This window comes from Pseudoalteromonas sp. Cn5-37 (assembly GCF_021532495.1).
Taxonomy (GTDB): domain Bacteria; phylum Pseudomonadota; class Gammaproteobacteria; order Enterobacterales; family Alteromonadaceae; genus Pseudoalteromonas; species Pseudoalteromonas simplex.
This window is the reverse complement of record NZ_JAKGBA010000003.1, coordinates 115,343-291,534: the sequence shown is the minus strand read 5'-3', so window position 1 is coordinate 291,534 and position 176,192 is coordinate 115,343. Positions and strand designations below refer to the sequence as shown.

Sequence of the window (176,192 nt, the reverse complement as noted above, 5' to 3'; positions counted from 1 at the left end):
TACAATCGCCAACTGGTTGAAGCGATGATCAAAGTGAAGGCGCTAAATAAGATCAACACCCTTGGTCTGCCTAAATATCAGTAAGTTAAGTGAGTTTATTAGAGAGCTGCATTTGATCAACAAGGCCTTTCAATAACTTAAATGCAATGCCTTTAATACAAGAAATGAAAGAGAAGGTAGTTTAGGAATAACATAAGTTTTACATTTAATTAGATTGAAAAATATTTACAAAAGTTGGACGTACTTATTGTAGACTTTTAAGATGAAATTATAAGCTGTCCTCGGCGTGTAAGCCATTTTAACGAATATTGGAAGTTTCTTATTACGTTTTCACCCCATATTTATCGCATCACGGCTAATGTGAGAACTATTTTGCGATCATCTTGGGGTGAAATTAACGTTATCAACGAATATTGGAAGTGTTTTAGGGCGTTTTCACCCCATATTTATCGCAACACGGCGAATATGAGAGTTATTTTGCGATCATCTTGGGGTGAAATTAACCTTCTCAACGAATATTGGGAGTGTCTTAGTGCGTTTTCACCCCATATTTATCGCAACACGGCGAATATGAGAATTATTTTGCGATCATCTTGGGGTGAAATTAACCTTCTCAACGAATATTGGGGGTGTCTTAGTGCGTTTTCACCCCATATTTATCGCAACACGGCGAATATGAGAGTTATTTTGCGATCATCTTGGGGTGAAATTAACGTTATCAACGAATATTGGAAGTGTCTAGGGCGTTTTCACCCCATATTTATCGCATCACGGCAAATTTGAGAGTTATTTTGCGATCATCTTGGGGTGAAATTAACCTTCTCAACGAATATTGGTGGTGTCTTAGTGCGTTTTCACCCCATATTTATCGCAACACGGCGAATATGTGAGTTATTTTGCGATCATCTTGGGGTGAAATTAACGTTATCAACGAATATTGGAAGTGTCTTAGGGCGTTTTCACCCCATATTTATCGAATCACGGCGAATATGAGAGTTATTTTGCGATCATCTTGGGGTGAAATTAACGTTATCAACGAATATTGGAAGTGTCTTAGGGCGTTTTCACCCCATATTTATCGAATCACGGCAAATTTGAGAGTTATTTTGCGATCATCTTGGGGTGAAATCTAGTGAAAATATTTAAAACTAATTAATTCCGGAGTGTTTGTAATAATGGGTTAGAAAGGAGTGGACTAGATAGAAAAGAATAATTTACTCACTTACTAATAGGATTTTTGCCTCAATAAGTGGAATGCCGGACGAAATAAATGTGTACTGAGTTGGTGTTCTTTTATTACTCAAACTAAAAATATCAATTTAATCAAGGTTGCTAGGATGGTGCTTTCATACAATGAAGAACGCGACTTATATGTTGCTTTGACACGCTTTAATTACTTTCCTAATCAAAAAGAATATATGGGCGAGCTTCCGCCATGTTTTTCTACACGCCAATTTACACCTGAAGTAAATGAAGCAATAGCTTCGCAGGATAAATCTAAGGAAAGAAAAGGTTTAGGTTTTGATGTAGTAGAGTTTCGTTCTACAAGATACAATAACGTTTCTCGAACTCTAGCGCTAATACACCCTAAGGCGTATTCAGATCTAACCAAAAATATCATTGATAACTGGAGTTCGTTAAGGCATATCTCTGAAAACGAAAGTAGCCGTATAACACCAGAGATTAGGCAGGATGGTAGGGCTTTTGTAATGAATTACGAAAGCCCAATTAGTAAAAAAAGAAGAGTTATTCAGTCAAGCTTTGCTAAAAAAGTAAGAGTTTCCACTGATATAGCTAATTGCTTTAATAGTATTTATAGTCATTCGATTCCTTGGGCGATAGTCGGTGTAGATGCGGCCAAGGCTAACCGGAGTAATAACCTCTGGTATAACAGAATGGATATGTTTACACGTGCATGTAAAAGAAACGAGACTCAAGGTATCCCGATTGGAGCGGGAACGTCTTCAATTATTGTCGAAACAATTCTATCAAGTATAGACTCAAAACTGAGGGAAAAGGGGTACGATTTTGAGCGGTATGTAGATGATTACAATTGCTATTGTAATACTGACACCCAATCAGAAGCGTTTATAATTGATCTTGAACACATGCTAGCGGAGTTTAAATTATCAATAAACTTAGGCAAAACTCGTACATTTACACTACCATCACCTAGTGACGATGAATGGGTTTTGGACCTATTAAGTTGTGTACCAGTAAAAAAAACTGTTGAGAAGGACGGAGACCAAAAAGAGGTCTTCTTGGCCCCAGAGTCTTTAACATTTATAAATCAAGCCTTAAAATTAAATGAAAAAACTCCAGATGGGAGCGTGTTGAAGTACGCAATTCAGCTATTAGCTTCTCACATTGATGTGAGTGGGGCTGAGACCGTTTTTCAAGAAGTATTAAACTTAAGCTGGCACTACCCAATTTTAATACCATTCCTAGATATACTTAGTACAACTCACCAAATTGATATTGAAAGTTACGAGCACCATTTAAACTCCATTATCATAGAAAGTGCGATTAAACGCAGAAGCGATGGTATGTGCTGGCCACTATTTATCATCTACTCAAAAGGTTTGACGCCTTCTGAAGAGGCTATTGAAAAAGTCATTTCTAGCAAAGATTGTTTAGCTCTAACATTAGTTGCTTCTTATCAAGGGTTCACTCCTGCCATCCAATCGTTAGTTGACTCTATAATTGCTAGTGATTTGTACTCTAAAGATAATTACTGGATTTTGTTATATCAACTGTTCATTAACAACCATATAGAGAACCCTTACGAAGATGATGATACATTCAATATTTTAAAGTCGTTTAGTGTTAATTTCCTACCTGAGGAAAATATAACAGAGGCCGAAAAAGACTCAGAAAAAATTGCTATTTCATTAATTTTTCCTGATTTTTAGATTAACTACTTAGCTAAATAAAGCTTTTAAAGATAGGTTTTCTTTGTGCATAACATAGGTAATCAATGTACACTATGGTCTGTTTTGTAGTTTGGCTTAGATCGATAACAAGTCATTGAGAACGGCTAAATCTCATTTTAATTGATTGGTCAAACTGCCCCTTGCTCTTATATTCAAGAAATAAGCAATATACACATGTTTTTTCAATATAACTTTGCCAAGACTTTTAGAAAACGTAATGATAGCAATCCCTTATGTGATTTGTTAAAACTACATACTGTAGAAAAGTGAGCGTGCTATTCAATTGTTAGGCTTCTTGGAGATTATCTGCAAAGATGGACGATTTTTTTAAAACAAAGGTTGGTTTTACTGTTGGTTTATTGGCAGCAGTATTTGCAATCAAACCACTTGTAGATGTATCTGGCAGTTTTGGGTTCGAGTTTTTTGAAATCAAACTTACAATTAAACACGCATACTTTTTTCTTACAGCTTGCTTAGGTTTAGCTGTATATTTTATTTCACTACAGTTTGCTTCATCTAAACACTTAAAGTTATTTGATACCATTAGTAATGTTTGTTACTCAATAGCTCTTGCAACTCCACCTATTTTTTTACTTTTTTGGGCATTGACCGTGATGGGTTCTCTTGTTGGTAGTTTGATAACACAGATACCCCCTAGCGTTTTATCTGCTACTGCCGCTTTTCTTTCAGGATTTTTCGGCAAGAATCTCATTAAGCTATTATCCCAGACCATCAAAAACAAATTTAATGAGGAAAAAATTACAAAAGAGAAAGATGAAGAATTGGAATTATTGGCTAGGGCGGAAAAAGCGTTCTCAGTTGGTATTTATGATATGGCTGTTAATGAGTCAGGACGGGTCGTAGAGGCATTTCTGAGAAGGTTTTTAAGCGATGTCAAAGCTCCAACCGGTCAAAATTTTTATGAACTTGTTCAAATCGCAGGAGAAATGGACATCCTGTCGCCACAGGATATTGATTTACTTAATGTGGTAAGAAAGGCAAGAAATAAAGCAATACATGAAGGAGGAACGACTATGGAAACGGCACAACATATAATGAAATTGTCACGTTTATTTGTTACAAAGATGCTGTTCGTGTTAAATCAACATAAATGAGCTTCAGAGCCATACATGCAACTTAAGGCTATCGAGCGTTGGAGCGCTGATTCACCTTATTCCTCATTATTGTCTTGTGTTATCGCCCTTTAGAGAGGGGGTAAATATCCACCTCTGACATATACGCAATTTTAGATATGATAAAGCACTGTTAATCGAGCTTCAATAAGCTATATGTTAGCTCATTATTTACGAAGCTTGTTAAATTATTAGCGATGCTAAGTGGGCACTTCTTGTCTTAGCAGAAATGTTGAAAAATGTTTAAATTTAACCGTAATTGGTAGGAAATAGTATAGTTTATCTACATTATTGTTTTTTAATGTTTAAAAATAAATTAGGGTCACTTGGGTTAAGGTATTGACAGTTAAGAATTTTGTTGCTGTACTGACCCTGATTTTGTGTGTTTTGTCTTGGATAACCGTTTTAATTCACAATATAATTAGATTGTAGAGTTAATTTTTAAAACCCAGCTTAGTTGCTGGGTTTTTTATTTACGCAATACTTCGTAATCACTACTTTTGTTTGGGTTGTGTTGATTACAAAATAATTCTCATTAACTCTTTTTGCTAGGTGTTTAAAATTACAAAACTTTTGACAGCGCTGGTTATAGGATATTTCTGATATTGCTTTAAATCGCCCCGCAGCCTTGTATTTATAGGGTTCTTGAACAACACTTTGTGTATGTTTAAGCAACTAACCTGTGAAATGAAACGAGACTTAACTTCACGAATAAAGCAACCGGAGGCCATCTACGTGGCGGCCGCATTTTTGCTGTTAGTTGTTTTTAATATTTTTTTAAGTGATGTGTTACACGACAAAGTGCACCGAACAGGCACTGAACTAGCCAAGCAGGTGTATGAGCTGAACCTTGATCCGGTTGTGTCGCAAGACATCATTGCCACATTAGTTAAAAGCCAAGGCTTTGCAATGAATGCTAGCGACGTTCCGCAAAACTTTGCGAATTTTATCGATCTTGAGCAGGAGGTTTTTAGCTATAAGACTGTTAATTTACGCTTATTTCATTGGCCTTCATGGTTAGTTGAAAGTCACTTATTTATATTTTTAAATTTAATATTGCTTGGCACTGGGTATTGGGGTTTCCGTTGGTGGAAAAAAATGTTCAAGCAATTAGAAACCTTAGAGCAGCCACAAATACAAAGCCAAGAGCAGCAAGTGGTTGAGGCACCGCCAAAGCAGTTAACATCTCCAAAACCATTAGCGCACCAAGATTTGAATATCTTATATGGTGTGCCAACTAATTATAATCATTTGTTTGCACTATTTTTTTGGAAAAGCCCGTTTCCTGCTAACCTTGATATCGATAACTACTTTAAATTAGTGATTGCTAAAGGCTTTGGTGAGCTTGTAAATCGCTCTGTTAAATTACTGCCTTCTGGCGGTATCGCTGTCACCTTAAATAATGTACCTGCCACTGAAATTGATAAATACACAAAGCGACTACATCAAGTTATATATCAAGCTTGTCTAAATTACCGTAGTGATTTGTCTCGCGCTGATATAAAAATTGGTGTGTGTAATTACCGCACAGGGGCTGATCAGGCAGTGGTTTATCAGCTTACTAAATCGGCATTAGCACTGGCGAAACAAAGCGCTTGGCAGCATATTCATCGCTTACCTTTTGGTCACACGCAGTCAAACATGCTGGCTGATAGCAAAGAACATCTTTTTGAGTATATAAAGAAAAAACACTTTATGTTGTTTTTTCAGCCGTTATTTGACTTGCAAACGGGCGATATTTTGCAGCATGAGGCATTGATCCGTATTCGACACAAAAGCTTAGGTTTGCTTGCTGCTAGGCACTTTATTCCACACATGAGTAGTAAAAAAGATGTTTTACTGTTAGATAAAACCGTAATTTTACAAGTAAAAAAGATGTTGTTGAATGAGTCTGGTAGCTTAAAGGTAAGTATTAACTTGCATGCGATGAACTGGTTCAATGATGAGTTTTGGGATTGGTTAAATCAGCAGACAGATGACTTTAAGTGTATCGACAGGTTGCAATTTGAACTCAGCGAAGATGATTATTTAAAACAGCATAAAAAGCTTAGTACACAGTTCGAGTGTTTAGAAAAACTCTCGGCAGGTATAGTTATTGATAATGTACGCAGCAGTGAGCACCTAGCGACCTACAAAGGCATTAATAACATTTGTAGTATTAAGCTAGCTTTAGAGCTAATTCATAATATAGACACAAGTACTCAGCAACAAAAAATTGTTAAGCAAATAATTACTAAAGGGGCAGAGCTAAACTTTCCTGTCTATGCAGTTGGAGTTGAAACACAGAACGAACTTGCGACCTTAAAAAACCTAGGTGTCATCGCTGCTCAAGGTTTTTACTTTGCCGAGCCATTACAAAAGCTGGCGGATATTACGCCCTATAGTTAGTCAATGAGGCCTCGGTACTTGAGGCCATTTAACCCTTGTAGCCCACCTGTATGGACTGCAATGATGTGCGAACCTTTAGCAAAGTAGCCTTGCTCTATAAGTTGCCATACAGCAAAGAGCATTTTACCGCTGTAAATTGGCTCAAGCGGAATAGTGTGTTGCTTGCTAAAAGTTTGGCAAAATTGCCACAAGTTATCGCTAAACTTTCCGTAGCCACCATCATGAAAGTCGCAAAGCAGCTGCCAGTTTTGTTGCTGATTTGCTTTATTACTTAGCTGCTTTATCTCATCAATTAAGTAGTTCGCTTGTTTCAGTACTGCGACACCTAACAGCTTTGTGTGCTGCGGTGCGCCTTCAATTAACCCCGCCAATGTACCGCCACTGCCAGTAGGGCAAACAATCACATCAGAACTTGGTAGGCTCTGTGCTAACTCTTTGCAACCTAAAAGCGCAGCTGCGTTGGTGCCGCCTTCTGGCAGTATGTAGGCATTAGGAAATTGTGCTTGCAATTGTGCTAGGTAAGTTTGGTCGTGCCTTAACCGGTAAGTAATTCGATTTACTGGGTGTAAGCTCATACCGCATTGCTTTGCGTAGTTGAGTGTTGGATTTGCTTCGTCTAGTTCAGGGCCGCGAATAATGCCGTGGGTTTTAAAACCAAATAGTTTACCCGCAGTTGCTGTGGCATGAATATGGTTGGAAAATGCACCACCAAAAGTGAGTAGTTCAGATTTCTTCTGTTGCTGCATGGCTTGCAAGTTAAATTTTAGCTTACGCCATTTGTTGCCACTAATTTGCGGGTGAATAAGATCATCACGCTTGATGCTGAGCTGAACTTTACGTGCCGCTAATAAGGGGTGATGAATTGTTTGTACTGGTGATTCAAAAGAACTATTCACGGTATCATTTTTTAGTAAATAAACACGCCCAATTGTAGCAAAGTCGTCTTAGAGATAGAAATTAGTCAATTAAACCAAAATGATTTTGTTATTTACTGGCATCAACTAAGGTAATAGAGGTAAACTGAGATAATAATTGAACAAAGCTTGTGTTTTGCCTTGCAAGTACATAGCATAAGAGTTTAATTATAAAAAATAATAATGACCAAATAATTGCCGCTTTTTGGGAATGGAATATATGCGAATTGCTCCTTTATCTCTGTTAATTTCAGTTAGTTTGCTAGCGACAAGTGCATTTGCACAAGATACAGCTACGGTAACTGGCATTGAATCAGAGATCAGTAAAAAACAAGCCGAATACGATAACTCGACCCTAATCCTCGAAAAACACCTAAAAGAAGAAAGTCAGTTACAAAAACAACTCGAATTATTGCGCGCCCGCTCAACTGAGCTAGATAAAGAAAAAAACCAAGCGCTAGATGCAATGAACGAGATGTACCGCCGACTTATTGATGACCCAACTCTTGATATCAGCAATGCGCAGTCGCGCTATCAAAAAGCTGTGGTTGATCACAAACAAAACAAAGATGATATTTCGATGCAATTGGCGGCAATTGCTTCACATAGAAAAGACATTGAGCAAATTCGTGTATCAAAGCACACCCAGTTAAACACCTTAGAAAGTTTAAAAGAGCAGTTAGCAACGGCACGTGTTGAGCGTTTACGTAACGAATTCACTCGTGAAGGCACATTAGAGGTTAATCATACGATTAACTGTAAGCGCACCGAAACACTTGCTGCCTGTGAGCAGCGTGGCCAACAAATGGGCTTACAAAAAGCCACTAAACGCTTTGTAGACCAGATTTTTGCTAACTTAACAGAAGAGCGTTTAGTTGAACCGAAACGTAACCTTGCCGGTGCACAGGTTAAGATTTTAAGTAGCCATGTCGTGAACAGTGCTTTTAGTGGTCAAGGTAACTACAACGTTAATTTAAGCGTGACCATGCGCGGTGATGTAAACAGCAGTCGTTTATGTAGCCTACTTAATTTAGACAATCGTTTTTGTGCAGATTATGGCACGCCTTTGGCCGGTAATTATCAAGCAAATTACGACGCAACGTATTCAGATAGTCAGTTAACATTCAGTAACTCTCAGGATAATAATCAAGTGGTCTCTGTATCACGTTTTAATGAGCAACCTGTAAGCGATTATTCTGTAAAAAAGCCAATTAAGGTTGAACCATTACCTGATCAAAATAAATCTAAAATGGTTGAATTAACACTGCGTTCAAATGTTTATGATGACGAAGTGTTTATTGATGGTGTGAGCTATGGTGCAACTAGGTTAACGACATCATTACCAAAAGGTTTTCATGATATTGAAATTCGCAAACGTGGCTACAAAAGCTATAAAGCGCGAATTGATCTGCGTAAAGCACAAACCATTAATGCAAACCTAGTTAAAGTGCCTGAGCCAGTTGTTGCTGAAGTGACAGCGGCACCAGAGCAACCTGTAACAGCACCTGTTGCAAGTATTGTTAATAAAACCAGTTCTGCCAGCATTGTAGTTATTCCCGCTGGTAAATTTAAGATGGGTGACATTAACGGCAATGGGTTAGCGAATGAGCGCCCAGTGGTAGAAAAAACCATTGCTAACTCATTTGCAATGCAAAGCAAAGAAGTAAGCGTTGGTGAGTATGAGCAATTCGTTGCGAATACCGGCTATAAAACAGAAGCAGAAAAAGATCGCGGCTGTGCATATTACTTAAATGGTGAACCAGTTTGGGAAGCTACTCTAAACTGGCGCAATCCGGGTTTTGATCAAGAAAGCGATTTCCCGGCGGTTTGTTTAACTTATAACGATGCCAAAGCGTATGCAGATTGGTTATCGGGTCAAACAGGCCAGTTATTTCGTTTACCAAACGAGGTTGAGTGGGAATACGCTGCACGTGCAGGTAAAGAAACTGAATACCCTTGGGGTAACGAAATTGGTAAAAATTTAGCGAACTGTGGCTGGTGTGGAAGCGAATGGTCAAACAGGAGCGCAGCACCAACAGGGTCGTTTTCTCCTAACGCATTCGGCCTATACGATACAGTAGGTAATGTGTGGGAATGGACAAACAAAAAGTCAGGGCAGTCTGATGTGGCTGTTCGAGGCGGTGCATGGAATTTTGCTCCAAGCCTAGCACGCGTTTCAACGCGCTTAATCTTAGCGCCAGATTTTCGTGCAAACTATATCGGTTTCCGTTTAGTACGCGAACGATAAGAATTTAAAAAGGAAGCAATGGATGCTTCCTTTTTTAGCAATTTAATTAAAGCAGTTGCGCTTTTTCATGATTAGCATGATAGAGTGAGAGCAGCTAGTATAAGAACGAATTTTCAAAGGTCATCCAGCCTCATGTTTAAAAAACTCCGTGGTATTTTTTCAAACGATCTATCGATCGACTTGGGTACAGCCAATACCCTAATTTACGTAAAAGAAGAAGGTATTGTATTAAACGAGCCTTCAGTTGTTGCTATTCGTCAAGAGCGTGCTGGTGGCCCTAAGAGCGTAGCATCTGTCGGTACCGAAGCTAAGCAAATGTTAGGTCGTACACCGGGTAACATTAAAGCAATTCGTCCAATGAAAGACGGTGTCATTGCTGACTTCTACGTGACTGAAAAAATGCTACAACACTTTATCAAGCAAGTGCATAACAACAACTTTATGCGCCCAAGCCCGCGTGTTCTTATCTGTGTGCCTTGTGGTGCAACACAAGTAGAAAAACGTGCGATTCGTGAGTCGGCTATGGGTGCCGGTGCTCGTGAAGTTTATCTAATCGAAGAGCCAATGGCTGCGGCTATCGGTGCTGGCCTACCAGTGTCTGAAGCAACCGGTTCAATGGTTGTTGATATCGGTGGTGGTACAACTGAAGTTGCCATTATTTCTTTAAATGGTGTGGTTTACTCTTCATCTGTACGCATCGGTGGTGACAAGTTTGATGAAGCTATCATTAACTATGTACGTCGTAACTTTGGTAGCTTAATTGGTGAAGCAACTGCCGAAAACATCAAACACCAAATCGGTTCGGCTTTCAAAACAGATGAGCCAATTGAAATTGAAGTACGTGGTCGCAACCTAGCGGAAGGTGTGCCGCGTTCATTCACCCTTAACTCACACGAAATCTTAGAAGCACTGCAAGAGCCATTAATGGGTATTGTAAGCGCGGTAATGGTTGCTCTTGAGCAATCTCCACCAGAGCTTGCATCTGATATCTCTGCTCACGGTATGGTATTAACCGGTGGTGGTGCATTATTAAAGGATCTAGACCGTTTATTAATGGAAGAAACTGGTATCCCAGTTGTGGTTGCTGATGATCCATTAACCTGTGTTGCACGTGGCGGCGGTAAGGCACTAGAAATGATTGATATGCACGGTGGTGACGTATTTAGCTACGACTAATGAAGTTACTTTTTGGTCGTACCATCTCTTTGCAACTGCGGCTTTTTGTCGCAGTGCTTTTGAGTGTCGTGCTGATCGTGGGCGATCGCTACACGCAAGGTGGTACAACAATCCGCACCAGCCTAAACACTCTAGTTAGCCCACTTATTTACCTTGCCAACTTGCCCTATGAGCTATTTAGTATTGGCGCGAAGAATCTGCATACCCGCGAACAGCTTTTAACCGAAAACGAAGCATTAAAAAAGAAGCAGTTACTACAAAGCGAACAACTACAACAACTGTCATTTCTATCTCGTGAAAACGATAAATTACGTGCTTTACTCGGTTCATCGGCTAAACAATCAAATCGTAAAATTATTGCACAAGTCCTCTCTGTTCACTCAAACCCGTATAGCCACCAAGTGGTTATTAACCGAGGTACAACCGATGGCCTAAGCGAAGGCCAAGCTGTGATTGACGAAATGGGGGTAGTGGGGCAAATCACTCAAGTGGGGTCAACTACCTCGCGCGTACTACTGATGACAGATACAACTCATGCCACACCTGTGCGTATTTTACGTAACGATGTGCGTACCGTGGTTGAGGGCATTGGTAAAATTAACGTGGTAAAGCTTTCGCATGTACCGCATAGCCTTGATGTTCGCATTGGCGATATTTTGGTTACGTCTGGTCTTGGTGGTACCTTCCCAGAGGGTTATCCGGTTGCCGTGGTGACCGAAATTAACCGCGATGAAGGGCGTCCTTTTGCGCAAGTTTATGCTGAGCCAATTGCGCAACTTGACCGTATTCGCTTATTGGTTGTGCTGTGGCGTAATCAGCAGGAGAGCATCAGCAATGAATAGTCGTCACTCTTTGCTGATTGCTATCAGTATCTTTTTTGCATTGGTAATGGCACTAATGCCGTTACCAATTTCGTTTGAGCCATACCGCCCAGATTGGGTGTTAATGGTATTAATGTATTGGTCGTTAGCGGTGCCGCACCGTCTAAATATTGGCACAGCCTGGGTCGTTGGTTTATTAATGGACCTTGCATCAGGTTCGCCACTCGGTGTGAACTCACTGACTTATTCGGTGTGTATATTTATCACTGCGAGTAACTTCCAAAAAATTAGAAACTTTTCTTTATGGCAGCAAAGCATTTTAATTGCTTTGTTTTTAACGCTTTACCACCTCATGCAATTTTGGCTTAACCACTTTTTAATGGGCGTTTATTTTAGCCCGCATTATATGTGGCCAGTGCTAACCGGCATGCTTTGTTGGTGGTGGATATTCTTAATTTTGCGTAAATATCGCCGTCATTTCAGGATTAGATAATGCAAACCGCAATTTATTTGGCGTCTGCATCACCGCGCCGAAAAGAGTTGCTCAGCCAACTTGGCGTTGAGTTTTCTCAATTTAGCGTTGATGCTGATGAAAGCCAATTCCCAAACGAAGCCCCGCGTGACTATGTAGAGCGCCTAGCCAAACTCAAAGCACAATCGGGCGTTGCTATGGGTTACACCGACCGCCCAGTACTTGGCAGCGATACCGTGGTTGTCATTGATGATACCGCACTTGGTAAGCCGCTAGACCAAGCTGATTTTACCGCCACCATGAAGCGCTTATCTGGCCGTACTCATCAAGTGATGACGGCTGTGGCAATTGCTGATAGTGAGCAAGTAAAAAGCTGCCTTGTTGTCACCGATGTTACATTTAAACCACTAAGCGATGCGGAAATTGATGCCTACTGGCATAGTGGTGAGCCGCAAGATAAAGCCGGTGGTTATGGCATTCAAGGCTTAGGTGGCCGCTTTGTGAGTCATCTTTCGGGTAGCTATTTTGCGGTTGTCGGCTTACCTTTATATGAGACAGAGCAGTTATTAAACGAATTTTTAAGAGGGTAACATGAGCACCGAATTACTGATCAACGTTACACCGAGCGAAAGTCGCGTTGCGCTTATCGAAAATGGCGTACTGCAAGAAATCCAATTAGAGCGAATTGGCAACCTTGGGATCGTGGGCAATATTTACCTAGGTAAAATCAGCCGCGTACTACCGGGTATGCAGGCTGCGTTTGTCGATATTGGCTTAGAGAAAGCCGCCTTTTTACATGCATCAGACATTGTAAACAGTGCCTCAATTGTAGAAGGCGTTGACGAACAGCCAATCAAAAAAGTACAAGATATTCGAGAGCTTGTGCGCCAAGGTCAACATATCATGGTGCAAGTGGTTAAAGACCCGCTAGGTACCAAGGGCGCGCGCTTAACAACCGATATCACGATTCCTTCTCGTTATTTAGTGTTTATGCCAGATGCAACACATGTAGGTGTAAGCCAGCGTATTGAAACCGAAGAAGAACGTTCGCGTTTAAAGAAAATTGTTGCTGAATATGGTGATGATGACGGCAGCTTTATTGTTCGTACCGCAGCAGAAGGTGCATCTGAAGCAGAGCTACGTCACGATGCGGAATTTTTAAAAAAGCTGTGGCAAAAAATCGTCACTAAGCGCAAAAAAACCAGTAAAGAAAGTATCTTGCATGAAGACTTAACACTGGCTTTTCGTACTCTACGTGACTACGTAGGTGAAGACATGGAGCGTATTCGTGTTGACTCAAAACTAACCTATCAAGAGCTTAAAGAATTTACTGAAGAATTTGTGCCGCTGTTATCGGGAGCATTAGAATACTACCCGGGTGAGCGACCTATTTTCGATTTATTCGATGTTGAAACCGAGATCCAAAAAGCACTACATCGTAAAGTTGAGCTTAAATCGGGAGGTTATTTAATTATCGACCAAACCGAAGCGATGACAACCGTTGATGTAAATACCGGTGCGTTTGTTGGCCATCGTAACCTCGAAGAGACCATTTTTAATACTAATATCGAAGCAACCTCAGCGATTGCTCGTCAGCTACGTTTACGTAATTTAGGCGGCATCATTATCATCGACTTTATCGATATGATTAGTGATGAGCACAAACGCCGAGTATTGCATTCACTTGAATCTGCGCTTGCAAAAGATCGTGCAAAAGCCAACATAAATGGCTTATCTGCACTAGGCTTAGTAGAGATGACCCGCAAACGCACCCGCGAAAGCTTGGAGCACATTCTTTGTGATGTGTGTCCAGCGTGTTCAGGGCGCGGCTCGCAAAAAACGGTCGAAACGGTTTGCTACGAAATCTTGCGTGAAATCGTGAGGGTAAACCGTGCCTATGCAGCTGATAAGTTCATGGTTTACGCATCGCCTTCGGTAAGTGAAGCATTGATCAATGATGAGTATCACAACCTTGCTGAGCTGGAACTATTTATTGGTAAGCAAGTCAGTATTCAAACAGAGAGTTTATACAACCAAGAACAGTTTGATGTGGTAATGATGTAATGAAGGCAAAAACGGTCTGCTTTTATTGTTTACGTAAGTTATGGCAAGTATTTGCTATTACTCTCGTACTGCTGGCCGTTATTGTCTCTGTGGTAAAGTACTCACTGCCATACGCGAATGACTATAAAGATGACATTGAAGCGTTTTTGTATGAACGTTTTGATGTAAATTTAGCGATTGGCTCAATCTCAGCCAGTTGGCAGGGGAAAGGACCTGCTTTAGTTATCGAAGATATTTCCTTTGAAGATAACCAAACCTCACCCATTGCACTCACCATTGATAAAGCGAGCCTTGAAGTTAACTTATGGGAATCTATAAAAACCCGTCAGCTTAAATCGAGCTACTTTGTGATCAATGGTTTTCATGCTGATGTCGATTTACCAACGATGCTTGATTTAGGCACTAATCAACAATCAGGTAACTTTGAGCAAAAAGAGCTTATTGAAGGTTTGTTTCTTGGTGAAACAGGGCACTTTGCAGTGCAAGATAGTAGCCTTAACTTTATCCTCAATGATGGTAAAGAGCGTAAGCTCATTCTTGAAAACATTGTCTGGCAAAATACCCCTGAGCAACATCAAGGCTCAGGTACATTAGCGCTACCAGGAATTTCTGTTGGTAGCTTTGACGCCCGTATGGCATTGAATGGGTCGACCCTCGAAACCATGGCAGGTGATATCTATGTGCAAGCGGCGAACGTTGATGTATCTAAATGGCTGGCACAATATATTAATACCGACAAGCAGCAGCTTAATTCAGACATCAACTTACAAACTTGGTTTAGCCTTGATAAAGGCCTGATCAGCGATGTAAAAGTGCAGTGGCTACCGAGTTTTATCAACTGGCAACAAAACCAAGAAGCGCATCAAATTAGTTTAAGCGAAGGTGGTTTTCATTTATTTCCAAAGCAAGGTGGCTGGCGCTTAAAAAGCACCGGACTTACCTTTGAAAGCGATTTAAAACAATGGCCAACCTTACAATTTGAAGCTCAGCTTAGCGATAAAAATCAAATTTGGTTAAAGCAATTTGATTTTGCATTGCTGGCCAAGTTATCGCAGTTAAGTAACTTTGAAGTACTTGCCCCGTTTTTAGCTCGTCAACCCAATGGTCAGTTAAGTGATGCCTACCTTGAGTTAGGTCAGCAGGATAACTGGCAACTTTGGTTTCAGGGCGAACAAATTAATTGGCTGTCGCTGCAAGGTGTTCCGGGTGGGCAAGCTATCCGCGTTAATGGCTTAATTAATCAATCAGCTGGGCGAATTCAGCTTTATGGCGAGAATAATCAACTATTAACAAACGGCAGCTTTAGCCAAGATATTGCCTATAACCAATTAAATGTAGAACTAGACCTTCATCATTACGATGATGGTTGGCGCATTAGTAGCGATAATATTTGGCTTGATAACGACGAAGTAACTGTGGCTGCTGAGATGATGCTCAGCCTGACTGATGAACCGCGGTTAGATTTATATGCTGAAGCCTATGCCCCTGATGCCAAAGTCGCTGGGCATTATTTTCCGTTACCTGTCATGAGCAAAAGCCTTGTTAGCTACCTCAATGGAGCCATTAAAGGTGGCGAAGTAAATAAAGCGCAAGTGTTGTTCTCAGGGCCATTTAAAGGGTTTCCGTTCAAAGAGCAGCAAGGTCAATTTGAAGTGTTAGCGAATGTTGAAAACGCGAACTATAAGTTTTCACCAAGCTGGCCAGAAGTTGAAGATGCCAACGTCATTCTACATTTCGAAAATGAGCGCATGGATATCTATAGCAAGTCGGGCAAGTTGGTTAATCTAGTCCTTGGCGATAGCGTGCATGTCAGTATTGCCGATTTAATGAATGCAGATGTCTTAAAAGTTGCTATTAATAAACGCGCCCATGGCGATAAGCTTAATCCCTTCTTTTCTGCGACTCCGTTAGCAAAACCGTTAGCTGATGTATTTCAGGTAGTTCAAGCTAAAGGGGAAGCGCAGGCTGAAATTGAATTACTAGTAGATCTAGAGTCTGGTCATGTTGATGCGATTGGTGAAGTTGAGTTAGCTAATATTCCGATTTACCTTGCACAGCCTGGGATCACACTTAATCACATGACCGGTATTGTTAAGTTTAACAACGATAAAATCGACTTAAAAAATGCCAAAGCAGATTGGATGGGTATGCCGCTCACTGCAAGTTATAACAGTGAAAGTGTGGCTGATAACTATCGCGCTGAAATTGCTATAAAGTTAGCGCTTGAAGCTGAGCCTTTAATTGAACAGGCCCATGGTTTACTGGCCGGTTACTTAAGCGGTCAAAGTGATGTTGATATTAATGTGTCGCTTAACTTTTTACCGAATGACTTTAATTACCGCGCCGATGTGAGTGGTAATTTAATCGGTGTGACTAGCCAACTACCTGCACCTTATAACAAAGGCGCAGAGCAGAAATGGCCATTAACTGCGGTCGTGCAGGGCGACCGTATTTCTAATTTGATCACCGCAAATGTTGATGAGCAGTTATTTTTTAATGCGATTTTAGATAATGGCGAAAAGAAATTTAGTAATGCCCACCTAATTCTAGGAGATCAAGATTTAGGTTTGAACCGTGAAGGTTTTGCGGTATCTATTGATTTACCAGAAACCGAAATAGTGCCTTGGTTTGGCTTAATTGATCAAATTATTGCGCTTACCAAAGTTAAGTCAGATGCGCCAAGTGTGATGCCTGCATTCAACAACGTAACGGGCAAATTTAATAAACTGGCACTACACAATATCGACTTTAATGATTTTGAATTTCGCTTAGCGCCAAAACAATCAGATTTAGAGTTAAAGCTAAATGCTAAAGAATTACGTGCCGATGCACTGATCCCAACCGGTGAAACACGCAGACCAATTCAAATTTTTACTGACTACCTGCGTATTAATTTTAACGAAGTTGCAGAGCAAACAGAGCAAAGCACTGAACCTGAAGATTTAAGCTGGTTAACCCGAGTCCCAGCCATCGAGTTTAACTGTGAAGATTGTAAAGTCGCTGAGTATCAGCTCGATAAAATTAAAAGCAGCTTAGTTGGGGAGAACGATAAACTCTTGTTTACTGAGCTGGTCGTGGACAAAGGCGATCACGTATTGCGCGGTAAAGGGCAATTTGCCGATGGGCAAACACGCTTTAGTGGTAACTTACAAAGTGACGATATTGGTGCGCTATTTGATGAGTTTGATATCACTACTACAGTAAAAGACTCTGACGCCAATATTAAGTTTGATCTTGCTTGGCAAGGCGCCCCTTATAGCTTTGATGTACCAAGTTTAGCCGGTGAGTTAGATTGGCGTTTAGGTGAAGGACACCTTGCTGAGATCAGTGATGGTGGTGCGCGAGTATTCTCATTACTGAGTTTAGACTCGTTAGTGCGTAAGCTGAAACTGGACTTTAGAGATGTATTCTCCAAAGGCTTTTTCTATAACAGCATGCAAGGCACGATGCAGCTAGAAAAGGGCATTGCTTACACTCAAGATACCAAACTTGATGGTGTGCCTGCTGATTTAATGATTAAAGGCCATACAAACTTAAATACCTTTGAAATTGATTACGACCTAGCGGTTGCGCCGCAGGTAACGTCGAGTATTCCAGTGATTGTGGCATGGATGGTTAATCCGGTAAGTGGTCTTGCTGCGCTGGCAATCGACAAAGTGATTCACTCAGCGCGGGTGATCTCAGAGATCAACTTTAAAGTAACAGGCAGTATGAACGACCCTGTTGTCGAAGAAGTTGATCGTAAGAGCCGTGAAGTGACGTTACCGCAAGCCGCGCAAAGCCAGCCGCAGTCGTCGACGCAACTAAAATTAAAAGATGCCGCATCTTCAGCGAGTTTAGATAATAATGAAGGCTAATCCTCACCCACAGGTTGTTGCAGTACAAATGTGCTCAAGTATGAATGCTGAGCAAAATCTCGTTTTTTTAGCAGAGACATTGAATCAGTTACCTCCAACTCGGCCATTGCTAGTGTGTTTACCGGAAAGCTTTTTGATCTTTAGTAAGCAAAGCCAAGCAAGCTATCAATTAGGTCACCAAAGTGAGGCATATAAAGCGAAACTTGCCGATTTATGCAAGCAACATGATATTTGGTTAGCCGCTGGCACCCTGCCTGTTTCGCAGCAAAATGGTAAGTATTTAGCCGCCTCGTTTTTATTTAACAACCAAGGCGATGTGGTTGCGCAGTACAATAAAATTCATTTATTTGATGTAGATGTAGCCGACACTACCCGCAGTTACCGAGAGTCTGATGCGACGCAAGCAGGCAATGATATTGTGGTGGTCGACTCGCCATTTGGTAAAATTGGCTTAGCAGTATGTTATGATCTACGTTTTAGTGGCTTATTTACCGCCATGCAGCGCCAAGGGGCTGAGCTTATTTTAGTGCCCAGTGCCTTTACCACAGTCACCGGTGCTGCTCATTGGCATATTTTATTAGCTGCACGTGCAATCGAAACACAATGTTATGTGGTTGCCGCAGCGCAGTGGGGCGAGCACGAAAATGGCCGTCACACTTATGGTCACAGCATTATTATTTCACCATGGGGAGAAACGCTCAGTGAGCTTGCCTCTGGTACCGGGTTTATCAGCCATGAGCTTGATTTAAACCGCTTGAATACAATTCGCCAAGACATGCCTGTGCAGTCTCAGCAACGATTTAGAGAGCATTTATTATGAACACGGTTGAACAGCATTTATTACATGACAGCCAACTTACAAGAGAAGAATTAGAAAAAACGCTCGCTTTTATTCATCAACATCAAGTTGACTATGCCGACCTGTATTTTCAATCGAGTCACCACGAATCTTGGGTGCTTGAAGACGGTTTAGTAAAAGAAGGCTCATACAACGTTGAGCGTGGTGTGGGTGTGCGTGCTGTTAGCGGTGAAAAAACCGGTTTTTCATACTCAGATGCGATTAACCTTGAAGCGTTAAACAAAGCAGCAACGGCAGCGCGCAGCATTGCCAATGCTGGCGAAAACAAAACGATTCAAGTATTCAGTGATGTAGCTGCTAAACAACAGTATGCGCCGCATCAACCAATTCAAAGCATGAGCAACGATGACAAAGTAAGCCTGCTACGCGAACTTGAAAACTATATTCGTCAATTAGCACCGGATGCTGAGCAAGTTATCAGCTCAATGTCGGCGGTTTATGAAGAAGTGTTAATTGCTGCAAGTGATGGCACCTTTGCCACCGATATTCGTCCGCTTATTCGCTTAAACTGCTCAGTGTTACTGGAGAAGAACGGCCGCCGTGAGCGCGGTGGTGCAGGGGGCGGTGCGCGTTTAGATTATGGCTATTTTAAAGAATTAGTCGATGGCAAACCGCGCTGGATGGAATACGCCGAAGAAGCTGTTCGCCAAGCAAAAGTAAACCTTGAAGCAATCGATGCACCTGCCGGTAGCATGGAAGTCGTGCTAGGCGCAGGTTGGCCGGGTGTGTTACTACACGAAGCGGTAGGCCATGGCCTAGAAGGTGACTTTAACCGTAAAGGCGCATCAGCGTTTAGCGGTAAAGTAGGTCAAAAGGTGGCATCTGAACTGTGTACAGTCGTGGATGATGGCACCATTGCTGATCGCCGTGGTTCATTGAACGTGGATGACGAAGGGACACCAGCTGCGTATAACGTGCTTATTGAAAACGGTATTTTAAAGGGCTACATGCAAGATAAGCTAAATGCCCGTTTGATGGGTGTTAACCCTACTGGTAACGCACGCCGTGAATCGTATGCTCATTTACCTATGCCGCGTATGACCAACACCTATATGTTAGGTGGCGAGCACAGCCAAGCTGATATCATCAGCTCAGTGAAAAAAGGTATCTTCGCGCCTAACTTTGGTGGCGGCCAAGTGGATATTACGTCAGGTAAGTTTGTATTTAGTGCCTCTGAAGCCTACTTAATTGAAAACGGTAAAATCACGCAACCTATCAAAGGCGCAACACTGATTGGCAATGGCCCAGAAGTGATGCAGCAAATTTCGATGGTAGGCAACGACTTAGCGCTTGATAAAGGCGTTGGCGTATGTGGCAAAGATGGCCAAAGCGTACCTGTTGGTGTGGGTCAACCAAGCCTTAAAATTGATAACCTAACTGTGGGTGGTACGGCTTAATTGTCCCTACTGATAGTTATAGTGAACGCGAGGGTAATCCCTCGCGTTTTTGTATTAGCTCAATAGCATCCATATACCTGCGGCAATCATAAATAAGTTTTCACTCAGAGAGATAAAGCCGAGCGGCACATTACTGTCGCCACCAACACAGGCGCATTTCAGCTCTCGTTTATCGATATACACAGCCTTAATAACCGATATCGCACCTATCCCACCAATAAATAGTGAAAATGGTGCTACAGCTAAGGCGGGTAATTTAGCCACCATACCTATCGCTACATACGCCTCTATAAATGGATAAACATAGGCGTAGGGCACGACACGCATGGCTAGTAAGTCATAGGTAATAAATGAGTTAGAAAAGCTGTATAAGTCTTGCAGCTTTTGTATCGCTAATACCGCCATGGATAATGCAACAAACAGCATCAGATTTTGCATTGAAAATAAAGCCTCACCACTGGCATAAGTGAAACCGCAGCTTAGTAGCATAGCTACTGCGAAAATGGCTAAAACAGGGGTATAACTGGTACCTTGTTGGCCAGCCTCGGGCAGATTAAAAAAGTCGCGTAAATCATCGTAACCACCAATGCGTTTATCATTGATAAAGGTTTGTGGTGTGGTTTTTACATCATGCTGCTGTTTGAATTCGTCAGTTTGCTCACGGCTGGTTAAGTGACGATCATCAACATCGTAACCATGACGCTCTAGTAAATCTTTTGATTTTAAACCGAATGGGCAAATATGCTCATCGGTCACCATGCGATATAAAATTGCAGACTTAGACACAGTGCCTCCTTGTAAAAATGTCTTGTTTACTGCGTAATAACTACTTAATTACACAGTAAACAAGAGCAAACTCTTGCTATAACTGGTTACTTTATTAACAGTTACAAGGTTTGTGCCAGCACTGGTTATTGCTTAGTTATAGTTAAAACAGCATCCATTACCGGATCGATACCTGCAAAGTAGTCTTTTGCAGAAAGTGTAATTGGCATATCGGGCGCTAACCAGATTCGATGATCTTCCGCTCGGCTTTGCTGGTGGAATTGGCTCGAAATAAGGCCTGTTTGTTTACTGTATGGCAGGTTAAACCAGCCAGCTTCACCTGCCACATTCGGGCGGGTGCCTGATGGCTCACCTACAAAAATCGCTGGCACTATATTGGCAATCTTTACAGCTACATCATGGCCTGCCGAAAACGTATTGCGGCCAATTAATATAAATAGCTTTCCTTGTGGTTTTAATACGTTAAAAAATGCGGCCGTTGCCACCAAAGGCGGGGTGAGCGAGCCATTACCACCACTGTTATGGCGAAGATCCAATACTAGATGCTCAATGTCATCGTGTTTGATTTGTGTTTGTAGCTGCATGGCAAATTCAGCAAGGGTGAGATCTTTGTTATTTCGCACATCATTGAATTGTACATACAGTAATTTATTCGTTTTGATTTGTTCGCTCCAAAACGGCGTATTGTTTTTTGCTAAGTATCTAAGCGTAGGGTGCTCAGCAAGTTTTGGTAACTTAGGAAAACCTGTAAATTGCATTGGTTTGAGCGCTGGTGTAACTGTGGTGATAGCGCCTTGTGGTGAGCTGAGCGTAAGTGTTACCTCGCTCCCTTTGCTAATGCCAAGCCCGTTTAGCACATCAAGCAAACTTAAATAATAGGGACCCAACCAAAGGGTTTGCATTTCATTATCGCGAGCATTAATACGTTTAGTTAACTCAAGAGCTTGCTGGGCTGGTGTATCGGCAAATGCCTCAACTTTATAGCCAACATATTGCTGGTAATCGCTACTTGCTTTGCTGATGTATAAACCGTCACTAAATTGATAAAACTGAAATGGTAGTTGCTGAAAGTTGCCTGTTTCACCCCATGCTGGGATCAATAGATTATGACCATTGCCAAGTAATGCAATTAGCTCCATAAACTGAAAAACAATTTGCTGATCGGTTAGAATAGGAATCGACTTATCAATCTCAGCTACTTTTTCTGCAAACTGTTGTGAGCTCATGTTTTGATACATTGCCACGTGTAAACGTTTGATCTCTGAAACTAAAAACGCTAAATCGGCGCGCCATTTTTGATCTCGATTGAGTTCAGTATCCAAATTATTACCTGCAAGTGATTTATAACTGGCTGATTGTGCAAAGCGTTCAAAGTAAGGGTTAATACCAGATTTAAATAAGCTGGTGCCAGCAAGTGTTGGGCGGTCATCCCATCTTGCTGCTAGTGCTTTTTTAAGCCAATACTCGGCTTGCTGTTGGTTTTTAAGCTCTGCGTATGCCTCTGCAATTTTCACCATTAAATCGTTCGGGTTACTGGCCCCATTAGGAATGCCTTTTAAGCTAGTCCCAATTGCAAGTGCGCGTTGCAAAGCATTGCTGGCATTTTGATAATCGGCCAATTGAAAGTAACTGAGGCCAAGTAAATACCAAGTATCGCCATCGTGTTGATATTCATTAATGAGCATTTTTGTGAGTTTATTCACCTGAGCCCAGTTTTGTTGTTTAGCAAATTCTATTGCTGCTGTTTTCGATTGAAAGTAAGCGATTGGGTCGCTTGCACCAACGCGACTTGGCTGCACTTTTAAAGCTTGATTCGTCACCTCTAAAGAGTGATTCGTTGCTAAAGCAAAACCCGAAAAGTTTATTAATAGGCACAAAGTTAGTAGTAAAAAATAGGACTTGTACATCAGGAGTCTCAAAGTTGTTTTTTGTTTAAATTAGCGTTTGAGTTGTAAAAAAGCGTCCTAAAACAGGATTTAGGACGTTTTTTGTCTGTTTTATGAGCTAATTCTTTTGCGTTTGCTTCTTAAATTGACTCGGTGTTAATCCCGTTTCTTTTTTAAACACGGCATTAAAAGTCGATTTAGAATTAAAGCCTGCTTGAAATGCCAGCTCTATCAGGCTGAGTTTTTGAGGTGAGTCTTGCTCTATTTCGCGTTTAACATCATTCACTCTATGCTGGTTGATGTACTCACAAAAGTTGTTCCCCGTAGAGCTGTTAATAGCCCAAGATATTTCTTTACTACCGAGCCCGGTTTGATTTGCTAAGTCGTTTAGTGAGAGCCTAGGTTGTCGATAAAGCGATTCGTTAATAACCAAGTTATCAATGGTTGAGAAAATTTGCTGCGCTAGTTGCTCGTCAGCCGAATCAGTTTGTTCAGCTTCGGGTTCTTCAGGCAATGTGACTGGTTCGAATTGAAAGCTATTTTTGATGGTGTGAAACAACAAAAAGCTAAACATTAGCAGTAACAGTATTTCGTTTAATAAATACCAGTGCATCTTTAAATCGAGCGGCGTGATTGGTTGCACATTCATGCGCAGCAAATCAAATACGACAATAATGGCAAAAATAAATAATGCTTTGATCAGCCACTTTAATTTAAGGCTCTCAGCATCTGAGCGCGCATGCATAAGTTGTTTGTGATAGCGCTTTAAAATGCCATAAGCGAAGTAGAAATAACCAAGTTGACTGAGCGAACCAAGTAAAATGATCGCTTGCGTGTAGTGGGTAAAGGCCAAGGAAATAGCCGCAGGAATTAAGTGTACCGCGTAGTGTGATGTTTTAAAGGGCTGTTTACCTGTAATCGACAAGGTAAAAAAGTAAATCATAGGCCCATACAGTAATGTAAATGCAGGGGTAATTAAGTAACTAGAAAACCCTAACCCTTCTAGCAGATTAAAGGCGCATACACAGCCTTGAAATGCAAACAGCAGTACCAAGGAACGACTTTGTTTTTGGCTATTAATTAATAATGCACCAAATAACATTTGAAACAGAAAGATACTCTGTACAAGGTGTACAGGGAATAAAGTGATTGATTGCAAAGTAGTTTACGTTTTTATTCTTTTAACTGAGTTTAACAACTCACCATCACTTTGTAATCATAGGCATTAAAAAGTTTAAATTGGTCAGTATTTTAATCGCCTTTTTCTCTTCTTTTTGGCTGTACTTTCGAATAAGTTGATTAATGGCAATTTATGCTTGAATAAGCTAGAATTATCAGTATTACAGGAGGGTTTATGACTACCAAAACTGCTAAGACTAGCAATCAGCAAAAAACTAAGTTTATGCCCGATATGGATAACTTTAAGGTCAGTTTAAGCTATGAAGGTCTAACGCTGAAAACTAATAGTGAAGGCAAAAGTATTGCTGAATTGAAGCGTAAATATGCGCGATAAATACGGGGTAGCTCAAGATAAATATTGCTACCCTGCCTCTGATGTATTAATTAATTTATTAGATATTCGAGAATCGGATATATTAGATCAAGCTGAAGCTGAGTTTACCGCTGAACGCTATAGAACTTATGACTCCCCCGAACAACCTCTATCTAAGTTTTCACTTGAGCATTTAAAACATCTTCATCACCACTTATTTCAAGACTTATATGTGTGGGCAGGTCAAATTAGGGATGTTGATATCTCCAAGGGTAATACCCGCTTTTGTACTTGGACGCGTATTGAGCCTGAAGCTAACAAATTATTTCGAACCATTCCGGCAATATCGAATTGTCAGAATAATGATGAACTAATTGAAAAAGTGGCAGACTTGTTTTGTGAGCTAAATTTACTTCACCCATTCCGCGAAGGTAACGGTAGAGTGTTACGTTTCTTTTTTGAAGAAATGTTATATAGCATCGGCTATAAGGTTTCGTGGCCTCCAATCTCTCAGAGAGAGTGGATTGATGCGAATATTGCAGGTGTGAATTTAAACCTAGATTTACTTAAACGTATTTTTAGTCAAGCAATTTCTGAGCTTTGATAGTGTACTGAAATCACTACCAAATTTACTCAATAAAAAACCTTGTGGCAGCACCACAAGGTTTTAAAATTGACTCGCAACGCGAGTTTATCTCATCGTTACAAACTCTTCTGAGCCCGTCGGGTGAATAGCCACAACAGCATCAAAGTCTGCTTTGGTTGCGCCCATCTTCATTGCAACGGCAAAGCCTTGGATCATTTCGTCAACGGTAAAGCCAATGCCGTGTAAGCCAACAACTTTTTCGTCTTCGCCTGCACACACTAGCATCATGTTACATGCTTGACGGTGCTGAGTAACCGCTGTGTACATTGCTGCAAAGCTTGATTTATATACTTTAACGTTATCGCTGCCGTATTGATCAATCGCTTGCTGCTCTGTTAAACCAATTGTGCCGATTGGTGGATGGCTGAATACCACAGTAGGTACTAGCTCGTAGTCCATTTTTAAATCATCAGGTAGTTCTTTATTGAATAAGCGCTCTGATAAAATACGACCTGCTTTAACGGCTACTGGCGTAAGTTCGATACCGTTTTCGATGATATCGCCAACTGCGTATACGTTTTCAGCTGTGGTGTTTTGGAATTCGTCTACTTTAACGTAACCAGCTTCAGTTACTTCAACACCTGCCGCAGCAAGATTGATCTTGTCAGTTGTAGGTGTACGGCCAATTGCCCAAATAACTTCATCAACGTTTTGGCTGTGACCATTTTCAAAGTGAATGGTTAAGCTGCCATCGCTTTCTTTAACTACTTCTTTAGGTGTGCACTCAGTGTGAAGAGTTGGGCCTTCTTTTGCCATAATATCGATAAGCGTATCAACAATGTATGGGTCAAAAGTACGTAGTGGTTTGTTTTTACGAACAAACAGGTGTGTTTCTGTACCAAGGCTATGAAGTACCCCTGCGATTTCAACGGCAATGTAGCCTGCACCAACCACAGCAACACGCTTAGGCTGTGCGTCTAGCTCAAAGAAGCCATTTGAATCAATACCAAGCTCAGCGCCTGGAATGTTAGGAATAGTAGGGCGACCACCAACAGCAACAAGGATATGGTCAGCAGTGTATAGCTCACCGTTTACTTCAACTGTTTTGTTATCAACAAACTTAGCAAAGCCATTGATTACAGTTACACCATTGCTAGATAAGTACTTGTTGTAACCTTGGTGAATACGGCCAATATACGCTTCGCGGCTTTCAACTAATTTAGCCCAGCTAAAACCTTTTAATTCAACATCAAAGCCGTAGTCAGGTGCATATGCGTTAATTGCTTCAGCAATTTGTGCGCCGTGCCACATTACTTTCTTTGGAACACAACCCACGTTTACACAGGTGCCACCCATGTGTTTTGCTTCAATAAGAGCGACTTTTGCGCCACGCATTGCTGCACGGTTTGCAGAGGCAATACCGCCACTACCACCACCAATTGCAATGTAATCAAAATGCTGAGCCATAGTTTGTCCTCAAAAATAGATAACTTTTTATTAATTAATCGATTTAGTAATAAGTTGATAATAGCATAATAAAGACCAAGGTTAAGCCCCTTGTATTTCATCAATTCGCCCCAACTTCAAAATCATCTACGCATAAAATTCGAGAACGAAAATGACAATTGCAGAAAATAACCCACTCATTGGTTTAGAAGGGCTACCGCCGTTTTCTAAAATTAAACCAGCACACGTAGTGCCAGCATTAAAAGCAGCGATTGCTGAGTGTCGTACCAAAATTGATGAGGTACTGGCAACTAAATCATACACATGGAATGATTTGGTACTTCCGCTTGAAGAAGCTGATGACAAGTTATCACGCTTATTTTCACCGGTATCACATATGAATTCTGTCGTTAATAACGACGAGCTACGTGAAGCCTATGAGCAATGTTTGCCGTTGTTATCTGAGTATTCAACGTTTGTTGGTCAGCATCAAGGTTTGTACGATGCTTACAACGCACTTCACAGCAGTGACGAATTTAAAACATTAACCATTGCCCAGCAAAAAACTATTACTAATGCACTGCGCGATTTTGAGCTATCTGGTATTGCCTTAAAGCCTGAGCAACAAAAGCGTTATGGCGAAATCAGTGCGCGTTTATCTGAGCTGGCCTCTAAGTTCGGTAACAATGTAATGGATGCCACGCTTGCTTGGCAAAAGCATATTACAGATGAAAGCGAACTGGCTGGTTTACCAGAGTCTGCGTTAGCACTAGGTGCTGATACAGCTAAAAGCAAAGAGCTAGAAGGCTGGGTATTCACGTTAGATTTTCCATCTTACCTACCCATTATGGCTTATGCTGATAACCGCGAGTTACGTGAAGAGTTTTACACTGCGTTTGTGACGCGTGCCTCTGATCAAGGCCCTAACGCTGGTGAATTTGATAACTCAGCTATTATGAGCGAAGAGCTTGCCCTGCGTCATGAACTTGCCGAGTTACTTGGTTTTAACAGCTACGCTGATATGTCATTGGCGACTAAAATGGCAGAAACGCCAGAGCAAGTTTTCTCATTCTTAGAAGATTTAGCTGCTAAGTCTAAGCCACAAGCTGAGCAAGAGCTTGCTGAGCTAACAGCTTACGCAAAAGATAAGCACGGTGTGACGGAACTGGCTGCATGGGACTACGCTTACTACGGCGAAAAGCTCAAGCAAGAGAAGTACGCGATTTCTGATGAAGTGCTGCGCCCATATTTTCCAGCCAATAAAGTTCTAAGTGGCTTATTCACTACAGTTAATCGTTTATTTGGTATTAGCGTTAAAGAAGTGACAGAGTTTGATACTTACCACCCTGATGTACGTTTCTTCGAAATTTACGATAACAGCAACACGTTACGTGGTCGCTTTTATCTAGATTTATATGCCCGCGATCGCAAGCGTGGCGGTGCTTGGATGGATGACTGCATGGGTCGAAAAGTACGTGCAAACGGCGAATTACAAACCCCAGTTGCGTATTTAGTGTGTAACTTTAATAAAGCAGTGGGTGATAAGCCTGCTTTGTTTACGCATAACGAAGTGACTACGTTATTCCATGAGTTTGGTCATGGTATTCACCATATGTTGACACAAGTTGATGCAGCGCCAGTTGCTGGTATTAACGGTGTTGCATGGGACGCGGTTGAGTTACCAAGTCAGTTCCTTGAAAACTGGTGTTACGAAGAAGAAGCGCTGAGCTTTATTTCGGGTCATTACGAAACAGATGAGCCATTACCAAAAGAGTTACTAGATAAACTCCTTGCGGCGAAGAACTTCCAATCAGGTATGCAAATGCTGCGTCAGCTTGAGTTCTCGTTGTTTGATTTTACTATTCACCATACTTACAAAGCGGGTGAGCCATGTCATATTCAAGCAACACTTGATGAGGTACGCAGTAAAACGGCTGTTGTTAAAGCGCCAGCGTTTAATCGTTTCCAGCATGGCTTTAGCCATATTTTTGCAGGCGGTTATAGCGCAGGTTATTACTCTTATAAATGGGCTGAAGTACTCTCGGCCGATGCGTTTTCTAAATTTGAAGAAGAAGGCATTTTTAACCCAGCAACGGGCGAAGCTTTCTTAAAGAACATTTTAGAAAAAGGGGGGAGCGAAGAGCCAATGGAGCTATTTAAAAAGTTCCGTGGACGCGAACCACAAGTTGATGCACTACTAAGACATAGTGGTATTGCAGCATAATACACATTACTTAAGCTAAAGCGCCGTAAGGCGCTTTTTTATTAATAATTCTTAGCAAATTTAATCTTGCGTACTATTCTTTTTAAAAACAGTTGCAGGAATTAAGTATGTCAAAACTTGTATTAGCCATTGATGATGATAAGTATGTCCATCATGTGATTGAAGAATCACTATCGGGCTTTTGCACGTTGATCCATGCTAAAAATGGTGAAGAAGGATTAAGACAGGCGATAAAGTACAGCCCAGACATTATTTTACTTGATGTTGAAATGCCTGCTAAATCAGGGTACGAGGTGTGTAACGAATTAAAAGCTAACCCGCAAACTAAAGATATTCCTGTGATGTTTTTATCGGGTAAAGCGGACTTACCAGACCGTGTAAAAGGCTATAACGCAGGTGCAGCTGATTACATTGTAAAACCATTCAATGCTGAAGAGCTGATGGCACGAATTCGTGTGTTATATCAGTACCGCCAGCATTCAAAAAAATTAACCAGTGATGTTGAGCGAGCGCAAATAACCGCCGAAATAGCGATGACAGATTCAGGTGATATGGGACGCATCATGCGCTACGTTGGGCAGACTTATCATGCGCATGATATCAAAGCGTTATCTGAGCATATGTTTGAGTTTTTTAACCCGATGGAGCTTGATGTCGTGCTGGCGTTTTGGTATCACGATGTTGGCGTGTTTTGCTGTGCCGAAGGTGGAGTATGTCCTTTAGAGCAGGAGTTACTAGAAAAACATCGTGATGCGAATCGCTTTGTTGATTTTAGCCACCGCACCATTATTAATTACCCTAAAGTGTCAATGTTAGTCAAAAACATGCCACTTGATGATGCCCAACTTTATGGTCGTTATAAAGATTTATTCCCGCACATCCTCGAAGTCACAAACGCAAAAGTTCAAGATATGGAAATTAATGAGCGAGCACTGACTCAGGCACAGCAAATTGGGAATGCCTTTAATGAACTATCTCAACAAATGTATCAAAACAGTGATTCACGCGAACGAGCGGTTGAAAAGCTAGCTGCGCAATTGGATGAGTTAAATAAGTCAGTCGCACAAAGCAATTTGTCGAGTAGTGATGAAGTAACTTTTCATCTACAGCAATTAGAGCAGACTAAGTTATTATTTTCTTCGCTCAATGATGATTTAGCGTTTATAAAATATCAGTTAAAACACATTATTGAAGCGCGTAGTGATCTTCTCGCCAGTTTGCAAAAAATGGCAGAGCCTAGTCACACTGAAGATGTCACTTCACAAACGGATATCGAGCTATTTTAAGCCATGCTATACTGACGCCGATTAATATAGCTCGGAGTTTTGTGTGGTAATTCATTGTCCTTTTAAAGAAATGCGCCCTTATTTAGATGCAATAGAGTTGCGTTTTGGTTTAGCTAAGTGGGCTGAGCAGAATGCGGGCTTTTCGCTTCATTATGACGACCAAGGTCTTAGCTTGAAAAAAAAGGACGAACCTAAGCTAGGTGCAATCCACGTTGATTTTGTAACGGGTGCTGCTGCTCACCGCCGTAAGTTTGGTGGAGGTAAAGGGCAAGCTATAGCAAAGGCTGTAGGGTTAAATAAAGGTGCCACACCAGTGGTTCTTGATGCCACCGCAGGCCTTGGTCGTGATGGCTTTGTACTGGCATCACTAGGCTGTAAAGTGATTTTACATGAGCGCCATCCAGTAGTTGCCGCGCTATTATTTGATGGCCTAGAACGTGCCTATAACGATGCAGAAATTGGCCCCTGGATGAAAGAAAACATGAGCTTAGTGTTTGGCTCTAGTCATACGTTACTGGCGCAGTGTAGTGATACTCCTGATGTTGTGTACTTAGATCCTATGTTTCCTCATCGTGAAAAATCAGCTCTCGTTAAAAAAGAAATGCGAGTATTCCAAGAGCTTGTGGGCTCAGATAGCGATGCCGATGATCTATTAGAGTTTGCTTATCCGCTTGCTAGTAAGCGAGTGGTTGTGAAGCGCCCTGATTACGCGCCATTTTTAAATGACAAAACCCCGAGTATGCAAATCAAAACCAAAAAGAACCGCTTTGATGTATATGTAAAAGCGGCAATGGTTTAAATCTAATGTTTTTGGATGTATCTGGTTTTTTCGTGTAGTTGTTTATGGTGGTATTTCATCATATTGTCATAAAAGGTTAATATTCTACGCGCGCAACGTTACTTGGGAATATCGTTTATGCGCGTGTCATCATTTACTCGGCTATTGGCCGTTTTACTTACTCTCGCTAGTATTTTATTAGCAGCCACTCTGTTTTGGGCAAGTCAAACCTTATTCGGTTTAGAGCAACAAGATAAAGCTTATAACAAGCTAAAAAACACCATCATTATTGATTTAAAAAGCTACCTTGATGATTATTTAGAACAAGGTGACAGCCAACACTTAAATAAAGCTTCTACGCTGATAAGTGATGTTAAAAAGCTGCATTTAACTAAGTTGCCTAGTGATCTTGCAAGTCAGCTTAATAGCCAGCTAACAGCGCTCGATAAAGACATCAATGGTAAGTACCGCGCTTTAGGTAAGCTGTCTGGTAACGAAATGGCGCTGCTTGATAACTCGTTAAGACAAATGGCAGGTTCAGCTTCATCATTAATTGGCTATGCAAGTAAAGCCGAGCCGCAAACAGCGCTTGCACTTGAGTATTACCAACTAGCTGCTGACTACTACAGCGAAGTCACTTCACTTGCTTTGTACACTTATAAGTTAGTGATCAACTTTGATCAAGACACTAAAAACAGCCTTAATCAAAGTGTTGAAAACCTAAATGCGCTTGGGGCTAAAATCGATAAACTCGAAAATTTAGGTGTAATGAGCGAAGTGGATGAAGATGCTTTATTTTTTGGCGAAGAAGCAGAAGATTTGGCCGGTGACATCAAAGCTGAGTTAAGTAGCTGGCCCAAACGCTTCCCACGTGATTTAGCATCCACTCTTGAGCAAGCAGAGCAGCGTCAAACCGGCATGCAAGCCTTGCGCGAGCAAATAGGCGCCTTGTCTACAACGGTGCTCGGTGCAGAGCAAAAGCTAAAAGATGAACAGAGCGACCTTAAGCAGCAAGTGTTTATCGTATTTTGTGTAGCCATTGGCATGCTGGTGGTTTTAGCAGCGGGTGTGTATTTCGTACAGCGTAACCAAGTGCTTAACCCGCTGCGTCAATTGCGTGATGGCTTTGCTTTCTTAATTGAGAGTAATGAGCTTAAAAACATTGAGAGTAAAAATCCGAAAACTGAAGTCGGTGAAATTGCCCATTACTTTAATCAATTGATTGAGCGCCAGCGTGGTGAGGCAGAAGAACGAGCACAAATGCTTAAGGTTATTAATGACTTTATGCTAGAGATGAGCGAGCACTTACATACGATTGCCCAGCAAACTGATGCTAGCCACTCTCAGGTTGAACAAAACCAAAGTTTACTTACTGATATTCAAGACATTGGTGAACAGGTCAATAACATCAATGGTCAAGTTGCTGATAACGCCAAACAAACCTTTGGTGCGATGGAGCAGAGCCTAGGCTTTGCAGATAGCATGTTAACCGCAAGCTCTCGTACTGAAGAACGCGTTGAGCAAGGCCTAGATAGCTTAAAAGAGCTATTAAAAGGCGTTGATGATGTGGGCCAAGTTATTGAGGTGATCAAAAATATTGCTGAGCAAACAAACTTATTAGCACTGAATGCAGCGATTGAATCGGCGCGTGCAGGTGAGCATGGCCGAGGCTTTGCGGTGGTCGCTGACGAAGTACGAAAACTTGCCAGACAAACGCAGGGTTCACTTGATGATATTAACAATCAGTTAAACCGCTTAAGTGAAAACTCCACCATGGTATCGGAGCAAATTAGCGCACTGGCTAATGATGCCGAGCTACAAACACAAAATGCCCAAGAACTTAAACGTAACTCCGAAGGCGTAGCTGGCAACGCGCAAGATGCAAATAAGGTCGCATTTGATGCTATGGAGCTGGCTAAACAGCAAAACGCCTTACTAGAAAACTTCAGTCAATCAATGCAAAGCATGAAAGGGCAGGTAAGCGAATCAAACTCTCTGGTTAGTGATATTCAGCATCGCCTACAAGAGCAAATGCATACCATTAAAGCCAGCTTAGGTTTATAACCCTCCAAAGGGCGAGCAATGGTTTACGTTGTTTGTCCTTAAAATCATGCTGTATTCAATTTTTTAGGTATATACTCTGTACTCTTATTTTCTTTCAAGGAATTACGATGATCGAACAAGGCCAAACTATACCTACAGCAACCCTTAGTGAATTAACTAGCGAAGGCATGCAAACCTTAACAACAGAGGCATTATTTGCAGATAAAAAAGTAGTGTTGTTTGCCGTGCCGGGTGCATTTACACCAACATGTTCTAATGCTCACTTACCTGAGTTTATTACCCTGGCCGATAAAATTACTGCTAAAGGCGTTGATGCAATCTACTGTGTATCGGTGAACGATGCATTTGTAATGAAAGCATGGGGTGAAGCTCATAACGCTGAGCATATTCGTATGTTAGCAGATGGTGATGCAAGTTTTACCAAAGCACTTGGTTTAGATAAAGACACAGCTGGTTTTGGTGGTATACGTTCTAAACGTTATGCAATGATCGTTGAAAACCAAACTGTAACAGGGCTGTTTGTTGAACAAGACAAAGAGTTTGTAGTAAGCCGCGCTGAAGCTGTGCTAGAAAAGCTTTAATAGCAATTCATAAATACAAAAAAGCCGGACGTAAGTCCGGCTGAAAGTCCCTGGGGGTGACTTAGGAGATCAACTATTAAGGTTGATATTGCGCATCCAGTGTAACACCCGAGAAAGTACGGTAAGCATTTAAGCTTAAGTGCCAAGTACCTGCTTGTGGATTACTGAACGTACAAGTTTCTGCGTTACCGTTTTTGTAAGGGCGACAGTCATAGCTTGATGATGTTGGTTGGCTACCAAACTTAACGAATAAGTCTGAATCGCCAGTACCGCCTGATGTCGTTACTGTAAAGCTTGCCATACCGGCAGGAACATCAATAGTGTAATGCTTCCATTGGCCTGCACTTGCAGAGATATCTGTTACTGTGCCACCACCTGCTTGTGGTGAACCTGAGCCTGAACCACCGCCAGAAGTTGTTAAATCACCTACTAGGCTAACACCTGAGTATGCAGAGTAACCATTCAGCATTACATGGTAAGTACCTGCTGTTGGGTTATCGATAGAACATACTTCGTTGTTACCGCCTTTATACGGGCGACAATCATAGGTTGATGTTGTTGGTGCGCTACCTGCACGAACGTAAAGGTCAGCATCGCCTGAACCGCCACTCATTGTGAAGGTTACGTTAGTCGCACCTGTTGGAACTTCCATTGTGTAGAAAGTTTGGCTGCTAGCAGAGCCACTTAAACCAGTTAGTGCTTGACCATCTTCTAATACGTTACCCGTTGGTGGTGGCGGTGTTGTACCTGAGGCTGCTGCAACCGCGGCTGCCGCATCAACAATACCTGTACCACAGCTAGTACATGTTGCTGGGAAAGAACGAGTTGTCGATTTTAAGATACTTTCGATTTCATCAGGTGTTGCTGATGGCTTAGCTTGTTTGATTAATGCTGCGACACCCGCAACATGTGGAGCTGCCATCGATGTACCTTGTGAGTAGTGGTATGAATCACTGCTAGGGCTTGAAGAGCCTGAGTTGTGAGTAGATAACACACCTTCAGAGTCATTTGCAAAGCTTTGTGCGCCACCCGGTGCTGCAACGTCAATGTTGCTACCGTAGTTTGAGTAGTATGCACGACCACCGTTACGACCAACAGATGCAACGTTTACAACACCATTACAGTTACCAGGGTTGTAGTTTGCAGAGTTATCGTTGTCGTTACCTGCAGCGATTACAATTACAGAACCGTTGTTACGCGCTTGATTGATTGCATTTTGCGTTGTTGAGCTACATGAACCGCTACCACCTAAACTCATGTTAATAACATCAGCAGGGTTAGCATTTGCTGGTACGCCAGAAACTGAACCACCCGATGCCCAGATGATGCCGTCAGCGATATCAGAAGTTAAACCACCACATTTACCAAGTACACGCACTGGCACTACTTTTGAATTGTAAGCAACACCGGCAACACCTTCACCGTTATTAGTGACTGCTGCAACAGTACCCGCAACGTGTGTACCGTGCCAGCTTGAGCTTTGTGCACTGTGTGTGTAACCACATTCGTTAGCGCTGATTGCATCACCCGGATCGCGTGCATCGCTATCACGACCACCGCCGTCGTTCGCTACAGACACGTTAGAGATCATGTCATAGCCTTGAAGAATGTTAGCATTTAAATCAATATGAGGGCGGTAACCAGTATCAAGTACCGCTACAACGACACCGCTACCCGTTGCTGTATCCCAAGCAGTAGGAAGGTTAAGACCGCCCGCTTGCTCGTAGTAGTGCCATTGGTCGTCATAACGAGGGTCGTTAGGCGTCGCAAACGGCTTTAACATTTGGTCGATTTCGATGTATTCAACGTTACCAGAAGCGACCATTTCTTGCATAAATTCTTGGGTTTCTTCAGCTGATAGTTTTTTATCAGCACGCATTACGTGGTGATTACTCATCGCCATTGCACGAACGTATTGTGCTTTTACTTTACCTTTTTTGCTGCTGAAGTTTTTAATAAAGCCTTTTGCTTTTTTGTTCATCATAGTCGGCGTTTGTTCTGCTGCCGACATGGTCATCATTTCATCACTATTGTTTTTATACTTGATGATAAATTGAGTACCAAAGCCTTCTTGGCCTTGTAATTTAGCTGCAGTTTCCTGCATAGATGGTGACATCAGTTGATCTGGAGTAGCCATAGCTGCTGTTGTTCCAAACAACGCAGTCAAGCTCAGTGCAATTGCGCATTTCTTCAAGTTGTTGTTAGTTGTCATAATGATCCCTAGATTGTTATGTAAATCTCCACGATGTTTTTCGTGAAGGGGGACAAAGGTAAAATATATGTTAATTTAGTTAAAATATCGTTTTATTATGGTTGTCTCTATTTTGGTTATAACTAAATGTATAGACGTCTAAATCAGTCTTTTTGTGGTGTTTTTTGCTTGTTTTCTCATAATAAAGTTATAATTTTATGGTTTTGAGTTTTTGCTTTATTTCGTTTTTTGGATTTATCTTTTTTGTAAAAACATCTCTGAGTTAACACTGCGACGACAATAACTTGTTATAATCAGCTAAATTTTTTTAGTGAGTATGATTAATGACCCAAGTAGATGTAATTGTGATTGGCGCCGGCGCCGCAGGTTTGATGTGCGCTGCACAAGCAGGCTACCGTGGTCGCAATGTTACTGTGCTTGATATGGGCAAGAAGCCGGGCCGTAAAATATTAATCAGCGGCGGCGGGCGTTGTAACTTCACCAATGAAAACGCAAGCCCAGACAACTACTTATGTGGCAATCCTCACTTTGTAAAATCGTGTTTAAGCCGTTATACCCAACATGACTTTATAGAGCTGGTGGACCGTCACGGCTTGGCGTATCACCATAAAACGCTGGGTCAGCTATTTTGTGATAACAGCGCACAAGATATCGTTGACATTCTTTTAACTGAGTGTGAGTGGGCAGGTGTTAACATAGCGCTGCGTAACGAAGTACTCAGCGTGACAAAAACCGATGCGGGTTATGAAGTTATTACCGAGCAAGATAGCTATCAATGCGAGTCGTTAGTTGTCGCATCGGGCGGATTAACCATGCCTAAGCTCGGTGCATCACCAATTGGTTATAAAATTGCTGAGCAATTTGGTTTAACAGTGCTACCAACCATGGCGGCATTAGTGCCATTTACGTTGCACCAGCATGATAAAGATCGCTTTGATGGGTTATCGGGGATCAGCATTCCTTGTCTGGTTACCAGTGAAGATGGCACCCAGTTTAAAGAAAACATCTTGTTTACTCACCGTGGCCTTTCGGGCCCAGCTATTTTACAAATCAGCTCTTTTTGGCGTGCAGGGCAAACTGTGTACATCAACTTGTTACCCGAGCTCGATTTAAAGCAGCAGCTTGAGCTTTGGCGTCAAAGCCAAGGGCAAAAGTCACTAAAAAATACCCTAGCGACCATTTTACCAAAACGTTTTGTTGAAATGCTGCACGACACGAAAGCGATCCCAGATTGCAATGTAAACCAACTAAGCCATGCGCAAATCGACGCATTACATGACTACATTCACAATTGGCAAATTAAACCAAACGGCACAGAGGGTTATAGAACAGCCGAAGTAACGCTTGGCGGTGTAGACACCGACGAATTAAGCTCAAAAACCTTCGAAGCGAAAAAGTCACCGGGCCTTTATTTCATCGGCGAAGTCACTGACGTCACCGGCTGGCTAGGCGGCTACAACTTCCAATACGCCTGGAGCTGCGGCTTTGCAGCAGGGCAGTATTGTTGATTTAAGTTTCTAGCTGCTAGTTGCTAGGTTAGCACTTGCTTGTAGGTCGTGCTTTAGCGCGTTTATTATGACGCCATAAATGGCGACCTACATCTAATGTTACTGTGGCTTCATGCTATTGAGTAATGAGCTGAACTCGAGTGCCTGTAAATCTCAAAGTGCTCTAATAACTCGATTTGAAATAAAAAAGCCGCTAACTTAGCGGCTTTGTTGGTTGCGAAAATATGATACCAATCGACTTAACACGATTGATATAGGGTTAACGTAGGTCGAAGCGATCTAGCGTCATCACTTTAGTCCACGCTGCTACGAAGTCATCAACGAACTTCTGTTTAGCATCGTCAGAGGCATACACTTCAGCAATTGAACGTAGCTCTGAGTTTGAACCGAAGATTAAATCTACTGGTGTTGCTGTCCACTTAAGTTTGCCTGATTGACGGTCACGGCCTTCGTAAACACCTTCTTCAGAAGACTTAGACCACTTCGTTGACATATCTAATAGGTTAACGAAGAAATCGTTGCTTAATGTGCCAGGTTTTTTCGTGAATACACCGTGTTTAGTTTGGTCAGTATTCGCGTTAAGGGCACGCATACCACCTAGTAGTGCAGTCATTTCTGGTACAGATAAGCTTAGTAAATCAGCACGTTCAACTAACATTTCAGCCGGTGATTTCCATGCTGAGCTGTAGTAGTTACGGAACGCATCAGCTGTTGGCTCAAGTACTTCGAATGACTCAACGTCTGTCATTTCTAATGATGCGTCCATACGGCCTGGCTTGAACGGTACTACGATAGAGAAACCTGCGTCGCTTGCTGCTTTTTCGATTGCAGCCGCACCACCAAGAACAATCATATCTGCAAGTGAAATTTCTTTACCGCCAGATGCTTTTTTGTTGAACTTAGTTTGGATTTTCTCAAGTTTGCTAAGTACTTTAGCCACTTCCTTCGGGTTGTTTACCGGCCAATCTTTTTGCGGAGCAAAACGAATACGTGCACCGTTTGCACCACCACGCATATCTGTGTCGCGGTAGCTTGCTGCTGATGCCCAAGCAACACGCACTAGTTCAGATACAGATAAACCTGAATCTAAGATGCTAGCTTTAAGTGACACGATATCTTTGCTATCTACTAGTTTGTGATCAACCGCAGGGATGAAGTCTTGCCAAATTAATACTTCTTCTGGCACTAGGTCACCTAGGTAACGAGCACGTGGGCCCATATCACGGTGGTTTAGTTTGAACCATGCTTTAGCAAATGCCAGTTCGAACTCTTTCGGGTCGTTTAAGAAACGCTCTGAAATCTTACGGAACTCAGGATCTGCTTTTAACGCGATATCAGTTGTGAACATGATAGGCGCATGACGCTTACCTTTAATGTGCGCATCTGGCACTAGGTTAGACGCTTGACCATTTTCAGGGATCCACTGAGTCGCACCTGCAGGGCTCTTAGTTTTAACCCACTCAAAGCTGAATAAGTTTTGTAGGTAGTTGATTGACCAGCGTGTTGGTGTCACTGTCCATGCACCTTCAAGACCTGATGTGATGGTATCTTCTGAGTGACCTTTACCACATTTGTTTTTCCAACCTAAGCCTTGCTCTTCGATACCTGCTGCTGCTGGCTCTTTGTCTAAACACGTTGCTTTTTTCGCACCGTGTGCTTTACCAAAGCTGTGACCACCGGCGATTAGCGCAACGATTTCTTCATCGTTCATTGCCATGCGGCCGAATGATAAACGAATGTCTTCTGCTGCTAGTAGTGGATCAGGGTTACCGTGAGGGCCTTCTGGGTTTACATAAATTAAGCCCATCTCAACTGCCGCTAATGGGCCTTTAAGTTTGCCTTTTTTGTCACGACGTTCGTCAGTTAACATTTTGCCTTCAGGGCCCCAGTATACGTAATCTGGTTCCCAATCGTCTTCACGACCACCGGCATAACCAAAGGTTTTGAAGCCCATTGATTCAAGCGCAACGTTACCTGTTAACGCCATCAAGTCAGCCCAAGAAATGCTGCGACCGTATTTTTGTTTTATAGGCCAAAGTAAACGACGTGCCTTATCAAGGTTTGCGTTATCAGGCCAGCTATTTAGCGGGTCGAAACGTTGTTGACCACCGCCTGCGCCACCACGACCATCAAACGTACGGTAAGTACCTGATGCGTGCCACGCCATACGGATGAAGAATGGACCATAGTGACCGTAGTCAGCAGGCCACCAATCTTGAGAATCAGTCAATACTTTCTCAATATCAGCTTTCACTGCGTTTAGGTCTAACTTTAAGAATTCTTTTTTGTAATCAAAGTAAGGACCCATAGGATCAGACTCTGCACCATGGGCACGAAGTTGGCTAAGATCTAATTGCTCTGGCCACCAGAATTGGTTTGATTTGATGTCGTTTGTAGCTTGTACGCCTGTTGCCACCAACAGTGATACCGCAACAGCTACTTTAGACAAAGCTGACGTTGATTTTTTAAACATTGTGTAGTCTCCAGTTAGAAGTTGGGTGAAATATAGATTTGTTCAGGTTAACTTTCCACTTACAAACTGGGGTTTAAATCGATTGATAAAATCGAAAAAACAGATGGTTTAATTGATTTTATAGAACAAAGCCAGCGAAAATGCTGGCTCTAGGGGAGGTGTGCAGTAAGCTTAAATTCAGCTTGTTGCTTATTCTTCAATAAAGGGTACGCCGTTTTTGATCCACTCAGCGGCTGGTTTGCCTTTTAAGTAGTGATCAAAATATTCCATCATGCGTACTGAGAAATCCACTTGGTTAGGGAATTTCTTCAGGTGATGTGGTTCACCTTCGTATTGTAAGAAGGTGGCATCTTTACCCGCACGACGAAGTGCTAGGTAGTATTGAACACCTTCGTGCCATGGCACAGCATCATCTTTGTCGCCAAACATAATCAGAATTGGGGTATTCACTTTATCAGCGAAGAACACCGGTGAGTTTTCGATGTATAGCTCTGGCGCTTCGAATAACGTTTTACCAATGCGGCTTTGCCCTGTTTCGTATTGGAACTGACGAGCAAGACCTGATTTTAAGCGAATACCGCTGTATGCACTGGTCATGTTAGATACTGGCGCACCCGATACAACCGCCTTAAACATATCTGTCTGCGTGATCATAAAGGCACTTTGGTAGCCTGCCCATGAGTGACCTTGTAAACCAATTTTATTTGGATCAGCAATGCCTAAATCAATCAACTTTTGAGTGGCGTTGATCATCGTTTGGGTTGACGATTTACCCGGATGACCAATTTCAAAACGGATATCAGGTAAGAAAATCGCATAACCATTTGAAGTAAACATCGGGAAGTTAGGACGATGATTTAATTCCATTTTCGGGAAGTCATACATGCGTTGGCTCATATAGCGGTAGAAGTACACAACCACTGGCACCTTATCGCCTTTTTTGTAGCCCGCAGGCTTAATTAATACGCCTTGTAAATCTTCACCATCAAACCCTTTATAGCTAATAAGCTCAGGTTTTTCGCCCCATGCAAAGTTGCTAATTTGTGGGTTGAGGTTGGTAACACGCTGTGGCTTTTTGAAGCTAAAATCAGCTTGGTAGTAATCAGGGAATTGCTGATATGTTTGTGCAGTAAAGAGATATTTATCGGCATTTTTCGCCTTTTTCACTACATCAAAGCGCTTTTTACCCGAAAGTACTTTGCTTACTTTATTGCTTGTTAAATCAAGTTTGGCAATTTCAGTTTGCTTATCTTGCAGGTTCTTTGCACTTAGCAATAATGTTTCGTCTTTGGCAAAGCCCACTTGGTCTTTATCTAGTTTAATAACACGATATTGGGTATTGCTTTCTTTACCTTGAGTTAGGCGCGTTGCTTTTTGTGTTGCGACATCAAAAGCCCAAATATCAAATTTACTGTAAACCAGCACTTGGCTGCTATCGTTTGACCAGCCAGCAAAACCATAACCCGGCTGAGGTGACGGGTAGTCATGTTTATCATCAGCAAAAATAGCGTTAATTGCTTTAGATAAGGTCGAAACCTTGTTGTTACCTAAATCTTTAAGCTGCACTTGGCTGTCTTGGAAAAATGCTGCAAATTGCCCATTTGGCGCAAGGCTTGGTCTAAACGGATAGTCGCTGACGATAGCGGTTTGTTTACCGGTTTTAACATCAACACTGAAATAATCTGCGTAAAAACCACCATACATAACACGTTCTAGGTAAGGTCGGTCTGAATAGCCTAATAGCGCTTCACGATGAGTATTAAGCGAAACCTCTGGCATGTTCGGTGTGCTCAACTGCACAACGTGCTGACCATTTACATGATATACCGCTTGGTAGTGACGAAGCTTATTTGCTTTGTTCCATTGCTGCTCTTCGCGAGGCTTAATTTCAGCGTCTTTGTTGTGCCAAACGTTAAGGCCCTTTTGGTCGCGAATGGTATCGAAATCATATAAAGAGGCTTCATCTTTGTATTCTTTTAGGGCAACTTTTGCAGCGAGTTTAGGGTGGTTTTCAAAGTATAAACGAGCACCATCTTCAGACCATTTTAGCGATGCTGTTTTGCCTATAGTCCAACTGCTATCTGCAGAATTAATAGTTGAAAGCGCCCCGTTTTGTAAAAGCTGTAAGCTGTGATCACGACGACGAGTATCATCATTCACATAATTGCCAATTAACAGCGCTGCGGTATTGCTGTTTGGCTGCCAAGCAATTTTGTTTGCCACAACACCTGGCTCATCGATCAACACACTAGTTTTAAAGTCATTATTAAGGTTAACTAATACAACTTGGTTGTCGGCACCATCACTGTAGCTTTGGCTTGCTAATAACTGCTCACCGGTACTGCTCATCGCATAGCTGAATACGTTGTTGAGAGTGTGCGTGGTTTTGTCTTGAAGGTTAACAAGCACTAAATCAAAGCTTTTATCTTTTTTGTCTGGCTTGATTTCGCTGCTGTTTTCGTCTTTTTCTTCGCTGTCTTTTTTATCTGCTTTTTTATCTGCTTTTTTATCGAGTCGGTAAGCAAGCCATGCACCATCATCCGATAATACATAGTCTTTTACATCGTTAAAGGTCTGTTGCTCACCACTTTTAGTATTCACTAAAACAAGGTTGTTCTTTAGCTCACCTTTTTTCTTGGTGGTTTCTTTTTCAAGTAAGCTTGGTACCTGAGTAAAAGCCACCCAGTTTGCTGCTTTATTAATAGTTGGGCGAGTACCGCGCTCAACGCTAGTTAGTAGGGTGTTGTTGTTTAATGTATAAACCTGACCTTGTGCATTACCGCGATAAGGGTCGGCACTAAAGCTAAGAATTTGGCCATCTTCAGAAAGTTGGGTGCCTTTTGCGTATTTAAAATCAAACACGTCTTTAAATTGCAGAGCTTCTTTCGCACTAATCTGTGCACTACCAAGGCTTGTCACCAAGGCTAAGCTCAAAAGTGATAATTGCGCTTTCATTCATCTTTCTCGTTGTTTTTAAATTGACGCACCCAGTGTAGCGTTTTTAATAAACAATTCGAGTAGAAACGATAAATCGCATATTTATCACGTTGGTTACGTAACTCTAATACATGAAGTTAAAAAGATACTTTAATAGTGAAGCCACCCTGCGTGTCAAAACTAAACTTACCACCTAAAGCAAGCACTCGCTCTTCAATAAATAAAAGGCCATAGCCACCAGATTCTGCGTTGTTACGCACTTGCTCACCATTATCTTTAATTAAGAGATCTATGGCTTGTTTATTTACACTCAACTGAACTAATAATTGTGAGGCGCTGCTGTGTTTAATGCAATTGGTAACAGCTTCTTGGCAGATTCTGTAAATAGCCGTTTGGTGTTCATCAGCCAAGGTACTGTTGATATCTAAGTTCGTTTGATACTCGATATCAGCTTTATTTAATAGGGATTTTAATTTGCCATTTTTTAGAGCGTGTTCAAGGCCTAACTCGTCAAGCTCTCTCGGTCTCAAATGATGCATAATTTGATACACAGAGTCATACATAGCTTTGGCATTTTCTCTAAGGGTAGCAATGATTGAATTATTGCTGTTTTGTTGTGAGAGTGATAATACTGCTAAATCTGTTTTTAGCGCTGTGAGATTTTGCCCTAATTCGTCATGTAATTCTTGAGACAGATATTTGCGTTCGTCTTCTTGGATTGTAACCATCCGTTTTGCAAGTTGTTTGTTTTTAGCAAGTAATTGAGAAAGTTGTTCATTGCTTTGTTGTAATTCAGCGTTTTTTAATTTGAGTTCATTTGTTGCAGTACCAATTAAAAGCCCAGTAATTGAGTTTGCTAAGATAAATAACTGACTTATATAAGTATTCGTTGCATCTTGTTGGATGCCTGCCTGTACAACAATTAGACTATTGCTGAGTAAAGCACTCAAAATAGCACCTGTTGTAGCAAACTTATAAGAAAACCAAAGAATAGGCAGTAAAGAGAACAAGCGTAGCAGAGAATATAGGTCAGGCCTATGTATATAGGCTGCAAGGTAAACTATGGTCAGGGCTAACAGCGCAATTACGAGTAAATAGTTGTTTAGCGTAATTTTATGTTTATAGCTTTCCTTAATACTTAGCAATATTGGCGCAACGAGTAGTGTCCCTGTTAAATCACCTAGGGTCATATTGAGTTGGTATTGTAATAACTGCTTACCAGCTAACCATGTAGTGAACTCAAAAGCACTAGCAAACAAAAACCACTTGATAGCGGCTGTTGAAGTAGCCAACAAAACGATTGAGATAACGCCGGTATTAGCATCGATCTTGGGTGGCCAGCGACTTTCTTTAAAGCAGTGTACTATTATCATGTAGGTAGCTTCTTGCCAAAAGCCATGTAATAAATCGAAGTGCCAAGCATCGTTATAAAACATGCCGATATAAGCAGCATAAAGCCTTGAGCTAAACCAAAGAATTGGCCAAAACCTAATTGGGAAGATAATAAAAAAAGCGAGCTTAACTCCCGCAGGCAAGAATATGGCGCTACTTTGCGCCACCGTTTCTAAATGATTACTTACCCAAGAAGAAAAGCATAAGGTAACAAAGTAAATAACAGCGACTAGAGCTTGTTTTGTAAACTCAGCAAAAGCTTGGTTTACAGATACATTCACGAAAGGAAAATTATGCCAGTTCATCAAGCGCAATGAGTCCATTATCTATTGCAATTTTGAGTAAATCGAACGAGTTAGATACTTTAAGTTTTTGGTAAATATTAGCCTTATGCACATGAGCAGTTTTAGGCATCATGTCTAACTGTTGCGCCACTTGTTTTGCGTTAAGCCCTTTTGCAAATAGAGGTAAAGCTTCCTTTTCTCTTGGTGTTAGTAAAGCGAGTTTATTAGAAGGGTCTTTATAGTTAAACTTCACATCTTCACTTATATACCTGCCGCCCTTAATTACAGAATTGACAGCGTCGATTAAGGCTTCTGATGCTGAACGTTTAGAGACGTAACCTTGCGCGCCCAAGCTAAGAGCGTTGCTTACATAAGGCTCGTAGTCATACATGGAGGCAACAATTGTTTTAATTTCAGGGTAGTAACTATTTAAGTAGCTTAAAAATGCTAGGCCAGTTTCTCCTTCATGCATTGAAATATCAACTATAAAAATATCAGGTTGTTCAATTTCAACGGCAAGTTTAGCTTCGCTAACCGTGCAGGTTTCAATAATTACCTGCCACTCCTGTTGTAGTTCTAGTAACTTTTTAAAGCTATCCCTTACTAGTTGGTGATCTTCAATAATACCAATACGCATGTTTCCCTCCATCAAATTTGATTATATCTTTAATTCAAATGGTTATGTCTAGGAATAATTCTTAGAATTTTGTGCGAACTACATCTTCTTTGTTGCTTATTCCATGAGTTTCAGAAACTTGTATGAATCGCTGTGTTATTGATCTTGGACAAGGTTGCGACATTGACTCTGTATGTTAGGGTGATACATTGAAATTGAACTGAAATTCTAGCTAAAGGAGTTGCCCATGTTAGGTGAGAAACACTCGTTATTGAATGAATTCCCTGAGTTTAATGAACTAATCCACAGCCTTGCGAAACACGATGCTCATTTCAAGAAAACCATGCAGCGTTATGATGATATGGATAAAGAAATTCGTGAGCTTGAATTGCAAAACTCGCCGATTGAAGATGCGGATATGCATGAAAAAAAGCATCAACGCGCCGTGCTTAAAGATGAACTTTATGACCTTTTAAAAGCCAATGCTTAATAATTGAATCGAAGCTAATGCTCCTGCTTACTGCATTCTTACGGTAGGAGCTTTTTCTCCCCTCTATTTTTACTCTCCAATTGTATTTAATCGCAATATGTCTTGAGTCAATCAAGGTTATGGTAGTCTTAGCGCGATTTTCTAAGGCAACAATGGAATAGTGCTTTGCACTGACTAGGATTAACATGATTAAAAAAATATTATTACAACTTCATTAGCACTCATGGGTGTTGTCGCTGTCGGTAGCGCGCACGCTGATGAAGGGCAGTGGCAACCGCATCAATTAAAACAATTACAAAGCGAGTTTGACCGCGTTGGTATTGAATTACCGGCATCACAAGTGGCAGATCTTAACCAATACCCACTCAATGCAGTGGTTGGTTTAGGCTATTGTTCAGCGTCATTTGTGTCACCAAAAGGCTTAGCGGTAACTAATCATCACTGTGCTTATGGCGCGATTCAAAATAACAGCACACCAGAAAACAACTTAATTGAAAAAGGTTTTTTAGCAGCTGATTTATCAAAAGAGCTACCTGCAGGCCCGCAAGAGCGTTTGTATGTAACTGAACAAGTGGATGATGTTACTGAGCGCGTACTGGGTAACTTACCTGCAGAACTACACGGCAAAGCGCGTTATGAAGCAATTCAAGCAAACCGCAAAGCCTTGATCAGCGAGTGTGAGTCAGATCCTAACTATCGTTGTACCGTGCGTGATTTCCACCATGGCTTAGAGTACTTCATGATCAAACAACTGATGATCAAAGATGTGCGCTTAGTGTATGCTCCGGCAGAAGCGCTGGGTAACTTTGGCGGTGACATCGATAACTTTGAATACCCACGTCACACGGCTGATTTTACTTTTGTACGTGGTTACGTTGGTAAAGATGGTAAGCCTGCAGATTACAGCGAAGATAACGTACCTTATGAGCCAAAGTCGTTCTTAAAAGTGAATGCAAGCGGCGTAAGCTTAGGTGATGGTGTGCTGGTGGCGGGTTATCCGGGTCGCACTAGCCGCTATAAACTTGCAGACGAAGTAAATTATTCAGCGAGTTGGTATTACCCAACATTGCTTAATACTTATAACATGACCCTAGACGTAATCGCCAAGCAGAGCGAAGGCGATGAGCAAGCACAAGTTAAATATGCTTCTCGTGTAAAAAGCACTAACAACCGTTTAAAGAAACTGGAAGGCTTACAAGATGGCTTTAAAGTAACGGATATTCCGGGTATTAAAGCTGCGCAAGAGCAAGAGTACCTCGCTTGGTTTGCACAAAGTGCTGAACGTAAAGCATACGCAGATTCATATCACGCATTAAAGTCATTATTAGTTGAAGCACATGCACAGCAACAAAGCCATTTTTACTTTGATTATGCAAAACGCGCAGACTTACTAAGCACGGCAATTCGTTTATATCGTTTAGCTAAAGAAAGTGAAAAACCAAATGCAGAGCGCGAAATGGGTTATCAAGAGCGCGATCTTCCTATGCTTAAAGCGCGTTTAGAGCGTTTACAAAAACAGTTTACGCCTGAAGTCGATAAAGCCTTATGGTTAAGCTACTTAGGTAACTATTTAGCGCAAGATAAAGCAGCGCAAGTTGCGGCATTAAACGACGGCTTAGGTATTACAGATACCACAACACAAGCTGAACTTGATGCGATTATTGCTTCTTTTTATGCTAATACAGAGCTTACAGATGTAGAAGCACGTGTTAACTGGATTGGTAAATCTGTCGCAGAGTTTGAAGCATCAAACGACCCATTCATAAAGCTTGCTGTTGCTCTATACGATACCAACATGGCACAAGAAGCTGACGAAAAAGAAATGGCGGGTCGTTTAGCTGAAATTCGCCCGCAGTATATGCAAGCCGTGATCGCTTTCAATAATGCTAAAGGTAAGCCAGTTTACCCAGATGCAAATGGCACATTACGCGTAAGCTACGCACAAGTTGATGGTTACCCAGCGGCAGATGCTGTGTATAAAACGCCATTTACATCACTACGTGGTTTAGTGGCTAAACACACAGGTGAAAAACCATTTGTTGTTACCGATAAAGTACTTGAAGCATACAAAAAGCAAGCATTTGGCGCGTATTACCGTGGTGACTTAGGTCTACCAGGCGTAAGTTGTAGCTTATTCAGCTTTGGTTGTGAATCACAAGCGGCTAAACCTCTTGAAGTTAACTCAGTACCAGTCAACTTTTTAAGTAGCGCTGATACCACAGGGGGTAACTCAGGTTCGCCAGTCATGAATGGTAAAGGTGAATTAGTGGGTCTTAATTTTGACTCGACTTATGAATCAATCACCAAAGATTGGTACTTTAACGCCAAAATCACCCGTGCTATTCACGTTGATATTCGATACATGCTTTGGTTAATGGAAGAAGTTGATAACGCAGGTTACCTACTTGATGAAATGACCTTAGTTAAATAGCCCTGCTATTTTGAAAATAACCGCAGCAATTGCTGCGGTTTTTTTATGTCTTTAATTTTTGCCAATCTAACGTTTTTAATTTGTTTATTTTCAATACTTTTGTAATGTACAAAGCAGATACTTTTACTTGGGAAAAATAATGAGCGCCAAACAAATAATAAAAGCCATTTCAGTGAGTGTTGTGGCAATAACGGCAAGCTTTAATGCCAGTGCAGCGAATACCGAAGCAATGTGGCCGGGCACGGCTTATAATCAGCAAATACCAACATTTAAACAAGTACTTGGATACGATGTAGGTGAGCGCATTACCAATTACAACGATATGCGCCGTTATTTAAGCGCACTTGAACAAGCTGCGCCTGATCGTATTAAAGTGTTTAAGTACGCAAACAGCTGGGAAGGTCGTGAACTGGTTTATGCGGTGGTTGGCACTGCGGAGCATATTCGCTCATTAGAAACTCTCGCCAATAACACCCAAGCCTTGGCTGATCCACGTATCACCTCTGAAAAAGAAGCTAAGTCGCTAATTAAAAATTTACCGACGTCTGTGTGGCTTCAGTATGCCGTGCACGGTAATGAAATTAGCTCAACCGATGCTGCTCTATTCACTGCATATCACTTACTAGCAGCCCCGAATGATGCCGTTAACAGCAAAATTTTAGATAACACCGTGATGTTTATCGATCCACTACAAAATCCTGATGGTCGTGAGCGCTTTGTTACTCGTTATTATGCGACCGTAGGTCTTGAGCACAGTGCAGATAGGTTAAGTGCAGAGCATAATGAGCCGTGGCCAAGAGGCCGAACAAATCATTATTTGTTTGATATGAACCGCGATTGGTTAGCACTTACTCAACCTGAAAGTAAAGGCCGAGTGGCTGCAATCAATAAATATAAACCGCAAGTAGTGGTTGATATTCATGAAATGGGCGGCGACCAATCTTACTACTTTGCACCGGCTGCTCAGCCATTTAATCCGCATATGACGAAAACTCAAATCGCCAACATGGATGCGATTGGGCAAAATCATGCGAAGTATTTTGATGAATTTGGCTTTGATTACTTTACCCGTGAAATTTTTGATGCCTTTTACCCAGGCTACGGTGATAGCTGGCCAGTATTTTATGGTGCATCAGCATCAACTTACGAAGTAGGCTCTGCGCGTGGCCATGTTTTTGAGAAAAATACCGGCGAACTACTCACCTATTTTAATACTGTAAAGCGTCAGTTTGTGGCCTCAATTTCGACTGCCGAAGGGGCTGCCAATCAACGTGAAAAACTACTAGGTGACTTTTATCAATATCAAGTTGATGCGATTGATTCGGGTAAAGATAGCAAAGAGCGTGTTTATATCTTACCTAAACAAAGTAACCGTGAAGGCGCTCATAGACTCGCAACCTTAATGGCTGAACATGGTGTTGAAGTTAAACAAGCAACTGAAGACTTCAAAGCCTGTGGCGTTAAGTACAAAGCAGGCAGCTATTTTATTGATACTGCACAGCCACGCGGGGTATTTGTACGTACCACCTTTACTGACCAAGTAGATATGGCAGAGGCTTTTGTAAAAGAGCAAGAAAGACGCCGCGCTCGTAACCTAGGTGATGAAATTTACGATGTCACAGGTTGGTCGCTGCCGATGATGTTTAATGTTGATAGCGATAGTTGTGGTCGCGCAGTTAGCGCAGATAGTAAAGCGGTTCAGGCCGACGACACATTGCTTGGTAAAGTGAATAATCCAGAAGCCTCAGTGGCTTATATTGTTGCTTGGGGTGATACGGCCGCAGCACGCTTTTTAACAGCAGCACTGCAAGCTGGCATTAAACTGAAAAGTGCTGACCAAGCATTTGTATTAGGTGATAAAACTAACTACCCAGCGGGTAGCTTAGTAATCGAAAAGCGCCTAAACGATAAAGACTTACTGACTAAAATTAGCCAAATTGCCGAGCAAACTGGTGCAATAGTTGATGGTGTTGATTCAAGTTGGGTGATTGAAGGCCCAAGCTTTGGTAGTAACAAAACAGTGCCTATGGTAGCACCAAAAGTGGCGATTGCATGGGATGCAGCCACTCGAGAGCTAAGCGCCGGTAACACTCGTTTTGTTATCGAAAGACAGCTTGGCTACCCGGTGACAGCTATTCGCACACCCATGCTTGCTTGGGCTGATTTAAGTGATTACCAAGTGCTTATTTTACCAGAAGGTAATTACGAGCAAGCACTCGGTAAATCGGGCGCGACTAATTTAAAAAGCTGGGTTGAAGCAGGTGGCGTGTTGATTGCCCTCGGTAATGCTAACCGTTTTACCACCAACGCTGATTACGGTTTGTTAGATGTTAAACGCGAGCAAGCTTACCGAGAAGATAAAGCCGACAGCAGCGATGATAAAAGCAGTAAAGTGGCAGGGCAGTTATTCGCTTCTCGTGATGATTTAAAAGCAGCGAGCATTGAGCCACATACATCGCCAGACTATGTAGCCGGTGTACTTGCTAATGTTGAAGTAGACCAAGAGCACTGGTTAACCGCTGGGGTTGATAAAGACCTTGTTGCGGTAGCTTACGGTAATGATATTTACACGCCTATAACACTGAACTCAGGTAAAAACCTAGCGTGGTTTACAGGTAAAGATGATGTGCTAGCAAGTGGTTATATGTGGCAGCAAAATAAAGCACAGCTTGCGTATAAGCCATTGCTTGTTCATCAACCGCAAGGCAAAGGCATGGTAATAGGCTTTACACAATCACCAACCTACCGCGCCTACCTTGAGGGCATGAATGTACTTTTAGCTAACACGATTTTCCGCGCTGCAGCACATGCTCAGTAAGCTAAAGGCCTAATTAAAAAGCCCGCTGACGTTGCGGGCTTTTTTGTGGGTAAAGTTTTATAGAGTAAAGCTCTAAAGGGAGTGAACAATGAAATAAAAAAGCCCGCAGGGCAAAGGGCGGGCTTTTAGTTTTTCAGGAGAGAAAGTGTTAAGACACAATTCCTAGAGGCTTACCTGTTTGCCAAGCGCCACGGGTAAAGTCTGGAATTGTTTTACTGTTACTTCTATCTGCAACCGATGCCATACTTTGCGGGAAGATTGATGACCATGCTGCGGCATCGTATACATCTTGATCGAGTGGCTCATTATTGCGTAAGCAGTAGATCATGCGCCAAAGCATAATGAAGTCCATACCGCCGTGGCCACCGTTACGTACTGCTTCTTCACCCATGCGTTTCCACAGTGGATGATCAAACTCAGCACGCCATTTTTCCATATCTTGATCCCAGCTATGGAAGTTTTGCATATGTGGCTTACGACCCTGTGAACCTGCTTTCTCCCAGGCAGCGAGCTCTGCTTCATATTGCTGTTGGTAAATTTTCGCGATAGCTGGTGGCACATCTTCAAGAGCAATACGATTAGGGAATCCTGCAAATGTGCCATTAGTACCTTGAATTAGGTTATGGCGGCTGTACGGGCGAGGGCTTGTGGTGTCGTGCTGAACCATAATGCTACGACCTTTCACTGTTTTAATAATGCTGGTATTCATGTCGCCAGCAGTAAATTTTAGTGAACGACGCTCGTGGCCTGCAGGGAATTCACGTTCTGCATAGGCGGCGCGGCCAAGCGCAGGTGAGCTGACTGAAATAACAAAGTCAAAGCGGTCACCACGGTTGATGTTCATATACTGAGAAACCGGGCCTAAACCATGGGTTGGGTATAAGTTACCGTTTACTTTGGTATGCCAATAAGTACGCCATGAGCCTGTGCTGCGGTCAATTTCTTTCATTTGCCAACGCAAGTCATGAATATAAGCTGCTTCACCATGCAATAACTCACCAAATACGCCTTTACGAACCATGTTTAAAACCATTAACTCGTCACGGCCGTAGTTAACGTTTTCCATCATCATGCAGTTCTTTTGCGTGCGCTCTGCGGTGTTTACTAATTGCCAACACTCTTCCATGGTGGTTGCTGCAGGTACTTCAACAAAGGCATGTTTACCACTTTCCATGGTCTCAACACTCATCGGTGTGTGCCATTTCCAAGGCGTTGAAATGATCACAATGTCGATGTCATCACGAGCGAGCATGTCTAAATAGGCTTTATCTGAACCCGTATAAGCAGTTGGTTTAGGTAAGCCTTTTTCAATAACATAATTAACAGACTTATCTAGCATTAGCTTATCTGTGTCGCAAATAGCTTTGATTTCAACACCTTCAATATGGCAAAGATGTTTCACATGGCCGCTACCACGTTGACCAACCCCGATAAAACCAACACGCACCACATCCATTGCAGGCACAGCTAAGCCCATTACGCTTTTACCTTGCGCTGCAAGAGGTGTGCTTTGATTATCACCTTGTTGGCTTTTCGCACAGCCAGTCACGACTGTCGCGGCGGTAATGGCTGCGGCAGATTTTAAAAAACTACGTCTATCTATTGTCATAACGATACCTAAATCACTGAGATTATTTTAATAGTGGGTTTCAGTTGTTTCTGTTATATCGCAACTAAAAGTTAATTACAATTAAATGCTTTCAAAATCTTTCAAATTGGTAGCTGTATTACCCTTAATGCCTTTTTATGGTTTTTTAGGTCAAATTTCAGCTTTGATTTGAACTTTCGTTTTCTTTCATTTTGTTGCGTGGTGTTTCGCTGTGTGCTACTGTAATTTCAAATCACGTATCTAACCTTTGATGTAAGCTGCTTGGAGAGAACCATGAATGCATTAAAAACGATTATTAATAACAATCGAGTAGGGCAAGCGCAGGGAATTTACTCTGTATGCTGCGCGCATCCACTCGTTATCGAAGCAGCGATGTTGCAAGCTCTTAATGATGACACTGAAATTTTAATTGAAGCTACGGCAAACCAAGTTAATCAGTTTGGTGGCTACACGGGTATGAAGCCTCATGACTTTGTTGAATTTGTTTATGCAATAGCCGAAAAAGTGGGTTTAGATACCCAGCGCATTATTTTAGGTGGTGATCACTTAGGTCCTGTGTGTTGGGTGAATGAGCCTGCAGAGGTTGCGATGGTAAAAGCTGTTGAACTTGTTAAAGCCTATGCGAGTGCGGGTTTTAAAAAAATTCATCTAGATGCCAGTATGCCATGCGCTGACGATGGAGAACGTTTAGCTGATGCAGAAATTGCCAAGCGTGCAGCATTGATGTGCCAAGCTGCCGAGTCGGTCTCAAAAGATAACGATATTCTTTATGTGGTTGGTACTGAAGTTCCCCCTCCGGGTGGGGCAACAGAAGAGCATGAAATTATTGAAGTATCCCATGTTGAAGGGGTACAGCAAACAATCGAATTACATCAGGCAGCATTTGCTAGCTTAAACATAAGTGACGTGTGGTCGCGTGTTATTGCTGTTGTTGTGCAGCCAGGGGTTGAGTTTGATAATCATCAAGTTTTTAATTACCAACGTAATGAAGCGCAAAAACTGAAAGAGTTTATCACTACTGTCGATAATCTTGTGTATGAAGCTCACTCTACTGATTACCAGCCAGATCATTGCTATCGCGAGTTAGTACAAGATCACTTTGCCATATTAAAAGTGGGGCCACAGCTTACCTATGCACTACGCGAAGGTTTATTTGCTTTAACTTATATTGAAGATCAGTTAGTTGAACCTGCTAAGCGTTCTAATTTACGTGATGTCTGTGAGCGCATCATGCTAGAAAAACCACATTATTGGAATAAGTTTTACCCATCGCAGGGTGCTGAAGCTAAGCTGTTTAGGGCTTATAGTTATAGCGATCGCATCCGTTATTACTGGCCTGAAGATGAGATAAAACAAACAGTAGAAACGCTGTTTGAGAACTTAGAAGGGCAAATTATTCCACAGACCTTACTTAGCCAATTTATGCCAATGCAATACAAAGCATTAACTAAGGGCCAAATTAACTCATCACCGCGTGAGTTAGTACTTAACAAAATAATGGAAGTGACGAATAGCTATTCGCTTGCTTGTAATCAATAAGTGGTGTTGAGAGAGAATTTAATATGACACAGTTTTTATCCTTAAACGAAACAGAACTTAAGCAACAGAACGCTTATTGGACCGCAAGAGAAATCACACAACAACCCAAATCATGGTGTAATACGGCAACAGTGATTGATAACAAGCGAGCTGAGATTAATGATTTTTTAGCGCCGATTTTAGCACTTAATAACTTAAAAGTTGTTTTAACAGGCGCTGGTACATCAGCTTATGTGGGCGAGGCTTTAACACCGCATTTAACTGCGAAAACCGATTTGGACGTATGTGCTGTCAGCACCACTGATATTGTCTCAAACCCATATGGTTTTTTACAAAAGGGCACGCCAACCTTACTTATTTCTTATGCGCGCTCTGGAAATAGCCCTGAAAGTGTCGCAGCGGTCGATATTGCAGAGCAAGTCGTTGAAAAATGTTATCACTTGGTTATTACCTGTAATGAAAACGGTGAGTTAGCTAAAAGCGCATCAGTTAAAAGCAATAGCTTAAGTGTGATAATGCCAAAAGAAACACTTGATGAGAGCTTTGCAATGACAAGTAGCTTTACCTCAATGCTGATTTCAACACTGTGTATTTTTACTCCAGATAGCGTTCAATTAGAAAAAGTTGTGGCGCATACTAATCAGCTACTCGATACGCAAATTGATGACATTAAGCGTTTTGCACAAAGTAACGTTGAGCGCTTAGTGTTTTTAGGAGCCGGGTCTTTACTTGGCTACGCCAAAGAAGCTGCATTAAAGTGTTTAGAGTTAACAAATGGTGAATTAATTAGTTATTTTGAAACGCCTTTGGGTTTTAGGCATGGCCCGAAAACCATTATTAATACCAAAACTGCCGTACTATTGATGTCATCAGGAAATCTATACAGCAGTTTATATGATACTGATTTATATAATGAATTAGTCAATGAACAGCAATGCCTGCGCATAGAAAAATTATCGGTAGGTACAAAGCAGCAACCGCTGGATGATGTGTGGCAAGGTCTGTATTATATTGTTTATTGTCAGATTTTTGCATTTTTTAAATCAATCTCACTCGGTTTAACACCTGACAATCCTTGCCCAACGGGCGAAGTTAACCGTGTTGTACAAGGGGTAACTATTTACCCGTTAACTTCTTGTTAGAAAGTGTTAGGTAGAGTATGGCTGTTTATGGACTCGATATTGGTGGAACAAAAATAGAAACCGCCATTTTTAATAATAATTTAGAGCAACAGCAGAGTTGGCGTATTACTACGCCAACTGATGATTATCAGCAATTTTTGCAGGCAATATATCAGCAGGTGCTAAAGGCCGATGAATTAACAAGTAGCCAAGGTGCGGTGGGCATCGGTATGCCAGGTATCATTAATGAGGCTGGCAAAGTGTTATCTGCCAATGTGCCTTGTGCCACAGGTAAGGTGATTGCCGACGACCTACAAGCATTATTAAAGCGCCCTGTTGCGATATTAAATGACACCCGATGTTTCGCTTTATCAGAAGCAAATGGCGGAGCCGGTGAAGGTTATAGCCGAGTATTTGGTGCCATTGTTGGTACGGGGGCTGCGGGTGGTATGTGTATTGATGGCACTTTGTTTAACCAAGGTTTAGGTATGTCGGGAGAATATGGTCATTTACCGCTTTCTGCGTATCTGCAACAAAAATATCAGCTGCCCGTTTTAAAATGTGGCTGTGGTTTAAATGGCTGTGTAGAAAGCTATATTGCAGGGCCCGGTGTACAAACTCTGTATCAACATATTACGCAATCCCCTAAATCAGCGATTGAATGGGCAAACGATATTAAGCTAGGTGATGAGCAAGCTTTAAAGGTGCTCGCTTGTTACTTAGATATTCTTGGCGAAACCTTTGCTGCCATTAGTAAAAGTTTGCACCCAGAAGTTATCGTACTTGGCGGGGGGTTGTCGCTCATTGATGCAATAGTAGAAAAGCTCCCTGATGCGATTCAAACTCATTTATTTTCAGGTTTTGCCGTGCCCGACGTGAAGCGTGCAAAATTTGGTGATTCTAGCGGCGTAAGAGGCGCTGCAATAATAGGAAGTGTTCATGCTAATTCCAACGCACCTTAATCGCTATTACTTAAAAGCCGCAAAAGTGGTGACTGCTGATGCGGTTTTATTCGATCATGCGGTCTTGGTCGAGCAAGGTAAAATTAATGCCATTACTACGCAAATGGCGCCCGAGATCGAGGTAATAGATTTAGGTGAGCATAGCTTATTTCCGGGCTTTATTGATTTACATATTCATGGCCGTGAAGGCTGCGATATTATGGACGGCACGCCAGAGTCGTTAGAGACTATTTCTCGGTCTTTAGCAAAACACGGCGTAACGGGATTTGTTGGCACAACGGTGACTGCAGACTGGGACGTCTCAATTCAAGCTTATAAAAATATGGCGAGTGCCTATAAAAAAGGCTTGGCTGGGGCGCAGTTGCTAGGGGCTTATAACGAAGGTTTATTCTTTGCAGAAGCACATAAAGGCGCACATAACGAGTCATTTTTTTTAGAGCTTACTAAACAGCGATTTGATGAAATTTATGCCGCATGTGAAGGTTGCTTAAGCTCATTTGCGTTGGCGCCAGAACTACTTAAATCCCCCGACATGATCCGCTATATCACCGATAAAGGTGTGCGTGTGATGCTGGGTCATACAGATGCTAATTTTGAGCAAACAACACAAGCTCTTGCTCATGGTGCCTGCGGTGGTGTGCATATTTTTAATGGTATGCGCGGTATTCATCATCGTGATCCCGGTTGTACTGGCGCACTGTTGATGGACAGCGATGCCATGGTTGAGCTTATTCCTGATGGTATTCATTTGCACCCGAGCATCATGAACATGGTTTACCGTTTAAAAGGGGCAGATAAAATTGCTCTGATCACAGACTGCGTAAGCGCCGGAGGCTTACAAGATGGTCGCTACCGCTTAGGTGAGCTTCCTATTGTGGTTGAGCAAGGTGTTGCACGAACTGAGAGCGGCTCTTTAGCGGGCAGTACATTAACCATGGAAGTTGGCGTTGAACGCTTTTATAACCTAACCGATGCAAGCCTAGTTGAAGCAACTAAAATGGCCAGTTTAGTACCCGCTGAGTTTTTAAATAAAGCGGAGCAAATAGGCAGTATTGCGGTAGGTAAGCAGGCTAATTTTGCCCTGCTCGATAAAGACTTTTCTGTTCAAGCAACGATCTGTGCGGGTAAGCAAATCTTTTAAAAGTTAAGTGAGAATGCAGGCAAAAGTATTTGATGCCATTGTTATTGGCAGTGGCATTACTGGCGGCTGGGCTGCTAAAGAACTAACCGAAAAAGGACTCAATGTACTGCTACTAGAACGTGGCAGACAGGTTGTGCACGGTACAGACTATATCACTGCGTTTAAAGAAGATTGGCAACTACCTTTTCGCGACAGGCCCAGCCTTCTAGAAAAGCAGAATCAAGCTAAACAAGCACGCACTGGCTATGCCACCAAACAATCAATAAAACACTGGTTTGTGAATGATTTGCAGCACCCTTATCTTGAATCACAGCGTTTTGATTGGATCAGAGGGTATCATCTTGGTGGGCGCTCATTAACTTGGGGGCGGCAATGCTTGCGCCTCAGTGATATAGATTTTGCAGCCAACAAACAAGATGGTCACGGTGTTGATTGGCCTGTGCGCTATCAAGATATTGCGCCTTGGTACGATAAAGTCGAAGCCTACATCGGGGTTATTGGCGAAGCGCTGAACTTACCTCAGCTACCAGATGGACCTTACTTACCTCCTTTTGCGCTTAATGCCGTAGAGCAGCAGCTTAAACAAAGTTTATTAACTCACTACACTAACCGTCACCTCACCATCGGGCGAGTTGCGCATTTAACTAAGGCCAAGCCTGAGCAAGGTCGTGCTCCATGCAGCAAGCGCAACCGCTGTATGCGAGGTTGTCCAACCGGTAGTTATTTTAGTAGTTTAGCCTCGTCCTTACCTGCAGCGATGCGTACTGGACGACTCACTATTCAGACTCACTCCATTGCTAAAGAGATTATTTACAATCCAGAAAGCGGGCAAGCCACAGGTGTGAAAGTAATTGATGCTGAATCTAAAAAAGAGTGTATCGCGAAAGCTAAGATTATTTTTTGCTGCGCATCAACGGTGGCTACAACAGCCTTGTTATTAAATTCAACCTCTGCACGCTTCCCTAATGGCTTAGGGAACGATAGTGGAGAGCTTGGCCATAACCTCATGGATCACCATTTTAGGGTTGGCGCAACGGGTGAACCAAAAGGTTTTGCTGATGACTTTAATGATGGCGACAGACCCGTTGGCTTTCATATCCCGCGCTTTCGAAACCTTGATGATAACGAGCAACATAGCTTTATTCGCGGCTATGGTTATCAAGGATACGCAACACGCAAAGATTGGCGACGGGGCTTTAAAGAACTTAGCTTTGGTAAGACTTTTCGAGAAGAGCTTGCCAAGCCTGGGCCTTGGCAAGTTGCATTGATAGGCTTTGGTGAATGCCTGCCTTATCATCGTAATAAAATGAGCTTAGATCCGGTATTAAAAGATCAATGGGGGCTACCTTTAGTTAATTTTGATTGCCAATTTGCTGAAAACGAGCAACGCATGCGCGAGGATATGAAAACGCAAGCCGTCGAGATGCTAAGCAAAGCAGGTTATCAAAATGTACAAGCATACGATAAAGGCTCAGCGCCGGGGCAGGCCATCCACGAAATGGGAACTGCGCGTATGGGGCATGATGCTTCAACCTCAGTGCTTAATCGTTACAACCAAATTCATAGTGTGCGTAACGTTTATGTCACTGACGGCTCGTTTATGTGCTCGTCGGGTTATCAGAACCCTTCGTTAACCTATATGGCATTTACTGCAAGAGCCGCGGATCACGCTGTACGGCATTATCAAAACGGGGTGTTTCATGGCTGATCTGCAAAGGCGAAATGCCATTAAATGTTTAGCTGCATTATTCGGTGCGGCTATTACGCCAGTGGCTGCGACTCAGTTATTTGATAAAACGGATGACAATCATTTTGAGGTGCTTAAAGCAGCGGCGCATCGGGATGTGGTCACGCAAATGCAGGCTGTTATTTTAGAGCTAGAGCCAAATGATCAGCTGTATTTTAATTTAGTCGCTTTCACAGATTTAATGCTGGCAAATACACTAACTCTGACTGAACGTACGGCATGTGTAAAAGGCGCTGAGCTGATTGCAGAAGGTGTTCTTTCATCGTCGCAATTAGCAAATAAACTCACAAGTTTATTTACTATCTCTTCGCAGCAGCAACAGCGCATAATAGCGCAGCAAGCCTTACCTTTTTCAGAAGTGAGCCTTGATAAGCGTGACGAGTATTTAATTTATAAGTGTATTTTTACTGTGCGTGAATTTTTGCTACTGGGCTATTTCACATCAGAAAAATTGCAGGCTAGTTAAAAATTAAAATAACTAAGCCTGCCCATGTCGTTACTTTCGCCAACTTGTTAGTTTGTGACCAATCAGTGCGTAATAAAGAATAAACGCATAGCAAGGGATCAACAGATAGTAAGCTTGTTGTGCATTGCCCGTATATTCTGCAAACACACCGTATACCAAAGGCAATAGAGCGCCACCAGAAATCCCCATAATCAGTAATGCCGCGCCGGTTTGGGTTTTATCACCAAGGTTTGCAAGGGCCATAGGCCAAATGGTCGGCCATACCAGCGCATTCGATAAGCCAAGTAATGCAACAAATAACACAGTATCTGGAAAACTGTTATCAGCAAGCCAAAAGAGCACTACGTTTGCAATCGCAGTTTGTTGCGGATCAATCAAAATGATGCCAAGTGAAAACACACAACCACTTAACGCGGAAAATATCAGCGCCTGTTGCTGACTAAAAAAACGAGGAATTAACACGATACCTAACACATAACCTAGCACCATAAAGCCCATGGTGTAAGAGGTGAGTTCAGCGAACTGCAATACCCCTTGTTCTTTGCCGTAAAGGCCAATGGTGTCGCCGGCAATAACTTCTGCGCCTATGTAAAAGAATAGAGCTATCACGCCTAAAACCAAGTGTGGGAATTGCAGTACTGATTTACTCTCGCTGTTGTTGCTAGTTTTTGGTTGCTCAATATCAGGTAATGGAGCCAGCATAATCAACGCCGCTAATATCGCTAATGCGATTGCCATTACAAAGTAAGGAGTAATTAAACGATTAGCCAGTTCTTGTAACTGCAATTGCTTTTGAATGCTGTTCAATTGGGCGAGAGCTTCAGGGCTAAAGCTGGCAATGTCGCTAAATACAATCGCAGAGAAGAGCAATGGAGCAACCACACCTGCGCTCTTATTGAGAATACCCATGATGCTAATGCGTACGGCTGCCGTGTCTTTAGAACCAATTAGCACGATGTAAGGATTCGCAGCGGTTTGTGATAAGGTGAGGCCGCTTCCTAAAGTAAATAAGGCAACCAAAAATAACCAATAAGCCTGAATTTGTGCGGCAGGAATAAACAACAACGCGCCAAATGCCATGGTGCCTAAACCAAATGACATACCATGCTTATAACTAAATAATTTCAATATCTTAGCGCTCGGCAGTGCCATGACGGTATAGGCGATATAAAACACCAATGTCACCATGTAAGCTTCAATATGGTTGAGATCACAGACCATTTGTAGAAATGGAATCAAAGATCCATTGAGCCAAGTTATAAAGCCAAATAAGAAAAACAAGCCACCTATGATCAACATAGGTAGTAATTGTGTACGGTTGGTGTGTTCTGTTTGCTCTAATAGTGAGCTTTGTGTTGTCATTTTTGTCACCAATAAGTTAACGGTAGATTAATGATAAAACATTTTTCGTAAGTTTTGAAAGTTTTATTTTATTTCGAAACTAAGCTTGGCTTTGAAACTGTAAATTGTGTAATATTGAACTACGAATTTGAAAGCAGCTATATAAACAACAGGCCAGCTATGCTAACCACAATAGAAAGAAGACAAAAAATCGTTCTGATGACCGAGGAAAATGGCAAAGTAAATGTTAAAGATCTTGCGAAAACTTTTGATATTTCTGAGGTTAGTATTCGCCATGATCTTAACGAACTGGGCAAGCGTGGTCTGGTTGTTCGTTCTCGCGGCGGCGCAATTGCTTGTGATAAATTGGTCAAAGAGTTATCAGTTAAAGATAAGCATAACGAAAATTATGCTGTGAAAGTTCTACTGGCAAAAGCTGTTGCAAATTTAGTTGATGATGGCGATTCACTAATTATTGATTCGGGCACCACAACCGAAGAAGTCGCGAAAGCATTGACCAACAAACAAGACTTAACCGTGATGACAAACGGCCTCAATATCGCACATGTACTGGCTGATATAGACGATGCCAATGTATTTATGCTGGGTGGGCAATTGCGCAAGAAATCAATGTCTTTTTACTCAAATGAAGTTGAACAAGCACTCAGTAAATATAATTTCAAAAAGGTTATTTTAGGAGTGGATGGCATAGATCCTGAAACGGGGATCACCACCCATTATGAGCCTGAAGCAATGTTAAACCGAACAATGTGCACACGTGCAGATCAAGTGATTGCTGTAACTGATTCAAGTAAATTTGGTAAACGGGCTTTGTATAATGTATTACCACTAAAATCAATCGATGTGCTAGTAACCGATAAAAACATGCCAGCTGAATTTGTTGAGTCATTGGTTGCTTTGGGGATCGACGTAATCACTGTTTAGAGCTAGTAGCATACTGACAAATTACCTAAACCTTAAGGAGGTTATTATGGCAGGAATAAGTGTTTGGCAATTAGCTATTATTGCCGCAATTGTGGTGCTTTTATTTGGCACAAAAAAACTGTCACGGATCGGTGGTGACTTAGGGACATCAATTAAAGGGTTTAAACGTGCAATGCAAGATAAACCCAAAGACGAAGCCTGATAATCTTTGTCTCAAATAATGTTATTACCTTGCTCTGGGTCGCGAGATTGATCTGCTTGCACACGGATATCATCGGCATCACTGCTAACATCATCAAGGCTGTGATCGTCGAGTGATTTTGCTGTTTTTGGATCAGCGCTTACGTTATTGTTTGGCTGTTCGGTATCGTTTTCGCTATTTAAAATAATTCGCTCGCGAGCATCATCCGGCATGCTTATTTGCTCCGCTAAATAAGTATTGACCAACTCTCGCATCAATTGTGAGGCCACTTTGATAGTACTGTGTTCGTTACTATTTACCCAAAAATAAATGGTTAGATTAAGAGTTGCTGAGCCTAATGAATTAATAAGTACTTGGCTTGGCGGATCATTAATAACAGCAGGGTTTTGATTAACCACTTTCATTGCTAATTGTTGGGCATAGCGAATGTCATTATCGTAGCCAATGCCAACATTAAAGTGGCCCCGCATTTTTGGGTTTGCGGTGAGGTTTTTAATAACGTTTTTATATACGGTCGCATTGGGAATTTGAATATGATTACCGTCAAAGTCAACCAAGGTGGTGGCGCGCGCCGTAACCTTTTTAACTACTCCTAAACGACCATCTACTTCAATAACATCATCAATACGAAAAGGGCGCTGCACGCTAAGTAGCATACTTGAGATAAAGTTTTCGGCGATATCGCGAAAAGCAAAACCTAAAATAAGCCCAATTAAGCCAGTGCCACTCATAATAGCCACAGCAAAACTGGTGAGCCCTGCAAGACGCAAAAATAAGTACACGCCAAACAAGATAATAATAATGCTAAAAAAGCGCCTCGTAACGACATGTAAAAGTTTGCTTTCGCTCACAAAGCCAAGCGGTTTTATTAATAAATACGATAAAGGGCGGGCCAACAAGTAACAGATAATGATGGCCGCAATACCAAGTGTCAGTGCAGGTAACATTTGCCATGCAGTATGTAAAAACTGCGTAATTTGAAAGTTTAAGTCTTGCCAAGATAAGCTTTCAGAAACTGTTTGAGATGCTATGGAAATTGATGCTGTTAAAACGTTAGCTAGTTGATTTTCAGTAAGTAAATAATAACTCATTGCACCGCTCCATGGATCTTTAAGTTGCTTCAATAAGTTTAGTTCAATGCAATTCAGGCGCCATAATTACTGGCAAGTTGTTTGCAACATTGTACTTTTCACAGTCATTCTTTGGGTCACTTATGGCGAATGGTAACCGCGGTTTTCAAGCTCGTTCACCGATGGAAATCCCAATTCGAGGTTGGTGGGATATCAGTAAACGGGTTTATCACAACCTATCACAAGACAATTTATCTTTTGTAGCAGCTGGCGTGGCATTTTATGCTCTTTTAGCTATTTTTCCTGCTCTGGCAGCTATTGTATCCGTATATGCCTATTTTGCTTCTCCCACAGATATCCATGATCAGTTAGATAAGGTGATTGCGATATTACCTGCAAGTAGTCGTGACATCATTTTGCTTCAAGTTAGCGATATCACTCAGCAGTCAAATAAGGTATTGAGTGCAAGTGCCATAGGTACCTTTCTATTAACTATTTGGAGTAGCAGTAAAGGCTGCCAGGCACTTATTACCGCCTGTAATATTACTTATCATCAGCGTAATAAGCGTCAGTTCCTTATGGCATTAGTGGTGCGTTTTTTATTTTCTCTGGGTGCTATTGTTGTTGCGCTGGTGGCATTATTGATCATTGGTATCTTACCGATTGTACTCAACTTAGTTGGCTTAACAGAGCTTATCGACTTAATGATTCAGCTCATTACTTGGCCATTGTTAGCCATTATTTTTAATCTCGCTTTAGCGTTTTTATATCGTTATGCGCCTCATCGAACTCCAGCTAAATGGCGCTGGATCACGCCGGGCTCAATGCTTGCTACGTTAATGTGGATCATCGCATCAATTGGTTTTTCATATTATGTATCTCAATTTGCTAGTTATAACGAAACCTATGGATCGCTAGGTGGTGTGGTGATCATGTTGATGTGGCTTTATATCAGCGCATATATCATCATTTTTGGTGCGGCTATCAATGCCAGTACAGAGCAACAAACTCTAGTTGATAGCACTATTGGGCCAGAAAAAGCTGTAGGGAAACGCGGCGCGATCGTGGCCGATAGATTGACAATTAAACAACGAGAAAATGAGCAATAAGACGCAGTCGAGTTACTCCTAGACTTAAGGTAACCCCTAGGCCCTAATTGACATTTTTAGAATTGACTTCTATTAAATATTTAATCCTAAAGTTCGATTTTGGTTTTTATGGCTCGTACTGTGATTTTACGTATCAGTAGGTCAGAAAGTTAAATCTGCGATCTCTAGCTGTAATCATATTTATAGGTCATGAAATGCAAAAAGAGCTCCAACTTAATATTAAGCGTTTATCTTTACTTAATTTGGTTGCTGTAATTCTAGCTGGGTTAACGGCTTTGTCAGTTTATTTAATGTATGGCAGTTTAAAAACCATAGAGGCTGAAACTAAGGTTAGGTATCAGTCTTATATTTTGGCTGAGCAAGTCAGACAAAGTTCAGATCAATTAAGTTTAATGGCAAGGGCTTATACGGTAACAGGCAATACTAAATTTTTAGACTTTTTTAACCAAATTCTAGCTATTCGCAATGGTGAAGCGCCACGTCCAGAAGATTATCACCGTGTTTATTGGGATATGTTAATGCCTCATAACGGTAAGGCTCCATTTCCTGACGGTGAAAAAAAATCACTCCAAGTTATGCTAAATTCCATTGGTATAACAGATGAGGAGATGCAACAAATCCGGCTTGCAGAAAAAGCATCAAATGATTTAACAAAAATTGAGTACGCTGCTTTTCAAGCTTTAGCAAATAAACCTGACGAGAATATGGAAAAGGAGCAAATTGACGCGATTCTGAGTTTGTATAGTGATGATTACTTTTTGGCAAAGTCAGAAATAATGAGTCACATTAATAACTTTTTGTTTATGTTAGATTATCGAACCGAACAAAACCTTGATATCGCGACGCGAGATCACTACTTGATGTCGCTTTTCTCTTTTTGCTGCTTTATTACCATTTTAATTGTGCTGTATTTTATCGGCCGTTTGCGCAAATCACTTAATCATTTATATGTGTCTTCACTTGAAGCTGAAGTGGCAGAAAAAACATCTTCTTTGACTGAGAAAAACGTGCAGCTTAAAGAATCTATGGATTTAATGGCAAAGACTCAAAAATACTTAATGGAAGCAGAAAAAACAGCAGCACTAGGTCGTCTAGTTGTTGGGGTAGCACATGAAGTCAACACGCCTGTAGGTATATGTATAACAGCTGTCAGTTACCTTGAAGATGAAAATAAAAAGATGGGAAAAGTGCTAGCTGATAAACGCGTTAGTAAAGGCTCACTTGAAAAATATGTACATACTTCAGAAGAAATTAGCTTATTACTTCATTCTAATTTAGATCGATTAGTTGAATTGATAACAAGCTTTAAACAAATTGCCGCTGATCAGCATTGTGATGAATTAAGGGTAATTAACTTGAATCCGCATCTGCATGATATTGTGATGTCGTTTAAGTCAGATTCTAAAAATAAAAATGTTGAGGTGATTTTTAACATACCCGATGATTTAAAAATTCAAAGTTACCCAGGAACATTTAATCACGTTATGACAAACTTGTTTTCAAATGTTTTTTTTCATGCGTTTGATGGGCAGATTGAAGGCGCAAAAATAGAAGTTTCAGCAAGTTTTAAACATAATAATGTTTTTATAAGTGTTAAAGACAATGGCTGCGGCATAAGCGAAGATATTCAAGATAAAATATTTGATCCTTTTTTTACTACTAAGCGTGTCCAAAAAAATACTGGTCTAGGGCTTTATGCTGTTATGAATTTAGTTACGCAAAAATTAAAGGGCTCGATTAGTTTCGAATCTGAAGAACAGACAGGCACCACTTTTTATTTAACTTTGCCAAATCTTCAAACTGAGCATGAAATAACGCAGAGCGATGATATAGAACCTCTTTAGTATTCGCTTTTATAGAACGTTAGATGCTTATTTTACTCATGGTTGTTAGTTAAAATAGCGCCTAAAATCACTTCATACAATTTACGGGAGTAAAGTTATGAAAGTGATTCAACAATTAAATAGCCATGCCACACAAGATGGTGATGGCGTAAACATCAGCCGTATTCCAGGTTTTGATGGCAAGTACTTAGACCCTTTCTTAATGATCGATGAGCTTAAATCCGATGACCATAGTGATTTTATGGGCGGCTTTCCTGCGCACCCTCACCGTGGTATCGAAACCTTTACTTATATTATTAAAGGTGGCTTTGAGCACCAAGATCAAATGGGTAACAAAAAAGCAATTCGTGCTGGCGATGTGCAGTGGATGAGTACCGGTTTTGGTGTGATCCACAGTGAAATGCCATTAGCAGATGCTAAAGAAGGTATGCATGGCTTTCAGATTTGGTTAAATATGCCAAGTGCCGAGAAGCTAAGAGCGCCGCGATATCAAGATACCACTGAAGCGCCAGCACCAACGACTCAAAATGAGCAAGGTGTTGAGCTAAAAGCATTAGCTGGAAGCTGGCAATTTGCAGGTGAAAAGCAGGACTCTAGCCTACAAGATCTCGCCGCTGATGGCATGCTTGCTGATGTGACTTTACCGGCTGGCACGCAGTTTTACCATACACCGCTTACACAAACTAAGGTGATGATCTATATCCATACCGGAGAAATTCATACTGAACAGGGCGGACCAGTTAAAGCAGGTAGCTTATTGATTTTAGAGCCTGGCAGTGACATTGAGTTTAACTCGCAAACGGGTGCAGGGGCGTTAATTCTAGCCGGTGAGCCGCTTAAGCAACCAATCGCTCATATGGGCCCGTTTGTAATGACAACCCAAGCTGAGTTACAACAAGCAGTACGTGACTATCAGCTAGGTAAATTTGGCACACTATAGGAGGTTATTGTGGGATTACTAGTAAATGGCCAATGGCAAGATAAGTGGTACGACACCGATAACAATCAAGGTGAGTTCAAACGTGAGGCAGCCCAGTTACGCAACTGGGTTACAGCAGATGGTAGTGCAGGGCAAAGCGGTGATGCGGGCTTTAAAGCTGAGAAAGATCGTTACCATCTATATGTCTCTTTAGCTTGCCCGTGGGCTCATCGCACTTTGATTTTTCGCCATTTAAAAGGCCTTGAAGATTATATCAGTGTGTCGGTTGTCAGTCCTGACATGCTAGAGCATGGCTGGACCTTTGATAAAGACAATCACAGCACCGGTGATGCACTTTTCGATAGCGAATTTATGCATCAAATTTATACGCGTAACAAAGCCGATTATTCAGGTCGTGTTACGGTTCCCGTGCTTTGGGATAAAAAAACGCAGCGTATTGTTAGCAACGAATCTGCTGAAATTATCAGAATGTTTAATAACGCGTTTAATTCCCTAACAGGTAATGAACGCGACTTTTATCCGCAATCGTTACATTCTGAAATTGATGAAGTTAATGAGTTTGTTTATCACAATATCAATAATGGGGTGTATCGTGCAGGTTTTGCAACATCGCAAGAAGCTTATACAGAAGCCTTTGATGATCTCTTTGCAGCTCTTGATAAAATTGAGCAACGATTATCAGCTAATCGTTATTTAGTGGGGGACACACTGACTGAGGCCGACTGGCGTTTATTTACCACCTTAATTCGCTTCGACAGTGTTTATGTGGGCCACTTTAAATGTAATTTGCGTACTATTGAGAGCTATCCGGCGATCAGCAACTATTTACGTGAGTTATATCAAATTGAAGGTGTAAGTAAGACCGTTGATTTTTATCATATAAAACGTCATTACTATTTTAGCCACACCATGATCAACCCAACTCAAGTTGTGCCAAAAGGGCCTGATATAGACTACGCTCGGTCTCATAACCGTGGTTAATAAACCTTGATAACTAACAGTTTAATGACTTGATTGAACTGTTAGTTATAACTATCCATGACCTTGCGGATAGTGTCGATGCCAAACATCACCTTTTGAATAAATGACTCAGAACTTTTCACTAAATTAAAATTAGGGTGCTGAGACCAAACTGCTTGCAGTTTGTCATCAAGCAATATGGCTTGCTGATCAGACTCGTTTCTAACTGGGTTATTAGAATGAATACTTTGCCCAGACTTCGCTGCTGTTTCAAAAAAGATCACTGCATCATATTGATTAAGCTCGGTATGTAGGTTGGTATTCAGACACTCAAAAAACTCATCTTGCTCACCGGGCCAGTAGGCAAGTCCATCTAAGCTACCACGATCACAAAGCATTAAACGATCTGGGTGCATGGTTCGTTGAATATGTTCAAGGTGTTTTTGTAAGCTGAAGATAGCTTGTTGGTGAGCTTTGATCAGGTGAGTTGCATCACCACGTTCTATACCACCGCTGAACAGCATGGTCGCAGATTCTGGTACAACAACAATTTGATTAGAAAATTCACGTCTTAATAGATCGATGGCTGTTGTTTTACCACCACCAGGGCCACCAGTTAGTACAATCCTTTTCTTCACCTTACATTCTCACAAATTGCTCGTTTGTGTTTAAGGTAATGAAAATAGGTGGCAAAGAGAAGTAAAAAGCAAACATTACATGATAATGATCACAACAAACGCAGTAACCAGCTGAAGCGGCTGACTTGTTTCAGTTTACTGTCCTTGGGGTCTGAGTTATTAAGTGCTTCATAGCCCATACCCGCAGTGAAGGCACTGGCAACACCCACTTTACTTACCGCAAAGCGTTTTAAACGGTATTTGAACGCTTGATGGTGTTGACGTTTAAGCTCATCTTGTAAATCCATTTGCTGGCTTAGCTTAGTTACTCTGTGTTGCGGTTTATTAATAAAATAATCAATTAACATCATTCATCCTTACTAATATTCAATAATTGACGAATACTTTTTAGCGTATGTTCAAAACCTATTTTACTGCTGACATAACCAATGTTCTTCCAAAGCCATGCAAGACAAATCAATTGTAATGCAATCAGTGAAATAGCGGCTAACCACAATGATTGGCTAAAGCTGAATATCGCGATACCGACAGTAGCAAGTAAACCAGCCCAAAGTAACACTAAACCACCGGCAAAACAGACAAGTAGTATAATAGTTAAGGCGAGTGAACGTGTTGATAAGCGCCACTCCGCAGCTGCAAGCTTTTTGCAAGTCCCAGTTTGTTTGCGATAGTCAATATATAGCTGTTTGCCGTAGTCAGATAGTTTAGCAAGGTGATCTTGCCACTGATCAGCGTTTAATTGCTGATCAGTGGCATCTTGCGTTTTCTCATCTGTAGATTGAGAAGTTTGCATAACAATTACTTACGACGAATAAGTGCAGTTACTAACATGCCTGCAGCAAATGCAATACCTGCTGTTGCAAGTGGGTTTTCTGATGCAAGTTTACGAGTTTTACCACTGTATTCATTAATTTTAGCGCGTGCTATTGCTTGCTTTTCCGAAAGCGTTTGAGCAGAGCTAGATGCACCCTGACGTACACTATGTTCAGCACTAGCAGCGCGTGTTGATAATGCATCTACTGCGTGGTGAGCTGCCTCTGTCGCTTTTTCTGTGAATGGCGCCTCTACTTGAGCCGCGTTCGAGTTTGCACTGTTACTTGTTGCCGTGCTTGAATTCGATTTTGAAGTTGCGGTAGTCATAATCATTCCTTAAAAATTGCCATTTAATTGGTGATTAATTCATCGCAACCTTCATACCAAAATATAAAATCAATAATTTTCAATTGTTTATTCTTTTTATTGCGTTCTTGGTTAGTGGTTTTTCGTAACTCTTGCAGGGTGATTAAGTAAAAATTACAGAATAAGATAATTTTGTAATTGTTCATTGGTTATTCATTAACCATTTTTCCCCATTAGATTGCCAATAAAATTGGAAAAAAAATTTTTTTCTATGTTTTCCACTTTTTCCCACGTAATTCAGAGGCTTTGCTTGAGGCCTTATTTTTTCTGGCTTTAGAAGGCACTGAAGATGATCTAGTTACTTGACAAAATAGCTTGTCAAGCCCTAAACTGGAGCACTGTGGTAAAAAGTGGTTTTTAGTGGATCAAATTGGATCAGAGATAGTCAGTTACAATAAATAACCTAATTTAAGGCATGTTATGTTTCGGGGTGCGAGCTCACTGAGTTTGGATGATAAAGGACGTTTTGCGGTACCAACTAAGTACCGAGATGCGATCTTGTCTGAAGATCAGGGAACGGTTATTTGCACTGTTGCTTTAAACGAGCCCTGCTTGTGGTTATACCCGTTAGCCGAGTGGCTTGAAATAGAAGAGCGACTATTAAAAATTTCAAATATGAATCCACGCGCTCGCCGCATGCAACGAATGTTGCTCGGCAATGCCACAGAATATCAATTAGATAAAAATGGCCGAATTTTGCTGGCACCTTCGTTACGAGCCCATGCAGAACTAGGAAAAAAAATCATGTTGGTTGGCTTGATGAACAAGTTCGAAATTTGGGATGAAGATCGTTGGCATGAACAAATGCGCCAAGATACTGAAATTGAACGCCTAGGCGATTTTGAGGCGAATCCTGAGTTCGATAACTTCTCACTCTAACGACACAAAGAAAAAGGCAAATAATAGCTAATGACAGCGCAATTTGAACATGTCTCTGTACTGATGGACGAAACCATAGATGCTTTGGATATTAAACCTGAAGGCATTTACATGGATGGCACATTTGGTCGCGGTGGGCACTCGGGGCAAATTCTTGCGCGTTTAAGTGAACAAGGTCGCTTACAGGCGATTGATCAGGATCCACAAGCTATTAAAGCCGCCGAAAAATTTGCCGATGATGCGCGTTTTTCAATTGCTCACACTCGTTTTTCAAACCTAAAAGCGGTTGCTGAAGATAACGATTTAACCGGTAAAGTTGACGGTATTTTGTTGGATATCGGTGTTTCTTCACCACAGCTTGATGATGCTGAACGCGGTTTTAGTTTTATGAAAGATGGCCCACTTGATATGCGTATGGATCCAACTAGTGGTCGCAGTGCTGCACAATGGCTAGCTGAAGCTGAACTAGAAGATATCACGCATGTGATTAAAACCTATGGCGAAGAAAAATTTGGTCGTCGAATTGCTCATAAGATCATTGAAACACGTGAGCACACTGCAATCACAAGTACTAAGCAGCTTGCTGATTTAGTCGATGAAGCTGTGCCAGTTAAAGATAAGCACAAACACCCAGCTACACGCACATTCCAAGCGATCCGTATTTATATCAATAGTGAGCTTGAAGAAATTCAAACTGCATTGCAAGCCGCTGTTGAGGTTTTAAAACCAGGGGGACGTTTAGTGGTTATTTCGTTCCACTCGTTAGAAGATCGCATTGTTAAGCAGTTTATTAAAAAACAGAGTAAGGGAGAGGCGATACCCAGAGGTCTGCCTTTGACGGACGCACAAATAAACAAAAACCTGACGTTAAAGGCAGTGGGTAAAGCCATTAAGCCGAGTAAGGCGGAGATTGAAGCAAACCCGCGTTCACGTAGTTCAGTGTTAAGGGTTGCGCAGAGGTTGTAATGAAAGCTAAAGCGACACATCGCCAACCTAATTTATTTACAGAAATTTTCAAAGGCCTAGGAGCTAATAAGCTGACCTTGGCCTTGTTGGTTGTGATCCTCGCATCTAGTTTGAGTGTGGTTCAGGTGACGCATCTAGCGCGTCAGCAATTGATTGAACAAGACAAATTATTGCAAGAGCGTGATGAGCTCGATCTTGAGTGGCGTTACTTGCTCGTAGAAGAAGAGTTTTATTCACAGCATGCGCGCATTGAAGAAGTCGCGACTATGCAATTAGAAATGAAACGGCCAACTAGCCAAGACGAACAGGTGGTAATACTGCGATGAGAAGCAGAGGGAAAAAGCCAACAAATACCTTAATCACATGGCGTTTTTTGCTGGTGTGCTCAGTGGTGTTTTTAGTCTTTATGACGCTGGTTGCGCGTGCCGCTTTTTTACAGGTTATTGAACCAGATAAAGCGCGTTCTGAAAGTGATAAACGAACTGTGCGTGTTGAAAAACAACATGTGCAACGTGGCATGATCTTCGATCGCAATGGCAAAGAGTTGGCGGTCAGCGTACCTGTGGTAAGTGTGTATGCGGATCCGAAAGCGCTGCATAAATCACTGATCAGTAAGGTACTGCGTCAAGCTAGAAAAAATGGTGAAGATCAACAAGCACTGGCTGAAAATACGGTTGAGTTAGATAAACGTATTGCCGCTTATTACAATAATGATATTCGCTGGCGTGAACTTGCGGATGTATTACGCATTGACCCAAGTAAAGTTAACTCTCGCCTTCGTGATAATCCAAAGCGTCGTTTTGTCTATTTAAAACGTCAGGTTACCCCTGCTGTTGCTAACTATATTGGTGATCTTCGTTTACCAGGTATCCACTTACTTGATGAGTCAAAACGTTATTACCCTGCCGGTGAAGTAACAGCCCATGTTATTGGATTTACTAACATTGATGGTCATGGTATTGAGGGAATCGAAAAGCTTTATGAAAAGGCGTTAACGGGTGTTGAAGGTCAGCGCACCATTCGTAAAGATGCCCAAGGCCGTGAAGTAGAAGTGCTTGATGAGCGTGAACGTGTTGAGCCTGAAAACATTCATTTAAGTATTGATCAGCGCATTCAAGCGATTGCTTATAAAGCAGTAAAATCAGCAGTTCTAACCTATAAAGCTACTTCGGGTTCAGCCATGGTTGTTGATGTAAAAACCGGCGAAGTATTAGCTATGGTGAATAGCCCATCGTTTAACCCTAATAACTTGAATGATGCTGCACCGCACAAGCGTCGTAACCGTGCTATCACCGATTTGTTTGAGCCAGGCTCTACTGTTAAGCCACTAGCCATTTTAGCTGGTTTAGACTACGGCGCAATTCAACCGGATTCAATTATTGATACTTATCCTGGCTGGATGCGTGTGGGTGGCAGCCTTGTGCAAGATACCCGTAACCATGGTGAGATGACCTTAAGAGAAATCTTAAAGTATTCAAGTAATATGGGTGTAACTAAGGTCAGTCAAGAAGTACCAAAAGACTATTTTGTAGGGCTTTACCAAAAGGTGGGGTTTGGCAGTGATAGTGGTACAGGCATGGTTGGTGAAAGCAGCGGTTTATTTTACCCAAATCGACGCTGGTCAGATCATGAAATTGCTGCATTATCATTTGGTTATAACTTAGCTGTAAGTACCGCTCAAATGGCGCGTTTTTATGCCATGTTAGGCTCTGGTGGCGTTATGCGCCCGCTAACAGTTCTTAAACAAGAGTCAGTGCCAGAGGGTGAACGTATTTTCCAACAAAAAGACGTTGAAGCGGTTGTTCACATGATGGAAAGCGTATTCGAAAAAGGTGGTACTGCACAAAAAGTTCATGTTGATGGCTATCGTGCTGCTGCGAAAACAGGTACCTCTAAGAAAGCCGCTGTGGGCGGGTATGGTGACGAATATGTTGGCTATTTTGCTGGTATTGCGCCAGCGAGTAACCCACGTTTAGCGGTAGTAGTAATGATTAATGAACCGGGTGGAGATGTTTATTACGGCGGTGCGACGGCAGGCCCTGCATTTGCAGAGATTGTCTCCAATGCCTTAAGAATTCTAAACGTTGCACCGGACAAAGATGCGGTTGCGTACGTAGAAGGCAAAGATAACGATGCGTGATTTAAAACCGATTCTTAATCAAATTGATGTTGAGGCCAATAGTTTATTGGTTAACCAACTACGTCTTGATAGTCGAGATGTAAAAGCTGGCGATGTGTTTGTCGCCATTAAAGGCCATCAGCTTGATGGCGGACAGTTTATTGACAAAGCCATTGAAAATGGTGCGGTGGCAGTTATTGCTGACCGTTTATGTGAGTTCGAAAGTGAGTTTGAACCACTTTACTTAGTTACCGATTTAGCGAAAAAGCTGCCAGCACTTGCAGCAGCTTTTTACCAGCAACCATCAAAGCAGCTTGATTTAGTGGGTGTGACAGGTACCAATGGCAAGTCAACAACCACAGCAATGATTGCGCACTTAGCACAGCACTGTCATAAACGCGCAGCAGTAATTGGTACGCTCGGTTATGGGCACCCTGATAACCTGACTGAGCTTGCAAACACCACGCCATCGAGCGTTGATTTACAGCGTATTTTATCTGAGCTTGTCGCAGAGCAGAATGATGTTGTGGCCATGGAAGTCTCATCTCATGGTTTAGTTCAGCATCGCGTTGATAATTGTCAGTTTAAAGCAGCAGTATTTACTAATCTTACACGCGATCACTTAGATTATCACGGCACCATGGATGCTTACGCTGATGCCAAGTTAATGTTAATGCGTGACCATATGCCAAAGCTTGTGGTGCTTAATCAAGATGATGCGCAAGTTGAAGCATGGTTAGAAAAATACGACTTCAATAATCTAATTTGTTACGGCCATAAAAACCTCACGCCTGAAAATGCGCGTTTTGTTTATTTTAGCGATGTAACTTATGATAACAGCGGTATTTCGGCGAAGTTCGATACCAGCTGGGGACTAGCCGAAGTTAATTGCACACTGTTTGGCGAGTTTAACTTATATAATTTAGCCGCTGCTATGGCCACTTTATTAGGTATGGGTTACCCACTTGATTTACTCGTTGAAGGGTGTAAGTCATTGCAGCCTGTTGCTGGTCGCATGCAGGCATTTAGTGCACCAGGTCAACCGACTTGTATTGTTGATTATGCCCACACTCCTGATGCATTAGCACTGGCATTACAAGCATTGCAAAAGCACGTTCCAGGTGGCGTTAGCTGTGTGTTTGGCTGTGGTGGTGACAGAGACAAAGGCAAACGCCCGATGATGGCAAAAGCAGCTGAAGGTAATGCAGACCGTATTATTGTCACCAGCGATAACCCAAGAAGTGAAGACCCTGACGCTATTATTGCTGATGTAGTTGCGGGGCTTAAGCAGCCTGAACGCGCACATTGTGAAGCAGACCGAGCGCAGGCTATTAGTTATGCCATTTCGCAAGCGAGTGCTGATGATGTCATTCTTATTGCGGGTAAAGGCCACGAAGACTATCAAATTATTGGCGACCAACGAATCGACTTCTGCGATCGTCAATATGTACAACAACAATTAAAAGAAAAATCGCAAGGGGCGCAGTTATGATCCCTATGGATTTTGATTGGCTAGCTAAAGTTCTAGCAACCGATTACCAAGGTGGTAATCAAACGGTAAAAAATATTAACACTGACACCCGTACTTTGCGTGACGGTGAAGTGTTTTTAGCGCTACAAGGGCCTAATTTTGATGGCCATAAATTTGTTGCGCAAGCAAAAGAAAAAGGCGCGATAGCTGCTATTGTAGCGCGCCCTGTTAATGTCGATATTGTGCAGTTTGTGGTTAGTGACACACGTATTGCGCTAGGTCACATCGGCGCAGCTGTGATGGCACAGGTTGCACCGAAAACAATTGCTATTACTGGTAGCGTGGGTAAAACGACCGTAAAAGAAATGTGTGCGGCGATTTTATCTGGTCATGGTGAAGTACTAGCAACAAAAGGCAACTTTAATAATGACATTGGCGTACCACTCACGTTATTACGCCTTGAACCACAACACCAATATGCGGTGATTGAGTTAGGTGCAAACCACATTGGTGAAATTGCTTACACCGTTGCAATGACGAAACCTGATGTTGCTGTGGTATGTAATGTTGCAGCTTCTCACTTAGAGGGCTTTGGCTCATTACAAGGTGTAGCAACGGCCAAAGGCGAAATCTATGATGGCTTAAAGCCTGATGGTGTTGCCGTAGTTAATTGCGACAGCGATTATGCCGATTTTTGGCTTGATAAATTAACTAATCGCAACGTAAAACGTTTTTCTACTAGCCAACAATTAGATTATTGGGCAGAAGATGTGGTGCTTGATGAACAAGCGCGCGCTTCTTTTGTGCTTTGCAATAAAGATAAAAAAGTACCTGTCACTCTGGCATTACCGGGCAAGCATAATATTGCTAATGCGTTAATAGCCACCGCCTTAACCACTGAGCTCGGTGTAAGTCTCGAAAGTGTCGCATCGGCGCTGGCAACCATGGGTGAAGTTAAAGGTCGTGTAAACGTCCTTAAAGTGTCAGACACATTGACGGTGATTGATGATACCTACAACGCGAATGTGCAATCGGTTAAAGCGGCAATTGATTTGTTAAGTGATATGCCGGGGCGTCGTATTTTTGCGTTAGGTGATATGGGGGAGCTTGGTGAAGAAGCGCGTTTTTATCATCAACAAGTCGGTGAATATGCACAGCAAAAAGGCATTGATGAGCTTTACAGCCTAGGTGTATTAAGTAAATCAGCCAGTGATGTATTTGAAAAGCCAAACCGCCACTTCTCAAGCCGTGAACAATTATTACAACAATTACAAAGTGAACTTGCTCAATCGACGCAAAAAACCACAGTTGTTGTAAAAGGTTCGCGCAGTTCTCGTATGGAGCTTGTGGTCACAGATTTAGTAAATAGCCAGCAAAATGGCAATAATGGAGTATCGTCATGTTAGTTTGGCTGGCAGAGTATTTAACACAATATTACAGTGGCTTTAATGTTTTTTCTTACCTAACGCTGCGCGCAATTTTAGGTATTTTAACAGCGCTACTTATCTCACTTTATTTTGGTCCTAAGCTAATTCGTGCATTGCAAAAAATGCAGATTGGTCAGGTGGTTCGTCACGATGGTCCAGAATCTCACCTATCTAAAAAAGGTACGCCAACTATGGGCGGCATTTTGATTTTAGGGGCGATTTTTACCAGCACATTACTGTGGGCAGACCTTTCAAATAAATATGTTTGGGCAACCTTATTTGTCGTGGGCTCGTTAGGTGTGGTTGGTTTTATTGATGACTACCGTAAAGTGATCCGCAAAGACCCTAAAGGGTTAATTGCTAAATGGAAATACTTTTGGCAATCAGTGATTGCGTTAGTGGTTGCCAGCGCACTTTATTTTACCTCGCAGCAAGGCAGCGAAACCTCGTTAGTTGTGCCGTTTTTTAAAGACGTGCTACCACAGCTAGGGTTGTTTTATATCGTGATGACTTACTTTGTAATTGTAGGTACGTCGAACGCGGTAAACCTAACAGATGGCCTTGATGGTTTAGCGATTGTGCCAACCATTTTAGTGGCGGCAGCACTCGCCATTATTGCTTATTTAACAGGTAACGTTAATTTCTCAAGCTACCTACATATTCCGCATTTACCGCTCGCCAGTGAGCTTGTGGTTGTGTGTACAGCAATTGTGGGAGCTGGCCTTGGTTTCTTATGGTTTAACACCTACCCAGCACAGGTATTTATGGGTGATGTAGGTTCATTAGCACTTGGTGGTGCACTGGGTATTATTGCGGTGCTGGTTCGTCAAGAACTGGTACTTATCATCATGGGTGGTGTGTTTGTAATGGAAGCATTGTCGGTGATTTTACAAGTAGGCTCATACAAATTACGTGGTCAACGTATTTTTAGAATGGCGCCTATTCACCACCATTATGAATTAAAGGGGTGGCCTGAGCCGCGCGTAATTGTGCGCTTTTGGATTATTTCAATCGTGCTAGTGCTTGCTGGCCTTGCGACATTAAAGATCAGGTAAATGACAGTTATTAACGAGATTAAAAACAAACAAATTTCAGTGCTCGGACTCGGTGTAACCGGTCTGGGCATTGTGCGTTTTTTATTATCTCAGAATATTAAGCCAATTGTTGTTGATAGCCGCACAGCGCCGCCGGGTGCTGATTGGCTAAATGAGCATGCCAGTGAGTTAACGACTCACTTTGGTGATTTAGAACAGGCAGACTTAGCCAGCAATGACATTATTATCATCAGCCCAGGTTTAAGCCTCGCGACACCCGCTGTAGCAAAAGCAATTGATGCTGGTGTTGAAGTGATTGGTGACGTGGAGCTTTTTGCCCGTTTAACCGATAAACCAATTGTCGCGGTGACAGGTTCAAATGGTAAGTCGACAGTGGTCACATTGGCGTTTGAAGTACTGAAAGCGGCCGGTTATAAAGTTGGCCTTGGTGGTAACATTGGTACTGCGGTACTTGATTTACTATCGCAAGACTATGATGTTTATGTACTTGAGCTGTCGAGTTTTCAACTTGATACCACGCATAGCTTAAAAGCGAAAAGTGCCTGTGTTTTGAATGTGAGTGAAGACCATCTCGATCGTTATTCAAGTTATCAAGCATACATAGACTCTAAACAAAGTATTTATAATGGCTCAGAGCTTGCTGTAGTTAATGCCATTGATGTGGCAACACACACTGCAAAGCAACCCCAAGTAAGCTTTGCGCTCGCCAATGCAGATTTTGCCTTGGTTGAACATCAAGGCGAACAATACTTTGCAGCACACGGTAAACCAGTATTACCAGCAAGCTGCTTAAATGTTGTTGGTTCACACAATCAACAAAACGCTTTAGCGGTGATGGCATTACTGAGCCCGTTTGATATTGCTAAAGGGCATTACCAGCAAGCGTTTAGTGCTTTTACTGGGCTTGCACACCGTTGCCAGTTTGTCGCTGAAATTAATGAAGTAAAATACTTTAATGATTCAAAAGCGACCAATGTAGGTGCAACTATCGCTGCGATTGAAAGCTTAGCTGATCAAGCAAAGCAATTGGTTGTGATTGCCGGTGGTGATGCAAAGGGGGCTGATTTAGATGCCTTAAAGCCATACTTAAACAACAAAGTGAAAGCGCTTATTTGTTTTGGTAAGGATGCTAAAGCTCTCGTAGCATTAACCGAAAAAGGCCACCTAACCACCAACATGCATGAAGCTGTGCAACTAGCAAAACAGTTAAGCAGCAGTGGCGATATCGTTTTATTAGCACCCGCATGTGCCAGCATTGATATGTACAACAATTACATGCAACGTGGTGATGATTTTGCGCAGTGCGTATTGGCGGAGGCAGTATGATTGCATTTGCTGACATCCGTGACGCATTAACACCAAAGCAATCGCCACAGCTTTATGATGTGCCGTTATTGTATTGCATGTTGATGTTGATTGGCGTTGGCTTTGTGATGGTAACCAGTGCCTCTATGCCAACAGCAGAGCGATTATTTGATAATCCGTATCACATTATTATTCGCCACGGCATGTTCTTAATTATGGGCTTTTTCTTATTTTGGATTGCCACAAACGTGCCTATGGATTGGTGGAAGCGCAGTAACGCCTATTTATTGTTGCTGGGTTTAGGTTTGCTGGTTTTAGTGCTGATTGTTGGCCGTGAAGTGAACGGTGCAAAGCGTTGGATACCTATTGGCCCTGTGGGCTTTCAGGTTGCTGAAGCCGCCAAGTTGTATTTCTTTAGCTATATTGCCGGTTACTTGGTACGTAAACGTGAAGAAGTACAAGAGAACTTAAAAGGTTTCTTCAAGCCATTAGCTGTATTTGGTGTGTATGCATTTTTGATTTTGATGCAACCAGACTTAGGGACCGTAGTTGTACTGTTTGTGACAACAGTTGGTTTGTTGTTTTTAGCGGGGGCTAAGTTATGGCAGTTTTTTGGCCTTATTTTAACGGGTATTGCTGCCGTGGTAGTGCTAATTATCGCTGAACCATACCGTATGGCCCGTGTCACTGGCTTTTTAGAGCCGTGGGAGGATCCATTCGGTAAAGGTTATCAGTTAGTGCAATCGCTAATGGCATACAGTCAAGGTGGTTGGTTTGGTCAAGGCTTAGGAAATAGCGTGCAAAAACTGCAATATCTTCCTGAAGCACATAATGACTTTATCTTTGCAGTGATTGGTGAAGAGCTTGGCTTTTTTGGCGTATTAAGTATTTTGATTGTGCTTGCTGTGTTTGTATTCAGAGCCCTGTTAATTGGTCAAAAAGCATTGAAATGCGGCAAAGAGTACGAAGGCTATTTTGCTTTTGCTATTGGTATCTGGTTTGCGTTTCAAACCATGGTAAATGTTGGCGCAAGTGCGGGTATTTTGCCAACCAAAGGTTTAACACTGCCGTTTGTTTCTTACGGTGGCTCTAGTTTATTAATTATGACCATAGCAACAGGTGTACTTTTGCGAATAGATTTTGAGACAAAAATGGCAACTAAGCAGGCAACCTCTCGAGGAGGTAAGCGATGAGTAAAAAATTACTTGTTGTTGCAGGCGGTACTGGTGGTCATATTTTCCCGGGTATTGCAGTTGCTGATTTTTTAAAGCAGCAAGGCTGGCAGGTTAGCTGGATTGGCACGCCTGACAGAATGGAAGCAACGGTAGTACCTAAGCACAACATTGAGATTGATTTTATCAATGTGAAAGGTGTGCGTGGCAATGGTATTAAACGTTTGGTCAAGGCACCATTTATGGTGATGAATGCCATTTTTCAAGCACGCAAAATTTTAAAAGCACAAAAGCCCGATGTTGTTTTAGCTATGGGTGGTTATGTGACTGGACCTACGGGCATAGCAGCAAAGAGCTTAGGTATTCCTTTGGTTATTCATGAGCAAAATGCTGTTGCAGGCATGAGTAATCGTTGGCTAGCAAAGTTTGCCAATAAAGTTTTAGCTGCTTTTCCATCGGCTTTTGCAAAAGAACAATGTGAAGTAGTCGGTAACCCAGTCAGAGCAAGTGTCGCTAATGTCACTGTAAAGCAAACAGCGACACCGATTAATGTGCTAGTAGTTGGCGGTTCACTCGGTGCGCAAGTTCTTAATGATACTTTACCAGCTGTATTCAGTGAACTTTCAGCGCTAACAACGCTTAATATATGGCACCAAACAGGTAAAAATAATGAACCGAATGTGACTGCCAGCTATCAACAGTTAGGGTTAACTGAAAATAGTAAAGTCGCTGAATTCATTGATGATATGGATAGCGCATATCAATGGGCTGATTTGGTAATTTGCCGTGCTGGTGCGTTAACGGTGAGTGAGATAGCTGCAGCCGGAAGAATGGCCTTATTTGTGCCTTTTCCACATGCTGTCGATGACCATCAAACTGCCAATGCAAAGTATTTAGTGACTGAGCAAGCTGCATTGATTATGCAGCAAAGTGAGTTTAACCAAGCGACGGTTGTTGAGTTATTAACGCCTTACTTAAATGCACCAGAAAAAATTTCAACAATGGCAAGTAAAGCAAAACAGCTTGCTATTTTAGATGCCACAGCCAATGTTGCAAAACGCTGTGAGCAACTAGCAGATAGAAGAGATTAGTAGTGAAAGAAAGCACGATGAAAGAAAACAACACTCGTCCTGCGATGCGTCGTATCGACACCATCCACTTTGTGGGTATTGGTGGTGCAGGCATGGGTGGTATTGCCGAAGTACTTGCTTTTGAAGGCTACCGCATCACAGGTTCAGACATTGCGCACAGTGCGATGACTGAGCGCTTAATACAAGTGGGTGCAGAAGTATTTATTGGTCATGATGAAAACAATGTAAAAGATGCCAGCGTTGTCGTGGTATCAAGTGCGATTAACGAGCAAAACCCTGAGATTAAAGCAGCAAAAGCGGCACGTATTCCAATTGTTCGCCGCGCCGAAATGTTGGCAGAATTAATGCGCTTTCGCCACGGTATTGCTGTAGCGGGCACTCATGGTAAAACAACAACAACCAGTTTAATAGCAAGTATTTATGCACAAGCAGGCCTTGATCCAACCTTTATTATTGGTGGCTTGTTAAACAGCGCTGGAAGTAATGCCAAGGTCGGTAAAAGCGACTTTTTAATTGCAGAAGCTGATGAGAGTGATGCGTCATTCTTACACTTACAGCCTATGGTGTCGGTGATCACGAATATTGAAGAAGATCACATGGATACATACGGCGGTAGCTTAGAAAAAATGAAAGACACGTATGTTGATTTCATTCATAACTTACCGTTTTATGGTTTAGCTGTCGTGTGTATTGATTCTGAGGTTGCAGCGGAGTTGATCCCTCGCTTTGGACGCCCTGTGATTACCTATGGTGAGTCGGCAGAAGCTGATTACCGCATGGTTGATTTTAGCCAAACAGCGAATACTTGTTCATTTAATGTTGTAAATAAGCAAGGTGAAAGCCTAGCCGTTACGCTTAATATGCCGGGTAAGCACAATGCGCTTAACGCGACAGCTGCGATTGCGGTGGCTAAAGATCAAAACATAGCTAACCATGCAATTTTAGAAGCGCTGACAAAATTTGAAGGCGTAGGCCGTCGTTTTCAGCATTATGGAAGCTTTGAGAATGAACGCGGTAATGTGATGTTAGTTGATGATTATGGTCATCACCCATCAGAAGTTGCAGCAACAATTGCGGCGGTTCGTGAAGGGTGGCCAGATAAACGTTTAGTGATGATTTATCAGCCGCACCGTTATAGTCGAACCCGTGATTTATACGAAGACTTTGTCAAAGTACTGGCTGATGTTGATCAGTTATTACTCCTTGATGTGTACTCAGCGGGTGAAGAGCCAATTGTGGGGGCCGACAGCAAGAGTTTATGTCGTAGTTTACGCCAGCGTGGTAAAGAACCATTACATATTGCCAACAGCTCCGAGCTTGCTGGTGTTCTTGCCAGTACACTGCAAGATAATGATTTAGTTTTAACACAAGGCGCTGGTAACATTGGCCAGTTAGTGAAAAAGTTAGCAGCAACCGAGTTGTCTATTGAACAACTAAAGCAGGTAAACGTATGAGCCAGTTAAGTGACAAATTTGGCAAAGTAGCGGTACTTTTTGGTGGCACATCTGCCGAACGAGAAGTCTCTCTTAAATCAGGCCAAGCTGTATTGAATGCTTTGCAAAGTGCTGGCGTTGATGCCATTGCTTTTGATCCGAAAGATCAGCCGCTATGGCAATTAAAAGAGCTAAACATTGAACGTGTGTTTATTGCTCTGCATGGTCGTGGTGGCGAAGATGGCACTATTCAAGGTGCACTTGAATTTATGGGTATCCCATATACTGGCAGTGACGTTTTAGGTTCTGCGCTTGCGATGGATAAAGTGCGTTGTAAGCACTTATTTAAAGCAATGGGGCTAAGCACAGCACCTTACACTGTTGTTGATAGCCGCCATGAGTTTGATAGCCAAGCGATTATTAATGAGTTTGGCAAAGTGATGGTAAAACCGTCACATGAAGGCTCAAGCATTGGTATGGCAGAAGCAAGCAGCGCTGAGCAACTCGATGCGGCGCTTAACGCTGCATTTAAGTTTGATAGCCAAGTGCTTGTTGAGCAATGGATCACTGGCCGTGAATTTACTGTTGCTGTACTTGGGCAAGATGTTCAGCCTGTCATTGAGATGACGACGCCAAATGGCTTTTATGACTATCAAGCTAAGTATCAATCGAATACAACTCAGTATCATTGCCCTGCAGATATATCTGCGCAAGAAACTGAATTGTTGCAAGATATGGCATTAAAAGCATTTGATTTAGTGGGTGCAAGTGGTTGGGGGCGTGTTGATGCGATGCGTGATCAGCAAGGTAACTTTTACTTATTAGAAGTAAATACGGTACCAGGCATGACAGAAAAGTCTTTAGTGCCCATGGCAGCGAAAGCGAATGGTGCAAGCTTTGAGCAATTAGTTGTTCGCATTTTGGAGCAAACCCTTTAATATGCATCCTTTTTTAGAAAAAGCGCAACAATTAAAACAACAACTAAATTGGTCGTTGATTTTTGGTGTGAGCTTTTTTCTAGTCGTGATTTTTGCATTAGTAAAAATCACGACAGGCGTCTCAGATTGGTTGGTAGAAAACAAAGACGCACAAATAAAGCATTTATCAGTACTTGGACAGCCCCAATATACTGATGAAAAAGCAATTATTGGTGCAATAAAAAAAGCCGACTTATCGAGTTTTTTTGAATTAGACGTAAAACATGTGCAACGCTTAGTACAAAGCTTGCCGTGGGTGGCAACGGCATCAGTCAGAAAGCAATGGCCAGATACCCTGCAAGTATATGTTGTTGAACATCAAGCTGTAGCTCATTGGAACAGTGATATGCTGTTAAACCAAGCAGGCGAAGTGTTCCAAGCAAGTAGTGATAAATTACCCACAAGCTTGCCACAATTATACGGCCCTGAAGGCAGTGAGATTGAGGCGTGGACAGCATTTAGTCAATTTCAAGAAATGCTCAAAGTGAATAACTTAGAGCTGACTAGTTTAGCGCTTTCTGAGCGCTTTTCGTGGCAGTTATGGCTTGATAACGGCATTCGCCTGAACTTAGGCCGCAAAGAAAAAGCAAAGCGTGTACAGCGTTTTATTGACGTGTATCCGCGCATGGAACAACGTGCAGATGCACAAATCGATGTTGTTGATTTACGGTATGATACCGGTCTTGCAGTGAGCTGGAAGCCAGTGCAAGAAGAACAATTAGAAAATAAGAGTAAGGCATGACCAAGTCAGCAGAAAGAAACCTAGTGATTGGATTAGACGTTGGCACATCGAAAGTTGTGGCCACCGTTGGTGAAATCACCGCAGATAACAAACTAAGCATTGTGGGTGTTGGCAGCCAAGTATCGCATGGTATGGATAAAGGCGGCGTTAACGACCTTAACCTTGTTTCTGAATCGATTCGTCGAGCTATAGATGAAGCTGAGCTAATGGCTGATTGCCGTATTAGCTCTGTTTATTTAGGGATTTCTGGAAAACATATCCAGTGCCAAAATGAAAGCGGTGTAGTGGCAATTAACAACACGGAAGTGACAGACGAAGATATTGAAAATGTCATCCACATTGCGCGTTCAGTGCCTATTTCGGCAGAACGAAAAATGCTCCATGCATTGCCACAAGAGTACAGCATCGATATGCAAGAAGGGATTAAAAACCCACTTGGCATGAGCGGTGTACGTATGGAAGCTCGCGCGCACATCATTACTTGCTCAAACGATATGGCAAAGAATATCGAGAAATGTGTTGAGCGTTGTGGCCTTGAAGTCGATCAGTTGATCTTCACGGCACTGGCATCATGTTACTCAGTACTTACAGATGACGAAAAAGAACTGGGTGTAGCCGTGTTAGATATTGGTGGCGGTACCATGGATATCACCATTTATATTAATGGTGCGCTTCGCCACTCAGCCGTTATTCCTGTAGCCGGTAACCAAGTGACTGGTGATATTGCAAAAATATTTAGAACGCCTATATCACATGCCGAGTCACTCAAAGTACAATATGCGTGTGCGAGTAGCCAAATGGCAAGCAACGAAGACACTATTGAAGTACCGAGTGTAGGTGGCCGACCAGCGCGTATTATGTCGCGCCATACCTTAGCTGAGGTTGTTGAGCCTCGTTTTAGAGAATTATTCGAGTTGGCGATGGAAGAAATCCGCCGCTCAGGTTTTGAAGACCAAATTGCTGCAGGTCTCGTCATTACTGGCGGAACAGCAAAAATGACGGGTGCAATGGAAGTGGCAGAAGACATTTTCCAAATGCCGGTCAGAATTGGCAAACCAATCGGGATTGTTGGTTTGACAGATTATGTAGATGATCCTTCGTACGCGACCGCGGTTGGTTTGTTACAATACGGCCGTACAATGCAATCGATGAATGCACAAAAGTCGAAAGCAGAAGGTGATAATAATTGGTGGAACCGTATTACTAAATGGTTCCAAGGTGAGTTTTAAGACTCAAGTCGGAGAGTAAACATGTTTGATATGATGGAACAGCACAGCGAAGAAGCTGTCATTAAAGTAATTGGCGTGGGCGGTGGCGGCGGTAACGCGGTTGAGCACATGGTAAAACAACAAATTGAAGGTGTACGTTTCATTGCTGCGAATACGGATGCACAAGCATTACGTAATTCATCTGCTGATGTAACAGTGCAGCTAGGTACACAAATCACCTCTGGTCTAGGTGCAGGTGCTAACCCGGAAGTGGGTCGTAACTCTGCTGAAGAAGACGCTGAGACTATCCGTGCCAGCCTTGAAGGTGCTGACATGGTATTTATCGCAGCTGGTATGGGCGGTGGTACGGGTACAGGTGCTGCGCCAGTGGTTGCTAAAATTGCTAAAGAGTTAGGCATTTTAACGGTTGCTGTAGTAACGCGCCCGTTTGACTTTGAAGGTAAAAAGCGTGCTGCAGCTGCTGAACAAGGCATTAATGAATTGTCAGAAACTGTAGACTCACTTATTACAATTCCGAACAATAAATTGCTTAAAGTTTTAGGCAAAGGCACTACACTATTAGATGCCTTCGCAAAAGCGAATGACGTGTTATTTGGTGCGGTACAAGGTATTGCAGAGCTAATTACACGTTCTGGTCTAATCAACGTGGATTTCGCCGACGTACGTACAGTTATGTCAGCGATGGGTACTGCGATGATGGGCACAGCATCTGCGTCTGGCCCTGACCGTGCGCAAGAAGCTGCAGAAGCGGCTATCTCAAGCCCACTACTTGAAGATGTCGATTTAACAGGTGCTAAAGGTATCTTAGTTAATATCACGGCAGGTATGGATATTGCGATTGAAGAATTTGAAATTGTTGGTAACCACGTTAAAGCACTTGCGTCAGAAAACGCAACAGTGGTTGTGGGTGCGGTAATTGACCCTGAAATGAGCGACGAGTTACGTGTAACGGTTGTTGCAACAGGTTTAGGCGGCGATCGTCGTCCACAGTTTGGTATTGTGGATAATGGCTTTAAAAAAGCATCAGGTTCTGATGTACAAAGCTCAATGAACCAAACAACTAGCAGCATGTATGTGCCAAGCTTTGCAAGTCAAGGCAGCGGTGATGATGTAAGCATGTCATCTGCGTCTGAAAAGCAAGAGCCCGTACAACAAAGTACAACGAGCAGCTCAGTATCTAGCAGCACTGAGAGCAGCAAAAAGTCTGATAAATCAGAGGGTGGCGATTACTTCGACATTCCAGCTTTCCTAAGAAAGCAAGCTGACTAAGACAGTTTTTGTTGGTAATTTTGTTCGATAAATAAACAAATTGGCAGTTGAATGTATTTATGATACAATTCGCCGTCTAACTGTAACTATAAGTGAGCGAACCTATGATTAAACAGCGTACGATTGCAGAAGTAGTCAAAGCCATAGGAATTGGACTTCATAAAGGTGAGAAGGTCACTATTACTCTCCGACCTGCGAGCGCAAATACTGGGATAGTATTTCGTCGCGTAGACCTTGATCCGGTTGTTGATTTTGAAACAACACCAGAAGCCGTTGGTGATACGCAACTGTGTACCTGTTTGACAAACAAAGATGGTGTTCGTTTATCAACGACTGAGCACCTTATTGCGGCGGTAGCGGCAATGGGTATTGATAATCTAATTGTTGAATTAGACAGCTCAGAAGTACCAATCATGGATGGTAGTGCATTACCATTCATCTATTTGTTACAAAAAGGCGGCATTAAAGAAGTAAATGCAGCTAAGCGCTTTATTCGTATTAAAGAAAAAGTACGTATTGAAGAAGGCGATAAATGGGCTGAGATCGAACCATACGATGGTTTCCACATCGATTTTGAAATTGCGTTTGATCACCCAGCAATCAATGAAAGCCGCCAACGTATCGGTTTAGATATCACGGCACAAAGCTTCACTGAAGAAATCAGCCGCGCACGTACTTTCGGCTTTATGAAAGATATCGAGTATATGCACGCTAACAACCTAGCATTAGGTGGTAGCATGGATAACGCAGTTGTATTGGATGAGTTTAAAGTACTAAATCCAAACGGCTTACGTTATAGCGATGAGTTTGTTAAACACAAGATCTTAGACTGTGTGGGCGATATGTTTATGACTGGCCACAACATTCTAGGTAAAATCACGGCTTATAAATCAGGCCATGATTTAAACAATAAACTACTTCGTAAAATTATGGCGACTGAGTCAGCATGGGAATGGGCAACTTTCGATACCCCAGTGACTATGCCAGCACCAGGCTTAGAAGTAGCGACAGCTTAATCGCAAGCATATTACAGTTATAAAAAATGACGCTTTAAGCGTCATTTTTTTTGCCAAACTATTATCAAGAATTATAAGCCTAGAATAGCTTCAAGCTCGACCAACTGATTGATTTGATAAGTTGGTTTAATATCTTCAGGTAGCTCAACTCCTGGGTGTTGTAACCAACACGTGTCGATACCCACATTGTGACCACCTAAAATATCACTGGCAGCTGTATCGCCTACCATTAAAATCTGCTCTTTTGGTGGATTGCCCATTAATTGAAATGTATGTTGAAAAATCTCTGGGGCAGGTTTTGCTTTACCGACTAACTCTGAAATAACCAGCCAATCGAACATATCCTGTAAACCGGTGTGCTCTAGGCGTTTTTGTTGTAACTTAGCAAACCCATTGGTAATAATGCCTAGCTTGGCGTGTGGTTTTAACTTTGTAAGCAAGTCAACTGCACCAGGTAATGGCACACAAATAGAGGCCATAGCATCCAAGAAGCCATCGTTAAGCTCTTTTGCTGGCACATCGAGTCTATTAGCCCATTCTGTAAAGCGAGTTATCTGTAGCTCGCTGGCGGTAATTTCATGCTTTTGATAAGCAACCCAAAGCGGCTTATTGGTTGCTTGGTAATGATGATAATCTGACTCAGTAAATTCTACGCCGTAATGTGCAAACATCACTTTTAAACCTTCAAATGCATTAAAGCTAAATAGCGTTTCATCGGCATCGAATAATACGTGGCTATACTTCATGGTTATCCTAATTACTGGTTGAATAGGGTAGGGTGTGAAAATGGCGCCATGGCCAATGTCAGTGCTTGTACATAAGTACTTTCGCGCGTGGCAAGATGATTGGTTAATAAGCCAATAGCACCACCTTGTTGTTTGATATTAACGGTATTGAATGCCTCATCCATGACATCACCTAGTTCTTTACCAGCTAGCAAGGCATCGTAAAAAGGTTGCGGTAACGGTAGGTTGCTACTGCGACCCACGCTAAATTGCTGCTTGTTTGCAATCACTACAAAGGCAAAGGTTGCAGCGCCATAACTAAATTGTTCTGCGCCACCTTCCATTGCTGTATAAAAATCGGCGTCAAAGTGATCTTGGCAATACTTAACGCGATTTTCAGCGCCGATACGGGTTTCATCTTCACCTAGTGGCTGATCAGGTACGCCAGAAGGTGCATCTTCACCTTTGCACTCAATGGTATGATGTGGGAAATAAAGACTAAAGACATGTTTAGCCGCGTTAATTTTAACGGGGTTCTTTGAACCAACAATAACACGTAATGTTTGTTTCAAGGCGACGACTCCATTGTTTTCACCAGAGTCAGCAGTGTACCCGAGTGAGTTAAATCGGCAAGTCAACCGGGGCTAAATTTTCAAGGGCGCGCTTTTTCAAAATAATATCTTTGATCAACGGCGTTAGCACAAGCTCCATTGCTAAGCCCATTTTGCCTCCAGGTACCACAAGCGTATTGATACGAGACATAAAGCTGCCTTCAATCATGCTCAAATAGTACGGAAAATCGACGTCATCTATGCCACGAAAACGAATCACAACAAAGCTTTCGTCTAAAGAAGGAATATCTTTTGCGCTGAATGGGTTTGAGGTATCAACCGTCGGCACTCGCTGGAAGTTGATATGAGTACGTGAAAACTGCGGGGTAATGTGGTTAATGTAGTCATCCATTGAACGCACAATAGAGCCCATTACCGCTTCTCGCGAATGGCCTCGTTCAGAGGTGTCGCGAATGAGTTTTTGGATCCACTCAAGGTTGATAATTGGCACCATGCCAATCAATAAATCGACATGCTTAGCAACATCATGATTCTCATCGACAGCACCACCATGAAGACCTTCATAGAATAAGATATCTGTATTTGATTCTAAATCTTGCCAAGGGGTAAAAGTTCCTGGAAGTTGGTTATAAGGCACCGCTTCGTCGAAAGTATGTAAGTAACGTCTGATTTTACCTTGGCCGGTTTCGCCATATTGGTAAAAAAGCTCTTCAAGGGCACCAAAATCATTAGCTTCTCGGCCAAAGTAGCTAATGTGCTTACCTTCTTGTTGTGCTTCACGGATTTTTTTATCCATTTCAGGGCGAGTATAACGATGAAAGCTATCGCCTTCGATGAAGGCTGCATCAATGCTTAAGCTTCTAAAAATGTGCTTAATTGCATTGGTGGTTGTGGTAGTTCCCGCCCCAGATGAACCGGTAATAGCGATGATAGGGTGTTTAGCTGACATAATTATTCTCGTTATTGTTGATACCAGTCGGCTTAAAAATTTAACCATTCTAGTGTGTTAAATGGTCAGTGGCATAACTCGATTGGTATTATCGTGCATAAAATCAATCAGTAGAAACCGATAAAAAACGAACACGTCCTAGTTATAAAGGTCGAGCATGGTAAGGTCAAGTGACTGGCGGATTAATTAACGCTATCATGGGCTGATAAAAATTAAAACGAGAGAACAACATGAAATTGATTTCGTCTTTACTTTTCGTCGCAGCAGGGACATTGTTTACCAGTCACGCACATGCAGCGATGCCTAAAAGCGAAATATTACTTGCCGACTTAGACACCCCATATGGTATGCAGGTGTCGCGAGTAACCGATGATAAAACTTATAATAATCAACCATTTTTAGTTGATACTGGGCTTTACTACACCCATGAAGTTGTTGGCGAAAATGGCCAGTCACAAACCGATATTGCGTTTTATGACTTTGCATCTAAGAGCAGTGTGAATATCACCAACACTCCTGTCAGTGAATACTCGCCAACGCTAATGCCAAATCAGCAAGCCTTGTCGGCAATCGTGGTCGAAGCAGATGGTAAGCAAAAGTTATGGCAGTATCCATTAGCAGAAGAGCCTGCCGCGAGCCGAATTTTTGAATGGATTGAGCCTGTTGGCTACCATGCGTGGGGCGCTGATGAAGACCTGATCATGTTTATCTTAGGTGAGCCGCATACATTGCAATACACTCGTGTTGCTGCGGCTAAACCGCGTGTCATTGCCGGTGATATTGGCCGAACTTTAATTTTTGATAAACACACAAACAGTTATTTATTTAGTTATAACAAAAACAACCAACATTGGGTTGCACGCTTTGCGCCGCAAACTGAGGAAGTGAGTGATTTATTTAGATTACCTGAGTCGGTGCAAGACTTTGCTTTAATTGATAAAGACACTGTGGCTTATGCGGTTAATAACCGAGTTCATAAGCGCAGTTTGACTGAGCCTGAAGTGGTATCACAGTGGCTTGATTTAAGACGCTTTTGTGAAGGCTCAATCTCGCGTTTAAATTACAAACAGAGCAAACTGGCATTTGTATGTAATAAGTGAAATGACCCGTTTTCCAACTCGCATTTATAAAAGTGCACAGCCCATTCATTATGGTATTGCATTTAAAGTCACCTCACCTGAAGCGGCTGAGCAATTTATAACTAAATTAACTGCTATTTTAGCGCAATAAAAAAGGGCCACATTGTGGCCCTTTTCGTATTTGCTTTAATTAGCGCTTAAGGAAGCTATTCACTGAGTTTAATTCACGGTTTTTCAGTGCAATACAATCATTGATGCTTTCTTCAAGCTTACTAAGAGAGCGTGCATAACCTGGTACTTCAGTGATTTTATCGTTGAAGAAGGTTTTGGTTTTCTCTAGGCTTTTCGCATCGCAGCTTGCCGTTGTGAAGAATGGTAAATTTGGTACAAAGAACGGTGGTAAGTTCTTAGTGATGGCATCGTAATTGTTGTAAATCCACTCAATAAACAGTGCTTCACGCTCTTTACCATAGCCTAAACCACCTAATAACGTACGCATATCAGAGGCTGTTACGTTATCTGTTAAGCTGTATTCTAGAACCGCTTTTTGTAACTCAGGTTTACCAAAGTAACCCATCGCTGCCAGCATCTTAGTACGCACTTGTGGATCTTTGGTGGTTTTAAAGGTTTGCTTGTACTTTTCAAGTAACTTTGCATCGCCATGGTAAGCCGCAAGGTTTAAGTAAGTTGAGGCTAAATATGGGTCAACATTTTCAGGGTTGTTTAAGTACAGTGCCGCTTGTGCTTTTGCTGTATCAATGACTTTTTGGTCATGGCCATCGAAGCCTAAACGAGCAACAACTTGCGCACGTAATTGCGATACCGCCGCGTCTTCACCTGCTTTTGCTGTTAAACCATATTGCTTAGCGGCAGGAGCAATGCTGTTTCGAATAAACTTAGGCCATAGGTCACGGTTACTGTCGTCTTCGAATACGCGTTTTTGAGAAGCAAGGTAACCCAATGCTGTGTTTGCTACTAATGGGTGAGCATCACTCACAAAGGCTTCTAACGTTTGCATTAAGTGAGCCGCAGAGATAACACCTGCATCAAGTAATGAATCAACCGCAGAAAGTAGCGCTAAGCGCTCACGTACCGTTAGCTTGTCAGCAGCGTTCTCTAACAGGGCATTAAACTGTGCATCATTTAATACCCAGCGGTAATAACCCATGGCACCTTGATCTGGGTAAATCCACTCAGGTTCAAAGTCGAGAGTTAGATGCTGTGTTTCTTTATTCAGCAGTAAACTTGCGGTTTTAACTTTGTCGCCCGCACCATACTTAATTGCAACCGGAACATTCCACAGTTGTGCTGGTGCATCAACGCCAGCATTTACAAAGCGGCTTTGGCTGATATTAATTTTCTTACCATCTTGCGTTACTTTGATAAGTGGGAAAGATGATTGTTCGATAAACGATTTAAGAACACTTGCCACATCTTTATTAGACGCTTCGCCTAGTGCTTGCCATAGATCAGCAGCTTCTGCATTTTTATACGAGAATTTTTTCAAGTAAGCACGAATACCTTGCTGGAATGCCTCTTCGCCAATCCAGTTTTCAACCATAGATAAAACCGCGCTACCTTTACTGTAGGCAAGGCCAAGGCCATCCATGATATCAGCTTCAGTTTTGATTGGTTTACGAATAGGTTTAGTACTTAAACGCGCATCCAGTGCCATCACATAGTTTTGTGGTAAGTCTAAGTGCGACTCAAATTCAGGGTTGATTTGTGCAGTGATTTTCGCTGCCATCCAACTTGCGAATGCTTCGTTTAACCATAAATCATTCCACCACTTCATAGTCACTAGGTTACCGTACCACTGGTGAGCTAACTCATGGGCAATGATTGATACATTGCGCTCTTTTTTGCTGCGCGTTGCTGTTGCTAGGTCTACTAGTAAAATGTCTTCACGGTAAGTCACTAGGCCTGCGTTTTCCATTGCGCCAAATGGAAACTCTGGCACTGCCACTGAGTCTAGCTTTTTGTATACGTAAGGAATGCCAAAATAATCTTCTAGGGCTTTTAACACACGCGGCATATTTTCTTTTGCGTAATCAGCAAGGTGAATTTTACCTTGTGGAGTCAATACGCGGCCAGGGATTGGCATGCCTTTAATTTCAAGCTCTTCAAACGGGCCAACAGCCATAGCGACTAAGTAAGAAGGAATCGGTGGTGTTTTGTCAAAAAAGTGCGTTGTCATATCGCCATCAACTTTGGTTTTTAAAACCGGTGTATTGGCATACACTTTTTGTGATGTTGGCGCTGTGATAGTTAGCTGAAATGGAATTTTATAACTTGGCTCGTCAAAAACGGGGAATGCACGACGCGCATCGCTCATTTCAAATTGCGTGAAAAGATAAGGCGTACCTTGATCTAAAGTTTTATATAAACCAACACTTTGGCGATTATAAGGTGCGGTAAAATCAACTTTTAAAGTGTATTTACCTGGCTGAATTTTTTCTTCACAAGCGAATTTAACTTTGCCTGTTTTTAGCATTTCAGCACTTAGGTCACAGTTTTCTGCACCTAAAATTTTCGCCATGCTAACTGCATAATCAATACCGTTTAATTCGATATAATTGGTTGCTTTTAGAACCTCTAAAGCAATTTCGGTATGACCAGAAAAATTGTCTTTGGCAGGATCAAGCGTAAGTTCTACTTGTTGTGAGCTAGGCTTGGCAAGCTTTTCGATAACATATTCATTGGCATGGGCAGAGCTAACAGCAAGTGCAACACTCACCGTTAATAGGCTTTTTAAGAACATAAGTATCCCTGATTTTTTGTTGTTAGAAAGGCACCTGCTATGAGGGGCGAATCACCATGCTATCAGGTTTTAATTTGAACAGTAATAAATAGTTAGTAACAAAGTTTGTCAGTTAATTATGGCGGTCAATGAAACGCTGCCAATGCAGTTGCGGGTTTATTTGTCGTATGTTTTGCAGCACGGTATTTAATAACTGCATATCAGCAAAGCGTTGCTCGTTGAAATCTTTAAAACCAAGCAAGTAGTTAAAGGCATCTTTGCAGTTGGCTTGCAGTGCATGAATTCGCACTTGTTGTTCAAAGTTGAGCCGTAAACTGCTTATCGCGGTTTTCATACCTTGCTGATCAACAGTAGGAATAGCGCACTTTTGTAAATAACCAGCGCGTTCACCTTCACCCGAAAACCAAATACGTACTTTTTCGCTGTAGCGACCAGATTTAGCGGGTAAATCAAACATCAGTCGTTGCTGATTTTGTTCATTTAAATAGCCTAAGTATTGGTCAAGTCCTGCATCGAGTAATGCATTGTGGATAGGTACATAGCGAGGTTTTATCTTGCCATGTGTATGAAAATCAAAGCAGCGAATTCCATCAAGGGTGACAATATTATCAAGGGTTAAATGGCCAATTTCATCGCTGTAGGCACCGGTGTAATAGGCAAACAAAGGCAGCCAAAAGTGCCAATGCTTAGCTTGTTCACGTGCTAAACGCTGATCACCATAAATGTAACCATTATACAGGGTATGTAATTCCATGGCCGAAAAGGGCCTACGACCAAGATGGGACTTCAACCTAATACCTTGATAATAAAGATGTGTTGAAGAGTATACCTGATAAGTATCAAGTTTCCAGCTTAACGACACTGCCATAAATACGGCCGTGTCGTTATAAGCTTAAGGATTGCTATTAATCGCAAAGAGCTTTAGCTAAACCAACCGGTTCGATTTCAACGCATACTTGATCATCGTTCCAGTTTAAACCAACAAGCGCATCATCTTCGTTAAGGTCTTCAACCCACTCATCAAGAAATTCGTCTAGGCCAATTTCAACAGGGGTATAGTCTTGCCACTCATCTTTACATTGTGCTTTTGCAGCGTCTTCAGTACCCCAAAGTAATAACACATCTGTGTCGCTAAATTGGTTTGATTCACAGACAACAAAACCACCATCTTCGGCACCGAGTGCCCACATAGATTCGTTCAAACGAACTTTTTCTACAAAGCTAACTAATTCTGATTCAATTTCGATATCGCTCATTTGCGTAACCCTTATCTTTATTTTCGTGGATCTGTTTGTTGTACTGCCGCTTTATCGGCGAATTTATGATAAAAATCAACTAAGTTATTTAGTTGGCTAAAATCAGTTAATTCGCGGAAGCGGATCCAATCTAGCAAGCAGTATAAACTGATGTTGAGGTATTCACAGCTTTTAAATACTGGCTCCGATAAATGAGTATTTAAATAGGCTAATGTTTCAACAATTCGTTCATTCTGTAAATTAAAAAATAGTTTATCGCTGCTGGTATCAAACCCTGAACGCTGACAAAGTAAAATTTCTACCAGTGAATCATTGCAGGCATTGATAATGGTTAAGTAGTTCTCTTGCTGCCAGCTAAGTAATGGCTGATCTGCTTTTTCGAGCAGATAGCGAATAATGGAGTTGGAATCACATAAGGTAAAATCATGGTCGATTAATACAGGAATTTTTCTGGCAGGGTTATGAGCAATCATGGTTTGTCTGTCTTGCTCAGAGAAAATATCCAAATTAATAAAATCAATAGCTAGGTTATTAAGTGCAGCCCAAATCCGAATACGGCGCACAAAAGGTGAGGTGGTCGAGCCTAAAAGTTTCATTTTGAGATCCTTCGCAAAAAAAAGCCGCTATGAAGCGGCTTTTTGAAATCGATTTGTAAATTAGTCAGTACGGCTTGTTACTTCTAGAAGATGATAACCAAACTGGGTCTGCACTGGGCCTTGTACTTGGTTTATTGGTGCAGAGAAAACGACTTTGTCGAACTCTGGAACCATCATGCCAGGGCCAAACTCACCTAATGCACCACCATCTTGACCTGATGGGCAATTAGAATGAGCACGAGCAAGCTCTGCAAAGTCAGCTCCTTGCTCAATTTGCTGCTTTAAATCCAAACAGTGAGCTTCACTGTCTACGAGAATGTGTCTTGCACTGGCTACTGCCATAACATCTCCCTAATGTGTGTTTTAGTATTAAATCACTAGTTTAGTTCAATATTTACCGAACGAAAAATTAAATTTATTTTGCAATCAGCTCAGCTTCAATTGCATCGCGTAAAGTTTGCGATTGTGGCTTAGTTTTACTATTAAAGCGCTGCACTGTCGTACGATCTGCAGACACTAAATATTTGTAAAAGTTCCAGTTAGGTGAGCTGGTTGCTTCATTTAGGTGTTTGAATATTGGGTTTGCATCGCTACCGCGAACGGCACTGGTAGCCAGCATATTAAAGGTTACGCCATAATTGATGAAACATACTTTTGCCGTGTCTTTTTCATCGTCTTCTTCTTGGAAAAAGTCATCTGATGGAAACCCTAATACGACCAAGCCTTGGTCTTTATATTCTTTATGAATGGCTTCTAAGCCTTCAAACTGGCCGGTAAAACCACAATTACTAGCGGTATTCACAATGAGCAGTGGTTTGTCTTTGAATTCACAAAAATTAATAGACTCTTTTGAACGCAACTTTCTCATTGTGACATTGGTAAAATCATCACATTGGCTGCTTGCTTTAGCTGTTGGTACCGCCTCTGTGGTTTGTGCTGCAAGGTTGGTTGTTATTAGGCCTGCTGCAAGTAACAAAGCATATTTATACATAGTTATTTCCCGCTAGTTATTTGTGATGAATATACGCTAATATGCAGCAAAGTGATCATTTAATTTCAGCTATTTATGACGATTCGCAAAGCAACACAAAACGATTTAACTGATATAGTCGCGATTTATAACGAGACCATCCCTGGGCGTATGGTTACCGCAGATACCGAAGAGGTGTCGGTGGCAGATAAACAAGCTTGGTTTGATAGCCATACAGAAAAAAGACCTATCTTTGTTTTTGAGCAACAAGGTAAAGTAATTGCTTGGTTAAGTTATAAGTCTTTTTATGGCCGCCCAGCTTACGATGGCACGGTTGAGATTAGTATTTACATCACCCAGCAGGCTCAAGGGCAAGGGCTAGGAAAGCAACTGCTTATATTTTCAGAACAGCATGCAAAAACACTTGATATCAAGGTGTTATTAGCTTTTATATTCAGCCACAACCTACCCAGTATAAAACTGTTTAATCGCTTTGAATACAAGGTTTGGGGAGAGCTTCCAGAAATTGCAATTATGGATGATAAAGCTTATGGCTTGACAATTTTGGGTAAGCACTTGCAACCTTAACCTTCTTAAAAAACTAGTAAAAAAATACGGTGTAAATTGTGCGGTAAAAGATTTTTAGACTACGCTAAAAAGGTCAGTTTTTATAGTGAGTCTTATTTACGGTGCGAAAAATATTAATAGTTGATAGTAATAGTGTACTTGCGATGCGTGTAAAAGTTCTACTCGAGCTTATCGGTTGCGAAGTTGAGCTATTACACTTTTCAATGATAGATGATACCGTTCTAAAACAGCAATATGATCTCGTTGCTGCTTCACATGGGGTGCCAACAAGTATCATTGAAGAACTAATGAATGACTTTTCTCAAGAGCATTTCTTATTACTCGCACCGAAAGCACAACGCAGTGACTTACTTGAACATTTTAGTGAAATTAACCGTCTCTTACCTAACGCCGTTGTTATATATCCTTTTTTCGCAAATAAAGAGATAAGCACGCTTCTAGAGGGAATATTAGAATTAGACAGCGACAATATTCTCAAACTTCCTACTGTATTGCTCGTTGATCATTGTCCCGACCGGTTACAAAAAATAGCGCAAAACTTAAAGGGCGCGCATATCAAAACCATCACCGCTGATAACATGAGCTTTGCAATGGAGTTAATTCATGAGCATGCAATTGATTTATTGATTAGTGATTTTACTTTTGAAGATGGAACAGGGCTTGAATTGTTTATAAAGCTGAAGTCGTTGCAGCCTGAAAGTCGTTGTTTATTGTATACCTCAAAGCCTGATCAAGTTTCCATGGTTGCTGCCATTCGTCAGGGTGTTGAAGATGTTTTGATCAAACCGATTGATGATAATGGTTTATTGCAATCAGTTCATAAACTATGGCAAACAGAGCTTCTCAAACGTCATAATTCAGAACTTGTTGAAAGACTTCAGAGTACCGTTGATGCGCTTATAGAAAAGGACAGTTTATTAAGAGTTATTTTTAAGCATACTCCCGACGCTATTATTTTATTTGAACGATGCGGAAAGGTAATCGAAACTAACGATGCCTGTGAACAATTATTTGATAAACAGCACCATGAATTTGAAAGCTGTTCGGTATTTGATTTTTTTGATGCGCCTTCAATAACACGTATTAAAGAAAAAATTACGACGCTAAGTAAAAACCGCCAATTTAGCTGTGATCTAAGAATGCTTAAAAAAGATGGCAATGATATTCCATTAGTGGGATCGTTTAATGAAATAGATCATCACGGCGAGATTGCGTTAGCGGGGATCTTTAAAAACGTTACACACTTAAAAGAAAAGGAAGATTTGCTACTTGAAGCAAAAGATTTGCTTGAAGAAGAGGTAAAAGCGCGAACAGCTCAACTAGAGCACGCAAAAGATGTGGCTGAAGCTGCAAACTTAAGTAAGTCTGAATTTTTAGCGAATATGTCTCATGAACTCAGAACGCCAATGCATTCAATCTTAAGTTTTGCTCGTTTTGGACTTGATAAAGTTGCCAACAATGATCTGAGTAAAGACAAGTTAAATAAGTATTTATCGCGTATAGAACAAAGTGGTGAGCGCTTATTGTCACTGCTTAATAATTTGCTTGATCTTTCAAAACTGGATGTTGGTAAATTTCCCTTTAATCCGCAAAAACATAACCTTAGCAGTATTATAAAAACCAGTATTGATGATGTCTCAGGGACTGCTCTTGAGAGAAATATTGCTATTCGTTTAATTGGCTTTGAGAAAAGTATTTTGCTCGATTGTGACGAAGAGCAGATAAACCAAATAATGCGCAACTTGCTTGGTAATGCACTTAAATTTAGTGAGCCAGCCAGTGAGATAGATATTCAGCTAGCTATGAATAATGAAATGGCTGAAATATCAGTAATAGATCGTGGTATAGGAATTCCAGAGTCTGAACTTGAGAAAATTTTTGCGAAGTTTGAGCAAAGTAGTAAAACCAATAGTGGTGCTGGAGGTACAGGACTTGGTTTAGCTATTTGTCGTGAATTTGTAGCCTTACATCAAGGAACGATTACGGCAAGAAATAATGAATATGGAGGTGCAACTATTTTAGTAAAGCTTCCATTGAGGATAGATCTACCTCAACACTTAGCGAGTGAAGATAGATCTGTAAAGTTAAATTAATAAAACGGAAGTGTTAGACATGGCCTTAAAGAGAATTTTAGCCGTCGATGATGAACCATTTAACTTAGAAATAATTGAAGAGATTCTTGAAGAGCTCGACTTTGAACTGAAAATGGTCAGTAGCGGTCCAGAGTGTTTGGCAGTAGTTGAAGAGTTTGATCCTCAGGTTATTCTGCTTGATGTGAGTATGCCACAAATGAGTGGTTATGATGTTTGTCGAAAACTAAAAGAGAATCCAAATACCGAGAAAATCATCGTTATGTTTGTTTCAGCAAGAGGAACGGTTGAAGAGCGTATGGAAGGCTATTCAGTCGGAGCTGAGGACTATATAGTTAAACCATTCGGGCATGAAGAATTAAAGCTTAAACTGCAGCACTTACATCAAGTATTGATAGAAAAAGAATCGCTAGAGCAACAAGTTGAAGATGCGACTTCAACAGCATTTAATGCCATGGCGAACAGCAGTGAAATGGGGCAAATAGTCAACTATATCGAGCATATAGGTGCTATTGAAGATGAGCAAGAGCTGGGTAAAGCTCTGCTTAACTGTCTAAGCTCATTTGATTTACAAAGCAATGTTGAGTTTCGCTTAGAGTCTGGCATTGAGCACTTTTCAATTTCGGGCATGTGTTCGCCAATCGTTATTGAGTTATTTGAAATGCTCAAAAATAAAGGCCGACTCCATGAATTTTCGAATCGAATTTTAGTCAATTACGAAATGATCAGCTTACTAATCTTAAATATGCCAGACCAAGACCCTGATAAGCATGGCCGAATTCGGGATCATATTTGCTTTTTAGTCAGTGTTACAGAACAGCAGCTTAAAGCGATCATCACAAAAAAAGAATTGCTCAGACAACAGCAACAACTTAATGATGCTGTAGGTAAAGTTCACAGCAAGTTTTCGGGACTCATCGAACTTCTAAATGAAAATCGTGTAAATAACGAGGCTGTATTTAAGCAGCTTCAAGAAGACTTAGAACGACGTATACCAACCATGGGCTTAGATGAGGACCAAGAGGTTTTTATCTATCAAAAGGTCGACGAAACCATCCAAAACTCTGTTGCACGTGAAGAGTCAGTTCAGGGAGTAAAAGCGGCATTCAAAGAGATTGAAAATGATTTATCGCAATTATTAAAGCAGTAGCACTACTTATTTCGAGGTTGCTCAGTTAAAAGATTAAACACTGAACAGATCATTTCTACAGGTGGTTTCTCAAAAACGGGCTCTGAAAGTTAAGCATAACACAACGTTGATTTTTACCTTTAAGAGCTCGAAGTACTTGCTTTATTTTACTGCTATTTTTCAAATTAAATTTTATTAAATTAGGTCACGCCGATTTATCAACCACACAAGTGTATGTGCATATGAGCTTGGTCAAATTGCAAGAAGTGTATAACAACACTCACCCTGCGGCACAGCGATGAGTTATGACCCAAGGACAGGTTTTCGAATATTTCGAAAGTTGACATGTTTGCGAATATTTCGGATAATTACGTTGTGCTAAATTTTAATCAATCTCACTGATTAGGTTTGCACATAATAAAGCTCAATTATTTACAATGACAAACAGACAAATGAGACCAAAGTAATGTTGAACGTACAGTCATTGCCAAGTGCCGAAGAAATCGCCTTGGCTAAATTAAGCAGCCAAGAACTTTCAGCCGTGCTGGAAGCGAATGGTGATGTACAAAATTTTAGTGTGGTAGGTAAAGATGGTGAAACTCACTCTGTTCAATTACCTGCTAGTGCCGTTAAATTAATGATTGAAGTGCTGACTCAACTTGGCCAAGGGAACAGTGTTAATATCACACCGATACATGCTGAGTTAACCACGCAAGAAGCGGCGGATATGCTAAATATGTCACGACCCACGTTTATCAAACTACTTGATTCTGGTGACTTGCCTTATGCAAGAACTGGCAATCGTAGAAAGGTCGCGTTTGTTGATGTGATGCAATACAAACGTCAGCTTGATGAACAGCGACTTGCGACTCTTGATGAATTATCAGCACTCGATCAGGAGTTGAATTTAGGATATTAAATGACAACTTACACCGTAATTCTGGATGCATGTGTGATGTATCCAGCGCCACTTCGAAGTTATTTACTGTATTTGGCGCAAACAGGTTTGTATCGGGCGAAATGGACAGAGCAAATTCACGACGAATGGACGCGAAATTTGTTAAAAAAGCAACCATACATCTCTGAAGAGAAATTACAACGCACACGGGAGTTAATGAATCGCCATGTGCCTGATTGTGTTGTTGAAGGTTATGAGCCATTTATAGCTGGAATCGAATTACCCGATCAAGATGATCGCCATGTTGTTGCCGCTGCAATTAAAGGGCAAGCTGAAGGGATTGTGACATTTAACTTAAAAGACTTTCCAGATGAAAAACTAGCACCACTTGGGCTGTCAGCTATACATCCAGATGTGTTTTTGTCTGACATGTTTGAATTGGATCCAAGCCGAGCATTGTTGGCTGCACAAAGACAAAGGCGCTCATTGAAAAATCCACCAATGTCAGTAGATGAGTATTTAAACTCTCTACAAAAGCAAAAGTTGCCCACACTTGTTTCAAAGTTACGCCAATATGAAATGATGCTGTAATGGTTGACATAGTTATCACTAATGGCAATCATGCGGGTATGGTGTAGCAGACATACTGTTTAGTATGACACCACATAACCTAATTTTAGGTCGAGGCTGAGTCCGGTAATGATGTTCTGGCTCCAAGTTATACTTGGCGAAGGCTCCCTTGTTGGAGCCTTTGTTATTTCTAGCCCCATAAAAGTGATTTAACACTTTACCTTATTGCTGTACTCTCAAAGTTATAAAAGCTCTTTAAAACAATGCGTCAAGTTAGGCCGATTAATTCATATGAACGGTCGGGTGTACGATTATAACCTTGGGCGTTTTATGTCTGTAGACCCCGTTATTCAAAGCCCAACGAATAGCCAGAGTATTAACCCTTATTCGTACATAATGAATAATCCGCTCAGCGGTACTGACCCGACAGGGTATGAGTCCATTGACGTGTCAGGCATTCGTCCTGATTGTGGTGGTCCACTTAGCTGTTGGGATAAGCCAATTGAAGATCAATTCAGAAAACAAAATCAGCGAAGTGGAAATACATCTAGTTCTTCTAACTCAAGTAATGGAGCGCAGCAGCAAAGTTCTGCTCAATCGTCATCAGTAGAAACCGCAGATATTGGTTCACCATCGACAACTGCAAAAGGTAATAATAGTACCAATGTAGAAAATAGTGGATTCGGAGGCAGCACACCTTCCTCCAAGGGTGAGGTGAAGAAGGATGGAGATTACACAGAAGCTAGTTACAAAGGCAAAGGGTACACACTCAATTACTCCATAGAAGGTTCTGACGAATTCAAAGCTGAGGTTGCAGGTATGTTCTCGGCACTGGGTGAGCTCACAACTGGCAAGATGATGCTAAGGGGAATCGCTCGAACAAAAGGCTCCTTACTAATAACTGAAAGTATCCGCGTAGGGATAGGCGATGATATAGAAGGGTTTGATGTGTTTTTGTCATATAGTTCAAAATGGCCTCAATTCATCGGGACTACCCTGGGTAAGCAAGAAATACGAGCAAACCCTGGGATGGTGTTTGCTCATGAATTACATCATGTCTGGGATAGATTGTCAGGTGGCAAGGCTATGAATCTCGGTAAACCAGTTGAGGGGCTGCCTGCGCGAGAGACATACGCCGTCAGATTCACAAATCGTATTCGGAAAGAGTTAAAATATGGCTACCAGCGAAATACTTACAGGAGACCAGGGAAAACATATGAAATTCCATTACGCTAAAAAAACGTTAACATCAAGCCTAATGTTGCTATCTTAACGACGAACCTTACATGTACCCCAAAAGAAAGCAAGGTTCCATTGATTGTTAAGTTGGATAAATCATTAACAGCAAAATCAAAAGAGTATGTTTTCCACTATCAGAATAACTTTTCTGGTTGGGTATTTGAATCATATCTGTTCATTGGAGAGGTTAATGGTGAATACGTTATTGTTAGTGCAGGAAGTAAACTAGCGAAAAAGACGACCTCTATCACAAAGGCTGAATACGATCGGATACGGAATAATGTGATAAGAAGTACAAGCCATAAAATTAGTAGTCCGGTTACAGAGAATCAGGAGTTCTGCCAGTATTTCGACATCGACGGTAAAAAAGGAGTTGTTTTAGATGAAGAGAATTCAGACCCTATGTTGAGGAAGCTAAGAAAAGAGCTTGATGCACTTATCATTTATCGTAATGAATGAGAAAAATAGGGTCGCGCCTAACCCATTTCCTGTTTATTGCTGAACAAAAAAAGCTTTTAGTGCGCAGTCAACCCCAGCAGAACTGAGCACTTGCTAACGGCGGACTGTGCAAAATATGTCAGTGCCACTAATTAGTGGCGCTGGCTCAAATTGTCTTGATTTAAGCTATCAAGCATCTCTGGGTAGGCCTTTTTCAACAATGCGAATTAAGCGCGCAGTTTTACGAAGCTTTAACTGGCGCTTATTTTTTTGCTGATCAAGCGCCCATTCAATATGCTCAGCGACCAAAGCGCTAGCGGTTGTTAATCTTTGCACTAAAGCCTCAATTATCTGCTCATTGTAATCAGCGTTACCTAATCCGACAGCGAGGTTCCTTAACCAGCGCTCGTGACCAATGCGGCGTATAGGGCTGCCTTCAGTATTTTTAAGAAAGGTTGCCTCATCCCAAGCAAATAAGGTCAGTAAGTCTTGATCTTTAAGTTGTTTTCTTGGATGAAAGTCAGCTTCATCGGTTAACTGACCATAGCGATTCCACGGGCAAACTAATTGGCAGTCATCACAGCCATAAACGCGATTACCTAACAGTGGGCGATACTCTTCAGGAATAGCGCCTTGCAATTCAATAGTAAGGTAAGAGATACATTTACGGGCATCGACTACATAAGGCTCGACAATCGCACCAGTTGGACACAGTGTCATACAGGCAACGCATTTACCACAGCCCTCAAAGCTATTTTCTTCATCAATAGGCAGGGGGATATCAACAAACAGCTCACCTAAGAAAAACCAAGAGCCCGCTTCTTTATTGATTAGCAAACTGTTTTTACCACGCCAGCCTAAGCCTGCTTTTTCGGCTAGTTGTCTTTCAAGCACGGGGGCTGAGTCAACAAAAGGACGAAAACCTAGCTGGCCTATATGCTGCTCTATTTGTTGGCCTAATTTTTTTAGGCGGTTGCGAATTAATTTATGATAGTCACGACCTAATGCATAGCGACTGATGTACGCTTTATCTGTTTGTTTGAGGTTCTTAGCAAAGCTTGCATCAGGCGGTAGGTAGTTCATTTTTACTGAGATGACTCGCTGCGTGCCAGGTACCAGCTCTGCGGGGCGCGCTCGCTTCATTCCATGGGCTGCCATGTATTCCATTTCACCGTGATAGCCTAAATCTAACCAGCGCTGCAGTTGAGCTTCATGTTTCGTTAGGTCAATATCAGTGATCCCGACTTCTGCAAAGCCAAGGTCTTTACCCCATTGCTTTATTTGCAGTGCGAGTTGTTCATAATCAATAGCGGGTGTTGTCACGGTCAATAAAAAAGTAGCCAAGAAGCGGCTACTTTAACATAGTTTGACTCAGAGCAGCAGTTAAAAGCCGATTACACAAAGCGTTTTAATTGCTCTTGGGTTTGTTGGCTCAGTTTGTGTGATTGTTGGCAGTCAGCGAGTGATTCATCAATCTGCTGTTTTGCTTGCTCACCCAGAGCAACTATTTGCTCAACAGTTTGATGAGTGTGGGTTTGAGTTTGCTCTAGTAAATGCACCGCACTAACAATCTGCTGTAGTTGTTGTTGGTTTTGCTCAAATTCGCTAAGCATATTACTAAAGCCTGTAGAGGTATTGCTAATCGCTGTTTCAGCTTCACTCGAGTGGTTAATTAGTTGCTCAGATTCTTTATTGGTTTCGCTAACCAGACTATTCATTTGATTAATAAAATCGGTTATTTGGCGGGTTGCGTCGTTTACTTTAACCGATAGTGATCTAACTTCATCGGCAACCACGGCAAAGCCTCGGCCAGCTTCACCTGCACGTGCCGCTTCAATTGCAGCATTCAGTGCAAGTAAATTGGTTTGGTCAGAAAACTCTTCTACCATTTTTAAAATGGCGCGAATGTTCTCGCTGTTTTCTTTTAGGCCAGACACAGTTGCTGAGAAGTTACCCAAAATTTGGCTAATCATCGCGACCTTTTTAACTAATGCTGATAACTCAGTGGCTGAGTGTTTTACAAAGTTTAAGTGCTCACTATTAACATGGTGCACGCTATCAGTGTTCGCTGAGATATTCTCAAGGCTTGAAGTTATTTGGTTACTCGAATCAGTAATGGTTTGGCTAAACTTGATTTGCTGGTGGCTCATTTCTGCGGTTTGCTGCATTGAATGAGTCATCTTTGAACTACTATCTGCACTGGCTTGTGCACTTTGGTATGTGGTGGCTAATAGATTTGCTAAATGAACTGTAAAGGTATTGTACTGCTCACTTAAATCACGAAATTCATCGTAGGTAAAATGCGGTAACTTGGCAGATAAATCTGCATCATGACGGTTGATTTGCTCAAGTGTATCGCGCATTGCTTGCACTGGGCGCACAATTAAAAAGCGCATGTAGAAAATAGTAAAAATAAAGCTCGCGATGATAACAAAGGTCATTAACCAAAATAGTCCCATGCCAACTTGTTGCTCTGACAGGCTGCTATAAAGCCAGATTAAAGTAGTAGCTTGAAACGCAAACACAAAACCTAAATTACCGACAATCTTACGTGTAAGAGTGTAAAAGAATGTTTGTTCGATAAAATTATAAATGCGCATATAGCTACTCATTAAGGTGTTGTGTTGATTCATTTTGGCGTAATTTTTTATTATTCAATGTCACATAATTCAACAGTATAGCTTAGTTTTGTTGAGTTACAGTGACTGCAGTGTCATTTGTGCATGGCACGGAAAATTAGTAAAAATACCATCTACGCCATACTCTAGCATTAATTCGATATCTTCCACTTTATCGACCGTGTAAGCATAAACTTGAAGGCCGCGTTGTTTTGCGTCAGCAACAAACTCATGGTTTATAAAGTTTTTATCTACATGAATGCTATAGGCATGCAGTTTTTGCGCAAACTCGCTGTAATTAATTGGGATAGAAGCGGTAAGTGCACCAATCTTTACCCACGGCAGTTTTTGCTTTAGCCACATCAGTTGGTGGTGATCAAATGAAGAGACTAACAGGTTATCCCGAGATATTTTCCCTGCACTGACATTTGACTCAATAAGCTCTACAAACTTGTCTAACGAAAAAGTATGTTTAAGCTCTAAATTAAGTAAAGTTTTATTACCAACCCAATCGATTGCCTGTTGTAAAGTGGGCACGCATTCGCCATTGCCTGCATCGTATTGTTGAATTTGCTCTTTTGAGCAGGCGTTTACTTTACCGCGACCTGAAGTTGTACGATCAAGCCAAGTGTCGTGAATAATCATGTAATCATCAAGGCAGCTTTGCACATCAATTTCGATGCCATCTACTGCTAAATCAACAGCGGCGATAATGGCGCTTTGAGTATTTTCTGGGTAGGTACCACTGGCACCTCTGTGAGCGAATACTTTCATCATTGCTTATACCTACGAGTCACTGACCATGTTTCATAAAAAGCGGCACTAATAACTAGTGCGCCACCAATAAGAGTGCTAATTGAAGGTTGCTCATGCAAAATTAAAAAAGCGAAAAACGTACCGTATAAAGGCTGCAAACACGATATTAAACCAGCGGTTGAAGCTGATAAGTTTTTTAGGCTTGCTGCAAACAGTGAATGCGGTGCTGCTGTAAAAATAACCCCTACAGTAATTAATAGCAGCCAATTTATTGTATCAACTTGTAATGGCGGTACCTCGACAAAGGCACACAGCATAATGCAGGCGATCCAAGTTTGGTAAAGCATGGTTTGTGGGCCGCTATATTGGCTAAAGTAACGCTTATGAACGATATTTCGAAAAGCAAAAAAGAACGCTGACAAAATACCAATAGCAATACCGAGGGTGACATCATTGCCTAAGCTGGCATCAGGAATAAGTAAATAAATACCAAGCATTACTACTAAGGCGCTAAAAATATCTTTGAGCTGCGGTTTGCTGCCATGAAAAAAAGGCTCTAAAAACACCGTGATAACAGGATAAGAAAAAAAGGCAATCATACCGACAGCAATTCCTGCTAATTGCATACCTGCGAAATAGGTGAGCCAATGTATTCCAACAGTGACACCAAGTAACAAGGCTATAAGGTAGTCGCGACGCGAGTGAAGCTTAATCGCTTTGTGTTGAATTGTAAGTAAGATCAGTAAGGCACAGCCAGCAATCGCTGTTCGGTAAACGGTAATATCTAATGCACTTAGGCTGACTAGTTTAGCGAATAATGCAGTCCCCCCAAATAGGAGTACTGCAATATGTAAGTATATTAGGCTCTGTTTGTGCGCCTGCATTACAAACCTTGTTATTGTTGTTATTAACTCTCTTTGTAACGGTAATCCTTTACTTTGTAAACTCCCTAAATGGGCTAATTCATTCGTTTAGTTCCAATATTTCCACCCCTGCAAGTAATAGTGCAGCACATTAGGCTCATCAAGCGTCGATACTTTTTCATTGTTAGCGCTAATATCTGGGGTAAAAATAAACAATTGTGCGTCATTTTCTGGGCGGTAAAAGCGGGTTTTAACCGGTAATACTTGTTGGTTACTACACATCAAGTTGCAAGCCATAACAAAGCCCCACTCTCCAAAAGAGGGTACATTTAAATGGTAAGGCAAGGTGTGCGCAAAGCCTGCTGCAATGAGCGTATTATTGATAGACCAAAATGCGTGTTTCGCAAAAAATGGGCTGGTGGCCTGGGTCACTACAATACCGTTATTTGGTAATCGTGTTTTTACTAGTTGATAAAACTGCTGACTGTAAAGCCGTGCTAAATTGATTGCTTTTGGATCAGGTAAATCAATAAAAATAATATCGAACAGCTGTTCGCTTTGCTCAATAAACACATAAGCATCTTGATGAATAACCGTCACTTTAGGGTCACTGAGTGAGTGCTTGTTAAGAGTTGTCAGGTTGTGATTAGTTTGCGCAAGCCTAGCTACTGCAGGGTCTAAATCGACTAGAGTAACAGACTCAATTTGCGGGTATTTCAAAAGCTCTCTGGCCGCCAAGCCATCGCCACCACCTAAAATTAGAATACGTTTTGCATTACCATGGCGCACCATAGCGGGATGAATAAGCGCTTCGTGATAGCGATACTCATCAATCGATGAAAATTGCAAGCCACCGTTTAAATAAAGCCGAATATCATCTTTATGACGAGTGAGTACAATTTGCTGATAGGGCGTTTGCTCTGAGTGTACAACACGGTCATCGTAGATTTGGCTTTGCCAAAGATGGGTGAGCTGTTTACTCGCAAATAAACAAAGCACCAATATTAAGCTAACTAAAACAAGCGTGAGCCTAAGCACTTTTCGACGATTTGGGCTGATATGGTCGATAAAGTACCACAGCAATAACAGCGCAATACTTAGATTCATTAAGCCAAAACTTAACGCTGTTTTAAAAACCCCAAGCCAAGGTAAAAATAGAAAAGGAAACAGTAAAGTCGCAAGTAGGGCGCCAAAGTAGTCAATAGATAACACATTGGCGAGGTTTGCTTTTAGCGCATAATGTTTTTCCATTAGGCGACTTAATAGCGGAATTTCTAAGCCAATCAAAATCCCTATTAGCGTGGTGAGTAAAATACTAATGGCTTGCAGTGGTAAGCCAAACGCATAACAGAAATACAGCAATGGCACACTCAAACCACCAAGTAGTGCAAGCGCAAGCTCAAAACCAATAAAATACACTAGCAATGGCTTATCAGGCACAAAACGCGAAAAATAAGAGCCAACCCCCATTGCCGCCATATAGACGCCAATTGTCAGAGAAAATTGGGTGATGCTATCACCCAAAAAGTAGGCACCAGTGGTTGCGATCAGTAGCTCATAGATAATTGAGCAAAGGCCAGCAACAAAAATACTAAACAGTAAAATGTGGCTTTCGCGAATTGATTTATTTACCACCTGGGCCGCCTCGTGAACGGAAACCTGCACTGCCAATACTTTGCTCACGCAATTGTTTATCAACGCTTATCGTGAGGTGGTGATAGGAGTAAACTTGCCAATCTTGCTCTTTGTCACCTTTGCTATATGCCAAGAAAGAAAAGAAAAGCACGGGGGCTAAAAACAGTAACACAATAGGCCAAACAGAGATGCGCGATTCCATTGCTTTTATAGCCTCAGGGTTTAACTTATTGATTGGTTTATAAGTAATATCAGAGCCTTCACGCTCAGCCTCTAAACGATGCAGCATTACAAATAGCGCTACACCGCCGATGAAGCCAGAAATCCATAACAGCGGTAACATGAAATTACTGTTACCTTTGATTGGAATGATACGAAACGTATAACTAAAATGTTCGGCACGCTTATTTGGGCCAAACGTACTGCTGACGTAGGCGCTATATTGTCCCTTTTTAGGGAAGTGAACATCGTGGTGAGTATAATCACGGTATTCAGTCCATTTACCATCTGAATCGTGTCCGGTTTCGGCCCAAAGTTCATCAGAGTAACTAAATAAGTAGTTACCATCAGGGTCAAAAATTTCGATATCAATGGCTTTCCATGAGTTTAAAGGCAGTCTGCCTTTAATTTCTAAGCGCATCATTTGGCCATCTTCTGGCACTGTAAATAGGTAAGGTTTGTCTTGTCCGTCGTAGTCTTTAAAGTTGCCATATTGGCCACTAATAAGTGGCGCTTGTAGATCTGCACGTATCACTAAGCAAACAACAAATGTGATAGCGGCAATAATAAAAAGCTTATAGATGTTCATCCATTACTCCATAAATAAGCTTAAATAGCGATAGTGATGATAACAGCAACACAGATTGCAATGCTGCTTTCAATAACCGCAACGGCGGTGTTTTTGTCGTGCATTGCTTGGTCGAGTGAAATTTTGCTAAAGATAATTTTATCAACGAGGTAACGCACAATTGGTAAAATTAAAAAGCCAAATAACGCGTCAATAAAGAATAAGCTTAAGCTTTGTTGCCAGCTATGAAAGCCACCAATGAGCGCATGACACAAGATAATAGCTAGCGCCAACATGGTGCCAGAAAAGCTAAGCGCTACGGCTTTGTTGCCTTTTTCGAGCTGTTCGTGAAGATTAAAAGCAGTGAGGTGATCATAGCCTTTGGCAAAAATGATCAGCATTAGTTGTCCTAAAAAATAAAACACAATGGCCGATAACCAGCTGCCTTCGCCGGTTAATGCACCACCAATGATCAGCGCTGCAGCCATATAGTTTGCCGCTTGTACTAGGCCAACCGCCTCGTTTTGTTGGTTAATTAATTGCTCTTGGTTGCAGAACAAACGCAGCAGTAACTTGTCATTCAAAATACGTGAGCAGGTTAGCAGTACCATACCTAATACACTGTACAGTGATACATTCATCAAATCGCTTAGCAAACCTTGGCTAGGCCCAGCTAAAACAAAGCCATAAATAATGGTAATTGCCCCTAAATAGCCACCAATAGATAAACCTAAAGCACTGTTGGCATTGTCGGTTAATTGGCTGGTGGTGTTATAAGGGGTTGCTAAGTTATACGACAGTTTTGCAACGGCTATAATCGCAATGAATAGACCAATGTAGGCGCTGTTATAGGCCATCGTTGCGAGGTAATGGGTTAAGTTAATATCCATATAATTATGTTAGCTTGTTGTTATTTTCCGAAAATATTAACACAGAGTGTTTGTTGCAAAGAATATCAAAGCTTCATTTTTGGCAGAATTAATCAATTTCTTAAAAGTTTCATCGCTTTTTTATGACAATTGTCAGTTCAATCAATGACAAAATTCACTTATTCCAGCAAGTAGAAAAAGTAATAGTTAAGCCTCTACTTTTTGGAGGAATAAAAATGAATAATGCGGCGTGGATAAGTTTATTAATTGCAGGAATTTTTGAGGTTATTTGGGCACTTGCTATGAAGCAGTCAAATGGCTTTACTAAACTATGGCCTTCAGTTGTTACATTTGCAGCTATGTGGGCCAGCTTTGCCTTTTTGTCATTTGCTTTAAAGTCATTACCTCTCGGGATTAGTTATGCGATTTGGGTCGGTATTGGTACTGTTGGGGTATCAATATTTAGTGTGATATGGCTTAGAGAGTCTATTACCATATTTCAGATAATCTGTATTATATTAATTTTAGTCGGAATAATTGGGCTAAAATTTCAAACCAACTAAAAGAAGCAAGTGATATGTTAAATAGTCGGCTTAAGGATAAAAAAACGAATTTGACCTCTTTTTGGAATTGGGGGCCACTGCTTTTTTCGGGATTCTATTTGCTTCCGAGTATTTTCCAAATTGAAAGCACTGACTTTATGCAGATGTTCACGATTGTTCTGTTGTACTTAATTTTTATTTATTTGTATGTGAAAGCAACACTAAGAGGAACAGAACAAGTTTGGCTGCAGCTAATGTCGCTTATTTTGGTTTGTGTCATTGCTAGTTATCTAACAGTTGGCTCCGCGACTTTATTTGGCTTTGTAGCATATATTGTAGGCTATAACTTTTCGAACCGTGCGCGTATTTTTGCAATTTCGATACTACTTTTAGCTTTGCTATCTAGTAGCCAAATAATCAATGAAAATTATGCTGAGTATTTTCTCAGTGGTTCTCTTATATTGCTTGTCGCTTTATTTAGTTATGGCATTGCAGGGCGTAATGAATTTTTCCATAAACGCCGAGAAAAGCAAAATAGCAAACAGTTAGAGCAGTTTGCAGCAATTGCAGAGCGAGAGCGCATAGCTAGAGATTTGCATGATGTGTTAGGCCATTCTTTATCTTCAATCGCTTTAAAAGCGGAGCTCGCGAGCAAATTAAGTCAAGCTAATAGACAGGCTCAAGCAAGGTCGGAAATTTTTCAGGTTGCGGAGTTGGCTAGGGAGCTATTAAGCGATGTAAGAAAAGTTGTAACTGATTTAAAAGAATTGGATATAGATACACAAATTAATAGGTTAATTGTTCGGTTAGAGGAGAGTGGCTTCAAAGTTATTCGTAATATTAAGGTTGTTGACTTGCCGGCAAAATTAGAAGGAGTTGTTAACCTAATAATTAAAGAGGCTGTAACCAATATATTGCGCCACAGTAGTGCTAAATATTGTGAAATATCAATATTACAAACACTGGATAGTGTTGACATTAAAATGAAAAATAATGCAAATGAAACTAGCCAAATTACACTTGGAAATGGTCTATCGGGAATTAAAGAGCGATCTCTACAGCTAGGGGGAAAGGCCGAGTTTAGTTTTTGTAATCAACAGTTCGTTGCATTTATTAAATTGCCTTTGAGTATTAAATCGGAGCGGGCAGAATGATAAGAGTCTATCTTGTTGAAGATCAAGCGTTAGTTAGAGGAGCTGTTGCTGCTCTTTTAGGCCTTGATGAAAATATTCAAGTAATTGGTCAGGCTGAAAATGGCAAGGTGGCGCTTGCTGAAATACCAAAGTGTAAACCTGACATCGTTCTTACAGATATTGAAATGCCGGAGTTATCAGGAATTGAACTTGCTGAAAAATTGGCAATAGAAAAGAGTGAAAGTCGTATAGTAATCATGACTACTTTTTCTAAAGCAGGCTATATCAGGCGCTCTTTAGATGCTGGTGTAAAGGGGTTTATTCTTAAAGAGGCATCAAGTGATAGTTTAATTCTAGCACTTAAAAAAGTCATGTCTGGGCATAAAGTGATAGATCCTGAATTAGTTTTAAGTGCTTTAGATGATAGAGACCCACTAACTGAAAAAGAGCGGGCATCATTAAAGTTAGCTGCAGAGGGGTTAAAAACGCAAATGATTGCAGCTAAATTATACTTAAGTGAGGGAACCGTACGTAATTACTTGTCAGAGGCGATTAGTAAATTAAATGCAAGTAACCGTATCGACGCTGCTAGAATTGCAAAGAGAAAAGGGTGGTTATAAGGTCCTTAATTTTGCTATTAAATTATTGAGCAATTTGAGTGCGAAAACAGGTTTAATTAATTTCTTAAAAGTTTCATAGCTTTTGCCTGTCTCATTGTTAGGTTATGGGTTAAAATAACAACATAACCAACTAACAAGATAGTGAATGTCAAAACAGGATCCAAATCTCAGTCGAGAACAAGAAAAGTACGAAAACCCCGTCCCTAGCCGTGAGTTTATACTTACTCACTTAGAATCTCGTGCCAAACCAGCAAACTTCACACAACTTTGTGACGAATTACATGTTAATGATACAGAGCGTCAAATTGCGTTCAAACGTCGTTTACGTGCTATGGAGCGCGATGGTCAACTGTATTTCAATAAGTTTAAATGCTACGCATTGATTGATGAATCTGGCTTGGTTAAAGGTAAGGTCATTGGTCATCGTGACGGATTCGGCTTTTTAGAAGTTGAAGGTGAGAGTAAAGATTGGTTTATCGCCAAGCACCAAATGAATATGGTGTTGCACGGTGACATTGTGCTTGCTAAAGGCAATCGCAAAGGATCTAGCGGCAAATGCGAAGCACGTATCATTAAGGTCTTAACCAATGAACGTGCACCGATAGTTGGCCGCTATTTTGTTGAGCATGGTATTGCAGTTGTTGTGGCTGAAGACCCACGCATAACGCAAGACATTATGATACTACCGGGTAGTGAAAATGGCGCGCGCCACAACCAAATGGTGCAGGTGCAAATTACCCAAAACCCTAGCCGACATATGAATGCGGTAGGTAAAGTCACAGAGGTACTAGGTGAGCACTTAGCACCGGGTATGGAAATTGAAGTTGCACTACGCAATCACGATATTCCTCATGTGTGGCCAGAAGCGGTTGAAAAGCAAGTTGCTCATTTAGGTGAGTTTGTTGATGAGCAAGCAAAGCAAGGTCGTGTTGATTTACGTGACTTACCGCTGGTGACCATTGACGGTGAAGATGCCCGTGACTTTGATGATGCCGTTTATTGTGAGCGCAAGCCTTCAGGTGGTTGGCGTTTATGGGTGGCCATTGCCGATGTGTCGCACTATGTAGGAATGAACACGCCTCTGAATAAAGAAGCGATCGAGCGTGGTAACTCAGTGTACTTCCCTGAGCAAGTTATTCCGATGCTGCCAAAAGTGTTATCGAATGGCCTATGCTCATTAAACCCGAAAGTTGACCGCTTGTGTATGGTTGCTGAGATGACAGTATCAGAAGCAGGTAAGTTGTCTGGGTATAAATTTTACGAAGCGGTGATGAATTCACACGCTCGTTTTACCTACACGAAAGTGAATGCGATTTTACAAGGCGATGAAAAGCTGCGTGAAGAATATGCCGAGATGGTGCCGCATTTAACTGACTTACAGCAAATGTATATGGCACTAAAAGCAGCACGCCAAGAACGTGGTGCGATTGAGTTTGAAACCTTAGAAACGCGTTTTGTGTTTAATGCACACCGTAAGATTGAATCAATCGTGCCAGTGGTTCGCAATGATGCACACAAACTTATCGAAGAGTGCATGATTTTAGCGAACGTATCGGCAGCCCGATTATTAGAAAAGCACGAGGCAAGTGCGCTTTATCGTGTGCATGATGAGCCTGATGCTGAAAAGCTTGGTTTCTTCAGAAACTTTTTATCAGAGCTTGGTATCGAAACCGCGATTTCTGATGAGCCAACACCAAAAGAAATCACTCACGTGTTAACTAAATTAGGCGACCGCCCAGAAGCTGAGCTTATTCAAACCATGCTGCTCCGTTCAATGAAGCAAGCGGTGTATCAGCCTGATAACATTGGCCACTTTGGTTTAGCTTTACCGGCGTATGCCCACTTTACGTCGCCTATTCGTCGTTATCCTGATTTAGTGGTGCACCGTGCAATTAAAGCGGTACTTAAAGCGCAAGGTCAGCAAACATCGGGTGAGTATGCCTACACTGATGACGAAGTTGATATTTTAGGTGAGCAGTGTTCAACCACTGAACGCCGTGCTGATGATGCGACTCGTGAAGTCGCAGATTGGCTTAAATGTGAATTTATGCAAGACCATGTTGGTGACGAATTTGGTGGGGTGATCTCATCGGTAACTAACTTTGGTCTATTTGTACGCTTAGATGATTTACAAATCGACGGTATGATCCATGTAACTAACCTAGGCAATGAGTACTTCCATTACGATGGTGCTAAGCATTGCTTGATTGGTGAACAAACGCACACCGTTTATCGTTTAGGCGATAAACTAACGGTTCAGGTGTCATCTGTCAGTCTTGATGAGCGACGCATAAACTTAGTGTTAGCAGGTGAAGCGCAACAAGACCGTTATGCGCGTCGTCGTGGCCGTAGTGCCCCTGCAAAACCAAGTGTTCGTGCCCAGCTTAAAGCAGGTAAAATTCCTGGTAAAAAAGCGCTGTCAGGCAGCTTTGAGGCAAAATCAGGCGATAAAGAGAATGAAAAACGTGGCAAGTCTTCACCTTCTAAAGGGCGTAAAAAGCCTAATAGTAAACAAGCTGATGCTGTAAAAGTTGGCAAAAAGAAGAGTAAGAAAAAAACCACCAAAAAGGCAAAAAGACCGGGTAAGAATGCCCGTAAACGTAATGGCCGAGGAGCAAATAATACGTGAGTAATGAATTAATTTTTGGTTTTCACTCAGTTGAAGCAATATTAGCAAAAGAGCCTGAGCGCTTTTTAGAAATATACGCTTTAAAAGGACGTGAAGATAAACGCTTAAACCCGGTTATTGACCAAGCACGTAAATTCGGTATTTCTGTACAGTTTATGCAGCGTAAAGCGCTTGATAATAAAGCAAATGGTGAGCAGCACCAAGGCATTATCGCTAATGTAAAAGCGGCGCGCATGTATAACGAAAAAGATCTTGATGAGATCATAGCCCGTGAAGAAACGCCTTTCTTGCTGGTACTTGATGGCATAACAGATCCGCATAACTTAGGTGCCTGTTTACGCAGTGCAGATGCTGCGGGCGTGCACGCGATTATCGTTCCTAAAGATAAGTCTGCAAAACTGAACGGCACAGCGCGTAAAGTCGCATGCGGTGCAGCAGAAACAGTGCCATTGGTACAAGTCACCAATCTTGCGCGTACGCTACGTGAAATTAAAGATGCTGGCGTTTGGGTTGTCGGCACTGCCGGTGAAACAGATACTGAGTTATTTGATGCAAATCTAACAGGGCCAATGGCTGTTGTTATGGGTGCTGAAGGGGATGGTATGCGCCGTCTTACACGTGAGCATTGTGATTTATTAGTTAAAATCCCAATGGCTGGTACGGTATCTAGTTTAAATGTGTCAGTTGCGACCGGTATTTGTTTATTTGAAGTGTTACGTCAGCGTAATGCAACGCAAATCTAACTACCGCGAAAATTTCAGACACAAAAAAAGCCGATGTAACATCGGCTTTTTTTGTATCTATTTCGTAAGATTAGATCTTTGCAAAAGCGTCTTGTAGTGGTGGTACTACTTGCTTCTTACGGCTTAATACGCCATCTAACCATACGTGACCGTCTTCTGATTTAACATCATAGGCAGCTTCGATTACTGATACGTCATCAGACGCAATTAGCATTTCAGAGCCTTCTTTCATGATATCAGTTAACAGGAGTAATACTGAGTGGCGACCGCCTTCTTCTTTAAGCTTTGCGATGTCAGCTTCAAGATCTGCTTTGATCTCATCAAATACAGCAAGGTCGATAACTTCTAGCTGGCCAATACCTACTAGCTTACCGTTCATGTTGAAGTCTTTGAAATCACGCATTACTAAATCACGTGCAGGCGTGCCTTCAACTGCTGATTTAACCTTGAACATTTCCATGCCCAGTTCTTTGAAATCTTCGATGCCAGCGATTTCAGCAAGTGCTTCAACACATTTGATATCAGCTGTTGTACACGTTGGTGATTTAAAGATTACAGTGTCGCTTAAGATAGCGCATAACATGATGCCTGCGATATCTTTTGGAATCTCTACGTTGTAGAAGTCATACATCATTTTGATGATAGTGTTTGAACAACCCACTGGGCGGATCCAACACTCAAGTGGTGTTGATGATGTTAAGTCGCCTAGTTTGTGGTGATCAACAACACCTACAACGCGTGCTTCATCGATGTCATCAGGTGCTTGTGTTTTTTCTGTGTGGTCAACGATATAAACGTCTTCGCCTGCGTAGCTAAGTTTTAGCTCAGGTGCTTCGAAACCGAATTTATCTAGGATAAATTGTGTTTCAGGTGATACTTCACCTAAACGCGTCGGGATCGCAGGTTCATTGATCTGGTTTTTTAAGTAAGCAAGCGCAATTGCACCGCAAATTGAATCTGAATCAGGGATCTTATGACCCACTACATACATTGACATTGACGGAACTCCTTTAAATTTGGCGGATATTTTAGCAAAGTATCGACAGATTGATACATAACAGACATGAAATTTTGTTGATCAATTACAACTGCCAATTAATGTCCTTTTTGGTTACACTTTAAGATATTGAAAACTGAGGAAGATACTGATGCGCTTGAGCCGAAAAGCATGGAATAATGTGGTGATTATTTCGATGCTATTGATGATTTTTTTCTTCAATGGCCTACATAAAAAGCTCAATACACAGCCCGTTGAAGAAGGAGTACAAGCATTACTCCCAGAGCAAAGCTTCATTTTAGCAATGGCATTTCCAGAATTAAAAATCGAGCGTATCGGCACCTCTTGGCGTAGCCAATCACTGCAAGAAACCACATGGCAAGGCGATGAGCAGCAGCTCGAACAACTCGTTGAACTTTGGCAACATCAAAAACTGACTATTGCCAGTCTCCCTGTTAGTAAAATTTCACAGACATCGGCTGATTATGTTGCCTCCGTGTGGCTAGCCGGGGAGCAGTTGCCAGCGGTGTATCAGTTGTACAACATAGATCAGCAATACTATTTATTAGATAAGCGGTTACAACGAGTATTTGAGCTTGAACAAGCTGATGCTGCTAAGTTATTTCCGTTATACCCGTTTTAAGAGAGTCACAGATGCCTGAATTACCAGAAGTTGAAGTTAGCCGTTTGGGAATAACGCCGCATGTGCTTAACCAAACAGTGACCAAAGTAAATATTCATAACGCCAGTATGCGTTGGCCTGTGCCTGATGATGTATATCAATTACAAGGACTTAAAGTTACTTCAGTAGAGCGTAGAGCAAAATATTTATTACTCGGTTGTGAGCTGGGTAGTGTTATTTTGCACTTAGGAATGTCGGGCAACTTACGAGTTGTGAGTGCTGATGAGCCATTAAAAAAGCACGACCATATCGAATTTATTTTAGCCTCAGGTAAAGCGCTAAGACTCAACGACGCGCGTCGCTTTGGTGCCTGCTTATGGCAAGCGCCAGGCGAATGTCATACCTTGTTAACCAAACTCGGGCCGGAGCCACTTACCGATGAGTTCGCTGCAAAGCGTGTTTACGAACAGTCTAGAAATAAAAAAGTACCGATAAAACAGTTTATTATGGATAACGCTGTGGTCGTTGGTGTGGGTAATATCTACGCTAATGAATCGTTATTTAAGGCCGGAATTCACCCGAAACGAGAAGCTGGCAAGGTGTCTTTAAAGCGTTATCAGCAATTAGTGCCTATTATTAAAGAAACACTTGCTGCGGCTATCACGCAAGGCGGCACAACATTAAAAGATTTTGCTCAAAGTGATGGTAAGCCCGGTTATTTTGCCCAGCAATTACTGGTTTATGGTCGCAAAGGTGAGCCATGTGTAACGTGTAAAGAGCCATTAAAAGAAATTAGGTTAGGACAAAGAAGCACTGTGTACTGCTCTAATTGTCAAAAATAACAATGAAGAAGCACGCCAAGGCGTGCTTTTTCATTACAGTTCAAATGGTGCTACACCAACGGCTTTCATCTTGTAGCCGACTTGAGCAATTTCACCAGACCAGGTTTCGGTGCTGATAACGCCAGTCACGACAATCGCATCGTATAGGCTTTCGATTGGCACGCCATCTTTAATCGTGACATGCACAATTTGATTTGGTGGCGGTGGTGGCACGTGAATACAAGCTCCGAAGTAAGGTACCAATAAAAACTCGGTGATCACTTCGCTATCACCTTCTAGTGGCACAACAAAACCAGGCAAACTTACTGACTTTCCATTAAGCTCTTTTACCACAGGTGCATCAAGGTCTGGTTGCACCCAGTTTTGCTCAGATCCTTCATGGTTTGCTTGTGCTTGGGTGTCGATTTGCACATGACCTTTTGGAATTAAATCTTCCCAGAAGATTTCTTTAGGTGCGCCAGCATTAGCGCTAGCACACACAACTAATGCGACTAAAGCGACGAATTTTCGAAAAAACGGCATAACATTCCTTAAATTTTAATACTCATACCATCAGCAAGAGAGTAGAAATACGCACGGGTTGCAGGAATTAACCCAACAATAAAGCCTGCGACCATTATCGCAGCTAAGAGCATGAGTTCATAGGATGACAGTAAAGCAATATTTAGGCTTATTCCGGCATGGCTTTGCAAGTAATCTGCGCCGAGTAGCATTAAAGCATAGAACAGTGCGGTGCCAACAATGCAGCCAAGCCCTGTGATAAGTAACGACTCGACACTGATCAAAGTGAAAATATGCCATGGCCTTGCGCCAACAGAGCGCAAAATAGCAAGTTCTCTGCGGCGTTGATTTAAGCTCGAAAGCAGGCTCGTTAACATGCCAAGCAAACTGATCAATACCACAACAATAGAAAATAACAGCAAGATTTTTTCAACGATAGAGAGCATTTCCCAGAGCTCACGCAAAGTAACACCTGGCATGATGGCAAGCAGTGCCTCATCTTTGTATTGGTTGATATTACGACGTACTTGTAAAGTATAAAGAGGTGAATCGAAACCAAGTAAAAAAGCGGTTATTTGCTTTGGTGTGCCAACTAAATCAACATCATCATGCTGGTCATGGTCATTTGCATCTGCCTGAGCGGCTTCATGCTGATGAGCATGACCACCATGAATCGCTTCAATTGCTGCAAGTGGAATATGCAGGGTTTTATCAACAGGTGTCCCCGTTGGGTTTAAAATACCGACCACTTTAAATGGGTTATCGTCATGATTATGAAAGCTGGTATTGCCCATGCCGTGTGCAATCACCACTTCATCACCAAGTTGATAGCCAAGGGTATTGGCAACCTCAGCACCTAATACAACTTCAAATAAGTGATTAAAATCATGACCTTGCGAAAAACTTAACGGCTGCTTTTTAGCAAAGCGATAATGCTCGAAATAGTCTTTATTTGTACCAAGTACAGCTAAACCTTTATGGCTGTCGCCAAGTGACATAGGAATAGCCCATTTCACACCCCGTTGCCCAGAGATGTATTGGTAGCTTTTCCAACTCACACCATTATTAGCATGGCCAATCCGAAATACCGAAGACAGCAGTAGTTGGATATCACCGGTACGCGCACCGACAATTAAATCAGTACCAGAAATTGTATTGCTAAAGCTACTTTTAGCATCGACACGAACCCGCTCAATCGACATGAGTAGCATTACGCTGATAGCAATGGTAAACAGGGTGAGTAGGGCGCTGGCCTTTCGGTTTAATAAACTTTTTGTGGCGAGTTTAATGAGTAGCATCTGTGCCTCCTTGTAACTCAACAAGGCTGATACTGCGGGTAAATAGCGTTTGTAATGTTTCATCATGGCTAACAAAAATTAGCGTGCTATTTGCTGCGTTTGCCTGTTCAAATAATAATTTTACGAAGGCTTGGCGATTTTGCGTGTCGAGTGCTGAGGTAGGTTCATCTGCAATGATAATTTCAGGGCTGCCGATAAAAGCTCGCGCTGCGGCAACTCTTTGTTGCTGACCTATACTCAGCTGTGCAACGGCTTGATGTTGCAAGGCGTCGTTTAATCCTAAAGCAGTGAGTAGGCGGCTTGCCTCCGCGGCTATTGTTGCACTATTTTTTAATGCGTTTTTTTGCCTTTGCTTTGAAAATTGGCAACCCAAAGTCACGTTTTCAATGGGCGATAAATAGGGCAGTAAATTAAAGTTTTGAAAAATATAGCCAATATGGTCGGCACGAAAACGGTCACGTTTACTATTACTCAGTTGGTTAATCGCTTTACCAAGAAGCTGGATATTGCCTTGTGTTGGCACTGTGACACCAGCAAGCAGGGATAATAACGTTGATTTACCACAACCACTCGGACCGTGAAGAAAAACATGTTCGCCTTGATCAATATCTAGCTTAGTAATATTGATCGTCGGCTCAGGTTGTTTTGCGTGCCATTTAAAAAGCACATTTTCAAGCGTGATCATAACGACCTATGAATTGTTACCATCGCCAGTAATTTAACTCTTTGCGCATTTTAAAATTACGAATAAAATTACGTGGTTTCGGCTTAAGTGCAGGATTGCTTAATAGTAATTCATTGCTAGCAGCAAGTACACGTTGACTCGATAAGCCGTCTTGGTAAGGATGCAGTTGCTGGCAGAAGTGTTCGATTTTTGCCATTAATTCCGCAGGCTTACTCAATGCATAGTCAATTGCCTCGGCAACTTTATCTGCATCTGTAATATCAACTAAATGTTCACCAGCACCATGATTACAAAAAGTCACCACAGGTTTTCTTTGTAAGATAAACATAAGCAAAATAGACGAGGTATCACACAGCATAACATCCGCTGCTTGTAATAGTGGTAATACGTTATCAGTCTCGACAAATGTTAGATTGTCGTTTTGTAGAGCCTTGTATTGTTCAACAATCTCGCTTGGCATTTTTGGGTGAAATTGCACCAAAATTCGCCACTTGCCTTGCTCACTGTATGCTTTTATTTGTTCGTATAATTTAGGTGCAAGAGAAAGGCGCTTTGAGAAAGTCGAGCAAATCAATAAGGTTTTTCTGTTGTCATCATGATTTTTGTATGGATTGTTTTCAATCTCACTAAAGTAAGGATCGAGCGTCGGCCAGCCCGTTTCTTTTACTTTAAAGAATCCATGTTGCTGGGCAAGCTCTAAAAAAGTAGTCGTGGTTGTTGGACCTTGAGTGCAATATAAGTCGAAGCACCCTCGAATATTAAAGTGATTATCAACACCTTTATTCATGCGCTTTCCTGAATTGAAACCATGGAAAACAGCCACTTTTTTACCAGGGATGAAATCCGGCACCACATTCCCTGGTACATACACGATATCTGGACGCCAGTCTTTGAGCTCATCTACTGATAATAATCGAATCTCATCTTGGTGAAGGAAGTTTGGATTTACTTCATCGCCGAACAAAAACCAGCGAACTTCGCCACCTCGGGCTAAAATCTCCCGTTGTAATGGGCGTAAGATCGCGTACGAATAGTTCTGCGAAATAAACATTAAGTATTTTTTGTTTGCGGTAGCTGCTAAGTAATCCAAGAAAACCTCCTATTGCGAGGTCGCTATTATAGCGAAATAATGTTTATGACAGCAAAATTACTGGAAGTTTAAATTTTTATGTTTTTTATCACGTCCGCAGGCTGCTGATGATAGTGCAATGATTGAGCTTTCAAGGCGTCTAGATTATTATAGGCGGCCATAACCCCAATCCCATACATGTGCTCACATGAGCATGCCAAATACTATCGGAGATAGCATGACTAGCTATAAAGTTTTAGACGTAAACGATGATTTACCGATCCGTACCAAAGGTGCGGTACACAGTGGTAAAGTGCGTTCAGTTTATTGGTTAACTGATGAAGACAGCGCTCGTTTAATTAATGAAAAAGGTTATCAAGTTCCAAAAGGAACTGAGCTAGCTATTATGGTTATTTCTGACCGTATTTCTGCGTTTGATTGTATTTGGCAAGGTGAAAACGGTTTAAATGGTGTGCCTGGTAAAGGCATCGCGCTAAACTCTGTGGCATCTCATTGGTTTAAGTTATTTGATAAAGCAGGTCTTGCTGGTAACCATATTGTTGATATTCCACATCCATATGTATGGATTGTGCGTAAAGCAAGTACAGTAAAAGTTGAAGCCATTGCGCGCCAATATATTACTGGCAGTATGTGGCGTGACTACGCCAAAGGTACACGTAGTTTCTGTGGTATTGATTTACCAGAAGACTTAGCTGCGAACCAAAAGCTAGATGAAGTGTTAATTACGCCATCAACGAAAGGCATTATTACCGGTGTTGCTGAGATCCCTGAAGTAGATGATGTAAATATTACCCGTGAAAATATTACGAATAATTTAGCTGTTTTTAACTTCAAATCTGAAGATGATGTCGCTAAATATGAGCAATTACTTGTTGAAGGCTTTAAGCTGATCAGTGATGAACTTGCACAGCTTGATCAAATCTTTGTCGATACTAAATTTGAATTTGGTTATGTTGAAGACATTGATGGTTCAGATAAGCTTATCTATATCGATGAAGTAGGCACACCAGACTCATCACGTATCTGGGATGGTCCAGCTTACCGTGACGGTAAAATCATTGAAAACTCAAAAGAGGGTTTCCGCCAGTTATTAATTAATAACGTGCCAGACAGCGACGTGTTATTAAATAAAGACCGTATGGGCGAGCGTGAGCAGCTTGCTAAAGACTACACCTTGCCAGAATCAGTGATGCTTGAAGTGTCTGATACCTACGTTGGCATTGCGAGTAAAATTATTGGTCAAGAAATCACTATTCCTAGTGACCCAAGAAATGAAGTAATCGCAATTTTAGATAGTGATTATGGCTTAATTAAGCACGATTAATAGGCATTTACTAATTTTATTCATAGCTAAGATGCTATTTTTAAAGCCAAGCTGTCACAAATAACATTGCTTGGCTTTTTATTACCTTCTGTACTCATTTCTGAATGATGTATAAGGTAATTAAACGGGATAAACATGATCCCAATAGTCTCCACCTTTCTGACATTACAGATTAATTGATAACGAAAGTAATACTAAGCAAAGTTATTACTGTAACTAATTCACTAAGTTTTAAGTTTTTCGTCAATACTTTCTTGCCTAAAACCGGTCTCTATCAATGAAATGATTAGGTATAACTTAACAATAGATTAATCTATACTGAATTGTGAACTAAGAGCGGAACTAATTAATTATGTTGATGTTTGCGAATTTTTTTAGCCGGGTATGTTACGTTGCTTTGTTATTAGGCTCAACGAATGTACTTTCAGCGGACTTTTCCTTTGTTGTACGCGATCAATTTGGAGAGCCATTAAAAGATGCTGTTATTGAGTTTAAGGATCAGCAGTTAAATCACCAAGATAACTTATCAGTTGCCGTCATGGACCAGGTTGATAAGCACTTTACTCCTAAAGTACTTGTTATTCAAAACGGGCAATTAGTTGACTTCCCAAATAGTGATAATATTCGCCATCATGTGTACTCATTCTCGACTGTAAAGCAATTTGACATCAAACTTTACTCTGGTCGACCTGAAAAACCCGAAAAATTTGAATCACCTGGGATTGTTGTTCTCGGTTGTAATATCCATGATTCAATGGTCGGATACATTTATGTTGCAGATAGTTCAGAAGTGCTAAAAACGAGCGTAGATGGGAAGGTTCAATTAAATGTGAGTACATTTCCTGCTAGCTTTACGGTATGGCAACCAAACCAACAGAGTGATATCGATCAGAAAAAAACAATTACATTTGCTGATTCTTCGCAGGTTGCAGATATTGTCATTACTACAATAGAGCCGAAACCACGAAATACATTTGGAGAAATGTTTAAGGGTACTAATGATTAATAGTTTAAGAGGGCGAGTTATTGCCTTATGTGTTGGTCTTGTTCTGTTAACAAGCTTAGTCAGCCTAGTTAGTTCTTGGTGGTCTGCGAATCGTTTTAATGACCAAAAGCTTCTAGAAGATATTAATGTTGCTGAGAATGTTTTTAACCAGTATTTAAGTGCGAAAGAGAGCCTTCTTCTAACTGCTGCAAAAGTGTTAACAGCAGATTTCGGTTTTAAACAAGCTGTCGCAACTCAAGACGCCGATACTATCAGCAGTGTCTTAAATAATCATAGTAGGCGGATTAATGCTGATTTAATGATGCTCATAAACTTATCTGGGGAGCTCGTTTCTGCTAATACGGATTTCGCTCACATGCCAAATGAGTTTACGGCATTAATGAAGCAGTTATTAGATAACCCTGAGCAGTCAAATTTCATCGTTATCGAGCAGACTCTTTATCAAGTTATTATATTGCCAGTTCGCGCACCGAGAACAGTTGCATATAGTTTGGTTGGTTTTGAAATCACAGATCTAGTTGCCGAAGAGTTAAAAAAACTTACAACTATGGATGTAAGTTTTATCGGAGAGGATGATGATGTCGTTGAAACCTCTCTTGTTGATAAGCCAGAAGATAATGCAGTACTTAGGCATTTTGAAAATAAATCTACACAGCGAATTTTTGGGGAAAAGCCAGTTTATCGTAATCGCCTTGTTGAGCTACCTTCGGTTTCTGGGCATAAAGTATCAGTGCTACTAAGTGCCGATTTAACTCGAAGTTATCTTGAATTTGAACAGCTCTTTTTTACTATTATTTCATTAGCAGCTATCACAGTTGTGATTGGTGTTTTAGCTAGTGGGATTTTGGCTAAAAACCTTACCACACCGCTTTCTAAACTTACTTTACTTGCTCAGCAATTCGCGCGGGGTAACTACAAAGCTGAATTTATAGGAAAAAAGCAAAGTACTGAAATTACGACGTTAGTTGATGCATTCAATAATATGGGTAATGACATTAAAGAACGTGAACGACAAATCAACTTTCAAGCAAGTCATGATACGTTAACAGGGTTTTTAACACGCAGTGCCATGTTGGAAATTATGGAATCGCTATTAGGGCAAGGTACTGAATATACTTTAGTTGCTATTGATATAAGAGGTTTGCGGCATATCAATGACAAACTTGGCCCTCGTATTGGAGATGATTGTTTAAGAGAAGTTGCTGAACGTATTAGTGAGTATTCTGAGCCGCTTGGTGGAGTTAATGCACGCATAGGTGGAGATGAGTTTTTAACCTTATTTCCAAGTGGAAAAGCAGAGCAATTAAAAAGTGGAGTCATGGATTTAATGGCTCAGCTACAAGTCGGTTACACTATTCAAGGCTTGAATATTACCTTGCGATTTAGCGCTGGTGTAGTTCATTGTACCTTTGAGGGAGTTAAGCCCGATGATCTAATGCGCCGAGTTTTAATCGCAATTGATACAGCTTCGTCAAAAAAGAAGAATGTTCATTATTATCAAAACGGCGAAGATGAAGAGTATCTGGAACGGTTGGCAATTATTGATGAATTAAAACATGCATTACAAGCAGACGATGGCCAATTGTTTATGACTTATCAACCAAAGCTAAATTTAAACACCTCTAAGATCGATAAAGTGGAAGCGCTGATCCGTTGGCAAAGAAAGGATGGGCAGTGGGTATCACCGGAGCTATTTATTGATTTAGCGGAGCAGTCAGGTGTTATTGTTGATTTGACTGCTTGGGTAGTTAAAACAGTTGTCACTCAAGTCGCAAGGTGGCAAGAACAAGGCATTATTATGCAAGCCGCTATCAATGTTTCGGCTCAAGATATTGCCTTCCCAAGCTTTTTCTCTCATTTGGCAAAACAATTAAAAGAGAATGATGTTAATGGACAGCTTATTACAATAGAGCTGACAGAACGCGACATGATAGAAAATGAAGAACAAGGTATTAAAGCATTAGAAAACCTAAAATCACTTGGGGTAAAAATATCGCTAGATGATTATGGTGTTGGGCAAACTTCATTGGGTCGCTTGAAATTACTACCTATCGATGAACTTAAGTTAGATAAATGCTTTATTCTTCAATTGGAGCAATCTAAACAAGATCAGTATATTGTTGAATCAACAATAAACTTAGGTCATCAGCTAGGTTTCTCTGTCGTTGCAGAAGGTGTTGAAAATAAAGCTTCTTTAGACTTTTTGAAACTAATGAAGTGCGATTATGCGCAAGGGTATTACTTGAGCAGACCACTAAAATCAGAGCAGTTTTTACAATGGCTAGAGGTCTATAATGAAGCATCTTAATTGGCTATTTGGACTAACTTTCATTGTTTTTACAAGTTCAGGGTTTGCAGCTTCAGGTAAATTATTAGCAACGCCCGGAGTCTCTCAGGTTGAAGGCAGTGCGGGTGGTGGGATTGTTCCATGGGCTCAGCTCGCAGGCTATGCAAGTGATGATGAAATCGCTTTGAATGGCTTTTGCAGTCGTGCAAATGTGAGTGATTACCGCTTAGATGTTTGTGGTGCGCAGCTAAATGTTTATGATCGCGTGGAATTTAGTTATGCGGAGCAACGTTTCGAAGTTCCCGCATTAAATACCGATATTGAGCAATCAATTACCGGGGCAAAAGTACGCTTATATGGTGACATTGTTTACAGTAAATGGCCGCAATTAAGTTTAGGTGTGCAGCATAAGTCTTTAGATGATGGCAGTATTGCTAGTTTATTAGGTGCAAAAGATACCAGCGGTACCGATATTTACCTTGCTGCTAGTAAATTACATTTAGGGGCGCTTGCAGGGTATAATTGGTTTTGGAACACCACCTTTCGTTATAGCGATGCCAATCAGCTAGGTTTGTTAGGTTTTGGCGGTCCTGATAGTGATAAAAAATTGTTGTTTGAAGCATCTACAGCGGTGTTTTTAACCCATGAAATAGCTTTGGGTGTTGAGTATCGGGTAAAGTCCAATAACCTTGGTTTAGGAGAGCAAGATTGGCAGGATGTATTTGTGGCTTGGTTTCCTAATAAGTATGTTAGCATCACCGCTGCTTGGTTAGACTTAGGAAGTATTGCTGGTGCTGAAGACCAAACTGGTTGGTACTTATCAGTAACAGGGTATTGGTGATGATAAAAACACTTTTTACATTTGTATTTACCGTTATGCTTGTGGGTTGCGTAAGTAGCAATAATGGCACCTTGTACCAGCAACTTAATGGTAAACAAGGGATTGAAAAATTGGTTGAAAGTTTTATCAATCAAATAGGCCATGACGAACAGATTTTAGCTTATTTTAAACAAAGCAATGTTGCGCATTTTCGCCAAGGCTTTATCACTCATTTGTGTAGTGTCACCGACGGTCCTTGTGAATACAAAGGCGATAACATGGTTGATATACACACTGGAATGAATATCTCAAAAAAAGACTTTAACCGTGTGGTAGAGCTTTTGATTAATGCTATGGACGAACAACAGATTCCACAAACAGTACAAAATAAAATTCTTAGTCGCTTAGCACCCCTTCGCCCTGAGATAATTGATATTTAGCTTGTACAAACTTCAATTGTGGGCTGAAACAAAAATGTAATTTATGTACAATGGCTATTGATTTAAGTTATTAAGTTGTAAATGATGCAGTTATATTTTGATGTTCAACATCTATATTATATTCCACAATACCTGCCTGTTTTAAAGGAGTTAAAAGAAAAAGGCCACAAAGTTTCGATGGTTTTCTATAAAGAACAAGATGAGTGTAGTCGTGCTGTATGTTGTGACTTTATAGATAAAAACGCAATAGTTGCAAAATGGTTAACGAGTGCGAGTGAAACCTTTGACTTTTATCAGAACTCAGATGCAGATTGGGTTGTATTTGGAAATACGTTCGTAGGTGCTGAGAATTTAAATAAAAAGACTGTACTGATGCAGCATGGAATCGGCCCAAAGCAATGCTATTACGACGTATCAAACAACAAGATGACAGTGCGGTTTGTTGAAGGTGAACACCGACTACAACGTTTAAAAATGCTCTATCCCGAAGGTAACTTTATTGATAGTGGCTACGCAAAATTAGACCCTATTATTAATCAGACTCTTGGTACTATTAACCTCAAAAACCTAGGCCTAGATCCAACAAAGAAAACCTTGCTGTATGCGCCTACTTTTTATCCAAGTTCTTTAGAATGTTTTAGCGATGATTTCCCTGAGCATTTTGATGAATTTAATATTATCGTTAAGCCTCATTTCTTTAGTTTGTTTAAGAAAAAATATAAAAAACAACGTCTAAAACTCGATAAGTGGGCCAACGCTAAGAATGTTTACCTTGCGAATGAGTACGATTTTGACCTTACTCCTTTTTTAGAACTTGCTGATATAATGATTTCTGATGCATCGTCAGCCATATTTGAGTTTGCAGCATTAGAAAAGCCTGTAATATGGTGTGATTTCTATAAGCTGCGCTGGTCTTACAGAGGTATTTTTTCTTATAGGCTAAAAGCTCGGCTTGATGAAGATATCAAGTACTTTAATGAGTTATGTGCTCGTGCAGGAAGTTATAAAGATTTAAAGTATTTATTAAGCTCAAGTTTTAATGAATCAGCTGAATTTAAAGAAAAAAGAAAAGAAATTGTTTATAAGCTGGCAGGTATTACCGATGGTCACTCTGCTAAGAGAATTGTATCTTATTTAGAGGAGCATCAATGAAGCGGGTAATTACATTTGGCACGTTCGATATTTTTCATGTGGGACACATCAATATATTAGAACGAGCTAAAGCGTTAGGAGATTATTTGATTGTTGGTGTATCTTCTGATGAACTAAACTTCTCTAAGAAAGGTCGAAAGCCCGTATATAGTGAAGCTGATAGGCTGAAAATTATTAGTTCATTGAAGTGTGTCGATGAGGTATTTGTAGAGCATTCTCTAGAATTAAAAGGTGAGTATATCAAAGATCATCAAGCTCACTTGCTAGTTATGGGGGATGATTGGGCTGGTCAATTTGATCAATTTAACCAAATTTGTGATGTAACTTATCTAGAGCGAACTCCCTCTATCTCTACAACAGAAATAATAGAAGTTGTAAGGCAACCTTCCAACTGTCATTTATAATTAATAAAATTGCTATATGCGCTAACGTTCAATCAAAAATAAGATGTGTAAATGGCTTTTTTATTTATCTCTCGCAATAATGTGCACGCCCGCTATTACAAAAAACTCACTAGGAAGCTGCCTTTAAAGAGTAAAGTGCATTGCATGGGCTTGCCTAGATTTACTGCTTTAAGATACTTGAGTAAGGCGAAAAAAGTTGATTTTAGTAAAATAATTGCGGAGCAACTCCTACGTAAACAAGCTCGAAACAAGCTATGGAAGAACCCACTGATAATCAAAAGTTACTCTGCTTTGATGTATTTAGTAGAGCGATGCCGGTTTGCCAAGTATTATGATTTATTGCAGTCAGAATCCCCACAAGCGCTAGTTATTTGGAATGGTAATAAATTACCTAATGTTACTGTTTGTATGGCTGCTAAGGCATTAGGAGTGACCACCTATTTCTATGAAAATGGGTTATTGCCCGGAACAACAAGCTTAGATCCTAAAGGTATTAACTTTGCGGCTTCTGTACCGCGAGATAGTCAATTTTATTTAAACTTTGATCCGCAAAGGAAGTTGCCATTTTCTGCGCCTGATTTAATTCCAAGAGCGGCTCATAAGAAGCGCTGTAAGTTTGACGCAATTGAGTTACCCAAAAAATACTTATTTGTGCCATTTCAAGTTCCACATGACACCCAAATAGCTTGTTATTCTCCTTGGCTTAAGTCCATGGAAGAGTATTACGATGCTGTTGTTTCAGCCGTAAAAAAGTTAAATGATCCAGAACTTAAAGTTGTTTTTAAAGAGCATCCTTCATGGCATAAGCACTATGAACATTTGTACGACAAAGATGATATTGCCGTTTTTGCCAACGGAAATTGTACTCGAGAACTTATTGATAATGCTGAGGCTGTGATCACCATTAACTCGACCGTTGGCTTAGAATCTTTATTACTTGATAAAAAAGTAATTACCTTAGGGCTTGCTTGTTACAACATTGATGAGCTTGTACTACACGCAAGTGAACAAGCTACTTTGGTTGAGTGCTTAGAAAAACTGCAGAATGGCTGGCAGCCTAATAGTATTCTGAGAGATAAGTTTTTTACCTACTTAAAGCATGTATATTGCTTGCCCGGTGTTTGGAAAGAATGTACAACGGAGCATGTTGAAGCGGTCGAAAAGCGTTTAACTCAGCAAGATACATTTGCACAGCTATCGCAAAAGGAAAGCTAATGAAGAACATCGTCTCGCCAGAATGGCTTAACGAGTACTTAAGTCACGATAATTTGGTTATTTTTGATGCAGGAATGGTACGCCCTGGTTTACCGGGTGAGTATGCGCCTAAGGCGATGCTCCCAAATGCACAGCGTTTTGATTTCAAAAAGACGCTGGCAGATAACAGTAATCCTGTACCAAGTATGATGTGCAGTAGTGAGCAGTTCACAGAGCATATGCAACTAGCTGGTGTTAACCAAGACTCTCTGGTTGTGATTTATGAAGACCAAGGCTTGTTCAGTTCTGCCCGTGCGTGGTGGATGTTTAAAGCCATGGGCTTTGATAACGTAAAAGTGTTAAGCGGTGGTTTGGCTAAGTGGCAGGCACTAGGCTTTGCAACACAAGCACGTTATTCAGCTGCTTCTGGTCAAGGCAACTTTGTTGCTAGCCCACGTGTTGATTACTTTATCAGTGCTGAGCAAGTACTTAACTCACTTGATGAACAAAGCACACTAACACTCGATGCTCGTCCTTATGAGCGATTCACCGGTGAACACGCTGAGCCGCGCGAAGGTATGCGCAGTGGTCATATTCCAAATAGTCGCAGTTTATCTCTAGCAACAGTGCTAAATAACGGTGAGCTTAAACCGCTTAGCGAGTTGCAAGCATTATTTGAACAACACATAGCGCCGCATCACACCCAGTTGCAGTTTAGCTGTGGTTCAGGTGTAACCGCTTGCGCAATTGCATTGTGTGCCGATGAATGTGGTTACGCTAACTTACGTGTTTACGATGGCTCATGGAGTGAGTGGGGCGCTCGTCACGACCTACCTATTGAAATAGGCCCGCATCAATAAACTCAGCGTAATTTTGCCAGCTGCCGATACTGTTTTTATTCAGTGGCTGGCGAATTTGCTTTTTACTCGCTGTGGCTGATGCTGCATTGTTTTTATAAAAAGTCAGGCAGTTTTCCTGCCAGCTTAAATCACAAAACGCATAGAGCTTTTGAGTTTGTGGGGTAGGCTCTGCCACCAATTGCTCATAGCTTTGCAAAAAAACGTTCTCAGGATACTTGTTGGCAAAATGACTGACTAATGCCGAGTAATCTTGATGGAACGAGGCAATATTTTCAAGTGTAAAACTGTAGTGATGAAACACACTTTGCGGGTTATACATCTGCCTAAAATTGGCGATGCTGCAATCTTGCCAGCCCCGCTGCATACAAACGATTTTAGCATTAGGAAAAGCCGCTAAAATAAAATCAATATAGTAAAAGTTAAATGGCTGTTTATCACAACTTCTTAGGCCGCCACTTAGTAGCTCGGCTCTCTGTTGATAGCTAGCCAGTGCTGTCTTTATCGCCTCAGATTGATATGCCTTATCGAGCATTTCGCTGTCAATTACACGAGTTGATTGCGTGGCGTGCTGTATGAGTTGCGCAATATCGTTTAATTCCCCAACCCCTTGCAGTTTTGAACTTTGATTAAGGATTTTCTCAACTAAGGTTGTACCAGAGCGGGGCATGCCAACAACAAAAACGGGTGAGAACTCAGAGTCACTACTTTTAATTGCTTGCTGTTTGCTCTGAGTAATAAGTTTTTGACAAAAATGGCGATGCTGTGTGGCTTGATAATTAAGTTTACCGGCTATCGCTTGCTTACTTAGTGCAAAGTATTTAAATGCATTTTTGTAGTCATTAAGGTGCTCATAATTAAGAGCAAGACTATGAAAATACACTTGTTGTTCAACAATGCTTTTTTCTTTATCCGCCAAGGCTTGTAGTTTTTGGATATGTTGCTCTGCATCTATAACAGTATTGAGTTCAGCCTGCGAGTAGTGGGCTTGATAAAAGCGAGGTTGCTTTTGGGTTAGTTGCAGCAGCAAGCTTTTAGCTGCATCGAACAGTCCGTGAATTTTATAACACACCGCCAAATTATAGCTAATTTGTGGGTTATCTTTATTGCGCTGGTAGGCTGCTTGTTGAAAGCTAAGAGCGTCGTCATAATGCCCTAAACGGGTCGCAATGTTGGCTAATGTATCAAAATCAGTGGCACTAAAGTCAGCTGTTTGTTTAGCACTTTGATAATGCACAGCTGCATTACTTACTTTACCTAACAGTACGTATAACTTGGCAAGTGCTAAATGATAAATCGCAAAAGGGGCTAGGCTTAGTGCTTTCTCAAGCAGCTTAATTGCTTTGTTGATATCGCCAGCTGCGGTGTTGACTTCGCTGAGTAAAAAGTAACAAACGTGGTCTTCAGGATTTTGTTTTAGGCGCTGCACAAGTAGGTGATGTGCATCGTTTAGTTGCTTGTTGTTTAACAACTGTTGGATATGAGCGCGAAGCGCTTGTTGGGTATCATTTAGCATAAGCGCATAGTATATCAATTAATTATTTTCAGGTATTAAAAAGCCCTGCCTAAAGGCGGCAAGGCTTTTATGGTGATGTTTAATTACAGCTCAAAGTTGTAGCTAAACTTCATACCGATAGTACGAGGCGCGGTGGTGTAGTGACCATAAACACGCTGTAGCTCAGGTAGCTCTTTGTTAAGCTCAGCATATTGTGACATACCTGCCCAAGACTTATCACGACGTACAGAAGTGAATGCGTACTTATCGAATAAGTTGTCTACGTAAAGCGTTGCAGACCACATATCACCGGTAATTTTTGCAGATAAGTTACTTAGTGCATAACCAGGTAATACTTCGCCGTCTGCTTTAAAACCTACTTTGGTGATCACATCGCTTTGCGCTGTGATACCGTAGTTTACGCTTAATAACTTATCGCCTAGGATATCTTGCTCGTAACGAAGACCAAACGAGAATTGATGCTCAGGAGCGCCCGGTAAACGGTCGCCCTTAGCGCCATCATAGTAGCTTTGGTACTCTATTACCTCTTCATCAACTAGAATCCCTAATAACTCAGGTGCATCTTCTGTCAATTCAGCCTTTGCATACGCGTATGTCGCATATGCAGCCCAGTTATCACCAATCATAGCGCGAGTAGAAAGCTCAACACCTTTTGAATTTGCAGTGCCCGCGTTCGAGGTAATTAATTCTTGACCATTTACAGTGCTACTACCCACTTGCGCATCTTTCCAATCAACATTAAATAGAGCCGCATTGAAATGTAGGCGGTTACGTAACCATGATGACTTAAAGCCTAGCTCGTAGTTGACTGTTGTATCTGGTTTGTAATCTTCTTCGTTTGGCAGGGCACAAACAATTTGTTGCTCAGGTAATACATCAGGGCAAGGAGCAATACCGTTACCACCACCAATACGGAAGCCTTCACTCACTGTAAAGTAAGCAAGTACACCATTATCGAATGTATAGTTAGCATTAAATTTAAATAAGTTACCGTTATCACTAGCGCTCACATTTTCCATAACAAGGTTATCTAGTGAATCAAAATCACCAGAATAAAGCGGTGTTGCAGAGCCTGACGTTGTTGATACATCGTATTCGTAAAAACGAGCACCTAAAGTTACATCAAACTGATCTGTAATGCTGTAGCCGATTTCACCAAAAAGTGCTTTTTCAGTGGTTTCACTATCTGAAATTAGAATGTACTCAAGATCTTGTTCAACATTAGGAATACCACCACCCCAGTACTCAGTCAGACCCGGCGTATACTCACGGTCATCTGAGTGACTTTCTACTTTGTTGTAGAAGCCTCCTATAATCCAGTTAAAAGCGCTATTGCTATTTGACACTAAACGAAGCTCTTGCGTAAAGGTATCGCGATCTGAGGTATCGTGCGTGTAGCCAACAAATGCAGGGAAGTCGGCATAACCTGACCAAATATCGTAAAGTAGATCAGTTTGATCGCGCTGACCAGACTGCTCATAGCTAGACCAACCAGATGCAGATACCAGCTCAGCAAAACCAAGATCTGCTTTCACTTCTAAACTTAATAGATCGTTTTCTTCTTCACCAGGCTCAAGAACACGAGCTACGTTTTCGTATTTTCCAGGAATCCCTTGTAGCGCACTACTATCAGCAAGAGAGTCGTATTGCGATGTCGAGTTACCGCCATTTTCTTGCTTTTGATAGAAGTAGTTTAGCGTTGCATCAACATCTTCGGTTGCAAGCCAACGAAGTGATAAACGTGCAGTGGTGATTTGCTCATCGTTAACATCGCTTACGCTTTTTAAGTTGGCATTTACATCGCTGCTGTCTGAAAAGTCAGGATTTGGGTTTGATACACCCGGTTCTTGAACCACGTGGGTGTAGTCAATGTAACCAGGGTTATCGTAATAATTTAAGCTAGCACGAAGCGCTAATTTTTCTTCAATTAGCGGGGTGTTGAATACCACACCAAACTCACCACCTGTGCCGTCACTTTCGTTAATGCTAAATATATCGCCTGTAACCTTACCTTCGGTGATATCAAGCTCAGGTTGCTTTAGTAAGTAACGAATTGCACCACCTAAAGTACCTGCACCATACAGTGTACCTTGTGGGCCAATTAACACTTCAACACGGTCAACATCAGTTAAACGTAAGTCGATGCTCAGTGGAATTTCACCAACATAGGTTGCCACTGTGCCGCTATCAGAAATACGGTCAGAGGTATTTGTATTCAAACCACGAACGATAATCGGAGAACCTTCACGGCCACCTTGATCAGAAATTGTTAAGCCAGGTACCCAGCGTGCGACATCTTCTAGATCGCCAATGTTTTGGTCGCTAATTACATCGCCATTGAGCGCTGTGATATTAAGCGGTGCATCTTGCACAGAGCCTGCACGTCGTGTTGCAGTAATTTGAATAGTTTCAATTGATTTATCAACTTCGATAGCATCTTCTGCAGCAAACGCCATATTGTTATTGATTAAAACTGCAGAAATTGCACTTGCAAGTAGAGCAGGCTTAAAAGTGTTCATGATTGATTCCGACTTAGTTACAGTAAATTTATGCTTAAAAAATAGACATTACTAGTGGTTTAAGCTTAAAAATTGATGATTTAGTGAATTTATATCCAATTATAATGTATTTTTATTCTTATCGTCCATGCGTTATTTGCAATTAAATGCAAAATAATTGAATAAATACTCTGTAAGGGATTAGCTATCGGAATAAGGGCAATGACTACAGCCATTACTACAGCAATGGCCGCGTTTTAAAAAGAACCAGCGGCTAAATACCATGTAGTTGTTTTGCATGGTGTAATCGAGATTTTCTATTAAATTACCTTGAGTAAAATAAGGCTTAGCAAAGGCAAGCTGCTGTTCAAGAGGCTGTTGGTAAAGTTTAAATAAAAATGAATTGATCTTTTTTATAGTACAGTCTCGGCATAAACATTCTGTTGCTGCCTCATCGAGTGGTAAAATATTGGGCAGCTCACTACACCAACAGGCATTAATATTGTCGGCTTGGCAGTGAAGGGTTGCTTTGCATTGTGAGCAAGTAAGGGTTGTCATTAAGTAAAAAGATGCTTTGAGATTGAAAAGGTAAGCATAGCAAATGGATAAATTAGACGCATTAGATGAGTTTGCCCGTTTTGGTGATAACCGATTTGAGGCAATTTCAGTAATTACCAGTACTCCAGACACGCAAGGTGATGTGTATATTCTAACGCAAGACGTTTTCTGTCAGGTTTTACAGCGTGTTATCGACGGCGAAATCGATATCGATGAATTAGAACTTTGGGCAAACGTAGTAGAGTCTCGGCAAGACATCGACGAAAGTGCCGTTGAAGGAGCTATTTATGCGCTAAGTAATAACGAACAAATGGGTGAGTTAAATAAAAGTACGCTAGAGAAGTTGTTAAGAATAATTCACTAGCATGAACGAGATTGAGAGTCGAAAGCTTTAAGCAAACCTTAAAGCTTTCGCTCACTAGCCAATGGGTTAGTGAGAAACGACAATTAAACGAATTGCATCCAGTTTAACTTGGGCTTTTTCGATGTAAGTAGTGAGTTCACTACGCTGTTTATCAAAAAAGCTAAGCTCTTCATCACGAATATTCGGGTTGATCTGCTTAAGTGCCGTTAAACGAGCTTGCTCTTCACCAAGGGCAGTTTGCATTTTCTCTAGTGATTCAGCACGCAGTGCTTCTAGCTTGGTTTGTGCCATGCCTTGTGCGCTGGTGATCATTGGGTGAATGGCACTTTGTAGCGCGCTGGCTAATTTACTTGCAGTTTGGCGACCAACCGCAGACAACTGCTGATTGAAAGCATCAAAAGCAACATTATCAGCCAGATTGTTACTGCCCTTATCTAATAAGATACGAATAGGCGTTGGTGGCAAGAAGCGGCCAACTTGAAGTGCTTTAGGCGCCATCGCCTCCGCAATGAAAATGAGCTCAACAAAGAAGGTACCAGCAGGTAGCTTTTTGTTTTTCAGTAACGCCACAGAGGCAGTACCAAAGTCATCATCACAAATCATGTCTAAGCTGCCTTGCACCATAGGGTGGTCCCAGCTGATGAAATGGGCGTCTTCTTGCGAAAGCGAGGTGCTGCGATCAAACGTTACTGTGATGCCATCATCTTTCAAACATGGGAAGGATGGGTTTAGCATGTGCTCAGTTGGTTTTAAGATAATGGTATTTTCACCTTTATCTTCTTGGCTTACCCCAAAGGTGTCGAACACATTGATCATATAGCTTGGTAGCGTGAATTGATCGTCTAATTCTTCTATATCAGCAACAAGACTTTCTGCTCGGCCTTGGCCACTTGAATGCAGCTCTAGTAAGCGGTCACGACCACTTTCCATTTGCTTACGAAGCTTAGCATTTTGACCCGCCACTTGTTCTAGCAGTGGGTCTAGCTCTTCTTCGTCGCAATTGTGTGCACCAATAAACTCAAGTAGTTCTTCGCCATACTCTTTATACAGCATTTGCCCTGTTGTTGATGTTGTTTCAAACGCATCTAGGCCCTCGTTATACCAACGAAGTAACACTTCTTGTGCGGTGTTTTCAAAATACGGCACATGAATGTTTACGTCTTGAGTTTGACCAATACGGTCAAGGCGACCAATGCGTTGCTCGAGTAAGTCTGGATTAAGTGGTAAATCAAACAGTACTAAGTGATGCGAGAATTGGAAGTTACGACCTTCAGAACCAATTTCAGAGCAAAGTAGAATTTGTGCGCTGTCGTACTCGTCGGCAAAGTAAGCGGCTGCACGGTCACGTTCAACAATCGACATACCTTCATGGAAAACTGAGGCTTTAATTGCTTCACGCTCGCGTAAAATCTGTTCTAGGCTAAGTGCAGTTTCGGCTTTAGCACAGATAAGCAGTACTTTTTCGTGTTTAAGGGTTTTTAAGGTTTCGATTAACCAATCAACACGTGGATCAAATGCGCCCCAACTGGCATTTTCACCTTCAAACTCTTGGAAGATCTTTTCAGGAAATAGAGCGCGAAGTGCCGTTAGTTCAGCATTTTGAATGCCGCCCATGTTCCCCAGTACCGACATCGCCGTTTTGTATTGTTTTGGCATTGCCATAGGGTATGCATGAAGCTTACGGCTTGGGTAACCATCAATACCGCTGCGGCTATTTCTAAATAAAATACGACCTGTACCATGGCGGTCTAGCAGCATTGATAATACTTCGTTGCGTGCCGTTTCATCACCTTGCTCTGCTTTGGCTAAAAGGTCTGTGATATCGGTTTCTTTTAATAGTTCTTTTAATGTTGCTCGAGATGCATCATCAAGGCTTTTTTCACCCAGTAATTGATTAGCAGCTTCAGCAACCTCTTTGTAGTTGCTTTCTTCTTCAACAAACGCATCGTAGTCGTAGAAACGATCAGGGTCGAGTAATTGCAAGCGGGCAAAGTGACTGCGGTGACCAAGTTGATCTGGCGTCGCTGTTAATAAGATAAGACCTGGAATATCTTGGCTTAACTCTGCCATGCGTTGGTATTCAGTGCTTGGCTTACCATTATTGATACTTAAATGGTGCGCTTCATCAACAACCAATAAATCCCAATCAGCCAGGGTTGCTTGCTCAAACCAACGTTTTTTCTTGCTTAAGAACTCAAGGCTAGTAAGTACTAACTGTTCTGTTTCGAATACGTTTGGTGAGTCTGCAAATGCTTCATCACAACGCTCTTCATCAAAGATTGAAAAACGTAAGTTAAAGCGGCGTAGCATTTCGACTAACCACTGATGCTGTAAGTTTTCAGGCACAACAATCAATACACGGCTAGCTCGGCCACTGATGATCTGTTGATGTAAAATCATACCTGCTTCAATGGTTTTACCTAAACCTACTTCATCAGAAAGTAATACGCGTGGTGCAAAACGTTTACCCACTTCTTGTGCAATATAAAGCTGATGCGGAATAAGGTTTGCACGCTGACCAATTAAACCTTTTAAAGGTGATTGTTGGCGCTCAAACTGGTGCTGCCAAGTTTGGTAGCGCAGGGTATAGCGGTCAAAGCGGTCCACTTGACCTGCAAATAAACGGTCTTGTGGTTTATTGAATTTGATAAAGTGATCTAAAAAGGTTTCTTTTAACTGCGCTTTTTCACCATTATCAACGCGAATGCCGTGATAGCATAGTAACTCGCCTTGCTCTTCAACAGACTCAACTTCTAATTCCCACTCTTCAACGCTGCGAATAATATCACCTGGATTAAATGCGACACGAGTAACAGGCGCTTCTGTTAAAGAATAAACTCTGTTTTCTCCACTGGCTGGAAATAAAATGCTGACCTGACGGCCTTCAAGGGCAACAACGGTGCCTAATCCTAAATCTGACTCAGTATCACTGATCCAACGCTGACCTAAGGAAAAATTCATGTATGTCTCGTCTATGAAGAAAAAAGGCGGCTATGTTACCTGTAACGCCATGCTACTTCAAGGCAGTAAACTCGCCGCACACAATTAAATTTAGTCAACCTTTTTAAGCCATTATTAATGGTAAAAATTGTATGTATTTTAACCAGTTAAATGATTGTATATTTGTTTGTCATAAAAAGGACTTTTGTCGTAAATAGACTAAACTGAGTATATACCTGACGAATAAACCATAGCTTCATCCGCCGCTTGTTTAGTTTATTGGGTATAGCATAAAAATCATAAAACGTAAGGAAAGTGCTATGGAAAAAGCTTCGAACCTTGATAGTAAAATGTATGTGCTCGATACCAATGTATTACTCCACGAACCCCTCGCTTATTTATCTTTCCAAGAACATGATGTTGTTATCCCCATGACAGTATTAGAAGAGCTCGACCACATTAAAGATAGGAAACATGACGTTAGCCGTGACGCCCGTGTTGCTATTCGTGGTTTAGATGAAGTTCTAAAGGACGCTTCGCCAGAGCAAATGTTGCAGGGTGTCGCGCTCCCTAGTAACAAAAAGGCAAAATCAGAATCTCGTGGCCGCTTAATTATTGTTAATGACCATTTATTTGCAGACAGTATTTCGGGTTTACCTGGCAACGAAAACGACCATCGTATTATCAATTGCGCTGTACATCTGCAAAAACAGCACAGTGACAGCAAGGTGGTGCTTGTCACTAAAGACATCAATATGCGCCTCAAAGCGAAAGGGGCAGGGCTTAAATTTGTTGAAGATTACAGAACGGACCAATTAATTGACGACATAGCGTTGCTTACAAGCGGCTATAAAAAAATTGAAGGTGATTTTTGGCAACAGGTTGGAGAGTGCGAAACAGAGCAGCAAGGCCGAGATACCTATCATCATGTTGCAAAAAGCACGATTAGCGATGTGTTCTGCAATGAATATATTTTAGATGAAAGTGACCACTTTGCGGCTCGAGTAACAAGCTACGATGATAAACAAATTACTTTAAAGGATATTAGTGTTGAGCGCTTGATGAGTCATACCGCGTGGGGCGTTAAGCCAAAAAATGTCTATCAAGGTATGGCACTTGATGCGCTACTTGACCCAAGTATTGAATTGGTAATTTTAACTGGCCCCGCTGGCTGTGGTAAAACCTTACTCGCCCTTGCTAGTGCCCTTGAAATGATTATTGAAAAAGGCATTTACGATAAAGTGATTGTTACGCGTAATACCCCAGAGATTGCTGAATCAATAGGCTTTTTACCTGGTACTGAAGAAGAGAAAATGGCGCCGTGGTTAGCTGCTATTACCGATACGTTAGAAGTGCTGCATAAAGGGGACGAAAATCCAATTTCGAGCCGTAATTACATTATGGAAAAAGCCAATGTACAGTTTAAATCGGTAAACTTTATGCGTGGTCGTAGTATTCAAAATGCGGTTGTCATTTTGGATGAAAGTCAAAACTTAACTGCTTCACAACTGAAGACCATTATCACTCGCTGCGGCGAAGGCACTAAACTCATTTGCTCAGGAAACCTAGCGCAAATTGATAGTAACTACCTCACGCCTGTCACCTCAGGCTTAACCTATATTGTTGAACGTTTTAAAGATTTTCAGGGCAGTGCCACCGTTAACTTAAACGGTGTGGTACGTAGCCGCTTAGCCAGCTTTGCTGAAGAAAATTTATAACTTGCCAGTATTCCTATGCCTCGTTAACCTAGCTTTATCGAGGTAAGGTACTTATAAGCCAGTGAATTTTTTACCGTTAAAGCATTACTATCGCTCTTTAGCAGTGGCACTTATTGTGCCGCTGTTAGTGGCGTTTTTTTTGTGTTTACACCTATATAATTTAAAACTTGAGCGGGCGATAGAAAGCAGGCAAAGCGGGTTTAATAATATATCCGCTCAGCTTAGCCATGCGATGAGTGCCGCAGATGGCCTTATAGACACCATGTTCAAGCTTTACGAGCAGCCACTTTCTTATGACTTTGATCCAAGTTGGGCACGCAATGTGAATCAATATGATCACTATTACTACCAAAGTGTTGGCGATGGAGTGGGGGAGATAGTCGGGCAAGGAAAGTTTGCCTCAACCGCTTATGCAATTAATCAGTGGCGGCGAGTTATCGCCCTTGGCCCCTCTTTTAATACTACCCTGTCACTTGTTCAATCTTTAGAAGCCGTGGCTTATGTTAATGAGCAAGGTTTTGTTTATATTAAGCGCCGAAGTACGTCAAAAAGTGAATTCTTGACCAGTGTGTTAGATAACAAATTTAGGCCTCAATTAGTTAATAGTAATAAGCTTTCCTCAAGCTCTGTGTTGACAATTAATGGCCATGCTTATTTTGCAATTGGTAAGCAACGAGCAGCCAATAGTCGTGATTACATCGTGTTGATTTATGATCTTAAAGCAATTTCTAGCTGGTTAAAGAAAATAGCGCCTAACTATGGTGAGTATATTTTTATCAATCAAGATAACCAAGTTATTGCCAGCTCAAAAACAGCGCTTAACACTGCCATCAGTGCCAGCGAATATTGGCCGAATGTTGCTGTCGATATGCGCAAGAATAACCACAGCCATTTAGTGCAAGAAGCAACAAATTTACCTATTTACACTCGTTTCTATGAATCAAAGCAGGCCCTGAGTGAACCTGTTGGCTACGACATCTTTTTAGAATTCGCGTTTTTGAGTGTGTTTTTAGTGATGATGTTCAGCGCTGTTTTTTGGCTGAGTCAACGTATTTTTGTAAAACCAATGACGCACTTAATGAATTACCTTGAGCAGCATGATGAAGGTAAACAAGCGTTAGTTCATTATCGTATTCCTGTCGATTGGCAGCCTTGGTTCAGCCGTGTAAAACGAGTGTTTAGCCGCAATGAAGAGCTCGTCCAATCATTACAAGAGGCGAATAAAGCGCTTGATTCTCAGGTACAGGTAAAGTCAAAACAATTGCGTCGTAGTATTGATGCGAAAGAACGTCACTTAGCGTTATTAAATACCATGCTCAATAACGTGCCGGATCTTATTTATTTTAAGAATATTGATGGCTCGTTTTTAGGCTGTAATAAAGCGTATGAAGGCTATATTGGTTTGCCACAAGAGAAGTTAGTAGGCCAGCAATTATGTGATATTAGTGATGATAATGGCGAGTTAAATGAACTTGAGAAGCAGGTTTTAAGAGACAAAAAAACGTATCAAACTCGTCTTTCAAATTATGAGAAAACTTACCTTTTTAGCATTGTGCCATTTTACAACGAGCACCAGCAATTTCTTGGTACCATGGCGATTGGTCGTGATATTACCGAGCAGTATAATGCACTGAATGCACTACAAAGCTCAGAAGCGAAATTGCGCAGTGCTATGGAGTACGCAGCGAATGGGGTGCTTCTGGTATCACTTGAAGATCAAGTGCTGCAAGCAAATAAAGCGGCACGAAAAATCTTTGCAATTGAAAACGTTAATGGCCTCGAGTTGACAAACTTATTTGCTGAGCAGTCTTATCAGACGTTGAAAAATACTCTGACAGAGCTGCTGCATGAGAAGAAAAAAGTTTATCACTTTAGTCTTGAGCAGCAAGAACAGCAGCGCTGGCTGCAAATTAGTGTGTCCCTAGTTTGGAATGCCGAGCAAACACCAGATTATTATGTTGTTCATGTACAGGATGTGACGGATTTAGTGCAAGCAAAAGATGATGCAGAGCGGGCAACGCTCGCTAAAAGCCGCTTTATTGCTAATCTAAGTCATGAAATACGCACACCACTCAATGCAGTACTAGGCTTAATTGATGTTATTGCATTGCAAGGGCTAACTGAGCATCAGCGCACTCATGCAGAGCAGGCAAAAACAGCAGCTAATAGTTTACTGACGCTTTTAAATCGAATGCTTGATTTTGCACGTGCCGAAAGTGCTCAACTGGAAATGAATAAAGCCCCTATGAGTTTATCTGATCTAATTGATTTTAGTCGAGGTGTGATCACTCCCTTATGCACAAATAAAGGCATTGATTTTATCATTGACCGTGATGAGAACATCAACGAATTCTTAATTGGCGACCAAATTTGTTTGCAGCAAGTATTAGCCAATTTATTGACAAATGCAGCCAAGTTTACTGAACAAGGCACAATAACTCTGTGTTTAGAGCTGATTGAAGAGTCTTTAGAGCAGCAACTAATTTGTTTTACAGTTAAAGATACAGGTATAGGTATAAATAAGGCTGATCAAGGGCGGTTATTTGATGCTTTTACGCAAGGAGATGAGTCTTTAACACGCTCTCATCAGGGGGTCGGTTTAGGTTTAGCGATTGTTAAATATGAAGTCGCTTTAATGGGCGGAGAGATAAAACTTGATAGTGAAAAAGGCAAAGGCAGCAAATTTAGTTTTTGCTTACAGCTAGATAAAGCATCAGGACCTACAAAAAGAGAATTAGTTTGTTTGCCTTCGAGTACTGACTTATCTGGACTTTTAGTACTTGCAGTTGATGATAATCCGCTTAATTTGAGCATCATTAAGAGTATTTTGGAGCAAATAGATATTACTGTCATTTGTGCTCTAAATGGTAAAAAAGGTATAGAAGTTGCTAAAGAGATCAAGCCTGACGTAATTTTTATGGATATTCAAATGCCTGGGATGGATGGTTGCCAAGCGACGCGAATTATTCGTCAATTATACACCAAAGAGCAAATGCCGATATACGCGCTTACCGCTCATAGTGAGGCTGCAGATATTGAGCATTCAATTGCGGCAGGAATGAATAAACACCTAACTAAACCTATTGTTGCGAGTAAATTGTTTTTAGCAATGAGTGAGCTTAAAAACTCAAAAGAAGCTTTTTTTGATAAGGCTTTTATCTTATCTCAATTTGGAAATGATAATAAGTTAGTATTAACTATGTTGTCAAAGTTTGCGACTATGGCAGCAGAGCAGTTAATACAAATTTCTACATTAAAGACTACCGACGAGTTGATCCGCGTGGTGCATAATGTGAAAGGATCGGCTGGTAACCTTGGGTTTAAACGATTGTCAGCGTGCGCTCAGCATTGCGAGGCTACACTAAAAGCTAAAGGTGAACTTTCCGAACAATTAATTGATGAGTTGCAATGCCAAATAAAACAGGTTATTGCCTTTATCATCGAACAAGGATCTACTGATGTTGAAAAGAGCCAAGGTACTGATTGTTGATGACGATCCGTTAAACCGCTTGGTATTAGAAAAAACATTACAGCAAGACTATGATGTTTTTTGTGTTGAGAGTGGCGAAAAAGCACTGACATTTCTAAAAACACAAAGTGTGGATCTGTTGATCTTGGATATTGTTATGCCAGGAATCGACGGCTATGAAGTACTCAACAAATTAAAAGAGAACGCAACGACAAGCATGCTACCGGTAATCTTTATCTCGGCAAATACTAGCCATGATGATGAAGCTAAAGGGTTAGAATTAGGGGCGATGGATTACATCACCAAACCTTTTAGTGCAGCGATCGTTCGTGCACGTGTGCGCAATCAATTAATGATCAAACAAAAAAATGACTTGCTTGAAATGCTCGCCTCAATTGATGGCCTAACAGAGATCCCAAACCGACGTTATTTAGATGAAAACTTAGCGCGAGAGTGGCGTCGTTGTCGTCGTGATCAAACACCATTATCAGTATTATTAATGGATGTTGATCACTTTAAACGTTACAACGATTGTTATGGTCACCGAGCAGGCGATGATTGTTTAAAACAAATTGCTCATGCCTTAGTTGGAGCATGTGAGCGAGGTAGTGACTTTGTTGCTCGTTATGGCGGTGAAGAGTTTGCAGCAGTACTTCCAAATACTTCTGCAAAAGAAGCTATGTCGTTTGCAAACAAATTACGTAATGCCGTTAATGAGTTAAACATTCCGCATAAAGCGTCACTAAATGCCGACCATGTCACAATTAGTATTGGTATTGCGACCACGGAAAATGGCCAGGTGTATGCAGAGCAAACATTACTTGAAGAAGCTGATTTAGGTCTTTATCAGGCAAAAGATGCTGGGCGTGATCAGATAGTATCGAGAATGATAGCTATGAGTGAACATAAGTAGGCAATAGCTGCCTACTTACAGAATTTAAATATGCAAGCTAGCCATTGCTAAGTGATTTATAAATCGTATCACCCACACCGATTAACTTATCATTTTTAAAAACCAGTGGTGTACATTCGTCTTTAGTCATCTTGCCATCAGAATGAATACTATGGGTTGCATAGAATAATACTTGGTACACATCATCACCCTGCTTTAATAACTCGGTAAAGTTAGGAGTATTTAGTTTGTTTAATACAGTTTGATAGCTGGTATTTAATGCAAGATTAGAGATCGCTTCACGGTTATTTTTATGCTGCTTTTGCCAGCTAGATGAGCTACCAGCCCAATGTGTGTCTGCTTCACCGTCAGAAACAGCAATGACACAACCAGTTAAAAATGGTGCAGTTAGCGCGGCAATTAGAAGTGCTTTTTTCATGTTATTTTATCCCGTAGAAATTGTTTTTAGTTAATCACTCAATTGCAAACTGCTTGCCAAACTTTTAAATTTCAATTAAATCAACTATTTAGGTTGTTTTTAGTGAAAGGGCTAAGTAATAAATTACTAACTACTTAGCTCTCTTGACTAATAAATTGCGATTTAGACCAACCTGTTACGCATCTCGCCTTGATTAAATGCTTGGATATTCAAAGCAATTTCGTTAACTAAACGCACGATAGATTCTTGGCTGGCCCAAGCAATATGCGGAGTAAGTAATAAGTTTGCGCCTTTATACTGTGCCAGCGGATTTGATTGCTCTACAGGTTCTTTACTGAGTACATCAACACCGGCTCCGGCAATAACATTATTAGCTAATGCGTCAGCTAAATCGGCTTCATTGATAATTCCACCACGAGCAGTATTAATAATGATAGCTGACGGTTTCATCATGCTTAATTCTGTCGCGGCGATTTGGTTGCGTGTTTCATCAGTAAGTGGGCAGTGAACACTAATAATATCTGCTGTGGTTAGAGCATCATTAAAACTAACACGACCTTCACGAGGTGCATGGCCTTTTCGTTCACTGATGATGATATTAGCACCGAAAGCACGCGCTACATCGGCAACGGCTTTACCTAGTGAACCGTAACCAATAATAGCCAATGTTTTGCCTGCAATTTCTTTAAAGCTGTAATCTAAACGGCAAAACATAGGACTTTGCTGCCATAAGCCTTGCTGGCAATCATTAATATATCTGTGAGTATTGCCCAGTAAGTTAGTGATGAGAGTAAAGGTGTGCTGCACCACGCTCGGTGTTGAATAGCCCGCGACATTGGTCACCGCAATGCTATGCTCTTTGGCTGCTATTAAATCAATGTTGTTAGTCCCAGTCGCTGCAACACATATTAATTTTAAATTAGGTAATTTGCTCATGGCGTGCTGATCAATCACCACTTTATTACTGATAACGATATCGGCATCTTGGCAGCGCTCAACAACCTGTTCTTGAGCAGTTAAATCGTAACAGGTTAATTTACCTAATTGCGCTAAGGCATCTAACGACGTGTTGGCTAATGTCGCTGTATCAAGGACAGTAATATTCATGTGCTTTCCTTTTTTAATTTATTGCTTGACCTTGGGGTGTACTCCAAGGTTTATAGTGAGCATAATAAATAAACGCTTCACAATGGAGACGGTGATGAAAATAGGTGAGTTTGCCCGTCAGTTGGGTGTCTCAACAGATACGCTACGGTACTACGAAAAGCATGGTTTGTTAACGCCTAGTTCGCGTTCAGACGTGGGATATCGTTTTTATTCTGAGAATGACTATAAGCAAATGGCGTTTATTCTCAGAGCAAAGAATGTTGGCTTTAGTCTGGCTGAGATCAAAGAGCTACTGCAAATTAAGTTTCATAAAGATCAGCATTCTTGTCATGAAGTTAAAGAGATGACGTTACAAAAACGTGATCTCGTTGCACAGCGAATTGCAGAGCTTACTCGCTTTTATGACTCACTTTCATTGTTGGCAGATAAATGTTGTGGCGGTGAAGAGCCTGCTGAAAACTGCTCAATACTAACGACGCTGGAGGATATCGATGGACTTACTCAATAATTTTTGGCATCTGTTTTTACTCTCAGCACCTTGGTTAATGCTGGGCTTATTCATAGCAGGTCTTCTCAATGTATATTTGCCTGCTAACTTTCTTAACCGGCATTTAGGCAAAGAAGGGTTGTGGACCACAGTTAAAGCAGCCTTTATAGGTGCTCCAATGCCCTTGTGCTCATGTGGTGTGATCCCAGCAGCCATTGGTTTAAGAAGAGCGGGGGCATCGAAAAGTGCCACCACCGCATTTTTAGTTTCAACCCCTGAAACTGGGGTCGATTCGGTTTCGGTATCTTATGTGTTGCTAGGCCCATTTATGGCGATAATACGTCCTATTGCCGCCGTGTGCAGCGCCATTGTGGCCGGCGTCTTAGTGGGGAAAGACAGTGAACTCCAACAAGTACAAAGTACAGAATCAGATAAAGAAAGTACTAAAGCAGACTCTTGTTGTAGTAGTAAACAGCCAAAGCCTGTGACCACAACGAGCTGTTGCAGTAAAGAGGCGCCAGCAAAGCCCGCACAAAGTTGTTGTAGTAGCAAGGAATCGCAACCAATACAGGAGCAGCAACAAAGTTGCTCAACAGAAAAAGCAGCGCCTATACAGAAAAGCTGTTGTAGCAGTGAGCAGCCAACCAAAGCCGTTGAAAGTCGTTTTAGCAAACTGAAACGCGCGGTGAGCTTTAGTTGCAATAAGCTGCTTGAAGACACCATGATTTGGCTAATGATCGGTTTATTCTTTGCAGCGCTTGTACAAACTTATGTACCAGAGTCTTTTTTAAGCCAGTGGGGGAATGGCATCCTTGCTATGCTGGTGGTTATTTTAATCAGTATTCCTATGTATATTTGTGCAACTGCATCGACACCTATAGCGGCAGGTTTATTACTCAGTGGTGTATCTCCGGGGGCGGTGCTTGTGTTTATGTTAGCTGGGCCGGCAACCAATATCGCAACGCTTGGTGTCGTTGGTAAAGAGCTTGGCAAGCGAGCGGTATTTGCCTACCTAATAGGTGTGATTGGCACGGCACTGGCTTTTGGTTTTTTAACCGATTATTTAGTGGTGCAATATGGTTTTGTGGTAGCGCCGATGATGGGTGAAGAGCACGAGGTTCTACCTCATTGGTTAAGCCTTGCTGCAGGTATTGTGTTGGCAATTTTAATACTCAGATTGCTGTTAAAAATGGTATTAAAAAAATCCTCGCAAACTGGTAAGAGCATTGCTTAATTATTTGTTATAGATAAATATTTTCTACATTAATTGGCATTTAATTTGGTTAACTATCGCGTCTCGGTTCGCATTTAAAATTGCCTGAGTTATAATCCGCCAATTATTTTTAACGGTACGCTTTGCGTGCCGTTTTTTAACTTAAGTAGTTTTTAATGAGTGAAAGTGTGGATAAATACGCCGACATAAGACCTTACAATGATGATGAAGTAGCTGACTCAGTAGCGCGTTTGATTGCTGATAATGCCTTTGTAGATGTAATCGCTAAGTATAACTTACCGCGCTTTTTATCGAACTTCCCATTTATTACTCGCCCATTAGTGCGCAGTCAGCTGCGTAAAAAGTGGGGTAACACCTCATCGGTTGAGCAAGTTCAGCACGAAGTGGCTGATTATTTGAACAAACTAATCACCCGCACTACTTCAGAGGTAACGTTTTCGGGCATTGATAAACTAGACCCAAAACAAGCTTACTTATTTATCTCTAATCACCGCGATATAGTGCTTGATCCTGCGCTCGTTAATTGGGGCTTGTTTAAGCACAACATGCCGACAGTTCGTATCGCAATTGGCGATAACTTACTGCAAATTCCTTATATCACTGAGTTAATGCGTTTAAACAAGAGCTTTATTGTGAAGCGCTCAGCGAAAGCACCGAAAGAGATGCTAAAAGCGCTGTCGCAGCTGTCTGCTTATATTTATGACTCACTTGCTGAAGGCCACTCAATTTGGATAGCGCAAAAAGAAGGCCGAGCAAAAGACGGTTTTGACCAAACAGATCCTGCCCTGCTTAAAATGTTGCAGTTACAAGGCCGCAAGCAGAAGAAAGAGTTTGCTGAATACGTACGCGAATTAAAAATTGTACCTGTGTCTATCTCTTATCAATACGAGCCATGTGCGATTGCTAAAGCGAAAGAGCTTTATCATAAACAGCAACATGGCCAGTATGTGAAACAGCAGGGTGAAGACATAGCAAGTATTGTTGAAGGTTTTAGCACCGCTAAAGGGCATGTACATTTAGCGTTTGGCGAGCCAATTGAGTCGGGCTGTGAATCGCCTGAAGAGCTGGCAAAAACTATCGATCAGCAAATTGTTGATTCATTTTTCTTACACCCAGGCAATTATATTGCAGGTGGTTGTACGCAAGCTGTGATTAATGAAAAAGATGCCGCTGCATTTAATGAGCGTATCGCAAAAGTGCCAGAGGAGTTAAAGCCTTTGGTATTAGCTATGTACGCTAAGCCTTTTCATCGTAAAGCAGAACTTGCAACAAGCGAGTCTAAGTAAGCGAAACAAATAGTTTAAGAAGCCACTTTTTAAAGTGGCTTTTTTTATGGTTAATTTTCAGGCTATACTTTTACTATTACTTATTAACCGGCATTTGTGATGCAACAGATTGAAATATTTGAAATTCCAAGCCCTTGCAAAGGGATATGCCAAGTTAATAACCGGGGTTATTGTAAAGGCTGCTATCGTAGTCGTGATGAGCGATTTTATTGGAATAAGTTTACCAATGCAGAAAAACGTAAAGTGATCAGTCTATGCCAACAGCGTTACAAACGTTACCTTCAGAAAAAGCAACAAGCTGAAAATCAACAATCAACGCCTGAGCAAGGAGGGTTTGATTTCTAAAATTCGGTGAGATTGTACTTTGATTTTAAAAATTGCACCGTGCCATTTTCATCAAATTTCTCTAGTACTCTAGTTAGTTTGGGTATTAGTTTCTCATGACGTTTATGAACAAAGTGATAGCTTTGCATTGGCATCAGCACTTGTTTGTGAAATGCATCTTGATCAAAGTCAGGGTGTTTAGTTGATAACATAAAATCGAGTAAAATTGCGCCTTCAACACGATTTTGCGTAAGTAGATTCAATTGAGCCGTGACATTTCTAACTTTTATTACATCACCTTTAAAAGGGTGTCGTTCAATGTAACTCTGTGCTGCAGGGTAACTTGATTGGATTGCGAGCGATTTTAGTTTTGGGTAATAGCATGTTTTGCAGTTTTTTAGCAGGATTAAATTAAAATCAAATAAAGGGTAGTTCACTTTTATTAAGTTTGGATAGCCTTCTTTGACATCAGCAATGCGACCAAGCTGACCATCTAATACACCTTGATTTGCGGCCTCCAGCGCATTTTGATGGCTAAAATCAATGATACTCATTTCGTAGCCAATTTCTTTATAGGCCATTTTAAGTAAATCAATAACAAAGCGAGCTTGTGGAGTATCAGCAGGGCGATTAAAAAAGAGAGTGTGGGTATTGGCTAAACTTGAAAAGCAAAAGAATAATAAAAAAAAGGCGAATCTGTGGCTCAGATATTTTGACAACATGCGTTCCTTGCGTACATAAATTGCTCGTTAATTTACTGGCAAGTGTTGCTAAAATCAAGTTTCGTCAGAGGCTTTTTTGGGCTAATTTATCGGATTAAACGATTTGAATTTTGTTATACTAGAAAAATCAAATTATTAAAGCTGAGAAAGTATGAGTTTCAATTTATGTAAATTGCCAAGAGAGCAAAAATATCAAATTCAATTGGACTACGAAGCATCATTTTGGGCTTATCAAATAAAGCGCGGTAAAAATACGCGTGAAGGTGTTTATACTGCAATAAATAATCGTCCTATGTCTGAGCAGGCTTTTCTTAAGCAACAATTTGAGCATTACCTTTCGTTAATGAGCTAGTCATGGCAGCGTTTAGATTTTGTTTACTTGAGCCAATTAAAACGCCGTTAGTAAATAAATTTTATGATAAACACAATGCACGTGGCCGAGCAACCAAGGCTGACCAAGTATGGGTTGCCTATAAAGATTCTGAGATAATCGCGGCGTGTAGAGTACAAGACCAATCAGGGTTATTATTTTTGTCTACTCTTTATGTAGATGAATTATGGCGTGGTCAAAGGGTTGCTTCGCAGCTACTTGCGGCCGTAACCGCTCGGCAAAAGAAGGTTGTTTTTACCTTCGTGTACCAAAATCTGATTGATTTTTATCTACAAAATGGGTTTAACTATATATTAACATTACCTAACTCCTTGCAATCACTATTTGAACTTTATGCACACCGAAAAATTGTTGCGATGCACTTTACGCGTGACACAGTGCCAAGTTAGCAATTTGGAACGTCAATGACTAAGTTCTTTTCCAGTATAACCATTTTTTTATTTTTGAGCTTTGTCTTGTTTAGCCACTGCGCTTTTTCACAAGTTAAACGGTTATCAACCAGCGAAGGCTTATCGCAAAGTTATGTAAACACCATGCTCATTGATAACAGTGGCTATCTTTGGCTATCGACTGAGGGCGGGCTTAATCGCTACGACGGTTATCAGGTTGTTCATATCAAAGGACCTAATGGTGAGCTTGAAGATGCCATCATTGACCGTATTTACCAAGATCCTCAAGGCTATATTTGGATAGCTTCGCTACAAGCGGGTTTATTCCGTTATGATCCCACTTCCGATACTTATCAGCAGTTTATTGCTAAACCCACCACAGAAGAGCAAATTTTTATTGAGTCGGTGTTTAGTATGGTGGCTGTTGATGACAAAACACTATGGCTAGGTCGGGGTTGGGACTTTGCCAAGTTGGATTTAGAAACAAAACAAGTCACTTCAATTTTTGAAATCCCTGAGCGTGTAAAAAGCAGTGTTATAAGAGAGTTGTATGCTTATAACGGATTCATTTTTATGGGCACAAGTAATGGCGCTTATGTATATCAAATTGCTAGCGGTGAGGTTCGTAAGCTTGAGCACTTACAGCAAAAACCAAGTCATATTTATCAAAATTATGTGAAATCATTTGCAGTAATCGATCAAACAACGCTACTAGTCGGTGCTGTCAGAGGTTTGTATCAAGTTGATATCAGTAATTTAGAAGCGATGTTTGAGACTCCAAATAAGCCTTTCTCTAATAAAACCTTAATAAAAGATTTGAATATTTGGACCATTATTCAAGAAAAAGATGCGATTACTTTAGGTACGGATAAAGGGTTGTTTGAATACGACCTAGTAACAGCAGAGCTTAATAAAAATAAGCGTTTACGGGAAGGCGGCTATACCTTAGCTGATAACAGTATTATTGATGTTGTAAAAGATAAATCGGGTGGCATGTGGCTGGCGACAAAAAATGATGGGGCCTTTTATTTATCTTATGATAATTACAACTTTATTAATGTGACTGCTAACTCACTGAAAGGTGATGGTTTATCACATCACTCGATTTGGAGTATTGCGGAGTTTAAAAATAGGCTTTGGCTGGCCACACACAACGGTTTAACAGCGGTTGACTTACAGACTAACGAAAGTGAAGTGTTCTTAAAAGACTACCAAGTTGACTTAATAACGACAGAGTTCAGCGTTTACCAAATAATGCCCTATAAAGATAAGTTGTGGTTACACACTAACAGGGGAATTTTGAGTTTTGATCCAGACACAAAACAAGCGTCACCTGTTAAGGCTGCAAATCCTGAAAATCAGGTTTTAATAAACGACTGGGTGCATGGCATATTATTAATGCCCTCGGGTGATCTTTACTATGTCCACCCTGATTACGGCATGTTTGTATACAATATTGATAGCCAAAAAGTGACCCGACTTGGTGGGAAATTTGATGAATTTGAGCCATTTTTAGCTTATGGGTTCTTACCCGCCTTATCTTCTAAGCCCGATGCGCCTTTATTTTATAATGCAGGTATTTTATATCAGGTTGATCCGCAGTCTTTCGAGTTGACAACGATTTATACTGTTCCCGAGCAACACGAAAATGTAGCCGTTAATGTGATGTCATACATCATAGATAATAACAATGTACTGTGGTTATCGCTTTCTAACTTTGGCTTGATCGGCCTAGATGCTAGCACTTATGAGCATATCTATACCATTGACCTTGAAAAAAATAAATTAGGAACCTTGTTATACGACATGGTACTTGATGAAGCGGGTATGATTTGGATGAGCAGCCATAAAGGCCTTTGGCGGCTTAATCCTAATAATCTTCACTTTCAACAATTTACAGGCTCAGAGGGGCTATTCTCTACAGAGTTTAATAGTGGTGCTTTCACAAAGCTTGAGTCAGGGCAAATTGTCTATGGTACGCTCAAAGGGTTTACTTACTTTTCTCCTATGGATAACCACTACCAGCAAGCTTTAATTGATCACGTTAATATTACTAATCTTGATTTAATGTCTCGTGATCTACCTGCCGAGCTAAAGCAGCCTATTGATAGTGTCGTTCTTGAGCATGATGATATAGGTCTAGAAGTTGCCTTTTCGGCAATGGCATTTAATTATCAAGAACGTATCATTTATGAGTATCAACTCGGTGATGGTCAAAAAACCTATACCCGTAATAACAACCGGGTGTTATTCCCAAAACTTAGTGCGGGTAAGTATCAACTCAAAGTATGGGCAAAAGATCCATTAACAGGGGAGTTAACGCCACCCGCTATATTAAATATTGAAGTAAAGTACCCACTTTGGCGTGCTCCGCAATTCATTGTTTTGTATGTTTTATTAGTTGCACTTTTTGTCGCTGCTTGGGTTTTTAGACGAAATCGTATGCAACAAATTTTGCTTGCCGCTCATAAAGAAAGTAAAGAAAGTGAAGCACGCTTAAAGTTAGCGCTTGAAGGGAGTCATTCAGGTGTGTGGGATTGGTCTTCACAAAGTCCAATTATATATCAACCGCGCCTTAAGAATGAGCTAGGCTATGAAACAGACAGTGTTAATTTAGATGATTACTTAGCAAGAATTCACCCTCACGATAAGCAAACTTTCCGCTTAGAGTGGTTAGAGTTTTTATCAACACAAAAAGGTTATTTTAATTGCACCTACCGATTACGCCATGCTGATGGCAATTGGCGCTGGTATAAAGATTTTGGCAAAGTAGTTGAGTGGCAAGATAATGCGCCAGAAAAAGTAGCCGGTACCTATACCAATATGACACGAGAGCTCGTATTTGAAGAAAACGCGCGCTTGTTTGGTGCAGCGTTTGAGCAAACTCGCGATTGGGTGTTTATCTTAGATAAAAATCTGCGAATTCGAGCTACTAACAAATCATTTCAAGATGCATTTGGTTTTCCGGCTGAACCTCGTTCTAGTCGCTCGCTAACACTCGGTTTGTCTATTGCTGCCCGCATACATTATTTAAGAGTGATGCAAAAGCTGCAGTCTGGCGAGCATTTCTCAGCTGAAGACGTTGTAGAGGTAGCAACTGGTGAAAAGCGCCAAGTATTAATTAAAATTAGTGCTGTTGCAGGAAGTAATCGTCAGCTAGATAGTTACGTCATAATCGTGACTGATATTAGCGCGCAAAAATTGGCAGAGAGTGAATTACACTTATTGGCTAACTATGACGCCTTAACAGGTTTGCCAAATAAAACGCTATTTAATGACCGAGTTAATCATGCAATTGAGCAAGCTGCTTATCATCAAAATAAAGTCGCTTTGCTAAATATTAATATTAAACGCTTTAAATATTTTAATGATTCACTCGGTCGGGAAGAGTCAGACGAGTTACTGAAGCGTGTTGCTAAACGCCTAAAGCAAGTTCTCAGACCGCAAGATAGTCTTGCACGTTTTGATGGTGATGAGTTTGTTATTTTAGCTGAAGACTTTAAACAAGTAGATGAGCTTTTATCATTGTGTGGACGAGTGATGGATAGTGTTGAAACGCATATCGAGCTCAGCCAACAAGCAGTAAAAGTAAACTTCAGTGTGGGAGTTGCTGTTTATCCTGATGATGCGCAAACCACCAAAGCATTATTAAAAGCATCTAATGTGGCTCTGTATCACGCCAAACAACTGGTCGAAGGTGGTTATCAGTTTTATAAGCAAGAAATGAACTTACAAGTACAACGTACTTTGCATTTAGAATCGCAGTTAAGTAAAGCTTACCAAGAGCATGAGTTTTGTAACTTTTATCAGCCAATAGTCAGTGCTGAGTCACGCCAAGTCGCGGGGCTAGAAGTACTTTTACGTTGGCCAAATAAAGATGAATATAAGCCTGAAGATTTTGCGAACGCAGCAGAAAGCTCAGGGTTAATTACCAAAATAATGCTGCAGACTTTATCACGAGCTTTGATTGAGCTTCGTCAATGGCGCACGACGCATCCTGATTTATATATTTCGATTAATTTATCTGCTCTTGATTTTGAAAGTGTAAACTTAGTTGAAAATATTCATAAGGCGCTTGAAGCTAGTAAAGTGCCTGCCAGTGCGGTGGTTTTTGAAATTACTGAATCAGTCATGATGCATGATTCAGATAAAGCACAGCAGAGCATGGATAAACTCAAAGCCCTAGGTTGTCGGATTTATATGGATGACTTTGGAACTGGCTATGCGTCACTGACCTACTTAAAACGCTTTCCGGTTGATGTGCTAAAAATTGATAAAAGCTTTGTTAATGATATTGGTATTGATAAAGGTGATGAAGCGATTATCAACTCAACGCTTACGCTGGCAAAAAGCTTGGGTAAAGAATGTGTTGCCGAAGGCGTTGAAAACCGCACTCAATTGCAGTTCTTACGCTCTTTAGGCTGTGAGTACTTTCAAGGTTATCTATTTAGTAAACCTGTAGCAGGTGATGAAGTAAAAGCGCTTTTAGACACCCTGTGGGATGATGAGTTTTTAGGGTAAAGCCAAAGCTTTACCCTTTAGTTAATCTTGGCGTTTACCGCAGTGGCGGCAATATAAATTGCGATTGCGGTTTTTAAGTTCGTTATGAATCGCTTTGTTCGCCTCTTGCTGACTTAAGCCTAGTTTATAGCGTAAGTTCTCTAAATGTTCTTCTTCAACTGGCGATAAGTGGCCGTCTTCAATGGCTTCATGTACTGCATCGGTAAACACTTGTCTGCGTTTACGTAACTGTTCAGAAAAGCTTGAAGCTAGCAAACCAGTTGGAATTGCCACCATGCCCATACTTACTAGTGTGATAGCACCACCAAATAAGCGGCCTAGAGGAGTCACAGGCACCACATCGCCATAACCAACGGTTGTAAGTGTCACCATGGCCCACCACATTGCAGCAGGTATAGAGCCAAATTTATCGGGCTGCACATCATGTTCAATTAAATAAATACCGCATGAGGCGATGATCAAGACCACGGCCATTATAAAAAATGCAGCAAGCAGTGAACTGCTTTCTTCTTTGAACGAGTTTAGTAATAGCTGCATCGCTCTTGAATAACGAGTGAGCTTAAAAATACGCATTAACCTAAGTACTCGTAAGAAACGTAAATCAACACTCACAAACATCATTAGAATGGTGGGTAAAATCGCAATGAGATCAATCAGCGCCATGGGCGAGAAGAAATACCTAATACGAATCTTTGAGTTTGTCAGCGTGCTTTCTTTGTGCACGCTTTTATCTACACATGACCAAAGCCTGAGCACATATTCTAGGCTGAAAATAGCAACAGAAATCAGCTCAATCATTAAAAATTCATAATGATACTGCTTTGCTAAAGGGCCAACCGACTCCAAAACAATTGCCACTACATTGATCATGATCAGCGACATCAAAAACACGTCAAGTGCGCGTCCTACACGTCGATATTTACCATTACCTTCAAAAACTCGTGCAGTGTAATTTCTTAAACGATGCAAAATAATGATCCAGTTTTAGTTAAGTTTTAGCACCATATTAATGCTGCCTTCTTCAAAGTCGCGGGTGATCTTAAACCCGAGTTTTCGTGCCAGCTCAATCATGCCAGTATTTTCAGGTAAAGTGATCCCTGAAATTTGTTTAACGCCTTGGTTTTTACAATGCTCAATCGCCGCATTCATTAATATTGTACCAAGCCCTAAACCTTGGCAATCAGAGCGCACCACAATTGCAAACTCAGCATCGAGCTTGTCTGGATCCATCAATACTCGAGATACCCCTAATGTACAGGCTGAACCATTTTGCTCTTGGCTGACAATAAACGCCATTTCTCGGTCATAATCAATTTGCGTCATTTTCGCGAGCTGATCATGATTAAATTGCGGTAATTCACCGAAGAAGCGCTTATATCTGTCTTCTTTGCTTAATGATTGATCAAACTCTAAGTGTGCTTGCTCATCTTCCGGTTTGATAGGTCTTAACTGTGCTTGGGTATTATTTTTAAGGGTTACTTCTTTAACTAATTCAATTGGGTAGGGACGAATACACAAGCGTTTACGGTTCGCTTTTGCTTTATAACGGCTAAGACCAATGGTCGCATCAAGGACCAAAAACTGCCCGTTACTGGCTAAAATTGGATTAAGTTCAACACTGGTGATATCAGGTTGATCGATAACCAGCTGCGAAATACGGGTGAGTAGGGCGCATAAACGGTATTTATCGACTTTTTCTGGTAGCACGCGGTCTTTAAGTACGCCTTTATCGTGCGCCGCAGCAATTAGGTATTTTGCCAAGTTCATATTAAGTGGCGGTAATGCCACTGCAGCTTGTGCGAACTCAAGTCCGGTGCCAGCTTCACCTAGTAAAATCACCGGACCAAAGTTAGGCTCTGTTTTGATGGCGATACGTAGCTCATTAGCACCCGCTCGCGGTGCCATTTTTTGCAGTGAGAAACCTTCAATATGGGCATCAGGGTAGGTGTTTTTGATTCGTAGCAGCATGGCAAAGGCTGTTTGCTCAACTTCTTGCGCATCATTTAAATTAAGGACAACACCACCGACTTCTGATTTAGAAGGAATACTTGGGCTAATTAGTTTTAACGCTACCGGAAAACCCAGCTCAATAGCTTGTTCTTTGGCTTCTGTTGGCGTGTAAGCAACTTCAGTTTGAATACAATCAATACCATAATGAGTGAGAATTTGACTAGCTTCATGGGTTGATAAATAGCTTTGCTCTTCGGCTAAAAACTCGCTCACCACAGAGCGTGCAGCGTCTTTATTTATTTTTGCATCATCGGTGTTTGATTCTGGTGTTTGTGTTAAATGCTTTTGGTTACGACGATAACTTACTAAGTGCATAAAGGCACCCACCGCACCTTCAGGTGTACGGTAGGTTGGAATAGCGTTATTGGTACAGACTTTACGTGCAGCATAGGCGGCATCTTCACCCATAAAGTTAGTCATAACATAAGGGCGAGCCATTTTTGGGATTTTTTCCAAGGTTTCAACAATGATCTCTGCATAATCTTCACTCGGTGCAAGTGCTGAAGGAGTATGGATGATCAGCAAGTTTTTGACTTCTTTGGCTTGTAGTAAGATTTCTAAGGCTTGTTGATAGCGTCTTGGCGCTGAGTCACCAAAAATATCCACCGGATTTGAGGTCATTTCTGATTGCGGGATGACTTTATTAAGCGCAGCTCTAGTCTCATCGCTGAGCTCCGCCAGCTTTCCTGAGCTTTGCAAGAGCGTATCCACAGCCATGACACCTGGGCCGCCGCCATTGGTTAAAATGGTTAGCTGCTCGACTTTAAGAAGTTTTGGGTGCATTGCCAGCGTTTGTGTCGCAGCGAAAAGCTCTCGTAAGTCGTTTACCCTAAGCATACCTGCTCGCTGAAATAGCGCATCATAGACTGCATCTGAGCTTTGTTTGCCACCAGTGTGTATTTCTGCAGCGAGGGCACCAGCACTGGTTTTACCGGTTTTAATGGCGATTACGGGTTTGCTAAACGCAGCGGCTCGCGCTGCGGAAATAAAGCTGCGAATATCTTCAATATTATCGATATATAACAAAATAGCTTTAGTTTTTGCATCTCGGCCTAAAAAGTCGAGTAACTCATCAAAGTCGATATCTAGGCAATCACCCACAGATACAAAATATGAAAAGCCAATTTCTTTGTTTTTCGCCCAATCTAGAATGGTTGAGCAAACAGCCGCAGATTGCGATACAAAAGCAAGCTTTCCTGGGCTTGCAACCGTATGTGAAAAGCTGGCATTTAAACCAATATGAGGAATAAGTAAGCCCAAACAATTAGGCCCAAGTAAAGAGACATTTGCCTCAGCTGCTGCTTCTTTTAATGCGTGCTTTTGGTCGACGTTTAAACCCGCTGCAATTACCACCGCATGCTTACAACCAAGCTCTCCAAGCTCATTAATGATGTTAATTAAGGTATTTTTATTAGTACAAATAACCGCAAGGTCGGGCACTTTAGGTAGTGCAGCAATGCTTGGGTAGGCTAATACCCCGTGTACAGCGCTGTGATTTAAACTAACAGGCATGATTGGGCCTTTAAAGCCCCCCTGTAGTAAATTACGCATCACCACAAAGCCCGCTCGGTTAGGGGAATTTGAGGCGCCAATCACCGCGACCGATTTAGGATTAAAAAATTGGCTAATACGTTTAACGCTCATGCTGTTTCCTTCGCTTGCGATGTTTGTTAAAACTTCAGGGTCTGTTAAGTTTAATACACTCAAACTAGAACCGACACGCTTCCAAAGTATTAAAAGTTATACTCATAAGATAACCTGTTTATAACTACTTTTCGAGTCAAAAACAGTGACCTACATCAAGGAGAAAAGCATGAATAAAGCGCAACCATTTAATATCGTTATTGCAGCGTGTGCATTGGCGGTCGGTTTGCTCGGATTAGGTTTTATTTTGAAAAGTGCAGCCCTTGATGTAAAGGGCATGGAGCGCACAGTTCATGTTAAAGGGCTAGCAGAAATGGAAGTGCCAGCCGACACCGTTATCTGGCCGTTACAGTTTTCTGATGCCGATAACAACCTTGAAAAACTAGTGGGTCGAGTTGAAGAGAAAAGTGATGCGGTTGTGGCTTTTTTAAAACTACATGGTTTTAGTGATGAAGAAATCAGCCTTGGTAGCCAATCGATTATTGATAAACAAGCTCGCGAATATGGCGGCGAGAATCAGCAGTTTCGTTATATTGCTCGTAATAATGTCATTGTTTATTCAAATGATATTGAAAAAGTGCAAAATGCCTTAGGCGCAGTAAGCCAATTAGCCAAACAAGGCATTGCGATAGTACAAGATAATTACGAAACGCGGATTCAATATTTATTTAATGGCTTAAATGAAATTAAGCCAAATATGATTCAAGAAGCAACCGAAAAAGCCCGCGAAGTAGCAATGAAATTTGCCAAAGATTCACAGTCTAAATTAGGTAAAATTAAAACAGCGCGTCAGGGGCAGTTTTCAATTTCTGATAGAGATTCAAACACACCTCAGCTGAAAAAAGTGCGTGTAGTTACCAGTGTTGAATATTATCTATCTGACTAAACCCAATACCACAGATAAAGGTTGCCGCATGCGTGTGCACACAATCACCATGCGGCAAATCGCTCCAAGCATAAAGCCGCCACTAAACGCCACAGCCACCCCCAATAAGCCAAACTGATCTTTTAATAGTACTGCCATTAAAACCGTGACACTGGTTGCACCAAGTAAGACATACAAGTTGATAAGCGGGTTGCCTTTTAACTTGATCATGCTACTGGCTAAAATTCTTGCTGGTAATAATAATTGCCCGAGTAACAGCAGCATTAAAATCCAAAATCCTTCTTGTAATTGGCTTTCGCCATAGAGAGTGAGTAGTGGCTTTGCGAGCAAGGCAAGTAGCAAAATAGCGGCAAAGTTAAAACGCCATACCACTTTCATTAACTCGCTAAGTTGCTGCTCGGTCGTCTCATCGGCCATTAAAATGGGTTTTAAATATTGGTTGGCGGCATTGCCTAAAATAGTCAGTAAGCCAGCAATCACTACCGCAGGAAAGAAGATACTCACGCCTTGTGCACCAAACCAGTGATGCACCAGTAAGACATCGAGTTTTGCTACCAACACGGTGCCTGCACCACTGGCGAGCATGATCAATGAGTCTTTACACCATTGCTTGGTTTGGTAGCGGGCAGTGCTTGCAACGATCATTTTTTTGATTAACCAATATTGATAAATGACTACGCACAAGATGCTACAAAACAACAAGATACAAATCTCGACTAACGATAAGTCGCCACGTATCAAGTACACGAAAAAGCAAAACCCCGCTGTTAGCAATTCAAAAATACACTGCTGCGTTATCAAGCCAATTTTTGGTTTATTCAAAGCCACTAAAAAAGCCGATTGGCTCTGCATAATGGCGCCAATCGGCACCAGTAATAGTAAATAGGCCACATGCTCTTGAGCGCTTTGGTGCGGTGAAATAGCCTGAAAGCTAATCACCACAGCAGCGACAAAAATCACCCCGAATAAACACGATGCAGCTAAATAAACATGTTTTAAGCCGCGTAGTAAGTCATGTTGCTGAGCTTTGTAGAGCGGGTAGCTAATACGCATTAAAGATGATGCAAAGCCCATACTCGCAGGTAATAACAAAATTTCACACAGTGCGAGTAACGCCGCGAAAGTACCAAACTCATCAGTACTTAATAACCTTGCAAGGCACAAGGTAAGCACAATACGGCTACCATGGTTAAGGGCGGTAAAACTACTGAGCGATAAAAACGCTTTAACAACATCCTTATTCATGGAGTTATTGATTGAGCGCGTTTAATAACTGTGCCGTTGGCACTTGCAAATAGGCCGCGCAAAGCAGCACTTTACTGTCGCTACTCGTTGCTTGATTGGCACCATAAAATTGCTTAAGGGTATTTACCAAGGCGCTGACTGCGCTCGGGCTGTGACTTTGGTCGACTTCCATCATGGCTAATAATGCAGAGAATTCATGTTTGGCTAGCATCTGAGTCGTGCTGTTTAGCGCTATAAAGCAACCTATAGGAGTGAGCTGCTGCTTATTTAATGTTTTTAACGCAACACCCAAGCTTTCGTTCCTTTCAAATAACATTAACGAACGCAAGTAATTAAAGGGTAGGTTATTAGCCTGACACTGCGTAAATAAGTGATGTAGTAGGGTATTGCCTTGGTTGTCGGTAATACAAAAAGCATTTTGAAACTTAAGACCAGGCGTGAAAAAGCTCAGTTTATCGATATCATCAATTAAGGCTACAGCTTCACTTGGCAGCGGGCTTGCTTCGAGTAAATGCGCTGCCACATTTTGTAAAAACAAATATTTAACTTCACTACTGCACGCTAATTGATAGATATGCTGTAATTGTGCCGCTTGCAAAACTCCCGATAAACTTTGGTAATCGGCAATGAGTTCTTTTAACTGATGATGTTGAAGTCGGCTGTTCAATTGCTCAATCGCGCTTTGCATGGAGATACTCGTTTTTTATTATTTATACATTTATAGCTCAACTACTTGTTTAAATAAATAAAAAAGGCCGCTGAGCGGCCTTTTTCAAGTCTTTATTGGTTAAGCTGCTTGTTTCTTAGCAACCCATTGGTCAACAAACTTCTCTAGTACATTTAATGGTACTGCACCATTTTTAAGTACTACATCGTGGAATTCACGAATATCGAATTTATCGCCTAGTTTTTCTTTAGCCGCTTCACGAAGCTCTAAAATTTTCAACATACCTACTTTGTATGCCGTTGCTTGTGAAGGCATTACAATGTGACGCTCAACCATTTTAACGCCATCAGACGTCGCATTTGGTGTGTTATTTACGTAGTAGTCGATACCTTCTTGACGTGTCCACTTCATTGCGTGGATACCTGTATCTACTACTAGGCGACATGCGCGCCATAATTCCATCGCAAGACGACCAAAGTCTGAATAAGGGTCTTCGTATAAGCCCATTTCTTTTGGTACTAGCTCAGAGTATAAACCCCAACCTTCAACATACGCTGTGTAGCCGCCAAACTTACGGAACTTAGGTACACCTTCAAGCTCTTGCGCGATAGCAATTTGCATGTGGTGACCAGGAATACCTTCGTGGTATGCAAGTGCTTCCATTTGGTATGTTGGCATTGCTTCCATGTCGTAAAGGTTTGCGTAATAAATACCTGGGCGTGAACCATCTGGTGCAGGTTGTTGGTAGAACGCTTTACCTGCTGCTTTTTCACGGAATGCTTCAACTGCTTTAACTTTAAGGTCAGCTTTTGGCTTAACAATGAATAGCTCGTCTAGACGAGATTTCATGTTATCGATAAGCGCTGTTGCTTCATCAAGGTAGCGTTGTTTACCTTCAGCGGTGTTAGGGTAGTAGAACTGCTTATCAGTTTTCATGAATTGCATGAATGCTTTAAGGTCACCTTTAAAGCCTACTTTATCTTTGATTGCACGCATTTCGTCGTGAATGCGCGCGACTTCAGCTAAACCGATAGTGTGGATTTCTTTCGCTGTTAAATCAGTTGTTGTGGTACGTGCTAAAGCGTTGTTGTAGAACGCTTCGCCGTCAGGGAATTTCCAAGCACCATCACGGTCATCAGCGCGCTTTTCTAACTGAGCTAAGAAGTTAATTAGCTTAGTGTAAGAAGGTTTTACTGCTGCTTTTAGGGCTTTTTCAGCGTCGCTGATAAGTGCAGATTTTTCGCTGTCAGCAATCTCTAATGCGTTAACTTTACGTTTAAAGTCAGCAAGTAACGTTGAGTCTTCACCATCATGGAATGGTGCGCCGCGTAAGATATTATTGCTTGAATCAATCACGTGTGGGAAAACAAATTTAGGCGCGATAATGCCTTTATCTGCACGTACTTCAAGGTCTTTGATTAGTTGATCAATAACCGTTGTAACACCATTTAAACGTGAGATATACGCTTTAGCATCAGATACATCGGCAATTTGATGTTGGTTGATTAAAAACGCAGGGATCATCGAGTGAACACCAAACATTTGGTTCACAGGGTAGTTGTAATGGCGCCATTTGAAATCAGCAATTTCGTTTTCTAAATCTTGCTTTTTAAGGTCGTAGCTTACTTTTGTTGCGTCATCTAATAGGTCACGGTTAATTGCGTTAAGCGCAACTAGGTCAGCTTTAGTTTGTTCAAAGTCTTCTAAAACGCGCTCTTCGCTGCCATCGTCCCATTTGTCGTAATCTTTTTTGATGCCCATGTATGTTTGATAAATAGGGCTTTTCATTACATCACGGTTAAAAGTATCTTCGAAGAAGGCGTTAGCTTTATCGATTTCACTTTGTACAGGTTGGCTTTGTACACTTGGTGCAGGCTTCGGTTGCTCTTGCATTTGTTGGCAGCCGCCAAGCAATGCAACACTTACCGCCGCAGCGATGAAGGTCAGTTTACGCATTATCGTTCCTTTGTAGTTGTTAGAAATTTAATTATAATTCTTAAACGAATAATTCTAGCAGGTCATTTAAAAAGCGATGGCCTTTTTGGCTTACCTGCCAGTTATCTTTATCATCAATTAGTAAGCCTTTTGCAATTGCCTCAGTCAAGGCTTGTTCCTGACTTTGCAGTGACAAACTTGTAAGCAAAGGTAAATCAGCTTTGGGGCAGGGTTCGACTAAACGAAAACGATTCATAAAGAATTCAAAAGCTAAGTCGTCTTCTGCTACTTGCCATTGCTGATATAAATACGGTTTGGCAAGGTCCATATAGCCCCGCGGGTGCTTAACTTTCACGGTGCGGGTGATGACTTTATTTTCATCAGTAATTTTACCATGAGCACCACAGCCGATACCGAGATAATCGCCAAATCGCCAATAATTCAAGTTATGACGGCATTGGTAGCCGGGCTTGGCGTAGCCTGAGATCTCGTATTGCTCATAACCTGCTGCTGCGAGTAACGCTTGACCTTGTTCTTGAATATCCCAAAGGGTGTCGTCATGAGGTAAGGTCGGTGGCTTAGAAGCAAACTGCGTATTTGGCTCAATGGTTAGTTGATACCAAGAGATATGAGGAGGATTAAGGGCAATAATTTTTTCAAGGTCGCTTAAGGCGTCTGCAACAGATTGCCCTGGCAAGCCATGCATTAAATCAAGATTAAAACTGTTTAGCCCCGCTTGGTGTGCTTGTTTAGCCGCATAACTTGCTTCATCAGCACCATGAATACGACCAAGGGCTTTTAGCTTGTCGTTTTGCATACTTTGCACACCAATCGAAATACGATTGATGCCAGCGGCAACATATTCTTTAAAGCGACCTGTTTCGACGGTACCTGGGTTTGCCTCTAGGGTAATTTCACAGTCATCAGTTAGGCCAATTAATCTGTCGACTTCACCAAGTAGGCGAGTATATGCGTCACCGGTTAATAAGCTTGGCGTGCCGCCGCCAATAAAAATGCTGTGGATTTTACGCCCTTGCACTAAGTGCAAATCGGCCTTGAGATCATCAATAAGATGCTGAACGTATTCTTTTTCGGGGATTGTGCCTTTTTGACCATGGCTATTAAAGTCACAGTATGGGCACTTTTGCACGCACCAAGGCACGTGCACATATAAACTTAAAGGCGGTAAACTCACAGGCCGCCTTTTTGCTGCAATTGCGCAAGTAGTTGTTTTAAAGCCTGGCCGCGATGGCTAAGGGCATTTTTTTGCTCTTTAGTTAACTGAGCGCTAGTGCATTGCTCAGATGGTACGTAAAAAACAGGATCATAACCAAAACCACCCTGACCATCTTGGCTATGGGTGATTTCGCCTTCCCAACTGGCACTACAAATAAGCGGTGTTGGGTCGTCGGCGTGGCGCATTAATACTAACACACACCAAAAACGCGCACTACGAACAGGGTTATCAGCAAGCTCTTTTAGTAACTTGTCGATATTATCTTGATCGCTAGCAGCTGCTCCGGCAAAGCGTGCAGAGTACACACCTGGCGCACCATTTAGGCCGTCTACTTCAAGGCCTGAGTCATCAGCAATCGCAGGCATGCCTGTGATCTTTGCTGCATGGCGCGCTTTAATAATGGCGTTTTCAACAAATGTGGTGCCTGTTTCTGGCACGTCTGGCACTTGAAAGTCGCTTTGTGGAACCACGTTAATATTAAGTGGGCTGAGCATGCTTGCCAGCTCTTTTACTTTGCCAGGGTTACCCGTGGCTAAAACCAAGGTGTTGTTCATAGGTCTATTAATCTACGTAAAATTTTTGCTGAAATTTCAGCGTTTGTAGTTTGCCGTTTTGATTAATTTCGATATCAAAACGGTAAATTTCTTCGTTGCTGTAATCGATTTGCGCGAGGTAATAAATCGCATCGCCTTCAACAACTTCTTTAAATGTAAGCTGCTTTTTATTACCAAGTAGGTTACGTGCAGTGCCAGTTAAAGTTGCTGTCTGCGCTGTTTTATCGCTGTTTTTTAATACCGAAATATTAATAATCCCTTTGCTAGGGCTACGCTCTAAATCATAGTTTTTAGCGATGTTTGGCTGAATAAAAGTCGATGGAAATGCAATGTAATGAACTTCCCAAGGGCCAAGAACCTTGTACTGGGCGCCTGCTTGTTCATCAGCTTTGGCAAAAGTTGTAAATAAACTCAATACAATCAAAGAAAAATAAATAAATTGCTTCATGGTATATCTCACTTAATAAAAGAGGCCTTTCGGCCCCTTACTGCTTCACGTTAAACGCTTAGCCAATTAAATCCATTACTAAAAACTGTAAAAACTGTAGACCAATAATCAACACTAAGATTGATAGGTCTAGACCACCTAGTGGTGGGATAATCTTACGAATAGGACGTAACATCGGCTCAGTTAGCTGGTGGAATACAGCCTCAATTGGGTTGTAGCCTTGGCTTACCCAGCTAAGTAAAGCACGAATAATTAATACCCAAAATAGCAAGTTTAAACCTTCTTTAATTACTGTAATTAACGCTTGAATAAATACCGGACCTGGCGCCCAAGCGTTATAAAACATCAGAAAAATAACACTGAGTTTGGCTACAGCAACTAAATAAGCAAGCACTAACGAAGCAATATCAAAGCCACCCACTCCTGGGATGATTTTACGAAGTGGGTTCACTGCGAACGAAGTGGCTTTCACCACAAACTGGCTCATAGGATTGTAAAAGTCAGCTTTTGCCGCTTGTAACCAAAAGCGTAAAAGGACCACCATTAAAAAGAGATCAAAAATAATCCCAACTAAAAAGTGCATGGCTTGCATAGTTTTACCTTCAAAAAGTAAGCTTAAAGTTCTTTTTCCATCGCTTCAGCGCGAGCAATACAGGCATCCATTGCATCTGCAACAGTGCCGACTAAACCTTGTGATTTAAGATGCTCAACAGCTTCGTGAGTCGTACCACCTTTAGAGGTTACGTTTGCACGTAGCTGAGAAATACTGATGTCTGGTTGCGACAGTGCCATTTCGGCTGCACCCAGTGCGGTTTGTTGCACTAAACGGCGCGCATCTTCATCACTAAAGCCAAGTGCTTTCGCTTTTTCTTCAATAGCTTCCATAAATAAGAAGAAGTAAGCAGGTGATGAGCCTGTAACAGCAATGATGTCGTTGATTTGTGACTCTTGCTCAACCCACACAACAATGCCTGTACACTCAAAAACTTGTTGTACAAACTGGTGCTCTTCAGTGGTTTCGCCAGCGCCATAAAGGCCAGAAACACCACGGCCTAGTAATGATGGTGTATTTGGCATACAACGCACCATTTTCACATCTTGACCTAGCATTTCACGTAAACGGTTTACGGTAAGACCTGCTGCTACTGAAATAAATAGCTTGTCGCTAAAATCAACGCCTGAATCTTGGAATGATTGGCAAAGATCGCCCATCATTTGTGGTTTAACAGATAAGACAATCACATCAGCATCGCGAAGTGCCGCGTTGTTATCCGCGGTAGTTTGCACCCCGAAATCAGCAGCAACCTTAGCTAATTTTTCTTGGTTGCGATTGGTTGCAATGATGTTTTTTGCTGCAAAACCGTTCTTTACCATGCCGCCAATGATGGCGTAGCTCATGTTACCCGTGCCTATAAATGCGATTTTTTTGTCTGACATATGTCTGTTATCACCTTTTAATTTCGTTGGCCAAATATATCCGTGCCAATGCGTACCATGGTTGAACCCGCTGCAATCGCCGCTTCAACATCGTTACTCATACCCATCGACAAGGTGTCTACTTGGGGATATTGGGCCTTTAGTTTATCAAAGCAAGCGCTTAATTGCTCAAAATATTGTAATTGTAGCTGGGCATCGTCGGTTTTGGCAGGAATCGCCATCACACCGCGCAGGCATAAATTAGGGCATTGACTGATAAATTCGGCCAATGCCATTAGCTCGTCTGGGTGGCAGCCTGACTTTGCCTCTTCTAAACTAATATTAACTTGAATTAATACATTGAGTGGGGCTTTGTCGGCTGGTCGTTGCTCATTAAGACGTTTTGCAATTTTAGTGCGGTCAACACTTTGTACCCAATCAAAATGTGTGGCTACTTGGGCACTTTTATTCGATTGAATAGGGCCGATAAAGTGCCAAATAATGTCTTTATAATCAGCCAATGCTGTGACTTTTGTTACCGCTTCTTGAACGTATGATTCGCCAAACTGGCGTTGACCATGCTTATAGGCAGCAATAATATCGTCGGCAGGTTTTGTTTTTGAAACAGCCAATAGGTTGATTGATTGCTCATCGCGGTGATTATTTTTTGCAGCTTGAGCAATTCTTGCGTAGGCGGATGTAAGTCGTTCTGCTATTGTAACCATATAATTATCAGTTGGTTGTGGAGTCATAAATGGATATTACCGAATTATTGGCCTTTAGTGTGCAACACAAAGCCTCGGATTTACACTTGTCATCAGGCGTATCACCTATGATACGTGTTGATGGTGATGTGCGTCGTATTAATATTCCAGCATTAGAACAAAAAGATGTAAATAGTCTGGTATACGATATTATGAACGATAATCAGCGTAAGGACTATGAACAAAATCTCGAAGTGGATTTTTCTTTCGAAGTGCCAAACCTTGCGCGTTTTCGTGTTAACGCATTTAATTCAAACCGTGGTCCTGCGGCGGTGTTTCGTACTATCCCAAGTGATGTTTTAACGCTGGATGATTTAGGTGCCCCAGATATTTTTAAAACCATTGCCGACAATCCACGTGGTTTGGTGCTAGTCACCGGGCCAACGGGTTCGGGTAAATCAACGACTTTGGCGGCGATGGTCGATTATATTAATCAAACTAAACATCACCATATTTTAACTATCGAAGATCCAATCGAATTCGTACATGAAAATAAGCTAAGCCTTATTAACCAACGTGAAGTTCACCGTGATACGCATAGCTTCTCTAATGCACTTAGAAGTGCACTACGTGAAGACCCTGATGTTATTTTAGTGGGTGAGCTGCGTGACCTTGAAACAATTCGCTTAGCGATGACTGCGGCAGAAACGGGGCACTTAGTGTTTGGAACCTTGCATACTACCTCTGCACCAAAAACCATTGACCGTATCATTGACGTGTTCCCAGGTGAAGAAAAAGACATGGTGCGTTCAATGTTGTCAGAATCATTGCGTGCCGTAATCTCGCAAACTTTACTTAAAAAGGTAGGCGGCGGCCGAGTAGCAGCCCATGAAATCATGATCGGTATTCCTGCAATCCGAAATCTGATCCGTGAAGATAAAATTGCGCAAATGTACTCATCAATTCAAACTGGTGCATCGCATGGCATGCAGACCATGGACCAATGTTTAGGTAATTTGGTTAACTACGGCATTATTACTAATGTTGATGCGCGAGCTAAAGCGCAAGATAAAACCCAGTTTGGTGGCTAACGGAGCTATATAAAATGTCTTTACCTTTAAATCATTTTTTGCAAGTCATGATCGACAAAAAAGGCTCTGACTTGTTTGTTTCTAGCCAACTGCCAGTCAGTGCAAAAGTAAACGGTGAATTAATACCTTTAAGCGATGAAAAACTTTCTGATGAGGATTCACTCGCTTTGGTCGAGTCAGCAATGAACGACAAACAGCGCAAAGAGTTCCATGACAGCAAAGAATGTAACTTTGCAATTGCAACTGATGAAGGCCGTTTCCGTGTTTCTGCTTTTTGGCAACGAGACAGGGCTGGAATGGTTATTCGCCGTATCGTGACACAAATTCCTGATGTGAATGAACTTGGTTTGCCATCAACGTTAACCGACGTGATTATGGCAAAACGTGGCTTAGTGCTATTTGTAGGTGGTACTGGTACGGGTAAGTCAACCTCGCTTGCTGCGCTTCTAGGTTATCGTAACCGCAATCAACGTGGTCATATTCTTACTATTGAAGATCCTATCGAATTTGTGCATGAGCACCGTAAAAGCATTATCACTCAACGTGAAGTTGGTCTTGATACAGAAAGCTTTGAATCAGCGCTGAAAAGCTCGTTGCGTCAAGCACCTGATGTGATCTTAATTGGTGAGATCCGCTCACAAGAAACCATGGAATATGCACTCAGCTTTGCCGAAACTGGTCACTTATGTGTCGCAACACTGCATGCGAACAATGCCAACCAAGCCATTGACCGTATCATGCATTTGGTGCCTAAAGAAAAGCACGATAAGTTAAAGTACGACCTTGCACTAAACCTTCGCGCCATTGTTGCTCAGCAGTTGGTGCCAACTGCCGATGGGGAAGGGCGTGTCGCTGCTATCGAAATTTTGCTTAACTCACCTATGGTGGCAGAGCTTATTAAAAAAGGCGATATCGGTTCTATTAAAGAGACTATGGCTAAATCGAAAGAAATGGGCATGCAGACCTTTGACCAAGCATTATTTGAGCTTTATAAACAGCGCCGCATTAACTATGCTGATGCGCTGCACCATGCTGACTCGCCAAATGACTTACGTTTAATGATTAAGCTACAAAACAATGAACAAAAAGGGGCTGGTTTCTTACAGGGTGTGACTATTGATGGCCTTGACGAAAAAGGTAAATCTTAGTTAAAACAAAAGGGAATTACATGCCAGCACTGTCTGTGCTGGCACTCTTTAAATACGTTGAAGGCGCCTACTCACCATAAAACTGCTCAAAAAAGCTTTCTAAAATAATCACAGCAGACATGTTATCAACATTACCTTTGCCGAGGTTTCGGTAGCCACCTTGTTCGAATAAACGCGCTTTTGCGTCTGCGGTGGTTAGTCGTTCGTCTTGCGTTTCAACCGGTATAGCAAAGTGGTTGTGTAAGCGGTTAGCGAACTTCTTAGCTTTAAAGGTAACTTCTTGATTGGTGCCATCCATATTAAGCGGTAAACCAACCACCATTAAATCGGGTTGCCACTCGTCCACTTGTTTTTTAATTAGTTGCCAATCTGGAATACCATCTTTCGCTTTTACAGCTTGTAAACTTGATGCTGTTCCTGTGAGTTCTTGACCAATGGCAATACCAATACTTTTGGTGCCAAAGTCAAAACCCATTACGGTGCGTTCACCGAGTGCCTTAAACGTTCGTTTTGTCATAGTCTTAAAAATTATAAATGTTAAGCATGGCCTGCTTCAGAGCTTAATTGACCGACATCAAAACCCAGCATCGAAACCGCTTTTTCCCAACGTTTTTCAACAGGTGTATTAAAGATGATCTCAGGGTCTGCTTTGATAATTAACCATGAATTCTCCAGCAGTTCTTGCTCTAACTGTCCTTGATCCCAACCAGCATAACCCAATGTGATAATAAATTGTTCTGGTGCTTCACTCGTTGTTAGGCTTGCTAACACATCCTTTGAAGTGGTGATCATAATATCACTGCTGAGCTTTTGACTCGCTGCATAACCAGGCTTTGGTGAGTGCAAAACAAAACCGCGATCGGTTTTTACAGGCCCGCCAGCATATACAGCTAAGCCTGCTGCTTGCTTACTTTTATCGTTATCAATTTCGATTTTATCGAGAAGCTCGCCCACGGTGATATTGATAGGCTGGTTAATTACCAAGCCCATCGCACCATCTTGGTTGTGCTCACAAATATACGTAACAGCACGCTTAAAAAAAGGGTCTTGCATGCTTGGCATTGCGATTAAGAAATGGTTCTCTAATGACTGCATAGGTCGCCCCTTTTGTTGTTTAAATTAAGTATGGCTCAGTTTTCTTTCAATGGCATCAAATAAGTGACCAGTGATTGAAATGTCATAAGCAGCTTCAATCTCTTTTACACACGTTGGCGCAGTGACATTGATTTCAGTTAAACGATCGCCAATGATATCTAGACCAACAAAAATAAGGCCTTTTTCTTTCAGTGTAGGTGCAACAGCCTCTGCAATTTTACGGTCTGAATCGCTAATTGGACGTGCTTCACCTCTACCACCTGCTGCCAAGTTACCGCGCGTTTCGCCATTTTGCGGGATACGCGCTAGGCAGTACGGCATTACTTCACCATCAACCACAAGAACGCGTTTATCGCCTTGCTTGATTTCAGGGATATAATTTTGTGCCATTGCAAAACGACTACCATGCTCGGTTAATGTTTCGCAGATCACACCAATATTGGCATCATCTTCTTTAACTCTAAAGATAGAAGCACCACCCATACCATCAAGGGGTTTTAAAATAATATCTTTATGCTCAGCTAAAAATGCACGAATGTCTGCTTGGCTACGTGTTACTAAAGTATCTGGCGTATGTTCGCTAAACCAAGCCGTGAATAGCTTTTCGTTGGCATCGCGTAAGCTTTGCGGCTTATTGATAACCAGCGTACCAGCTTGCTCAGCACGCTCTAAAATATAGGTAGCGTAGATGTACTCAGTATCAAAAGGCGGATCTTTACGCATTAAAATAACGTCTAAATCAGCTAAAGCAATGGTGGCTTTTTCTTCTAATTCATACCAGTGATTAACATCATCAAATACACGGGCTTTGGCAGCTGTTGCATAGCCTTGACCTTGACGTAGAGAAAGGTCATCCATTTCCATGTAGTAAATTTCGTAACCGCGCTTTTGTGCTTCCATCATCATTGCAAAGCCAGTGTCTTTTTTAATATTAAAGCCACTAATTGGATCAGAGATTATGCCTAGCTTAATTGCCATATTTTTGCCTTAGAATCGTATGCCATACTGTGTTTTGTTACTTTGATATATGGGTATTTTTACTGTTTTCAATTCGCTAAATCGCCAAACTGCAATTGTAATGCGCTCAATACCGTCAGAGCGGCTGTTTCTGTTCGCAGAACACGTGGCCCTAAGCGGATATCAACAAAGTCTTGCTGTTTAGCAATGTTAATTTCTTCATCGGTAAATCCACCTTCAGGACCGACTAAAAAGCGTACCCCTTCACTGGGGATTTGAATCGTTTTAATACTGTGCTCAGCACGCGGGTGCAAAGTAAGTTTAATCGCATCACTTGCTTGTTCTAGCCAGTCTTTTATGTCGATAGGAGGGTGCACAACAGGCACAAAGTTGCGGCCAGACTGTTCAGCAGCGGCAATTGCAATTTTTTGCCATTGTTGATGTTTTTTAGCAAGGCGATCGCCACTTAGTTTTACGCCGCAACGTTGACTAAAAATAGGGGTGATTTCTGTAATACCAAGCTCGACTGATTTTTGAATAGTGAAATCCATTTTATCACCACGAGAAATACCTTGGCCTAAGTGAATCTTTAAAGGCGACTCAACATCATGATCAACAAATTCCTGTGGCTCAACAACCACGTTTTTTTTGCTCACTTCAATAATTTCACTGAGGTATTCACCTCCTTCACCATTAAAAATCGAGACCTTATCACCGACTTGCATGCGCAATACGCGGCCAACATGACCTGCGGCATCATCATCTAGTGCTACTGGGGTGTTTAAAGAAATCGCTGAAGGTTGGTAAATGTGTGGAACTCGCATGACTGTCACTTATCAATAAATTTAGCAATATGGTAAGTATACAGCGGCTTAGGTGCAATTATTTATTTTCTATTTAACTCTTCAGCTAATGGTAAAAGATCTGTCGTCGTTTCAGCGATAGTTGTTTGACAGGAAAGGTGATTAATATGGGCGCTGTCGGGGCAAGGCGCAAAGCTAAAACCTTGTTCTTCTTGTTTTACTAAATAACGTATTTTATGTAGGGAATTGTATATAAATTTTTGTGCATCATCCGCTAATTGGTAATCGGTTAAATTAATTAAAACACCTTTAATGTTGTGGTGTTCATGCAGGTAGCTGGCCAGTTCAGAGACACTTATTTCATTACTGAAGTCGCAATAACAGTAATCTTTTATTAATTCATCAAACATAAGTTTGACCATGTGGCGGCTATTTGCGCCTGCCACAACAAGCGTTGAGCCTTCAACGCTCGCAAAGTAATGCTCAGTAAAGGCTCGGCTAAACTCATTGTCTATATCAACTAGTAAATAATCATTAACTTTAAAGGGCATAGAGTCTCACGGTACTAAAACTTCCGTATCAAATTGAAAACATACTAATAAGTAAATAGCCTATTGCGCCAAAAACGGCAAACTCAATACACGCAATACCAATATTATCTTGATGATCAACTTCAAGAGAAGTATCTATATTCGGTAAAGAAATATACTTAATAATGTAGCTCAAAATATAAAGTAATACCCACATAGCACCGCAATGAGATACCAAAGTGAATAAGTTTTCTACCATCTTACCACTAATAAATGATGCACTGGCAAGACCAGCATAACCGGCAAGAGCAAGGCCAATAGACTTACCGGCGTAGCGGATACCGATGGAAGTATTTTCTAGATTAAAATTACTTTGTAGCGACGCACCTTGGTTAGCTTTTGCAAAACGATACTCACGGATTTTACTATCAAGGGCAAACATACCTTGCAGCACAAAAAAGCTCACTGTGGCGATCAATAAGCTGCTATAGCCTTGGGTATGGCACCAGTTATAAAGACCAAGAGCAATAATACAGTTTGCGATTAGCATGCCTGAATCGACCAAGGCGGCGCAGACATTTTGCTTTAGAATAGCGGCTTCTTCATTAAAGCGATGCAAAATCCATTTACGATGAATTAAATGGCCTATTTTTATAAAAGCAAACAACAGCACAATGAGTAAAAGTACTTTTAGCGGATTAGATTGGGCTGCACTTAAGCTAATCTCATCAAATATATAAGCGATAGTTGCTATAACGACCATGATTTCGCTGGCAAAGCTTATTCCCATGGCAAAGTTATCATGTTGCGCAAGCTCTTCTTTAAGCGCTTGTTTTGCTTTGATTTGCGTTAGAATACGTAGCAGTACTATAGTGGC

General features: G+C 41.4%; 152 protein-coding genes (1 of these 152 cut by a window edge). 90 read left to right on the top strand and 62 right to left on the bottom strand.

Going from position 1 to position 176,192, the window contains the following annotated elements:
• Window positions 1-1,337: 1,337 nt before the first annotated feature.
• From drt4 to L1266_RS22365, 3 genes are all read left to right on the top strand, one after another.
• Window positions 1,338-2,912: an antiviral reverse transcriptase Drt4 gene (gene drt4, locus L1266_RS07850; RefSeq protein WP_235377231.1), complete on the top strand. Its 1,575-nt coding sequence runs from the start codon at window positions 1,338-1,340 to the stop codon at window positions 2,910-2,912.
• 335 nt (window positions 2,913-3,247) lie between these two features.
• Window positions 3,248-4,048, top strand: a complete 801-nt coding sequence (locus L1266_RS07845; protein WP_235377230.1) for a DUF4145 domain-containing protein — start codon at window positions 3,248-3,250, stop codon at window positions 4,046-4,048.
• Window positions 4,049-4,801: 753 nt separating this feature from the next.
• Entirely contained in the window at window positions 4,802-6,454 is a 1,653-nt protein-coding gene (locus tag L1266_RS22365; protein ID WP_235377229.1) for an EAL domain-containing protein, read from the top strand.
• Here L1266_RS22365 and L1266_RS07835 read toward each other — a convergent pair.
• Window positions 6,451-7,317 carry a 1-aminocyclopropane-1-carboxylate deaminase/D-cysteine desulfhydrase gene (locus L1266_RS07835; RefSeq protein WP_442960597.1) on the bottom strand — a complete coding sequence of 289 codons (867 nt, stop codon included), beginning with the start codon at window positions 7,315-7,317 and terminating at the stop codon, window positions 6,451-6,453. The genes L1266_RS22365 and L1266_RS07835 overlap by 4 nt on opposite strands.
• 271 nt (window positions 7,318-7,588) lie before the next feature.
• Here L1266_RS07835 and L1266_RS07830 point away from each other — a divergent pair, with 271 nt between their 5' ends.
• The 9 genes from L1266_RS07830 to tldD all read left to right on the top strand — a co-directional run bounded on the left by L1266_RS07830 (window position 7,589) and on the right by tldD (window position 20,262).
• Window positions 7,589-9,616 carry an SUMF1/EgtB/PvdO family nonheme iron enzyme gene (locus tag L1266_RS07830; protein WP_138599266.1) on the top strand — a complete coding sequence of 676 codons (2,028 nt, stop codon included), beginning with the start codon at window positions 7,589-7,591 and terminating at the stop codon, window positions 9,614-9,616.
• Window positions 9,617-9,748: 132 nt separating this feature from the next.
• On the top strand, window positions 9,749-10,792 hold the full coding sequence (locus tag L1266_RS07825) for a rod shape-determining protein (protein ID WP_054552787.1): 1,044 nt from the start codon (window positions 9,749-9,751) through the stop codon (window positions 10,790-10,792).
• A complete protein-coding gene (gene mreC / locus L1266_RS07820; protein ID WP_054563354.1) occupies window positions 10,792-11,634 on the top strand; it encodes a rod shape-determining protein MreC in 843 nt (280 codons plus the stop codon). Before L1266_RS07825 ends, mreC begins: the two co-directional genes overlap by 1 nt.
• The gene (mreD, locus tag L1266_RS07815; RefSeq protein ID WP_054552785.1) at window positions 11,627-12,106 is read left to right on the top strand and encodes a rod shape-determining protein MreD; all 480 of its coding nucleotides are present in this window, start codon (window positions 11,627-11,629) and stop codon (window positions 12,104-12,106) included. Before mreC ends, mreD begins: the two co-directional genes overlap by 8 nt.
• Window positions 12,106-12,675, top strand: coding sequence for a Maf family protein (locus tag L1266_RS07810; protein WP_138616160.1), 570 nt, complete (start codon window positions 12,106-12,108; stop codon window positions 12,673-12,675). The genes mreD and L1266_RS07810 overlap by 1 nt, the downstream gene beginning before the upstream one ends.
• 1 nt (window position 12,676) lies before the next feature.
• Window positions 12,677-14,149, top strand: a complete 1,473-nt coding sequence (rng, locus tag L1266_RS07805; protein ID WP_138616162.1) for a ribonuclease G — start codon at window positions 12,677-12,679, stop codon at window positions 14,147-14,149.
• A complete protein-coding gene (locus tag L1266_RS07800) occupies window positions 14,149-18,006 on the top strand; it encodes a YhdP family protein (RefSeq protein ID WP_235377227.1) in 3,858 nt (1,285 codons plus the stop codon). The genes rng and L1266_RS07800 overlap by 1 nt, the downstream gene beginning before the upstream one ends.
• On the top strand, window positions 17,996-18,826 hold the full coding sequence (locus L1266_RS07795) for a carbon-nitrogen hydrolase family protein (protein WP_235377226.1): 831 nt from the start codon (window positions 17,996-17,998) through the stop codon (window positions 18,824-18,826). Before L1266_RS07800 ends, L1266_RS07795 begins: the two co-directional genes overlap by 11 nt.
• The gene (gene tldD, locus L1266_RS07790; RefSeq protein WP_054552780.1) at window positions 18,823-20,262 is read left to right on the top strand and encodes a metalloprotease TldD; all 1,440 of its coding nucleotides are present in this window, start codon (window positions 18,823-18,825) and stop codon (window positions 20,260-20,262) included. Before L1266_RS07795 ends, tldD begins: the two co-directional genes overlap by 4 nt.
• 54 nt (window positions 20,263-20,316) lie before the next feature.
• Here the strand turns inward: tldD and L1266_RS07785 are convergent, their stop codons facing one another.
• The 3 genes from L1266_RS07785 to L1266_RS07775 all read right to left on the bottom strand — a co-directional run bounded on the left by L1266_RS07785 (window position 20,317) and on the right by L1266_RS07775 (window position 24,093).
• Complete coding sequence (locus L1266_RS07785; RefSeq protein WP_235377225.1) at window positions 20,317-21,048, bottom strand: MauE/DoxX family redox-associated membrane protein; 732 nt, start codon at window positions 21,046-21,048, stop codon at window positions 20,317-20,319.
• 125 nt (window positions 21,049-21,173) lie between these two features.
• Window positions 21,174-22,847, bottom strand: a complete 1,674-nt coding sequence (locus L1266_RS07780) for a hypothetical protein (RefSeq protein ID WP_235377224.1) — start codon at window positions 22,845-22,847, stop codon at window positions 21,174-21,176.
• A 205-nt stretch (window positions 22,848-23,052) separates the two neighbouring features.
• On the bottom strand, window positions 23,053-24,093 hold the full coding sequence (locus L1266_RS07775) for a helix-turn-helix domain-containing protein (RefSeq protein ID WP_166338733.1): 1,041 nt from the start codon (window positions 24,091-24,093) through the stop codon (window positions 23,053-23,055).
• A gap of 195 nt (window positions 24,094-24,288) precedes the next feature.
• Here L1266_RS07775 and L1266_RS07770 point away from each other — a divergent pair, with 195 nt between their 5' ends.
• Together L1266_RS07770 and L1266_RS07765 are read left to right on the top strand one after the other, a co-directional pair.
• Window positions 24,289-24,447, top strand: coding sequence for a hypothetical protein (locus L1266_RS07770; RefSeq protein WP_166338734.1), 159 nt, complete (start codon window positions 24,289-24,291; stop codon window positions 24,445-24,447).
• Complete coding sequence (locus tag L1266_RS07765) at window positions 24,437-25,030, top strand: Fic/DOC family protein (RefSeq protein ID WP_166338735.1); 594 nt, start codon at window positions 24,437-24,439, stop codon at window positions 25,028-25,030. Before L1266_RS07770 ends, L1266_RS07765 begins: the two co-directional genes overlap by 11 nt.
• Window positions 25,031-25,117: 87 nt before the next feature.
• Here the strand turns inward: L1266_RS07765 and gorA are convergent, their stop codons facing one another.
• On the bottom strand, window positions 25,118-26,479 hold the full coding sequence (gene gorA, locus L1266_RS07760) for a glutathione-disulfide reductase (protein ID WP_187489756.1): 1,362 nt from the start codon (window positions 26,477-26,479) through the stop codon (window positions 25,118-25,120).
• 151 nt (window positions 26,480-26,630) lie between these two features.
• On the opposite strand from gorA, the gene prlC reads away from it, so the two are divergent.
• The 5 genes from prlC (at window position 26,631) to L1266_RS07735 (ending at window position 33,391) form a co-directional block, all read left to right on the top strand.
• Window positions 26,631-28,682: an oligopeptidase A gene (gene prlC, locus L1266_RS07755; protein WP_235377223.1), complete on the top strand. Its 2,052-nt coding sequence runs from the start codon at window positions 26,631-26,633 to the stop codon at window positions 28,680-28,682.
• A 107-nt stretch (window positions 28,683-28,789) separates the two neighbouring features.
• Window positions 28,790-29,968: a response regulator gene (locus L1266_RS07750; RefSeq protein ID WP_054552774.1), complete on the top strand. Its 1,179-nt coding sequence runs from the start codon at window positions 28,790-28,792 to the stop codon at window positions 29,966-29,968.
• 43 nt (window positions 29,969-30,011) lie between these two features.
• A complete protein-coding gene (locus L1266_RS07745; protein WP_138599257.1) occupies window positions 30,012-30,767 on the top strand; it encodes a class I SAM-dependent methyltransferase in 756 nt (251 codons plus the stop codon).
• 117 nt (window positions 30,768-30,884) lie between these two features.
• Window positions 30,885-32,810: a methyl-accepting chemotaxis protein gene (locus tag L1266_RS07740; protein ID WP_235377222.1), complete on the top strand. Its 1,926-nt coding sequence runs from the start codon at window positions 30,885-30,887 to the stop codon at window positions 32,808-32,810.
• 107 nt (window positions 32,811-32,917) lie between these two features.
• Window positions 32,918-33,391 (top strand): peroxiredoxin, encoded by a 474-nt coding sequence (locus L1266_RS07735; RefSeq protein ID WP_054552771.1) that lies wholly within the window; start codon window positions 32,918-32,920, stop codon window positions 33,389-33,391.
• 76 nt (window positions 33,392-33,467) lie between these two features.
• Here L1266_RS07735 and L1266_RS07730 read toward each other — a convergent pair whose 3' ends face one another.
• Window positions 33,468-35,603: a S8 family peptidase gene (locus L1266_RS07730; protein WP_054552770.1), complete on the bottom strand. Its 2,136-nt coding sequence runs from the start codon at window positions 35,601-35,603 to the stop codon at window positions 33,468-33,470.
• Between the two features lie 323 nt (window positions 35,604-35,926).
• On the opposite strand from L1266_RS07730, the gene L1266_RS07725 reads away from it, so the two are divergent.
• On the top strand, window positions 35,927-37,111 hold the full coding sequence (locus tag L1266_RS07725) for an NAD(P)/FAD-dependent oxidoreductase (RefSeq protein WP_194442026.1): 1,185 nt from the start codon (window positions 35,927-35,929) through the stop codon (window positions 37,109-37,111).
• A gap of 259 nt (window positions 37,112-37,370) precedes the next feature.
• Here L1266_RS07725 and katG read toward each other — a convergent pair whose 3' ends face one another.
• The 4 genes from katG to L1266_RS07705 all read right to left on the bottom strand — a co-directional run bounded on the left by katG (window position 37,371) and on the right by L1266_RS07705 (window position 44,834).
• Window positions 37,371-39,584, bottom strand: a complete 2,214-nt coding sequence (katG, locus tag L1266_RS07720) for a catalase/peroxidase HPI (RefSeq protein ID WP_235377221.1) — start codon at window positions 39,582-39,584, stop codon at window positions 37,371-37,373.
• A 189-nt stretch (window positions 39,585-39,773) separates the two neighbouring features.
• Window positions 39,774-42,539 (bottom strand): S9 family peptidase, encoded by a 2,766-nt coding sequence (locus tag L1266_RS07715; protein WP_235377220.1) that lies wholly within the window; start codon window positions 42,537-42,539, stop codon window positions 39,774-39,776.
• 119 nt (window positions 42,540-42,658) lie between these two features.
• Entirely contained in the window at window positions 42,659-44,218 is a 1,560-nt protein-coding gene (locus tag L1266_RS07710) for an MASE1 domain-containing protein (RefSeq protein ID WP_235377219.1), read from the bottom strand.
• Window positions 44,205-44,834 carry a response regulator transcription factor gene (locus L1266_RS07705; protein WP_054552760.1) on the bottom strand — a complete coding sequence of 210 codons (630 nt, stop codon included), beginning with the start codon at window positions 44,832-44,834 and terminating at the stop codon, window positions 44,205-44,207. The genes L1266_RS07710 and L1266_RS07705 overlap by 14 nt, the downstream gene beginning before the upstream one ends.
• Window positions 44,835-45,060: 226 nt before the next feature.
• On the opposite strand from L1266_RS07705, the gene L1266_RS07700 reads away from it, so the two are divergent.
• The 3 genes from L1266_RS07700 to L1266_RS07690 all read left to right on the top strand — a co-directional run bounded on the left by L1266_RS07700 (window position 45,061) and on the right by L1266_RS07690 (window position 50,552).
• Entirely contained in the window at window positions 45,061-45,303 is a 243-nt protein-coding gene (locus L1266_RS07700; RefSeq protein ID WP_054552759.1) for a YdcH family protein, read from the top strand.
• 223 nt (window positions 45,304-45,526) lie between these two features.
• Window positions 45,527-47,734: a S46 family peptidase gene (locus L1266_RS07695; RefSeq protein ID WP_235377218.1), complete on the top strand. Its 2,208-nt coding sequence runs from the start codon at window positions 45,527-45,529 to the stop codon at window positions 47,732-47,734.
• Window positions 47,735-47,873: 139 nt separating this feature from the next.
• The gene (locus L1266_RS07690; protein ID WP_235377217.1) at window positions 47,874-50,552 is read left to right on the top strand and encodes a M14 family metallopeptidase; all 2,679 of its coding nucleotides are present in this window, start codon (window positions 47,874-47,876) and stop codon (window positions 50,550-50,552) included.
• Between the two features lie 148 nt (window positions 50,553-50,700).
• On the opposite strand, the gene L1266_RS07685 is transcribed toward L1266_RS07690, so the two are convergent.
• Window positions 50,701-52,161 (bottom strand): Gfo/Idh/MocA family protein, encoded by a 1,461-nt coding sequence (locus L1266_RS07685; protein ID WP_235377216.1) that lies wholly within the window; start codon window positions 52,159-52,161, stop codon window positions 50,701-50,703.
• Between the two features lie 273 nt (window positions 52,162-52,434).
• On the opposite strand from L1266_RS07685, the gene L1266_RS07680 reads away from it, so the two are divergent.
• From L1266_RS07680 to L1266_RS07655, 6 genes are read left to right on the top strand one after another with little or no spacing between them, the layout of a single operon-like run.
• Entirely contained in the window at window positions 52,435-53,700 is a 1,266-nt protein-coding gene (locus L1266_RS07680; protein ID WP_054552755.1) for a D-tagatose-bisphosphate aldolase, class II, non-catalytic subunit, read from the top strand.
• 23 nt (window positions 53,701-53,723) lie between these two features.
• Entirely contained in the window at window positions 53,724-54,842 is a 1,119-nt protein-coding gene (locus L1266_RS07675; protein WP_235377215.1) for an SIS domain-containing protein, read from the top strand.
• Window positions 54,843-54,859: 17 nt separating this feature from the next.
• The gene (locus L1266_RS07670; protein WP_235377214.1) at window positions 54,860-55,783 is read left to right on the top strand and encodes an ROK family protein; all 924 of its coding nucleotides are present in this window, start codon (window positions 54,860-54,862) and stop codon (window positions 55,781-55,783) included.
• Window positions 55,761-56,924 carry an N-acetylglucosamine-6-phosphate deacetylase gene (nagA, locus tag L1266_RS07665; RefSeq protein WP_235377213.1) on the top strand — a complete coding sequence of 388 codons (1,164 nt, stop codon included), beginning with the start codon at window positions 55,761-55,763 and terminating at the stop codon, window positions 56,922-56,924. Before L1266_RS07670 ends, nagA begins: the two co-directional genes overlap by 23 nt.
• Window positions 56,925-56,937: 13 nt before the next feature.
• Window positions 56,938-58,632: a GMC oxidoreductase gene (locus L1266_RS07660; protein WP_235377212.1), complete on the top strand. Its 1,695-nt coding sequence runs from the start codon at window positions 56,938-56,940 to the stop codon at window positions 58,630-58,632.
• Entirely contained in the window at window positions 58,625-59,137 is a 513-nt protein-coding gene (locus tag L1266_RS07655) for a hypothetical protein (RefSeq protein ID WP_235377211.1), read from the top strand. The genes L1266_RS07660 and L1266_RS07655 overlap by 8 nt, the downstream gene beginning before the upstream one ends.
• 30 nt (window positions 59,138-59,167) lie before the next feature.
• Here L1266_RS07655 and L1266_RS07650 read toward each other — a convergent pair whose 3' ends face one another.
• Entirely contained in the window at window positions 59,168-60,499 is a 1,332-nt protein-coding gene (locus L1266_RS07650) for a sugar MFS transporter (protein WP_235377210.1), read from the bottom strand.
• Window positions 60,500-60,658: 159 nt separating this feature from the next.
• On the opposite strand from L1266_RS07650, the gene agaR reads away from it, so the two are divergent.
• Together agaR and tatA are read left to right on the top strand one after the other, a co-directional pair.
• The gene (gene agaR, locus L1266_RS07645) at window positions 60,659-61,423 is read left to right on the top strand and encodes a transcriptional repressor AgaR (protein ID WP_235377209.1); all 765 of its coding nucleotides are present in this window, start codon (window positions 60,659-60,661) and stop codon (window positions 61,421-61,423) included.
• Window positions 61,424-61,469: 46 nt separating this feature from the next.
• Window positions 61,470-61,625 (top strand): twin-arginine translocase TatA/TatE family subunit, encoded by a 156-nt coding sequence (gene tatA / locus L1266_RS07640; RefSeq protein ID WP_082389242.1) that lies wholly within the window; start codon window positions 61,470-61,472, stop codon window positions 61,623-61,625.
• A gap of 11 nt (window positions 61,626-61,636) precedes the next feature.
• On the opposite strand, the gene L1266_RS07635 is transcribed toward tatA, so the two are convergent.
• On the bottom strand, window positions 61,637-62,716 hold the full coding sequence (locus tag L1266_RS07635) for a mechanosensitive ion channel family protein (RefSeq protein ID WP_235377208.1): 1,080 nt from the start codon (window positions 62,714-62,716) through the stop codon (window positions 61,637-61,639).
• 122 nt (window positions 62,717-62,838) lie between these two features.
• On the opposite strand from L1266_RS07635, the gene L1266_RS07630 reads away from it, so the two are divergent.
• The 4 genes from L1266_RS07630 to L1266_RS07615 all read left to right on the top strand — a co-directional run bounded on the left by L1266_RS07630 (window position 62,839) and on the right by L1266_RS07615 (window position 67,569).
• Window positions 62,839-63,804 (top strand): YihY/virulence factor BrkB family protein, encoded by a 966-nt coding sequence (locus L1266_RS07630; protein ID WP_235377207.1) that lies wholly within the window; start codon window positions 62,839-62,841, stop codon window positions 63,802-63,804.
• Window positions 63,805-63,998: 194 nt separating this feature from the next.
• On the top strand, window positions 63,999-65,648 hold the full coding sequence (locus tag L1266_RS22360) for a sensor histidine kinase (RefSeq protein ID WP_209327278.1): 1,650 nt from the start codon (window positions 63,999-64,001) through the stop codon (window positions 65,646-65,648).
• Window positions 65,649-65,745: 97 nt separating this feature from the next.
• Window positions 65,746-66,588, top strand: coding sequence for a pirin family protein (locus L1266_RS07620; protein ID WP_054552745.1), 843 nt, complete (start codon window positions 65,746-65,748; stop codon window positions 66,586-66,588).
• 9 nt (window positions 66,589-66,597) lie between these two features.
• On the top strand, window positions 66,598-67,569 hold the full coding sequence (locus tag L1266_RS07615) for a glutathione S-transferase family protein (protein WP_235377206.1): 972 nt from the start codon (window positions 66,598-66,600) through the stop codon (window positions 67,567-67,569).
• 41 nt (window positions 67,570-67,610) lie between these two features.
• Here the strand turns inward: L1266_RS07615 and L1266_RS07610 are convergent, their stop codons facing one another.
• The 4 genes from L1266_RS07610 to L1266_RS07595 all read right to left on the bottom strand — a co-directional run bounded on the left by L1266_RS07610 (window position 67,611) and on the right by L1266_RS07595 (window position 69,326).
• Complete coding sequence (locus tag L1266_RS07610; RefSeq protein ID WP_138598832.1) at window positions 67,611-68,186, bottom strand: AAA family ATPase; 576 nt, start codon at window positions 68,184-68,186, stop codon at window positions 67,611-67,613.
• A gap of 89 nt (window positions 68,187-68,275) precedes the next feature.
• Window positions 68,276-68,533 carry a hypothetical protein gene (locus tag L1266_RS07605; RefSeq protein ID WP_235377205.1) on the bottom strand — a complete coding sequence of 86 codons (258 nt, stop codon included), beginning with the start codon at window positions 68,531-68,533 and terminating at the stop codon, window positions 68,276-68,278.
• Window positions 68,533-68,979: a hypothetical protein gene (locus tag L1266_RS07600; protein WP_235377204.1), complete on the bottom strand. Its 447-nt coding sequence runs from the start codon at window positions 68,977-68,979 to the stop codon at window positions 68,533-68,535. Before L1266_RS07600 ends, L1266_RS07605 begins: the two co-directional genes overlap by 1 nt.
• 5 nt (window positions 68,980-68,984) lie before the next feature.
• Window positions 68,985-69,326 carry a hypothetical protein gene (locus tag L1266_RS07595; protein WP_054552740.1) on the bottom strand — a complete coding sequence of 114 codons (342 nt, stop codon included), beginning with the start codon at window positions 69,324-69,326 and terminating at the stop codon, window positions 68,985-68,987.
• 459 nt (window positions 69,327-69,785) lie between these two features.
• On the opposite strand from L1266_RS07595, the gene mraZ reads away from it, so the two are divergent.
• The 16 genes from mraZ (at window position 69,786) to lpxC (ending at window position 87,516) form a co-directional block, all read left to right on the top strand.
• Window positions 69,786-70,244 (top strand): division/cell wall cluster transcriptional repressor MraZ, encoded by a 459-nt coding sequence (gene mraZ / locus L1266_RS07590; RefSeq protein WP_054552739.1) that lies wholly within the window; start codon window positions 69,786-69,788, stop codon window positions 70,242-70,244.
• A gap of 30 nt (window positions 70,245-70,274) precedes the next feature.
• On the top strand, window positions 70,275-71,210 hold the full coding sequence (gene rsmH / locus L1266_RS07585) for a 16S rRNA (cytosine(1402)-N(4))-methyltransferase RsmH (RefSeq protein WP_235377203.1): 936 nt from the start codon (window positions 70,275-70,277) through the stop codon (window positions 71,208-71,210).
• Complete coding sequence (gene ftsL / locus L1266_RS07580) at window positions 71,210-71,536, top strand: cell division protein FtsL (RefSeq protein ID WP_054552737.1); 327 nt, start codon at window positions 71,210-71,212, stop codon at window positions 71,534-71,536. Before rsmH ends, ftsL begins: the two co-directional genes overlap by 1 nt.
• Window positions 71,533-73,350, top strand: a complete 1,818-nt coding sequence (locus L1266_RS07575; protein ID WP_054552736.1) for a penicillin-binding transpeptidase domain-containing protein — start codon at window positions 71,533-71,535, stop codon at window positions 73,348-73,350. The genes ftsL and L1266_RS07575 overlap by 4 nt, the downstream gene beginning before the upstream one ends.
• The gene (murE, locus tag L1266_RS07570; protein WP_187489731.1) at window positions 73,343-74,821 is read left to right on the top strand and encodes a UDP-N-acetylmuramoyl-L-alanyl-D-glutamate--2,6-diaminopimelate ligase; all 1,479 of its coding nucleotides are present in this window, start codon (window positions 73,343-73,345) and stop codon (window positions 74,819-74,821) included. The genes L1266_RS07575 and murE overlap by 8 nt, the downstream gene beginning before the upstream one ends.
• Window positions 74,818-76,206: a UDP-N-acetylmuramoyl-tripeptide--D-alanyl-D-alanine ligase gene (locus L1266_RS07565; RefSeq protein ID WP_235373016.1), complete on the top strand. Its 1,389-nt coding sequence runs from the start codon at window positions 74,818-74,820 to the stop codon at window positions 76,204-76,206. The genes murE and L1266_RS07565 overlap by 4 nt, the downstream gene beginning before the upstream one ends.
• A complete protein-coding gene (mraY, locus tag L1266_RS07560; RefSeq protein WP_054552733.1) occupies window positions 76,200-77,282 on the top strand; it encodes a phospho-N-acetylmuramoyl-pentapeptide-transferase in 1,083 nt (360 codons plus the stop codon). Before L1266_RS07565 ends, mraY begins: the two co-directional genes overlap by 7 nt.
• Entirely contained in the window at window positions 77,283-78,608 is a 1,326-nt protein-coding gene (gene murD, locus L1266_RS07555; protein ID WP_054552732.1) for a UDP-N-acetylmuramoyl-L-alanine--D-glutamate ligase, read from the top strand.
• Complete coding sequence (ftsW, locus tag L1266_RS07550; protein WP_054552731.1) at window positions 78,605-79,780, top strand: cell division protein FtsW; 1,176 nt, start codon at window positions 78,605-78,607, stop codon at window positions 79,778-79,780. The genes murD and ftsW overlap by 4 nt, the downstream gene beginning before the upstream one ends.
• Window positions 79,777-80,850 (top strand): undecaprenyldiphospho-muramoylpentapeptide beta-N-acetylglucosaminyltransferase, encoded by a 1,074-nt coding sequence (gene murG / locus L1266_RS07545; protein ID WP_054552730.1) that lies wholly within the window; start codon window positions 79,777-79,779, stop codon window positions 80,848-80,850. The genes ftsW and murG overlap by 4 nt, the downstream gene beginning before the upstream one ends.
• Window positions 80,851-80,867: 17 nt before the next feature.
• A complete protein-coding gene (murC, locus tag L1266_RS07540) occupies window positions 80,868-82,304 on the top strand; it encodes a UDP-N-acetylmuramate--L-alanine ligase (protein ID WP_206004079.1) in 1,437 nt (478 codons plus the stop codon).
• Window positions 82,301-83,221 (top strand): D-alanine--D-alanine ligase, encoded by a 921-nt coding sequence (locus tag L1266_RS07535; protein WP_138598841.1) that lies wholly within the window; start codon window positions 82,301-82,303, stop codon window positions 83,219-83,221. Before murC ends, L1266_RS07535 begins: the two co-directional genes overlap by 4 nt.
• Before the next feature lies 1 nt (window position 83,222).
• A complete protein-coding gene (locus L1266_RS07530) occupies window positions 83,223-84,002 on the top strand; it encodes a cell division protein FtsQ/DivIB (protein WP_054552727.1) in 780 nt (259 codons plus the stop codon).
• Window positions 83,999-85,231 (top strand): cell division protein FtsA, encoded by a 1,233-nt coding sequence (gene ftsA, locus L1266_RS07525; RefSeq protein WP_054552726.1) that lies wholly within the window; start codon window positions 83,999-84,001, stop codon window positions 85,229-85,231. The genes L1266_RS07530 and ftsA overlap by 4 nt, the downstream gene beginning before the upstream one ends.
• 21 nt (window positions 85,232-85,252) lie before the next feature.
• Window positions 85,253-86,500 (top strand): cell division protein FtsZ, encoded by a 1,248-nt coding sequence (gene ftsZ / locus L1266_RS07520; protein ID WP_054552725.1) that lies wholly within the window; start codon window positions 85,253-85,255, stop codon window positions 86,498-86,500.
• A 104-nt stretch (window positions 86,501-86,604) separates the two neighbouring features.
• Entirely contained in the window at window positions 86,605-87,516 is a 912-nt protein-coding gene (gene lpxC / locus L1266_RS07515; protein WP_036971181.1) for a UDP-3-O-acyl-N-acetylglucosamine deacetylase, read from the top strand.
• A 71-nt stretch (window positions 87,517-87,587) separates the two neighbouring features.
• Here lpxC and yjjG read toward each other — a convergent pair whose 3' ends face one another.
• Genes yjjG through L1266_RS07500 form a run of 3 tightly spaced genes read right to left on the bottom strand, consistent with a single transcriptional unit; the run spans window position 87,588 to window position 89,762 of the window.
• Entirely contained in the window at window positions 87,588-88,262 is a 675-nt protein-coding gene (yjjG, locus tag L1266_RS07510) for a pyrimidine 5'-nucleotidase (protein WP_054561044.1), read from the bottom strand.
• A gap of 11 nt (window positions 88,263-88,273) precedes the next feature.
• The gene (gene yjjX, locus L1266_RS07505) at window positions 88,274-88,813 is read right to left on the bottom strand and encodes an inosine/xanthosine triphosphatase (protein WP_138598845.1); all 540 of its coding nucleotides are present in this window, start codon (window positions 88,811-88,813) and stop codon (window positions 88,274-88,276) included.
• A gap of 49 nt (window positions 88,814-88,862) precedes the next feature.
• On the bottom strand, window positions 88,863-89,762 hold the full coding sequence (locus tag L1266_RS07500; RefSeq protein WP_054552722.1) for a phosphoribulokinase: 900 nt from the start codon (window positions 89,760-89,762) through the stop codon (window positions 88,863-88,865).
• A 230-nt stretch (window positions 89,763-89,992) separates the two neighbouring features.
• On the opposite strand from L1266_RS07500, the gene L1266_RS07495 reads away from it, so the two are divergent.
• Together L1266_RS07495 and L1266_RS22250 are read left to right on the top strand one after the other, a co-directional pair.
• Complete coding sequence (locus tag L1266_RS07495; protein ID WP_235377202.1) at window positions 89,993-90,862, top strand: hypothetical protein; 870 nt, start codon at window positions 89,993-89,995, stop codon at window positions 90,860-90,862.
• 1 nt (window position 90,863) lies between these two features.
• On the top strand, window positions 90,864-90,992 hold the full coding sequence (locus L1266_RS22250) for a hypothetical protein (RefSeq protein WP_268795038.1): 129 nt from the start codon (window positions 90,864-90,866) through the stop codon (window positions 90,990-90,992).
• Window positions 90,993-91,031: 39 nt separating this feature from the next.
• Here the strand turns inward: L1266_RS22250 and L1266_RS07490 are convergent, their stop codons facing one another.
• The 6 genes from L1266_RS07490 to L1266_RS07465 form a co-directional block, all read right to left on the bottom strand.
• Window positions 91,032-93,602, bottom strand: a complete 2,571-nt coding sequence (locus tag L1266_RS07490; RefSeq protein ID WP_235377201.1) for a M1 family metallopeptidase — start codon at window positions 93,600-93,602, stop codon at window positions 91,032-91,034.
• 112 nt (window positions 93,603-93,714) lie between these two features.
• Entirely contained in the window at window positions 93,715-94,392 is a 678-nt protein-coding gene (locus L1266_RS07485; RefSeq protein WP_062566485.1) for a hypothetical protein, read from the bottom strand.
• A gap of 115 nt (window positions 94,393-94,507) precedes the next feature.
• Window positions 94,508-94,858: a DUF2750 domain-containing protein gene (locus L1266_RS07480; RefSeq protein ID WP_054552718.1), complete on the bottom strand. Its 351-nt coding sequence runs from the start codon at window positions 94,856-94,858 to the stop codon at window positions 94,508-94,510.
• A gap of 17 nt (window positions 94,859-94,875) precedes the next feature.
• A complete protein-coding gene (locus L1266_RS07475; RefSeq protein WP_194441977.1) occupies window positions 94,876-95,454 on the bottom strand; it encodes a glutathione S-transferase family protein in 579 nt (192 codons plus the stop codon).
• A gap of 60 nt (window positions 95,455-95,514) precedes the next feature.
• Window positions 95,515-95,796, bottom strand: coding sequence for a peptidylprolyl isomerase (locus L1266_RS07470; RefSeq protein WP_054552716.1), 282 nt, complete (start codon window positions 95,794-95,796; stop codon window positions 95,515-95,517).
• A 73-nt stretch (window positions 95,797-95,869) separates the two neighbouring features.
• The gene (locus L1266_RS07465; protein ID WP_235377200.1) at window positions 95,870-96,445 is read right to left on the bottom strand and encodes a glutathione peroxidase; all 576 of its coding nucleotides are present in this window, start codon (window positions 96,443-96,445) and stop codon (window positions 95,870-95,872) included.
• Window positions 96,446-96,520: 75 nt separating this feature from the next.
• Here L1266_RS07465 and L1266_RS07460 point away from each other — a divergent pair, with 75 nt between their 5' ends.
• The 7 genes from L1266_RS07460 (at window position 96,521) to L1266_RS07430 (ending at window position 103,397) form a co-directional block, all read left to right on the top strand.
• The gene (locus tag L1266_RS07460) at window positions 96,521-97,012 is read left to right on the top strand and encodes a GNAT family N-acetyltransferase (RefSeq protein WP_235377199.1); all 492 of its coding nucleotides are present in this window, start codon (window positions 96,521-96,523) and stop codon (window positions 97,010-97,012) included.
• Between the two features lie 143 nt (window positions 97,013-97,155).
• Entirely contained in the window at window positions 97,156-99,105 is a 1,950-nt protein-coding gene (locus tag L1266_RS07455; RefSeq protein ID WP_235377198.1) for a sensor histidine kinase, read from the top strand.
• Between the two features lie 19 nt (window positions 99,106-99,124).
• Complete coding sequence (locus L1266_RS07450) at window positions 99,125-100,252, top strand: response regulator (RefSeq protein WP_166338790.1); 1,128 nt, start codon at window positions 99,125-99,127, stop codon at window positions 100,250-100,252.
• A gap of 445 nt (window positions 100,253-100,697) precedes the next feature.
• On the top strand, window positions 100,698-101,150 hold the full coding sequence (locus L1266_RS07445; RefSeq protein ID WP_105173580.1) for a helix-turn-helix domain-containing protein: 453 nt from the start codon (window positions 100,698-100,700) through the stop codon (window positions 101,148-101,150).
• Entirely contained in the window at window positions 101,151-101,720 is a 570-nt protein-coding gene (locus L1266_RS07440; RefSeq protein WP_235377197.1) for a PIN domain-containing protein, read from the top strand.
• A gap of 270 nt (window positions 101,721-101,990) precedes the next feature.
• Window positions 101,991-102,935 (top strand): RHS repeat-associated core domain-containing protein, encoded by a 945-nt coding sequence (locus tag L1266_RS07435; protein WP_268842725.1) that lies wholly within the window; start codon window positions 101,991-101,993, stop codon window positions 102,933-102,935.
• Window positions 102,936-103,220: 285 nt separating this feature from the next.
• Window positions 103,221-103,397: a hypothetical protein gene (locus L1266_RS07430; protein ID WP_235377195.1), complete on the top strand. Its 177-nt coding sequence runs from the start codon at window positions 103,221-103,223 to the stop codon at window positions 103,395-103,397.
• Window positions 103,398-103,565: 168 nt separating this feature from the next.
• Here the strand turns inward: L1266_RS07430 and queG are convergent, their stop codons facing one another.
• The 7 genes from queG to L1266_RS07395 form a co-directional block, all read right to left on the bottom strand.
• On the bottom strand, window positions 103,566-104,699 hold the full coding sequence (gene queG / locus L1266_RS07425) for a tRNA epoxyqueuosine(34) reductase QueG (RefSeq protein ID WP_235377232.1): 1,134 nt from the start codon (window positions 104,697-104,699) through the stop codon (window positions 103,566-103,568).
• 71 nt (window positions 104,700-104,770) lie between these two features.
• Complete coding sequence (locus L1266_RS07420; RefSeq protein WP_199530295.1) at window positions 104,771-105,988, bottom strand: methyl-accepting chemotaxis protein; 1,218 nt, start codon at window positions 105,986-105,988, stop codon at window positions 104,771-104,773.
• A gap of 84 nt (window positions 105,989-106,072) precedes the next feature.
• Window positions 106,073-106,771, bottom strand: a complete 699-nt coding sequence (locus tag L1266_RS07415; protein WP_235377194.1) for a glycerophosphodiester phosphodiesterase — start codon at window positions 106,769-106,771, stop codon at window positions 106,073-106,075.
• Complete coding sequence (locus tag L1266_RS07410) at window positions 106,768-107,634, bottom strand: DMT family transporter (RefSeq protein ID WP_235377193.1); 867 nt, start codon at window positions 107,632-107,634, stop codon at window positions 106,768-106,770. The genes L1266_RS07415 and L1266_RS07410 overlap by 4 nt, the downstream gene beginning before the upstream one ends.
• Before the next feature lie 87 nt (window positions 107,635-107,721).
• Window positions 107,722-109,248: a polyamine aminopropyltransferase gene (locus L1266_RS07405; RefSeq protein WP_235377192.1), complete on the bottom strand. Its 1,527-nt coding sequence runs from the start codon at window positions 109,246-109,248 to the stop codon at window positions 107,722-107,724.
• A complete protein-coding gene (locus tag L1266_RS07400; RefSeq protein ID WP_054561029.1) occupies window positions 109,238-110,056 on the bottom strand; it encodes a hypothetical protein in 819 nt (272 codons plus the stop codon). The genes L1266_RS07405 and L1266_RS07400 overlap by 11 nt, the downstream gene beginning before the upstream one ends.
• A 20-nt stretch (window positions 110,057-110,076) precedes the next feature.
• Window positions 110,077-110,925, bottom strand: a complete 849-nt coding sequence (locus L1266_RS07395; protein ID WP_228290552.1) for a DUF350 domain-containing protein — start codon at window positions 110,923-110,925, stop codon at window positions 110,077-110,079.
• Between the two features lie 215 nt (window positions 110,926-111,140).
• On the opposite strand from L1266_RS07395, the gene L1266_RS07390 reads away from it, so the two are divergent.
• The 5 genes from L1266_RS07390 to rlmB all read left to right on the top strand — a co-directional run bounded on the left by L1266_RS07390 (window position 111,141) and on the right by rlmB (window position 116,571).
• Window positions 111,141-111,467, top strand: a complete 327-nt coding sequence (locus L1266_RS07390; RefSeq protein ID WP_054552883.1) for a DMT family transporter — start codon at window positions 111,141-111,143, stop codon at window positions 111,465-111,467.
• A 14-nt stretch (window positions 111,468-111,481) separates the two neighbouring features.
• Window positions 111,482-112,600, top strand: coding sequence for a sensor histidine kinase (locus L1266_RS07385; RefSeq protein ID WP_235377191.1), 1,119 nt, complete (start codon window positions 111,482-111,484; stop codon window positions 112,598-112,600).
• Window positions 112,597-113,199 (top strand): response regulator transcription factor, encoded by a 603-nt coding sequence (locus L1266_RS07380; protein ID WP_054552706.1) that lies wholly within the window; start codon window positions 112,597-112,599, stop codon window positions 113,197-113,199. The genes L1266_RS07385 and L1266_RS07380 overlap by 4 nt, the downstream gene beginning before the upstream one ends.
• A gap of 145 nt (window positions 113,200-113,344) precedes the next feature.
• The gene (rnr, locus tag L1266_RS07375; RefSeq protein ID WP_235377190.1) at window positions 113,345-115,828 is read left to right on the top strand and encodes a ribonuclease R; all 2,484 of its coding nucleotides are present in this window, start codon (window positions 113,345-113,347) and stop codon (window positions 115,826-115,828) included.
• Window positions 115,825-116,571 (top strand): 23S rRNA (guanosine(2251)-2'-O)-methyltransferase RlmB, encoded by a 747-nt coding sequence (gene rlmB, locus L1266_RS07370; RefSeq protein ID WP_054552704.1) that lies wholly within the window; start codon window positions 115,825-115,827, stop codon window positions 116,569-116,571. Before rnr ends, rlmB begins: the two co-directional genes overlap by 4 nt.
• 70 nt (window positions 116,572-116,641) lie before the next feature.
• On the opposite strand, the gene L1266_RS07365 is transcribed toward rlmB, so the two are convergent.
• The gene (locus tag L1266_RS07365; RefSeq protein ID WP_235377189.1) at window positions 116,642-117,568 is read right to left on the bottom strand and encodes a manganese-dependent inorganic pyrophosphatase; all 927 of its coding nucleotides are present in this window, start codon (window positions 117,566-117,568) and stop codon (window positions 116,642-116,644) included.
• A gap of 151 nt (window positions 117,569-117,719) precedes the next feature.
• On the opposite strand from L1266_RS07365, the gene L1266_RS07360 reads away from it, so the two are divergent.
• On the top strand, window positions 117,720-118,211 hold the full coding sequence (locus L1266_RS07360) for a hypothetical protein (protein ID WP_054552702.1): 492 nt from the start codon (window positions 117,720-117,722) through the stop codon (window positions 118,209-118,211).
• A gap of 11 nt (window positions 118,212-118,222) precedes the next feature.
• A complete protein-coding gene (gene mutM, locus L1266_RS07355; RefSeq protein WP_054552701.1) occupies window positions 118,223-119,032 on the top strand; it encodes a bifunctional DNA-formamidopyrimidine glycosylase/DNA-(apurinic or apyrimidinic site) lyase in 810 nt (269 codons plus the stop codon).
• Window positions 119,033-119,065: 33 nt separating this feature from the next.
• Here the strand turns inward: mutM and L1266_RS07350 are convergent, their stop codons facing one another.
• Genes L1266_RS07350 through L1266_RS07335 form a run of 4 tightly spaced genes read right to left on the bottom strand, consistent with a single transcriptional unit; the run spans window position 119,066 to window position 122,606 of the window.
• A complete protein-coding gene (locus L1266_RS07350; RefSeq protein ID WP_235377188.1) occupies window positions 119,066-119,554 on the bottom strand; it encodes a DUF3299 domain-containing protein in 489 nt (162 codons plus the stop codon).
• Window positions 119,555-119,562: 8 nt separating this feature from the next.
• Window positions 119,563-120,831 (bottom strand): ABC transporter permease, encoded by a 1,269-nt coding sequence (locus L1266_RS07345; RefSeq protein WP_235377187.1) that lies wholly within the window; start codon window positions 120,829-120,831, stop codon window positions 119,563-119,565.
• The gene (locus tag L1266_RS07340; RefSeq protein WP_138598859.1) at window positions 120,818-121,516 is read right to left on the bottom strand and encodes an ABC transporter ATP-binding protein; all 699 of its coding nucleotides are present in this window, start codon (window positions 121,514-121,516) and stop codon (window positions 120,818-120,820) included. Before L1266_RS07340 ends, L1266_RS07345 begins: the two co-directional genes overlap by 14 nt.
• Before the next feature lie 16 nt (window positions 121,517-121,532).
• Window positions 121,533-122,606, bottom strand: a complete 1,074-nt coding sequence (locus L1266_RS07335; protein WP_235377186.1) for a CDP-glycerol glycerophosphotransferase family protein — start codon at window positions 122,604-122,606, stop codon at window positions 121,533-121,535.
• A 217-nt stretch (window positions 122,607-122,823) separates the two neighbouring features.
• Between L1266_RS07335 and L1266_RS07330 the strand changes: the two genes are divergently transcribed.
• From L1266_RS07330 to L1266_RS07290, 9 genes are all read left to right on the top strand, one after another.
• Window positions 122,824-123,930 (top strand): phosphoribosylaminoimidazolesuccinocarboxamide synthase, encoded by a 1,107-nt coding sequence (locus L1266_RS07330; RefSeq protein WP_235377185.1) that lies wholly within the window; start codon window positions 122,824-122,826, stop codon window positions 123,928-123,930.
• A gap of 352 nt (window positions 123,931-124,282) precedes the next feature.
• On the top strand, window positions 124,283-124,936 hold the full coding sequence (locus L1266_RS07325; protein WP_166338812.1) for a methylamine utilization protein: 654 nt from the start codon (window positions 124,283-124,285) through the stop codon (window positions 124,934-124,936).
• Window positions 124,929-127,244, top strand: a complete 2,316-nt coding sequence (locus L1266_RS07320; protein ID WP_138598862.1) for an EAL domain-containing protein — start codon at window positions 124,929-124,931, stop codon at window positions 127,242-127,244. The genes L1266_RS07325 and L1266_RS07320 overlap by 8 nt, the downstream gene beginning before the upstream one ends.
• Window positions 127,231-128,064: a DUF3034 family protein gene (locus L1266_RS07315; protein ID WP_194441945.1), complete on the top strand. Its 834-nt coding sequence runs from the start codon at window positions 127,231-127,233 to the stop codon at window positions 128,062-128,064. The genes L1266_RS07320 and L1266_RS07315 overlap by 14 nt, the downstream gene beginning before the upstream one ends.
• A complete protein-coding gene (locus tag L1266_RS07310; RefSeq protein WP_138598864.1) occupies window positions 128,064-128,483 on the top strand; it encodes a group I truncated hemoglobin in 420 nt (139 codons plus the stop codon). The genes L1266_RS07315 and L1266_RS07310 overlap by 1 nt, the downstream gene beginning before the upstream one ends.
• 81 nt (window positions 128,484-128,564) lie before the next feature.
• Window positions 128,565-129,635: a CDP-glycerol glycerophosphotransferase family protein gene (locus tag L1266_RS07305; RefSeq protein WP_228482589.1), complete on the top strand. Its 1,071-nt coding sequence runs from the start codon at window positions 128,565-128,567 to the stop codon at window positions 129,633-129,635.
• The gene (locus L1266_RS07300; RefSeq protein WP_054552692.1) at window positions 129,632-130,039 is read left to right on the top strand and encodes an adenylyltransferase/cytidyltransferase family protein; all 408 of its coding nucleotides are present in this window, start codon (window positions 129,632-129,634) and stop codon (window positions 130,037-130,039) included. The genes L1266_RS07305 and L1266_RS07300 overlap by 4 nt, the downstream gene beginning before the upstream one ends.
• Window positions 130,040-130,183: 144 nt before the next feature.
• A complete protein-coding gene (locus L1266_RS07295; RefSeq protein ID WP_235377184.1) occupies window positions 130,184-131,254 on the top strand; it encodes a capsular polysaccharide export protein, LipB/KpsS family in 1,071 nt (356 codons plus the stop codon).
• Window positions 131,254-132,093 (top strand): sulfurtransferase, encoded by an 840-nt coding sequence (locus tag L1266_RS07290; RefSeq protein WP_235377183.1) that lies wholly within the window; start codon window positions 131,254-131,256, stop codon window positions 132,091-132,093. The genes L1266_RS07295 and L1266_RS07290 overlap by 1 nt, the downstream gene beginning before the upstream one ends.
• On the opposite strand, the gene L1266_RS07285 is transcribed toward L1266_RS07290, so the two are convergent.
• The 3 genes from L1266_RS07285 to L1266_RS07275 form a co-directional block, all read right to left on the bottom strand.
• On the bottom strand, window positions 132,068-133,606 hold the full coding sequence (locus L1266_RS07285) for a tetratricopeptide repeat-containing sulfotransferase family protein (protein WP_235377182.1): 1,539 nt from the start codon (window positions 133,604-133,606) through the stop codon (window positions 132,068-132,070). The genes L1266_RS07290 and L1266_RS07285 overlap by 26 nt on opposite strands.
• A gap of 83 nt (window positions 133,607-133,689) precedes the next feature.
• Window positions 133,690-136,125, bottom strand: coding sequence for a TonB-dependent receptor (locus L1266_RS07280; RefSeq protein ID WP_235377181.1), 2,436 nt, complete (start codon window positions 136,123-136,125; stop codon window positions 133,690-133,692).
• A 180-nt stretch (window positions 136,126-136,305) separates the two neighbouring features.
• The gene (locus tag L1266_RS07275) at window positions 136,306-136,662 is read right to left on the bottom strand and encodes a DUF5522 domain-containing protein (protein ID WP_054552689.1); all 357 of its coding nucleotides are present in this window, start codon (window positions 136,660-136,662) and stop codon (window positions 136,306-136,308) included.
• 43 nt (window positions 136,663-136,705) lie between these two features.
• Between L1266_RS07275 and L1266_RS07270 the strand changes: the two genes are divergently transcribed.
• Window positions 136,706-137,026 (top strand): hypothetical protein, encoded by a 321-nt coding sequence (locus tag L1266_RS07270; RefSeq protein ID WP_199530232.1) that lies wholly within the window; start codon window positions 136,706-136,708, stop codon window positions 137,024-137,026.
• A gap of 66 nt (window positions 137,027-137,092) precedes the next feature.
• On the opposite strand, the gene rapA is transcribed toward L1266_RS07270, so the two are convergent.
• Window positions 137,093-139,987, bottom strand: coding sequence for an RNA polymerase-associated protein RapA (rapA, locus tag L1266_RS07265; protein WP_235377180.1), 2,895 nt, complete (start codon window positions 139,985-139,987; stop codon window positions 137,093-137,095).
• Between the two features lie 299 nt (window positions 139,988-140,286).
• On the opposite strand from rapA, the gene L1266_RS07260 reads away from it, so the two are divergent.
• From L1266_RS07260 to L1266_RS07250, 3 genes are all read left to right on the top strand, one after another.
• Window positions 140,287-141,684: a PhoH family protein gene (locus L1266_RS07260; RefSeq protein ID WP_055197676.1), complete on the top strand. Its 1,398-nt coding sequence runs from the start codon at window positions 140,287-140,289 to the stop codon at window positions 141,682-141,684.
• 61 nt (window positions 141,685-141,745) lie between these two features.
• Window positions 141,746-145,174 (top strand): response regulator, encoded by a 3,429-nt coding sequence (locus tag L1266_RS07255; RefSeq protein ID WP_235377179.1) that lies wholly within the window; start codon window positions 141,746-141,748, stop codon window positions 145,172-145,174.
• On the top strand, window positions 145,143-146,066 hold the full coding sequence (locus L1266_RS07250) for a GGDEF domain-containing response regulator (RefSeq protein ID WP_054552684.1): 924 nt from the start codon (window positions 145,143-145,145) through the stop codon (window positions 146,064-146,066). Before L1266_RS07255 ends, L1266_RS07250 begins: the two co-directional genes overlap by 32 nt.
• A 37-nt stretch (window positions 146,067-146,103) precedes the next feature.
• Here the strand turns inward: L1266_RS07250 and L1266_RS07245 are convergent, their stop codons facing one another.
• Both L1266_RS07245 and L1266_RS07240 read right to left on the bottom strand, forming a co-directional pair.
• The gene (locus tag L1266_RS07245) at window positions 146,104-146,484 is read right to left on the bottom strand and encodes a DUF3192 domain-containing protein (protein ID WP_187490291.1); all 381 of its coding nucleotides are present in this window, start codon (window positions 146,482-146,484) and stop codon (window positions 146,104-146,106) included.
• A 162-nt stretch (window positions 146,485-146,646) separates the two neighbouring features.
• Window positions 146,647-147,591 (bottom strand): D-2-hydroxyacid dehydrogenase, encoded by a 945-nt coding sequence (locus L1266_RS07240; RefSeq protein ID WP_235377178.1) that lies wholly within the window; start codon window positions 147,589-147,591, stop codon window positions 146,647-146,649.
• A gap of 94 nt (window positions 147,592-147,685) precedes the next feature.
• On the opposite strand from L1266_RS07240, the gene zntR reads away from it, so the two are divergent.
• The 4 genes from zntR (at window position 147,686) to L1266_RS07220 (ending at window position 150,943) form a co-directional block, all read left to right on the top strand.
• Window positions 147,686-148,099, top strand: coding sequence for a Zn(2+)-responsive transcriptional regulator (gene zntR, locus L1266_RS07235; RefSeq protein WP_082874003.1), 414 nt, complete (start codon window positions 147,686-147,688; stop codon window positions 148,097-148,099).
• The gene (locus L1266_RS07230; RefSeq protein ID WP_235377177.1) at window positions 148,083-149,312 is read left to right on the top strand and encodes an SO_0444 family Cu/Zn efflux transporter; all 1,230 of its coding nucleotides are present in this window, start codon (window positions 148,083-148,085) and stop codon (window positions 149,310-149,312) included. The genes zntR and L1266_RS07230 overlap by 17 nt, the downstream gene beginning before the upstream one ends.
• A gap of 155 nt (window positions 149,313-149,467) precedes the next feature.
• On the top strand, window positions 149,468-150,598 hold the full coding sequence (locus tag L1266_RS07225) for a 1-acyl-sn-glycerol-3-phosphate acyltransferase (RefSeq protein ID WP_235377176.1): 1,131 nt from the start codon (window positions 149,468-149,470) through the stop codon (window positions 150,596-150,598).
• A 99-nt stretch (window positions 150,599-150,697) separates the two neighbouring features.
• Window positions 150,698-150,943, top strand: a complete 246-nt coding sequence (locus L1266_RS07220) for a DUF1289 domain-containing protein (RefSeq protein WP_138616262.1) — start codon at window positions 150,698-150,700, stop codon at window positions 150,941-150,943.
• Here L1266_RS07220 and L1266_RS07215 read toward each other — a convergent pair.
• On the bottom strand, window positions 150,940-151,644 hold the full coding sequence (locus tag L1266_RS07215) for a transporter substrate-binding domain-containing protein (protein WP_138598881.1): 705 nt from the start codon (window positions 151,642-151,644) through the stop codon (window positions 150,940-150,942). The two genes, L1266_RS07220 and L1266_RS07215, sit on opposite strands and share 4 nt — an antisense overlap.
• A 151-nt stretch (window positions 151,645-151,795) precedes the next feature.
• Here L1266_RS07215 and L1266_RS07210 point away from each other — a divergent pair, with 151 nt between their 5' ends.
• Genes L1266_RS07210 through L1266_RS07200 form a run of 3 tightly spaced genes read left to right on the top strand, consistent with a single transcriptional unit; the run spans window position 151,796 to window position 156,945 of the window.
• Window positions 151,796-151,996 carry a DUF3283 family protein gene (locus L1266_RS07210; protein WP_036966037.1) on the top strand — a complete coding sequence of 67 codons (201 nt, stop codon included), beginning with the start codon at window positions 151,796-151,798 and terminating at the stop codon, window positions 151,994-151,996.
• 2 nt (window positions 151,997-151,998) lie between these two features.
• A complete protein-coding gene (locus L1266_RS07205; protein WP_054552678.1) occupies window positions 151,999-152,424 on the top strand; it encodes a GNAT family N-acetyltransferase in 426 nt (141 codons plus the stop codon).
• Window positions 152,425-152,439: 15 nt separating this feature from the next.
• Entirely contained in the window at window positions 152,440-156,945 is a 4,506-nt protein-coding gene (locus tag L1266_RS07200) for an EAL domain-containing protein (RefSeq protein ID WP_235377175.1), read from the top strand.
• 21 nt (window positions 156,946-156,966) lie between these two features.
• On the opposite strand, the gene L1266_RS07195 is transcribed toward L1266_RS07200, so the two are convergent.
• Together L1266_RS07195 and L1266_RS07190 are read right to left on the bottom strand one after the other, a co-directional pair.
• Window positions 156,967-157,920 (bottom strand): ion transporter, encoded by a 954-nt coding sequence (locus tag L1266_RS07195; protein ID WP_054552676.1) that lies wholly within the window; start codon window positions 157,918-157,920, stop codon window positions 156,967-156,969.
• A gap of 9 nt (window positions 157,921-157,929) precedes the next feature.
• A complete protein-coding gene (locus tag L1266_RS07190) occupies window positions 157,930-160,599 on the bottom strand; it encodes a bifunctional acetate--CoA ligase family protein/GNAT family N-acetyltransferase (RefSeq protein ID WP_054552675.1) in 2,670 nt (889 codons plus the stop codon).
• Between the two features lie 169 nt (window positions 160,600-160,768).
• Between L1266_RS07190 and L1266_RS07185 the strand changes: the two genes are divergently transcribed.
• On the top strand, window positions 160,769-161,485 hold the full coding sequence (locus L1266_RS07185) for an SIMPL domain-containing protein (protein ID WP_054552674.1): 717 nt from the start codon (window positions 160,769-160,771) through the stop codon (window positions 161,483-161,485).
• Here the strand turns inward: L1266_RS07185 and L1266_RS07180 are convergent.
• The 9 genes from L1266_RS07180 to L1266_RS07140 form a co-directional block, all read right to left on the bottom strand.
• Window positions 161,474-162,730: a lipopolysaccharide biosynthesis protein gene (locus L1266_RS07180; protein WP_235377174.1), complete on the bottom strand. Its 1,257-nt coding sequence runs from the start codon at window positions 162,728-162,730 to the stop codon at window positions 161,474-161,476. The two genes, L1266_RS07185 and L1266_RS07180, sit on opposite strands and share 12 nt — an antisense overlap.
• A gap of 4 nt (window positions 162,731-162,734) precedes the next feature.
• Window positions 162,735-163,418, bottom strand: a complete 684-nt coding sequence (locus tag L1266_RS07175) for a hypothetical protein (RefSeq protein WP_235377173.1) — start codon at window positions 163,416-163,418, stop codon at window positions 162,735-162,737.
• Window positions 163,419-163,517: 99 nt separating this feature from the next.
• Complete coding sequence (locus L1266_RS07170) at window positions 163,518-165,353, bottom strand: DUF885 domain-containing protein (RefSeq protein ID WP_138598887.1); 1,836 nt, start codon at window positions 165,351-165,353, stop codon at window positions 163,518-163,520.
• Window positions 165,354-165,393: 40 nt separating this feature from the next.
• Window positions 165,394-166,527 (bottom strand): radical SAM family heme chaperone HemW, encoded by a 1,134-nt coding sequence (gene hemW / locus L1266_RS07165; protein WP_199530223.1) that lies wholly within the window; start codon window positions 166,525-166,527, stop codon window positions 165,394-165,396.
• Window positions 166,524-167,123: an XTP/dITP diphosphatase gene (locus tag L1266_RS07160; protein ID WP_235377172.1), complete on the bottom strand. Its 600-nt coding sequence runs from the start codon at window positions 167,121-167,123 to the stop codon at window positions 166,524-166,526. Before L1266_RS07160 ends, hemW begins: the two co-directional genes overlap by 4 nt.
• Before the next feature lie 7 nt (window positions 167,124-167,130).
• Window positions 167,131-167,571: a DUF4426 domain-containing protein gene (locus L1266_RS07155; protein WP_054552668.1), complete on the bottom strand. Its 441-nt coding sequence runs from the start codon at window positions 167,569-167,571 to the stop codon at window positions 167,131-167,133.
• A gap of 58 nt (window positions 167,572-167,629) precedes the next feature.
• On the bottom strand, window positions 167,630-168,163 hold the full coding sequence (locus L1266_RS07150) for a YggT family protein (RefSeq protein ID WP_054552667.1): 534 nt from the start codon (window positions 168,161-168,163) through the stop codon (window positions 167,630-167,632).
• Between the two features lie 23 nt (window positions 168,164-168,186).
• Window positions 168,187-169,008, bottom strand: coding sequence for a pyrroline-5-carboxylate reductase (gene proC, locus L1266_RS07145; protein WP_194441913.1), 822 nt, complete (start codon window positions 169,006-169,008; stop codon window positions 168,187-168,189).
• A gap of 17 nt (window positions 169,009-169,025) precedes the next feature.
• Window positions 169,026-169,739, bottom strand: coding sequence for a YggS family pyridoxal phosphate-dependent enzyme (locus L1266_RS07140; protein WP_138598891.1), 714 nt, complete (start codon window positions 169,737-169,739; stop codon window positions 169,026-169,028).
• A 2-nt stretch (window positions 169,740-169,741) separates the two neighbouring features.
• Here L1266_RS07140 and L1266_RS07135 point away from each other — a divergent pair, with 2 nt between their 5' ends.
• Entirely contained in the window at window positions 169,742-170,782 is a 1,041-nt protein-coding gene (locus L1266_RS07135) for a type IV pilus twitching motility protein PilT (protein ID WP_054552664.1), read from the top strand.
• Between the two features lie 14 nt (window positions 170,783-170,796).
• Complete coding sequence (locus L1266_RS07130) at window positions 170,797-171,930, top strand: PilT/PilU family type 4a pilus ATPase (RefSeq protein ID WP_054552663.1); 1,134 nt, start codon at window positions 170,797-170,799, stop codon at window positions 171,928-171,930.
• Window positions 171,931-171,997: 67 nt separating this feature from the next.
• Here L1266_RS07130 and ruvX read toward each other — a convergent pair whose 3' ends face one another.
• The 6 genes from ruvX to L1266_RS07100 form a co-directional block, all read right to left on the bottom strand.
• Complete coding sequence (gene ruvX, locus L1266_RS07125) at window positions 171,998-172,447, bottom strand: Holliday junction resolvase RuvX (protein WP_054552662.1); 450 nt, start codon at window positions 172,445-172,447, stop codon at window positions 171,998-172,000.
• Between the two features lie 20 nt (window positions 172,448-172,467).
• On the bottom strand, window positions 172,468-173,025 hold the full coding sequence (locus L1266_RS07120) for a YqgE/AlgH family protein (RefSeq protein WP_054552661.1): 558 nt from the start codon (window positions 173,023-173,025) through the stop codon (window positions 172,468-172,470).
• A gap of 24 nt (window positions 173,026-173,049) precedes the next feature.
• Window positions 173,050-174,003 (bottom strand): glutathione synthase, encoded by a 954-nt coding sequence (gene gshB / locus L1266_RS07115; RefSeq protein ID WP_054552660.1) that lies wholly within the window; start codon window positions 174,001-174,003, stop codon window positions 173,050-173,052.
• A gap of 68 nt (window positions 174,004-174,071) precedes the next feature.
• Entirely contained in the window at window positions 174,072-174,806 is a 735-nt protein-coding gene (rsmE, locus tag L1266_RS07110) for a 16S rRNA (uracil(1498)-N(3))-methyltransferase (protein ID WP_194441911.1), read from the bottom strand.
• A 62-nt stretch (window positions 174,807-174,868) separates the two neighbouring features.
• Window positions 174,869-175,336 carry a hypothetical protein gene (locus L1266_RS07105; protein WP_054552658.1) on the bottom strand — a complete coding sequence of 156 codons (468 nt, stop codon included), beginning with the start codon at window positions 175,334-175,336 and terminating at the stop codon, window positions 174,869-174,871.
• Window positions 175,337-175,364: 28 nt separating this feature from the next.
• On the bottom strand, window positions 175,365-176,192 hold the 3' portion of the coding sequence (locus tag L1266_RS07100; RefSeq protein ID WP_054552657.1) for a DUF350 domain-containing protein. The gene runs 66 nt beyond the window's last position; the window shows 828 of its 894 coding nt (coding positions 67-894); its start codon lies off the right edge, out of view; it ends in the stop codon at window positions 175,365-175,367.

Bases quoted from the DNA above. Each gene is read 5' to 3' on its own strand.
- drt4 (WP_235377231.1), top strand. From the start codon at position 1,338: ATGGTGCTTTCATACAATGAAGAACGCGACTTATATGTTGCTTTGACA.
- L1266_RS07845 (WP_235377230.1), top strand. From the start codon at position 3,248: ATGGACGATTTTTTTAAAACAAAGGTTGGTTTTACTGTTGGTTTATTG.
- L1266_RS07830 (WP_138599266.1), top strand. From the start codon at position 7,589: ATGCGAATTGCTCCTTTATCTCTGTTAATTTCAGTTAGTTTGCTAGCG.
- L1266_RS07825 (WP_054552787.1), top strand. From the start codon at position 9,749: ATGTTTAAAAAACTCCGTGGTATTTTTTCAAACGATCTATCGATCGAC.
- mreC (WP_054563354.1), top strand. From the start codon at position 10,792: ATGAAGTTACTTTTTGGTCGTACCATCTCTTTGCAACTGCGGCTTTTT.
- mreD (WP_054552785.1), top strand. From the start codon at position 11,627: ATGAATAGTCGTCACTCTTTGCTGATTGCTATCAGTATCTTTTTTGCA.
- L1266_RS07810 (WP_138616160.1), top strand. From the start codon at position 12,106: ATGCAAACCGCAATTTATTTGGCGTCTGCATCACCGCGCCGAAAAGAG.
- rng (WP_138616162.1), top strand. From the start codon at position 12,677: ATGAGCACCGAATTACTGATCAACGTTACACCGAGCGAAAGTCGCGTT.
- L1266_RS07800 (WP_235377227.1), top strand. From the start codon at position 14,149: ATGAAGGCAAAAACGGTCTGCTTTTATTGTTTACGTAAGTTATGGCAA.
- L1266_RS07795 (WP_235377226.1), top strand. From the start codon at position 17,996: ATGAAGGCTAATCCTCACCCACAGGTTGTTGCAGTACAAATGTGCTCA.
- tldD (WP_054552780.1), top strand. From the start codon at position 18,823: ATGAACACGGTTGAACAGCATTTATTACATGACAGCCAACTTACAAGA.
- L1266_RS07770 (WP_166338734.1), top strand. From the start codon at position 24,289: ATGACTACCAAAACTGCTAAGACTAGCAATCAGCAAAAAACTAAGTTT.
- L1266_RS07765 (WP_166338735.1), top strand. From the start codon at position 24,437: ATGCGCGATAAATACGGGGTAGCTCAAGATAAATATTGCTACCCTGCC.
- gorA (WP_187489756.1), bottom strand. From the start codon at position 26,479: ATGGCTCAGCATTTTGATTACATTGCAATTGGTGGTGGTAGTGGCGGT.
- prlC (WP_235377223.1), top strand. From the start codon at position 26,631: ATGACAATTGCAGAAAATAACCCACTCATTGGTTTAGAAGGGCTACCG.
- L1266_RS07750 (WP_054552774.1), top strand. From the start codon at position 28,790: ATGTCAAAACTTGTATTAGCCATTGATGATGATAAGTATGTCCATCAT.
- L1266_RS07740 (WP_235377222.1), top strand. From the start codon at position 30,885: ATGCGCGTGTCATCATTTACTCGGCTATTGGCCGTTTTACTTACTCTC.
- L1266_RS07735 (WP_054552771.1), top strand. From the start codon at position 32,918: ATGATCGAACAAGGCCAAACTATACCTACAGCAACCCTTAGTGAATTA.
- L1266_RS07730 (WP_054552770.1), bottom strand. From the start codon at position 35,603: ATGACAACTAACAACAACTTGAAGAAATGCGCAATTGCACTGAGCTTG.
- L1266_RS07725 (WP_194442026.1), top strand. From the start codon at position 35,927: ATGACCCAAGTAGATGTAATTGTGATTGGCGCCGGCGCCGCAGGTTTG.
- katG (WP_235377221.1), bottom strand. From the start codon at position 39,584: ATGTTTAAAAAATCAACGTCAGCTTTGTCTAAAGTAGCTGTTGCGGTA.
- L1266_RS07715 (WP_235377220.1), bottom strand. From the start codon at position 42,539: ATGAAAGCGCAATTATCACTTTTGAGCTTAGCCTTGGTGACAAGCCTT.
- L1266_RS07710 (WP_235377219.1), bottom strand. From the start codon at position 44,218: ATGAACTGGCATAATTTTCCTTTCGTGAATGTATCTGTAAACCAAGCT.
- L1266_RS07705 (WP_054552760.1), bottom strand. From the start codon at position 44,834: ATGCGTATTGGTATTATTGAAGATCACCAACTAGTAAGGGATAGCTTT.
- L1266_RS07700 (WP_054552759.1), top strand. From the start codon at position 45,061: ATGTTAGGTGAGAAACACTCGTTATTGAATGAATTCCCTGAGTTTAAT.
- L1266_RS07695 (WP_235377218.1), top strand. From the start codon at position 45,527: ATGGGTGTTGTCGCTGTCGGTAGCGCGCACGCTGATGAAGGGCAGTGG.
- L1266_RS07690 (WP_235377217.1), top strand. From the start codon at position 47,874: ATGAGCGCCAAACAAATAATAAAAGCCATTTCAGTGAGTGTTGTGGCA.
- L1266_RS07685 (WP_235377216.1), bottom strand. From the start codon at position 52,161: ATGACAATAGATAGACGTAGTTTTTTAAAATCTGCCGCAGCCATTACC.
- L1266_RS07680 (WP_054552755.1), top strand. From the start codon at position 52,435: ATGAATGCATTAAAAACGATTATTAATAACAATCGAGTAGGGCAAGCG.
- L1266_RS07675 (WP_235377215.1), top strand. From the start codon at position 53,724: ATGACACAGTTTTTATCCTTAAACGAAACAGAACTTAAGCAACAGAAC.
- L1266_RS07670 (WP_235377214.1), top strand. From the start codon at position 54,860: ATGGCTGTTTATGGACTCGATATTGGTGGAACAAAAATAGAAACCGCC.
- nagA (WP_235377213.1), top strand. From the start codon at position 55,761: ATGCTAATTCCAACGCACCTTAATCGCTATTACTTAAAAGCCGCAAAA.
- L1266_RS07660 (WP_235377212.1), top strand. From the start codon at position 56,938: ATGCAGGCAAAAGTATTTGATGCCATTGTTATTGGCAGTGGCATTACT.
- L1266_RS07655 (WP_235377211.1), top strand. From the start codon at position 58,625: ATGGCTGATCTGCAAAGGCGAAATGCCATTAAATGTTTAGCTGCATTA.
- L1266_RS07650 (WP_235377210.1), bottom strand. From the start codon at position 60,499: ATGACAACACAAAGCTCACTATTAGAGCAAACAGAACACACCAACCGT.
- agaR (WP_235377209.1), top strand. From the start codon at position 60,659: ATGCTAACCACAATAGAAAGAAGACAAAAAATCGTTCTGATGACCGAG.
- tatA (WP_082389242.1), top strand. From the start codon at position 61,470: ATGGCAGGAATAAGTGTTTGGCAATTAGCTATTATTGCCGCAATTGTG.
- L1266_RS07635 (WP_235377208.1), bottom strand. From the start codon at position 62,716: ATGAGTTATTATTTACTTACTGAAAATCAACTAGCTAACGTTTTAACA.
- L1266_RS07630 (WP_235377207.1), top strand. From the start codon at position 62,839: ATGGCGAATGGTAACCGCGGTTTTCAAGCTCGTTCACCGATGGAAATC.
- L1266_RS22360 (WP_209327278.1), top strand. From the start codon at position 63,999: ATGCAAAAAGAGCTCCAACTTAATATTAAGCGTTTATCTTTACTTAAT.
- L1266_RS07620 (WP_054552745.1), top strand. From the start codon at position 65,746: ATGAAAGTGATTCAACAATTAAATAGCCATGCCACACAAGATGGTGAT.
- L1266_RS07605 (WP_235377205.1), bottom strand. From the start codon at position 68,533: ATGTTAATTGATTATTTTATTAATAAACCGCAACACAGAGTAACTAAG.
- L1266_RS07600 (WP_235377204.1), bottom strand. From the start codon at position 68,979: ATGCAAACTTCTCAATCTACAGATGAGAAAACGCAAGATGCCACTGAT.
- L1266_RS07595 (WP_054552740.1), bottom strand. From the start codon at position 69,326: ATGACTACCGCAACTTCAAAATCGAATTCAAGCACGGCAACAAGTAAC.
- mraZ (WP_054552739.1), top strand. From the start codon at position 69,786: ATGTTTCGGGGTGCGAGCTCACTGAGTTTGGATGATAAAGGACGTTTT.
- rsmH (WP_235377203.1), top strand. From the start codon at position 70,275: ATGACAGCGCAATTTGAACATGTCTCTGTACTGATGGACGAAACCATA.
- ftsL (WP_054552737.1), top strand. From the start codon at position 71,210: ATGAAAGCTAAAGCGACACATCGCCAACCTAATTTATTTACAGAAATT.
- L1266_RS07575 (WP_054552736.1), top strand. From the start codon at position 71,533: ATGAGAAGCAGAGGGAAAAAGCCAACAAATACCTTAATCACATGGCGT.
- murE (WP_187489731.1), top strand. From the start codon at position 73,343: ATGCGTGATTTAAAACCGATTCTTAATCAAATTGATGTTGAGGCCAAT.
- L1266_RS07565 (WP_235373016.1), top strand. From the start codon at position 74,818: ATGATCCCTATGGATTTTGATTGGCTAGCTAAAGTTCTAGCAACCGAT.
- mraY (WP_054552733.1), top strand. From the start codon at position 76,200: ATGTTAGTTTGGCTGGCAGAGTATTTAACACAATATTACAGTGGCTTT.
- murD (WP_054552732.1), top strand. From the start codon at position 77,283: ATGACAGTTATTAACGAGATTAAAAACAAACAAATTTCAGTGCTCGGA.
- ftsW (WP_054552731.1), top strand. From the start codon at position 78,605: ATGATTGCATTTGCTGACATCCGTGACGCATTAACACCAAAGCAATCG.
- murG (WP_054552730.1), top strand. From the start codon at position 79,777: ATGAGTAAAAAATTACTTGTTGTTGCAGGCGGTACTGGTGGTCATATT.
- murC (WP_206004079.1), top strand. From the start codon at position 80,868: ATGAAAGAAAACAACACTCGTCCTGCGATGCGTCGTATCGACACCATC.
- L1266_RS07535 (WP_138598841.1), top strand. From the start codon at position 82,301: ATGAGCCAGTTAAGTGACAAATTTGGCAAAGTAGCGGTACTTTTTGGT.
- L1266_RS07530 (WP_054552727.1), top strand. From the start codon at position 83,223: ATGCATCCTTTTTTAGAAAAAGCGCAACAATTAAAACAACAACTAAAT.
- ftsA (WP_054552726.1), top strand. From the start codon at position 83,999: ATGACCAAGTCAGCAGAAAGAAACCTAGTGATTGGATTAGACGTTGGC.
- ftsZ (WP_054552725.1), top strand. From the start codon at position 85,253: ATGTTTGATATGATGGAACAGCACAGCGAAGAAGCTGTCATTAAAGTA.
- lpxC (WP_036971181.1), top strand. From the start codon at position 86,605: ATGATTAAACAGCGTACGATTGCAGAAGTAGTCAAAGCCATAGGAATT.
- yjjG (WP_054561044.1), bottom strand. From the start codon at position 88,262: ATGAAGTATAGCCACGTATTATTCGATGCCGATGAAACGCTATTTAGC.
- L1266_RS07500 (WP_054552722.1), bottom strand. From the start codon at position 89,762: ATGTCAGCTAAACACCCTATCATCGCTATTACCGGTTCATCTGGGGCG.
- L1266_RS07495 (WP_235377202.1), top strand. From the start codon at position 89,993: ATGAAATTGATTTCGTCTTTACTTTTCGTCGCAGCAGGGACATTGTTT.
- L1266_RS22250 (WP_268795038.1), top strand. From the start codon at position 90,864: ATGACCCGTTTTCCAACTCGCATTTATAAAAGTGCACAGCCCATTCAT.
- L1266_RS07490 (WP_235377201.1), bottom strand. From the start codon at position 93,602: ATGTTCTTAAAAAGCCTATTAACGGTGAGTGTTGCACTTGCTGTTAGC.
- L1266_RS07480 (WP_054552718.1), bottom strand. From the start codon at position 94,858: ATGAGCGATATCGAAATTGAATCAGAATTAGTTAGCTTTGTAGAAAAA.
- L1266_RS07475 (WP_194441977.1), bottom strand. From the start codon at position 95,454: ATGAAACTTTTAGGCTCGACCACCTCACCTTTTGTGCGCCGTATTCGG.
- L1266_RS07470 (WP_054552716.1), bottom strand. From the start codon at position 95,796: ATGGCAGTAGCCAGTGCAAGACACATTCTCGTAGACAGTGAAGCTCAC.
- L1266_RS07465 (WP_235377200.1), bottom strand. From the start codon at position 96,445: ATGTATAAATATGCTTTGTTACTTGCAGCAGGCCTAATAACAACCAAC.
- L1266_RS07460 (WP_235377199.1), top strand. From the start codon at position 96,521: ATGACGATTCGCAAAGCAACACAAAACGATTTAACTGATATAGTCGCG.
- L1266_RS07455 (WP_235377198.1), top strand. From the start codon at position 97,156: ATGCGTGTAAAAGTTCTACTCGAGCTTATCGGTTGCGAAGTTGAGCTA.
- L1266_RS07450 (WP_166338790.1), top strand. From the start codon at position 99,125: ATGGCCTTAAAGAGAATTTTAGCCGTCGATGATGAACCATTTAACTTA.
- L1266_RS07445 (WP_105173580.1), top strand. From the start codon at position 100,698: ATGTTGAACGTACAGTCATTGCCAAGTGCCGAAGAAATCGCCTTGGCT.
- L1266_RS07440 (WP_235377197.1), top strand. From the start codon at position 101,151: ATGACAACTTACACCGTAATTCTGGATGCATGTGTGATGTATCCAGCG.
- L1266_RS07435 (WP_268842725.1), top strand. From the start codon at position 101,991: ATGAACGGTCGGGTGTACGATTATAACCTTGGGCGTTTTATGTCTGTA.
- L1266_RS07420 (WP_199530295.1), bottom strand. From the start codon at position 105,988: ATGAGTAGCTATATGCGCATTTATAATTTTATCGAACAAACATTCTTT.
- L1266_RS07415 (WP_235377194.1), bottom strand. From the start codon at position 106,771: ATGATGAAAGTATTCGCTCACAGAGGTGCCAGTGGTACCTACCCAGAA.
- L1266_RS07410 (WP_235377193.1), bottom strand. From the start codon at position 107,634: ATGCAGGCGCACAAACAGAGCCTAATATACTTACATATTGCAGTACTC.
- L1266_RS07400 (WP_054561029.1), bottom strand. From the start codon at position 110,056: ATGAACATCTATAAGCTTTTTATTATTGCCGCTATCACATTTGTTGTT.
- L1266_RS07395 (WP_228290552.1), bottom strand. From the start codon at position 110,925: ATGGATATTAACTTAACCCATTACCTCGCAACGATGGCCTATAACAGC.
- L1266_RS07390 (WP_054552883.1), top strand. From the start codon at position 111,141: ATGAATAATGCGGCGTGGATAAGTTTATTAATTGCAGGAATTTTTGAG.
- L1266_RS07385 (WP_235377191.1), top strand. From the start codon at position 111,482: ATGTTAAATAGTCGGCTTAAGGATAAAAAAACGAATTTGACCTCTTTT.
- L1266_RS07380 (WP_054552706.1), top strand. From the start codon at position 112,597: ATGATAAGAGTCTATCTTGTTGAAGATCAAGCGTTAGTTAGAGGAGCT.
- rnr (WP_235377190.1), top strand. From the start codon at position 113,345: ATGTCAAAACAGGATCCAAATCTCAGTCGAGAACAAGAAAAGTACGAA.
- L1266_RS07365 (WP_235377189.1), bottom strand. From the start codon at position 117,568: ATGTCAATGTATGTAGTGGGTCATAAGATCCCTGATTCAGATTCAATT.
- L1266_RS07360 (WP_054552702.1), top strand. From the start codon at position 117,720: ATGCGCTTGAGCCGAAAAGCATGGAATAATGTGGTGATTATTTCGATG.
- mutM (WP_054552701.1), top strand. From the start codon at position 118,223: ATGCCTGAATTACCAGAAGTTGAAGTTAGCCGTTTGGGAATAACGCCG.
- L1266_RS07350 (WP_235377188.1), bottom strand. From the start codon at position 119,554: ATGCCGTTTTTTCGAAAATTCGTCGCTTTAGTCGCATTAGTTGTGTGT.
- L1266_RS07345 (WP_235377187.1), bottom strand. From the start codon at position 120,831: ATGCTACTCATTAAACTCGCCACAAAAAGTTTATTAAACCGAAAGGCC.
- L1266_RS07340 (WP_138598859.1), bottom strand. From the start codon at position 121,516: ATGATCACGCTTGAAAATGTGCTTTTTAAATGGCACGCAAAACAACCT.
- L1266_RS07330 (WP_235377185.1), top strand. From the start codon at position 122,824: ATGACTAGCTATAAAGTTTTAGACGTAAACGATGATTTACCGATCCGT.
- L1266_RS07325 (WP_166338812.1), top strand. From the start codon at position 124,283: ATGTTGATGTTTGCGAATTTTTTTAGCCGGGTATGTTACGTTGCTTTG.
- L1266_RS07320 (WP_138598862.1), top strand. From the start codon at position 124,929: ATGATTAATAGTTTAAGAGGGCGAGTTATTGCCTTATGTGTTGGTCTT.
- L1266_RS07315 (WP_194441945.1), top strand. From the start codon at position 127,231: ATGAAGCATCTTAATTGGCTATTTGGACTAACTTTCATTGTTTTTACA.
- L1266_RS07310 (WP_138598864.1), top strand. From the start codon at position 128,064: ATGATAAAAACACTTTTTACATTTGTATTTACCGTTATGCTTGTGGGT.
- L1266_RS07305 (WP_228482589.1), top strand. From the start codon at position 128,565: ATGATGCAGTTATATTTTGATGTTCAACATCTATATTATATTCCACAA.
- L1266_RS07300 (WP_054552692.1), top strand. From the start codon at position 129,632: ATGAAGCGGGTAATTACATTTGGCACGTTCGATATTTTTCATGTGGGA.
- L1266_RS07295 (WP_235377184.1), top strand. From the start codon at position 130,184: ATGGGCTTGCCTAGATTTACTGCTTTAAGATACTTGAGTAAGGCGAAA.
- L1266_RS07290 (WP_235377183.1), top strand. From the start codon at position 131,254: ATGAAGAACATCGTCTCGCCAGAATGGCTTAACGAGTACTTAAGTCAC.
- L1266_RS07285 (WP_235377182.1), bottom strand. From the start codon at position 133,606: ATGCTAAATGATACCCAACAAGCGCTTCGCGCTCATATCCAACAGTTG.
- L1266_RS07280 (WP_235377181.1), bottom strand. From the start codon at position 136,125: ATGAACACTTTTAAGCCTGCTCTACTTGCAAGTGCAATTTCTGCAGTT.
- L1266_RS07275 (WP_054552689.1), bottom strand. From the start codon at position 136,662: ATGACAACCCTTACTTGCTCACAATGCAAAGCAACCCTTCACTGCCAA.
- L1266_RS07270 (WP_199530232.1), top strand. From the start codon at position 136,706: ATGGATAAATTAGACGCATTAGATGAGTTTGCCCGTTTTGGTGATAAC.
- rapA (WP_235377180.1), bottom strand. From the start codon at position 139,987: ATGAATTTTTCCTTAGGTCAGCGTTGGATCAGTGATACTGAGTCAGAT.
- L1266_RS07260 (WP_055197676.1), top strand. From the start codon at position 140,287: ATGGAAAAAGCTTCGAACCTTGATAGTAAAATGTATGTGCTCGATACC.
- L1266_RS07250 (WP_054552684.1), top strand. From the start codon at position 145,143: ATGTTGAAAAGAGCCAAGGTACTGATTGTTGATGACGATCCGTTAAAC.
- L1266_RS07245 (WP_187490291.1), bottom strand. From the start codon at position 146,484: ATGAAAAAAGCACTTCTAATTGCCGCGCTAACTGCACCATTTTTAACT.
- L1266_RS07240 (WP_235377178.1), bottom strand. From the start codon at position 147,591: ATGAATATTACTGTCCTTGATACAGCGACATTAGCCAACACGTCGTTA.
- zntR (WP_082874003.1), top strand. From the start codon at position 147,686: ATGAAAATAGGTGAGTTTGCCCGTCAGTTGGGTGTCTCAACAGATACG.
- L1266_RS07230 (WP_235377177.1), top strand. From the start codon at position 148,083: ATGGACTTACTCAATAATTTTTGGCATCTGTTTTTACTCTCAGCACCT.
- L1266_RS07225 (WP_235377176.1), top strand. From the start codon at position 149,468: ATGAGTGAAAGTGTGGATAAATACGCCGACATAAGACCTTACAATGAT.
- L1266_RS07220 (WP_138616262.1), top strand. From the start codon at position 150,698: ATGCAACAGATTGAAATATTTGAAATTCCAAGCCCTTGCAAAGGGATA.
- L1266_RS07215 (WP_138598881.1), bottom strand. From the start codon at position 151,644: ATGTTGTCAAAATATCTGAGCCACAGATTCGCCTTTTTTTTATTATTC.
- L1266_RS07210 (WP_036966037.1), top strand. From the start codon at position 151,796: ATGAGTTTCAATTTATGTAAATTGCCAAGAGAGCAAAAATATCAAATT.
- L1266_RS07205 (WP_054552678.1), top strand. From the start codon at position 151,999: ATGGCAGCGTTTAGATTTTGTTTACTTGAGCCAATTAAAACGCCGTTA.
- L1266_RS07200 (WP_235377175.1), top strand. From the start codon at position 152,440: ATGACTAAGTTCTTTTCCAGTATAACCATTTTTTTATTTTTGAGCTTT.
- L1266_RS07190 (WP_054552675.1), bottom strand. From the start codon at position 160,599: ATGAGCGTTAAACGTATTAGCCAATTTTTTAATCCTAAATCGGTCGCG.
- L1266_RS07185 (WP_054552674.1), top strand. From the start codon at position 160,769: ATGAATAAAGCGCAACCATTTAATATCGTTATTGCAGCGTGTGCATTG.
- L1266_RS07180 (WP_235377174.1), bottom strand. From the start codon at position 162,730: ATGAATAAGGATGTTGTTAAAGCGTTTTTATCGCTCAGTAGTTTTACC.
- L1266_RS07175 (WP_235377173.1), bottom strand. From the start codon at position 163,418: ATGCAAAGCGCGATTGAGCAATTGAACAGCCGACTTCAACATCATCAG.
- L1266_RS07170 (WP_138598887.1), bottom strand. From the start codon at position 165,353: ATGCGTAAACTGACCTTCATCGCTGCGGCGGTAAGTGTTGCATTGCTT.
- L1266_RS07160 (WP_235377172.1), bottom strand. From the start codon at position 167,123: ATGAACAACACCTTGGTTTTAGCCACGGGTAACCCTGGCAAAGTAAAA.
- L1266_RS07155 (WP_054552668.1), bottom strand. From the start codon at position 167,571: ATGAAGCAATTTATTTATTTTTCTTTGATTGTATTGAGTTTATTTACA.
- L1266_RS07150 (WP_054552667.1), bottom strand. From the start codon at position 168,163: ATGCAAGCCATGCACTTTTTAGTTGGGATTATTTTTGATCTCTTTTTA.
- proC (WP_194441913.1), bottom strand. From the start codon at position 169,008: ATGTCAGACAAAAAAATCGCATTTATAGGCACGGGTAACATGAGCTAC.
- L1266_RS07140 (WP_138598891.1), bottom strand. From the start codon at position 169,739: ATGACTCCACAACCAACTGATAATTATATGGTTACAATAGCAGAACGA.
- L1266_RS07135 (WP_054552664.1), top strand. From the start codon at position 169,742: ATGGATATTACCGAATTATTGGCCTTTAGTGTGCAACACAAAGCCTCG.
- L1266_RS07130 (WP_054552663.1), top strand. From the start codon at position 170,797: ATGTCTTTACCTTTAAATCATTTTTTGCAAGTCATGATCGACAAAAAA.
- ruvX (WP_054552662.1), bottom strand. From the start codon at position 172,447: ATGACAAAACGAACGTTTAAGGCACTCGGTGAACGCACCGTAATGGGT.
- L1266_RS07120 (WP_054552661.1), bottom strand. From the start codon at position 173,025: ATGCAGTCATTAGAGAACCATTTCTTAATCGCAATGCCAAGCATGCAA.
- gshB (WP_054552660.1), bottom strand. From the start codon at position 174,003: ATGGCAATTAAGCTAGGCATAATCTCTGATCCAATTAGTGGCTTTAAT.
- rsmE (WP_194441911.1), bottom strand. From the start codon at position 174,806: ATGCGAGTTCCACACATTTACCAACCTTCAGCGATTTCTTTAAACACC.
- L1266_RS07105 (WP_054552658.1), bottom strand. From the start codon at position 175,336: ATGCCCTTTAAAGTTAATGATTATTTACTAGTTGATATAGACAATGAG.